The sequence below is a fragment of the Pelagerythrobacter marensis genome (assembly GCF_001028625.1).
Taxonomy (GTDB): Bacteria; Pseudomonadota; Alphaproteobacteria; order Sphingomonadales; family Sphingomonadaceae; genus Pelagerythrobacter; species Pelagerythrobacter marensis.
Map to the genome: position 1 here is coordinate 1,465,332 of NZ_CP011805.1, position 225,461 is coordinate 1,690,792.

Sequence of the window (225,461 nt, forward strand, 5' to 3'; positions counted from 1 at the left end):
GCGTTCTCTATGTCGGCGTAACGTCCGACCTTCCTGTCAGAATAATGCAACATCGCGACGGGACGGGATCGAAGTTCTGCCGTCGCTACGGGTTAAAGCAACTCGTCTATGTCGAAGATCACGCCGAGATCGAAAGCGCTATCGCGCGGGAGAAAGCGATCAAGGCGTGGAAACGCGCATGGAAAATCGAGCTGATCGAACGTACCAATCCGTCGTGGAGCGACCTGTTCGACGTCATCATCTGATTGCGAGCGATCCCAGCTTTCGCTGGGATGACGCAGGGGGCTGTCGTGGGTCCGGGAGGGGCTAACGGGGCAACTCGCCCCTACCCCGCCTCCGCGACGATCTGCGCCCACTGGGCCTCGTCGATCACCTCGATCCCCAGTTCCGCCGCCTTCTTCAGCTTGCTGCCCGCGCCCGGTCCGGCGACCAGCAGATCGGTCTTCGCGCTGACCGAGCCGGCGGCCTTGGCCCCCAGCCGTTCGGCCTGGGCCTTGGCCTCGTCGCGGCTCATGGTCTCCAGCTTGCCGGTGAAGACCACCGTCTTGCCCGAGACGGAGCTTTCCTTCGTTTCCACCTCGTAACGCGGCGGATCGAGTTCGCGCAGCAGATCGTCGAACACCGCGCGATTGTGCTTCTCGTGGAAGAAATCCGCCAGCGCAAAGCCGACCGCGGTGCCAATCCCGTCGGCGCGAACTTCGAGGATGTCCTTGATCGCATCGACCATGCGGGCGTTGAACTTGCCGTCGGATTCGCCCTCCCCGCGCGGGTTCTGTTCGCGGTAGGCCTGGATGTCCGCGGCCTTGCCGGGCAGGCGGGCGATCTCGCCCAGCCCCTTCATCAGGTCGCGCGCGGTGACCACGCCGACATGCCGGATGCCGAGGCCGAACAGCAGCCGCGCCGCGTCGGGCCTACGCTTGGCCTCGATGCTGGCCAGCAGGTTCTCGACCGACTTGTCCTTCCACCCATCCAGCGCCAGGATCGCATCGCGCCGGTCCTTCAGGCGGAAGATGTCGGCCGGGCTTTCGAGCCAGCCGAGCGCGAAGAACTGATCGATCGTCTTTTCGCCCAGCCCCTCGATATCGAGCGCGCCGCGGCTGACGAAGTGCTTGAGCCGCTCGGTCCGCTGCGCCGGGCAGACGAGGCCGCCGGTGCAGCGGACATCGACTTCCCCCTCTTCCGCCACGGCCTCGCTGCCGCATTCGGGGCACTGATCGGGGAAGCGATAGGGTTCGCGCTCTTCATCGCAGGTCAGGTTTTCGACCACTTGCGGAATCACGTCGCCGGCACGCTGGACCTTGACCCGGTCGCCGGGCCGCACGCCGAGGCGGGCGATTTCGTCGCGGTTGTGCAGCGTGACATTGGTCACCGTCACGCCGCCGACCAGGACGGGGGCGAGCCGGCCCACCGGCGTCAGCTTGCCGGTGCGGCCGACCTGGATGTCGATCGCTTCCAGCGTCGTTTCGGCCTGTTCGGCGGGGAACTTGTGCGCCATCGCCCAGCGCGGCGCCTTGGCGACGAAGCCGAGCCGTTCCTGCCAGTCGAGCCGGTCGACCTTGTAGACCACGCCATCGATTTCGTAGCCGAGCGCACCGCGCCTTTCGCCGATCGCGCGGTAATGGGACAGCATCGCCTCCAGCGTCTCGCACCGGACGAGGTCGGGGCTGATCGGCAGGCCCCATTCGCCGATCCGCTGCATCACGGCGAACTGCGTATCGCCCGGCACCGCGCTGGCCGCGCCCCAGCCGTGGGCCCAGAACCGCAGCGGGCGGCTGGCGGTGACGCTGGCGTCCTTCTGCCGCAGCGACCCGGCCGCGGCATTGCGCGGATTGGCGAACTGGCGCACTTTGGCCGGATCGAAAGCCTCGCCCTTTGCCTCGGCCGCGCTGCGCGCTTCCTCCATCAGGCGGGCGTTGAGCGCCACGAAGGCCTCGCGCTCCATGTAGACCTCGCCGCGCACCTCGAACACCTCGGGCACGTCGCCGGTCAACTCGGCCGGGATGTCGGGAATATGCGCGACATTGGCGGTCACGTCCTCGCCCACCTGCCCGTCGCCGCGCGTCGCCGCGCGCACGAGAACGCCGTTCTCGTAACGCAGCGAGCACGATAGCCCGTCGATCTTGTCCTCGGCAGTGAAGGCGACCGGCGCGCTTTCCTCCAGTGCCAGGAAACGCCGCACGCGGGCGACGAAATCGGCCACTTCCTCGTCGGCGAAGGCATTGTCGAGGCTCATCATGCGAACCTCGTGCGTGACCTTGGACAGAGGCGAAGCCGCAACCGCGTGGCCGACCGCGCGCGAGGGCGAATCGGGGCGGACGAGATGGGGAAACTGCGCCTCCAGCTCCGCATTGCGGCGCACGAGCGCGTCGTATTCCTGATCGGTGATCTCGGGCGCGTCCTCGGCATGGTAGAGCCGGTCGTGCCGCGCGATCTGCTTCGCCAGCCGCATCAGCTCGTTCGCGGCTTCGGCTTCGGAGGGGACGTCAACGGTCATCGCTTCAAAAATCTACGCGCAAGGGGGGAGGCTGCTTGTCGAAAGCTTCAGCCGCGAAGGCGCCACCACGTTCGACCCAGTGAAGAAAAAGGTGGGCAGACCACCGGTTCGGATTGGGGGCGGTGCGTCCATGATGGTGGTGCACCCCCTTGTAAAGCACGGCATCGCCCGGAGACATGTCGATTGCGACCGGATCTTCACCTTCCGCGAACGAGGAGTCGGCCCGAGCATACGGTTCGCTGATCGGCTTGCGTGAAATCTCGAGCGGCCAAAGTTTGTCATTGGCATAGCCGAGTGTGAGCGACAGGCTGTGCTCGCAGGCCGGGCGATCCCCGTGCACGAGGCAGACATCACCGGAACCGTAAAGCCGGAAATAGCAATATGTCGGCAGCAACGGAACGCCCACTTCGCCTTGAATCGCAGCAGTAAGGCCCCAGTGGAACGTCGCGAAGAGCGGATAGTGATGGCCGTAAATTTCAACCGCCGGTCGCACCAGCAATGGCCCATCCTGGCGAAGGCGCGCGAGATCAACATTCTGCCGGCCAAAGTCCGTCTTCATGCGCGCCAACAGGCCGTTCGCCACTTCGCGCGAGATTATGCTCTCTATCAACCGGTAGCCGTCGCGATGATAATCTCCGAAGCGCGTCTCAGTCACAGTGTCTCTCCTGCCGGGTTCCATCCCCGCAGAACCTTCAGCATCGCCGGCTCGTTGGCGCGATAGGCGTCGGCGCCCGGCGTCAGGATATCGAAATGGCTGGCCTGCGGATTTGCGCGGATTTCCAGCCGCGTGCCGCCAGCGCGGATAGCCTCCTGCGCTGCGGTGGGCGCGGCGGGCAGCACGGCCTGGACGAACAGCAGTTCCTCCAGCGCGAGCGGCGCGGCGCCAAGCGCGCCATAGCGATCCGGCTGCGCCGCCGGGTCCCCGCCCATGAACGGATCGACCGCGGAAAATTCGCACAGGGCATCGAAAGCCGCACGCTCCGCCCCGACGTCTGCCGGGCCGTCGAGCACGATCGCTGCGCGCACCGCCAGCGGGTCGCGCGGGCCCAGCGGGCCGCGATCGTCCTGCCGTTGCGCCAGCCACTGCGCCGGCAGGGCGCCCGCCGAATGGCCGACCAGCGTGATGCGCGCGGGATCGACCGGGTAATCGGCGACCACGCGGTTCAACAGCTCGCCCGCCGCCGCCCAGTCCGCGAACGAACCGGGCCAGCCGCCGCCATCGCCCACTTCGCGGTAATCGACGTTGATTGTGGCGATGCCGAGGTTCTGCCACCGGGTCGCCAGCGGGGCCATGTAGGCCTGATTGGCGATCCCCGCCTTCCAGCAGCCGCCGTGGAAAATCACCGCCAGCGGAAACGGTCCGTCCCCTTCCGGCAGACGCAATTCGGCAAAGCCGCGCGGGTGATCGGCATAGCGCAGCACGGCGTCGGGCCGCGACGGCGCGAGATGCGCGTCGGTGCCGAACCGGTCGCCGCTCGCCACGGGAACGGACGCGTCGGGCGCGCCCTCGGGAACCGGTTGACACCCTGCCGCCATCAGCAATGCCCCTCCGAGAACCGCATACCTCACACCCCCTCCAGCAGGCGGTCGGCCTGCGCGCGGGCTTCGGGCGTGACTTCGGCGCCGGACAGCATCCGGGCGATTTCTTCCTGCCGCTCGCCTTCGTCAAGCAGGCGGACGGAGGTTTTCGTGACCGTGCCCTCGCTCGACTTGGCAATCAGGTAGTGCGTGCGCCCGCGCGCGGCGACTTGCGGGCTATGGGTCACCGCCAGCAATTGCCCGTCGCCCGCCAACCGGGCCAGCCGTTCGCCGATCGCGCTGGCAACCGCGCCGCCGACGCCGCGGTCGATCTCGTCGAAAATCACCGTCGCCGCCCCGCCCTGTTCGGCCAGTGCGACCTTGAGCGCGAGGATGAAGCGCGACAGTTCGCCCCCGCTGGCGATCTTGGCCAGGGGCGCGAAATCGGCGCCGGGATTGGTCGCGATCAGAAATTCGACGCTGTCGCTGCCATGCGGGCCCCAGCGGTCTTCGGCCAGAGGCTCGACCGCAGTGCGGAACCGCGCGGCATCCAGCTTCAGCGGGGCGAGTTCGCCTGCCACCGCCGCATCCAGCCCGGCCGCGGCCTCCACCCGCCTATCGTGCAGCGCCTCTGCCCGTTCGCGGTAATTCCGGCCGGCTTCCTTCGCCGCATCTTCCAGCGCGTCCAGCTCCGCCTCGCCGCCTTCAATCTTGTCCAGCGCGGCGCGAAATTCGCGCATCTTCCCGGGCAGTTCATCCACTTCGCAGCGGTGCTTGCGGGCCAGGGCGCGCAAGTCGAACAGGCGGGTTTCGGCAGCTTCCAGCGCTGCCGGATCGTGGACCAGCGCCTCGGCCGCTTCCTCCAGCTTCGCTTCGGCCTCCCCCGCTTCGATCACCGCCCGGTCGAGCGCAGCGAGCGCTTCGGCCAGCAACGAATGTTCGGGCGCAATGCGGTCGAGCCGGCGCGCCGCCACCCGCAGCGATGCCAGCGGGGAATCGGACCCGTCCCACAAATGGCGCAGTTCCTCCAGATCGCCCGACAGGCGTTCGCCCTTCTGCATCGCCGCGCGCGCTTCGGCGAGGCGCGCCTCTTCCCCCGCCTGGGGTTCCAGAGCGGTCAGTTCGGCGAGATGGGCCAACAGCAGATCCTGATCGGCCTTCGCCTGTGCGATAGCCGCCCGCGCAGCATCCAGCCGTTCTTCGGCGGCGCGCAAGGTTTCCCATGCGGCGGCGATTCCGGCGGTATCGGCCCCGGCATAGCGATCGAGCAAGGCGCGGTGCCCTCGCGGATTGACCAGTCCCCTGTCATCGTGCTGCCCGTGCAGTTCGACCAGCGCGGGCGCGAGAGCGCGCAGCAGTGCCACGCTGGCAGGCTGATCGTTGACGAAAGCCTTGCTGCCCCCGTCCGCCCGCACCTGGCGGCGGATCATCAGCGGTTCGCCCGGTTCGATCGTAATGTCCGCATCGTCCAGCGTTTCCACGACAGGCGCGGGAAGCTGCGCGAATTCGAAACTAGCGGTAACACTCGCCCGATCCGCCCCGGCCCGCACCAGCATCGTTTCCGCGCGGTTTCCCAGCACGAGGCCGAGCGCATCGAGCAGGATCGATTTGCCCGCCCCCGTCTCGCCCGTCAGCACGCCAAGGCCGCGCCCGAAATCGAGATCGAGCGCCTCGATCAGCACGACATTGCGGATGGACAGGCGGGTCAGCATATCTGACCCGATTCCCTAGCCGGATTGGTGTTGCACGTCACCAACCGCGGCAAGGCTTGCAAACAGAATTGAAAATCAGCTCGCGGTAACGCCGCTGGCGTGGTCCTGCACCAGCTCGTAAGCCTTCTCGTACCACTCGTTGCCCGGATAGTTGGCCCCCAGGACGGCGGTGTATTTCACCGCTTCTTGAGGAACGCCGAGGGCCAGACTGGTTTCGGTGAGGCGATAGAGCGCCTCGGGCGTGTGGCTGGTGGTCTGGAAATTTTCCACCACGTTCTGGAACCGGATCTGCGCCGCCAGCCATTTGCCGCTGCGTTCGTAGAAACGGCCGATCTCCATTTCCTTGCCCGCAAGGTGATCGTTGACGAGGTCGAGCTTCAGCCGCGCGTCGGACGCATATTCGGTCTGCGGGAAACGACGGATGATTTCGTTCAGCGCGGTGCGCGCCTGATCGGTGATCGCCTGGTCGCGGTGAACGTCGCTGATCTGCTCGTAATAACTGAGCGCGATCAGATAGTAGGCGTAAGGCGCATCCTTGTTGCCCGGATGGATCGAGAGGAAGCGCTGCGCGCTCTGGATCGCCTTGTTGTAATCGCGCGCGACGTAATAGCTGAAGCTGCTCATCAGCTGTGCCCGGCGGGCCCAGGGTGAATAAGGGTGCTGACGCTCAACCTCGTCAAACAGCGCGGCCGCAAACTTCGCATTGCCGGAATCGAGCCGACGCTTCGCTTCGGAATAGAGCGTTTCGACGTCGCGTGCGACATAGGCCGTGTCTTCGGGCCCGCCGGAGCGCCCCGCACAACCGGTGGTGAACAGGGCGGCCGCAGATGCGGTAACGGCCAGAGCGAGCTTGAGCGGCGAACGCGAGCGATTGATCATGGACCGGGCCTATAACCCCGCCCTCGCTGAACGCCAAGTGAAGTTGGCGCAACCGAAAGCGGGTGCGATCGGGCCGTGTCCGATCAGGAAGGGGTCATCCCCTCCGGTGCGTCCCACAGCAGGTGCCGGTTTTCCAGCATGACGAGATTGTTCGACCGAATGACCTCGCCCTTGGTCTTGTAACCCAGAAGCTGTTCTTCCGGCGTATCGGGATTGAAGGTCATCACGCGAATTTCTTCCGACGTGAAATCGCTCAGCCCCCGTGCGCGCTCCACCCCTTCGCTGTCGTAAAGGTGCAGAACATCGCCGCGCGTGAAATCGCCGTCCATCGCCAGGATATCCTCGCGCCGGATCGAACGCTTTTCGTCGACCAGCGCATCGGCCAGCTCTTTCGAGATTTCGATGCTGCCTGCCATCTGGAGGCGATTGGCAATCCAGCTGTCCTTGCCCGACAAAGGCTTGGGATGCGGCAGGCATTTCGTGCAGCGCCGTTCCCCGCTGAGGACGGCCGATAGCGGACGCTCGTGCTCGCCATTGGCGATATAGGTCGTGCACCCTGCTTCCTGCGCCATGTTGGCGGCTTTCAGCTTGGTGGTCATGCCGCCGGTGCCCAGCGTGCTCTTGCCGGTGGTGGCTTCCATATATTCGCCGACGTCGCCGACCTCTTCCACCAGCTTGGCAGCCGGATCGTCGGGATTCCGGTCGTACAGCCCCTCGACGCAAGTCAGGATGACAAATTCCTTCGCCCCCACCATCTGCGCCACTTTCGCGGCCAGGCGATCGTTGTCGCCGACACGGATTTCCTCCGTCGTGATCGAATCGTTTTCGTTCACGATCGGCACGACGCCCGCTTCCAGCAGGCGGTGGACCGTGTTGCGGGTGTTGAGGAACCGGCGATGATGTTCGAAATCGCCCAGCGTCAGCAGGACCTGCGCAATCTCGAAACCGTATTCGTGCCCCACTTGCTTGTAGGCATTAAGCAGCAGCGGCATGCCGCAGGCGGCAGCGGCCTGCTTGTCGCTCACCCCGGCGGTTTCGGGCGTTTCCCCGACTGTCCGCAAGCCCAATGCCACTGCGCCGGACGAGCACAGGATCACGTTGCACCCCTCGCTCCGCAATTGCGCCACGTCTTCGAGCAGGCGCTGTATGAAGCTGAAGCGGGGGGTGAGCAGGTCGGGGTTCGCGAGGAGCGCGGAACCAATCTTGACGACGATGCTTCGATTCTCAGCCACAAAAAAATCCATTTCTTGCAATTTTCCCGACGCTATCTAGGTAGGAATTGTGCAACGCACAACCGTGGACACGCCAGAAAATTTATACTTTCATAAACTTTCGTCACACTGATGAAAAGTTCAAGTATAAATTGATTTAGAATTGTTGAATATACTTTGCTTAAGAGGGCCAAAGCTTGAAGACCAAAAACATCCTCATGATCGGCTGCGGAAAAATGGGCGGCGCCTTGCTGGAACACTGGATGTCGGGCGGCGATAACTTTACTATTGTTGATCCGGCACTTGGTCAGGTCCCCGCCCCCGCCCAACTGGTGGCTGACGCGGGCGAGCTGGGCGAGAACAGCTACGATGTGATCGTGGTCGCCATCAAGCCGCAGATGATCGCCGACATCATGCCGGCCCATGCCGATCGCCTGGCGCCGGGCGGCTACGTGCTTTCGATCGCCGCCGGCTGTTCGGCAGAACGCATTTCGAACGCCATGAACGGTGCCCCGGTCATACGGGTCATGCCGAACCTGCCCGCCGCGGTCGGCCAGGGGGTCAGCGGCATCTGTCCCGCCCCGGGGGTTGGCGACGATCAGCGCGCCCATGCCGAGGCAATGATGGCCCGCACCGGCACCGCGATAACGGTCGACAGCGAGGACAAGCTCGATCGCGTAACCGCGGTTGCAGGGTCGGGGCCGGGATATGTGTTCGAGATCGCACGCGCCTATGTTGCCGCGGCGCAGGATCTCGGCTTCTCGCAGGAAGAAGCGCGCGCAATGGTGCTCGGCACGATGGCCGGAACGGTCGCGATGGCGGAAGCCGACGAGGATGGCGATCTGGAAACCTTGCGCAATTCGGTGACCAGCAAGGGCGGAACCACCGCCGCCGGGCTCAATGCGCTCAACGGCGACGAGACTTTGACGCGCCTGATGCGATCCACGCTGCAGGCGGCTTACGACCGGGCGGTAGAGCTGCGCTGACACTGCGCCGTTCCCGCCGTTAACACGAACGTGTATGAGGACATTATGAACGATCAGGCTTTGGACCCGCAAATTCACATTCACGAACTGGGCAGCCGCGCGCGCGAAGCGGCCCGGGGGCTGATATCGGCCAGCACGGAGGCGAAGAACACCGCCCTGCGCGAAGCGGCCAAGGCCTTGCGCGCAGGTTCCGCCGCGCTGATCGCGGCAAACCAGGAAGACGTCGCCAGCGTCGAAGGCAAGAAGCCCGACAGCTTCGTCGATCGTCTGCGCCTGACCGAAGACCGGATCGAGGGGATGGCGACCGCGCTTGAGGAAATCGCCGAGCTTCCCGATCCCGTCGGTCGCCAGCTCGCACAGTTCGACCGGCCCAACGGGCTGAAGATCGAACGGGTCGCCGTGCCCATCGGCGTGATCGGCATGATCTACGAATCGCGCCCAAATGTCGGCGCAGACGCCAGCGCGCTGTGCCTCAAATCCGGCAATGCGATCATTCTGCGCGGCGGATCGGAAAGCCGCAATTCCACCCGCGAAATCGTGGCTGCGATGCGCGCCGGTCTGAAGGCGGCGGGCCTGCCCGAAGATGCGGTGCAGACGGTCCAGACCACTGACCGCGAGGCCGTTGCCGCTCTGCTGAAAGCGGACCAGTTCGTCGATCTCGTGATCCCGCGCGGCGGCCGCGGTTTGGTCGAACTGGTGCGCGATCAGGCCAGTGTGCCCACGCTGCTGCATCTGGACGGCAACTGCCACAGTTATGTGCACGAGGCGGCCGAAGTGGACGAAGCGGTCCAGATCATTCGCAATGCGAAGCTGCGCCGCACCGGCATCTGCGGCGCGACCGAAAGCATCGTGATCGACCGCAAAATCGCCGATCAGGTGGTGCCGAAACTGGCCGATGCGATGGCAGCGGACTGCGAATTGCGCGGGGACGAGGCGGCAGTCGCTCTCGACAACCGGATCAAGCCCGCGACCGAGGAAGACTGGGATACCGAATATCTCGACCCCATCGCCAGCGTGAAGATCGTCGACGGGCTCGACGAAGGGATCGCCTGGGTCGATCGGCATTCCAGCCATCATACCGATGCCATCCTGACCGAGGATGCGGAGGCCGCGCGCCGGTTCATGACCGCGATCGACAGCGCGGTCGTGATGCACAACGCCTCCACCCAGTTTTCAGACGGGGGCGAATTCGGCATGGGCGCGGAAATCGGGATTGCGACCGGCAAGATGCACGCGCGTGGCCCTGTCGGGCTGGAGCAGCTCACCAGCTTCAAGTATCTCGTTCACGGCGACGGTCAGACGCGTCCCTGACCGGGGCATAGCCCACCCGCCACGCCGCGGGCCGTACGATTGCCTTGGACGGGCAATCGCGGTAATGGGCAGCTTCCTGCCCCGGCATCGGCGAAGCGCATGGCGCTTCGTTCGCCGGGGCACCGTTATTTTGTGCGCTAGGAATTCCCCATGCCCCGTCGCCGCCAGATCTACGAAGGCAAGGCCAAGATCCTTTACGAAGGGCCCGAACCGGGCACGCTGATCCAGTATTTCAAGGATGATGCGACTGCCTTCAACGCCCAGAAGAAGGGCACGATCAACGGCAAGGGCGTGATCAACAATCGCATCAGCGAATATGTTTTCCTGCGCCTCGGCCATATCGGCATCCCGACCCACTTCATCCGGCGTCTCAACATGCGCGAACAGCTCGTTCGCCAGGCAGAGATCGTTCCGATCGAAGTGGTCGTGCGCAACGTCGCCGCCGGCAGCATCTCGAAGCGTCTCGGCATCGAGGAAGGCGAACCGCTACCGCACACGCTGATCGAATATTACTACAAGGACGATGGCCTCGGCGACCCGCTGATCGCGGAAGAGCACATCGCCTGCTTCAACTGGGCATCGAACGAGGAAATGCAGGATATTGCCAGCATGGCGATCCGCATCAACGATTTCCTCTGCGGCATGTTCGCGGCGATCAACATTCGCCTGGTCGACTTCAAGCTCGAATTCGGGCGCATCTGGGATGGCGACTACAGCCGCCTGATCCTCGCCGACGAAATCAGCCCCGACGGCTGCCGCCTGTGGGACATGACCACGGGCGAGAAGCTGGACAAGGACCGTTTCCGGCGGGACCTGGGCGGCGAGGAAGACGCCTATCAGGAAGTCGCCCGCCGTCTCGGCCTGTTGCAGAACGAGGATAACGGCCCGGGCGAGGTCTTCGACCTGAATGCCCACCGCGGCAAGCTGCGCAGCCCGATCAAGCCGAAGAAGTAACCGGTCCTCAGATCACGTAGCTGAGCGCCATTCCGCTGGCTGCGATTTCGTGCGCGCAATCGGGTATGTGATCCCCATCGACCTGCACCGGCGCGACGCAGCGATCGAACGCGACCCGCCGCACGGAACGGATTTCCGCCAGTCCCAGACGATCAAGCGGCAACCGCATGATCGCCGCGCCGGTCAGCGCGGCCGCGCCGATCCGGGTGGAGCGGCGCAGCGTGATCAATTCGACGGAATCGGCCGCCAGTCCGGCCCGTGGGCTGAGGCGGAATGGCCCGGCATAGAACGCCCCGTGCGATGCAATCGCAGCTTCTGCCTCGCATTCGAACGGCGTGCCGTCGGACAGTTCCCCGCTGATGGCGATCGTTTCGCGCGGCCAGCGGGCGAGTTGGCGCATCACCGATACGACATAGGCATATCGGCCTATTCGTCGCTTGAGATCGCCGGATACCTGCGCGACCGCATGACTGTCCGGCCCGATGCTGAGGCAGGCGACCACCGGCGTCGCGCCCAGCCGGTAAAGCGGTGCACGCACCCAAGTCTCCCGTCCGCCAGCCCACGCGGCCAGCACCTGATCCACGAAGCGCACGGGCGATCTGGCATAGCCCAGTTCCCGCGCGACAAGATTGATCGTGCCGGCCGGCGCAATGCACAGCGGCACGCGCGCCGCATCGTCGCCCAGTGCCTCCACCGTGTCGCGCACGGTCCCGTCTCCGCCCAGAACGCAGACGAGATCGGCGGCACCCGACAGGCGCGCACCGTCGCGAGCGCTGGGCAGCACAGCCACCTCCACGCCCTGCGCGCGGAACGCGGCGATCAACATGTCGAGCCGGCTCTGGCGAAAGCTGCCGGCGACCGGATTATAGACGAGATCCACTTTCATTCGCCGGGCCCCTAACACCGGCAGATTGCGAATTGTTCAAGAAATCGGAGACTTGCGATGGTTGGCCCGCGCCCGCGCATGCACGACTTGCCCCCGCCGCCGCTACGCGCCATAGGCTGCGCGCGAGTCCCGATCTCGCAGCGAAAGGCGCCCCGCCCATGAAAGTCCGCATCCATGTCAGCCTCAAGCCGGGCGTGCTCGATCCCCAGGGCCGCGCGGTCCATCATGCTCTGGAAGGGCTGGGCTTTTCCGGTGTGGACGACGTGCGCGTCGGCCGCCTGATCGAACTGGACGTCGCCGACGACACCAGCCAGGAGCAACTGGAAGAAATGTGCCGCAAACTGCTGGCCAATACGGTGATCGAGAACTTCCGTATCGAAACGATGGAGCCCGCGTGATGGCGTTCCGCGGCGCGGTCATCACTTTCCCCGGATCGAACTGCGACCGGGATATGGCTGTCGCGTTGGAAAAAGTGTCGGGCACGCCCGCACTGCGCGTCTGGCACGGCGATACCGACTTGCCCGATCGGGTCGATTTCGTCGCGGTACCGGGCGGCTTTTCCTACGGCGATTACCTGCGGTGCGGCGCCATCGCCAGCCGCAGCCCGGTGATGCGCGCGGTGGTTGCGGCGGCGGAGCGCGGCGTGCCGGTGCTGGGCGTTTGCAACGGCTTTCAGGTCCTGACCGAAACCGGCCTGCTGCCCGGCGCGCTAATGCGCAACGCGCAGCTCAACTTCATTTGCCGCACCGTCCCGCTGCGGGTGGAGAACAACCGGTCGCTGTTCACTGCTGGCTACGACGAAGGTCAGGAGATCGCGCTGCCGGTGGCCCATCACGACGGCAACTATTTCGCGGACGAGGACACGCTCGACCGGCTGGAAGGCGAAGGCCTTGTGGCGTTCCGCTATCTCGATACCTGCAACGGTTCGCGGCGTGACATTGCGGGCATCATCAACGAAGCCGGAAACGTCCTTGGCCTGATGCCCCACCCCGAACGGGCGATCGAGGCCGACCACGGCGGCAGCGATGGGCGCGCGCTGTTCGAAAGTGCGGTGAAGGGTCTGGTTGCCGCCTGAAATCAGGCGATCAGCGTTTCCCGATTTCGAAAGAGGGCCTGAATTTCGTCTGCCGGCATCGGCCGGCCGAAATGGAACCCCTGGATCTTGTCGCACCCCAGACCGCGCACCAGTTCAACCTGTTCGGGTGTTTCGACACCCTCGGCCGTCGTGGCCATCTCCAGGCTCCGGGCCATCGCGACAACCGCACGCATGATCGCCAGACTTTCCTGCCCCCCCTGCGACGCGCCCTGAACGAAAGTGCGATCCACCTTGATGGTGGAGAACTGGAGCTTGCGCAGATAGCCGAGCGACGAATAGCCGGTCCCGAAATCGTCAAGCGCGACCGTGCATCCCAACGCCATGACCTGCTCCAGCGAATTTCGGGCGACGTCGGGATCGCGCAGAAAAATGCTCTCCGTCACTTCGATTTCCAGCCGGCGGGCATCCAGCCCGCTCGATGACAGCGCGTGAACGACCGACGCGGGAAAGTCGCGTTCCAGCAACTGTTCGGGCGACACATTGACCGCTACGCGCACGTGGCGGGGCCAGTTCACCGCCTCGCGACATGCCTGTTCCAGCACCCAGGCGCCGATCGGCACGATCAGGCGGGTATCTTCGGCCAGGGGAATGAACTTGCCCGGGCTGATAAAACCGTGATCGCGACTGTTCCACCGCATCAAGGCTTCGAAGCTGACGATCGTTTCGTCCCCGGCGTCGACGACCGGCTGGAAATTGAGCGACAACTCGCCGTCCTCCAGCGCACGCCGCAAGGCCATTTCCAGCTTGCGCCGTTCCTCCGCCGTCGCGTGGAGGCGCGGTTCGTAGCCATAGTGGCCACTGCCTCCCTCTTCCTTCGCGCGATAGAGCGCAAGATCGGCATTGCGCATCAGATCTTCCACCGTGGTTCCATCGCGGGGGCCGAAAGCAGATCCCACGCTCGCACCGATATACAGCGTGTGTCGGTCGATCTCGTAAGGCTGGGAAAGCCGTTCGATCACCTGGCGTGCGATACCTTCGACCCGCTCCGCATCCGCCGCATCGCGCACGACAATGGCGAATTCATCGCCCCCAAGCCTGCCGCAAAGCGCGTTCTCGTCCATCAGTTCCTTGAGCCGGCGCGAAACCTGCGCCAGCAACCGGTCGCCGACGAGATGGCCGAGGGAATCGTTCACCCCCTTGAACCGGTCCAGATCGATCATCAGAAACGCGCAGCGCGTGCGCCATTGCCGCGCATGTTGCAGCGCATCGCCCAGCGCCTCGGTCAACATCAGGCGATTGGGCAGGCCCGTCAGCGTGTCGTAGCGCGCGAGATAGGCGATCTTTTCCGACGATTCCCGCTGTTCGGTGACATCCGAGCCGACCCCGCGAAATCCTGCGAAGACGCCGTCGACGACCAGCGGCGTGCCCGACAGTTCCCACCAGCGAACCTGCCTGCCGATCGAAACCTTGACCATCAGGTTGGAGAAGCTCTCGCGCCGTTTCATTACCTCGGCCAGCTTGTGCAGGCTGGGCGGAAACGTTCCACCCTCCCAGGCATCGCCGGCCATCAGTTGCAGGAAGGATTGCCCCTCAAGCTCTTCAGGCCGTTTGCCGAGCGCGAACGAGAAGCGCGCCGAAGCGCCCCGGACACGGCGCGACGCGTCGACCTGCCACAACCAGTCTGCCTCGTTTTCCTCGAACTCTCGCAGGAGGAGGGAGACGACTTCGCTCTTTTCCTCGCTGTCAGCTTCGGCGATCCGCGCAACGAGATAGATGCGCGCGATCTGAATCGTACCGACACCCGCCAGCGCCAGGAAGAAGGCCACCAGGCCCATGAGTTGATATGCGCCTTCGATCGCCAGCACCGTCAACATGCCGGCGCCCGCGATGGCCCCGAAAACGACCGTACTGAACGGCGACCCCGAAACGACCAGCGCGGACCCGGCGATCAGGGTGCCGATCGCCACGATCATCACGAACCTGTCGTCCGGCGCGAGATAGGTGGTGAAAAGAATGATCGCGGCAGACCAGACCACCCCCAGCATTCCCGCCCGCAAAGCATGCCGGTGCAACTCGTTCGAGCGGATCTTGCGATTGTCCGCATCGCGCAGGCCTGCATCGTGGACGATGGCATAGGCGAGCACGATGCCGAGCAGGGCCAACCAGCCGGCCAGCAGCATCAGGGGAACCTGCCCCAGGCATGTCCAGGTGACCATGGCGGCGGCAAACGCGTGGCCGAGCAACCGTGTCTTCCACGCGTTGGCCACGCGCACCAGTTGCATGCCCCGCAAGCGATTCCAGTCCGCGCTCGTCCCGCCCCGCAACCCCAGGACGGACGCCACCGACAGCTTGAAGGGGTCGACCCGATCTTCCCGGTTTACATCAGTCACACCCGCGGGATAGCGGCCAATGGTTAGGACCGGGTAAAAGGGTTAGGATGGGGTAAAACCGGGCTGCCTGGTAAAATCGAAGTTGGTTTGGACACCGAGCGCGCCGGAACCCCGTATCTTGCGGTAATTAGGTTTTGACACCGATCGCTCAGTAACACGGATTTTATGGAAATAAGGTTCTGACACTCACATGCGTCATTCGAGCGATCGGGCTCCGAAAGAGGGCTTATCTGTGCCGAAGCCATCTCTTTCTACGACCGCCCGCAGCTTTCTGACCTCGTCGATGGTTCGCTTGCCCAATAGATGCAGCAGGTCGCTGTCGGATAGAGTTCTGTCGTTTCTCGACGCCTCAGTCAGAGCATAGCGGATAACGCGGAGATGGAAACTGTCTAGACTTTCGGCACGGTCGGTCAGCAATGAGCGAAATTGTCCTCCCAGATCGATGCGCCAAGCATGGGCAATCGCTGGCGAACGGCGAAAGATTTCGGTCGGGAGCGCTCGAACCGGGGGCTGCTCGAGAAGGATCTGATCGATTGTTGTGGACACCAGCTTCTTAAGCTCCTTTTCCGTCAGGCTCTCCATCCTCCTTCGCCTCTCCACCGCACTGAGGTCGACGTGAATGCCCGTCCAATCTCGTGTCTCGGCGGGAAAGAAGAAGCTACTCTTCTTGAGCTGGAGATACGATCGCAGCACTGCATAGGTGAACGTCACCCGCGATGGCGGCGCATCTCTTGTCGTATGCATCGTTACCCAGCCGTAATGACCCGCGGTATTTACTGCCTTGGCCAACCACGGCCACAACCGGATCAAATCGGCGCTATCCCGCCGGAATTCTCGGGCCAGCCGAACGTTATCGATGTCGTCATGGCCTGGACTCCTGCGGTAGCCGGTTTCCAGCACCATGGTCCGAAGCGATGGATCGAACGCGGGACGAGCTTTTCCCTGCCAATCCAAGAGGTCATAACCCACGGAGGCGAGATGAAGAAACCTTTCGAGGGAAGGTTCACCCATCTCTGGCAGCAGTGGCGATCCCTGGACTTGGGGTTCCGAAACGAGTTCGTATCGCTGCACGCCGGACGAAGTGGTCACCGAGGAAGCCCGGAGCGGAATACGATGTTCGACGCAGACCAGGCTCGTGGGCAGCTGGTGTCGTCGTTGCCAGTATCGCATACCGGCATTCGCCTCGTTCGCGAGATCGCAAGCTGGGCAAAAGCGGAGAAATTCGGGACGTGGCACATGGGACAGGCGACCAAGAACCTTGTTGTGCACTTTAAGATCGGAGAGCATCGCACGCAGCACCTCGTCCCTTTGCCTCTGCTCAAGCAGTGCCACGAAGAAGGGATATAGGGTGTGTTCGCGGATCAACTGCGCTGGATCGGAGGCGCCAATCGCCTTGGCCAGGCTCGCGACCCCTATGGGAAGATCGTAGGCGAAGCGGACCTTCCGCCGCCCGAAAAGCGCTTCGTTCGTCGAATAGCTGTCCATTCGGGAGAGGGACGAGAAGCGCGCGACAGCCGAAAGCAGGAGCTCGTCCGCAAAGATGGGTGGAAAAAAAGGTGACGCGGCGTGTGCGCGATGGCTCGTTTCGCTCATCGCGCAGCCGGTAGCGGCCCGAAGTTCACCATCGATCGACGTTCGAACATTGCAGACTTGCGGGCGATTCCGCCCCTCCGGCGGAATGCTCGTGAAGGAGCCGAGGCAACGGCGCCGAGAAATGTCGGCTTTTGTGCTTCACGTAACCGGTCGGCAATCATGGGCTTCCGCACCGTCATTTTGCTGGATTGCTGCGACGTTTTCGGGATCCGCCTCGCTTTCGGCGTCCTGATCTAGGTCGGCGAGGTCCTTTTCCATCGCTGCTATCGCATGGCCGTTCGCGACCTGTGCATATTCGAGCATCGAACGGGTCCCCATGACCGACCATTCCGAATTGAGGCCCTGCTTCTCGATCTCGTGGAGCAGCAGACGTTCGTCATCGTTGACGGTCTTCTCGTCCGGCATCGAGCCTATCAGGTAACCATGGACCGTCACCTTCCGGTTGAGTTCGGTCCGGCAGTAGGTCTCGATCTTGGCCATGTAGCCCTTCAACTGGACGAGATGCTCGTGCTTGAGAGGGAGGCTGGTCGACTTGAGTTCCACCACGATGATGCGGTGTGGCTGCCCGGTATCGCTCATCAAAAAGACGAGGTCCGGTCGCTTGGGGTCATCCAGCGCCGCCTGCGTGTCGACACCGAGATGCTCGGCGAGCATTGTCGACACGTTCGTCAAGCGCTCGTCGCTGGTCAGGTAGCGATTGAATTCCGGCCTGATCAGCCACGGCTCTTCCTTCAGGAGCTGGTGCAGTTCCTTCTCTATGCCCTTCTTCTTCCAGAACTCATGCTCGCCCTTCCGAACCAGGGCGAGCAGCGCGTTAATGGCGTCCCGGCGGCCGCGGTAGATCTTGAGCGCGTCGCTCTTCTCGATGTCCGCCAATTCGATGAGGTTGAGCGCGACCTGCCGGATCGTCTCCACGTTGGTCTCGAGATGGCTGAGACGGATCAGAACCTCGCCGGTGTTCATGGTCTGGACGATGAGCGGCGCGAGCTCCTCGAACTCGCGCGAGTCGGCCCCGTGCTCGATGGCGAGCCGACGCAGCAACCGACGCGCTGACGCCTTTGCAGGTCCTTCCAGCGTGCTGGTCATCTGCATGGCGAAGCGGGCTTTGGGCGCCTTGGTGATCTCGTCGTCGACCACCTCCTCCTTCCACTTCGCATGGGCGGCCAGGGCGCGTCGCATCCGCTCCTCGACGAACTCAAGGAGTGCGGCGACGATCTCGTTGTCCTCGCGCAGCTGGCTGCGATTGGTGTTGATAAGGTCGATGCCATGCCGGTCGAGTTCGTCGGCCTGCACGATGCATTCCATGTAGCTCTGGCTGTGGAAGTTGTGCATGCCCGTGGGCAGCCCGAAGAGCGAGGGACCGGCCGCGAGCCGCTTGTTGCAGTAGATCCGCGCGCCGCGCTGGCTGGTGGGGAGGTTCTGTCTGCGGAAGCCCACCATGTAGCGGACGGGCATGGTGGCCAGCTCGCCGATCTGGACCTCGTCGTCCGCCAAGTCGTCTTCCGACGCGCCGTGCGGGTAGACGAAGACGTAGTCGGGATCGGGTTGTTCTATCAGCGTATCGTTGATGTGGATCGCCATCTCGTCGGCGCGGATGCCGAAGAACGCACTCCGTATCTGCTTGGCGATGGTTTCAAAGGCGTAGCGCACGGCATCGGACTTCAGGCCGTATAGCGTGACGGTGGTTCCCTTCTGTTCGATGGGCCGCCCTTCGATGTATTCGGCCGGGATACGGACCTCGCCGATGTCCTCGGCTTCGCGGATCACCGCATCGTCGAGCGTGAAGACGGTCGCGAAGTCCTGCCCCTCCCTCTTGGTCTCGATAACCACCTTCGTCGCCGCGCCGAAGCCCGCGAGTTTTCCGAGCCCCTTTCGTCCCATGACATGTCGCTTGCCGCTCTCCGAGGTGAGCACGGTCTCTTCGCCGTCCGCGTCTTCCCGGCGCTTGCGGTTGACGGGCAGGAACCGCTCCTCGATCTGTTCGGGCGACATACCGTGCCCGTCGTCACTGATCGTGATCTTCAGGTCTTCGGGCAACGGCGTGAGCAGGACGGTGAACGGGTCACGATCCCCTGCCTCGACCTGCGCCTTGGCAGTCTCCCGCGCCTTCCCTCTCGCTTCCTCGATAGCGTCGAAGGGTATTGAGATGTCTACGCGGGTCGCCTCCGCATCGTGGGCGTTGGCAACGAACTCCACAAGGCACTTGCCGATCGTGGCATACATGTTGATGCCGAGAGCCTCGAGCATGCCCCCTTGTATCTTGAGCGGGAATTCGGCGGGTCGGTCCTGTTGGCGAATCGTATTTGGGCTGTTCATCCTTCGGTTATGCCCGTTTCGGCAGGACTTGCCATCTCATCGATCCGTCAGTTTTCAACGCTCCTAAACTGCTGGAAGTCGGGCGCGCTCGGATCTTCCTTCGATGGCGTTCGAGGAATAGGTAAGCTCGATGTCCCTGGATCGCTGGAGATCAGGGGGCAGCAGTTCGTCCTTGGTCGTTCGAAGGTCGTCGAGCCTCGATTTCAACCTTTCGATACGCTTGGTGAGCTGTTCCATTTTCCACTCCCCGTGATGCCTTCATGATCAATATGGTCGATGGCTTTCAATTCTACCAGTCGTCTGGAGCCACGCTCGCCCTGCGATGGCGAAGGGATCACGCCAACCCGTCCCTTCAGGGCCCCCATCTAGATAACCGCGCGACTTGCTAAGCCCACGTGCCGTATCCTCAACACGATCGTGAGCTCGCCAAAGCCCGATAGATGGTTCGCTCTTACTCGGAAATGGCCCCCTGTCGGGACAAGTTGCCCTGCTCATGCTGCCGATCGGAATTGCTCCGTCAAGAGCCGGCGAATGCTGCTCGCTACCGCCCTCGCCAACGGAACAGGAACCCCGTTCCCGATCTGGCGTGCCACGGGGTAGTTGCGTCCGACGAATTGCCAGTCGTCGGGCACCCCCTGCAGACGAGCGCCCTCCCTGAGAGAGATCACCCGGTTCGCCGTGGGGTGGATGTAGCGCCCCTTTGACGGGTTCTGGAAAGCACATCGCAAGGTGTTGGCGGGCCTCTCAGGGTCGATACGGCCCCAGACATCCGTGGCCTGGCAACCCACCTGCTTCCAGGATGGCGGGCACAGCTCGGGCGCGGCTCGCATCAGGTCGCGCTTGTCTCCGCCGGCAGGAATTAGTCTCATCCGACCTTCTGCCAGAGACGTCGGCGTCGGCCATCGGTGCAATGAATCATCCGGTTCCACCGGGCGCGCCAGAACGGTTCGCGCCGGAACGGCAGGGCCTGTCGGTGTCGGAACTACCGGCACGCCCACGCGACTTGCGATGGTGAACGAGCGCCGTCTGTATTGCGGCGTGCCATAGTCCGACGCGTCGAGCTCCCATGGGGTTACCTCGTAGTCCAGCGCGACGAGATCATCCCGGATCTTGGACCAGGCATGGGATCGCACGAATGGGGGGACGTTCTCGATGACCACGACGTCGGGCGGATTGGTCGCAGCCAGCCGGACGACTTCGAAGGCCAGCGCGTTACGCTCGTCGAGAGGGTCGCGCCGACCGAGCGTGGAGAAGCCCTGGCAGGGCGGACCCGCGATGAGCACTTCGCAATCAGGCAGTCGCTCGAGATCCGCGACCGAGCCGCAGCGACCCACAGGCGCGATGTTCCGGCCATAGCTGGCGATGGCGTCATTGGACAGGTCGACGGCCAGCACCGGACTGAAGCCCTGTTGCACGAAACCGCCGCTGAAAAGGCCCGCACCCGAGAAGAGATCTACAAATCGCATATTGCATATGCGTTATGCGTTATGCGATTAAGCGAATCAAGATGAAAGAGGTCGGAACCGATGAATTCCTCGCGCTCCTGCGGACGCGACTGAACGATCGCGCCCTGCCTCCGCAGGAGGTGATCGCATCGGCGATCGATACCGATCAGCCGTTCATTTCGCGGGCGAAGAGTGGTTCGTTGAAGCGGGTCACCGCGAGGGTGCGACGACTGGATGCCTATTTGTCCCGCCACGCTTCCAGATCCGCGAACCTTGCGGTAACGGACGACACCGTCTCCGGCTCGGTTAAGGACCGATCGGGGACGCGTCGACGCACGAAACGCGAGCGCGATGAGCGTGAGGTGAAGCTAGCTCGAAAGAGTTGCGAGGCGTATCTTTTGGAAGGTTACAACCCGCGGGTGCTCATCGATCAGATCGACCTTCTCCGGCAAGCCCAGTCGAGATCGCTCTGAAGCGGGGTTCTAGCGCGCTCGCAGCGAATTCTCATCGTCGTTCACGAGCAACAGCGCGTCGTTGGCATTGCGTGACACGTCTAACGGACGGGTCAAAGCAGAAAGGAAACGCTCTTCCTGGTCCATGAGCGCGGGAGCGCAGAGCTTCCTGGTGACCGCGAGGCGGTCGGGCACGATGAGGCGTTGCCCCTCGATCCGATAGGAACCGGTGTAGTCGTTGCAGGACGCCCGCCCCGATATCCGACCTTCAGCGGAGAATGTCATCGTCACGCGGCTGCCGTCGATGATTCCTCGATTGTCGATGTCCTCGACCACCCACTGGTGTCCCGGACGCAATATCGCGGTTGATGAGGTGACGCGCGTGCATTTGGGATAATCGCGAGCGCCTGCTTGCAGCTGCGCGCTGCCTCCTTTTTCCCAGAACAGGACATAGTCCGATTGCCGTGATCTTCCGTTTTCATATTTCCCGCCCGACCCGCTCGGCACCCGACGAAGGTTCTCCTCCCGGTCATCGAAACGGACGATGGCGTCGTTGTCAGAATAGAGGACCTCGATAGTCGTATCGCCGCATCTGTATGCGACTTCGTTCCGCTCGCCGCTACTGCCGCCGCCCCGCACCTGAACCAGCATCACATTGCCGAAGTCCTGGTCTCCCGCAGATGGATGGAGCAGCCGAGCAGTGTCGGTCGTCCACGCGAGGTTTCCGTCGGGTCCGTGGATCGTCGCGCGCAGCGAATAGCGACCGCGAGCCGACAAGTCTTCAGTATCGACCCCGAGCGTGAAGGGGATGGGAACCTGTCGTCCGTCCAGCTGGATCGTCCGGCTCGCGATGGTGTGCGATGGCGCGTCCGCCCGGGAGACATCCTCTAGGCTGATCCTCGCCGTGCTACCGGGGCGCAGGGCGATACGCTCGCGATAGACGAGATTACCGGTAAGCACGGTCTCGCCTGCCTCGACCGAACCTTCGGATTGATCTTCGACATAGGTCGTGCAGGCCGCAAGTCCGGCGTAGGCGAGCGCCGAAGAAAGGAGAAGAGTGGCGGTTTTCACGATTTCGTTCCTGGATGTCTATACTTTCGATAGGCCAACGACATGCCGCAGCCGCCGTTCCACCAGCTAAACGATGCCGAACTCCTCAAGCGGAAAATCAATTCTGATGATCGTGCGCGGTGGCCAGCTGACACCTCCGTAGACCGTTTTCTAGGACGACTACTTTGGCGAATGCTCCATTGGAACTGGGAACCACACTTGTGCGATTGGTATCCATGGATAGCACTTGCGAAGATGATCGTATCTGGTCGAAAGATCATGTCTGGCTGGGCTCGACTGTCGTCCCACGCAGGATAGTATCTTCCTGATGATATCGTTCACTGATGGCTCCTGGCGCGCGATGATGCAGTCGGATCTTCCGATCGTCGCCGACATGGCCTCTTCGTCCCACCCGGATTACCCCGAGGATGCCGCAGTGTTCGCCGAGAGGCTCGAGCTCTTCCCGCAAGGTTGCGCGATCCTTGAGTGCAATGGCGAGGTGGCGGGCTATCACATTGCGCACCCCGGTCGGTTCGGCGAGCCCGTTCCCCTCGATCATTTTCTGGGATCGATACCCGACGACGCCGACGTTCTCTACCTCCATGAAATCGCCCTCTTGCCTGCCGCCAGAGGGAGCGGCGCAGCTAGCGCAGCGGTGACGAACCTCAAGAAGCTCGCCCAACGCTACGACTACGACAGGCTTGCCCTTGTTTCGGTCAATCAGACTTCGGGGTTCTGGCGGGGGCAAGGCTTCGAACCCGAAACCGGCGAGACGATCAACCGGCAACTCGCCGGCTACGGCGGCGAAAGCTCCTACATGGTCTGCGATCTGGGAAAATCTCTACCTTGATGGCACACAGTCGGACTGGTTGCCGCGGATACATCACTCAACAGCGGCGGTCGTTGGTGTCTAGAACCAGAACCGCACACCGATCACGTAGTTCGTGACGTTGGGATCCTCGCCCTCAGCACGGGCATAATCTGCACTCTGGCCGATTCGCCATTCCTGATCGATTCCGATGTAGGGAGCGAACTCGCGGGCGAAGTGATATCGCAGACGCACCCCAGCTTCGATGCTGTCTAACCCCGCACCGATGCCGAGCTCGGGCACGTCCTGTGCCGAGAACGACGCTTCCACTCGCGGCTGGACGACCAGCCGCTGCGTAATGCGCTGGTCGAGTTCGGCCTCCACGCGTGCGGTAAGGTCGCCCTGGTCGGACAGGAATGCGGCGGCGTCGATCTCAAAGAGGTAGGGCGCCAAACCCTGAATACCCACGACAGCATAGGTGCGGTCCATCGGGGCGAAGTCCTGTCGGATACCCGCCTGGAAATCGAAGAAGGGAGCGATGGCACGGCTGTATAGCGCCTGCACTTCGGCGCCTTCTATCTCTTCGCCGAAGCTGCCCTCGCCTTCCGACTTGAACCAGAACTTGTCGAGATCGCCGCCGTAGTATACCTGCAGGTCGAACAGGTAGCCATCGGCGTCTTCGTGGGCACGATACTCGAGACGGTCGCCTTGGAACCAGAAATACTGCTGGCCGCCTTGCTCATGGCGCAGGCGTTCGCGGGCTTCGTCCATCGCCTCGGCGCCCCAATAAGCGTCCGCGGCCTTCGCCGGACCCGAACCCGCCGAGGCAGGGGGTGGTCCTGAGGGAATTTCCATCGCCATGTCGTCATGCGCCATGGTCGAATGGTCCACCTGTTCGCCGGTTGCCTGCCCGTTCGGACCCGGTTCCTGGCCCATGCTCGAATGGTCCATCGACGAATGTTCCATAGTCGAGTGGTCCATAGTCGAGTGGTCCATCTGGGAATGGTCCGTGCCGCTATGATCATCGGATTGCTGCTCGCTCGGCGCGCAGGAACCTTCGGGAACTGCGTGGCCCATCGCACGGTGCCGTTCGGCTTCCGCTTCGCACGCGTTCTGTTCCTGTGTCGAGGGGGACTCGGTCTCCCGGCCGGAAGTGGAGTGGCCTTGATGCTGCGCGAAAGCCGGCGACGCCGCCCCGACGAGCAGGATTGCGATCAGATACTTCATCCGCTTTCTCCCACGCGCTTCGCATCCGGCTGGTTGTCTTGCTGGGCCACTGTCACGACCTGGAACATGCCAGCGTGCATGTGGTAGAGAAGGTGGCAGTGAAACGCCCAGTCGCCGGGCTCATCGGCCGTCAGGTCGAACTGGGCGAAGCCCCCCGGCTGCACGATGACGGTGTGCTTCTGCGGCTGCCGGTCGGCGGGTGCGCCGTTGACCAGTTCGAAGAAGTGCCCGTGCAGGTGGATCGGGTGCGCCATCATTGTGTTGTTCACCAGCTTGACGCGCACCCGCTCGTTGTATGCAAAGCGGATCGGCTCGTCGCTGACGGCCGAGAACTTCTGCCCGTCGAACGACCACATGTATCGTTCCATGTTCCCGGTCAGGTGAATCTCCATCTGCCTGGACGGCGTCCGAAGATCGTCATTTGGCTCGAGCGCCACGAGATCGCGATAGTTCAGCACCTTGTGCGGCACATCGGCGAGACCGATACCGGGATCGCCCATCCGGTCCTGCGGGTTCATTGCCACCATGTCGATACCGGGACCGACTTTGACGTCGGCCGGCAAGCGGGAAGTGTCCCGCATATTCATTCCGTCCATCGACATCCCTGCCATAGCCCCGTCGCTTGCTTCTCCACCCATGTCCGTTCCACCGGCGGAGCGCTCGCCATAACCCATGGCGCTGTGGTCCATGCCGTCCATGCTCCCGCCGGAGTCGCCACCATGCGAGCTGTGATCCATTCCGCCCATACCCATGTCGGCCATGGTCAACAGCGGTGGATCCCGCAGTGCCGGGACCGGCGCGCGTGCACCGGTTCGGCTGGCGAGCGTCGCCACAGCCATGCCCGATCGGTCCATGCTCTCGGCGACGATAGTGTGCGCCTCGCCGGTCGGTTCGACGACGATGTCGTAGGTCTCGGCCGTGCCGATCTGAAACTCCTCGACCTCGACCGGCCGGACGTTGAGGCCATCGGCGGCCACTACCCAGAACTTCATGCCCGGAATGCGCACGTTGAAGAAGCTCATCGCGCTGCCGTTGATGACCCGGATGCGCACGCGTTGACCGCGAGAGAACAGATATTCGAGATCTTCCTCGGGGCCATGTCCATTGGCGAGGTAGGTGTAGGTCGACCCCGTCACGTCGAGGATGTCGGTCGGCATCATCCGCATTTCCGCCCACATGCGCCGTTCCTCGCCGGACAGCGGATAGTCGTCGGTGAGCGTGCGCTGCTGGTAGTTGAAGTAGCCTTCGCCCTTTTTCAGCTTGGACATGATCGTGTGCGGATGCGTCGGCGTGAACTCACTGAGCAGCATCACGTAGTCGGCATCCGCCTGCACCGGATCGGGTCCGGCAGGATCGATGATGATCGGACCGTAATGGCCGACCTGCTCTTGCAGCCCCGAATGGCTGTGCCACCAATAGGTGCCTGCCTGGCGCATGGCGGGCATCTCGTATGTGAAGGTCTGGCCCGGCTTGATACCGGGAAAACTCACGCCCGGCACACCATCGAACTGAAACGGCACGAGGAGACCGTGCCAGTGGATCGAGCTGTCCTCGTTGAGCGAGTTGGTGACGTTGAGGTTCACCGGCTCGCCTTCCTTCAGCCGCACGAGCGGGCCGGGCACGCTTCCGTTCACCGCGACACCCATGCCATGGCGGCCTTGCACGGAGGAATGACCACGCGCGATGGTGAGGTCGATGCTGCGGCCCGACACCTCGTCGAAACCCTGACGGATAGCGGGACCGCTCATGTTGGCCCCGCGGGCCCAGGCCGGCATCGCCAGCGCACCGGCTCCGAGCACACCAGCGCTCAGCAGCCCCCGGCGTGAAACATTCAGTTCGGACATAGGTCTTGCAACTCCTTCTTCGTCGGACATATATACCCCCACAAGGTATTGCAAGATACCCCGACAGGGTATGGACCCGAAAGGATGGCATGTGACCAAGCCCGACACTTCCCGCATCGTGAACCGCCTGCGCCGGATCGAAGGGCAGGTGCGCGGCGTCGCGCAGATGGTCGAGGATGATCGGTATTGCATCGATATCCTGACGCAGATCCAAGCGGTGAAAGCCGCGCTAGGGCGTGCAGAGAGCGAAATCCTGAAACGACATGCAGGCTGCTGTGTGGCAGAGGCCATCGCGAGCGGCGACGCCGAGGAGCAGAAGCAGAAGTTCGGTGAGCTGATCGACCTGTTCGAGAAGGCCAAACGGTGATTCCAGGGCTGCGCCTCCTTGTCTCGCTTATCCTGCTGACGATCGCCCAGCCCGTTCTCGCTCATGGCCCGGAGCAACACGAGAAGGACCAGGCTACGCCCGCCGCCGCGACAGCGAACGCGAATGTTTCTCACGAGGTCTCGCCAGCCGTTGGCGCGAAAAAGGAGCAAGGGCATGCAACACGATCCGCAGAACATCACGAGGCTCAATCGGCATCGATCTGGACGAGGCTGCACCCGGCCACGGTGCATTTCCCGATCGCCTTGCTTCTGATGGCCGCACTGACCGAACTTCTTTCCGTCTTCAACCCGGCGCCAGGCTTACGAAGCGCGGTGCGGGTGATGGCCGTGGGCGGTGCCGTCGGTGCCGTAGTCGCCGCGCTCTTCGGATGGATCCACACCGGACTCTGGCTTGGGGGCGATGCGACGATGCAGTGGCATCGCTGGACCGGCACGGGATTGGCGATAGCGGCCCCGCTCCCGGCGCTGTTGTCGCATCGTGCGGACCGCCTTCCCTTCAGGGGGCTGCTGTTCCTGATCGCGATCGTCTTGCTCGCTCAAGGGTATTGGGGCGGCGAACTCGCTCATGGATCCAACCATCTGGGATTATGAAAATGCCTGTTCGTTTTTACGCTCTTATCTCCATCGGAACCCTCGCCCTCGCAGCCTGCGGAACCGACGCTGTTTCCGAGACGGACCAGACTGACCGCGCCGGAGCTACATCATCTACGAAGGATGCGGCAACGCGACCGTTGGATGTCGTGGACACTGCGGCTGATGGCGCCTCGCCTCCGGCTGCGTCGCAGACGGCCGCTGCGTCGACGCCGGATCCCGCACCCCGGACATCCGCCCGGAATTCGGAAGATCGTTCATCCACGGCACCGGAACCCGCGCCGAGACCGGCACCGCCAAGTCCCACTCCCACGACCCCGACACCCGATCCTCACGCCGGGCACGATATGTCCGACATGTCAGGACATGATATGGAAGGAATGCATCAATGAACCCTCGTTCGACCAGGACCGTCCGCCGCTCGCTCGCCTCCTTCGCGACCATCCTCGTCGCTGCGTGTGCCGGTGTCGCCCAGGCGGCGACCTTCACCATGTATCGAGATCCAAATTGCGGCTGCTGCCTCGAATGGGCCGATCATATAGAACAGGGCGAGAAGCACGAGGTGAACTCGGTCGACCATCTCGACATGGGCGCGGTCAAGACGCAGCATGGCGTTCCCGACGACCTGCGCTCCTGCCATACCATGATCGCCGATGGCTACGTGATCGAAGGCCATGTGCCCGCTGCCGACGTCGAGCGGTTGCTCGCGGAGCGCCCGGACGGTGTCACCGGCCTCGCCGTTGCGGGTATGCCGATGGGTTCTCCCGGAATGGAGCATGGCGATCATCGCCAGCCCTATCAGGTCATCGCCTTCGGGTCTGAAGGACGCAGTGTCTGGGCGAACTATCCGGGGAATATGTGATGAGTGATCGGAAACCCGTCAGCACGTCCGTCAAGACCGCCACCGTATACCGGATGGTGATGCCGGACCATGTGTGCCCCTACGGCATTAAGACGATTGATCTATTGAAGCGTGAAGGCTTCGAAATCGACGACCATCACCTTGAGACGCGCGAAGAAACCGACGCATTCAAGGCGAAGCACGGCGTGAAGACCACGCCACAGACCTTCATCGGTGGCGAAAGGATCGGCGGCTACGACGACCTGCGCGAGCATTTTGGTAAATCCGTCCAAAAGGAAGGCGAGACCGGCTACCAGCCGGTCATCGCGATATTCGGCGTGGCCTTCCTCCTCGGCCTCGCGATCAGCTGGTATGTGTTCGATACTATCTTCACGGTTCAGGCGATCGAGTGGTTCGTCAGCCTGTCGATGGCCCTGCTTGCGATCCAGAAGCTCCAGGACGTGCGCAGCTTCTCGACCATGTTCCTGAACTACGACCTGCTGGCGCGACGCTGGGTGCCCTACGGCTTCGTCTATCCGTTTGGCGAGGCGCTTGCTGGCATTTTGATGGTCGCGCATACGCTCCCCATCGTCTCGGTTCCGGTGTCGCTGTTCATTGGCACGGTCGGCGCGGTCAGCGTCTTCAAGGCGGTCTATATCGACAAGCGTGAATTGAAGTGCGCCTGCGTCGGCGGAAACAGCAACGTGCCCTTGGGCTTCGTCTCGCTGACCGAAAACCTGTTCATGATCGGCATGGGCCTGTGGATGGGGGCGAAGGCTCTCAACTGGATCGCGATCTAACTCTAGGGATAGCACGATGAAACATGCGCAAGATGAAAAGCAGCACGGTGGAGGCAGCAGTTACTGGCGTTTCATGGCGATGGTCTCGACCTCGACCGTCATCATGTTTTTCCTGATGTATGCCAACACCTACGATGCCGATCACATCTTCTGGAGCGAAACGCGCTTCTGGATGATGTTCGTGATGGGAGCGATGATGATGGTCGTCATGCTGCTCTTCATGTGGGGCATGTATAAGGACCGGACGAAGAACTTCATCATCCTGGGCGTCGCGGCGATCGTCTTCGCACTCGCTCTCTGGCTTGTGCGCAGTCAGACCACCGTGGACGACGAGGAATACATGGCGGCGATGATTCCGCATCACTCGATCGCGATCATGACCAGCGAGCGCGCCAGCATCAAGGATCCGCGAGTGCGCAAGCTCGCCCATGACATCATTCTCGCGCAGCGCCGCGAGATCGCGCAGATGAAGTATCTGATCACCGATATCGAGGAGAACGGCGTGCGGACCGAGGAGCGTCTGCCGGAAGGGATTGAATTGCCGGATTCTTCTACGGCGCAATCAACCCCCGCATCCGTCGGAACGCCTGACGAGGGAGTAGCGCAATGAAGGCGAACCTTTTCCTCATCGCCGGACTGACCGCGACTCTGGCCGCATGCAACCAGAACACAGCGATCGGCAACGACCGCGAAGCGCAGCTCGATCCTCCTGCCGAGGCATCTCCGATCGAACCCGCATCCAGTGCGTTGGATGGCGTTGCAACCGCCTTGGTCAAGCCCGAGACGATGACCAACGCCGACATCGCCGCCATAGGCGGCGCGCGGGGGCGCTGCGTGTTTCGCTTGACCGAGGTGGGCTTCCCCGCCTTCGTATACGAGCAGGACGGCACTGGCTTCATCAAGCTCAACGGGAAGCTGATCCCGGTCGAACCAGTTGGTCCAGACCGCTACACCAGCGGTGAACTGCTCGTGGTCTCGCGAATACTCGACGACGAAGGGAATGCGGGATTGCGAGCGCAGCAGCTGATCGTGGTTCCGCCCGGAGCGAAGGACGAGCTCGGCTTCACCGGTTACGTCGACTGCGACCGCTGATGCTCTGAATCGAACTTCGATCAAGGGCGCGCCGTATGGGAGCAAAACTCGACAGACCGGAGGCATGGCTTGCGATCCACGGCTTCCTTGTCGCCTTCGTCTGGGAGATGTTCCAGATGCCTTTTTTCGTATCGGCAGGATTGTCGGTCTGGCAGGTCACCATGCGCTGCGGTCTCGCTAGTTTCGGCGACGCCGGGATCATGGTGATCGCCTATCTCGGCACTTCTTGGATAAAGAAGGACATGACTTGGCTGCAACGTCCCGAACGATTGTCGCTCATTGCCTATCTCGCGATAGGGCTGGCTATCACTGTAGTCGTGGAGTTCGTGGCCGTCCGTGTGCCTTGGGGGTGGAGGTATTCCGATCTCATGCCCGAAATCTTTGGCATCGGCTTAATACCCTTGCTGATGTGGGTCGTGGTCCCCCTCACCTCACTTGCTCTGACGGCACGAAGCGCTTGCGCAGACCGAAATGGATAGGCAGCTGCGTTGCATCGGTAAGAGTCAGTCGAATGTTTTTGCACGCAAGTCGCTATCATCGCGATCGTCGATGTGACAGGCTTTCGACGATCCGGCAGTCCTTGATCCGATCCGCCTCACAGGACCGCAGTAGATCCTGAAGTTCCTCGTGCAAGGATGTAAGATCGGCGATCTTCAGCTCGACCTCTTGCATTTGTTGCCTGACAAGTTGATCTACGTCTTCGCACGGATTGTCCTCATGGTCCGAAAGCGCAAGCAACTGGCGGACCTGCGCCATGCTGAACCCCAGACCTCTGGCCCTGCGCACGAAAATCAGTGTCGACAGATGGCTATCGGAATAGTCGCGATAGTTGCTGTCGGTTCGGTCGGCGACGGGGAGGATGCCCTCGCGCTCGTAATAGCGGATCGTCTCCGCCTTTGTGCCGGTGGCTTTTGCAAGTTCTCCGATACGCATCGCTTGACCTTGTAGTTGCTACAAGGTGCATATGTTCTTGCGACTCGAACGTTGCAAGGAGAGTGGCATGGCGAAGTCCTGCTGCCAGACACCGGAGCCTGACTCTGCCGCGCACAACGATCCGCGCTGGCGCCGCGTCCTGTGGATCGCACTCATCGCTAATGCAGCCATGTTCGTGGTGGAGATAGTAGCCGGTGTCGCTGCTGATTCCCGTTCGCTCCAAGCCGATGCGCTCGACTTCTTCGGGGATGCCGCGAACTACGCGATCAGTCTTGGCGTCGCAGGTCTGGCACTCTCATGGCGCGCCAAGGCCGCTCTTGTGAAGGCCGCGACCATGCTCGCTTTCGGCGTGTGGGTAATTGGCTACGCGATCTACGGCCTCGTCGCTGGTTCGGACCCGGAGCCCCAGACAATGGGAGTGGTCGGCACGTTGGCTCTGGCGACTAACGTGATCGTCGCCCTCATGCTCTTCCGGTTCCGAGAAGGCGACGCGAACATGCGATCGGTATGGATCTGCTCTCGCAACGACGCGATCGGAAACGTTGCGGTTCTTGGCGCCGCCCTCGGCGTGTTTGGAACGGGCGACGCGTGGCCCGACCTGCTCGTCGCCTCGATCATGGCCGGACTAGCCCTGTGGGGCAGTGCGGAGGTGTTCGGCCAGGCACGCCAGGAGCTGTCCCATGGATAGCAATACCATTCCCAGCAGGGATGCATTTCTCGCAGAAGAATACCGACGCGCAGCCGAGGCTTCGGACAAGCAGAATTTCGAGGAAGCCTGGCACCATCTCGAACGGGCCCACGTAGTTGCTCAGGACCGCTTGGGACCGCACTGCGTCTCGCATTGGCGTATGCTGGAGCTTGCGTGGAGAACGCGTGATTGGCGCGAACTTCTAGGTCAGATATTCCGACTTTCCCTTGCCCCCATAGGCAACATCACCGGGAGACTTCCAATAGGAAACAGTGGTCGTTCGAATGTAAGCGCATTCGCTCGGATGGAAATAGAACCGGAGATCAGTCGGGTGCTTGGTCAATCGCCAGCTCAAGATGTTCGTGGCTTGAAGTAGATCGATGATTTTGTTATGAAATCACATTCCGTCTGGCGAGATAGTTCTTTCGCAGCCAAGCCGCCAATGCTACCGGACACGCCATGACCCGGCTCTTCGCCCGCTCCCTCTTGCTTCAGCTGATCACGCTATGCACTGCATTCGGTGTCCTGTGGGCTCCGGTGGCGGAAGCGGCCGAATGCGCGGGAGAGCCCTCGGTAGCATCCCAACTCGAGCAGCACGACGAGCCCGGCGATGATGACCGTGGCCCGGAGAAGCACGGCGCATGTGCGCATGGCCATTGCCATCATGCTTCGCAGGCCGTCGGACGGTCGTCTGACGCCGTCACCTTGGGCTCGGTGATGAGCGGCCTACGCGCTGGCGACCAGCCCTCGTTCGCGTCCAATCTGACCGAACTGGCAACGCCCCCTCCTCGCGGCTGACGTTCGCCGCGCGTCGGACCTGTTTTCCGACGCTAACTGAACGTCACCAAAGGATACCCATCAATGTTCGCCATATCGTGGCGAGCAGCCCCCGTCTGGGGGCTGATACTCGCCCTGTCCACGGGACCTGCCAGCGCGCAGGACCCGCGTGTCGTCACGCTCGACGACGCCCTCGAACTCAGCGGGGTCGCCGCTGAGGCCGATACCGCCACCACCAACCCTCGCCTCGTGGGTCCCCGCGCGGAATCCGAGGCGGCAGCGGCGCTTGTCGATCAGGCTCGCCTCCGGCCTAATCCCGAAGTGTCCTTCGAGGTCGAGAACCTCGCTGGCAGCGGGGCTTTTTCCGGCCTTCAGGCGACCGAGTATACACTCTCTGTAGGACAGCGTCTCGAACTAGGCGGCAAACGCTCCGCCCGTGTCAGTGCGGCTGAAGCCCAGGCGGGAATCGCATCCCTCAGGGCCGATCTGACCACGGTCGAACTCGGCCAACTGGTGCGCGAGCGATACCTCACGGCTGTTGCCGCAGCTGCCAGGGTCGAACTTGCGCAGGATGTGGTCGCGCGCAATGAAGAACTGGCGCGTATAGCTGGCGTCCTTGTGGAAGTCGGCCGCGAGCCGCCTCTGCGCGCGCTGAGAGCGGATGCAGCCCTCGCCGAAGCGCGCGCACATCTGGTCGAGGCCGAGGCGGAGAGCCTGTCAGCTCGAACTGCGCTCGCCGCTCTATGGGCGGGCGGTGAAGCGCCCTTCGTTCCAGCTGAATTTCCGAATGTTCTCCCGCCCGCCTCACTTATGGCCGATGCGACGGAAAGTCTGACCTACAGGGTCGCGCGTGCCGAAAGCACGGCTGCTGCGGCGGAAATTGAGCGGCAGCGAACTCTGCGTATTCCGGATCCGACAGTCTCCGCGGGCGTGCGGCGCTTCGGAGAAAGCGGCGATAACGCCTTCCTCGTCGGTGTTTCGATCCCGCTTCCCTTTCGGGATCGCAACCAGGGCAACGTTGCGGCTGCCGAGGCTCGGTTGCGGGCAGCGAACGCTCGCGAAGCCGTAGCCCTCGCGGACTACGAGCAGGCGGTCGCCAGCGCCCGCGCAAGGTATCTTGGTGCCGAAGCGCGCGTCGAGACCCTGTCGCGGACATCGCTCCCGCAGGCGGAGGAGGCGCTACGCCTCGTGAGCATCGGATATCGCAACGGACGTTTCCCCCTGATCGAAGTTCTCGCTGCCGCCGAGGCGCGCCACACGATCCGCGAGGCGCTCATCGCCGCCCGCGAACAGAGGGGCCTGGCCGCAGCCGAACTGATCGGGCTGGCCGCACAATGAAAGATACATCCATGATACGCAGAAATCTGGCGATCCTCGTCGGTATCGTAATCGCGATCGGCGCGCTGACGCTGATCTTCTGGCCGACCGCCAAAGACGACGACCATACGGAGGAGGAAGCGGAGGCGGAGACACCCGAGGGGGTGGTCACACTGAGCGAGGAGCAGATCAGCGAGGCCGCGATACAGCTGACCGCCGTGCGGTCTGGCGCCGCTGTCGAGCTCGTCTTCCCGGCGACCGTCGCTGCAAGCCCCACCGCTTCCGCGCGGATCGACGCCCGTGCTTCTGGCGTCGTTCGCTCGGTGGGCAAGACGCTCGGCGACTATGTGTCGCGCGGGGAAACCGTCGCCCGCATCGAAAGCGCGGACGCTGCGGCTCTCGCCTCGCAGCTCAGTGCCGCGCGTGCGCGGGTGGGCGAGCTGTCGGCCGCCTACGAACGCGAACGGCGGTTGTTCGACGCAAACGTCACCGCCCGCCAGGACCTGGAAGCCGCGCAGGCCAATCTCAGCGTAGCGCGTTCGGAACTGCAACGGGCGCAGGCGGCAGTAGCAGCAGCCGGTGTCAGCGGTGATGGGCGATCGCTGGCAGTCACCTCTCCTCTGGCCGGCAGAATCACCGCGGCACCCATTGTGCTCGGAGCCTTCGTGAACGCCGGCGAGGAGCTTTACAGCGTGGTCGATCCGAACGGGCTTCAGATCGAGGTGGCGCTCCCTTCCGCTGAAGCCTCCCGCATCCAGCCTGGTGACGAGGCCGTGCTGGTCGTCGGCGATGGCCGCGAAATTGGCGCCCGGGTGCGTTCGGTCACGCCTTCTCTCGATCCGGAAAGCCGCAGTGCCACTGCGGTCCTGTCGTTGTCGCGCGGTATTCCTGGCCTTCAGCCGGGCGCGTTTCTCCAGGCGCGGATCAGACCTTCGGGTGAGATCGACCGCGACCGCATCGCGGTGCCGGAGGACGCTATCCAGGTGGTGGAGGGGCGCGATGTCGTTTTTGTCCGGACGAAGACCGGGTTCCAGGCCCGCGAGGTCCAAGTCGGAACTCGGTCTGCGGGCATGGTGACAATTCTCTCCGGCCTCCAGGAGGGATGGCGGATCGCTGTCGCCAACGCCTTCCTGCTCAAGGCCGAACTCGGGAAGGAGGGCGCCGAACATGGTCACTGAGACACGGCCCACGCCCGAGGTGGGAAACCACACCGGTTCGGCCAGCCATCGCCACGGTTTGATCAGGGCCATTCTCGACATCGCCGTGCGGTTCCGCTGGGCGGTCATCGTCCTCACCGTCTTCGCCGCGATCTACGGCGCCATGAACCTTTTGCGCCTGCCGATCGATGCGGTGCCGGACATCACCAACACGCAGGTGCAGATCAACACCAGCGCGCCCGCGCTCTCCCCGTCGCAGGTGGAGACTCAGGTGACATTTCCCATCGAGACCGGGCTTGCCGGGATCGAGGGGCTCGAGATGACCCGCTCGATCTCGCGAAACGGCTTCAGCCAGGTCACCGCGATCTTCGAAGAAGGCACCGACATTTACTTCGCACGGCAACAAGTGAACGAACGGCTAGCCCCGATCGGTGCCTCCCTGCCGGAAGGAGCGGAGCCCACGATGGGACCGATCTCGACGGGCCTGGGCGAGGTGCTCATGTATACGATCGAATACGAGTATCCGGGAGGTCGCGATGCGCCCAAGGGTGGTCGAACAGGCTGGCAGTCGGACGGGAGCTTCATCACAGAACGCGGTGATCGCCTCGACACCGAGGTCGCCAAGGCAGCCTATCTTCGCACGGTGCAGGACTGGGTCGTTGCTCCGCTTATGCGCTCCATCGACGGGGTAGCGGGCGTGGACTCGATCGGCGGCTATGAGAAGCAGTTTCTCGTCCAGCCCGATCCTGCTCGTCTCACCGGCTACGGTCTGTCGTTCGACTCCCTGATCAAGGCCTTGGAAGCGGCGAATCTCGCCGAAGGCGCCAACTTTGTCGATCGTGCCGGAGAGGCTCTGCTCGTCCGCGTCGATGCGCGGCTTGGGGGCACACAGGACATCGAACAGGCGGTGGTCGCGACCCGCGAGGGCGTTCCGATCCGGATCGGGGATGTCGCTTCGGTGCGAATCGGGGGTGACCTCAGAACCGGTGCTGCCTCGCTTAATGGCGAGGAGGCCGTCGTCGGCACGGTCCTCATGCGCAGCGGCGAGAACAGCCGCACCGTGGCTGCCGCCTCGGCTGAGCGACTGGACGAAGTCCGCGCTTCGCTCCCTTCCGGAGTGGTCGCCGAGATCGTCTACAATCGGTCGTCGCTCGTCGATGCGACCATCGCCACGGTCGAGAAGAACCTCGTAGAGGGCGCGCTTCTGGTGATCGCAGTCCTGTTCCTGATGCTCGGCAATATCCGGGCAGCGATCATCGCCGCATTGGTCATTCCGATATCCATGCTGATGGCGGCCGTGGGAATGAACAGGCTTGGTGTTTCGGGCAATTTGATGAGCCTGGGGGCACTGGATTTCGGCCTCATCGTCGATGGCGCAGTCATCATCGTCGAGAACAGCGTCGCGCGGCTCGCCGCCAGGCAGCACCGCGAAGGCAGATTGCTCAGCCTCGGCGAACGGCTGACGGAGACACGGCTGGCTGCGCAGGAGATGATCAAGCCGACCGTCTACGGTCAGGCGATCATCCTGCTAGTCTATGCGCCGCTGCTCACCTTCACGGGTGTCGAGGGCAAGACGTTCTCGCCCATGGCCATCACGGTCATGCTGGCACTCGCCTCCGCCTTCGTGCTGTCCCTGACCTTCGTTCCAGCGATGATCGCGGTGCTCCTCAATCGCAAGCTGACCGAGAAGGAGGTGAAGCCCGTTCGGATGGCGAAGGAACGCTATGGCCCGGCATTGCGTCGCGCCATCGCTCGTCCCTGGCCGGTGATCGGAGCGGGCGCCGGGCTATTCGCCGTAGCGGCCTTCGTGTTCACCTTCCTCGGCAGCGAGTTCACACCACAGCTGGATGAACGCGACATCGCGGTTCAGTCGCTGCGGATACCGTCGACCTCGCTCGAACGATCACTCGCCATGCAGAGACAGGTAGAGGACAGGCTCGAGACCTTCCCGCAAGTCGAGTTGGTTTTCTCGCGCACCGGCACGGCCGAGGTCGCGAGCGATCCGATGCCACCGAACGCGTCCGACGCCTACGTGATCCTGAAACCGCGCGAAGAGTGGCCCGATCCCGACCTGTCGAAGGACGAACTCGTCGCACAGATGGAGGAGTCGCTCAGCGGTCTGGTGGGCAACCTCTACGAGTTCAGCCAACCCATCGAACTGCGCTTCAACGAGCTGATCGCGGGTGTTCGCGGCGACGTGGCGGTCAAGCTCTACGGAGACGACCTTACCGCGCTGACCCGTTCAGCCGGAGAAGTGGCCGAGGTGCTGCGCGGCGTCGAGGGTGCTGCCGACGTCAAGGTCCAGCAGGTCACTGGCTTTCCGACGCTCGACATCGCCTTCGATCGCCCGACGATCGCCCGCTACGGTCTGACCGTGGAGGAGGTCGCCCAATCCGTGGCCATCGCGCTGGGTGGTCGCCCGGCGGGACTGGTATTCGAGGGGGACCGCCGTTTCGATGTCGTCGTGCGGCTCGAGGATGCGACCCGGGACGATTTCGATCAGCTCGGCGCTCTGCCCATAGTCCTCGAGAGCGGGGTCACGGTCCCGCTTCGCACGCTGGCGGATTTCCAGGTGGTAGATGGTCTCGCCGAGGTTCGCCGGGAGCAGGGTCGCCGACTGGTGATCGTGTCGGCGAACGTGCGCGAACGCGACCTCGGATCATTCGTCGAGGAGGCCCGGGCAGGCGTCTCCGAAAGCGTCGAACTGCCGGCCGCATCCTTCATCGAATGGGGCGGGCAATACCAGAACCTCCAGGCTGCGCAGGCGAGGCTCGCCCTCGTCGTTCCGGTCTGCTTCGCGCTGGTATTGCTGCTCCTGTTCATGGCGCTCGGCGGGTGGGTTCCGGCTCTCGCGGTCTTCAGCGCGATCCCGATGGCACTGGCAGGCGGGGTCTTCGCGCTTGCCTTACGGGGAATGCCGTTCTCGGTGTCCGCCGCAGTGGGCTTCATCGCCCTATCGGGCGTCGCGGTATTGAACGGGCTCGTGATGATGACCGCGATACGCCAGCGGCTCGACGAGGGACTGCCTCTCGATGAGGCGATCTGCGATGGTGCACTGGCGAGGTTGCGACCGGTGTTGATGACGGCGCTGGTCGCCTCGCTCGGCTTCGTGCCGATGGCCCTGGCGACCGGAACTGGCGCGGAGGTCCAGCGTCCGCTGGCCACTGTCGTGATCGGTGGATTGATCACCGCGACTGCGCTCACGCTCTTCGTCCTGCCAGCGATCGCGCGGCTCGTGCTCAATCGATCGGACGATGAGCGTAGCTGGCGCGAGAAGTGGTGGGATCGCCTGCGTCTAAACGTGACCAGCGACGAGCAGCGCGAGCTGATGGACATCGCATGACCAATTTAGAAAGGAGAATACCATGCTGGCAATTAAGGAAGAGAAAGGTCTGCTCTGGATACGCGCCTCGGGGAAATTGGAGGACGAGGACTACAACCGCTTCGTCCCTCAATTCGAGGAAATCGCCGAACGGGAGCCCGGCACCGTGGCGATGGTGATCGAACTCGCGCCGGATTTCTCCGGATGGGATCTCGGTGGCTTTTGGCGCGACCTCAAGTTCGACGTCCGGCACAAGGACAGCTTCGGTCGCATTGCCATCGTCGGCGATAACCAATGGGAAGAATGGGGCACCGAGGTTTTCGATCCGCTCTTCCGTGCTGAAATGGAATTTTTCCACCCTACCGAACGCCAAGCTGCCGAAGTCTGGGCGCGATCCGATGAGAGCATGTCATGAGCGGCAACCACGATATCGATATCGGCTCGGTTGAGAAACGCCGAACACTTTGGATCGTCCTCTGGCTGAATGTCGCCATCGCGATAGGTTTTTTCGTCGTGGGCTACTTCGCGGATTCGAACGCGTTGCTGGCCAACGGTCTCGACAATTCTTCCGATGCGATCGTCTATGCCCTGAGCCTTCTCGCGTTGACCCGTTCGCGTGTCTGGCAGCGGGGCGCCGCACGCTTCTCCGGCATCATGCTCCTGATCTTCGCCGCGGGGGTCATCGCCGATGCGGTCCGCCGTTACCTGGAAGGCTCGGAGCCAGGTGGATTTATGATGCTCGCGATGGCGGCGGTCGCAGCCGTGGTGAATCTGATCTGCCTGCGGATGCTCCAGCGGACAGAGGACAAGGACGTCAGCATGCGCGCAGCGACGACCTTCAGCTTCAACGATTTCATTGCCAATGGCGGGATCATCATCGCGGGCATCGTCGTGATGCTCACCGGCGCTAATTGGCCCGACCTGGTGGTAGGCGTCGCTGTGGCATGCATTGCCCTTTATGGCGGCATCCAGATCCTACGCGATGCTCACATGGACATCCATGACGAGGAAGGGACCCAGCACGAGAGAGGCTATCAGTTTAGGCGATGAGCGACGATCACGATCATGGCGGCGGACACGTTGGTCACGGGCATGCCGACCATAGCCACGGCGAGGAGAACCTGAGCGATCGCCAACTAATTTTCGCTGTGGCGATCAACGTGCTCCTGACGGTGGCGCAGATTGTCGGCGGTATCGTTTCGGGTTCGCTCGCCCTTATCGCCGACGCGCTGCACAATTTCAGCGATGCGGCGTCGCTGGGTCTCGCCTGGTTCGCTCGCCGTATTGGACGGCGTCCTGCCGACAAACTGATGACCTTCGGCTACGCACAGGGAGAGGTCGTCGCTGCCCTCATCAACCTGACGACGCTGCTTATCATCGGGTTCTATCTACTCGTTGAGGCGATCAACCGCTTCGCCGATCCGCAACCCATCGAAGGATGGACGGTGATCGCCGTAGCGGGCGTGGCATTGGTGATCGATCTGGTGACCGCTTTCATCACCCACCGCGGCGCCAAGGACAGCATCAACATGAAGGCGGCGTTCCTGCACAATGTGTCCGATGCCATGGCCTCTGTCGGTGTGATCGTCGCAGGGGTCCTGATCCTGCTATACGATCTCTACGTGGCCGATCTGGTCATCACCGTCATCATCGCCGCCTATGTGATCTGGCAGGGGCTTTCGTTAATGCCGCGCACGGTTCGCCTGCTTATGGGTGCCGTGCCAGATGACGTCGAGCTGCAAGAAATCATGGACGAACTCGAGGCGATCGATGGGGTCGAGAGCATCCACCATCTGCATGTCTGGAACCTGGGAGAGCACCGCCGCGCCCTCGAAGTGCATATCATGCCGTCCCATTCGTCTCTCGAACGTTTCGAAGACCTGAAGAGAACGGTGCGGCTGCGCGTCTCCTCCCGGTTCGGTATCGAACACACGACGCTGGAAGCTTGTCTCGCGACGGACTGCGATGAGGGACTGATAGCCCAAGCCGGGCATTCCGGACGCGTATCCGAGGATTGAACTCGCACGTGAAAAGCACGGGCGGCCGGAACCTATCTGTTCGATGCGGTATTACTTGGCGGCTTCGGAGAGAAAGGTCGCTAGCCTCTGCACGGCTCCTCGCTCTGCCCTGTAGGTGACTGAGCGCCCTTCTTTCGTCGAAGAGACGAGCCCCGCGTTCCGCAACACCGACAGGTGCACAGAGGTGTTGTTGGGCATCGTGTCGGTCTGCTCGGCAACCTCGCTGGACGTGATGCCGTTCGCCGCTCGCGCTATGGCCAGGAATATCTCCAGCCGGGTCGGTTGAGCCAAGGCACTGAGCTTCGTCACGGCATCCATCTTTTCCATTCTCCTGCAGATAGCGCCAGCCGTCCCTACCGACAAGTTAATTCAATACTTCATTACCTATTGAAGTATTTTGTGTTCATGCTATGTCCCGTGTCACGAGGCGCTGGTAGGTCCGGCGCGGAACGTGAGGAGCGGTGCCATGGAAGATGCCGCGGAATTTGAGTTCGAACCCCTTCTGTCGGGAGCGCCCGCCGACTGGGCGCTCGACCCCCTCGATGACAGAAGCGGTGGCATGCTGGCGATAAGACGGGTCTCGCTCGTTCGCGTCGCTTGCGTGGCAGCCGAGACGGGAGCTCGGATGCAGCGCGATGGCCTTGCGGGTGATCCGATGGACTGGATGGTCGAACGATCGCCCTTGTTCGGCGGGCTCGCGCCGATCGAGGCGTGCCTCGAGCGCGGCGCCTTTCTGAAAGCCGTCACCCTGCACGGTCTCGGTCTCGAAGCTGACGCGGCTGAGATGATTTATGGTCGCTTCGGCTTCCTCGACGCTCGAGATGACGTGGAGAGCGACAATGACTGATACCGGTCGTTCCAATGTTCGCGAACTGCGCCGCATCGAACTTTCCGTCGGTGAAACCGGCCTCGGCGATCCCGACGGCCCGCTTCGCGTCGCTCTGGTGGTGGATGTCGAGACGACGGGCCTGTCACCGCAGGAAGACAAGATCATCGAACTGGCGATGCGGCGGTTCACGTATGATCCCGAAGGACATATCGTCGAGATCGGTAAATCCTGGTGCTGGCGCGAGGATCCGGGTGTCGCCCTCCCCGAAGACATCGTGCGCATCACCGGCATCACCGATCAGGATCTCATCGGCCGTCGCATCGATGAACGCGTGGCCACGGACATACTCTCGTCAGCCGACGTGGTCATCGCCCATAACGCCGCGTTCGACCGCCCCATGGTGGAGAACCGGCTTTCCGCCCTGCCGGCGAAGCAATGGGCCTGTTCATGCGTCGAGATCGACTGGGCGGGCGCCGGCTTTGAGGGTCGCTCGCTTGGCTGGCTCTGTGCCCAGGCCGGTTGGTTCTACGATGCACACCGCGCGCAGGGCGATGTCGATGCGGTGATCCAGCTGCTGCGTCACGAGGGCACCGACGGGCGATCGTTGCTCTACGAGCTCGATGACGCTTCGTCATGCGACAGCTTCCTCATCGAAGCGGTTGGCTCGCCCTTCTCGACCAAGGATGTGCTGCGGATGCGCGGCTATCGCTGGAACCCGACGAGGCAGGTTTGGTGGCGTGAGGTCATGGACGATCGGCTCGTCGCCGAGCAGGCATGGCTGGCCAGCGAGGTCTACGCGAGCGGAAAGGGAGCCCGGGCCCTCGGACCGCGTCTCACCCGTCGCGATGCCTACAGCCGCTTCCGCCTGGATGATGGCGTCTGACCCATGCGCTCAAGAGCCAGCACAGGAGAAACGAAAATGGCAAAGAAGCCGATCCGACGAAAGGCAGCGGACAAGCAGGTCGCAAATGCGGCGCTGCCGGACGGCCTCGTGAACGTTGCACCGGTGCCCTACCCGGTGGCCGATACCAGCATCACCGCGCTACAGGTGTATCACAATCCCGATCGCAAGCCATCTGGTGATGGACCCTGGAACAACGAGGCCGATAAGGTCTCCTGGATCGACGAGACGACCGGTCTCGGCTGCATCATGCTCCGTCAGAGGAACGGGACGATCTCGGGCTTCGTGGGGGTTGGCCCCGAGCATCCGCTCTTCGGCTTCGAGGCGGACGCGGTGCCGGTCGGCATTTCCAACACGGTCCACGGCGGCGTGACCTACAGCAAGGCATGCGAGGTCAACCGGTTCGAACGGCAAGCCCACGGCAGGCCGCGTCAGGAGCGCTACACGGTATGCCACACGAGTTGGGTCAGGACGGTTCAGGACTATCGCACGGTGCAGACCACGGAGGACCAGTTCCACGAAGATCTGTGGTGGCTGGGCTTCGACACCGACCATGCGGGCGACCTCGTTCCGGGCGGTCGATATGGCGAAGGTCGCAAGGGTGACGTCTATCGCGATCAATCCTTCGTATACGCGAACTGCATCGAATTGGCGCGAAAGCTGAAATCGCTGGTCGCCGACCATCAGGCAGAGGTCGCGACCGACAGTCCGGATGGGGAAGCGGCCGCCGGTAAGCCGCTCGGCCTTCCGCCCCCCACCGGGCACGGAGGCGAATGATGGTAGGTTCGTTTCACCCTTTCGGAGCCGACAAGGTGCGTTACGGCGACGATCGGCATCCCGATCTTCCGTGGGGATACTGGTTCGTTTCGACGTCGGACATTCCCGGACAACCGCCGCTGGTGGACGAGAAGGGCTGTGAATGGGAATCGGTCCGTGAAGCCTTCTGGGTCGATCGCCTCGGCCTGCCCTCGATCCATTCGGGTTGGATGAACGGTATCATGGAGTTCATGGCGAGCTATCTCGCGATCCTCGATGGCCGGTTCGTGGCGCCGGAGGAGAGATACAGGGACATTTTCCTCGGTGATGGTCACCTCGATCAGTTCTTCAGAGCCTACCTGCTCGCTGCTGGACTGGTGAACGACACGGACGGACGGCCGACGCCTGAGGGGCGCGCCGTGTTGCTGATGCTCATTGCCACGCGGACGCGCGAGGATGCCGAGGAAAAGGTCGGTCTCGACTGGATCGTGGCGAACCGCACAGTCGCGGATCAAGCCGCCCGCCGGGAAGCTGCGGAGCAGGTGGAGCGGCGCGAGTGCGTCGCTGAACGCATGGCGCATCGCTTTGCGACCGACACGATCGGCGGGGATCCGGCCGTGAAACTGATTGGATTGCGGATCACCCGCGAGATCCCGGTGCGCAGCACCCTATGGACGATGACCTGGCCCGATGGTGATCGATTTGCGCGGGACCGGTTCTATCTCTGGCTTCTGGAGCGCATTGATCGCTGGGATTCCTGGAGCGAACTGGTGACGCGTGATGGTGCACGCGCGTTGACCGAGCATTTCATGAAACTCGGGTTCTGCGATCGCTTCGCCGTTGGCAAGCAGGCCTGATCGGTCCGTGCCATCATGAAGCAGTTCGAATGCCTTTCTGACCCGGTCGACGCGACCTTCGATGGTTGTTCACCGATGAACACGGCTGGCGAGATCGTGGTCAATGGCAGAAGAATAGCGATCGATGGAGGGGCGCTTGACGCTGAAACAGTCGCCATGCTGGTCGGACACAGGTCTGACAGCGTGGTGATATCTCTTCGTTTCGGTCTCGCGAGGCATTTCGATCCTGTCGATCCGATCAATTTCGAACGCAAGACACCGATGGTCTTCCGCACTTTTCCCGATGGAGCCCTCTTCTCATTACTGGTGTCGAACACGCGATGGGACTGGGGTTCCCCCACCATCAGTGTCGAAGAGGTTCGCGCTATCGCTGGACTCGATCGACAGAGCGTTCTCGTCTTGGGCGATCTTGAGCAGCGCCTAGCTGATGATGCGATGATTGATCTGGCGGCGCTTGCTGCCCCGATGCTGAATGTCCGCCCAGGAATCTCGCAAGGCCGGCAGCACGGTGGAGGCGAAGCCGGACCATTGCACTTATTGGAAAGCGACCGGACGGCAGCGGCGCGGATTGGCACGCCGGCCAACGCTCGGGAAAGTCGGGTGAACTGATGCCAGCCGTGCGCGCCCTAGCATCCTGTGTCGATCGGCACGGTGGATTGGCCCTTCAGGCGTTCCGAGTTGAACCGATCGATGGCGTCGTTCAAGACCAGCCGCGCTTCCTCGAGGGTCACCAGCGCGTGGACCGCTGGATCGAAGCGGTCCTTGGCAGCGCTGCGGCTGTGACTCTTGCGCGAGAGCAGTCGGAGGTCAGTGAGCTTCGTTCCGACAATGCGCCTAATCGGTCCTCCGAAATGGAGGCGCGTGCCCCATCGCACCTTCGCGGTGAGACCGCGTTGTCCGATCTTTTCGACGAGTGCCCGCCAGCCTTCGCCATTGGTGGCGGAGAAGAGGAGCCTGGGCTTAATTGCCGTTCCACCGGACTGGCTGCTTCGCCTTCCGGCATCGTCCAGGGCTGCCACGACGAGAGCCGGATCGGGGGCGCGTTCGGATATGCACGCTCCGGCGATGGATGCGCTGAAGAGGTCGAGTGCGAGGGTTATGGTGGCGCGTCGCGGCGCCTTACGATGGTCGAGGAACAGGTCGATCGCGGAATGGTCAATGACCAGCACCTCGCCATAAGTGGTGGCGGTGTCTGCGGTTTCCTGCGCGTGGCGCCCGGTATTGAGGCTGATCGTTCCCTTCTCTACGCTTGCGAACCCGCCGCGGCTGTCGACATGATCCCTGATGGTGCTCGATGCGGGCATGGCAGGTCCAGCGTCTGGCCATCGGGAAACGACTTCGCCGGAAATCCCGACCGTGCCACGCACGCCATCTGCCACTGCCTCTTCGATCAGGCTGTGCAGGGTCCGTTCGGTTTCGGGATCGAGCCGCGGCTGACCAAGATAGGTCGAGCGCGCGTAGGGGACGAGCGCCCAGATGTCGGGGCCTGCGGGACCTTCCCACTTGGGAAGCAGCTTGTAGAGCGAACTCAGGGACATGCCTGCTTTGTCGGCCGCGATTTGCGCGCGATCCATGTTCTCCGGCCCTTCCCGGTATTCGAGCAGAGCCTCGTGCCGTCGCAGAGCGCGTTGGCGCCGTCCGGCAGGAAGCTTCAGCCAACGGGGATCTCTTGCGATGTCATCCATGTTGGTCATTCCGCCGCAGCTTATCATGCGATCGCGAATGTCACGCAAGACCGGATGGCTTACTGTCACCGACCTCCGTCTCGCAATTATAGATCCAAGTCCCGGCATACCGATTTTCCTTGTAAACACTATCCATCCCGTGCATCCGACCGTTGTAAGAACCATCCATTCGGGAGAGTTTTCGTGCGATTCGCAGTGGGATATCGAGAGGTTGGGAACCGGCTGCCGCCTGCCGCTGTTTGCATCGCTCGGTGTCTTCCGATCGGTCGCGCGCACGCTCACGGCATGCATCCCCCGTATGCGTTCGAGCGCACAGGCGTCAGATCGAAGTCACCAGCCGACACTGGGTGGGCGCGCCATAGCGGTCGAGCGGCAACGCGGCTGAGCGCTGCGGAGATGCAGCGTGCGTAATCCGAAACGCAGTCCCTATGCCTTCTTCGAGGATCGTCGCCTGCGATGGATCAAGGAAGGTCGCGGGCAGGGATCGGGCGCGGAATACCGACCCTGGCTCGAGGTCAGGAACGTCAAGTCATCCGGCCGCAAGAGTCGTATGCGCGGCATACTGCACGATCGGGTTATGCACCTTATGTCAGACCTGGAGCGCAACGCCGTTCTCTATTTCGAGCGCCAGCCGCAGGTCACTGACATTCGTGAACAGTTCCCGCTGGATCGGGACATCACTCGCAGGATCGCGCACGCGATGGGCGTCTCACATCCTAGGGATCCGTGGACGGGCGAGGATATCGTCATGACCTCTGATGTCGTGGTCGATTTCCGTATCGCGAGCGGCAAGACGATCTCCCGGGTCTTCTCCGTCAAACAGTCCGAAGACCTCCTCAAGCACCGCACGGTCGTGAAGCAGGAGATTGAGCGGAGATACTGGACCCGGTTCGGCCACACATGGAAGCCGCTACTGGACTGCACCTTGCGGCGGACGCAGTATTTCAATGCGCTGATGTGGGCGCGGGAATGGTTCTACCTGCCCATCGACTCCGGCGCGCCTCTGGCCGTTTGGACGCGGCGCTGTGAGCTTGTCGAGGCAGCGCTCGTTTCCGGCGAGCATGCGACATTGCGCGGCCTCGTCGCTTGTCTCGAGCAAGAGGGCGGTTTCGGATCGGGCGACGTTCTCTCGACGCTCCGCCACCTCATCGCCCGGCAGCGGATCGCCTACGATTTCAATCTCGGCGAACCATCTCTCGACATGGTGTCGAGCGCGTTCTCAGCGTGTGCTCTCAATGTGGGACTGGCGGCATGATGTTGCGACCCGAAGACATGTTCGGTCCGGCTGTTGATCCTTATGATCCGCTCATTAACGGCTCTGGGATGGACCGAGAGATCGTCGTGTGGGTGGACGAGGATCGCGATGTCGTGGCCCTCATGTCTGCCCGGAACGTTGGGTGGCCTCGGCTCGAACGGCTGAGCGCGGTCGTCGCGCGGATCGAGCGCGACGGAATGATCCTTGAGCCCGCTGAGCGGCTTTCTCCATCCTGGCTGACCCGCAAGGTCGGCGATGAGGAACGCAAGAAGCGCGATGCGAGAATGGAAGTCATTCGACCGCTGATCGACGCCAGCCCAGCGATCTTCGATCCACTGGAGAGGGGCAGGTTGATCGCGGGGGCGATGCGGCGGACCGGTCGGGCACGGAACAGCATCAAGAAATGGCTTCTGCGCTATTATGCCAATGGTCGGTGCGCCAACGCACTACTCGATCGCTATGAAGGATGCGGTCATCGGCGCCCCGGAACCACGGGAGAGGATTGGAGAAAGCTGGGTCGACCCTCGCAAGGGTTGGAAGGATTCCCCGAGAACGTCACACCGGCACTGGCGAGAGAGTTCGCGGCGGCGACTGATCGCGAAGTGAAGTTTGTCGGCGAGGCTTTCAGGATTTCGGGCGCATACGACCGCTGGAAGAACGAGTCCTGTCACGTGCAGGTCGAGGTCGATGGCGTCCGGACGACCCGCCTCCATGAAAGATACGACACGAAAGCCCCCGCCACCTACGCCCAGTTCCTCTACTGGTATCGGAACGATGGCAGGCACGAGAAGACCAGTCGCAAGGTGCTCGGAACGCCGATCTACGAGAAGGACAATCGCGCCATTCGCAGCACGTCCACCAACGAGACGTGGGGTCCGGGAGCGCGGTTCCAGATCGACGCGACGGTTGTGAACTTCGGCGTGACTTCGAGAACCAACAAGAATGTCCTGCTGGGACGTCCTTATCTTTATTTCGTGCGGGACGTCTGGTCGCGCATGATCGTCGGCTACTATCTGGGATTGCAGGCGCCATCGCAGATCACTGCCGCTCTGGCACTTCTGAATGCCTTCACGCCGAAGGACGCGGTGCTGAAGGCGTTCGGCTTCGATCCCGAAGTGGACCGCTGGCCGTCGGAGCATGTCTGTGCTTCCCTGTTGCATGATGGCGGAGAGCTCACGGGGCACTGGGGAGATTGGCTGGTAGGCAGGTTGGCGATCACGTTCGAGCAGACCAGCGGCGAGCGTGGTGACCTCAAGGGTGCGGTCGAGTCACTCTTTCAGTGGGCGGATGTCGAGTGGTCGCGCACCACGAAAGGTCGGATCTCTCCCCCACGATACAGGTCGAAGGCCAAGCGCAACGCGGACCTCGCAGCGGTGGCGGCCGGGCAGCTTGATTCGATATGGGAGTTCGAGCGCAAGGTCATCCAGTTCATTCTGGACTTCAACAATGATCATGTTCTGACGGGATATGATGCTGACCCCGACATGCTGGCGGCTGGCGTCGCACGGGTTCCCGCTGATATGTTCGAATGGGGCATAGCAAATCGCGGGGCTCCGAAGAGATGGGATCCGGAACAGGTGCAGTTCCATATGATGCCCCGCGAACGGGCTCGGGTATATCCCGATGGCATCCATTTCGAGGGAAGGGTATTCACCACGCGGGAACTCGAGCCGTTGCAGGCCGAAGCCAACCGTTCGGGAAGAACGCTGCCAGTTGAGATCTCCTATGATCTGAGCGGACAGCGTGTCCTCTGGCACACCGATGTTCCATCGGGATTCATCACCTGCGAACTGGCGGACCGCGACCGAGCATTCCGTGGGCTTCGTTTCGAGGACGGTAAAGCGCTCGAGGAAGCACGAAGACAAGCGGAACATGTCCGGCGCGTCGAGGAAGATCGTAAACGGGCCCATAAGGCACACGAGTCGAGGCGCGAACGTGAAGCGCGCTCTTCAGTGCCGGCGACCGATACTCGGACGGTCGCCCAGATAAGGGCCGACAATGCCGCAGCCAGACGCTCTGAGCGACAGGCTGAGCGCGAAACCGCATTCTGCGATCATGCGTCCAGAGCGCGCGATGCTCGATCCGAGGGGGCGACCATCCACCAACTCTCCGTTTCTCCTCGACCGAGCTATTCGGTCCCAGACCTAGATGAGATCGACGATGCCTGACGATGATCCTGACTTGCTGACCCTGCCGGAATATGCGGAGAATGCCTTCATCAACCGGCTTCCACCGATACGCAGTCTCGCGGAGATCCAGCGCAGCTTCGATTGCCCGCCGATCCATACCGAGCTGGACAGGCGCCGGGGTTCCGAAGCGAGGATGCACGCCTGTCTCAGATTGCTGCATTATTCGCAGCCGACCGTCCAGTCGCGGGACGTGGGCTTGAAGATCGACATGATCATGCGTCAGGGATACGTGGGGCGCAATCCGGGCAGTTCGGATTGGTTGCGGTTCGCCCATGCCTGTGCGGTGGAAGAAGAACGCGAAGCGAAGAAGCATAAGGAAAAGGTCGGTCGACGCGAACCATCGAGCGATGGCGTGCTGGAGCAGTTGTCGCCCACTAGGGACACCTCCATGTCGTTCATGATGGTCGGACCGCCGGGAACCGGGAAGACGCATTCTTGCACAACGAGCCTGTCCTATTATCCGCAGGTCATCTTTCATACCGAACCGGTCCAGGTCGCGCAGATTACCTGGCTCCGTATCGAGTGCCCCCCGGACGGTTCGTTGGTTTCACTCTGCCGGTTCTTCTTCGCGGCGGTCGACAAGGCTCTTCGGCACGCCGGCTTCGAATCCGATCTTCACAAACGTTATCGGACCAAGCCCCTTGCGGTTCTCCTCACCGGAATGGCCCGCGTCGCCAACCTCCATGCGATCGGACTTCTGGTCATTGACGAGGTTCAACATGTTGGCGTGAACCGCAAGGACGGCAATGCCCTGCTCAACTTCCTCGTTACGCTGCGCAACTCGATCGGGATTTCGATGCTCATGATCGGGACGATGACGGCGCTTCCGATAGTCCAGCGCACTTTCCGCGATGCGCGTCGCGGGGACGGTTTCGGTTCGGTCGTATTCGAACGCATGCCGGGTGCTGACTCAAGTCCGCCTCCGGGATCTGCTATTGCGGTCGCGGACGATGAGCATGGTGCGCCTGCTCCGATCTATGGTCCTGCGTTCGAAGGCTTCGTGAAGCGCATGTGGCGATGGCAGTATACGAACACCCACACCGAACTCTCGGTCGGGGTTCTTAACGCTCTCTACAGCGAGACGCAGGGCGTCACTGATCTCGTCGTAAAGCTCTTCATCCTCTGTCAGATGCGCTTGATGATGATCACATCGGCCCGGCCGGACACCCAGGAGATTATCACGGCTAAACTCATACATGAGGTCGCCGCGAGCAGCTTCAACACCGTCAAGCCGTTCATCGACGCGCTTCGCAACAACGATTCCAAGGCGTTGGCGAAGTTCGAGGACCTGATGGGCTCGGGCGACTGGTTCATGAAGCAGGTCCAAGGACTGGGTTTTGCCGAGCAGGAGCCTCTTCACGACGTGGATCACGGTGCCATGCATCTTCCGCCTATGGTAACTAAGGATGGCATCGATGTGACGGTAGTGGATCAGCTCCTCGAAGGGTTGGGCATCGCCGTGAAGGAGCGCGAGATGATCGTGGCGCGGCATCGCCGGTTGATCGAGAATGGGGATCTGGCGGGCCTGGTATCAGCCGTGCAGAAGGACCGGTCGGCCTTGTCGGCGACAGATCGGTTGCGCAAAGGCAAGCTGAAGGAGAAACCGCCCTCTGATAAGGACGATCTCAGGGCGCGACTCAAGGACGTCGAAGAAGCCTCCGCAATAGCCGGTGCGATTAGCGCGGTGTCCTTGGAGGAATCATTGGAATGAGGGGGCTTGCCTTCTTCCCACCCTTATTGCCGGGAGAACTTCTCTACAGCGCCCTTGCCCGTCACGGCGTCCTCAACGGTCTGACGAGTCCGAAGGGACTGATGAAGGAGTTGTATGGCCGGGCGAACATGATTGCGACCAGCGATCTGCCGAACAATCTGTCGACCTTGTTGGGAAGGCTGCCGGCCCTGCAAAACGCAGCGCGCGATCTGATGGAAGTTCACACGCTCTACGGTTACTACACCGCGTTCCAACCGCTGGAACCGCGGAAGATGGCTCTCGAGGCAATGCTTCGGGGCGAAGGAAGTGTTCACTTCCTGCTCGGGGCCTCGGTGTTCCGCACCGGCCGTCCGGTCTGTCTGCAGTTCTGTCCGGATTGCGCCATTCAACAGGAACACGATCACGGGTTTCGCTATTGGCGCGTCAACCATCAGCTGCCAGGAGTGCTCGTGTGCGACCGTCATGATCGTCGGCTTCGGCGCAGCGCGGTCAAGCTGCAGGCTAGGAACCGGCATGCCTACATTGCCGCGTCTCGGCACGTCTGCCCGGACGATAGCGAACCGGTGACGGAGAGATTGCGAGGACGCAGCAGGGCACTCGCGACCGAACTCGCTCGCAAATGTGCTGATCTGACTGCGCGGGAGCGGCCAGCATCCAGCTTCCACGAACTGCGGGATGGATACCGCGAGCGTCTTCGTGACCTTGGCCTGGTTCGGGGACGCCATAAGGTCCGCCAGAGAGAATTGCATTTGCTTTTCGTGGACCATTTCGCTGAACTCTTGGATCGCATGCCTGGCACGAGACCTGTCGCGCGGTGCGAGACATGGCTGAACTCGATCGTGCGATCTGCTGGCGGAGCGCATTCTCCCCTTCATCACATCTTGTTGGAGGCCTTTCTCGACGCAATGGAAGAGCTGCCGGACAAGCGTAGGGCCGCACGGATTGACGCCATTCGGTCGCATGCGGACGAAGCATCAGAACCGGAGACCAGCGGCAGCGATATGGATTGGCATGCCATTGATCGGGAGTATTCGATCGCGCTGCGCAAGCGCGCCTATCGCATGGAACGACTCTCGCCTCCGGTCCGGGTGACCGCCGCGTCGTTGGAGAAGCAACTAAACGGGAGAGACTGGCTGGCGAAGCGGATTGAGAAGCTGCCGATATCCGCGCTTGCCATGAGCGAGATCGTGGAAAGCGTGGACGAGTTTCGTGCACGCCGGATGAGATGGCATATTCGGAACTGTCTCGACCGCGCGGAAGACGATCCTTGGATCGTGATGAGAGGCGCTGGCCTTCCCCCTCGATACATCACGCGCGTCAGGAAAGAGTTCGTTGTCCAAGCTCGACCGCGTCCGCGACTAGCCCGGGCGATCTGACACTCCACCGCCGAACTTACTCGACCTTTTCTGTGTGAAGGCAGCTTACCTTGGCTCTTCACGATGGCAGCTTAGAATTTTTCCTGAGTGTCAGAACCTTATTCGATGGCGGCGCTGAAGCGTGTCACGACCGAATTACATATGTCAGAACCAAATTAGATGTGTCAGGACCGATTTAGATATAACTACTGCCGCCAGCAGCCCCGATGCGGCTATTCCACCGTGACCGATTTGGCCAGATTGCGCGGCTGATCGACATCGGTCCCCTTCACGCAGGCGGTGTGATAGGCCAGCAGCTGAACGGGCACGGCATAGACGAGCGGCGCGATCAGGGGATGCACCTTGGGCATTTCGATCGTGGCGAGGCAGCCCTCCCCGGCTTCCTCCAGCCCCGCCGCGTCGGAAATCAGGACGATCTGGCCGCCGCGCGCGCGAACTTCCTGCATGTTCGAAACGGTCTTCTCGAACAGTGGGCCGGACGGCGCGAGCACGATCACCGGGACCGCTTCGTCGATCAGCGCGATCGGGCCATGCTTCATTTCGCCCGAGGCGTAGCCTTCGGCATGGATGTAGCTGATTTCCTTCAGCTTCAGCGCGCCTTCCAGCGCAAGCGGATAGTCCGGCCCCCGGCCGAGATAGAGAACGTCGCGAGCAGGTGCGATGAGATGGGCCATTGCGGCAATGTCGTCGTCATGATCGAGCGCGGCGTTGAGCGCTGCCGGTGCTTCGAGCAGATGGCGCACCACGTCCTGCTCTTCCTCGCGGCTCATCCGTCCCTTCTTCACCGCAAGATGCGCGGCCAGGGCAGCCAGAACGGCCAGCTGACAGGTGAACGCCTTGGTGCTCGCCACCCCGATCTCCGGCCCGGCATGGGTCGGCAGAAGCAGGTCGGCCTCGCGCGCCATCGAACTGGTCGGCACATTCACGACGACACCGATCGTCTGCCCCGCCGCCTTGCAATGGCGCAGCGCCGCCAGCGTGTCGGCCGTTTCCCCGCTCTGCGAGATAAACAGGGCCAGCCCGCCTTCTTCCAGCACCGGTTCACGGTAACGGAATTCGCTGGCGACATCGATATCGACCGGCACCCGCGCAAACGTTTCGAACCAGTATTTTGCGACCATCGCCGCATAGAACGACGTGCCGCAGGCGACGATGGTGATCCGTTTCACCGCCGACAGGTCGAAATCCATCTGCGGCAGGGCGACCGAATTGTTCGCCTGGTGAACATAGCTGCGAAGGGTCTGCGCGACGACGGTCGGCTGCTCGAAGATCTCCTTCTGCATGAAGTGGCGATAGTTGCCCTTTTCCGCCGCTGCCGCCGTGGCCCCGGAATTGGTCACCTCGCGCTCGACCGGATTGTTCTGCGCATCGTAAACCTGCGCGCCTTCACGCCGGATGACCGCCCAGTCCCCTTCTTCGAGATAGGCGATCTTCTGGGTCAGCGGGGCCAGCGCCAGCGCGTCGGAGCCCAGGTATGTCTCACCGTCGCCGTATCCCACGACCAGGGGTGAGCCGAGACGAGCGCCGATCAGCAGATCGGGATGATCGCGAAAGGCAATGGCAAGCGCGAAGGCGCCGCGAAGTTTCGGCAGGACGGTCCTGACCGCCTCTTCGGGGGAGGCCCCGCCTTCGATCTCTTCCGAAACGAGATGCGCGACGACTTCGCTGTCGGTTTCGCTTTCCAGCGTGCGCCCGCGGGCGACGAGTTCTTCGCGCAGGGACCGGAAATTCTCGATTATGCCGTTGTGGACCAGCGCCACCTGGCCGGTCGCGTGCGGGTGGGCGTTGTTCGCCGTGGGTGCGCCATGCGTGGCCCAGCGCGTGTGAGCGATGCCCATCGTCCCGGATGCAGGATTTTCGGCCAGTTCGGCAACGAGATTGGCGAGCTTTCCTTCCGCCCGGCGACGGACGAGCGCGCCGTCGCGCACGGTGCACACCCCGGCACTGTCATAGCCGCGATATTCCATCCGCTTCAGGCCGTCGACCAGCCGGTCCGCAACTTCTTCGTTCCCGGCGATGCCGATAATTCCACACATGAACTGGTTACCTCGGTCGTTAACATCAGGGCCGGACACCCATTTCGATCGGGAGCCTGCTCGCGGGAAAATCCGCCCGCGTCAATCGGCGTCGAAGTGCTAATTGCACCAGGCCCGCGAAATCGATCGCCGTTCGGGCGCAGCGACAGGCCGGACGGTGCCTCCCGGGACCGGCCTATGGTTTACCCGACGTTAAAATTTGCTGTCTAGTCAGCCGCCTTCTGCATTTGTTTCGCAAGGGGGCGACAATCGCAACAATGGCAGCAGATGGTCCTGCCCCCGCCGTTCAGCGGCTGGCAAATGGTGCGCAATGGCCGGCCCTTGCGGCGGCCGCTGCGCTGATGCTTGCAGCCCCCGCGTTCGCCTTTGCCGGCTGGTTCTTTCTGGCCGACGCTCCCGTAATCCTGTTCTATGCGGTTCCCGTGGTCGCGGTCGAGCTTGCGGTCATCATCCTGGCAATCGTCACCGGATTCGATCTGCGCGCATCGTTTGCCGCTCTCGCGCCTACAACGCGGCTCGGCGCAGGCCTGTGGATCATCGCCGCGGCCACCGCCAGCCTGATTATCGCAGCCGATCCGGCTGCGGCCTATCCATTGCTGTTTTCGACCATCGTCCATGCAGTGTTCGGACTGGCTCTCTGCTCGCTAATGACAGCGACCGGGGGCGCATACCGGCGCACGGTCATGTGTGCGGCCGGCGCGGGCGTCTTGCTGTACGCCGCGGTTTTCACCACCATCGTTCTGGTCGAGCTGAGAAACCCCGCATTCAACTGGATCGGGGTCGGGATCGGCATTACCAACATCCGCCAGCTCGGCTTCTTCGGGCTTGCGCTCTCGTGCATCTCGCTCGGGCTGTCGCAGGGTCTGGATGGCAAGCTTCGGGCGATCGCAGGGATCGGCGCGGCCGCGGGCTTCTGGCTGACCATTCTCAGCGGTAGCAGGGTGGCATTCGCGGCGGCTATCCTCGTCGCTATCGCCCTCTGCACACTGGTGGACAGGCAATACCGCTTGCGGTTCGCCGGTCTGGCGCTGGCCGCGCTCGCGGTGGCCATGCCGGCATCGTACCTGCTGGTCCCGCACGAGGCATGGGGCCTGGACCGGATCCTGAGCCGCGGCCTCATTGGGGATGATATCAATCAATATTCATCGGGCCGGCTGGCGATCTGGCGCGACACCCTGGCGGCGATCGGCGAGCGGCCGCTGTTCGGCCATGGTGAAGGCCAGTTCCGGTCGCAGGTGGCAGCAGCCGGCGGCGGCCTCAATCATCCACACAATGCCGTTCTTCAGTTCCTCTATCAGTGGGGCATCGTCGGCACCGCTGGACTGGCCCTGATGCTGTCGGCAAGCGCAATGCAGCTCAGACGACTGGCCCGGCATGCCGAGGGCACCGATCTCGCCGCGTTCGGCACGCTGGCCGGCCTGGTGGCGATCGCGATGCTCGAAGGGGCGCTGTATCACACATATCCCGTCATGATCGCGGTTCTCTGCCTCGCCGTGCTGAATGCAGGGGCTCCGCGCAGCGAGACGCGCGCCGGCGAAACCGGAGCCGGTCCGCCGCAATTGCCGACGGTCTTAGTAAAATAATTAACTTTCCGATTTATTCACCACGTTGGCAGGACCCGCCGTCGCCACACGCCGGGGGGCTTGCCCGAAAAAGACAGAATCAAGGGGTCATGGAATGAGCGCATTCGGCAGGAAGAACGGACCCGGCGGCATGTCCCCCGGCGGCCGCCCGTCGTTCGGCGTTGCCCGTCCTATGAAAGGCGGCGAGGCCGCGCGATCCGCGCCTGACGACAGCCAGTTCCCGCCCCTTCCCGGTGACGATGCCCCCATTCCAGGCGAACCCGCGGCCCCGAACAAGGCCGACGCGATGACCCGCCTTGCGGATCGCGCCAACGCGATCCACGAACAGGCGGAAGTCGGCGGGTTCGAAGCAAGCGTCCACAAGATAAAGGAACAGGTTCTGCCGCGGCTGCTGGAGCGGGTCGATCCCGAGGCCGCCGCGACCCTGACCAAAGACGAACTGAGCGAGGAATTCCGCCCGATCATCATGGAGGTGCTGGCCGAGCTGAAGGTCACCCTCAACCGCCGCGAACAGTTCGCGCTGGAAAAGGTGCTGATCGACGAACTTCTCGGCTTCGGCCCGCTGGAAGAGCTGCTGAACGACCCTGACGTTTCCGATATCATGGTGAACGGGCCCGATCAGACCTATATCGAAAAGAAGGGCAAGCTGATCGTCGCACCGATCAAGTTCCGCGACGAACAGCATCTGTTCCAGATCGCGCAACGGATCGTGAACCAGGTCGGCCGCCGGGTCGACCAGACGACCCCGCTGGCCGACGCGCGCCTGAAAGACGGTTCGCGCGTCAACGTGATCGTCCCGCCGCTCAGCCTGCGCGGCACGGCGATTTCGATCCGTAAGTTCTCCGAAAAGCCGATCACCCTCGACATGCTCAAGGATTTCGGTTCGATGAGCGAGAAGATGGCCACCGCGCTCAAGATCGCAGGGGCCTGCCGGATGAACGTCGTCATTTCGGGCGGCACAGGTTCGGGCAAGACAACCATGCTCAACGCCCTGTCGAAAATGATCGACCCGGGCGAACGTGTGCTGACGATCGAGGACGCGGCCGAACTGCGCCTGCAGCAACCGCACTGGCTGCCGCTGGAAACCCGCCCGCCGAACCTGGAGGGGCAAGGCGCCATCACCATTGGCGATCTGGTCAAGAACGCACTGCGTATGCGCCCGGACCGGATCATCCTGGGCGAAATTCGCGGCTCCGAATGTTTCGACCTGCTCGCTGCGATGAACACGGGCCACGACGGTTCGATGTGTACGCTGCACGCCAACAGCCCGCGCGAATGCCTCGGCCGTATGGAAAACATGATCCTGATGGGCGACATCAAGATCCCGAAAGAAGCCATCAGCCGCCAGATCGCGGAAAGCGTGGACCTGATCGTTCAGGTGAAGCGCCTTCGCGACGGTTCGCGCCGCACGACCAACATCACCGAAGTCATCGGGATGGAAGGCGACGTGATCGTCACGCAGGAACTGTTCAAGTTCGAGTATCTGGACGAAACCGAGGAAGGGAAGATCCTCGGCGAATTCCGCAGTTCGGGCCTGCGCCCCTATACGCTAGAAAAAGCGCGGCAGTTCGGCTTCGATCAGGCCTATCTCGAAGCCTGTCTTTGAGGGCTATTGGCCGCCGTCAGGCATAGAGTGCCTGCCGCCTAGAAATCGTTGCCCGGCAGTGAAGGCAGCGCGGCCCCGTGCGTCAGCGGCAGCGCGATGCTGCAGTGGGCGCATTCCGCGGTCGTCCGGCCGATGAACCAATGGCGGTGTCCGCAGCAGGAACACGCGTTCTCCCCGCTGATCTGATAAAGCGGGATAGCCAGTGGCTGAGAATCAAACTGCGAAGCTCTATGCTGAAGCATTATCTCGCCTTTCCTTCTTCCAAGATTGCGGACGGAATGTGCCGCGCCTTGTGTGTTCCCCGATCCCGCCCTTCCGAAAGCCGTCCGGCTCCGGAACGGCGGGATCGAAACATCCGCAACGATCCGATCAGGTGTCGTCGGAGCGCGAAGTCCAGCGCTCCAGCAATCTGTGGGCCGTCTCACGCCCGCCCCAGCCGAATGCGATCGCACATGCCACCGCTGCCGAACCCAGGATGAGACCGAACGCGAGGTTCACGATCTCGTTCGCCAGGCCCATGAACCGCAGGCCCATGGCCGTGGCGAGCGCAATGACCGCGTAGTGCACGATCGCAGGCGCCAGGCCGTCGCTCCCCGAACGGCTCACGACCCCCCGCAGGAAGCGGGCGAGCAGCACGCCGGCGACGATAATGACCGTGCCGAAGAGAACGTGACCGCCGAGCGCGAGCAACTGTTCCAGCATCCGTTCGAGCGACGGGATCTGAAGGATGTCGACCGCCGCAATGGCCGTGGCGAGGAAGGTGGCGATATAGGCAATCGTCCCGCCGACTTTCGAGGCCACGACGCCGCGCGGCAGAAGACCCGACGATTCCATCGTCCCGTCCAGCCCCATCGCATCGAGCAGGCGGCTGACCCAGGCACCGACATGGCGGGCGATCAGATAACCGATGACGAAAACCAGGGCCGCGGCGGCCAGTTTCGGGAAGAAGAGCGCGACATTCTCCAGGATCGCAGTCAGCGGTTTGGACAGCGAATTGAGATTCAGCGTTTCGAGCGCTGCCGTCACCACGGGGATGACGATCAGAACGTACACCGCCACGCCTGCACCCTTGACTATGCTCGCGCCGCCAAAGCCGGCCTGTTCAGGCTGGATGCGCTTAAGAAGGCCGTCGAGGTTCACCAGGCTGAGGGCGGTTTCGACCGCCTTCTTCGCCACCGATGCAAGCAGAAGACCGAAGAGCAGGATCAGCCCCGCCCCCAGAAGGTTGGGAATGAAGGCAAATGCGTTCGATGTGAGCTGATTGATCGGTTCCGCAACCTGATCGAGACCGAGTGGCCTGAGAGCCGCGACAAGGCCGACCAGCCACACCAGCCAGTACACCAGAGAACCCGTCTGCTGGCCGAGGTTTTCGCCGGCATTGCCCCCGTCACGGTTGAAGAACGGGATACGGTCGACTGCTTTCGTCACACCCCACTGGGCGATCTTGGCAAGGAAATGCGTGGCAATCAGGATCAGCAGCGACGCGCCGATCTTCATCCCCCATCCCTGGATATACCCCCAATCGATCCTGTCGCCCCATTCGTGCAGCACGGTCATCTCCTTCTCTTCACGAGCATGAGACGACACCTGGCCGTTCGAATCCGACATACGCTGGACGCGTGTAAATGCCGGACCCGAAGAAGAACCATATCGCCGCCAGACATCTCGCGGTTAATAATAGTATGGGTAAAGCATATACACAAAAAGTAAGATTATAATGTAAAGCATTGTAAAATGCTTTACATTAGGAGATTTTAGCCGTCTGCGAAAGTGTGTCTAAATATAGAATCATAATGGGATAAGTAATTTTGCCAGCCACTGAGTCCACGCTGAATCTATAATGGCCACAAAACGACAACTCTATCATTTACGCGCAGTTGATTTATTTTCCCCCTGACATATCCACGTTTTCTTTAATCCAACCTTTTTCTGCAGCCAGATTTTGTGGATTCTATGATAATCGAGTATTATCTGGCGCCCTTCGCATCGAACACTGATGCAAATTTCGTTTTCAAGAAAGCTCGACGGCGCAATATCGACGACCCGTTTTACGGCCTCATCGAATGTGAGACCCGTCATCGCCGGAAGAAACGTCGCGCTCGATGCGGCCCAGTTGCCAATGGCAGACGGGGCATCGTCGGGAATGTGCATGAGCCTGGGGTCACTCATGACAGCATCCACTTCCGGCGAAAGGCGCATGGATCGAAGGGTCAGACTCATCTGACACCCTGACGCCCGGCCGCGTTGCAACGTTTTCTGGCTGAATAGTCCACAAGGCCTCCTCCACTCCTGCCGAAGCACGAGGTGGTGGCACCTAAAACCGACGCACCGGAAAGAAGCCCCGCAGGAAATCCAACTCGACTGCGCCGTACGTGTACGACATCCCGGAAGATGTAGCTCCAAACGCGCGGCGTGGCCTGTAAATCATTGTAACATTTAGCGATCCTCGTGTTACATTTGTTGTAAACTCCTATAGGTATCTTCCAGTTTAGAGAAATTCGCCGGCGTCCTGGAGCTTGAGGGCCGGCAGGTGAGGTGACCATGCACATAGCTGTTGTAGACGACGACGAAGATCTCGCCACTTTCGTGCGCGATTCGATGCGCGATCTTGGCCATGCCTGCGAGGTTTACCCCAATGGACAGAAGTTCACCTCTGCCCTGCGCCGGGAAACGTTCGATGTCATCCTGCTGGACTGGCATTTGCCGGACATTCTGGGATTCGACCTGCTGGAACAGCTTCGCGCCGGGAACAACGCCTCGGCCGGCATCATCATGCTGACCAATCGTTCGGACAAGGACGCGATCGCAAAGGCTCTGCGGGCGGGCGCTGACGACTATATCGTCAAACCCGAAACCGCGCCCGTGATCGCGGCCCGCGTCGAGGCGGTGAACCGTCGATCGCAGCAACAGCAACAAAAACAGCAACCTTCGCGCCGCCAGGTGTTCGACCGATACGAATTCGACCGGCTTACCCAGTCGATCTGGATGGACAACGAATGCGTGAAAGTAAGCGGCAAGGAGTTTGCCCTGGCGCTCATGCTGTTCGAAAACATCAATCGCCCGCTGTCGCGCGGCTATATGCTCGAAACGATCTGGCAGGCGAATCCCGACCTTCCGACGAGAACCCTGGATGTGCATATTTCCCGGATACGCATAAAGCTCAAGCTGCAGCCTGAGAACGGGCTGCGGATTGCCGCAATATCCGGATTCGGCTATCGCCTGGAACGTTTCATGCGAGGAGAAGAAGGCTGAGCCTACTCTATCTTGCAGCCGCAGCAGCCGCGCAGCCAGCGGCTGACGCCCCTGTGCGGTACGAGGTAAAGCAGGGCGATACGCTTTCCGAAGTGGCGGAGCGCTACATCCTGCCCAGGTATGACTGGCGGGATTTGCAGAAGCTCTGGCGCGTTCCCGACACACGGCGCCTGACCGTCAATCGCCGGCATTCGATCCCCCGCCACTGGTTGCGCTGGGTCCCTGAAGAGGCCCGGGTTGCAAGCGTGCGCGGGACCGTGAACCTGGCAATCGGCGGCCGAAATCTCGCCCCCAGGGTCGGGATGCGGCTGCGCGAAGGCACCAGCATCTCTACCGGCGCGAACAGTTTTCTGACCCTCGCATTGTCGGACGGGTCGCGCGTCGCCCTGCCGTCTCAGAGCAGCGCGCGGCTGATCCGGTTGCGCAAGTACCTGATCGACAGCGCAATCGACTATCAGTTCAAGCTCGACAAGGGGCGGATAGACGCAAAAGTCCGGCCACTTTCCGGCGGCGGCAGCAATATCAATGTCGAAACACCCGTGTCGCTTACTGCCGTTCGGGGAACCGAATTCACCGTATCCTACGACATGGATACGCAGACGGCGGGTACGGCGGTGTTCGAAGGTACCGTGGCGGTTTCGCAGCCCGGCGACCGGTCGGAACAACTGGTGCCCCAGCGATTCGGCGTCATCGCCGACACCGGCGACAGCCGCGAACGGGTCGAGTTGCTCCCTGCCCCCAGCCTGGAAAATCCCGATCGCCTGCAGGCAAGCGAAGTCGTGTCATTCGACGTAACCCCTGTTGCCGGCGCCACTGGCTACTACGCTCTTCTCGCAACCGACGCAGGGTTCGTCGACAGATTTGCCGAGCTTGAATCGGCCACGCCGCATTTCGAATTCACCCAGGTGCCCGACGGCACCCAGTTCATACGCGTCCTCGCGATTGGCGAAGGCGGGCTCCACGGTATGCGGCAAACCTATTCTTTCAGGCGGAGCCTGGAAACGATCGACGCCAACGTGGAACGGTCGGACGATGGTTACGTGTTCAGGTGGCTGGAAACGGACGACAGAACGCGGCGCTACCGCCTGCAGCTCCATAGCGACACCGTCGACGGGCTCCCGGTGATCGACGAAGCCGGCCTGACCGATACCGAAATATCAGTGAAAGAGCTTCGGGCAGGAGTGTATTTCTGGCGCGTCGGAGTGTATCGGACCGATTCCGGGGATACCTTCGTAAACTGGACGGATTTTGAAAAACTCACGATCACGCGGTCCGACGGTAGATGATAGTTGCGCGTAAGGTTTCTGCTTGAGTGGTCCGTAGTTCTTGCGATCACCCTCGCAATCGCGGCAATGCTCGGCACGGGCCGCACGACGGCGCGCGCCGACAATATCCTCTATGACTTTCTTGTCGGCCTGTCGGCTCCGCCGGTATCCGATCGCATTCTACTGGTCGCGATAGACGATACGAGCATGACGGCGATCGGCCGATGGCCGTGGTCGCGCGATGTTCATGCCCGGCTTCTGGACCAGCTGGCGCGCGCACGGCCCGCTGCGGTCGCCTACGACGTGCTGTTTACCGAACCGGCAGCGCCCGAAGAAGATCGCCGCTTCGCCGAATCGATGATGCGTCTCGGCAACGTGTCGCTTCCCGTTCTTTTCGAAGCGCCGGGAACGGATGGGCGAGCGGTCGATGCCGTGCCGCCCATACCCGCGCTGGCCGAAGCGGCGCAGAATCTGGGGCAAGTCGCCCTGATCCCGGACGAGGAAGGGGTGGCCAGATCGGTGCCGCTCACCTTCACGGCATCGGGCCGCGAGTGGATCCATCTGATGGAACACACCTATCGCGCCGCGCAGGGCCATCCCTCGTCGGTGTTCCAGCGCCTGGCCCGCAGCGACGAAACGCTCGCGACCATCCCGTTCCAGCGCGGCAGCGGCAATTTCCGCACAGTTCCCTTTGCCCATGTCCTCGCAGGCGAAGTGCCGGCCGAGTTTATCGAGGATCGGATCGTGCTGGTCGGCGCCACCGCCGCCGGACTGGGCGATCGCTTCAGGGTGCCCAACAATACCGGCACGCTCACCAGCGGTGTCGAATTGCAGGCCAACCTGCTCAACAGTCTGCTGGCCAATCGGATGATAGAAGTGCCGGGCAACAGGGTCAGGGTGATGGCCGCGATCCTTCCGGCCTTCTTCCTGCTGGTTTCGTTCTGGTGGCTCCGCCCTTCCGGTGCGTTCTCCGCCTGGATTGCAATGCTGTTTCTGTCGCTGGCCGTTCCTTCGGGCCTGCTGCTTACCGCCGATCTGTGGGTCCCCCCAACCCCGGCCATGGCGGGCGTGCTGGTGGCATATCCTTTGTGGAGCTGGCGACGGCTGCAGACGGTGGATCGGGCGATCGGGAAAGAACTGGACGGCCTGTCCAGGGAAGAAGCGCCAATCAAATCGAATATCGCCGACGATGCCTATCTCGATCCCATCGGCGGGCAAACCGCGCGGCTGCAGGTGGCGATTTCGGAAATGCGGGACTTGCGCCGCCTCGTCTCCGACACGATCGACAGTGTGGTCGACCCCATTCTGGTTACCGACAGCGGAGGGCAGACGGTGCTGGCCAACCGGGCGGCGCAATCGCTTCTCGCCACGGCAGGCGAAGACGATCCGGTGCGTGCCTGGCTGGGCGAACTGAAGCAGAATGCAGACCCGGCCGACGACGAATTCGTGGAACTGCGCCTCGAAAACGGAAAGACCTTCACGAAGCGGCATTTCCCCCTGCGCAACCACTCGGGCGAGCAGCGCGGATGGATTCTCCAGCTTGCCGACATCAGCGAAATCCGCCGCGCCCAGCGCGAGCGGGACGAGATGCTCGAATTCCTGAGCCACGATATGCGGTCACCGCAAAGCTCGATCATCATGCTTCTGGAAAAGCACCAGGCCGCTATCGAGGACAAGGGGCTGGTCGAACGAATCCAGTCGCTGGCGCGCAAGACGCTGCGCCTGTCCGACGATTTCGTACAGATGGCGCGCTTTTCAGCGGTTTCCTTCGACCCGGAAGAGGCCGACGTGTGCGACCTGCTGACGGAAGCGGCGGACGAGCTATGGCCTTTCGCGTCGAGCCGGAACGTCAAGATCAGGATCGACAGTACGGAACATTCACTGTTTATCGAGGCGGAGCGTGAAAGCCTGTCGCGCGCATTCGTCAACCTGCTCCACAACGCAATCAAGTTCAGTCCCGAGAACGGCGTGGTCCAGTGCTCGGTCCGGCGCGAAGGCGAGACGATCGAATGCGTGATCGAGGATGACGGCCCGGGCATGCCGGCCGAAAGGCGAGAAGCCCCGTTCGAACGCTTCGGCAAGAATTTCAGCAGGGGCGGAGGCCTGTCGGCAGGTCTGGGCCTGGCTTACGTGGCGGCGGCTATCGAACACCACAAGGGCACGATATCGTACGAGGTCAAACAACCGCACGGCACCCGCGTCAGGATGGCCTTTCCGGCGATTGATTGACCTTCAGTCGCTTGCAGCAAGCGCAGTCTGGGCGAGCTGGTCGAGAACCACCTCGTGATCGGCCTCGCAGCGTATCATTGTCGCTCCGCTGCGCGAACTCACTTCGCCCGAAGACATGCTTACGAAGGCGACGTTCAGAACGAAGGCCCGCTCTCGGCAAAGCCGGGGCATCTTGCCGGCCGATGGGGATAGTATCTTCGGCTCCCCCCCTTCCCCGGTAGCCGCGATCTTCAGCTCCTTCGGCCTGACCGAGAAGCCCACTTCGACGAGCAGGTCGGCGTTCTCGGCCTCCGTGAAGCCGATGCTCGACAGAACCTGGCGTACAGCTTGCGAAGCCATGCTGTCGTCGCTCATTCGGAAGGTTCGTTCGCTCCCCTGCGACACCTGGGGTGGCGCTTCGCCAAATCGTTTTGCGGGGGTGGCGCACCCGGCGACTAGCATCATGAGGACCAGAGCGGCGCTGCGTCGCAAGTAATCAACCTCCGATTGCCCCTTCGAAAACCGCCGAAGGAATGTGCGCGGAGTACGCGGTGAAATTCCGCGCGTCTAGTATCGGATGAAAGCACCTGCCGCGGCGACGGCTGCGGATGGCCTCTTTTTGCCCCGCCCGCTCGCACGCGATGCGCACCGCGCGGCATGGCGGGCAGCGGTGAAAGTCGGCCGATTTTTCCCGGACAATTGCCGCTCTTCATGGAAGCGGCGGCCTGTTCAATCGTCCCCAGCCTCCCGGTTTATTCCCGGGTTAGTTGGTGCGATTGATGGTATATCCTGCGAGTTTCCATTGGCCGTCGGTATCGAGGTGGAAGGAGACGACTTCTTCCATTGTGATGCCGCTTTGTCCTGCTGTTGCGAAGCGGATGGACATGTATCGGCCTGGGGGCAGCGGTCCGTTGTCGCTGGGGCTGATGACGACGCGCATGATGGCGCGCCATTCGCGGTTGCTGACGGCGCCGAGCACGGCGCGTTGCTGTGCGGTGTTGCCGACGAAGCGGTCACGCGCGATGCTGGCCTGCATGATGGGCGAGGATTTGTCCCAGATGTCGCCCATTTCGTAGCGGTCCACCGCTGCCACGATGTGGAGCGCGGCGTTGAGGAACTCGCTCGGCCCGAGTTGCACGGGCACCGCGGCGGGCGGCGAACCGCCCGCCTGGGCCGCAGGTCCGTTGCGACCCTGCGCGGCAAGACCGGACGATGCAGCCATGCAGCACGCGGCCACGAATGTCAGGGCGATGCGCCCCGGCAGATGCGACCGCGATACTATCATCGACGGGTAACCGGCGCCGGCCGCTCGACAGCCGTGGTATAGAGTTCGATCAGGACCTGGCGATTGCGCAGTTCGCGTTTCTGCGAACCGGTCGGCACTTCCAGATCGCGCGAGGCGCGGGCATAGACGGGGACCTCGCCGACCATGCTGCGCAGGGCATTGGCCGATGCCGCCGCACGGCGGGCAGCCAGCGCATCGTTGTATTCGGTGTCGCCCATGGTGTCGGTGAACCCGGTCACGATAACCTCCCGGTAGTCGCCGCCGCGGACCTCTTCGGCCACCTGGCGGAGCGTGGCGTGACCCTGATCGTCGATCGCCGCGCTGTCAAATGCGAAGTTGAAGCGATAGGTCTTGGCCGGCTTGGCCGGGGTTGCCGGCCCTGCGACGGTGACGACTTCGGGCGCCAGAAGGCGATCGAGCAGCGATGCGCATTCCGGCTCGCGGAAGTAGGTGTTCTCCACCCGTGCCTTCTTGTCGAACCTGATCTGGTACTGGCACGAGACATATTCGTCGCCGTTGCCGGTGTAGAAGTTGAGGATGTAATTCCACTTCCGGACGAAGAACACCCCTTCGTGGAAGTGCGGCACGTCGAGCAGGGTGTAGATCTGGTTCTTGGTCATGCCCGGGGTGACCATCGCGACATTGCGCGGCGGTACGAAGGCCCCGTCCTTGCGCGTGGCCTTGCGCGGTTCGGGAAACTCCACCGAAGTGTCGTGCCCGGGGCGGTAGGTGGGCGTGCCCTGGCCTGGCTCTGCGGCTGCGGCAGAGCCGGCACAGGCCATGGCAAGGGCGGCGGCAGCGATCACGGGGTTGCGAATGTTCACCTGACGATCTCCAAAATTTGTTAGGTCGAAGGGGGATGCGGCGATCCAGCGTGTCAGAACTGGATCCCTGCACCGATCGCCGCACCGGCCTGGTTGCGAGTGTTGTAGGTACCGGTGGCGCGGACCACGAACCGGCCGTTGTCCGAAGCCTTCGAGAACCCGATCGCGATGGCCTGTTCACCCTGCCAATGCGAAATCCCGAAGCCCATGATCCCCATGCCCGGCTCGAAAGCCTGCGGGACCATGCCCATCGCCATGGCCGAAGCCGTGCCGCCGTTCGCATCGTTGCGATAATCGGACAGGTCGAACCGCAAATCCGCGATCATGGCATCGGTATAGTAGTTCGCCTGGTTGAGCGTATCGGCCAGGCCGGCATTGAGCTGGCCCAGGTTCACCGCATCGGTGGGGGCGACCCCGGCTGCAAGGTTGGTGATCCGGGTCCCGCCCATGTCGATGCCATTGCCATCGATGGTCGGGCCGTTCTCGATCGCAATGCTCTCAAGCCCGGTCAGGTTGGGGTTCAGTGCGACCTGAACCTCGGTCCCGTTCTGGTGGATCATCATGTTGTTGCCGGCCGTGAAGCTGGCGGTGGAACCCGGTGCGACATTGGCCACACTCGAACCCGTCGCCACGCCCGACCCGGTCGCGCCGGTGGTGACGTTCCACCCGGCAGCAGCCGTGTCGCCGACCGCCTGGATCGCCGCTTCGACGTTGTTGTAGACGTTGCCGCCCACCGCAATCTGGGTGTTGATGGTGTTCGTCGTCGGGTCGTAGCTCGATCCCGGGCTGAGCGAGGAAGCAATGCTGTCGCCCAGGGCAACGATCTGGCTGCCGTTCACCGCATCGGTGCTGGTCGACGAAAGCTCGCCCGCCGTCACCCCGGTGATCTTGCCGGTCCCGTCGGCATTGACGGTCACGTTGCCGAACTGCGGGCTCTCCGCCATCTCGATGTTCACCGAACCCGTCGCCGGATCGGTAACCGTGCGAATGTTCGCACCCGAATACCCCCCAGACGTCGTACCCTCACCCTGAATGGTCAAAACCTGACCAGACGAACGGCTCACCGTACCACCAGCATTGCCAGCGAAACCAATGTTCACGCTGTTGACCGCAGTGGTGATCGAGTTGTCGACATACGACTTGTTGACGATGTGATCGCCCTCGGTGATCGGGCCGTCGTAGTAGGCACCGCCTTCGTTCACGACGAAGTTGTCGCCCAGCTGCGTGTCGCCCGTCACCGTCAGGTTGGTGGTCGACACGCTGTCGCCGTTGATGATCGTGTCGCCAACGGTGATGCTGTTGTCGATCACCAGATCGGACGCCAGATCGAAGGTAACGTCGTTGCTGTCGGTCGCCTTCGCCACCTCGATGTTGCCATCGCTGTTGTTGAGGTCGACATCCGCACCGGTCGCGCTTGCCACCGAAACATTGGTCGCGTTCGCACCCTGTGCGCTGACGTTCCAGCCTGCGCTCGCTGTCTGGTTGACGATGGCAAGCTGCTCTTCGGTCGCCGCACGGCCCACCGTTCCGAAGCTCGGATCGGTCAGTGTCGTGTTACTCAGGCCGGTGATGTCGTTCGACACACCGCTCAGAACCACACCGCCGCTGGTCACACCATTAGCCGCAACCGCCGTCGTCGTGACACCGTCGGTCACTGTGACGCCGGTGGTATCGACCACCGTATCACCCACCGTCAGGCTGCCCGCCGGGGTCAGGTCGACATCCGGGTTCAGCGCGATTTCGACTTCGCCGTTGTCGTCGGCGCCCGTCTGGGCAACCGTGATGTTGCTGTCACCGGTGAACGTCACCGTTCCGTTCGGACCGATGTTGGCGCCGTTGGTGCCATCGGTCACGTTCCAGCCGGCGTTGGCCACGCTGTCCAGCTGCGTCAGTGCATCCTGCACATTGGTGTAGGTGTTCGTGCCGACCGTCAGCGAAGCCGTCACCGTGTTGGTCGTCGGATCATAGACCGATCCACCGCCCAGCGAGGTCGCCGTGCTGTCGCCCAGCGCCGTCAGCTGATCGACGTTCACCGCATCGGTGCCGGCGACGCCCGGAGCGACGTTGGAGATCACGAGGTTGCCCGCGTTGATCCCCGTCGTGGCGATCACCACCGGTCCGGCGGTCAGGCTGTTCACGGTGATATCGTCGGCCAGGTCGAAGGTGACATCGTTGCTGCCGGCGGTCTTGGTCACCTCGATATTGCCGTCGGCATTGTTGAGATCGACATCTTCACCGGTCGCGCTTGCCACCGAGACGTTGGTCGCGTTCGCACCCTGTGCACTGACGTTCCAGCCGGCGCTCGCTGTCTGGTTGACGAGATCAAGCTGCTCTTCGGTCGCCGCACGGCCCACGGTCGCAAAGCTCGGATCGGTCAGCGTCGTGTTGCTCAGGCCCGTGATGTCGTTCGTCACACCGCTCAGGGCAACCGTCCCGCTGGTCAGACCATCAGTGTTCACGACAGTGTTGCCCACCGTCAGACTGCCCGCTGGCGTCAGATCGACATCGGGGTTCAGGGCGATCTCGACTTCGCCGTTATCGTCGGCACCCGTCTGGGCGACCGAGATATTCGCATCGCCGGTGAACGTTACCGTCCCATTCGGGCCGATGTTCGCGCCCGTCGTGCCATCGGTCACGTTCCAGCCGGCATTGGCCAGCGATTCGACCTGCTGCAACTGCGCCACGTTGACCGCGTCGGTCAGTTCGGTGCCTGCCGCAACGCTCGTGATCTGGCGGGTTTCGGTGTCGCGGTTGCCGACACTCACCGCTCCTAACGTGCTGCGCCAGATCGCCGAAGTGTCGGTCGAGGCCAGGCCCGTCAGCGGGTCATACCCCGCAACGCCCGCAGCAGTACCAGCAACCGAACCACTGCCAAGCGCCACGCCGTCTTCGACGATGGAGCCGGAACCAAACCCGATAGCTACCGCGCGGTCTGCATTTGCACCGGAGCTGTCGCCGATGGAAATCGTGGAGTTCGCCGTCACATTGTTGCCGGCCAGTGTGCCCAACGACACGTTGTTGTCACCTGTAACGTTGCGGCCAGCCAGCTGGCCCATGGCGGTATTGCCATCGCCCGTGACAGTACGGCCTGCTCCAACTCCGAACGCCGCATTCGCATCGCCAATGGTTTCGAACCCGGAGGCATAACCGACCGCCGTATTGTTACTGCCCTCGCTTTCACGGAACGCGAACGAACCCATAGCGACGTTCTGAATGCCGACCAGATTGGAGGCCGACTGGCGCCCGATCAGGACATTGTCCTGCCCCTGGGCGCTGAGGCCCGCGGAGCTGCCGACCACGACACTATAGGGTGCGTTGGCGTTCTGCGCAGCGCTCGCGCCGATGGCGACGATATTGCGGCTCGCAGGGTCCATACCGTTCCCGGCACCGTCGCCGACCGCGACGACTGCAATGCCTGGCGCAGATGCACCCTGTCCAACTGCAACACTAGTATTTCCGGCGGCGGATGCACCGTTACCAACCGCCGTGGCACCGCTCCCCGTCGCCGAGGCGTTGACGCCGGCCGCCAGGGCCCTGTTCCCCGTCGCGCCGTCGTTGTTGTAGTTGCCATCAGCCGGCACACCGTTGACGCTGTAGAAGTGCGTCGTCGCCTCGGCCTGCGCCGCCTGCAACTGCGCCACGTTGACTGCGTCGGTCAGTTCAGTGCCTGCTGCGACGTCGGTGATCTGGCGGGTGATGCCATTCGCCGCATCGCCCACGCTCACCGCGCCCGACGTGCTCTGCCAGGTCGGCGTCGTGTCGGTCGAGGCAAGGCCCGTTACCGGGTCATAGCCTGCAACACCGGCAGCGGTATCCGCGACGGAGTTGCTGCCCAGCGCCACGCCGTCTTCGACCGTCACGCTGCTGCTCGTGCCCAGCGCGGTGGCGCCGCTGACATCGGCCAGGGCATTTTCGCCAAGCGCCGCGCCTGCATTGATCGCCGGATCGACCACGCCGCCGTTGTAGGTGGCAACCGCGCCATCACCGAAGGCCGCGCCGCCATTGCCGGCCCGCGCCGAGGCGCCCATCGCCACCGAACCGGTCGCGATGGCGTCATGACCGATCGCAATGCTGCGTTCGCCGCTCGCTGCGGCATCGGTGCCAATAGCGATCGCGTCGTTCTTAGATGCCAAAGAGTTGGCACCGATCGATATCGTCTGATCCGCAGTTACATTGACGCCGGCGTTTAGCCCGCTGGCGATATTGCCCGAACCAACCGTCCCCATGCCGGCCTGGTAGCCGCTGAAGACGTTGTTGTTACCATTTGAACTCTGCCCAGCGGACCAGCCCAGTGCTACATTATTGGCGCCTTGCGCAAATAGCATTGCCTGATAGCCAATCGCTACAGAACGGGTAAGAAGTGGCGAATTGGACGCTGCAAGACGTCCAATGCCGACGTTGTAGTCGCCAGTCGTGGACCAGCCCGCTCCATGCGCACCATAAAAGTTGTCACGGCCGTTTGAAGCGCGCCCTGCTGAATATCCAACCAGAGTGTTGGAAATACCAGTACTACCGTTCCCCGCAGCCACACCAACAACCGTGGAGAGTGTGCCGTTTGCTTGGGCCTGATTGCCAATTGCAATAGCATAGCTGGCGGTTGCTCTGCCTCCGGCAACTGCTGCAGCACCTGTGCCCTGTGCAACGGAACTAGAACCAAGCGCTGTTGCGCCAGTACCGTTGGCAACGGCACCAACGCCGGCTGCTACAGCATTCGCTCCGGTCGCACCGTCATTATTGTAGTTGCCGCCTTGGAGGCCATTGTCGTCGACGCTGTAGTAATGCGTCGTTGCAGCGGCTTGTGCGGCCTGAAGCTGGTCGATGTTGACCGCATCGGTACCGGCAACGCCGGGCGCGACGTTGGAGATCACCATGCCGCCGGCATTGATCCCCCCGGTGGTCACACTGGGACCGCCGGCAATGGTCAGGCCATTGGGATTGATCGTAGTGTTGCCCGCAACCAGGCTGTTCACGGTGATATCGTCAGCCAGGTCGAACGTGACATCGTTGCTGCCGGCGGTCTTGGTCACCTCGATATTGCCATCGGCATTGTTGAGGTCGACATCCTCGCCGGTCGCGCTTGCCACCGAGACGTTGGTCGCATTCGCACCCTGTGCGCTGACGTTCCAGCCGGCGCTCGCCGTCTGGTTGACCAGCGCAAGCTGCTCTTCGGTCGCCGCGCGGCCTACCGTGCCGAACGTCGGATCGGTCAGCGTCGTGTTGCTCAGACCCGTGATGTCGTTCGACACCCCGCTCAGAACCACACCGCCGCTGGTCACACCATTAGCCGCAACCGCCGTCGTCGTGACGCCGTCAGTCACTGTAAGACCAGTCGTATCGACGAAAGTATCGCCAATCGTCAGGCTACCCGCCGGGGTCAGGTCGACATCCGGGTTCAGCGCGATTTCGACTTCGCCGTTATCGTCGGCACCCGTCTGGGCGACCGAGATATTCGCATCACCGGTGAACGTTACCGTCCCGTTCGGGCCGATGTTCGCACCCGTCGTGCCATCGGTCACATTCCAGCCGGCGTTGGCGACCGTGCTGACCGCTTCAATCGCCTGATTGGTCGCGAAAAGCTGCGAACCGTTGATCGCATCAGTAGATGTCGCGCTGACGCGACCTGCCGCGACGTTGGTAACGGTACGCTCGGCACCCACGCTGCCGACACTGACCGTGCTGGCAGGCGTGATGCCGGCGTAATTGTATGTCGTACCATCGATGACACCCGACGGCGTGGCCACGGCGACATCCGTCACCGATCCACTGCCCAGTGCAACATCCCCCACATTCGCCGCTGCCGAAGCGCTGCTGCCGATCGCGACCGCGTTATCTGCGCCAGCTGCCGCGAAAGAGCCTATCGCCACGGCATTTACATTGTAGCTATTACTATAGGCACCGAGCGCAACCGATTCACTCGCAAGCGGGCCTGCAAAAGCCCCAACGCCAGCCGCAAGACTGTTCGCAGCAACCGCATTGGTGTTGTCCCCCAACGCAGTGCTTGATCTGCCTGCTGCCGCACTTGCCTGACCAACAGCCACGGCAGAGATTCCGGTCGCCTGCGCTCCGCCACCCACAGCGGTGGAATTGTCACCAGAGGCCGAAGCTTCGACCCCTGCGGCAAGGGCGTCCACGCCCGTCGCGCCATCGTTGTTGTAGTTGGCTCGAATCACACCGCCGTCGTTGACGCTGTAGTAGTGCGTCGTCGCAGCGGCCTGCGCGGCCTTCAGCTGCGCCACGTTGACCGCGTCACTGTCTTGCGTACCTGCCGCAACGTTGGTGATTTGGCGCGTATTGCCCGCACTGCCAACGCTCACCGCGCCAAGCGTAGTGCTGTCCGTCGCCGCAATCGCTGCCGCTTGTGCTGCATCGGCACCGGTCGGAACATAGCCGATCTCACCTGCAGCCGTGCTAGCTACAGATTGGTCACCCAAAGCAACAGAGGAAGCAACGGTGTTGGCGATAGCACCGTCCCCCAAGGCCGTTGAACCAAAGCTTGCCCGGGCGCCGGCACCTAAAGCCACAGAGCCTGTGGCTTCGGCACCAATGCCGATCGCGATGGCACCTACACCTGTTGCTTTTGTACTGCTGCCCAGAGCGATGGCATCGTTGGCGCTGGCCAGCGCATCTGTACCGATAGCCACTGTATTGTCAGCACTGATGTTTTGCCCCGCGCCCGCACCCATCGCGATATTGGCCGTACCGGTAACCGTTTGGCCTGCCCCAAAGCCGATTGCGGCATTTTGATCCCCGGTCACATTGGCACCCGCATGCGCGCCGATCGCCGTATTATCGTCACCTTCGGTTCGCTGGCCCGTACCTACACTCAAGTCCGTACCAGCCCCACCCACTAGCATAGGCAACATTGTGGCTGGCCCTGCACCCAATGCAATGTTTCGCGCACCCGTGACATTGTTACCCGCCTGTGTACCAGACGCGATATTGTCGTCCCCGACAACAAACAGGCCAGCTTCCGATCCGCTGGCAGAATTTCGGTTGCCCGTCGCCAAGAAGCCAGCACGATAACCTGTGGCAATATTCAAATCGCCCGTGACACCATAGCCCGCTGATGCGCCAAGAGCCATGTTTTCCGTTCCAAGCACGGTGTTCCCGGCATTATCACCCAAAGCAATATTGTGCCGACCCGTGCTGTTTCGACCTGAAGCATTACCGATGGCAATGCCATACACACTATTGGAACCAATCCCTGCACTAGTACCAAGAGAGAGATGGCCTTCAGCCAAGGACTCAGAGTCCCTGCCGATGGCAATGCTATTGTTGGAAATCGCCTCACTGCCGCTACCTATCGCCACGGTATATTGACCATTGGCAACAGCATCCACCCCGGCTGCCAACGCATTTAATCCGGTCGCACCGTCGTTGTTGTAGTTGCCGCCAATCACACCGCCATCGTTGACGCTGTAGTAATGCGTCATTGCGGCGGCCTGTGCGGCCTGCAACTGATTGACATTGACCGCGTCAGTACCCGCAACGCCCGGTGCAACATTCGTTATGGCCAAGTTGCCAGCGTTGATTCCCGTTGTTCCGATTACAACAGGGCCGGCGGTCAGGCTGTTCACGTTGATATTGCTGGCTAGGTTGAAGGTGACATCGTTGCTCGCCGCCGTTTTCGAAACCACGATGTTATTGTCGGTGTTATTCAGATTGACGTTGTTACCGGTCGCACTGGCCACCGAGACATTGGTCGCGTTCGCCCCCTGTGCGCTGACGTTCCAGCCAGCACGAGCCACCGAACCAACCGATGCAACAGCCTGGTTGGTCGCGAAAAGCTGCGAACCGTTGATCGCGTCGGTCGATGTCGCGCTGACACGGCCTGCCGCGACATTGGTAACGGTACGCTCGGCACCCACGCTGCCGACACTGACCGTGCTGGCAGGCGTGGTGCCGGCGTAATTGTATGTCGTACCATCGATGACACCCGACGGCGTGGCCACGGCAGCGGCCGTCGTCGAACCGTTGCCAAGGGCCACGGCCCCGGCGTGCGCGGCATTTGCTCCATTGCCCAGCGCGGTCGCATTGGTCGCCGAAGCCTGGCTGGTCGCACCTACCGCGGTGCTGCTGATTCCGGTTGCATTGGTATCACGGCCTAGGGCGAGCGCGCTTTCCTGCGCAGCGTTGCTCCTGAACCCGAAAGCCGACGAGAAATTGCTCTGCGCCTGCGATTCCGAACCCACGGCAGTCGCGCCAGTACCCGATGCCTGGGTGGTCGTGCCCATGGCGATTGCGTCGGCACCCGATGCCGTCGCTGCATCGCCTTGCGCCGTACTGCGCACACCCGTCGCCGCAGCCGCACGACCGATCGCGATGCCGGAGGTTGCGGTCGGACCCGTCGTCGCCTCGCCGCCGAGCGCGATCGAATTGGCCCCGCGAGCCTGTGCGCCGCGAACCCCGTTGCTGCCGATCGCAACCGCCCCGGCACCTGAGGCAGTGGTCGAATTCGCCACGGTCAGCGGCGTCGTGCCATTGCCGCCCGCGCTGCCGATCGCAACCGCGTTGGCGCCGCTCGACACCGCGCTGAAGCCAAGCGCGACTGCACCGGTCGCTGAGGCATTAGCATCAAGGCCGAAAGCCGAACCCCACTTCACCGCATTGGCGTTATAGCCAACCGCAACCGCACCTGCCCCAAAACCGTCGGCATGCGCCCCTAGAACCGTGACGCCAAGCTGGCCATTACCACTCGCCCCACAGCCGCCAACGGTCGACAGCTGACCGCTGCCATCGACCGTGTTGAACGTGTTACCCTGTGGCGCTTCGTTGCCCACGACCGTAGCCCCGCCGGCCCCGCAATTCGCAGTTTGTTCGCGCTCAAGCGTATCCGCTGCAGCAGGTGCCGCGAAACCAAGCGCCAGCACCGAACCCAGCGCCGCAGGCACGACAAAGGCCACGCGTGAAGACGAATGGCCCAGCGCGCCCAGGCCGCGTTGGCGGCCGAACGCCACGCACGAGGACGAAAGACGCAGGATCGCCATGATCCGCCGGCGAACGCCCTTGCCGAGCCCCTGAGAGTTCATCAGCATCTGGCTGGCATCGTGGCCATACTGGCAATCGGAACGGGTGTTACGGGTGTTGCTCATGATTCGTCCTCTTCAGTCGACGTCAGGCACGGCCCCGGCCACGGGCCGGGACAGAAAGGGAAAGGAAAGGAAAGGCGCCCAACGGGTCAGCCCTGCGGCTGCTCGGGAAACAGCGAGGTGACGCCGGACAGTCGCCACTGGTTGTCTTCGTCGAGGCGGAAGCTGACCTGCTCCAGATGCGCAGTGCCGCTGGCAGTGCGCGCGAGCAGGTAAACGGTGATGTAGTTGCCGCCGGGCACGGCCGGGGCGTTCGCGCCTTCGGCTGGCGCAGCGACCCGAACACGTTCGACCCGCGACCATTCGCGCGCGACCACACCGCCCGTACGGGCATTGGTCGAAGCCACAGCCTGCGTGAACTGCTGCCTGGTGGTGGACGCCTTCAGCGCAGCTGAACCGGTATCGTAGACCTGGCCGGCACCACCGGCGTCCAGCGCCTGGGCCGTGGCAATCGCGTTGCGGATGAACACGTCACCCGACAGCTGCTGCGGCTGCGCCGAAGCCGGCGCGGACTGGGCCAGAACCCCTGCCCCAGGCGCAGGCACTGCCACGGCCCCCAACAAAAGGGGAAATGCAACAAGTGCAGATTTCAGATCTCTAATATTCATTCGCCTGCCCAACTACAAAAATTCGTCTATCAATCTGAGATGTCTTCTATCGAACAGTTCTCTGACGAACCGTGATCGAAACCCCAATCTCATCATAAATGTCGACGATGCGTTCTCCGCATCATTCGATTAGCGAACCCTATGTAAACTGTTGGATCACACACTTCAAAGAACAAGCGTGTGTGTTTACAACATTTTACTTATGTATCGGACTGTAAAGCCGTAAGGCAGGCGATCCCGGAATGGCATTTGAGCCCCGTTTCTCGGAGGCGGGCCGGGCAAATTCGCCCCTTCTCGCAAGGTCGCGCGCCCCTCTTGCCAGCAGAGGCTCCGCTGCGGCGATGTTACAATTCATGAAACATTTCGGATCGGGACCAGGCGCGATCGAGCGTGTTCACACGCGAATCGGTAGGGCCTGAAGCGGGAAGGCCGCGCCTGATTCTCGGCGGGCGGCGCTAGTTATCCGAAGCCGCAGAGCGGTGGCTTGGCCGCCTTCAATGGTTCGGCACTACCGACCATGAGAGACAGCACCATCGCCGGCCTTGGCCGACGGCACGCGTCGGATGGCGATCAGCCCTGGGCTTTTGCAGCCACCCGGCGAAGCGCGTTGACGTATGTTTCGGCAGGCTGCGCGCCGGGAATCAGGAACTTGCCTGCAACCACCATTGCCGGCACCCCGGTGATATTGAGATCGAACGCCTGGCGCTGCTCCGCCCGCACGCGGGAAGACAGTGCCTCTTCATCCAGCGCAACGCGCGCGGCGACGCGGTCGAGCCCGGCCTCTTCCACAATATCGAGCAGGACCGATTCTTCGCCGACCCTCCGGCGATGGTTGAAATGGGCGCGGAACAGGGCGAGCTTGAGCGCCGTCTGCCGTTCCGGCCCCGCACTCTCCAGCGCCCAGGCGAGCAGGCGGTGTGCGGCAAAGGTGTTCCACATCATGGCTGGCGGCGGTTCCCCCTCCCCCTGCCACTCCAGCGAAACGTCAGCCTCCGCCGCCATCGTGCGCATCCGTTCGCGCACGGCCTGCCCATCGGCGGCGCTGCGCCCGTATTTGCGGCGCAAGTGGGCTTCCTGCTCTTCCCCCTCCGCCGGCATGTCGGGATTGAGTTCGAACGGGCGCCAGCGGATTTCCGCCGCGATCTCGCCATCGAGCGTGTCCAGCGCCTGCCGCAGATTGCCCCAGCCAACCAGGCACCACGGGCACATGACATCGGACCAGATATCGATCGTCAACGTCGTCATCGGGCAATCCACCAGTCGAGAAGGTGATGCGCGATCGCATGGGGCGGCGGGGCGGTGAACGGCGCATCGGGCGCATCGCCCAGCGCGGCCGCGACGTCATCCCGCGTGAACCAGCGCACTTCCGCCAGCTCGGTCTCGTCGATGGTCAACGCGTCGCTGTCGGCATAGGCATGGCAACCGATCATCAGCTGGCTGGGAAAGGGCCAGGGCTGGCTGGCGATATAGGTCACGTCGCGCACGCGCACGCCCGATTCCTCCAGCACTTCGCGCGCGACCCCTTCCTCGATACTTTCGCCCGGTTCGACGAACCCGGCAAGCGCGGAAAAACGCCCTTCCGGCCAGCCGAGCCCGCGGCCCAGCATCAGCCGCCCGTCATATTCGACCAGCATGATCGTGACCGGATCGGTGCGCGGAAACTGCGGCGCGCCGCAACCGCCGCTGTCCGCCAGGCAGTCGCGCTGCCAGCCCCCCTTGGCAATCCGCGTCGGCCCGCCGCAGGCCGGGCAGAACCGGTGCCGCGCGTGCCAGTCGACCAGGCTGCGCGCCCCGCCGTATAGCGCGAGATCCTCCGGCGAGAGCGCCGCCATAAGGTTCCACAGCTGCGGGTTCGCCATGCGCGGGCGCGGATCGCCCTGCGCCGGAACGGCGGCGAAACAGGCGCGGCCCGTGCCCCCGTCCTCCCCCCGGTCGAAGCCGAGGAAGACCAGTTCGGCGTCTTCGGGCGCGTCGGCCAGCGTGCCCCATGCGAGCCGCCCGGCATCGTCGAGCGCGGGCATCATTCCATCGAGGGTGAGGAGCCGCGCGCGCCAGTTCATGTGCCCGCCCAGCGCTTCCCTGTCGGCGCGGACGTTATCCGCGCGGTCGAGAAGGCAACCGGTGAACGCCAGCGTCTTTTTCGCCGCTTGCACTGTCACGCCTGCGCCTTGGCCATTGCCGCCAGATCCTTGACCACCGCCGCGGGAAATGCGCCGTGGATCGGATAGGCTTCTGACGGCATGTACTGCGTGAACAGCGCGGCGCGCAGGCCCCGGCGCAAATCGGCAAAGCCCACGGTGCCTGCCGCCCCGCCCCAGCCGAACGTACCGGCCTGTTCGCCCAGGCCGACACGCCCCCCGGCGCCGAAGCCGGAGCCTTCGGCAAAGGTTCCCTTCGTGCTCACCCCTTCGGGCAGGAGGTTCGAGGTGCCGAGGCGCACCGCTGCCTCACTCATCACGCGCTTGCCGCCGATCTGGCCGTATCCGACCAGCATTTGCAGGAAGCGGTCGTAATCGCGCGGGCTCGATACCAGCCCGGCACCGCCGAAGGGGAACGCCGGCGCATCGAGAAAGACCGAAGCCCGCGCCGGATCGAGCGGCAGGGGCCGTCCATTCATCACGCCGTAATTGGTCGTCAGCCGCCCAACCTCGCCCTGCGGCACGCGGAACCAGGTGCTCGTCATCCCCAGCGGATCGAACAGCCGTTCTTTGAGGAATACGTCGAAGGGCTTGCCCGAAGCGACCTCGATCACCCGGCCCAGGAGATCGAGCGAAACCGAATAACTCCACCGCGTGCCCGGCTGCGCAACCAGCGGCAGACGCGCAAGATTGTCGGCAAAGGCGGTGAGGCTGGGCGCAGGATCGCCGCGCCCGAACACCGCGCCCAGCGGCAGGCGGGTCACTTGCCCCGGCACCGCGCCCGCGCGTTCGTAAGCGGCCTTGATCGGGCCCTTCTGAATGATCGAGTACCCCAGCCCCGCAGTATGGGTGAGCAGGTGGCGGATGGTGATCGGCTGTTCCGCCGGTTCGAGATCGGTGATCGATCCGTCGTAGGTCTTCTGAACCTGCATGTCGGCGAAGGCGGGGAGGATTTCGGCCAGTGGCTGGTCGAGGCTCAGCCGGTCATCCTCTATCAACATCATCGTCGCCATGCCGGTGATCGGCTTGGTCATCGAATAGATGCGATAGAGGCTGTCGATGCCCGCCGGCGCAGTCTGGCCGATCGCCAGCGTACCGCGCGCGATCACGTCGGGCGCGCGCTGCCGCCAGCCGAGGACGGCGACCATATTGGCCACCTTGCGCGCCGCGACGTACTCGTCCGCCAGCGCGATAACCGAAGGCCAGTGCCCGGCATGGGCGAGTGCGGCCCGCCCGAACGGAAGCGTGCCCAGCGCAGCCCCTGCGCCCAGCAGCGCCCCACCGCGAAGCATGGCCCGACGCGACAGCGCCGCAGTCTCGAACGTCCCCGATCCCATCGACTGATCCTCTTTACATCTTTGACGGCGGTTTGCGGCATCACGCCTTAACGGTCAATTGCCCCTTGCGGACGACGGCTGTGTTACTAATATAGAACACATGCTGAACCTCCTTTCCATCCTGTTCGGGATCGTCGCCCTCGTGATCGTTATCCCATCGACGATTCCCCTGCTCGGCTGGGGCAACTGGTTCGCCCTGCCCATCGTGGTGATCGGTGTGGGCCTGGGCGCATTGTCCTCGTCCAACGGCGGGCGCAATTTTTGCCTGATCGTGTTCGCGATCGCGGTGGTCCGCCTGATGCTGGGCGGCGGGATCATCTGACAGCGCGCGAAGCGGTGGGAACGGCGGACGCGCACCTCCAAATCGAAACTTCAAGTTAACTTAAGAAAAAGACCCTTGAGCGTTCTCGACCGCGCTTGAATGTCCTTCGGCCTGCGGGCTGCGGCTCGCCAGCCCTACCCCGCCAGCGCACAGCGCGCGGCCTTGGCGAACAGCGTCGGCAGGCCCGCTGTTTCGAGGGTATCGAGCGGCCACCATTCCCCCTCGCCCGGCGGGGGTTGCGACGCTTGGTCCGCCAACTTCATGACGTGTAGTTCCAGGGCGAAATGGGTGAACCCATGCCGGACAACGCCTGCCATCTGCCATTGCCCTGCGACCGGGGGCACGCCGTTGCCGTTCGCGCGGGCAGACCACCCATCGTCCGGCAGCGCGCGCATTCCGCCCAGCATCCCGGTGCCGGGCCGGCGAACCAGCCAGACTTCTCCCCCGCGGGCGATCCACCACGCGGTGCCGGTGCGCAGCGGCTTCGCCTTCTTCGGGGCCTTGATCGGGAAACGCGCCGGATCGCCAGTGCGCTGCCCCGCGCAGTCCGGTGAAAGCGGGCAGAGCAGGCATTTCGGCTGGCGTGCGGTGCAGATGGTTGAGCCGAGGTCCATCATCGCCTGCGCGAAGTCCCCGGCACGGGCCTGCGGTGTGATCGCATCGGTCGCCGCGCGGATGGCCTTGCGCGCGGCGGGCAGGCCTTCCTCGACCGCGAAGAGGCGGGCGACGACCCGCTCCACATTCGCATCGACCACCACCGCCCGCTGGCCGAAAGCGATCGCGGCAATCGCCGCCGCGGTATATTCACCCACGCCGGGCAGCGCCCGCAAGCCGGCTTCGGTATCGGGAAAGCCGCCCCGCCCGGCGACGGCGCGCGCGCACTTCACCACATTGCGCGCTCGCGAGTAATATCCCAGCCCGGCCCAGGCGGCCAGAATCTCCTCTTCCGGCGCGGCGGCGAGCGCTTCGACCGTTGGCCAGCGGCGGATGAAGTTCGCGAAATAGGGTTTCACCGCGGCGACCGTGGTTTGCTGCAGCATCACTTCGGACAGCCACACGCGATAGGGCCAGGCGCGATCGGGGTCAGGCGGCGAATGGCCCGGCGGCGTGCGCCAGGGCAAGTCGCGGGCATGGCGGTCGTACCAGGCGAGCAAAACGCTCGCCACATCCGTTCCGGTTCTCTCGCCGCTGGCAGTCACGCGCCGCCTATGGCATGGGCATCGGCGCAATGGAACGGGACGACAAACCAAAGACCAGCCGCGCGAAAGGGCGCGCATACGAACGGCCGCGGGGCGGGCCCGCGCGTCAGATCGCGGACCTTATGCCGCAGATCGGTCGCACGGCCTTCCGCCGGTTCGGCTTCGTCCAGTCGAGCGTCGTCACGCGCTGGCCCGAAATTGTGGGTCAACAGCACGCCCGCGTCTGTATGCCGGAGGCGATCCGCTTTCCCCCGGGGGAGAAGGCGGAAGGGATATTGCAACTGGTCGTCCTGCCCGCCCATGCCCCGCTGATCCAGCACGTGATCCCCGAGATCATGGATCGGGTGAACCGGTTTTTCGGATACAAGGCGGTCTCGCGGGTGAAGTTGCGGCAAGGCGAGGTTAAGGTGCCGCGTGGTCAGGAACCGGCCAAGGCACCGCCCTCGCTCAAACCGATACCGATGGAACTGGGCGACAGCCTGCGCGACATCGGCGATCCCGAGCTGCGCACGGTGCTGGAATCGCTCGCCCGCAGCATGGGCAACAAGGAGGAAGAGGGACAATGAAGGTTTCGCGTCTCGCCCGCGCCGCTGTGTTGGCCGGGGCGGCGTTCCTGGCTCTGGGAAATGCCGGAAACTGGAACACGCAGGTGGTGGAAGAAAACGGCGCGCACCGGATCGGAAAACCCGATGCCAAAGTCCATCTGACCGCCTTCGTCAGCTATACCTGCCCTGCCTGCGCACGCTTCGCGACAGAAGGCGATCCGGCGCTTCAGCTTGCCTATATCGCGCCGGGCCGGCTTGAACTGACGGTGCAGCCGCTGATCCGCAATTCGGCCGACCTGGTGGCAACGATGCTGACCGCCTGCGGCGCACCGGGCAAGTTTGCGCGCAATCACAAGCTGTTCATGCACAAGCAGGGCGAATGGCTCGATCGCTATTACGGCGCGACATCGGCGCAGCGTGCGCGCTGGGAAGCCGGCAGCCAGCCTTCGCGCCGCCGCGCGATCGCATCGGACCTCGGGTTCTACAAACTGATGGAAAGCCGCGGCTACTCTCGCGTTGAAACCGACCGGTGCCTGGCCGATGACAGTGCCGCGCGCGCCCTGATCGCCAGCAGCGCCGCCGCCGCCGAAAAGCACGATATTCATGGCACCCCCAGTTTCGTGGTCGATGGCGTGACCCTGGCCGGTACCCACGACTGGTCGATGCTTTCGCCCCAGCTTTCCGCGCGCTTTTAGGGCATTCTCCCGGCCACAAGCTGTGGAAAGTGTCGCCGCGCGCTTCAACCCCGCCTTCGCTTCGTATAGCCTCGTTCAATTCCGCAAAGGACCAGGATTATCATGACCACGTTCCGCCAGATCGCCCTCGCCTCGCTTGCCGCGCCGCTCGCTTTCGGCCTCGCCGCTTGCGGATCGGAACCAACCGACGGCGAAGCGCCTGAAGGTGAACCGGTGGAAAATGTCGCGGCGCCCGAAGGCACGCAATGGGTCGACACGGTGACCGTGACGGAAGCCGACGGCTACCGCCTCGGCAACCCCGACGCGCCGATCAAGCTGATCGAATATGGCTCGCTGACCTGTGGCGCCTGCGCCAACTTCGCGACGACGGGAATGGAACCGCTGAAGGAAAAATACGTCGCCAGCGGCCGCGTCAGCTACGAATTGCGCAACCAGATCCACAACGCCTTCGACCTGACCCTGGCCCGCCTGGTCCGCTGCGGCGCGCCGGAAAGCTTTCACCCGCTGTCGGAACAGGTCTGGCTCAATCTCGGCGCCGTGCTGGAAGGGGCGCAGGCCAACCAGCAGGCGCTGGAATCGGCGATGCAGCAGGCGGAAGACCAGCGCTTCGTCGCCGTCGCCGAAGCGGCCGGTTTCCTCGATTTCTTCGCCGCGCGCGGGGTCAGCCGCGATCAGGCCCGCCAGTGCCTGTCGGATGCGGATTCGATCGAAGCGATCGCCAACAATTCGGACAAACAGTCGCAGGAACTGAATGTGACCGGCACGCCGTCCTTCATCATCAACGGGCGCAACGTCGGGACGCAAAGCTGGGCGACGCTGGAGCCGATGCTGCAAAACGCCGGCGCGAGGTAAGCCACCGCGCGGGAGGGGGACCAGGGAACGGCGATGCAGATCAGGCGGCTCAGGCTCAGCGGTTTCAAGAGCTTCGTCGAGCCTGCGACCCTGACCATCGAGCCTGGCCTGACCGGCGTCGTCGGCCCCAACGGCTGCGGCAAGTCCAACCTGCTTGAGGCGATCCGCTGGGTCATGGGCGAAAATTCGCCCCGATCCATGCGCTCGGGCGGGATGGAAGATGTGATCTTCGCCGGCACCGCCAGCCGCCCGCCCCGCGATTTCGCCGAAGTCTCCCTCCAGGCAGAAGCCGACGACGGCAGCGATTTCGAGGTCATGCGCCGGATCGAACGCGGCGCGGGCAGCGCCTATCGCGTCAATGGCAAGGATGTCCGGGCCAAGGATGTCGCGCTGACCTTTGCCGACGCGGCGACGGGGGCGCACAGCCCGGCACTGGTCAGCCAGGGCAAGATCGCGCAGGTGATCGCGGCCAAGCCGGCCGAACGGCGCATGATGCTGGAAGAAGCGGCAGGCATCGCCGGGCTCCACGTCCGCCGCCGCGACGCCGAAAGCAAGCTGCGCCAGACAGAAGCGAACCTGGCCCGGCTGGAAGACCTGATGGCCGGGCTCGATTCGCAGATCGCCTCGCTCCGCCGACAGGCGAAGCAGGCGGAACGCTACACCAAGCTGTCCGACGAGATCCGCGTGGCCGAGGCGCGCCTGCTGTTCGCGCGCTGGCGCGATGCTGCCACTGCGGCGGAGGCGGCGCGGAGCGAAGCCCAGGCCGCCGAAGCGCGCGTCGGTGCGGCCAAGGACGCGAGCGATGCCGCGCAGAAGGCGCAGCATACCGCCGCCCGCACGCTGGCCGAAGCGCGCGACGAACTGGCCGACCGGCGCGACGACGCCTCCGCCCACGGCCACCGCATGGCCGCGCTCACCAGCCAGCTGGAGGCCGCGGAACAGCGGCTGGCCGACCTCGACCGGCAGAAGGCGCGGCTGGAGGAAGACCGGGAGGACGCCGACCGCCTGACCCGCGACGCAGCCGAAGCGCTTGCCCGGCTGGAAAAGGAACTGGCCGCCAACGAGAAGGCGCTGGCCGAGGCGGAGGAAGCCCGCCCCGCCCTCGCCCGCCGGCTGGAAGACAGCGAAAGCGCGGGGCGCGCCGCCGAACTCGCGCTGGCTCGGGCGACCGCGGATCACGCCGGGGTGGAAGCCGAATGGCGCGTGGCGGAGGCCGCGATCGAACAGGCCCGCGCAAGGCTGGAACGGCTGGATGGGGAGGCCCGGCGGCAGGAGTCGGCACGCGAAGCGCTCTCCGCATCGGGCGATCCGGACGAGGCCGTCGCCCGCGCGCGCGACGAGGCAGACAGCGCCGCCAGCGATCTGGCCCGGCTGCGCGAAACGCTGGACGGCGAACGCGCGCGCAAGGATACGCTGCAGGCGGCCCGCGACGAGGCGGCCAGCGCGCTTGCCTCCGCCCGCGCCGAACTGGCCGGGGTCGAACGCGAATGGACGGCGCTGAAACGCGACCGTGAGGCTCGCGAACGGCAGGCTGCGGGGCGCAAGGGACGGCCCGCTGCGCTCGACAAGGTGCGCGCCGCCAAGGGGTACGAGCGGGCGCTGGCCGCGGTTCTCGGGCGCGATGCCAGGGCACCGCTGGGCCATGCGGAGGGCGATGGGCGGTTCTGGACCGGCGGCTCTGCCCCGGCAGAGGTCGCCGACAGTCTGGCCCGGCACGTGCCCGATTGCCCGCCCGAACTCGCCGCACGGCTGGCGCTGGTCCATGTCACCGATGAAGACGATGGCCGCACGCTCGGCCCGGGGGAATGGCTGGTGACGACGGCAGGGCATCTGCGGCGCTGGGACGGGTTCGTCGCGCGCGGCGAAGGGGCTGCCGAAGCCGCCCGGCTGGAGGCGGAAAACCGCTTCACCGAACTGGAAGGCCAGCTCCCGGCCTTGCGCGAGGCGGTCGATACCGCCGAAACCGCGCAGGCGGCTGCGCAGGAGGAGCTGTCCGCTCTCCAGCGCGCATTGGTCGCCGCCGAACGCGAGATCGCGCAGGCGAATGACCGCGAGCGGCAGGCGCTCCGCGCGCTCGACCAGGCGGAGGACGCGCGGGAACGGCTCGCATCGCGCCGCGCCGAGCTGGAGGAGGCGAAGCGCGAACTGGCGGACCAGCGCGCCCAGGCCGCGGCAGAGCTTGCCACCGCGCAGGAACGCAAGGATGCCCTGCCCGATCCGGCAACCGGCCGCGCCGCGCTGGAAGCGGCGCAGACGAAGAACGAGGCAGCCCGCTCCGCCCAGCAGGCCGCCGCCGCCGAACTCGCCGCGCACGATCAGGGCCTGGCCGTCTCACGCGAACGCACCGCCGCCCAGCAGGGCGACATGGCCAGTTGGCAGGCGCGCGCAGGCGAAGCAGCGCAGCGGCTTTCCGGCATGGAGCAGCGGTTCGAGGAAATTGCGGAAGAACGCGCGATCACCGCCGCGAAGCCCGAAGGGCTGATGCGCGAGATCGAGCAAGGCGATGCCGTGCGCGCGCGGCTGGCAGCGGCCCTGGCGCAGGCCGAAACGGCAGTGGCGGAGGCGCAGGACGCCGCCGACGCAGCCGACCGCGCCTTTGCAGAGGCGACCGAGGCGCTGGCCAGTGCACGCGAAAGCCGCGCCGGCCTGGCCGCACGGGCCGAAAACGAGGAAGCGCGCCGCAGCGAAATGACCCGCGTTTCGGGCGAGCGATTCCAGTGTCCCCCGCCCCTTCTGGCCGGTCGGTTCGAATTCGACGAAAGCGAAATCGGCGATTCGGCAGCAGAAGCGGATGCGATGGAGCGCCTTAGCGCCAGTCGCGAGCGGATCGGCCCGGTCAATCTCGTCGCGGCGGAAGAACTGGCCAAGATCGAGGATGAACACGGCAACAGCGCGGCCGAGCAGGCCGAACTGGCCGAAGCCGTCGCCCGCCTGCGTGGTTCGATCGGCAATCTCAACCGCGAAGGGCGCGAGCGGCTGCGCGCCGCCTTCGAACAGGTCGATACCCATTTCCGCCGCCTGTTCACCCGGCTGTTCGAAGGCGGGCAAGCGCATCTGGCGCTGATCGACAGCGACGATCCGCTGGAGGCGGGGCTGGAGATCTACGCCCAGCCGCCGGGCAAGCGTCTGCAATCGCTCACCCTGCTGTCAGGCGGGGAACAGGCGCTGACCGCCATTGCGCTGATCTTCGCCCTGTTCCTGACCAATCCTGCGCCGATCTGCGTGCTCGACGAAGTCGATGCCCCGCTGGACGATGCCAATATCGATCGCTTCTGCGACCTGCTCGACGCGATGGCGAAAGAAACGGCCACCCGTTACCTGATCGTGACCCACAACGCCGTGACGATGAGCCGGATGCACCGCCTGTTCGGCGTGACCATGATCGAAAAAGGCATCAGCCGTCTCGTCAGCGTCGACCTTGGCGGCGCGGAAGAACTGCTGGCAGCGGAATGATCCGCCCCCTTGCGCTGCGCTAGGCGAATTCGCCGGCGATTGCGGGGGCCAGCGATGCCAGCAGCAGTATGGCCATTGTCCGGTTGAATATCCGCAGCCGTGCGGCATTCGACAGCCAGCGCCCTGCCTGCTGCCCGGCGACCGCCCAGGCCGCGACGCAGGGGACGTTGATCGCGCCGAACACCAGCGCCACCAGCGCCAGCGCCGCCGTCGAACCATCCGCGCCGTAGAGCGTCGTCGCGGTCAGCGCCATCATCCAGGCTTTCGGATTGACCCACTGGAACAGCGCGGCCTGGATGAACGTGAACGGCTGGCCCACCCCGTCCCCTTCTTCCGCCGGTGCGGCCGTGGCGATCTTCCAGGCCAGCCAGCCCAGATAGGCGCTGCTGACCACCACCAGAGCCAGCCGGACGGCAGGGAACGCTTCGAAAATTCGCGCCAGGCCGATGCCGACCAACAGGAGCATGACCACAAATCCGATCAGGATCCCGGCCAAGTGAGGGATCGTCCGGCGGAATCCGAAATTCGCGCCCGATGCCATGACCATCAGGTTGTTCGGGCCGGGCGTGATCGACGCCACGAAAGCGAAGCCGGCAAGGGCGAGGAGAAGTTCGCTGGACATGGTCCAATAATATTCGACTCTCAGCCGAATGAGATTGCGAACATCTGCGCAATTTACGATAGATCACAACTTATGACGAAACTTGATCGGATTAACGAGCGAATATTGCATGAGCTGTCGCACGATGGCCGGGTGAGCAATCTGGAGCTTGCGGCGCGAGTCGGCCTCTCCCCTTCCGCTTGTTTGCGCCGGGTGCAGGATCTGGAGCAGTCGGGCGTAATCCAGGGCTATCGCGCGGTGCTGGATCGGCGGAAGCTGGGGATCGGCTTCACCGCCATCGTAGCGGTCGGGCTGAACCGCCATACCAAGGCCGCGCAGGAAGACTTCGAGCGCAAGATGGCCGAGGCGCCCGAGGTGAAGGAATGCCATAACGTCGCCGGGGCGGTGGAATATTTCCTGAGAGTCGAGGTCACGGACCTGACGGCTTACAAGCGTTTCCACACCGAAACGCTGGGCACGGTCGAACAGGTGCAGTCGATCACCTCGTATGTCGTGATGGGTTCGCCCAAGGACATGCGCGCCTGAGGCCGCGACATCGCCCCTGCGGCGGGATCGTCAGCGCGAGAGCGCGGCGCTGAGATCGGCGCGGATCGATTTCAGCCGGGCGACGACTTCGGCATTTCCGCGTGCGGTGCCGGCATCGCCTGTGGCGGCCGGCTCTGCCGCCGGTGCCGGCGACGGTTGCGCAGCGTCATCACCGCCGGCCTTCAGCGCCGCCAGCGCGCCTTTCAGCGTATAGCCTTCCCCGTTGACCAGGCGGTCGATCCGTTCGACCAGGGCGACATCGTCGGCACGGTAATAGCGGCGCCCCCCGCTGCGCTTGAGCGGGCGGAGCATGGGAAACTGCTGTTCCCAGTAACGCAGCACGTGCGGCTTTATGCCGAGAGCCTGGCCAACCTCGCCGATGGTCCTGAGCGCGCCCGCATCTTTGCCATCGTCGAATTCTGCCGCCATCGTTTCAGCCTTTCGCGATACGATCCTTGAGGAGCTGGCTTGCGCGGAAGGTGATCACGCGGCGCGGCGTGATCGGAACTTCCACCCCCGTTTTGGGGTTGCGCCCGATCCGTTCTTTCTTGTCGCGTAGCACGAAGCTGCCGAAGCCCGAAATCTTGACGTTTTCGCCATCGGACATCGACCCGCACATATGAGCGAGGATCGCTTCGACGAGGTCGAGCGATTCGGCGCGCGACAACCCCATCTTGCGATTGATCGTTTCCGCCAGATCTGCGCGTGTCAGCGTACCCACCGAACGCATCATGCGGCATTCTCCTCCATCGCGACCCGACTTCGGACTCTGCGCGCCCTAACGAGGATATCGCACCTTCGCAACGTGTTGCAGGCCAAATGGTAAAAAACGCCGACCGGCGTCAACCATTACAGCCTAACGAGGCTTGCCCCCCAGGTGAATCCGCCGCCCATCGCTTCGAACATCACCAAATCGCCGGGCTTGATTCGCCCGTCGCGAACGCCCGTGTCGAAAGCGAGCGGAACGGAAGCGGCGGAGGTGTTCGCGTGCCGGTCAACCGTCACGATCACCTTTTCCGCCGGCAGGCCCAGCTTGCGTGCGGTGGCGTCGAGAATGCGGGCGTTCGCCTGGTGCGGCACGACCCAGTCGATATCGGCCGGGGCAAAGCCCGCAGCGGCCAGCGTTTCCTCCAGCACGGCAGCGAGGTTGACGACCGCGTGGCGAAACACCTCGCGCCCGCGCATCCGCAAATGCCCCACGGTCTGCGTGGTCGAAGGGCCGCCGTCGACGTAGAGCAGCTGGTTGTGCTGGCCATCGGCGTGCAGCTTGCACGCCAGAACGCCCGGCCCATCTTCGGGCACGTCCTGCGCTTCCAGCACCATCGCCCCGGCACCATCGCCGAACAGGACGCACGTTGCGCGATCTTCCCAATCGAGAATGCGGCTGAAGGTTTCCGAACCGATCACCAGCGCGCGCTTCGCCATGCCGGTGCGCAGCATCGAATCGGCGGTTGCGAGGGCGTAGAGGAAGCCGGAACATACCGCCCCGACATCGAATGCGATCCCGCCGTTGCAGCCCAGTGCGTGCTGAACGATCGTGGCGGTGGCGGGGAACGTCTGGTCGGGCGTGGCGGTGGCCAGCACGATCAGGTCGATATCCTTCGCGTCCACCCCGGCAGCTTCGAGCGCCTTGCGCGAAGCCTCGATCGCCAGCGAGGAAGTCGTTTCGTCGTCTTCCGCGATATAGCGCTGGCGGATACCGGTCCGCTCCACGATCCATTCGTCGCTGGTATCGACGCGCCTGGCCAGTTCGGCATTGGTGACCACGTTGCGGGGCAAGGCGGACCCGCTGCCTTTCACCTGCGAACGAATCACTTCGCGTCCCCGGTCGCCTGGCCTGTGCGCAGGCGCGCTTCGCCCAGTGCGGCAAGATCGGCGCTGATGCGGTGGGTCAGATCGTCCTCCAGCAGGCGTGCGGCAACCGCCACGGCATTGGCCACGCCGGCAGCATTGGCGCTGCCGTGGCTTTTCACCACCACACCGTTGAGGCCGAGGAAAACGGCCCCGTTGTGATTGTTGGGATCGAGATGATGCTTGAGCAATTCGGTTGCCGGCCGCGAGACGAGGAAACCGATCTTGGACCGCAGCGAGCTGGTGAAGGCGCTGCGCAGCAGATCGGTGACGAAACGCGCCGCCCCCTCGATCGCCTTGAGCGCGATATTGCCGGAAAAGCCGTCAGTGACGACGACGTCGACTTCGCCGCGGTTGATCTTGTCGCTTTCGACGAACCCGTCGAAGGACAGCGCCAGGCCGGTCGCCGCCTGAAGCTGCGCCGCGGCATCGCGCAGCGCATCGGTGCCCTTGGTTTCCTCGGTCCCGATGTTCAGCAGGCGCACGCGCGGTTCGGCAAGCCCGGTGACGATGCGCGAATAGGCCGCGCCCATGATCGCGAACTGGACCAGGTTGCGCGCGTCAGCCTCGGTATTGGCACCAAGGTCGAGCATGATAACGTCGTTGTCGCCCAGCGTCGGCATCAGCGCGGCGAGCGCGGGGCGGTCGATGCCCGGCAGAGTGCGCAGCGCGAGCTTGCTCATGGCCATCAGTGCGCCGGTGTTGCCCGCGCTGACCGCAGCGCCGGCATCGCCCGCCTTCACCGCGTTGACCGCGAGGCCCATCGACGTGGTGCGGGCGCGGCGAAGCGCCTGGGTCGGCTTCTCGTCACCGCCCACGACATCGTCGCAATGCAGGATTTCGGATGCGTCGCGCATCCCCGGATGGGTATCGAGCGCGGCCTTGATCCGCGTCTCGTCGCCCACCAGCAGGAACTTGAACTGATCATGGCGGCGGCGGGCCAGCGCCGCACCTTCCACCATGACGCGCACACCCTCGTCCCCGCCCATCGCGTCGACGGCGATACGCGGAAGACTCATGACGTTCCCCAGCCGGCCGTCAGAGGCCGACGGCGATGACTTCGCGGCCGTTGTAGTGCCCGCAGTGCGGGCAGAGGTTGTGCGGGCGCTTCAGCTCGCCGCAGTTCGAGCATTCATGGAATGCCTCGACCTTCAGCGAATCGTGCGCGCGACGGTTGCCACGGCGATGGGGCGATACTTTTCTCTTCGGGACAGCCATTGCGGCACCTGTTCCAATAAATTCTGTGTGTTGCGGGCCGCTCTAGGCCAAGGTCCGGCAACGCACAAGACGCGCCTGAGGATGGACCCGTCCGTTGCGGGAAGGCGCGCCCTATAGCGCATATTTCCCCCGTTGCAAGCGGTGCGACCGACCCGGCCCGCCGGATTGGCGTTGCCCGTGCCGCCCGCGGACCCTAACAGGCGGGCACCGCGACACGAGACGCGACAAGGGGCAAAGCGATGATACTTCCGGTAACTCTGACTGCGGTGGCGGCTGCCGCGATCCTCAATATCTGGCTGACCTTGCGGATCGGCGCCGTGCGCCGCGCCTACAAGATCAGCGTCGGCGACGGCGGCAACGAGGCGCTGCAACGCCGGATGCGCGCCCAGCTCAATTTTGCGGAAAACGTGCCGATCACGCTGCTGCTGATCGCGGCGCTGGAGCTTGCAGGGATCGGCGGCGACTGGCTGGCCTATGTCGCCGGCCTGTTCATTCTCAGCCGCGTCGCCCACGGGTTCGGGATGGACGGCGGCAAGGCGCAGATGGGGCGGATGATCGGGACGCTGGTGACGCTGGCGACCCAGCTGTTCCTGGCCGGGGTTGCCGTGGGTGCGGTTCTGCGGCTGTTCTGAGCCGCAGCCGCTGAACCTCAGGCCAGCGCGGCGTCGCCAACGAAGGCGTTGGTGCGCCGTTCGTGGCCGAACGTGCTGGTCGGGCCGTGGCCGGGGATGAAGGTCACCTCGTCGCCCAGGGGCCAGAGCTTGCCGGTGATCGCGTCGAGCAGGTCCTGATGGTTGCCGCGCGGAAAATCGGTCCGCCCGATCGATCCCTTGAACAGGACATCGCCGACGATCGCGAAGCGGCTCGGCGCGTGGTGGAAGACGACGTGGCCCGGCGTGTGGCCGGGGCAATGGATCACGTCGAGCGTCAGGTCGCCCACCGTCACCGTATCGCCATCGTCCAGCCACCGGTCAGGCTCGAAGCTCTTTGCATCCATGCCCCATTGCCGCCCGTCGTCGTCGAGCCGGGCGATCCAGAACCGGTCTTCCTCGTGCGGGCCCTCGATCGGAAGGCCCAGTTCCTGGGCCAGCACACCGGCCTGCCCGCAATGGTCGAGATGGCCGTGGGTGATCAGCAGCTTTTCCAGCGTCACCCCCGCCCTCGCCACGCCGGCTTTCAGCTTGTCGAGATCGCCGCCTGGATCGACCAGCGCCCCGCGCATCGTCTTCGTGCACCAGATCAGCGAACAGTTCTGCTGCAGGGGCGTGACGGGCATGATCGCGGCGCGCATCGGCGGCTGGGTGTCGGTATCGGTCATGGCGGAGAGATGGCGGGGAACAGGGCCGGTTGCAAGCTGCGCGTCGGCCCGATTTCATCCTGCCCGGCGCTCGGCGGCTGGCCCCTCCGTCAGCCGCTGGCGCGGCTGCCACCTCCCCAACGCAAGTCGTTGGGGAGGATCAACCGAAACCGCTACCGATCCTCCCCATCGTCTCGCGATGGGGAGGGGGACCACTCGCGCAGCGAGGGGTGGAGGGCCTGGCTCAGACCCGCCCGCCTTTCCACACGACGCGGCCGATTACTTCCACTTCCTCGCGCGCCAGTTCGATCGGGGGATAGGCGCTGTTTTCGCTGACCAGCGTGATCCGGCCCTGCGCCGCGGCCTGGAGCCGCTTGACGTGCAGGGCATCGCCGATGCGCACGACATGGATCCCCTCCCCCCCCCGCTTGTGCCGGTCGACGAAGATTTCGTCGCCCGAGCGGAGCAGCGGCTCCATCGAATCGCCTTCGACCCGGATCGCGGTCAGGTCCGCCCCCTCCAGCCCCATTTCGCGCAGCCAGCGGCGCGAGAAGCGGAACACGTCGAAGGGAATTTCGCGCGCGCCGAGCGCGCCGGCCCCGGCAGAGGCATCGAGCGACAGGCGCGGCACCTCGATCCAGTCGCCGCGAACCGGCGCAGGAGCCGGGGGATAGGATTTACCCTCCGGCGCGCCCAATTCTGATTCGGCCACACCGAAAAATTCCGCCAGCGTCCGGCGATCCTGCTCCTCCAGCTTGCGCGGGCTGCCCTTGCGCACGAATTGCTGCAGGTACGTGGGGTTGCGCCCGATCAGGTGAGACAGCCCGGCCAGGCTCGCCCCGCGATCGCGGGCGAGTTCGAGCAGGCGCTGGCGCGCGTCGTTCATCCCGGAAAAGCCTCTGGCATCATTTTTCCTTCCTAGACGATGTATTTTTCCTAGACAAGTAGGATTTCAGCTGGAACCAAGGACGGAACGAATCGAGAACATTCGATTCGAGTCGCCCATTGCCTGCCGGGGAGAGCCATGCTGATCCGATCCGTCGAAAAATTCCTTCGTGCCCACGAAATTTCGCCGACCAAGTTCGGTCGGCTTGCCGCGCGAGATCCGCGTTTCGTTCTCGATCTCAGGAACGGCCGTGAGCCGCGCGGCGCCATGGAGGCGCGCATTCAGGGCTTCATGGCCGGGTACGAAGCCGCGCGGGAGACTGGCCATGCTGCATGAAGCCGATCCCCCACGCCCCCCACGCCCTTCGCGTGCCTCGCGCGCCCTGCGCCGCACCGCCGCCGATCGCCTGCGTGCCGCATTGCGCGCGCTGGCAGGGGAGCGCGGCCAGGTCCGCCGCCACACCGAAAAGGCTTGGGCCAGCATCACCTTCGAAGGTGCGCGCCATACGCTGGAGATCGACTTCGACGGCGCGCAGGCGGTTGCCGCGGCCGAACACTTCATCGCCGATCTGCCCGAACACGAATTCGCGATTCCCGGCCAGATCGTCGCGGAGGCGACCGTTACCCGGGTCGATCACACATTGTTGCCGCACCCGCGCCTGACGCTGGAATGCGAGCTTCTGCTGCTGGAGGACGCATGATCATTCTCTACCCCCGCCGCCCTGCCCCACGCGGCTGGATTCCCGCCCACCGGGTCGCCAAGCCGGCGCGATCAGCCCCCGCGCCGGATCACGAGATTGCGGATCTCGCTCATGTCTTCCATTGCGAAGCGGATCCCCTCGCGGCCGAGGCCCGAATCCTTGACCCCGCCGTAGGGCATGTTGTCGACGCGGATGCTGGGCACGTCGTTGACGATCACGCCGCCCACTTCCAGCCGATCCCAGGCGTCGAACATCCGAAACAGGTCGCGGGTGAAGACCCCGGCCTGGAGGCCGAACTCGCTCCGGTTCACCTCGTCCAGCGCGGCGTCGAAGTCGGAAAACGGCTGCAGGATCGCGAGCGGGCCGAAGGCTTCCTCGTTCAGCGCGCGGGCGTCACGGTCGACCCCTTCGAGCAGGGTCGCCTCCAGCATGTTGCCTTCGCACCCGCCGCCGCACAGCAGGCGCGCGCCGCCTTCGACCGCCTCGTCGATCCAGCCCTTCAGCCGGCGCGCCTCGCCTTCGGAGATCATCGGGCCGATGAAGGTTTCCCGATCCTTCGGATCGCCGGCCTTGAGCGTGCGGGTCTTCGCCACCAGCATGTCGCGGAAGCGGTCGTAGATGTCCTCGTGGATCAGGATGCGCTGCACCCCGATGCAGCTCTGCCCCGACTGGTAGAAAGCACCGAAGACGATCCGTTCCAGCGCATCGTCGAGGTCGGCGTCGCGGTCGACGATCACCGCGGCATTGCCGCCGAGTTCGAGCACGACCTTCTTCTTCCCCGCGCGCGCCTTCAGCGCCCAGCCGACCGCGGGCGAACCGGTGAAGCTGAGCAGTTTCAGCCGCTCGTCCTCGGTGAACAGGTCGGCCCCGTCGCGGCTGGCAGGGAGGATCGAAAACGCGCCTTCGGGCAGCACGTCGCATTCGGCCAGGACTTCGCCGACGATCAGCGCGCCGAGCGGGGTCTTGCTCGCCGGCTTCATCACGAAGGGGCAGCCGATGGCGATGGCCGGGGCGATCTTGTGCGCGGCCAGGTTCAGCGGGAAGTTGAACGGCGAAATGAAGCTGCACGGCCCGATCGGATAGCGTTTCCACATCGACTGGTAACCGCGGGCCCGCTCCGAAATGTCGAGCGGCATGACCTCGCCATAATTGCGGACCGATTCTTCCGCCGCGATGCGGAAAGTGTCGATCAGGCGCGTGACCTCGCCCTCGCTGTCGCGGATCGGCTTGCCGGCCTCGACGCACAGGGCATAGGCGAGTTCGTCGAAACGTTCGCGGAAACGGTCGACGCAATGCTGCAGCACGCCCTGGCGCTCGAACCCGGCGAGGCGCGCCATCGGCCCCGCCGCGCGCACGGCCCCGGCAATTGCCGCATCGATGATCTCCGGCGTGGCGAGCGCGGTGCGAAAGGCAACCTCGCCCGTGTACTTGTCGGTCACGGCAAGGTCGGTGTTCGGCTGCTGCGGCCGATTGTTCAGGTAGAGCGGATAAGTCTTGTCGAGCCTGGGCATACGGTCCTCCTCCCCCAACAATCCCGCTGGCGGGCGAAAGGTCCGCCCCGCCGCCCGGTCAATATCCGCGCGCGGGGTCGAAAATCGGCTCCAGCGGTTCCCCGGCGACGAACCGGCGGCAATTGGCCAGGAACCGTTCGGCCGAACGGACGAACATCTTCGACTGCGCCCGGCCCGACAGGTGCATCGTCACATGGGCATTTTCGAGTTGCCACAGTGGGTGATCGGCCGGCAGCGGCTCGGGCGTCGTCACATCCAGGAACGCCCCGCCGATGCGCCGTTCCTCCAGCGCGGCGACCAGCGCGTCCTGGTCCACCACCGCGCCGCGCGCGATGTTCACCAGCACGGCATCGTCCTTCATCGCGGCAAGTTCCTCGCTGCCGATCATCGCATCGGTTTCCGGTGTCGCGGGAACGGCCAGGATCACCCAGTCGAATTCGCCCAGCCGCGCGCGCCATTCGTCGGGGGCCAGCACCCCGTCCCCGCCCGACCGGCGCACGACGGTCACTTCCACCCCGAAAGCTTCCAGCCGCGGCCTGATCAGCTTGCCGATCGCGCCATAGCCCAGCAGCAGCGCCCGGCTGCCCGCCAGTTCGCGCTTGCCCGGCGAATCGGCCAGCCATTCGCGCCGGTCCTGCGCGCGCACGACTTCGCGGTAGCCCTTGGCCATCGTCAGCATCCCCATCACGACATATTCGGCAATCGTGATCGCGTTGATGCCCGCGCCATTGGTGATCGTGACCCCGCGCCGCTGCAACAGGTCGAGCGGCAGGAAATCGAGCCCGGCGTAGATCGAGCTGAGCCAGCGCAGCTTTTCCGCCCGCCGGACCGCCTCGGCCATCGGTTCCGTGGCATCGAGATCGAACCACCCGATCTCCGCCTCGGGCGCAAGCGCATGAAGTTCCTCGACCGAAGTGTACCAGCGCGGCTCGATCCCCGCCGGCAGGTGCTCTTCCACCAGCGGCCGGACAAGCCCGGACAGGACGGCAACGGTCATTGGTTTCTCTCCTCCGATTGCACTGCGGCCCTAGCCAAGCTTCCAGTCCCAGCCGAGCGGATCGCCGTCCATCACCTCGACCCCTTTGCCCGACAGTTCGTCGCGGATCGCGTCGGAGCGGGCGAAGTCGCGGGCGGCGCGGGCTTCGCGGCGGCGTTCGAGCGCATCTTCGACGTCGTCCTCGTCCAGTTCGGCCGTATCGGGGCGCAGGCGCAAGTCGGCGCGGGTCAGGTCGAGCAGGCCGAGGCCGAGCACCGCGTCCATCCGGGCGATCGCGGCGCGGCGTGCCGCCGGGTCGATCTTCTTCGCCGATAGCGCTTCCTCGAACGCGGTCAGCGCCAGCGGGGTGTTGAGATCGTCCGCCATCGCGGCGTCGAACCGTTCGAGGAACGGCACGAGGCGCGGATGGTTCGGGTCGCCTTCCTCGTCCGCGTCCGAAAAACGCTCCGCCGCGATCGCCATCCGTTTCAGCCGGGTCAGCGCCGCGCCCAGTCCGTCCCACGAAAATTCCAGTTCGCTGCGGTAATGCGCCTGAAGGCACATGAGACGATAGGCGAGCGGGTGATAGCCTTTCGACACCAGCAGGGGCAGGCGCAGGAATTCGCCCGCCGACTTGCTCATCTTGCCGCTGCGTTCGACCAGGAAGTTGTTGTGCATCCAGATCTTCGCGCCCGAATGCGTCGCCACGTCCAGCCCGCCGCACCCGCAGAAGGCCTGGTTCTGTGCGATTTCGTTCGGGTGGTGGATCTCGCGGTGATCGATCCCGCCGGTGTGGATGTCGAACGGGAAGCCGAGCAGATTCTCGCCCATGACCGAGCATTCCAGATGCCAGCCGGGGGCGCCCTTGCCCCACGGGGAATCCCATTCCATCTGCCGCGTTTCGCCCGGCGGGGTCTTGCGCCAGATGGCGAAATCGGCGGCGTTCCGCTTGCCCGCGACTGCCTCGATCCGGCCTTCACCCTCTTCGGTCACGGCGCGCGCGAGGCGGCCGTAGTCCTCGACCGTCGAAACGTCGAAATAGAGCCCGCTGTCGAGTTCGTAGCAGTGCTTGTCTGCAATGCTTTTCGCGAACTCCAGCATCTCGTCGATATAGTCGGTCGCCACCGACCACCTGGCCGGCTCGCGAATGTTGAGCGCCTTCACGTCGGCCCGGAAGGCTTCGGTATAGTGCTTCGCGATGTCCCAGATCGACTGCGCTTTCTGCGCGGCCATCTTCTCCATCTTGTCCTCGCCCGCATCGCCATCGTCGGTCAGGTGGCCGACATCGGTGATGTTGATGACATGGGTGAGCTTGTAGCCGCGCGACGAGAGCGTGCGGCCGAGCACGTCGGCGAAGACATAGGCGCGCATATTGCCGATATGCGGGTAGTTGTAGACCGTCGGCCCGCAGGAATAGACGCGCGCCTCGCCGGCGTGGACCGGTTCGAACGGTTCGAGCTGGCGGGTGAGCGAGTTGAAGAGCTTGAGCGGGGTCGCGGTCATGGCTGCCAGCCTTGGCGCGGGCGCGGCCTCGCGGTCAAGCGTCGAAACCGTCCCAGCGGATCGCCTCGTCGATCGGCGCGCGGGCGACGGGGAACGCGTTCACCGGTGCATCCGGGTCGCGATAGCCGATGGCGAGGCCGCAGAAGAACGTGTGATCTTCGGGAATGTCGACCACTTCGCGGATCTGCGGGGAATAGACGGCCCAGGCTTCCTGCGCGCAGGAATCGAGCCCTTCCTCGCGCAGGAGCAGCATGATCGTCTGCAGCCACATGCCGATGTCCGACCACTGCGGCGGGCCCATATATTTCGGCGTGTGGACCAGCATCAGCACGGGTGCGCCGAAAGCGCGGAAATTGTTGGCGAACCAGGCAAGGCGCTGCGCCTTGTCCTCGCGCGCGATTTCGAGCGCGCCATACATGTCTTCCCCCACGCCGCGCCGGCGCTGTTCGTAGGGGCCGTCGAGTTCGGGCGGATAGATGTGATACTCGGGCGCATGGGCGGCGCGCCCCTTGGGAAATTCCTGCGCGATCCGGTCAAACAGGCGCTGCATCGGCGCGCCGGTCAGCACGATGCCGTGCCAGGGCTGCGTATTTCCGCCCGAAGGCGCGCGCTGCGCCTTCTCCAGCACGCGGACGAGTGTCGCCCGATCGACAGGCTTGTCGAGAAAGGCGCGGACGAAGCGGCGAGTGGCGATGGCTTCAGAGGGGGTCATTCAATTTCTTCGAGTAAAGCATTGAGATCACGCGATGAATGAGCAACTCGTAAGATCACAACCGAAACATCGTCTGCACGATAGACAATCTGGTACCGGCCATGATGTGCGATCCGCAGATCGTACTTCCAGCGCAAACGCACGCGATACAGCAGAGGATTGTCGCCGACCCATGCAATTCGTTTGAGAAGCTCGGCGATATAGCTTTCCGCCTGCGATGGATCGTCACGAGCGATGTAATCCGAAATCTCGCGCAGATCGTCCATCGCGCGCTGCTTGATCTCGACGGTTTTCACCGATCTTCGGCGCGATACTTGGCTGCTTGTTCGGCGACATACTGGCGGATTTCAGCAAATGCCTGTTCGGCAGGATAAGACGGCCCCGCTTCAGCTTCGGCAACCATCTCCTTGAGGCGCTCGATCGCGGCTTCCCTGCGATCCTGCTCATCGCTCCAATCGCGGAGCGCTTCCCGCACCACTTCACTCGTGGTGGCATAGCTGCCGGAATCGACCGCTGCGCGCAGCTTCGCGGCCATTTCTTCCGGCATCGTCACGGTAATGCGTTCGAGCTTGCCCATGCCGCATACTTTATCACACGGAGTATGACCGGCCAAGTCACTCCACCTCGAACAAGTCCGCCAGTTGCTCGATAATGGTGCCACCCAGTTGTTCGACATCCATGATCGTGACCGAGCGCTTGTAGTACCGGGTCACGTCGTGGCCGATGCCGATGGCGGCGAGTTGCACGGGAGACTGTTTCTCGATCCAGTCGATCACCCGGCGCAAGTGGCTTTCCAGATAGCCGGCGCTGTTCACGCTCAGCGTCGAATCGTCGACCGGCGCGCCGTCGGAAATGACCATCAGGATCCGGCGATCTTCCGGCCGGCCGAGCAGGCGCTGGTGCGCCCACATCAGCGCCTCGCCGTCGATGTTTTCCTTCAGCAGCCCTTCGCGCATCATCAGGCCGAGGTTGCGGCGCGCGCGGCGCCAGGGCTCGTCCGCCTTCTTGTAAACGATGTGGCGCAAGTCGTTGAGGCGGCCCGGCTGCGGCGGCTTGCCGTCGGCCAGCCATGCCTCGCGGCTCTGCCCGCCCTTCCAGGCGCGGGTGGTGAAGCCGAGAATCTCGGTCTTGACCCCGCACCGTTCCAGCGTCCGCGCGAGGATGTCGGCGCTGATCGCGGCAATACTGATCGGCCGCCCGCGCATGGAGCCCGAATTGTCGATCAGCAGGGTGACCACCGTGTCCTTGAATTCGGTATCGCGTTCGACCTTGTAGGACAGCGCATGGCCGGGACTGACGACGACGCGAGTGAGCCGCGCGGCATCGAGCAGCCCCTCTTCCTGGTCGAAGTCCCAGCTGCGGTTCTGCTGCGCCATCAGCCGCCGCTGCAGCCGATTGGCAAGCTTGGTGACGACCGACTGCAACCCGGCGAGCTGGCTGTCGAGATAGCTGCGCAGCCGGTCCAGCTCCTCCGCATCGCACAGCTCGGGCGCCTCGATCACTTCATCGAACCGGTCGGTGAAGTGCGAGTATTCGAAATCGCCGGGGATGTCGGTCCAGGGCCGGTTGGGGCGGACCGGCAACATGCCCTCCTCCCCCTCGTCCGCGGCCTCACCGTCGGACATTTCGTCGCTCGATTCGGCTTCGCCCTCGCTCTCGCCATCGGCGTCGCCTTCGCTCGGCTCGCCGGCGATCTGGGTCGACTGCGGGTCCGAATCGCCGCTGTCTTCGCCTTCGCTCTCGTCCTCGTCCTGCTCGCCGCCGTCCTCGTCGTCACCTTCCTCATCCTCGCCGCCGTCGTTCTCTTCCGGGCGGACAAGTTCGAGGTGGCGCAACATGTCGAGCGCAAGCGACTGAAACGCCTTCTGATCGTCCAGCGACAGCGCCAGCGCTTCGAAATCGGGTTCGGCGCGCGCTTCGATGAATTCGCGGACCATCTCCACCCCGGCGCGCGCGCGTTCGGGCACCGGGGCGCCGGTCAGTCGCTCGCGCAGGATCAGGCCCAGCGCGGTTTGCAGCGGCACGTCGCCCTCGTTCTGTGCCCGCGCGATCGGATCGGCGGCAGTGCGCAATTCCACCGCGGCATCCAGATTGTCGCGAATCCCGCCGAAGCGATTGGCCCCCAGCGCCTCGTACCGGACCTGCTCGGCCATGTCGTAACAGGCACGCGCCACCGGCTCCGGCGGAGCGTTGCGAGCGTGGAGGCCGCTATCGTGATGGCGCAGGCGGAGCGCAAAGCTGTCGGCAAATCCGCGCGCCTCGCGCGCCTGTTCGGGCGGCAGGGTCCGTCCCGGCAGCGGAACGCGAAAGTTCTTCCCGCTGGCCGTGGGGGCATCCGCGCTCCAGGCGACCTCGACCTCCGGCTCGCGCGCCAGGGCGCGCGCCGTTCCGGTCAGCGCCTGCTTGAAGCGGTCGAGGGGCGTCTGGTCGGCCAATGCTATCCCTTTGGTGCCCCCGCGAAGGCGCGGGCCTCAGGCCACATGCGGAGCGCCAGTGGCGCGAGGTCCCCGCCTGCGCGGGGACTCGGGCAAAAGATCGTCATACGATCTTTTGTCCGGTCTTCGCCCAGTCGGCCAGGAAGCCTTCGATGCCCTTGTCGGTCAGGACATGCTTGACCAGCCCCTTGATCACCGCCGGCGGCATTGTCGCCACGTCGGCCCCGATCCGGGCGCTTTCCAGCACGTGGGTGGCATGGCGGACGGAAGCGACGAGGATTTCGGTGTCGAACGGGTAATTGTCGTAAATCAGGCGGATATCGCGGATAAGCTCCATCCCGTCGAACCCGTTGTCGTCGTGCCTGCCGACGAAGGGGGACACGAACGTCGCCCCCGCCTTGGCGGCCAGCAATGCCTGGTTGGCGGAAAAGCACAGCGTGACGTTGACCATCGTGCCCTCGCCCGTCAGCGCCTTGCAGGTCTTCAGCCCGTCGATCGTCAGCGGCACCTTGATACAGACGTTGTCCGCGATCTTGCGCAGGACTTCCGCCTCTTTCATCATCGTCTCGTGATCGAGCGCGACGACCTCGGCGCTGACCGGCCCGTCGACCAGGCCGCAGATTTCTTTCGTCACTTCCATGAAATCGCGCCCGGACTTGGCGATCAGCGAAGGATTGGTGGTCACACCGTCGAGCAGACCGGTCGCGGCCAGTTCCTCTATCTCGGCGGTGTCGGCAGTGTCGGCGAAGAATTTCATGGGTCGGCTCCGATTGGCGATTCCCCTCCCGCTCTAACGAAGGCAGGCCTGCGGAGCTAGGCCGTCGGACGCGAGCGGAGGCACAATTCGCAGGATTTCTTCGCCCGCGCCTTGCCGCCCGCATGGCCGCGCTCTCATATGAGGGTGCCGATGAACCGTGTCCGCCTCCTCGTCTTCAACGCCGCGCTCGGCGCGCTGGACTATCGCGTGCCCGAAGGCATGGCGGTGGGGCCGGGATCGGTCGTCGTCGCCCCGCTCGGCCCGCGCCAGATCGTCGGCATCGTGTGGGAAGAAGACCGGCTTCCCGCCGAATCGGTGGCCGACGCGCGCCTGCGGCCGCTGGCCGAAGCGCTGCCGGTGCCCCCGCTGCGCGCCGAGCTGCGCCGCCTGATCGAATGGACCGCCGACTATTACTGCGCCCCGCTTTCGGCAGTGGCGCGAATGGTCATCTCCAGCGGCGGCGCGCTGCGCGGCCCGGCGACGATGACCGAATACCGGCTGAGCGGCGGAATGCCCGAACGCATGACGCCCCAGCGCGAACGGGCGATGGAACGGCTGGAAGGCGAACAGGCGACGATCCGCGAACTGGCCGACATGGCCGGCGTGTCCGAAGGGGTCCTGCGCGGGCTGGTCAATCAGGGCGCGATGGAGCCTGTCACGGTCGATTGCGACCGCCCCTACCCCCGCGCCCGGGCGGGCCACGCGGCGGTGGAGCTCAACCCCGAACAGGCCGGGGTTGCGGCCCGGCTGGTGGACGCGGTGAACGAAGCGGCCTTCGCACCTTTCCTGCTCGACGGCGTGACCGGATCGGGCAAGACCGAAACCTATTTCGAAGCGGTCGCCGCCGCGCTCGATGCGGACCAGCAAGTCCTCGTCCTCCTGCCCGAAATCGCCCTGACCCAGGCGTTCCTGCGCCGGTTCGAGGATCGCTTCGGCGCGCCGCCGGTCGTCTGGCATTCCTCGCTCAAATCGACCGAGCGCCGCCGCGCCTGGCGCGCAATCGCCAGTGGGGAGGCGCAAGTCGTGGTCGGCGCGCGCTCCGCCCTGTTCCTGCCCTATGGCCGGCTGGGCCTGATCGTGGTCGACGAAGCGCACGAGGTCAGCTTCAAGCAGGACGACGGCGTGCGCTACAACGCGCGCGACGTGGCGGTGATGCGCGCGCATTTCGAAGGGCTGCCCGTCGTCCTCGCCAGCGCGACCCCCGCGCTCGAAAGCCTGCAGATGGCCGAAAGCGGGATCTACGAACGGCTCGAACTGCCCAGCCGCTTCGGCGCGGCGGAACTGCCGGCGATCGACACCGTGGATCTGACCGAGGACCCGCCCGAACGCGGCCGCTGGCTGGCCCCGCGGCTGGCGCGGGAACTGGCCGAGCGGCTGGACAAGGGGGAACAGTCGCTGCTGTTCCTCAACCGGCGCGGCTATGCCCCGCTGACGCTGTGCCGCAATTGCGGTTTTCGCTTCGAATGTCCCAATTGCACCGCCTGGCTGGTCGAGCACCGCTTCTCCCGCCGGCTCGCCTGCCACCACTGCGGGCACGAGACCACACCGCCCGCGACATGCCCCGAATGCGGGGAGCCCGATTGTCTGGTCGCCTGCGGGCCGGGGGTGGAGCGGATCGCCGACGAAGTGGCCGAAATCCTGCCCGGCGCGCGCGTGGCGGTCGCGACCAGCGACACGCTCAATTCGCCCGAACGCGCGGCAGAGTTCGTCGCGCAGGTCGAGGAAGGGGCGATCGACGTGATCGTCGGCACCCAGCTGGTGACCAAGGGCTTCCATTTCCCCGAGCTGACGCTGGTCGGCGTGGTCGATGCCGATCTGGGGCTCGAGGGCGGCGATCTGCGCGCGGCGGAGCGGACCTACCAGCAGGTCGCACAGGTCGCCGGGCGCGCGGGGCGCGGGGAGAAGCCGGGCCAGGTCCTGATCCAGACCCGCCATCCCGATGCACCCGTGATCGCCGCGCTGGCCGCCGGCGACCGCGATGCCTTCTACGCCGCGGAGACGGAGGCACGGCGCCACGCCGGCGCCCCGCCCTTCGGCCGCTGGGCCGCGATCATCGTGTCGAGCGAGGACGAGGCGGAAGCGAAAGAGGCCGCCCGCGCGATCGGCGGCACGCGACCCGACCTGGGCGACATAGCGATCTACGGCCCAGCGCCCGCCCCGCTGTCGCTGCTGCGCGGCCGCTACCGCTATCGCCTGCTGATCAACGCCCGCCGCAGCGCCCGCCTGCAGGACACCCTCCGCACCTGGCTCAACGCCCTCGACTTCCCCCGCGGCGTACGCGTATCGATCGACATCGATCCCTACAGTTTCGTTTAGGAGCCAACCCATGCTGATCGTTCATCATCTTCGTATCTCGCAGTCGGAACGGGTCGTGTGGCTGTGCGAGGAGTTGGGGCTGGATTATACGCTGCGCCTCTATTCGCGGCGGGAAGACAACAATCTCGCGCCAGAAGAGTACAAGGCGCTGCACCCGATGGGGATCGCCCCGGTGATTACCGATGGCGATCTGGCGCTGGGAGAAAGCGGGGCGATCTGCGAATATCTCGATCGCAAGTACGGCGGGGCCAGGCTGTCGCCGGGCCCGGATCATCCCGATTTTGCGGACCACCTGTTCTGGTTCCACTTCGCCAATGCCACGTTCATGACCAACGGCATGATGGCGCTCGTCACCGGGCGCATGGGCGAAGTGCCCGAGTTCGTGACCGGCCGGACGGCGAAGGCCTGGGCCATGGCGGAGGCGCGGCTGGGAGAGGCGGAGTTCTTCGGCGGGTCGCAGCTGACCACGGCCGACATCATGATGGGTTTCAGCCTTACCACTGCCCGCATGTTCGGCGGGACGAGCCTGGACGCCTTCCCCAATATCGCCGCCTATCTCCAGCGCATCGGCCGGCGCGATGCCTATCGCCGCGCGATGGAGAAATGCGAGCCGGGGATGGCGCCCAAGCTGGACTAGGGCCGCTTCGGCAAAACCGGCTCTAGGCCGCGTAGCCCGGCGTTCCGCCGGCGAGGACGGTCTGTGCCTCGCGCTCCAGCAGGGTCATCGCGGCTTCCCAGGGCTGGTGCCCATGGCTGATCCGCGCGACGCCGAGTGTGGCCAGCGCGGCCCGGTCGCCGCAGGCCGGCGACCACAGGATATTAACCGGGAGCGGCGATGCCTCGCAGATTGCGGCAATGCAGCCGGCATCGGCGAGGAAGGGCACGAACAGGCCGCCCGCGCCGGCATCGGCGTAAGCGCGCGCACGGTCGAGCGTCGCGGCGACCAGCGCCTTGCCTTCGCTGGCCACGTCCCGGCCCCGGAACACGTCGCAGCGGGCATTGACGAAGATGCCGCTGGATGCGGCGGCGGCCACGCGCTCGGCCTGCTCCGCCATGGGAACGAGCGCATCCTGCCCCGGCCCGCGATCTTCCATGTTGATCCCGGCGGCACCGGCATCGCGCGCGCGGGCGACAGAAGAGGCCACCTGTTCCGGCGTGTCGCCATAACCGGCTTCCATGTCGACCGACACGGGCAAATCGGTGACCGACACGATCCGCGCGAGATTGGCGAGGACAAGGTCGAGCGGGACGGTCTGTCCGTCGCGATAGCCGAGCGATTCGGCCACGCCGTAACTGCCCGTCGCGATCGCCGCCGCTCCGGCCTTCGCCACCACGCGGGCGGAACCGGCATCCCAGATGTTGAACAGCACCAGCGGATCGCCGGGAACATGCAGGCCGCGCAATTCGTCAATCTTGCTCATGTCTTCGCTCCTTCGCGTTTGAGCAGTTCCCGCTTGATATCCTGCCCATAGGCATAACCGCCCAGATCGCCGTCGGACCGGATCACGCGGTGGCAGGGAATCAGGATGGCGACATTGTTGCGCGCATTGGCGCTGCCTGCGGCCCGCACCGCCTTGGGATTGCCGGCCGCGGCGGCGATGTCGGAATATGTGCGGGTTTCGCCGGGCGGTATTTCGCGCAGCGCCTTCCAGCACGCTTCCTGAAACGCCGTGCCTTTCACATCCAGCGGGATGTGAGCGAAATCGCCGGGCGATTCGACCGTGGCCACCACGTCGGCGAGCAATCCGGCAAAGGCGGCGTCGCCTGCGATCAGATCGGCCTGGGGAAAGCGCCGGCGCAGATCGTCCTCACCTTCGCCGAACGACAGACGGCACACGCCCTTGTCGGTCGCGGCGACAAGCATCGGCCCCATCGTGGTTTCGACCACGGCCCAGCGTATCGCCACACCTGCCCCGCCGTTCGCCCATGCACTCGGTGCCATGCCCAATTTCCCCTTTGTGGAATCGTAGAAGCGCGACGGCGCGGAAAAGCCCGCATCGTAAATCGCGCCGGTCACGCTTGCCCCATCGCTCAGGGCATCGCGGGCACGCTCTTCCCGCAGAGCGCGGGCATAGGCAGCCGGCGACAGGCCGATCGCGCGCTTGAACACGCGCTGGAAATGACTGGGCGAATAGCCGGTGAGCTGCGCCAGGGTATCCAGCGATGGCGTGCCTTCGGCATCGCCGGCGGCCTGTCGGATTTCGTCGATCGCGGCGACCACGGCAGCTTCATCACGCGCAACATCGTCGGGCAGGCAACGCTTGCAGGCGCGCAGCCCGGCCCGCCGCGCATCGGCTCCGCTCGCGAAGAAGCGGACGTTTTCCCGCCGCGGATGACGGGCGGCGCAGGACGGGCGGCAATAGATTCCGGTCGACAACACGCCGGTCACGAAGCGCCCGTCGAAGCTCTTGTCGCGCCGTTTGACTGCGGCCCAGGCATGATCGTCGTTCAGCATGTCACACCCCTTCATAGCGCTCGACGCGCGCCGCAAAACAGCCATAGGCGGCGTTGTGGGCGTCGATATACGCGATTTGCGGGTCGTCGAGCAAAGCGCGTATCGCAGGATCGACATCGTCCGCCAGCGCGAGTGCGGCCCGGTGCAGGCACCCGTCCGCGCTATAGCCGCGCAGCGCGATCGGGCGGCCGCGCAGGACCGGGGGTAGGCTGTCTACGAACTCGGCCGGTTCATCCGCATTCTTGCGCACGTAAATGGCAAAGGCATTGCGATAGGGGGTGGCCGGATCGTGATTGGTGAAATTGGTTAGCAACACGTCCTCCCCCGGTGCCGCGTCCTTCAGGCTCACCCGGCAGGGGTAGTAGCCTTCGTCCGGCGCCGTCAGCCGCTGCGAAAGCGTTGCGGCCAGCGCGTCCCCGTCCATTGCGAAACGATCCGCGAATTGTGCGGGGTCGAGCCCGCGAATGCGATAAGTCATTGAACCGCTCCTGTTCGATTGCCCGCTCGCTATGCATCGCGTCGCGGACAGTCGCATCCCGCCGCTTGCGGTCAAAAGGCGCCCTCGCCTACATACCCCGCCGATGACGCGCCTGTTCACCCTTGCCGCCGCGCTGCTGGCGCTGATCCTTCCCGCGGCGGCGCAGGCCGATCCCGCCGATATCGACGCCGCCGCGCGCGGCGTGGTTCGCGTGGTGATCATGGGGACCGACGGGGACGAAGTCTTCCCCGTCAGCCACGGCACCGGGTTTGCGGTGGGGCCGCGCAGAATCGTCACCAATGCCCACGTCGTGCGCGAAGCCTTGCAGGACGATACCCTGCGGATCGGCATCGTGCCCAGCGAAGGGGGCGAGGCCGCCGATTATGCCCGCCCGGTCGCGGTCAGCCCGGGCAATGACCTTGCGCTGGTCGAAATCACCGGCGAGCTGCGCCTGCCCCCGCTGACGATTGCCGCCGGCGCCGTGCGCGATGGAGAGGTTTCGGCAGTCGGTTACCCGATGAACGTCGACCGGGCGCAGGGCCTGGACATGGGCGATATCTTCCGCTCGCAGCCGCCGGTCAAAAGCCGCGGCTTCCTGTCCGGCCAGCGCCCCAGCCGGCTGTTCGACACGATCCTGCACACCGCCCCGATCGCGCGCGGCAACTCAGGCGGGCCGCTGCTGGACGGGTGCGGCCGGGTGATCGGGGTGAACAGCTTCGGCACCGATTCGGGCGGATCGGACGGTGAATTCTACTTCGCGGTTTCGACCCGCGAACTCCTTCCATTCCTGCGCGCGAACGATGTCGAGGCGCGGATCGCCGATCTGCCCTGCCGCAGCCTGGAAGATCTGAACGAAGCCGAACGTGCGCGGATCGAACGCCAGCAGGACGAAGCGCGCCAGCAACTCGCCGCCCGCGCGCAGGAAACCCGCGAGCGTCGCGCCCGCGCAGAGGATAGCGCACGCGAATCGGTCCAGACCGACCGCGAAAATGCGATGGCGCTCGCGTTCGTCCTGGCGCTGGCCGCATTCGGGGCCGCCGCGGTGGCCTGGCAGGCCCGACAGGCCGGCGAAGGGGGCGAACGCCGGATGATGATCGCGGGCACGATCGCGGCCGTCGCCGCAATCGTCGCGCTCGCGCTATGGTTTACCCGGCCCGGCCTCGACGAAGTGGAGCGGCGGGTCGCGGCGGCGATGGGCGAAGTGGACGAATCGCCCGATGCCCCCGGTGCCGAGGCGACTGGCGACGGAATGCTGACCTGCACGCTCGACCTGACGCGCAGCCGTGTGGTCGGCGCGCCCGACCGCGAACTGGAATTTTCGTGGCGCGAGGACGGCTGCGTCAACGGGCGCACGCAATATGGCTTTTCGGGCGGCAGCTGGTCGCGGGTGTTCGTCCCGAACCAGGAACAGGCGGTGTCGGTGAACCTGTTCGATCCGGCGACGGGCACGTTCCGCACCGACCGCTATCTGCTCGGTCGCACCGACATGGCTGCGGCGCGGCAGGCACGCGGCAAGTACTCGCCGCCGAAATGCAACGCGGAAGGGGCCGCGTCCACGCTGGGCGATCTGCAATCGGGGGTCACCGCCCTGCTCCCCTCCGCACCCAACGAACGGCTGGTCTACTCGTGCGAAGCGAAGCAATAACGGGGGGCGGCCAATGCCCCGCCGCGCGCGATCTTCGCACCTGCCAATGCCGTGCGAATACACCGTTCCGCCGCGCAGGCGGGTTGCATAGTCAGAAACCCGGTGCTAGTCGCGCGCCAGCCTTGCCGGGGTGGATTGATCCGCCCACATCGGCATGGGCGATGCACCGCTATTTTCCGGACCTTTAAAGGACGAGAGACGCGTGGAGATTTCCGCCGGTATTCAGGCTAGCCTGTCAGGGCGCTATGCCTCGGCCCTGTTCGATCTGGCCGCCGAGAAGGGCACGGTCACTGCTGTCGAATCGGACCTTGAGAATCTGTCCGCCGCTCTCGCCGAATCGGCAGAGATGCGCGCCGCGACGACCAACCCCGAACTGAGCCGGAAGGCGCAGGGCGCGGCGATGGCAGGCGTGGCGAAGCTGCTCAGTCTGTCCGACCTGACCGGCAATTTCCTGGGCGTTCTTGCCGCCAATCGCCGGCTGGGCGAACTGCCCGCGATCGTTCGCGCCTTTCGCGCAATCGCCGCCGCCCAGCGCGGTGAAGTTACGGCCGAGGTCGCAACCGCTCACGCGCTCACCGACGCGCAGCTGGGCACGCTCAGGGACAAGCTGACCGCGCGCGAAGGGCGCACGGTCAAGCTCGACGCGAAGGTCGATCCCGACCTTCTGGGCGGGCTCGTCGTCACTATTGGTTCGAAGCGCATCGACGGTTCGATCCGCACCCGCCTCAATTCTCTCGCCCACGCCATGAAGGGCTGACGCCACAAGGCTCGAAGGAAGACACGCACATGGAAATCCGCGCCGCAGAAATCTCCAAGGTCATCAAGGACCAGATCGCCAACTTCGGCACAGAGGCCGAAGTCAGCGAAGTCGGCTCCGTCCTTTCGGTCGGTGACGGCATCGCCCGCATCCACGGCCTCGACAAGGTTCAGGCCGGCGAGATGGTCGAATTCGCCAATGGCGTGCAGGGCATGGCGCTCAACCTCGAAGCCGACAACGTCGGTGTCGTGATCTTCGGCTCCGATGCCGAGATCAAGGAAGGCGACAGCGTCAAGCGGACCGAAACAATCGTGGACGTTCCCGTCGGCCGCGGCCTGCTGGGCCGCGTGGTCGACGCGCTGGGCAACCCGATCGACGGCAAGGGCCCGATCGAAACGACCGAGCGTCGCCGGGTCGAGGTGAAGGCGCCGGGCATCATCCCGCGTGAATCGGTTTCCGAACCGGTGCAGACCGGCCTCAAGGCGATCGACGCCCTCGTGCCCGTCGGCCGCGGCCAGCGCGAGCTGATCATCGGCGACCGCCAGACCGGCAAGTCCGCCGTCGCGATCGACACCTTCATCAACCAGAAGGAAGCCAACGCGGGCGACGATGAGAGCAAGAAGCTCTACTGCATCTATGTCGCCGTGGGGCAGAAGCGTTCGACCGTGGCGCAGATCGTCCGCCAGCTCGAAGAAAACGGCGCGATGGAATATTCGATCGTCGTCGCCGCGACCGCTTCGGAACCGGCGCCGCTGCAGTACCTCGCGCCCTACACCGGCTGCGCGATGGGTGAATTCTTCCGCGACAACGGCATGCACGCCGTGATCGTTTACGACGATCTTTCCAAGCAGGCGGTCGCCTATCGCCAGATGTCGCTCCTGCTGCGCCGCCCGCCGGGCCGCGAAGCCTATCCGGGTGACGTGTTTTACCTCCACAGCCGCCTGCTCGAGCGTGCGGCCAAGATGAGCAAGGCGAACGGCGGCGGATCGCTGACGGCCCTCCCGATCATCGAAACCCAGGCGGGTGACGTCTCGGCCTATATCCCGACCAACGTGATTTCGATCACCGACGGGCAGATCTTCCTCGAAACCGGCCTGTTCTACCAGGGCGTTCGCCCGGCCATCAACGTGGGCCTGTCGGTCAGCCGCGTTGGCGGTGCCGCGCAGACCAAGGCGATGAAGAAAGTGTCCGGCTCGATCAAGCTGGAGCTGGCGCAGTACCGCGAAATGGCGGCCTTCGCGCAGTTCGGTTCGGATCTCGACGCCGCGACGCAGAAGCTGCTCAATCGCGGTGCTCGGCTGACGGAACTGCTCAAGCAGGCGCAGTTTTCGCCCATGCCGTTCGAAGAACAGACCGTGTCGATCTTTGCCGGCACCAACGGCTATCTCGACGCGATCCCGACCGACCGGGTGACTGAATACGAAGCGGCAATGCTCAGCTTCATGCGCAGCGAACACGCCGACGTGCTCAAGGACATTCGCGAAAGCGGCAAGTTCGAAGGCGACGTGAAGGACCGCACGGTCGCCGCGCTCGACACGTTCGCCAAGCAGTTCGCCTGAGCCCCGCGAGATACTAGCTAGGGAGCCGAAATGGCCTCGCTGAAAGAACTCAAGGGCCGGATCAACTCGGTCAAGTCGACCCAGAAGATCACCAAGGCCAAGCAGATGGTCGCGGCGGCGAAGCTGCGCAAGGCGCAGGCCGCGGCCGAAGCCGCGCGCCCGTACGCCGAACGCCTGTCTGCCGTCATGGCCTCGCTCGCGGGCAAGGTCAGCGGCGATAGCGCCCCGAAACTGCTTGCCGGCACCGGTTCCAGCCAGCGCCATCTGCTGGTCGTGGTCAACACCGACAAGGGCCTGTGCGGCGGCCTCAACGCCAATATCGTCAAGGCCGCCAAGGCAAAGGCGCGCGCGCTGATAGCCGAAGGCAAGGATGTCGAATTCTACCTGGTCGGCAAGAAAGGCCGCGCGCCGATCAAGCGCGATTTTGCCGAACAGATCGGCCCGCAGTTCGATACCAGCACCGTGCGCACCCCCGGTTTCGAAGAAGCCGAAGCCATCGCGGACGAGCTGATCGCGCTGTTCGAAAGCGGCAAGTTCGATATCGCGCATCTCATCTACCCGACGTTCCAGTCGGCGCTGGTGCAGAACCCCACGATCCAGCAGCTGATCCCCGTCCCTGCCCCCGAAGGCAAAGTGGAAGGCAGCACCGGCGGCGATGCGGTGGTCGAATACGAGCCCGACGAAGAAGCGATCTTGGAAGAGCTTCTGCCGCGTTACGTCAAAACGCAGGTGTTCGGCGCGCTGCTGGAAATCGCCGCTTCCGAACAGGGTGCGTCGATGACCGCGATGGACAACGCCACCCGCAACGCGGGCGACCTGATCAACAAGCTGACCATCCAGTACAACCGTAGCCGTCAGGCCGCGATCACCACCGAACTCATCGAAATCATCGCCGGCGCAGAAGCGCTCTGAGCCCCAGCTAGCGGAATATCATCGTGAACAAGATCGCCCTTTTCGTTCCCGTCCTCGCCCTGTCCCTCGCCGCCTGCGGCGAAGAACCCGCGCCCGAGCCGGCACCGGTGCAGACCCCGGAACCCGCGCCCGAACCGTCGCTTCCGGCCCCGAACCAGGAACTGTTTTCCGGCCTGCTGGCGGAAGCATGTCCCGAACTCAAGCCGGTCAACACCGCAGTGTGCAAGCGCGCCGGCTTCGGCTCCAGCGACGTGATCTGCGAGTACGGCCTCGGCGAAGATTCGTACCTCCGCAACAAGGCGACCCTCACCCCCGGCGAAGGGGAATGGACGCTCGCCGACCCCGCTTCGATCTGCGCCCCCGGCGCCGCATAACTGCAAGGCAGGACATAGCATCATGGCCACCGCACCCGTACTCAACCAGATCACCAACGGCACGATCAGCCAGGTCATCGGCGCCGTCGTCGACGTGCAGTTCCCCGGTGAACTGCCGGCGATCCTGACCGCGCTCGAAACGAAGAACGGCGACAACACGCTGGTTCTCGAAGTCGCCCAGCACCTCGGCGAAAACACCGTGCGCACCATCGCGATGGATGCGACCGAAGGTCTCGTCCGCGGGCAGGAAGTCGTCAGCACCGGCGCGCAGATTTCGGTCCCCGTCGGCCCGAAGACGCTGGGCCGCATCATGAACGTCGTCGGCGAGCCGATCGACGAACGCGGCCCGGTCGGCGCGGAACAGACCGCCCCGATTCACGCGGAAGCCCCGCTGTTCGTCGACCAGTCGACCGAAGCGGCGATCCTCGTCACCGGCATCAAGGTCATCGATCTGCTCGCGCCTTATGCGAAGGGCGGCAAGATCGGCCTGTTCGGCGGCGCCGGCGTGGGCAAGACCGTGCTGATCCAAGAACTGATCAACAACATCGCGAAAGGTCACGGCGGCGTGTCCGTGTTCGCCGGCGTGGGCGAACGTACCCGCGAAGGTAACGACCTTTACCACGAATTCCTCGACGCCGGCGTCATCGCCAAGAACGATGCGGGCGAGGCGATCTCCGAAGGTTCCAAGGTGGCGCTGGTGTTCGGCCAGATGAACGAACCGCCGGGCGCGCGTGCCCGCGTCGCCCTGTCGGGCCTGACGATGGCGGAATATTTCCGCGACCAGGAAGGGCAGGACGTTCTGTTCTTCGTCGACAACATCTTCCGCTTCACCCAGGCGGGTTCGGAAGTGTCGGCGCTGCTCGGCCGTATTCCTTCGGCCGTGGGTTATCAGCCGACCCTGTCGACCGACATGGGTAACCTGCAGGAACGCATCACCTCGACCACCAAGGGTTCGATCACCTCGGTCCAGGCGATTTACGTCCCCGCGGACGACCTTACCGACCCTGCCCCCGCCACCTCGTTCGCGCACCTTGACGCGACGACCACGCTGAACCGCGCGATTTCGGAGCTGGGCATCTACCCGGCGGTCGACCCGCTCGATTCCACCAGCCGCGTGCTCGAACCGCGCGTCGTGGGGCAGGAGCACTACGAAACCGCTCGTAAGGTTCAGGAAACGCTGCAGAAGTACAAGAGCCTGCAGGACATCATCGCCATTCTCGGCATGGATGAACTGTCGGAAGAAGATAAGCTGACCGTCGCCCGCGCGCGCAAGATCCAGCGCTTCCTGTCGCAGCCGTTCCACGTGGCCGAGGTGTTCACCAACATCCCGGGCGAGTTCGTGCAGCTGGAAGACACGATCAAGTCGTTCAAGGCCGTCGTCGAAGGTGAATACGATCACCTGCCCGAAGCTGCCTTCTACATGGTCGGCGGCATCGACCAAGCGGTCGCCAAGGCGAAGAAGCTGGCCGACGAGGCGTAATGGACTCCCCTCCCGCAAACGGGAGGGGATTGAGGATTAGACAATGGCACTGCATTTCGAACTCGTGACCCCGGCCAAGCTCGTCCGTAGCGAGGATGTCCACATGGTGGTCGTCCCCGGTGCGGAGGGTGAATTCGGGGTGCTGGAAGGCCACGCGCCTTTCATGTCCACGATCCGCGACGGCGCGGTCCAGGTCTACCGGACCGAAGGCGCCGCGCCGGAGGAGATTGAGGTGCGTGGCGGTTTCGCCGAAGTCAGCGAGGCCGGGCTGACCGTCCTCGCCGAGCATGTCGAAGGCTGATCGCACCCTATCGCCGGATGAGCTGGCGGACGGGCAAAGCTAGCGGACAGGCAAACCTAGCGGACAGACGGGGCGGCCAGCAACGGCCGCCCTTTTCGTATCTGCCCGCCCGCCCGACGCACCCCTATTCATACTAACGTCACGCAAGGCGTCTCACGCTGGTTCGCATGATTGCCGCCTTTGCCCCCTTCCGCATGACGCTGGCCCTCGCGGCATGTCTTGCCGCGCTCGCTTCGTGCGGTCCGCGCGTCGATATCCATTACGTACCGACGCCCGAGCCGGTGGTCGAAGCCATGCTGGACATGGCCGAGATCGAGGACGGCGACGTGCTCTACGATCTTGGTTCCGGCGACGGGCGCATACCGATCGCAGCCGCCCGCCAGTTCGGCGTGCGCGCGGTGGGGATCGAGATAGACCCGCGCCTGATCCGCGAAGCCCGCGCCAATGCCGAAGCTGCCGGCGTCGCGCACCTGGTCGAATTTCGCGAGGCCGACCTGTTCGCCACCGACTTTTCCGATGCCGACGTGGTCACGCTCTACCTCGGCGACACGCTGAACCTGCGCCTGCGCCCGCAATTGCTTGAACAGCTCGACCCCGGCGACCGGGTGGTCAGCCACGATTTCGGCATGGGCGACTGGCCGCCCGACGAAAAGCGCATCGTCTCCAACCGCCCGGTTTACAAATGGACCGTGCCGAAGACCTTCATCCCCGGCTTCGGCGGGGTCGATTGAGGGTTTTCAGGCAAGATTGAAGCGGCCGGTGCCGTCTCAACGAAAAACCACTCTAGCGCGCCCGCCCGCCACGGGCGGGGCCGCCGCGTGTCGGGGCGTGGAAATCGGGCGGCTTGTCCGCAATCCATTCGAGGAACCGGGCCACGGCCGGCTCCTGCGCCAGGTGGTCGCGGTCGTCGCCGATGCGGGCGAGTTGGGAATTGGTGAAATGGGCGTGGATCGTGCGGTGGCAGATCGGGTGGATGGGCACGGTTGCGCGCCCCTTCTTCGCCCGGGGCACGGGATGGTGCCACTCGATACTATCGCCGATCGGGCGGCGGCAAAGCCAGCAGGTCGCGCTCTCGTCATCCCCCGGCATCGGCGCGCGCAGTCTCTTCCGTGAACAGTTCGTCTTCGCGGGTCATCGCCCGTCCTGCCGCATCGTACTGGATCGGCAGATCGGTGGCGCCCCCTTCGCACATATGCATCTGCGCAAACCGCCCGCCGCGCAGCACGACGAGGCCATCGCGGATCGCGGGATAATTGGGCTCCCCCGGCGCGAAATTGGTGCGGACCATGCGGCTGAAGACGACATGGCGCCAGTCGCCGTCGTCGAACGCGATCTGCGCTTCCCCGCCGCCGGAATAGAGCACCGTGGCAAAGCGCGGCGGCGGGCCGGAGGGGGTGGGAAGGACCAGCTTCGCCGTGCCCCGGCCGAAGGAATAGCGGGCCTCCAGCACGCCGCCCCTGCCCGCGACTGCGCAGACCGACAGCTCGCGCCCATCGGCCACGGTGCAGTGGAAGATCGGTTCAGCCCCCGCACCGCAACCCGCCACCGGTGCAGCCGAGATGTGGGCCGGAGCCTGCTGCTCCACCCGCTCCCCCTGCCCCGCGCCGCCACAGGCTGCGAGGGCCGGGACGGCAAGCAGGGCGAGCGGGCGGATCACTTGTCCTCGCCCGCCTTTTTCTTCTTCATCGTGTCGTGGAAACGGTCAGCCCAGCCGGGTTTCACCAGTTGTTCGGCCCGGACCATGCGCAGCTCGCCGTCGTCGACGTCGCGGCTGACCGCGCTGCCCGCGGCGACGATGGCATCCGCGCCGATCCGCACCGGAGCGATCAGCGCGCTGTTGCTGCCGATGAAGGCGCGCGGGCCGATCACGGTCTTGTGCTTGAAATAACCGTCGTAATTGCAGGTGATCGTGCCCGCGCCGATATTGGCCCCGGCCCCCACTTCGGCATCGCCGAGATAAGTCAGGTGGTTGGCCTTGGCCCCTTCGCCCAGAACGGCTTTCTTCATCTCGACGAAGTTGCCGACCTTGCTGCCCTTTTCCATCACCGCGCCGGGGCGCAGGCGGGCATAGGGGCCGACTTCGCATCCCGGCCCGATGCTGGCCCCTTCGATATGGCTGAAGGCGCGTATGGTCGCCCCGTCCGCCACGCTGACGCCGGGGCCGAAGACGACATTGGGTTCGATCGTGACATCGCGGCCGATCTGCGTGTCGTAGCTGAAGAACACCGTTTCCGGCGCGCGCAGCGATGCGCCGGCGGCCATCGCCTCCTCCCGCTTCACCCCTTGCCACTGCGCTTCCGCCCGGGCCAGTTCGGCGCGGCTGTTGATCCCGGTCACTTCGTCCGGCTGGTCGGTCACCACGACCGCGCTGTGGCGCCCGTCCTCCCGCGCGACGTTGACCACGTCGACCAGATAGTATTCGCCCTGGCTGTTGTCGTTCCCGACCCGCGCAAGCAGATCGAACATGTCGGCGGCGCGCGCGGCCATCAGGCCCGAATTGCACAGGCGGCAGGCACGCTCCGCCTCGGTCGCGTCCTTGTGTTCGACCATCTTTTCGATCCGGCCATCGGCATCGGCGATCACGCGGCCATATTGCAGCGTATCCGCCGGCTCGAAGCCCAAAACGACGACGGCGGGCGCGTCGTCGGCGTGGAGCCTGTCGAGCATCGCGCGCATCGTTTCGGCGCGTACGAAGGGCACATCGCCATAGAGGATCAGGACATCGCCATCGAACCCGTTCAGGCCGTCCTGCGCCTGCTGTACCGCATGGCCGGTGCCCAGCTGCGGTTCCTGCAGGCAGGTTTCCGCCCGATCCGCCAGCGCGCTTTCCAGTTGATCGCGCCCGCTGCCGACGACCACGACCGTTCGCGCCGGGCCAAGCTGCGCGGCGGAGGCCATCAGATGATCGATCATCGGCCGCCCGGCGATGGGGTGGAGGACCTTGTGCAGGCCCGATTTCATGCGCGTGCCCTTGCCCGCGGCAAGGATGACCGTTGCAAATTCTCTCATGCCCTGCCCCTTGCCAGCAAACGCTTGCGGTTTGAAGAACCTTGCGCCACCCCGCCCCGCATGGCGGATTTCCCTTTCGACATTGTCGGCTTCGATCTCGACGGCACATTGCTGGAAACGCACCGCGATCTGGGCGCGGCGGTCAACCATGCGCTGGAACTGGGCGGGTTCGAAGTCGTCCCGGCGGACAGCGCGAAGGACCTGATCGGCGGCGGGGCCAAGATCATGCTGCGCCGCGCGGTGGACGATCAGGGCGGGATGCCCGACGACGATTTCCATGATCTCTACAAGAAGATGCTGGCCTTCTACGGTGCCAACAGCGCGGTCCATACGCGCCCCTATCCCGGCGCGATCGCGGTGCTGGACGATCTCGCCGCGCGCGGGGTGCGGCTGGGCGTGGTGACCAACAAGTTCGAAGGGTTTGCGCGCGATATCCTGGGCGCGCTGGGGCTGGTCGACCGGTTCGACTGCGTGATCGGCGGAGACAGCCTGGGCCGCGACGCGCAGGGCAGGCATCGCGCCAAGCCCGCACCCGACCCGATTCACGAGGCACGCAAATGCTGCGGCGGCGGGAGCATGGTCTATATCGGCGACAGTTCCTACGACATCCGCGCCGCCCGTGCGGCGGGGGTGCCGGTGGTCGCGGCCTGTTACGGCTATTGCGATCTGCCGCGCGGGGACATGGGCGCCGATGCGGCGATCGATTCGTTTGCGGAATTGATCCCGGCGCTGCAAAAACTCTGATCCTGACCGACGAATCGCTGCAGTGCGGGGTAGCGGCGGCGCAGCCACCGCGACGGGTAATGCCCTTACGGAATCGCGCCCTGCCGTGCATACGGTTGCAACGCCGCGCGGAACCTGCCACCTCGCTCGCAGATTGACGCGAACGTAAGGCCCCCGCGCGGGCTTCGGATCAGGAGAGAGAGATCATGAGCATCGATTTCAAGGACAAGGTTGCCATCGTCACCGGTGCCGGCGGCGGGCTGGGCCGCGAATATGCGCTGGAGCTGGCGCGGCGCGGGGCGAAAGTCGTGGTCAACGACCTGGGCGGTTCGCGCGATGGCACCGGATCTTCCGACGCAGCGGCGCAAGTGGTCGAGGAAATCGAAAAGGCCGGCGGCACTGCGATGGCCAACGGCGGATCGGTCACCGAATACGACCAGATGGAAAAGATGGTCGCCGATGCGAAGCAGAAGTGGGGCGGCGTCCACGTCCTGATCAACAACGCGGGCGTTCTGCGCGACAAGACGTTCGCCAAGATGGAGCCGGCGGATTTCGAGTTCGTGGTGAAAGTTCATCTGACCGGCTCGGCCAATGCGACCAAGGCCTGCTGGGAAACTTTCCGCGACCAGGCTTATGGCCGCGTGCTGATGACCGCATCGTCCACCGGGCTGTTCGGCAACTTCGGCCAGGCCAACTACGGCGCGGCCAAGCTCGGCCTCGCCGGGCTGACCAAGACGCTCCAGCTCGAAGGCGCGAAGTACAATATCAAGGTCAATACGCTCAGCCCGGTGGCGGGCACGCGCATGACCGAAGATCTCTTCCCCGAAGAAGCGTTCAAGCTGTTCGATCCGGTCAATGTGGTCCCGGCCGCGCTGTTCCTGGTCAGCGAAGATGCGCCGACCAATGCCATCGTCGGCGCGGGCGCCGGCGGGTTCCATTCCGCCTGGGTGGTGATGAACGACGCGGTCTGGCTGAAGGACGAAGATCGCACGGTCGAAGGCTTCGCCGCCAACTGGGACAAGATTTCGGGCATGAACAACCTACAGGCCCCGCAGTCCGGCGCCGAACAGTCGGGCGCGATCCTAAAGGCCATGCAGGGCGTGCTGGGCGCCGACGCCGGCCCCTCTTCCGCTCGCGGTTAAGTGTTGCGGGCGGTGGGCGCGCCAAGGCCGCTCGCCGCCCCGCCATCTGCTGTCTCACCGTCTGGTGATCCGGTTCAATCCGAAACGGATTTCAGCAGCTTGCGCTCCATCGGCGCGAGGACGCCGGGAAGTTCGTGCCCGCGTTTGAGAACCTGGCCGTGTTCGCCGAACAGGGTCCACATGCCCTGCCGGTTGCGCAGCGCGGGGCGTTTCTCGATCCGGGCCTGCGGGCGTTCTGCCGCGCGGCGGAATGCGGCGAACGTGGCGGCATCGCGCGCGAAATCCATCGCATAGTCGCGCCATTCGCCCGCCGCGACCATGCGGCCATAGAGATCGAGGATACGTTGCAGTTCATCGCGCGCGAAGGCGACCTGGCCCGGCTGCCTGCCGGGAAAGGCGACGATATTGGCAGCGGGCCCATGCCCCGCCCCGGGCGCCGCCATCAGCTATCGGTTCCGCTGCGCTTCACCGGTGCGGCACCGGCGGCGCGCATTTCGTCCAGCTCGGCACGCAGCGCGGCCATCTGATTTTCGAGCTCCGCGATCCGGCGGCTGGCGTTCGCGCCGTTGCCGTTGCCGCCAATTTCTTCGCACGGTTCATCGCACGGGGTGCCGTAGGGGATGAATTCACGCAGCCATTCTTCCGCGGGGACGAGAGTGGATCGAGCCTTGAGCCCGATCATCGTCGCGCCATCGGGCACGTCATCGGTAACGACCGCATTGGCGCCGATGCGCGCGCGTTCGCCCAGGGTGATCGGCCCGATGATCTGCGCGCCCGACCCGATGATGACCCCGTCGCTCACGGTCGGGTGGCGCTTGCCCCCCTTGCCGTTGGTGGGATTGGTGCCGCCCAGCGTCACGCACTGGTAAATCGTCACGTCGTTGCCGATTTCCGCGGTTTCCCCGATCACGGTGAAGCCATGATCGATGAACAGGTTGCGTCCGATCCGCGCGCCAGGGTGGATATCGATTGCGGTCAGCCAGCGGGAGAAATGGTTGACGAACCGGGCGAGGAAATAGAGCCGCGCCTGGAACAGCCAGTGCGCCAGGCGATGCAGCCCAACCGCCAGAACGCCGGGATAGAGCAGCACTTCCCAGCGCGAACGCGGCGCCGGATCGCGTGCCTGGATCGATTCGAGATAGGCGGCGAGACGGTCGAACATCGGCCTGATAGTCCCATTTCAGGCCCGGCGAGGCAAGCCGGACCTAGTTCTCGGGGTCAAAGTCGAGCTTTCGCTGCTCGGGCCCCGCTATCGCCTCCAACGCGGCGCGCCAGATCGACATCGTCGCCGGCGCCTTGCGCTCCAGGCTCAGCCGGTCGATTTCCGCAACCAGCCGCTCGATCCCCGCGAAGCCGCGTTCGGCACGGGGTACGAGGTAGGTAAGCGCACCTTCGCCCAGTGCAAGGCCGCGCTGCGCCGCATGGGCTTCGATCAGGTCCGCCACCATTGCATCGTCGGGCACCCCGATTTCGAGGTGGAGCGCGGCGCCGATCCGGCTGCGCAGGTCGGGCAAGGCGATGTCCCACGTCGGCGCGGCGGCCGTCAGCAACAGCGGCAGGGCGCGTTCCTGCGCCCGGTTCCAGCGGTGGAACAGTTCGGTTTCATCCAGCGTGTCGGCATCGTCGATCGCCTCGCCCTGGCGGCTCGCGGCGAACCACCGCGCGAACAGCGACCGGCCCGAGCGAGGCCCGCCGAGCAATACCGCCGTGCGATAGGGCCAGCGCCCCGGGCTTTGCAGCGCGTCGGCTACATGGCTGTTGGCATTGCCGAGCACGATCCGCGCGGGCTCGCCGCGCCTGCGCACCACCAGCGGCAGGGCGATCTGCGACATTCCCGGGCCTAGCGGCTGATGGCCAGCGAGTTGCCCGACTGGCGCACGGTGAACCCGCGCGCGCGCAAGGCGGCGGCGAGCTGTTCCTGCGAGCCGGCGAATGTCACCGACATGACCGAACTGCCCCCGATCGCAGTGCTCGTCACGGCGGCACCGCGCACGCCGGGCGCGGCACGCACGGCGGACAGCGAGGCATCGAACGCACCCGCGTCAGGCGTCGCGAACTGGACCGCATAGCTCGCAGCCTGGGCCGTTTCTGCCGGTTGCGGAGCGGGTGCAGGCGTGCTGCTGTCTTCCGCCGCCTCCGCCGCAGCGTCCCGCGCCGCAGCAGCAGCCCGATCGCGCGCGAGCGCGGCGCGGCCCATTTCGATCAGCCGCTGCAGTGCAGGCTCCGCCTCCACAGTGCCGAGGTCGAGCGTGGGATCGGGTTTCAGCTTCCCGTCGGCCAGCGCCCGTTCGAAGATCGTGTTGAACCGCTGGACCGCCTGGGCAAGCATCGGCTGCAACTGCTCCGGGTTTTCGGCGCGTAGGGTGAATTGGTCGAGATAAGTATTGTCCGGCCCGTATCGTGCGGTGAAGGTCCCCTCAATCGGTCCGCCTGGCCACTGGTGTTCGAGATGGGCGACGGGCACCAGAACGTCCGCCGCGCTGAATTGGTCGAGAATATTGCGCCACCACAACCGGCTGCGGCGGCCCGTCTGGCCAAATGACAGCAACAGCGAATCGCCGCCCGCGCCCGATGGGCGGACATAGTTGATCCGGCTCGCCCCCGCCTGATATTCGGCCCAGGCGCGCTGCCAGGGGTTGCGCGTTTCGTAAACCGTATAGACCCCGGCCGAACGGGTCACCGGGACCAGCAGCATCGGCGCCGAGCCCGGCCCCCGCCCGCTGGCGCCCAGCAGCGCCCCGGCCCGCGCGCGATCGAACGTGATGCCGAGCCGCGCGATATAGCGCCGCGGCCCGATGTTTTCCTGTTCGATTACCACCGCGACGACGAGGCCTTGCAACTGACCGTCGGAAATACTGGGTCCGCCCAGCTTTTCCCACGCCTTGCGCTGCGCCTCGCGCCAGCCCTTCTCGCGCGCATCTTCGGCATTGTCGCCGCGCACGTCGACTTCGATTCCGGTAATGTCGATATCGCCGCTGCTGGCGATCGGGGCGATTCCCCGGTCCCCTTCCACCTGCGCCCACAGCACCGCCCCGCCGGCGAACAGCGCGAGAATCGCCGCAGCAACGAACGTCGGGCGCGAAAGGCGGAAGGGCGAGAGCGAATGGGACATAGGGGAAAACTCGCGGCCTTTTGCCCAAACGGGCATGGAAATCCAAGCGCGAAAGTCTAAAGCGCTTATCCGATGTCTGACCAAGAAAATACGACCGGCGGCTATACCTATGCCCAGGCCGGTGTCTCGATTGCCGCCGGCAACGCTCTCGTCAAGGCGATCGGGCCGCTGGTGAAGGCCACCGCGCGCCCGGGGGCCGATGGCGAAATCGGCGGCTTCGGCGGCTTTTTCGATCCGAAGGCCGCCGGCTATTCCGATCCGCTGCTGGTCGCCGCGAACGACGGTGTGGGGACCAAGCTGAAGCTGGCGATCGATCACGACCTGCACGATACCGTGGGCATCGATCTGGTCGCCATGTGCGTCAACGATCTGATCGTTCAGGGTGCGGAACCGCTGTTCTTCCTCGACTATTTTGCCACCGGCAAGCTGGAAACCGGCGTTGCGGAGCGCGTGATCGCCGGGATCGCCGGCGGCTGCCGCGAAGCGGGCTGCGCGCTGATCGGCGGGGAAACGGCCGAAATGCCGGGCATGTATGCCGCGGGCGATTACGATCTCGCCGGCTTCTGCGTCGGCGCGGTGGAGCGCGGCGAGCAATTGACGGGTGACGCGGTGAGGCCCGGCCAGGTCCTGCTCGGCCTCGCCAGTTCGGGGGTCCATTCCAATGGCTATTCGCTCGTCCGGCGGCTGGCGGCGGACAAGCGCTGGGCGCTGGGCGACGCTGCACCGTTCGACGACACACGGACCCTGATCGAGGCGCTGATTGCGCCCACCCGCATCTATGTGAAGGCACTGCTGCCCGCGATCCGCGCGGGGCAGATTGCCGCGCTCGCCCACATTACCGGCGGCGGGCTGCTGGAAAATATCCCGCGCGTTCTGCCCGAAGGCGCGCACGCGCTCGTCGATGCGGACGGCTGGCCGCAGCCGGCATTGATGGCGTTCCTTCAGGATCAGGGCGAAATTGCGCCTGCCGAAATGGCCCGCACGTTCAACTGCGGCACGGGCATGGTTCTGGCGGTGGAAGAAGCCGCCGCGAACGATCTGGCGCGCGATCTCGAAACGGCGGGGGAGCGGGTGTTCCGCATCGGCAGGATCGAAGCGGGCGAACGCGGCTGCACCGTGCGCGGCAGTGCCGGGACCTGGCTCGCCGCCAATGGGTGGGAGGCACAGCACCTTGCCTGACGGCGCGCCGCGCGCCCCGGCGAAGGTCGCCGTGCTGGTATCGGGCAAGGGCACCAATATGGCCGCGTTGCTCTATGCCTCGCGCCTGCCGGGCGCAGCCTATGACATCGTGCTGGTGGCCAGCAACGATCCCGCGGCAGAGGCACTGACGCTGGCCGAGGCGGAGGGCGTGCCCAGTTTCGCCCTTCCCCATCGCGGCATGAAGCGCGCCGATCACGATGCGGCGATGGACGCGGCGATCCGCGATGCCGGCGCCGAATATGTCGTCCTCGCCGGCTATATGCGTATCCTCGGGCCCGATATCGTCGCCGCATGGGAAGGAAGGATGCTCAACATCCACCCTTCGCTGCTGCCGCGCTATCCGGGGCTCGACACCCATGCCCGCGCGATTGCGGCGGGTGACAGCCATGCGGGTGCATCGGTCCATCTGGTCACCGACGATCTCGACATGGGCGAAGTGCTGGGCCAGGCCAAAGTCGCCATCGCGCCCGGCGATACGCCCGATGTACTGGCGGAGCGGGTCAAACTCGCCGAACACCAGCTTTACCCCCGCGTGCTGGCGCAATACGTTTCGCGCCCGTTCGAACCGGAATGGCTGGTGGCGCGGGTCCGCGAACGGGCGATGGCGCTTCCCCAGGCGGAAGAAACGCTTAGCCACGGAATGCCCTGCTTCGGGATCGAGAAAGGCAAGAAATTCGCCTGGGTCAGCGTCGACCATCACGGCGACGGCAGAACCGCCCTGCTCGCCAAGATCAGCGGCGTGGACGAACAGGCGCAGCTGATCGAAAACGATCCGGCACACTATTACCGCCCACCCTATTTCGGCGACGGATGGATCGGTATTCGCCTGGATCTGGGCGATACCGACTGGGAAGCGGTCGACCAGTGGCTGGCCCGCAGCTGGCGCGCGGTCGCCCCGAAAAAACTCACCACCTTGATGGACGCCGCCGACGCGTTCTGACCACATTACGCCCCCCGCGCAGGCGGCGGCCTCGGGGGCTAGTGACCATTTAGAGAATGCATCCTGTGCCAGGGTGCGTGAGTTGGGTCCTTACCGCCCCCCATGAGTTCCTGCGAAAGCAGGAACCCAGAAACAGCCCCAGCGCCCGCCGTCCTGGGCCCCTGCTTTCGCAGGGGATCACGTCGCGAGGACCGATCCTCCCCCCCCCTCCGATCCCCCGCGCAGGCGGGGGTCTCGGGCTATCCGGCAAAGCGCCTGCGGCCTGAGGCCCCCGCCTGCGCGGGGGACCGGGTATGGGCAGCATGATACTCCCTCCCCGTCATGCTGAACTTGTTTCAGCATCCATCGTGCCGCCCCGCACCTACAGCGCAGGAGGAGGAATGGGCCCTGAAACAAGTTCAGGGTGACGGTGGCTCGACGTTGCGAGCTTCCCCAAGCCATCCTGACGTTCCGCCTGCGCGGCGGAACGTGGAGCCAATCGCGCTTGGATCAGGCGGCGTCGGCGTGGCGGTCGGTGGTTTCCAGGCGGATCATATCCGCCAGCAGGAAGGCCAGTTCCAGCGACTGCGCGGCGTTGAGGCGCGGGTCGCAATGGGTGTGATAGCGATCGCCCAGCGCCTCGTCGGTGATGGCGATGGCGCCGCCGGTGCATTCGGTCACGTCCTGCCCGGTCATTTCGATATGAATGCCGCCCGCGTGGGTCCCTTCGGCCCGGTGGACCGCGAAGAAGCCCTTCACCTCGCTCAGGATCCGGTCGAACGGGCGGGTCTTGAACCCGCTTTCGGACTTGATCACGTTGCCGTGCATCGGGTCGCAGCTCCACACCACCGGGTGCCCTTCGCGCGCGACGGCGCGGACCAGGCGCGGCAGGCCGGCTTCGACCTTTTCGTGCCCGAAGCGGCTGATCAGCGTGATCCGCCCCGGCTCGCGCCCGGGGTTGAGCGTGTCGAGCAGGCTCAGCAGCACGTCCGGTTCCAGGCTTGGCCCGCATTTCAGGCCCAGCGGATTGCCGATCCCGCGAACAAATTCGATGTGCGAGCTGCCTTCGAACCGGGTCCGGTCGCCGATCCAGACCATGTGCGCGCTGGTGTCGTACCAGTCGCCGGTCAGCGAATCCTGCCGCGTCATCGCCTGTTCGTAAGGCAGCAGCAGCGCCTCGTGACTGGTGTAGAAGCTGGTGCCCTGCAACTGCGGCACGGTGGCCGGGTCGACCCCGCAGGCTTCCATGAAATCGAGCGCCTCGCCGATCCGGTCGGCGGTTTCGCCGAACTTTTCGGCCCACGGGCTGCGGCCCATGAAATCGAGCGTCCACTGGTGGACCTGTCGCAGATTGGCGTAACCGCCGCCGGCGAAGGCGCGCAGCAGGTTGAGCGTCGCCGCCGCCTGCGAATAGGCGCGGACCATGCGCTGCGGATCGTTATGCCGCGATTCGGGCGTGAATTCGATCCCGTTGACGTTGTCGCCGAAGTAGCTGGGCAGCGTGACGCCGTCCTTGGTTTCGGTCGGCGCGCTGCGCGGCTTGGCGAACTGGCCCGCCATGCGGCCCACCTTCACCACCGGCAGCTTGCCCGCGAACGTCAGCACGACCGCCATCTGCAACAGCACACGGAAGGTGTCGCGAATGTTGTTCGGGTGGAATTCGGCGAAACTTTCGGCGCAGTCGCCGCCCTGGATCAGGAAACCCTGCCCCTGCGACACTTCGGCCAGTTCCGCCTTCAGCGCGCGCGCTTCCCCGGCGAAGACCAGCGGCGGATAGGCGCCAAGCGTCGCCTCGACCGCTTCCAGCGCCTGCGGATCGTCATAGGTCGGCAGATGCCGTGCCTCGTGCGATTTCCAGCTATCGGGTGTCCAGTTGCGCGCCACTTGATCGTACTCTTTCGTGTTCGAAGGAAGATGCCATTGAACGCGACAGCGGGCCGCGCGGCAAGGGCAAATAACTTTCGGGCGGTGATGGTTAGGCTACGCGGAGCGCACCCTTACCGCCCCGCCGGGGCCTGCACCGGCGCGGCGGCCGGGCCGCGCACCAGTTCCTGCCCTTCGGGAATCACCGCCAGCCGGAAACCGGCGCGCGCCGCGAGATATTTGCGCGCCAGGGCCTGCATCGCCTGCGGCGTGGTGACCGTGTAGTCGTTCAACAGCGAACGCACGTGCTGGACCCGGCGCGGATCGCGGGTCGAACCTTCGAGCTGGTACATCCAGAACGTGTTGCCGGTAGATGCCCGGTTGATCAGCTGGCGCAGCGGCTCGGTCACTCGGGCCAGTTCGTCCTCCGTCGGCGGATTGGCCACCAGATCGGTCGCAATCTCGTCCGCCGCAGCGAAGAAGGCCGGCACGTCTTCGGGCCGCAGCTGTGCGATCGCGGCGATCCGCCCGCCGTCGGCAAGGTCGATCGGCCAGCTGTTGGAAACCTGCGGGGCGTAGCTGGCCCCCGCGCGTTCGCGCATCGCATCGATCAGGCGGTTGCTGAACAGGTTGGCGAGAATTTCGAGCTGGCGCGATTCGGGCAGCCGGTCCACCCCGCCGCCGGTCGGCCAGGCGACAACCGCCGCCGCCTGGTTGGCATCGCCGCGATGGTGCAGCACGACGGTATCGGCCGAAGGCGCGGGGAAGTCAGGCGTGCGCGCAGCCACATCCGCCGGGATCGGCGTGCGCGGCGGCAGGGCGCCGAAGGTGCGGCGCAGCGTTTCCAGCGTCGCCTCCCGGTCGAACTCGCCGAAAATCGCGACTTCGATCGGCCCCTGCTTCAGCAGCGGTTCCCACACTTCGCGGAAACCCGCCGGCGTCGCTTTTTCCAGCATCGCAAGGTCGGGCGTGGCGTAGAGCGGATCGCGATCGCGCAGATAGTATTCGAGATCGCGGCTGAGCACCGCGCCCGGACTGGTGGCGAGGCTTTCGTAAGCCAGCCGCGCTGCCGCCTTGGCCCGCAGCACGGGATTTTCATCCCACCGCGGCATCGCCAGCTTGGCCGCGAAGAGATAGAGCTGATCGTCCAGATCCGCCTTGCGCGTCTGGGCGGAGAAGGTGAACACCGATTCCTCGATCTCGAAATCGAGCGCCATCTTGCGCCCGGTGGAGATGCGATCGAGTTCTTCCTGCCCCAGTTCGCCCAGGCCCGACTGGACCAGCGCCCGTTCGCCCAGCTCGCGATAGACCGCGTCCCCCTGGTCGAACGCGCGCATTCCCGCGCCGAAGCGCACGCGCACGGCGATCCGGCCCGGTTCGGCATCGTTGGCCCACAGGATCGCGGTGACCCCATTGCCCAGTTCGACCCGTTCGATCCCCAGCAGACCCAGCGGCTCCGCGTTCACCACGTCTCCCGGCTCGCCAATCGCTGGCAGGTCGGCGAACGAGATTGGCGTCGCGTCCAGCCGCGCGCTGGCATCGGGGGCGACATCTTCGCGCAGCGCGGCCTTGAGTGCTTGCGCATCCGCTTCGCCGGTTGCCGGCGTGACATAGACGGCGCGCACCACGTCGCCGGCAAACAGCGACCGCGTGTGTTCCAGCACCGCGTCCGGCGTCAGCTTGTCGCGCATCCCGCGAAAGACGTTGAGCACCGTTTCCGGCGCGGCGACGGTTTCGCGAATGTCGACCGCGCTGACGATATCGTCGGCCAGCTTGGAGCCCGCCATGACAGAGCGCTGTTCCACCGTACTGGCGAACACCACGTCGAATTCAGCCACTTCGCGGGCAATCTCCTCCTCCGAAGGCGGGGTGGAGAGAGCATCGGCGATGACCGCGCGAACATCTTTCAACGCCGCCTGCCAGTCGCCCGAAAGCGGCGCGACGGTAACGAATGTGGCATCGGTGGACCGGCTGACGTCGTCCTGCTGGACCTGGGCATAGAGATAGGACCCGCCGGCCCGCGCCCGTGCCTCCAGCCGGCGATTGATCAGTGCCTGCGCCAGCGCATCGGTCAACAGCCCTTCGTTATAGACGATCGTGTCGTTCACCTGCCGCCAGGGGCGCATGAACGCGTATGTCAGCGAACGCGGCATGTCGGGTTCCACCTGCACCGCGGTTTCGCCAACGGGGTTGTCCCCCTGCGCGCCGGGCGGCGGAACCGGATCGCCGAAGCTCGGCGCCTCGACATGCGGGCCCTTGCCCTGCCAGTCGCCGAACCACTTTTCGACCAGTTGCGCCAGCCGGATCGGATCGACATCGCCGGCGGCGACGATCACCGTGTTTTCCGGGCGATACCACCGGTCGTGAAATCCCTGGACGGCTTCCGCCGTGGCCCCGGTCAGCGTCGCTTCGGTCCCGATCGGCATCCGTTCGGCCAGCGGCTGGCCGGCGAACAGCGTCTTGCGGGTCACTTCGACCACCCGCTCCGCCGCGCCGCCACGCTCGCGCTTTTCCGCCAGCACGATCGGCACTTCGGCGGCCAGGTTGGCTTCGTTCAACACCGGTTCGCGCATCATGCCGGAAAGGAGCTTGAAGCTTTCTTCCAGCGCCTGCGGCGTCGCATTGGGCAGGTCGAGCTTGTAAACCGTATGCGTAGGCGAAGTTTCGGCATTGGTGTCGCTGCCGAACGTCGCGCCCAGCCGCTGCCAGGTTGGGATTGCCATCGCCGGGCCGAGGTACTTGCTTTCGCGGAAGCTCAGATGCTCCATCAGGTGGGCGAAGCCGCGTTCGTCGTCCCGCTCGTGCAGCGATCCGGCATCGATGCGGATGCGGATCGAAACCTGCCGCGGGGGCACGCCGTTTTCGCGCACCGCATAGCGCAGGCCATTGTCCATCTCACCGAACAGCCATTCCTCGTCGCGCGGAACATCGCTGCCGCGATAGATCCACGGCACTTCGTCCCCGGTCTGCAGCGATTCGGGCGCGGCCACGGGCGCAGGCACCTGCGCCGTAGCGGAGGGCGCGACCAGAGCCAGGGGAAGGAGAAGCGCGAACGGCCGGACGGCACGCGGAAGATAAATCATGCCCGGCATATAGGGGCCCGGGGCCTGAAGGGATAGTGAATGCGCACTGTCCCCGATCGCGGCCTTGTTCATGCCCCATCTCCACCCTACATCGCCCCCATGTTCATAGAGACAGAAACCACGCCCAATCCCGCCAGCCTGAAGTTCATGCCGGGCCGTCAGGTCATGCCTTCGGGCACGCGCGAATTCCCCAACCCCGAAGCGGCAGAGGCGAGCCCGCTGGCGCAGGCGATCTTCGACACCGGCGAAGTAACCAATGTGTTCTTCGGCAGCGATTTCATCGCCGTGACCGCCGCACCGGGCGTCGAATGGAGCGCGCTCAAGCCGCAGGTGGTTTCTATCCTTCTCGACCATTTCGTGTCCGAAGCCCCGCTGTTCGCCGGCGGTGACGCCGCCGGTATCGCAGTGCCCGGCGAAGACGCGATGCTGGTGGAGGAAGATCCGGCCAACGCCGATGTCGTCGCACAGATCAACGAGCTGCTCGAAACCCGCGTCCGCCCGGCAGTGGCCGGCGACGGGGGCGACATCCAGTATCGCGGGTTCCGCGACGGGATCGTCTATCTGCAGCTCCAGGGCGCCTGTTCGGGCTGCCCCAGCTCGACCGCGACGCTCAAGCACGGCATCGAAGGCCTGCTGAAGCATTACGTGCCCGAAGTGACCGAGGTTCGCGCGGCCTGACCGCAACCACGGGGGAATGACGATGACTAAACAGTACCACGGCCACGCGCTGTCGACAGACGCGCTGGACCAGCTTTTCCGCGAAGCGCGCAGCTATAACGGCTGGCTCGACAAGCCGGTGTCCGACGAACAGATCGAAGCGATCCACGCGCTGATGAAGATGGGGCCGACTTCGGCCAACATGCAGCCCGCGCGGATCGTTTGGGCCAAATCGACCGAAGCGAAGGCGAAGCTTTCCGCCCTCGCGATGGAAGGGAACCGCAAGAAGATCGAGACCGCGCCGGTCGTCGCGATCGTCGGTTACGACATCGATTTCCACGAGAACCTGCCTTGGCTGTTCCCGCATACCGATGCGAAAAGCTGGTTTGCAGACGACGAGGACGGCCGGCGCAGCCACGCCTTCCGCAATTCCTCGCTCCAGGGCGCCTATCTGATGCTTGCCGCCCGGTCGCTGGGTCTCGACTGCGGGCCGATGTCGGGGTTCGACAACGATGCGGTGGACGAGGCGTTCTTCGCCGGCGACCCCAAGTTCGGCCCCCGCGTGCGCAGCAATTTCATCTGCGGAATCGGATATGGCGATGCGTCGACGATCTTCGACCGCAGCCCGCGCCCCGATTTCGAAACGTTCTGCACCATCGCCTGACGGCCGGCCATGCGAACCCTGGCGATCGAATGCGCGACCGAAGCTTGTTCGGTCGCGCTTTTCGCAGGCGACGATCTGCTTGCGCACGATCATCGCGTGCTGGGGCGCGGCCATGCCGAACGGCTGGTGCCGATGATCGCCGACCTGCCCGATCGCGGCAAGGCGGCGCGAATCCTCGTCTCGCTCGGCCCCGGCAGCTTCACCGGCGTGCGCATCGGCATCGCGACCGCGCGGGCGTTGGGCTACGCCTGGGGCGCAGATGTCGCCGGATACCCGACGCTGGCCCTGATCGCCGCGGTCATGCGCGCCGACCGGCCAGGCCAGCCTCTCGCCGTCTGCACCACCGGCGGGCACGGCGAATGGTTCGTGCAGCAATTCGCCGCTGACGGCACCGGTCTGGGCGACGCACGTTCCCTGCCCCCGCAACAGGCGGCAGAGGCGATCGACGCACCGCTGGTTGGCGGCACGCAGGCGCAAGCGCTGGTCGCGCTGCGCGGCACAGGCGACGCGATCCCCCTCCACCCCGATGCCCGCTATGTGCGCGACATCCCCGCCGCCGCGCTGCTCGCCGACGTGCGACCGGTGTATGGCCGCGCGCCCGACGCGCGGCCCGCCGCGGCAGGAGGGGCAAAGTGAACGATGATCTCGATCGCATCATGGCGGTCATGGACGCCGCGTTCGATCCGGCCTGGGGCGAAGCCTGGACCCGGCGTCAGGTGGGCGATTCGCTGGTCCTGCCCACCACCCACTACGCCTTCGCCGACGCTGCCGGAGCAATCCCGGCCGAGGGCGAGGACGCGGCAGGTTTCACCCTAACCCGCCACGCACCGGGGGAAGAAGAACTGCTGCTGATCGCGGTGCGCCCCGAAAGTCGTGGCTGCGGCATCGGCGCCGCGCTGCTTGCCCGTGCGCTGGAGGCTGCACGCGCACGCGGCGCGGAGCGAATGTTTCTCGAAATGCGCGACAATAACCCGGCTCTGGCGCTCTATTCGCGCATGGGATTTGAACCGATCGGCCGGCGCAAGGCTTACTACCGTATGCCGGACGGGCATTTCCGTGACGCGATTACATTTGGCCGTGAACTATAATGCATGACTTGATGCATTTTTGATCGAAGGTAACATTTTACAGAACAAGTATTGAGTTTTGGACTTTAACGGTCCATGCGGCGCGCCGTGGTGTAAGCCACGGGGGGCGAATAAGTACAATTTGGGCCAATTGGTCTGTGTGAGGAAGAAATGGACAATATCGAAAACGACATGGCGGAGACGCTGATTACGCTGACATCCGACATTGTCGCAGCGCATGTAAGCAACAACAGCGTGTCGGTCGACGACGTACCGTCGCTGATTTCCAACGTATACGGTGCCCTCGCCAGCCTTGGCGAAGCCGAAGTTCAGGAAGAAGCTCCGCCGGAACCGGCGGTTTCGATCCGCGCCTCGGTCAAGCCGGATTACATCGTCTGCCTGGAAGACGGCAAGAAGCTGAAAATGCTCAAGCGCTACCTGCGGACCAACTTCGATATGTCGCCGGAAGAATATCGCGCGCGCTGGAACCTGCCCGCCGATTATCCGATGGTGGCCCCCAACTACGCGGAAAAGCGCCGCGAGCTGGCCAAGAAGATCGGCCTCGGCCGCAAACCCGGCCAGAAGCGGGGTCGCCGGAAAAAGGTCGCCGAATAAAGCGGCATAGCCCACGCTTGAGAAGAATGCCCGGTGCCGTTAAGGCAACCGGGCATTTTCTTTTTTAAGGGTATACCGTGTCCCAGCGGATCGATCTTGAACAACTGTGCGCCGACCGCGGACTGCGCATCACCGAACAGCGGCGCGTCATCGCCCGGGTCCTGTCCGAAAGCGAAGACCATCCCGATGTCGAACAGCTGCATCAGCGCGCTTCGGCAATCGATCCGAAGATTTCGATCGCCACGGTTTACCGCACCGTGCGCCTGTTCGAAGAAGCGGGCATCCTCGACCGGCACGATTTCGGCGACGGTCGCGCCCGGTACGAGGCCGCGCCCGAGGCGCATCACGATCACCTGATCGACGTGGAAAGCGGCAAAGTCGTCGAATTCGTCGATCCCGAGCTGGAGGCGCTGCAGAAAGTCATCGCCGAACGGCTTGGCTATCGCCTCGTCGATCACCGGATGGAACTCTACGGCGTGAAGCTGGACCGCGGCGACAAGGCGGACTGATATGGACCCGGCGCTGCGCGAGGCCGCGGCGCGCGGAGAAAGCACCCCGATTTCGATTGCCGGATGGCTGCGCCTGACAGCGCGGGTGGCGGCGTTGTTGCTGGCGCTGCTGATCTGCGTTCCGCTGCACTATCTCTATCGCCTGTTCGTGTACGGATCGCCCTTCCCCCGCCTGTTTCTGGGCCTGGCGGCACGGATCGCGGGGGCGCGGGTGCAGAAGATCGGCGTGCCGCTGCGCCGCGACGTGTTCTTTATCGCCAACCACGTTTCGTGGATCGACATCCTTTCCCTTGCAGGCGCCAGCGGAACGGCTTTCGTGGCCAAGCACGAGCTCAGCCGGGCGCCCGTGATCGGCTGGCTCAGCAAGCTGAACCGCACTGTGTTCGTTCAGCGCGAAAACCGTCTGGGCGTGGCCGAACAGATCAACGCCCTGCGTGAGGCGCTGCAGGATAACTGGTCGGTCACCGTCTTCCCCGAAGGGACGACCACCGATGGGCGATCGCTGCTGCCGTTCAAGACGTCGATGCTCAGCGTGCTCGAACCGCCGCCGCCCGGCGTGCTCGTGCAGCCGGTGCTGATCGACTATGGCGAGATTGCGGAGGAAATCGGCTGGATCGGCGATGAAGGCGGACTCAACAACGCACGCCGCATCCTCGCGCGCAAGGGCACTTTCCCGGTCCGGCTGCATTATCTGGAACCTTTCAGTCCCGAGGAATTCCGCGGGCGCAAGGCGATCGGTGCCCGCGCCCGCGCCGCGATCGAGGCCGCCCTGCTGACCGAGCTGGGGGAACCGCTGCGCGAGTTCCGCCACGATGTCGTTCCGGTGCGCTACAATGCCCCGCGCGACTGACCGCGGCGAACAGTTCCAAAGCGCCCCTGCCTAAGCTATAGGCGCGCGCCATGCGACCGAGTGCCCCTCCCCGGACCTACAGGGTCAAGAGCTTCGGCTGCCAGATGAACGTCTATGACGGCGACCGCATGGCCGAACTGCTGGCCGAGAAAGGGATCACCCCCGCGCCCGAGGGTGAGGAGGCCGATCTGGTCGTCCTCAACACCTGCCATATCCGCGAGAAAGCGGCAGAGAAGGTCTATTCCGACATCGGCCGGCTGGCCAAGGCGGGCGAGGCGCGCGGGCGCAAGCCGCTGATCGCCGTCGCCGGCTGCGTCGCCCAGGCGGAAGGCGAGGAAATCATGGCGCGCGCCCCGGCGGTGAGCATGGTGGTCGGGCCCCAGGCCTATCACCGCCTGCCCGCGATGATCGATCGCGCGGTCGCCGGCGAGCGCGCGACCGACACCGACATGCCGCCGATCGCCAAGTTCGATGCCCTCCCCGCGCGCCGCACCAGCCCGCCTGCCGCCTTCCTGACGGTGCAGGAAGGATGCGACAAGTTCTGCACTTATTGCGTCGTGCCCTATACGCGTGGCGCGGAAATCTCCCGCCCCTACCGCGATTTGGTGGCCGAAGCGCACAAGCTGGTCGAAGCCGGCGCGCGCGAGATCACCCTGCTGGGCCAGAACGTTTCGGCCTGGAGTGGGGAGGATGCGCGCGGCCACACGGTCGGGCTGGCCGGGCTGATCCGCGACCTGGCCGAAATCGACGGTCTTGCCCGCATTCGCTACACCACCAGCCACCCGGCCGACATGGACGACGCGCTGATCGCCGCGCATGGGGAAATCGACAAGCTGATGCCGTTCCTCCACCTGCCGGTCCAGGCGGGCAGCGACCGGGTGCTCAAGGCGATGAACCGCAGCCACACGGCGGAAAGTTATCTGAAGCTGCTCGACCGCTTCCGCGCCGCGCGGCCCGATCTGGCGCTGTCGGGCGATTTCATCGTCGGCTTCCCGGGCGAAACCGACGCCGAGTTCGAAGAGACGCTGCAACTGGTCGGTGCCGTCGGCTATGCTCAGGCGTTCAGCTTCAAGTATTCGCCCCGCCCCGGCACGCCCGCCGCGACGATGGACGGGCAAGTGCCGCGCGAAGTGATGGACGAACGGCTGCAACGGCTCCAGGCCGCGCTCAACCGCGACCAGCTCGCCTTCAATCACGCCTCCGTCGGTCGCACGTGCGAGGTTCTTGTCGAACGCAAGGGCAAGCACCCCGGCCAGTGGCTGGGCAAGTCGCCCTGGCTGCAATCGGTCTGGTTCGAAGGCGAAGCGGCAATCGGCGATCTGGTCCAGGCCGAACTCGTCGAAGCCGGCCCCAACTCGCTGGCGGGCAGGTTGCGCACGCCTGCGACGACCGCCACGTGAGTCCCCCTTTCACTACAGTTCGATAACAATCCACTGTCGCGTATAGGCACCAAGCTTGCCTCCCGCGCGTTGCGATCTAGATTCGGGGTAGCGACGAAAGGATTGCATGGGACGAAGACCGCATAGCGCCGACCGGCCGATCTCGCCGCCGCCCAGCCCGCAGCGGGAGACGCGGCGGGCCCGAACCGAGTTGAGTTTCGAGGATCAGTCGCTCCTCGTGCCCCTGTTCGGCCAGTTCGATGCGAATCTGGTGCAGGTGGAAAACCGGCTGGGCGTCCTCATTTCCGCGCGCGGCGATCAGGTCCTGATCGAAGGGCCCGAAGATTCGGTCGCCCGCGCGCGCGATGTTCTGCAGGCGATGTACAGCCGGCTCGCGCGTGGGGAGGAACTGGACACCGGGGCCATCGAATCGCTGGTCGCGATGTCGAACGAACCGACGCTGGAAGGGATCATCTCGGGCGACAGCGACGGTCCGCCGATCATGATCCGCACCCGGCGCAAGACGATCGTGCCCCGTTCTGCCGGGCAGATTCCCTATATGCGCCAGCTCGCGCGGGACGAGATCATCTTTGCCCTCGGCCCGGCCGGCACGGGCAAGACCTATCTCGCGGTCGCACAGGCGGTCAGCCAGCTGATCACCGGCAATGTCCAGCGCCTGATCCTCAGCCGCCCGGCGGTCGAGGCAGGCGAACGGATCGGCTTCCTTCCCGGCGACATGAAGGAAAAAGTCGATCCTTACCTGCGCCCGCTCTACGATGCGCTGTACGACTGCATGCCGCCCGAACAGGTCGAGCGGCACCTGATGTCGGGCGTGATCGAAGTCGCCCCGATCGCCTTCATGCGCGGGCGCACCCTGGCCGATGCTTTCGTGATCCTGGACGAGGCGCAGAACACCACGCGCGAACAGATGAAGATGTTCCTCACCCGCTTCGGGCAGAACAGCCGCATGGTCGTGTGCGGCGATCCCAAGCAGGTCGACATTCCCGGCGGCGACGCGACCAGCGGCCTGCCCGATGCGGTTGCGCGGCTGGAAGGGGTGGAAGGCGTCGCGGTCAGCCGCTTCACCTCCGCCGACGTCGTGCGCCACCCGATCGTGGGCCGGATCGTCGAGGCGTACGAAGGGCCGGACGCATGAGCGCGGAACGACGGCGCGCGATGGCCGGCCGGTGCACACGAAAGGCGGCGCGCTGATGGACCTCGATATCGAGATCGACGGGTGGCCGGCCACCTGCGACTGGGCCGATCTGTCGTATCGCGCTGCCGAAGCGGCGGAAAAGGTCGCGCCCGAACTTGCCAATCCGCGGCTGACCGCAAGCGTGCTGTTCACCGTGGACGACGACGTGCAGCGGCTGAACCGTGAATGGCGCACGAAGGACAAGCCCACCAATGTCCTGTCCTTCCCCATGCTCCTGCGCGACGAGCTGACCGGCCTGGCGCCCGAAGGCGGGCCGGAAATGCTGGGCGATCTTGCCCTGGCCTGGGAAACCTGCCGGCGCGAGGCGGCGGAAAAGGGGATCGCGACCGAGAACCACACCGCCCATCTGCTGGTGCACGGAATGCTGCATCTGGCAGGCTACGACCACGAGATTTCCGACCGCGACGCCGACGCAATGGAGGCGCTGGAAATAAAGGCGCTTGCGATTCTGGGTCTGCCGGACCCATATGGCGACCGGGACAACCAGGAGCACGCTTAAGGGCCATGCCCGATTCCGAAAATTCAGCCGGAGATGTGGACAGTAGAAGCGGGCTTTGGCACGCGATCCGCAGATTCTTCGATGGCGAGAGCGACCGATCGCTGCGCGAGCAGCTGGAGGAAGCAATCGACGAGCACGAGGACGAGGAAACCGCCAACGGGGGGGAAGATACCCGCACCGATGGCGACCTGTCCTCGGTCGAGCGGCAGATGCTGCGCAACATCCTGCATTTCAGCGAACACGATGCCGACGACATGGCCGTGCCGCGGGGCGAGATCGTCGCGGTGGAGGCGACGATCGAATGGGACGCGCTGGTCGCGACCTTTTCCGAAAACGGCCATTCGCGGATGCCAGTCTATCGCGACACGCTCGACGATGTGATCGGGATGATCCACATCAAGGACGTGTTCCCCTATCTGGCGCAGGGCAAGCCTCCGCCCGACGACTGGACCGTGCTGATGCGTCAGCCGCTCTACGTGCCGCAGGCGCGCGGGGCGCTGGACGTGCTGGCCGACATGCGCGCCCAGCGCACCCATCTGGCGGTGGTGGTGGACGAATTTTCAGGCACCGACGGGATCATCACGATTGAGGATCTGGTGGAGGAAATCGTCGGCGAGATCGAGGACGAGCACGACGAGACGCCCGAGCAGTGGATCGTCCCCATTGGTGAGGGGATGTGGGACTGCGACGCGCGGGCGGAGCTGGAGGATGTGGCCAAGCAGGTCGACGCGCGCCTCGCCGAAGTCGAGGAATCGGTCGATACCCTGGGCGGCCTGACCTTCATCCTGGCCGAACAGGTGCCGCCGGTGGGAACGGTCGTGCGCCATCCCAGCGGCTGGCGGATCGAGGTGACCGCCGGCGATGCCACCCATGTCACCCGCCTGCGCCTGCACCCGCCCGAAGACATGTCGGCCGAAGACTGATGCCCAAGCCGACCCGCCGCCTGCCGCCGCTGCGCGCGCTCGAAGCCTTCATGCGCACGGTGCGGCTGGGATCGGCCCGCGCCGCGGCGGAGGAAATCGGCCTCAGCCCTTCCGCCCTGTCGCGCAGGATCGGCAATCTGGAAGAATTCGTCGGCAAGAAGCTGTTCACCCGCGCCCGCCAGTCCATGCAACTGACCGACGAGGGGCATCAGTTCTACGACGCAGTGAGCCCGCATTTCGAGGCACTGGCGCGCGCGGTGGAAGGGCAGTCGGAAAACCTTTCGCTGCTGCGCCTGCATCTGGGCGTCCTGCCCCTGTTCGGGACCCAACGGCTGTTTCCGCGGCTGACGGAGCTGCGCAAGCTCCATCCCCGGCTGCACATCGATATCGACACCGGGCCGCATCTCGAAACGCGGGTCGGCGATACGCTGGACGCAGCGATTATCCTGTCGCGCGGCCCCGACCGGTCGCTGCACGCCGTGCGGCTGGATTACAACAAGGTCCACGCGATCTGCCGGCAGGAACTGGCCGACGAGCTGGGCGAGACGGTCGACATTGACCGACTGGCGAAGCAGACCTTCCTCGTTCACACCGAACTGCCCGCCAGTTTCGAAGCGTGGAAGCGCGCTCTCGACCTCGACGATCTGGAACCGGCGGCGATCGACCATTACGATTCCGGCCAGCTCATCCTGGAAGCTGCCGCCCAGGGGCTGGGCATCGCGATCATGCATGACGACCACTTCCGCCGCGCGACCGACCGGCGGCTCACCAACCTCTACGATGTCGAAGTGGAAAGCCCTTACAGCTACTGGTTCGTGTGCAAGCCCGCCGCGCTGGAGGAACGACCCGTGCGCCTGTTCCACGACTGGCTGGTGAAGGCCGAGCTTTAGGTTCGCTTCGGGCCTGCGGGTAATTTCGCGTACGCGCCACTCGGATCGCGCCTGTGGCCGGAGACCCCGGCCTTCGCTGGGGATCGGCGGTGCAAATATGCGGTGTCCCAGCAAATGCTGGGACCTCAGGCTGTCAGGCACAATCGTCATTCACACAAAGACGCTGAGCGACTCTTCCGTCCACCGCGAGCCGGGAAGCCGCTCAATCCTCACCGATCCGCCGTTTGTGCCGGCATGCGCCCTGCTGCTGGCCGTCTGTGCCGGGGTGCGCCTTGTCCGCCGGGCCGCATTCGATCGGCGGCTTCGCAATGGCGTTGGCGCCCAGAGACGACAGTGCTTCGCCATCGTCATAGGCCGCGATCCAGGTCAGACATTCGGCCAGCTTGCGAACCGAATGGTCTTTCCACGGCGCGCCGCGCGGGCGGCAGTTCACGACCAGCATGTCCTGCAGGAACATCGCGCTGCCCGTGGGCAATCCGCGAAGCGCCTCCCCCCGCTCGGAAACGGCCAGGCGCCGGTTGCTGGCTGGTTCTTCCGGCGCGGAAAACCGGGGTGACGGGTTGAAGGAATACGACCGCGCGCGCGGTTCGCGCAGGGCGACATAAGTGGCGATCGCACCGCCCAGCGAATGGCCGGTCAGCGTGATCGGCACAGCGTCCAGACCCTGCGCGTCGAGCGTCTTGCGCTGTTCGGCATACGTGTCCCAGCCGCGATCGTTGTGGCGCGCCCTGATATTGCCGAACACCCAATCGTCGAAACTGTCCATTTCGGTGCCGCGATAGGCGATCACGCGCTCGGCCAGCTTGCGCGCCCCGCCGCCGTCACTGTCGCCAGGCGCGAACCGGTCGTAAATGACGTAGGCGTATCCAGCATCCCCCTCGTGCGCGGGGCCCACCTGTTCGAAACCGGCGGGCGGATGCGGGAATTCCTCGTCATCCTTGTAACTGTTGTTGGCCAGTTGGGCATAAGGCCAGCTTTCGCCGGCCAGCGTGCGGGTGAAGCCGCACCAGCCGCCCGGCTCGTAAATGCACGGGGCCCGGGCCTGGGTCAGGTCGGTGGCGCAGGCGGGTAGCATGGCTGCCGCGCCTGCGACGACCAGAGCCCGCAGGTGACGGGCCATCGCCTGTCAGCCCACGGTTGCCTTGACGATCTTGCCCGGTTCGCGCGGGGGCTCGCCCTTGGGCAGCGCGTCGATCAGTTCCATCCCGCTTTCGACCTGGCCCCAGACGGTATATTGCCCGTCGAGGAAATGGGCATCGTCGAAGCAGATGAAGAATTGGCTGTTGGCGCTGTCGGGCACCTGGGTGCGCGCCATCGAGCAGGTGCCGCGCACGTGCGGTTCGCTGTTGAACTCCGCCTTCAGGTCGGGCCGGTCGCTGCCGCCCATGCCGGTGCCGGTCGGATCGCCGCCCTGCGCCATGAAGCCGGGGATGACGCGGTGGAACACGACCCCGTCGTAAAACCCTTCCTTCGCCAGTTCGGTAATCCGTTCGACATGTCCGGGTGCGAGATCGGGCCGAAGCTTGATCACGACATCGCCGCCCTCCCCGTCGCCGGTGTCGAGCGTGAAGGTAAGGGTCTTGTCGGTCATGGTGAAACTGTCTCCTGTTCGATTTCCGCGCCGGTATAGGCCGCTCGCGCACAATGTCACCCCGCGGCGCGCTTGCTTTTGCCTGTCCGGACCGTAGAGCGATAGCATGGCGGAGGACACGCGCGAGGACGAGACCATTCTGGCCGATCCGCTGCCGGCGGAGGATGGCGCGCACCCCGATGACCGGGTGGACGACGAGCGCCACGACGAAGAAAACCGGCTGAAACCCGATTTCGTGCGCGCGGTGCGGGCCGCGCTGGAAGATGGCGACGACACTGCGGTCTACGACCTGGTCGAACCGCTGCACCCGGCCGACATCGCCGACCTGCTCGAACTGCTCGAACGCGACGACCGGCGCGAACTGGCCGCGGCAATCACCGACCTGATGAGTTCGGAAGTGATTGCCGAACTGAACGATTATGTCCGCGAGGACATGATGGAGGCGCTGCCGCCGGGCGCAGTGGCGGCCATCGCCGAACAGCTCGAAACCGACGATGCCGTCCAGCTGATCGAAGACCTCGGCCCCGCGGAACAGCGCGCCGTTCTCGATGCCCTGGATGCGGAAGATCGCGCGGCGATCGAAAGCGCGCTCGCCTACCCGGAAGAAACCGCCGGGCGCCTGATGAGCCGCGATTTCGTGGCAGTGCCCGAACATATGACCGTGGGCGACCTGATCGACTTCCTGCGCGACGAAGGCAATCTGGCGAACGATTTCTGGGAAGTCTTCGTGGTCGATCACGCGCACCATCCGGTCGGGTCCTGCGCGCTGAGCTGGATATTGCGCACGCCCCGTTCGGTCGCGCTGACCGACGTGATGAAGCGCGACCAGACGCTGATCCCGGTGACGATGGATCAGGAAGAAGTCGCGCTGATGTTCCAGAAATACGCGCTGATCTCGGCCGCGGTGGTCGATGCCAGCGGGCGGCTGGTCGGCCAGATGACGGTGGACGACGTGGTCCACATCATCTCGGAAGAAGCGGGCGAGGACGTCCTGCTGCTTTCGGGCGCGGGCGACGGCGACATCAACGAACCGATCCGCGATGCCTATACCGCGCGCGTCCGGTGGCTGATCGCCAATCTGGGCACCGCGCTGGTCGCCAGCTTCATCATCGCCATGTTCGGCGCGGCGATAGAAGAGATGGTCGCGCTGGCCGTGCTGATGCCGATCGTTGCCAGTATCGGCGGCAATGCGGGCACCCAGACAATGGCCGTCACCGTGCGCGCGATCGCGATCAACCAGCTGACCGAAGCGAACACCGGGCGGATATTGTGGCGCGAAATGCGCGTGGCGCTGCTCAACGGTGCGACCGTTGCTGTCGTGCTGGGCGCGGCAACGGCAGCGATCTTCTCGCCTGCGCTGGGCGCGGTGATCGCGGTGGCGATGGTGATCAACGTCGCCGTCGCCGGGCTGGCCGGCGTTCTGGTGCCGGTGATTTTCGAACGGCTGAAACAGGACCCGGCGGTCGCCAGTTCGGTTTTCGTCACCATGATCACCGATTCGATGGGCTTTTTCGCCTTCCTCGGTCTCGCGGTCGCCAGCGGGATCGCCGGTTGACCGCTTGAGGCCGCGCGCAGGAAGGCCCATATCGCGGGCGCCATGCCGCTGCACATGACCAAGATCGCCTATCGCTCCAAGAACCTCGACACCCTGCGTGGCTGGGTCGAACAGGGGCCGGAAGCGCATATGACCACTCGCTATCTGCCCAAACGGCACGAGGAGATGGTGGGCGGATCGCTCTACTGGATCATGGACCACGCGATCGTGGCGCGTAGCGAGATCATCGGTTTCGAGAAGCGGGAGGACGATGGGCGCTGGACGATCCGCCTCGCCCCCCGGCTGATCCGGGTCGAACCGCGGCCGAAACGTGCACACCAGGGCTGGCGCTATCTTGCGGACGAGGATGCCCCGCGCGACTTGCCCGAAGGGGAAGACCACGGCGACGTGCTGCCGGGCAAGATGATGAACAAACTGATCCGTCTGGGGCTGGTCTGACGCGCCGCGCGGCACGGCAGGCGTGACCGAATAGTTAACGCCAGCGTCACACTGCGGCAAAGTTGGGCAGTCATGGGGCCGCAAGCCGGTCGCTAGAGCCGGTCTGTAAATCAGGATCGCCCGCCTTGCTCAAAACCCCAGGCCTCTGGGCCTCCGACACCACCGATTCCGCCCGTCTGCAGCGCGCCGGCTCAGTGCGCGCGCTATGGGCCCGCGCGACCGGGACCATCGCCGGTCGCATTCGCCTGTTCGCGCTGTTCTTCGTCGCGCTGCTGGTTGCACTCGGCGTTTTGCTGGGCGCGGCGTTCTACCAGCTTACCCTGAGCAATGACGACGCAGCGGTTTCGGCCAGAGGATCGCTCGCCGCAGCGGAGCTGACCGCAGCGATCGCGGAAAGCCGCTACCACTCCGCCCGCTATGCGGTTACCGGCGATCCCGAAGAAATCGCCCGCGCGCGCCAGACGCTCGCCGCCGCGCGCCAGCGGCTGATCGAAACGCGCGACGGGGCCGGCGATGTCGGTGCGGAGAATGTGGAGGCGATGTCCTGGCTCGATGTGCAGGTGGACGGGTTCGAGGCGGAACTGGACGCGCTGGAAAGCTCGATCACCGCTTATGGCCCATCGGACAGCGCAGTCGGGCTGGCCGCCGCGATCGATGTCAGCGGAACCTTGCTGGCCGATCAGGCGCGCGATGTGGAATCGACCCTGGCCGGCCGCACGCGACAGGCGCACACCCGGCTCGCCGGGCTGAACCGCACGCTCACCGCGCTGGTGATCGCGCTGATTGCCCTGTGCGTGGTCCTGGCGCTGGTCGGTGCGCGCTTTCTGGTACGGCAGGTGGCCGGAGCGATCCGGGAAATTACCGGTTCGATGAGCCGCCTCGCCGCCGGCGATCAGGCGGTCGCGATCCCCGGCGCGACGCGTGGCGACGAAATCGGCGAAATGGCCCGCGCCCTCGCCGTTTTCCGCGAAAGTTCGCGCGAACTTTCGGTCTTGCAGGAAGAGGCCGCCCGCCGCTCCGAAGAGAAGCTGGCCGCACGCGACCGCCAGGCAGAGGTCTTGCGCGATCTCGCCACGCGCTTCGAGCGCACGGTGGGCGAAGTGGTCAGCGGGATCGCCGCTGCGTCCAAACAGCTCGAAGGGGCCGCAGGCGACATGGCCCGATCCGCCGAACAGGCGGCTAGCCATGTGGACGGGGTGGCAGGTTCGATGGAGGAAGCCAGCCGCGGCGTCGCGATGGCTGCGGCGACCGGTGACCAGTTCGCATCCTCCATCCGCGAGATCGGCGAACAGGCCGCCGGTTCTGCCGAACGTGCGCGCCATTCGCGCGGATCGGTCGATGCCGTCGATGCGACGACGGGTGAGTTGTCGCAGGCGGCGACGCAGATCGGCGAGATCGTGAGCCTGATCGATTCCATCGCGGAACAGACCAACATCCTCGCGCTCAACGCCACGATCGAGGCCAGCCGGGCCGGTCAGGTCGGGGCAGGCTTCGCGGTGGTGGCGAACGAGATCAAGGATCTGGCAAAGCGGACCCGTGAATCGACCGGGGAGATCGCGGGACAGGTCACCGCGGTGCAGCAGGCTAGCACCGCCAACATCGGCGCCTTGCGCGAAATCGGCGAACACGTTCGCAACGTGGAAACCAACGCCACCGCCATTGCCCAGGCGGTGGAGGAACAGGGGAATGCCAGTCGCGATCTGGCGCACAACCTCGATCTGGCGGCGCGCGGCACCGACCGGATTCGCGTCAGCCTGGACCGGGTGCGCGGCATGGTGCGCACCACCGACCGCTCGGCCGAACAGATGCTTTCTTCCGCAGGCGAGCTGCATCGCCAGGCGGAAACGCTGCGCGGGCAGGTCGACGATTTCCTCGCCTATGTCCGCCGCGCCTGATCGCGCCGGAGCCGGCTCTGGAACAGGCGGGGTCCCCACACCGTTGGTGGTGTGAAAGGAGACCAGCCATGACAGAGCGCCAGTCGCGCCATCCCGATAATGACCTGATCGACGAACTGACCGAGGGTGAAACGCCGTCGCAGCAAAGTTCCGCCGGGGGTGAAGTCAATCGCCGGGTCGGCAAACGAGGCGAGGAAGCCCGCGCAACCGATCCCGAAAACCGCGAACCGGTGGTCGGGTCCGACAATCCGGCCGAAGATGCCAAGAAGGGCCCGAAAACACGCGCGGCAATCCAGCAGGATCGCCAGAGCTGAGATTTCGAAGCCGGAGCCGGTGACCCTGGCGCGATCTTCAGAAATTCGGCCCGCAGCGCCGGATACCGCTTGCCATAACCGCGCGGCGTGACGATCTCTCGCCGGGATCGAAAAGCGCGGAGGTTGGGCGGCAATGGGCAGCAAAAGTATCGAGCGTGTGGCTGAGGCTGCATCGAACGCGGCTCTCGATATCGAAATTCTCACGATGCCAGACAGTACGCGCACTGCAGACGAGGCAGCGGCGGCCTGCGGTTGCAGCCCGGCGCAGATCGTGAAGTCGCTTGTCTTCCGCAAATCGGGAAGCGAGGATCTGGCCCTGCTTCTGGTGGCAGGCGACCGCCGGGTTGCGCCGGAGGCCGCGAAAAGCGTCGTCGGGGCCGAACTCGAACGCGCCGATCCGAAGCTGGTGCGGGAGGTAACGGGATTTGCCATCGGCGGGGTATCGCCGCTGGGGCATCTCACTCCGATCCCGGTGTTCATGGATCCAAGCCTGCTCGATCATCCGGTCGTATGGGCGGCGGCAGGCGCACCCAATGCAGTCTTCGGCGTCGACCCGGCCCGGCTTCAGGCCGCCGTGGCGGCGCAGCCGCTGCCGCGCGATGCCTGCCCCGGATAACCTGCCCCGAACCAAGCCCCTCTATCCCGGGCAGAAATCTTCCCCTCTGGACTCTGCGACATCGACATTACATACCGTACGTTATGGAAAAGCTTGCTGTCAGAGGTCGCCCGCGCGAATTCGATACGGACGTTGCCCTGGCCAGTGCGCTGCGCGTCTTCTGGACAAAGGGTTACGACGGCGCTTCGCTGACCGATCTGACAGACGCGATGGGTATTACCCGGCCGAGCCTTTATGCCGCCTTCGGCAACAAGGAAGCGTTGTTCAAAAGCGCGCTCGATCTCTACCAGGCAGAAAAGCTCGCCTATGTGCGCAGTGCCGTGGAAGCGCCGACCGCGCGCGGCGTGGCTGAGCGCATGTTCGCTGGCACGATCGACAACATTACCAGCGAATGCCCGGGCTGCCTGGGCGTGATCGCGACGGTTAGTTGCGGCAATCAGGATTCCCCCATCCGCGACGACGTGCACGAACGTGTGCGATCGTTTCGCTGTGCGATCGTCGACCGGATGCAGCGCGCAATCGACGAAGGCGACTTCACCATCCCGGTCGAGGCCGAAGCGATGACCCGTTATCTGCTCGCGCTGCTGCAGGGAATTTCCGTCCAGGCGGGTTCGGGCGCGAGTCGGGACGAACTGAAACGGGTGGCAGAGGCAGCTCTGGCGATTTGGCCCGGGCGCTAAATTCCTGAAAATGCTGCACTGCAAGAAAATATATCGAGCGGTATAAAACTAACGCTTGACCTGAACCCACGATTACATACTTATCGGTACAGAACACAGCGGGCCTGCTGCCCGGGGGCTGACGGGCCTCCGCGCGGTTGTTCCGCAATTCATTTCTGACATGCACGCCCGCATGCCGGGCCTCTGACCGATCACCCCCCTTACGCCTCCGGGACCCGCTTCCCGGAACGAACATGCGCGCCCTGTCGCAACCCGCAGGCGTGCAGAATCCGAGGACCGCCCGATGAACGAATTCACCCCCATCGAACTGACGCAACTCGACCCGTCCGAACAGGATGACGCTTCCAAAAGATCGCGCTGGCGCCGGCGGCTCACCTGGTTCGGCCCGATCCTGATCGCAGGAGTGCTCGCGTGGTTCCTGCTGCGCGGCGACAGCGCCCCCGCCGCCGTCGCGCCCCCGCCCGTCGTCACCGTCGCTGCCCCGTTGCAGCAGGAAGTGACCGAATGGGACGAATACATCGGGCGCTTCGAGGCAAGCCGCAGCGTCGAACTGCGCCCGCGGGTGTCGGGGGAGATCGTCGCGGTGCATTTCCGCGATGGCGAGATCGTGCGCAAGGGGCAGCCGCTGTTCACGATCGACCCGCGCCCCTATCGCGCCGCTCTGGCCGAAGCGCAGGCCGGGGTCGCCACGGCGCAAAGCGATCTGACGCTGGCGCGGACCGAGCTTGAACGCGCGCGTCAGCTGATCGCAGACGACGCGGTCGCGCAAAGCGAAATCGACACGCTGGAAGCACGGGTGAAAGCTGCACGGGCTGCGCTGGCGGCTGCTCAGGCACGGGTGCGTTCCCGCAGCCTGGATGTCGAGTTCACCACGGTCCGGGCGCCCCTCACCGGTCGCGTTTCCGATCGCCGGGTCGATCCGGGCAACCTCGTCGCCGCGGGTGACGGCCCCTCGGCAACGCTGCTGACCACGATCAACGCCACCGACCCGCTGTATTTCGCGTTCAACGGTTCGGAAGGGCTGTTTCTGGAAGCCCGCCGCGAAGGGCGCGAGCGGGGCACCCAGGTGGATATCAAGCTTCAGGACGAAGCCGACTTCGCCTGGCACGGCACGCTCGATTTCACCGACAACGGGCTCGACCCCGATTCCGGCACGATCCGTGCGCGGGCCCTGGTGCGCAATCCCGATAACTTTCTGGCCCCCGGCATGTTCGGCAACATGCGCATGGCCGGCGGCGGAACCGAGATGGCGCTTCTGGTGCCGGATACTGCCATCCAAAGCGACCAGACGCGCAAGCTGGTTCTGGTGGTCGGAAAGGACGACACGGTCGTGGCCAAGGCAGTCGAGCTTGGCCCGGTGATCGGCGGCCTGCGGGTCATCCGCAGCGGCCTGACGGCAAATGACCGGATCGTCATCAAGGGCACGCAGATGGCCGTTCCCGGCGGCAAGGTGACCGCAAAGAACGGGCGGATCGCTCCCCCCGCCCGGGACAAGACGGACACGGATGTCGCCGGCACCCCGCCGGGCGAAGGGACATTCGCCGGCTAACGGCCTCCCGCCCTCTCTGCCCCCAGATCGCTTTTCCCAGGAGGCCGCAATGCGCCTGTCCCGCTTCTTCATCGACCGCCCGATCTTTGCCGGCGTGATCGCCGTCATCATCACCCTGATCGGCGCGATCTCGTACTTCTTTCTGCCGGTTTCCCAGTACCCGGAGGTCGTGCCCCCCACCGTAACGGTGACCGCGACCTATCCCGGCGCTTCGGCCGAAACGGTGGCGGAAACCGTCGCCAACCCGATCGAGCAGGAGATCAACGGGGTCGACGGCATGCTCTACCTGTCGAGCCAGTCGACCGGCGATGGGCGGATGACCATCACCGTCACTTTCGAACAGGGGACCGATCTGGACGAAGCGCAGGTGCTGGTACAGAACCGCGTCGCGATTGCGGAACCGCGCCTGCCCGAACAGGTCCAGCGCCTCGGCATCGTCACTCGCAAGACGACCCCGGACTTCCTGCTGATCGTCAACCTGATCTCGCCCGACGGGTCGCTCAGCCGCGAATACATGTCGAACTACGCCCAGACCCGGATCAAGGACCGCCTTGCCCGGATCGAGGGGGTCGGCGACGTGCAGTTGTTCGGCAGCCGCGAACTGGCCATGCGGATCTGGATCGACCCGGGCCGTGCCGCGGCCCTGAACCTGACCGCAGGCGACATCGTTTCGGCCCTGCGCGCCCAGAATGTGCAAGTGGCCGCCGGCGTTCTCGGCCAACAGCCGAGCCCCGACGCCGCATTCCAGCTCAACGTGGAAACACAGGGCCGCTTCACCGATCCGGAGCAGTTCGGCAACGTGGTTATCCGTACCGATGCCGAAGGGCGGCAGGTGCGCGTGCGCGACATTGCCCGTGTGGAAATCGGCGCGCAGGATTACGCCACGTCCGCCTATCTGAACGACAACGAATCCGTCATCGTTCCGGTGTTGCAGGAACCCGGTTCGAATGCCCTCGCCTCGGCTGAAATCGTCAAGGAGACGATGGACGAACTTGCCGCCGACTTCCCCGAGGGGCTGGAATACCGGATCGTCTACAATCCGACCGAGTTCATCCAGCAATCGGTCGATGCAGTGGTCCATACCCTGATCGAAGCGGTCGTGCTGGTCGTTCTGGTCATCGTCGTCTTCCTGCAGAAGTGGCGCGCATCGTTGATCCCGGTGCTGGCGATCCCGATTTCGCTGATCGGCACTTTCGCAGTGCTGGCCGCGCTCGGATACTCGCTCAACAACCTTTCGCTGTTCGGCCTGGTTCTGGCGATCGGCATCGTGGTCGACGACGCGATCGTGGTGGTCGAGAATGTGGAGCGCAATCTGGAAGCGGGCATGTCCCCACTGCAGGCGGCGCGCACATCGATGGATGAAGTGGGCGCCGCGCTGGTCGCCATCGTGCTGGTGCTCTGCGCCGTGTTCGTCCCGACGCTGTTCATCGGCGGGCTGTCAGGCGCATTCTACCAGCAGTTCGCAATCACGATCTCAGCCGCGACGATAATCTCGCTGATCGTTTCGCTGACGCTTTCGCCCGCCATCTCCGCTCTCCTGCTGCGTCCGCACGAACGCGCGCCCGATGGCGCCCGATGGCGGCGCCTGCTGGAGCGTGCGGGGGACGCATTCAATCGCGCCTTCGACCGTTTCAGCGAGATCTATGGCCGGTGGACGGCAACGATGGTTGCCATGCCCCGCCGGATGATGGCCGCCTATGCCGGCCTGATCGCGCTGACGGGGGCTGCCCTGTGGATGACGCCGACCGGCTTCGTTCCCCAGCAGGATCAGGCCTATTTCCTGACCGTCGTGCAATTGCCGGCAGGCTCCGCCACTTCGCGCACCGATGCGGTGATGAAGCAGGTGGCCGATCGCGTTCTGCCGATCGACGGGATCGACAGCGTGGTCATGCTGTCGGGATTCGACGGCACATCCGAAACCCAGTCCGCCAGTTCTGCCGCTGCCTACTGGGTGCTCGACGACTTCGACGAGCGCGCGGACAAGGGGCAGACGGTGGACTCACTGATTGCCGCAGCACAGGAAGCGACCGCCGACATCGACGAAGCCCGCCTGATGATCGTCAAACCGCCCGTGATCCGCGGGATCGGTTCGGCCGGCGGCTTCCGCATGATGGTGCAGGACAAGAACGGTCAGGGGTACCGCGAGCTTGGAAAAGTCGCCGAGGCGGTAATCGCCAAGGCGAACGAGCAGGAGGGACTGGCCGGTGTCTACACCTTCTTCGAAACCGGGACCCCCCGCGTCCATGCCGATATCGACCGTGACAAGGCACAGATCCTGGGCGTTTCCCCGTCGGAGATCTTCAACACCCTGCAAGTCTATCTCGGTTCGGCGTTCATAAACGATTTCAACCTTCTGGGCCGGACATATCGCGTGACCGCGCAAGCCGATGCGCCGTTCCGCGACAATCCGGCGGATATCGCCAACCTCCACATGCGTTCCGCCAATGGGGCAATGGTGCCGGTCGGATCGGTCGCGACGTTGAGCGATACCACCGGCCCATACCGGGTGACGCGATACAATCTCGCGCCTGCTGTGGCGGTCGATGGCGACACCGCACCGGGCTTCTCGACCGGACAATCGCTGAACACGATGGAGGCGGCCGCCGCCGAAGTGCTGCCGCGCGGTTACGACGTCGAATGGACCGGGATCGCCTATCAACAGAAGTTCGCCAGCAACACGGCGGCGTTGGTGTTCGCACTTGCCGTGCTGCTCGTCTTCCTCGTGCTCGCCGCCCAGTATGAAAGCCTGGTCATGCCACTGGCGATCATCCTGATCGTGCCGATGTGTCTGCTGGCAGCGATGGTGGGCGTCAATCTGCGGGGGATGGACAACAACGTCCTGACCCAGATCGGGCTGGTCGTTCTGATCGCGCTGGCAGCGAAGAACGCGATCCTGATCGTGGAATTCGCCCGCCAGGGGGAAGAACTGCACGGCCTGTCGCCGACACAGGCCGCGGTCGAAGCGGCCAAGACACGCCTGCGCCCGATCCTGATGACCAGCTTCGCATTCATCCTCGGCTCGGTGCCGCTGGTGATTGCGACCGGCGCGGGTGCCGAACTGCGGCAGGCGCTGGGAACGGCGGTGTGCTTCGGCATGCTGGGCGTTACCGGCTTCGGCCTGATCTTCACCCCAACGTTCTACGTCGTCTGCCGCGCCCTGGGCGATCGCATTGCCGCAATGCGCGCCAACACCGGCCGCGGCAACGACGACCACCTGCCACAGCCTGCCGAATAGGTGCCAAGATGACGTTTCGCTCCCTCGCTCTCACGACCCTATCCGCGCTCGCCCTTTCGGGGTGCGCGGCGGGGCCGGACTACGCACGCAATCCCCCTATTCCTGCGTCTTCCGGCCCCTTCCTTTCCGCCGACGATCCGGCGTTCACCCCTGCCCCCCTGCCCGCCGACTGGTGGCGGCTCTACGACGACCCCGTGCTCGACACGCTCGTTCAGGATGCCTTGCGCGCCAACACCGAAATCCGCCAGGCACTCGCCCGTATCGAACGGGCCCGGGCGGGCGTTCGCGGTGCGCGCGGCGACCGCTTCCCGCAGGCCTCGCTTGGTGCCGGCGCGAACTATGGCCGCGTGCCCGAAAGCCAGGCACCAGCCGGAGCCCAGCGCGAGAGCTGGACTTATGACGCCGGCATAGACGTGGCTTACGAAGTCGATCTGTTCGGCCGCGTCGGCCGCGGGGTCGAGGCTGCGCGGGCGGATCTTGCCGCCAGCGAAGCGGATGCCGATGCCGTTCGGGTCATAGTCGTCGCCGAAACCACTCGCGCCTATGCCGATGCGGCAGCGGGCGCGGCACTGCTCCGCGTTGCGCGCGAGATCACCGCGCTGCTCGAACAGTCGCTTGCGTTGACCCGCAAACGTCACGCGGCCGGGCTGGAAAGCGGGCTTGCCGTCGCGCGCATCGCAACGCTGCGCGATCAGCGCGCGGCGGACATTCCGACACTGGAAGCCGCGCGGACCGCTGCCCTGTTTCGTCTGGCCACGCTGACCGGTCGTGCGCCGGCCGATCTGCCGCCAATCGCCGGCGAACGGAATATCGTGCTGGAGATCGCGGAGCCCGTCCCGGTGGGCGACGGTGCCGCCCTCCTCGCCCGGCGGCCCGACATTCGCGCCGCGGAACGCCGGCTCGCAGCCGACACCGCACGGATCGGTGTGGCCACGGCCGACCTCTATCCCCGCATCACCCTGGGCGGATCGATCGGTTCGACCGGGCCGGACATTGGCGACATCCTGACTGGCGGCCCGCTGCGCTGGCTGGCCGGTTCGCTGCTCAACTGGTCTTTCGGCAATCAGGAAGCGATCCGGGCCCGCGTGGATATGGCGGAAGCCGATACGCAAGGATCGCTCGCCGCGTTCGATCAGACGGTCCTGACCGCACTGGAAGAAACCGAAACCGCGCTGTCCAATTACGCCCACGCGCTGGAACGCCGCACGACGTTGCAGGCGGCGGGGGAGCAGGCCGAACGCGCGGCCCGCATCGTCCGCGCGCAGCAGCGAGCGGGCGCGGTCAACTCGCTCGACCGGCTCGACGCCGAGCGCACGCTGGCGGACGTCAAGGCGCAGCTCGCAGCGCAGGACGCGGCAGTCTCGCGCGCGCAGATCGACGTCTTCCGCGCGCTGGGCGGAGGGTGGTCGGTGCAGTGAACGGTGTGGTTGGGAAGCAATCTGGCTGGAATACGCTTTGTATGGTGGCGCCCTCAGATGCAGAGTCATCCGCACTGCAGGGCCCGCACGCACCCGACCGCAAACCCTCAGCTTGGCCGCGCCCGCCAGATCAGCACTGCCACCACACCCCAGCTTGCGATGGAGAGATGGCCAAGCCATGCGATCGCGCCGTAGGCGGGACCGAGCGATGCCATCGCCAGCAACAGACCGGCCACGATCGCCAGCCATCCGCCGGTTCGCATCAATCGTCGTTCCCGGTTGGAGAGCTGCCGCCCGGCTATGGCCCGCTGGTGCCGCTGCATCGCCACGGCAAGCATCGCGAAGCCGAGAAATGCGAGGAAGAGAATCAGCACGTGGATCATGCCTTCGCGCCTTCATAAATTCGCGGTGCACCCGGCGACCTTCCGCGGCTTTCAAGCAGCCCGGCCTTTCGCGCAGCACAGCCGTAGCCGGCGGCGATCAGAAGCATGGTAACGTCAAAGCCGACGAACACCCAATCCCCGTTTCCGAGGCTGGCGAACAGTCCGCGCGAAGTCGTGAAGGCATTGATCGGCGGTATAGCCAGGAACAGAACGGCGGCCACCGCCAGGGTTTCGGCCCAGGCACGACGAATGGGTCGGATCAAGGCCCACAATGCGATGCCCGCCCAGGCGAGGAACAGGCTATGGATTTCCCATTCGGCGCGCTGGGTCATGCCCAGCGGCAGCAGGCGATTGGAATGGAAATAGACCGCGATTCCCGCCCCCAACCCCGCGATCGCCGCGATATTGAGGCGTTCGACTAGTTTGAACCCGAAGTGCGGGTTCTCGGGATCGGGGAGGCGCGCCCTGCGCTTCGCATTCCACAGCACCAGCCCGGTACCGACCATGATCGTTCCGCCCAGCCCCGACAGGAAATAGAGCCAGCGCAAACCCCATTCGGCGAAACGACCGGCGTGGAGCCCGATCATAACGCTTTCCGTCTGGCGGGCGGCACCCTTCGCCTGCCCTTCCCCGATCGGTCGGCCGGTGGTGCCATCGAAAGTAAGGGTTTCCCCTCTTGAACCGATTGCTTCTGCAGGTGCGCGCGTGAGCGTCACGGTCGCGGTCGCATCGCCCGGGTTGCTGACACTCAGGAAACCCGCTTCGGCGCCGTTCCACTTGGCGGAGGCAGCGCGCATCATCGCCCCTGCCGGTGCCAGCGGAGCTGCTGCCCCGCTGCGCTCAACTTGTGGCGCCCGGCCGGAAACACTGTCGAAAAATGTCTGCGGAGAAGCATAGTTGGCATCGATGCCCCACGGCATGTAGAGCGTCGCCAGTGTCACCAGCCCTGTAAAGGTGATCATGAGGTGGAATGGCAGGGCCAGCACCGCAGTCACCGCATGGGCATCGAGCCAGCTTCTCTGCCCCTTGCCCAGCCGCAGCGTGAAGAAGTCGGTGAATATCTTCTTATGGGTGATCACACCCGACAGGATCGCCACCAGCATGAACATGGCCGCGATGCCGACAAGATAGCGCGCCCAGATCACCGGCATATAGTGGAGGTCGAAATGGAACCGGTAGAGGAATGCGCCGCCGCGCGTTTCCCGCGCCGAGACTTCCTGCCCCGATGGGTCGAGAACTGCGCTCGTTTCCCCTCGACGCCCCCTTCCCTCTGCCGGCTGCCAGAACACCTGAGTGGTGATGCTGCGGCGGTCGGGCATGGTGACAAACCAGGTTTTCGCATCCGGTGCGGCTTTTTCCAGAAAACGCAACGCGCCTTCCACCGATGTTACCGGGTCCGCATCACCGGTAACTTCCGGCTGCATCCAGCGCGTGATCTCATCCTGGAAATAAGCCGCAGTGCCGGTCGCGAACATCGCGAACAGCAACCAGCCGAACAGCAGCCCTGTCCAGGTGTGGAGCAAGGCCATCGATTGGCGCAAGCTGTCTCTCACAGTCGCCCCCCTACCATGAGCGAGAGCCACAGGGCGCCCCCGGCGACCGCGCCCGACGCGAGCATCCACAGCCAGAGCCGACTGACGGATCGGACAGCGAACGCGGCCAGTGCGATGCCCGCGAAGAGCGCGAAGGAAACCAGCGTTGCGGCAACGCTTGCCTCCGCAGGCGGCATGGGCAGAAGCCTGGCAATGCAGGCGGTAAGGACGGACGTCAGACCATAGTTCGCAGGAACGGCCGCCGCGACGCGGGCAACCAGGTTACCGGCGGTGATCCTTGCACCCTGCGGAGCGATCCCGTTTGCCATGGGCGACACCAGCCGGACCGATCAGAACTGATAACGCAGCGTCAGTGTCACGTTGCGGGGTTCGCCATAGGCAAGCTGGTTGTAGAACCCGATCTGCGAGTAGTAAGTCTTGTCGAACAGGTTTTCGGCATTGAGCTGCGCCGACAGCCCGTTCCCGAGTTCATAGCGCGCCATCAGATTGACGAGAGCGTAGCTTTCGACTTCGAGCCGCTCATCCTCGCCCGTTATCGGGTTGATCGTATCGGAATAGCTCGTGTCCTCCCAATTGACACCGCCACCGATCGTCAAACCGTCCATCGCCCCGCGGAACCGGTAGGTGGTGAACACCCGCAGCAGCTTTTGCGGGTAGAGGGTGTTGATGCGGTTATCGTCGGCGTCTTCTGCTTCGAACTGCGTGTAGTTGGCAGCCACCGACCAGCCCGGAAGAATCTCGCCGTTCGCCTCTATTTCGAAACCCGTGCTGGTTGCGCCCCTCGCGGCATAATAGGCCTGGGCAGGCGGTGTGGTGCCAGGCACGGTGTGGCCTACGTCAGGCTGGGCCAGATTGTCCTGTTCGATACGGAAGACCGACAGCGCCGTGTTGAGCGCACCGCGGAAGAAGCTACTTTTCAGACCGATCTCGTAATTCTCGCCAGCGACTGGCGCGAGATAATCACCGTTGCGGTCGCGGCTGTTCTGTGGCTCGAATATTCGGGTGTAGCTGGCGTATACGGTATGGTTCGGCGCGAGATCGTACAGGACGCCGACATAAGGCAGGAAGCGGTTCTTGTCCCCGAAATCGAGCATCGAGCCATAGTTCAGCCCTTCACGGGTCCAGCTGGACAGACGGCCGCCGGCGATCAGCTTCAGCGGATCGCTGAGCGAGAATCGCGTGGCCGCGTAGTAACCCCATTGCTTCGTCCGCAGATCGACCGCCTGCGACCGGGCACCCCAGACAGGTGCCGGATATGTGCCATCCCAGGCGTTGAAGTCTCCGACCGGGGGAAGCGGATCGCGCGCGTAGGTTAGCGATTCATAGTCCTGCCTAGCGTAACTCGCACCGACCACGAGATCGTGCGAGCGGTCAAACAGATTGTAGGTCCCGTTGGCACGGAAGCCGACATCGATCTGCGAACGTTCGGTATCGGCACCATAAGCCGACGAACTCATGCCAAGACCGGTGACCGCGTCGGGCTGACCGCTCAGGTAAAGCAGGCGCAGGTTGCCCTTGTTGACCGAATTCGTGCCGTAGATTTCGACCGACCAGGTCTCGCCGATGTTCTGCGTCAGGTTTGCGAAGTAGGTTTCGTTGGTGGAGGCCCAGCTCGCCCATTCCGCGCCGTTGGTCTTCGAGCGGGCCCAGTCGGTGCGCGATCCGTCGGCATGCCAGACGGGAAGGCCGCCCCAGGTGGTGCCGCTGGGATCGTTGTCCTGATAGCTTGCACCGATGCTGAGCCGCGTGTCAGGCGTAATATCGGCATCGATCACACCGTAGAGCACCAGCGTCTGATCGTGGAGCCGTTCGACATGGCTGTCATTCTCGGCATAGCGCACCACGCCGCGGGCGCGGATCGTGCCATCTGCCGTAACCGGCGCACTCAGATCGCCGGATACCGAATAGGCATCCCAGCGGCCAATGCTGGCGGAGACGGAGCCTGTCAGTTCGCGGCTGTCCGCATGCTTGCGCACAAGATTGATCGAGGCTGATGGCTCGCCTGCGCCTGTCAGCAGACCGGTCGCGCCGCGCACGATTTCGACGCGTTCGTAAATCGCCATGTCGAGCAGGGACTCGCCGGCCTCGTCGCCCCCGCCCCACTGCAGCGGAACGCCATCGATCTGATAGTTGCGGATGCCGAAGCCGCGCGCGGAAAAGCCGTTACGCGAGCTGTCGCGCGCCTTTGCCGAGACGCCAGCCGCATTGTTGACCACATCCGACAGGGTGCGAATGGCCTGGTCTTCCATGCGCTGCGCAGTCATCACGGTTACGGACTGCGGCGTTTCCTGAATCGACAGGCCGAGGCCGGTGGCCGAATCCAGTTCCTCCCCGGTGGTATAAGATCCGACGACGACGATCTCGTCCCCCTCGGCATCAAACTCGCCCCCGCCCGCCTGAGTCGCGCGACCGTTCTCCCCTCGCCCTTCCGCCTGCGCCCAAGCCGGAACCGCAAACACGACAGCAGCGGCCGCAGCCAGACCATACAAACTCGAGCCAAGATTAACCTTCGAACGGATACGCAAACTTCACCTCCCGATTGGCAATATTGCTAATGCAAATGATTCGCAGAACGAGCGCGATAGGTGTGAAGATTGTGGATGTCAACGAACGTGGACGGAGCGGCAGGGAAGGTCCCACATGCTCTCGCTGCACAGGGTCAGGAACCTGGCAGGCCTATTGAGAATCGGGAACTTGTCGGAAAAGGTCCGGTGGCGGAGAGGGAGGGATTCGAACCCTCGGTACCCGTAAGGGCACAACGGTTTTCGAGACCGCCCCGTTCGACCACTCCGGCACCTCTCCGCACGAGATAGCGCTTGGGGACATTGCCCCGGTCGCTTCGGGAGCGGGCCGGTTAGCGGAGCGGTCGGGGCTTGCCAAGCCCCTTGTTCTCGCTCCGCCGGGGATGACGATGTCCGCACGCTTGTTTCGCAGCCGTGAAATCCTATATTCGCCGCTGCAATGGAACGTTCGCAGTTCTTTTCGGCCCAGGCCGGCCGGTTCATCGAAATGCCACGCCACGCCCGGGCCCGTTTCGGCATCGGCGACGTGGTACGCCATCGCATGTTCGATTTCCGCGGCGTCGTGTTCGACGTCGATCCGGTCTTCTCCAACAGCGAAGAATGGTACGAAGCGATCCCCGAGGATATTCGTCCGCGGCGCGACCAGCCGTTCTATCACCTTCTGGCCGAGAACGAGGATTCGTCCTACGTCGCCTATGTCAGCCAGCAGAACCTGCTGCCCGATGCGGACGGCGGACCGGTGGATCATCCCAACGTGGCCGAACTGTTCGATGATTTTCGCAACGGGCGCTACAAGATGCGCCGCTCGCTAACGCACTGATCCCGCCGCCCGGCCTACACGGCCGACGGTCAGTCTTTCAGGTTCCAGCCCGATCTGAGCACCCGATAGCAGAAGTACGCCAGCACGAGGTTGAGCAGGCCGAGGCCGAGCGCGCTCTGCACCAGGGCCGCATCGGTGTTGCCGATGTCGCTTTCACCCAGAAAGCCGTATCGGAAGCCGGAAATCACGTAGAAGAAGGGATTGGCGCGGCTGATCGCCTGAAAAGCCGGTGCGAGGTTGTCGATCACGTAGAACGTGCCCGAAAGCAGGGCCAGAGGGGCCACCACGAAGTTGGTGATCGCGGCATTGTGATCGAACTTTTCCGCCCAGATGGATGTCAGCAGACCCATCAGCGAAAGCATGATCGCCCCCATCAGGCCGAACCAGACAACCGCCCAGATATGTTCGACCGTCAGGCTGACGCCGGGGTAGAACGCCATGGCCAGCGCCACGGCGCCGCCAACCATGATCGCGCGCGTCACTGCCGCGCCGACGATCCCGGCCATCAGCTCGCCTTCCGACAATGGAGGCATCAACAGATCGATGATCGTTCCCTGGATCTTGCCGCCCAGCAATGTGAAGCTGGCATTGGCAAAGGCGTTCTGCATCATGCCCATCACGATAAGCCCGGGGGCGACGAACGTGGCGAAGGGCACGCCCAGGACTTCCCGCCCGGCACGCCCCAGCGCAACGCTGAAAATGACCAGAAACAGCAGGGTGGTTACCGCCGGGGCCCAAACGGTTTGCGTCTGGACCTTGAGAAATCGGCGAACCTCCTTCATATAGAGGCTCCACAGTCCGATGCGGTTGATCCCGTCGAACACGGGCACCCCGCGGGGCGGAAACCGGCGCAGGCCGCCGGGATTTTCCTCCACGATGGAAGTGCCCCTGTCGTCGGGCGAACTTGCGGGGTTGCGGGCTTGATCGGCCATTATGGCGCGACTAGTGCTCGTTGCTTCCGCTGGCAAGCCGTGCCCCATGGAATTTGTTGCGAATGGAAATCGAATGAGCTGGACCGACGAACGGATCGCCACGCTGAAGAAGATGTGGGAAGGCGGCGCCACCGCCAGCCAGATCGCCGACGAGCTGGGCGGCGTCAGCCGCAATGCCGTGATCGGCAAGGCCCACCGCCTGGGGCTGAAATCGCGCCCCTCCCCGGTCAAGGCGAACGAGCCGAAGAAAGCGGACAAGGCCCCTGCGCCCAAGCCCGCTGCGAAGAAGCCTGTCCCGCCCCGCCCCGCGCCCAAGGCCGCTGACAGCGCGCCTGCCGCTGCCCCCCCGCGTCCTGCCAGCCCGGCAGCAGGCGGTCAGTCGCAGCCATTGCCCAATCCCGGCCCCGGCTTGCCCAAGATCGTTTCCGTCGGCCCCGGCGGCTTCCTGCGTCAGGGCCCGGGCGACCAGCAGGCGCCGATCCCGCCTGCCCCGCCGCGCCGCCTGGTTCCGGCCAAGCCCAGCCCCGAAATCGCCGACAAGACCAGTCTGCTCGACCTGAGCGACAAAGTCTGTCGCTGGCCGATGGGCCATCCGGGGGAGCCGGACTTCCACTTCTGCGGCGAAGCGGTGAATCCGGGATTTCCCTATTGCGTCGAACATTGCGGCCGGGCCTATCAGGCGCAGCTTCCGCGCGGCGCGCGCCGCCCCCCTCCGCCGTTGCCCTTCGGCGGGCCGCGGGTCCGCTAGACCAGCGGCTGGCCGGCTGCGATCACGGCCTGGCTCTCGACCGGCGCAAACCTGCACCGGCCAGCGCCAGCGCCGCGCACGGCACCCAGATCCAGACGAATTCGGACCGCAGGGTTTCCAACCCTCGTGCGCTGAAAAAGTCCGCCCCGATCGGCGACACGCGGATCGGCGTGGCACCAAAGAAATGCCGCCCCGTCTCGAACGGCCAGAACAGCGCGGCGCCCAGCCCGCCGTCGGTCGCCATGTCGAACAGGCCGTGCGAGGCCGTGGCCGCGAACAGGAACAGGATAGCCGCCATGCTGCGCGCTCGCGGCCATAGTGCGGCCAGCACGAGCGCGGTGATCGCCGCGAATGCCAGCGAGTGTGTCGCGCCGCGATGCCCCCAGTCGTCGGCATAGGCGATACCGAACGCGAACCCCACGACATCCGCATCGGGCATTGCCGCCAGCACGCCGCCTGCAAGTGCAATCGGCACCGCGATTCGCTGGCGCCCCGCCGCTGCAGCGAATGCCAGCGGAACGATGGCATGGGAGATGATCGTGGGCATCGCGTATCTTCCGCCTGAGTGCGAAGCTGTCCCGGTCCGATATCCGGTACCGGCGATGCTGACGGCAGTGGACCGCATTCCAGCACGCCGATATGCAACGCGGGTGTTCGCGCGCCTCCTAGCTTCTGCCGCCGTTTTCGCAATGACTGCCTGCGCGCAGCCGAGCGAGCGGGCGCCGGTCGTCCTTGCCGCAGCCAGTATGCAGGGCGCGCTCGACGAAATATCTGGCGATTGGGAGAAGCAGGGACACGCCCGGCCGGTCATATCCTATGCCGGTTCGCAGGCAATCGCGCGCCAGATCGCGAGCGGTGCGCCGGCAGACCTGATCCTGCTGGCGGACAGGGACTGGATGGATCACCTCGAAAAAGGCGGGCATCTGACCTCTGGCAGCAGACGCGAGCTTGTTTCGAACACGCTTGTCGTCGTCCATCCCGCCGCAGCCGTCCGAGGCACAGGCTCCGTGAGCGACAACATGTCGATCCGCCAGGCCCTGTCGGGCGGGACCGTCGCGATGGGAGAGCCCGATACAGTGCCGGCCGGCCGCTATGCCAGGGCGGCGCTGGAGACCCTGGGCCTTTGGCACTCGACCAGACGCCGGATCATCCCGACCGAAAGCGTGCGCGCGGCCCTCACCCTGGCCGAGCGTGGCGAGGTCGACGCAGCGATCGTCTATCGCAGTGACGCCGCAGCATCCGGCAAGGTGCGTGTAGTCGCGCGAATGCCGGTAACCGCCCATCCGCCGATCCGCTATCAAGCGGCCATCGTCAGAGGTTCAACCGCTGACGAGAGGGCGGATTTTCTCGCCTACCTCTCCTCAGCCGATGCGATGCCAGTGTTCTCCCGCCGCGGGTTTACGCTTTTGCCGGGGGACGACTGACCGTGCTGTCTCCCGCCGAATGGCAGGTGATCGGGCTTTCGCTCAAGGTCAGCCTGGTCGCTATGGCAGCGACCCTGCCCGTCGCCTATGCGCTGGCATGGCTGCTCGCGCGGCGGCAATTTCCGGGCAAGCTGCTGGTGGATGCGCTGGTCCACCTTCCTCTGGTAATTCCGCCAGTGGTCACCGGCTGGCTGCTGCTGCTTGCATTCGGCCGCAACGGACCGGTCGGCACCTTTCTGGAGGATGTCCTGGGGATCACGCTGGTCTTCCGCTGGACCGGGGCCGCGCTCGCTGCCGGCGTCATGGCGCTGCCGCTGATGGTGCGCGCCATCCGCCTCTCGATCGAGGCGGTCGACCGGCGTCTGGTCGATGCCGCGCGCACCCTGGGTGCGAGCAAATGGCGCGCGTTTCGCACGGTCACATTGCCGCTCAGCCTGCCGGGAATTCTGGCCGGGCTCGTGCTCGGTTTCGCGCGCTCGGTGGGGGAGTTTGGCGCGACGATCACTTTCGCCGCCAATATTCCCGGCGAAACACGCACACTGCCACTGGCGATCTATACCCTGCTGCAGACGCCGGGGGGCGAAATGGCCGTTGCGCGGCTTGCAGCCATCGCTGTGCTGTTGTCGCTCGGTGCATTGATGGCCAGCGAATGGCTGGTCCGCCGCGCAGCGGGAAGCGACGCGCATGTCGTTTGATCTTGCCCTGACCTACCGCGCCGGAGCGCGCGAGCAGCAGGTGGCGATTGCCACACCGGCGCGCATTCTCGCCGTCACGGGCCCCTCCGGCGCGGGGAAAAGCTCGCTGCTCGATTGCATTGCCGGCTTGCGCCGCCCTGTCGCCGGGACAATCGCAATCGGCGGACGCGTGCTTTTCGATCGGGATGCGGACATCGACGTGCCGCCCGATGCACGCGGTGCGGGATATGTGTTTCAGGACATGCGGCTGTTCCCGCATCTGACCGTGCGCCGCAATCTCCTGTTCGGGGAGCAGCGCGGGCGCACCACCCGCTCGCCCGGCGACTGGCCCGATTTCGACGAGATTGCCGACCTGCTGGACCTGGCCCCGCTGATGGCGCGCCGCCCCGCGACTCTTTCGGGGGGCGAGGCACGCCGGGTGGCGATAGGCCGCGCGGTGCTGTCGCACCCGGCCTTCCTCCTGCTCGACGAACCACTTGCCTCGCTCGATCCCGCGCGGGCCGAAAGGATCACGATCATGATTGAGCGGATCGTAAGCAGGATCACCGTTCCGGCGGTTCTCGTAAGCCACGATCAGCGCGAAGTGGACCGGCTGGCCGGCGCGGTGCTTGCGCTGCCCTGATTCCCACTAGTCAGCAGGCTGTAACGCAGTTAGAACACAGTTTCGTTTCAAAACTTATTTTACGGGAGAATCGCCAATGCCGCTTTCACTTCACGCCGCCTTCGTCCCCAGCGCTCTGCAAATGCTTGGATCGACCAGAGGCCTCGTCGACAAGGCGGAGGCCTGGTGCGGCGAGAAGGGATGCAGCCCCGGAGAGTTGATCGGCGGGCGGCTGATCGATGACATGCTGGCTTTCGACTATCAGGTCAAAAGCGTCGCCGCACATACCCACGGCGCGATCGAAGGGGTGCGAGCTGGCACATTCAGCCCGGACATGACCACCCCGCCCGACAGCTTCGACGCACTGCGCGACAGCCTCGATCAGGCCACCGCCGCGCTGAATGCGCTGGAGGAATCGGAAATGGAGGACTGGATCGGTCGCCCAATGCGGTTTCAGGTTCCCAGCTTCACGCTGGATTTCACGGCGGACGATTTCCTGCTCAGCTTCAGCCAGCCGAATTTCTATTTCCACGCCGCGACCGCGTACGACATCCTGCGGATGAAGGGGCTGGAACTGAGCAAGCGGGACTTCCTCGGCCGAATGCGCATGGCGCCGAACTGACCGCTCAACGCGGTCGACGTGCGAACCAGATCGTGTGCCGCGGCCCCTTGTTGTTGGGCCGCGCGCGCACGGTGCGCTCCTCCACCGCGAAGCCGGCATCCTTCAGCCGGCGCGCGAACTTGTGATCGGGCGCAGCGGACCAGACCGCCAGCAGGCCATCGGGCGCCAGTGCGTCGCGCAGGCGCGCGATGCCGGTGCGGGTATAGAGGCGTTCGTTCCCCTCGCGCACGATCCCGTCCGGCCCGTTATCGACGTCGAGCAGAATTGCATCGTAGCGTTCGGTCGTGCCGTCCACCGCATCGTCCACCAGCGCCGCGACATCGGCGATGACGATTTCTCCACGCGGATCGTCCAGGCAATCGCCGGTCAGGGTGGCGAGCGGCCCCTTCGCCCATTCGAGGATTTCGGGGACAACCTCGGCCACGACCGCCCGGCCGCCTTCAGGCAACTGCGCCAGCGCCGCGCGGAAGGTGAAGCCCATGCCGTAACCACCGATCAACAGGCGCGGGCGCGGCGTGTCCAGCCGTTCCAGGGTCAGCTGCGCAAGCTGTTCTTCCGAAAAGCGCATGCGCGTACCCATCAATTCGTCGCGGCCGAGCATGATGACGAAATCGCGCCCGTGACTGATCAGGGTCAGCATGTCGCCGCCAGGAATCCGGGCGGTGGCGAGGGTTTCGCGGGGCAGCATCGGTAAGTCTCCGTAAAATGAAAAGGGCCGCGAAACAATCGCGGCCCTTCAATCGGGAAGCTGATCCCCGGCTCTCGCCGGGGCTTCGCCCTCCTAGTCTTTCAGGAAGTCGGGGACGTGGCTTTCGCCGCCGCCCTCGCCGCCGCCGTCACGATCACGGCGCGGGCCGCGATCACCGCCGCCGCCGCCGCCGCGACCGCCACGTCCACCGCGGCGATCACCGCCACGGCCGCCACGGTCGCCGCGATCACCACGCGGTTCGCGCGGAGGACGGGTATCCTCCAGCTCCTCGCCGGTTTCCTGATCGACGACGCGCATCGACAGACGGACTTTGCCGCGATTGTCGATCTCGAGAACCTTGACCTTCACTTCCTGCCCTTCGGACACGACGTCGGTCGGCTTCTCCACGCGCTCGTTCTTCATTTCGGAAACGTGGACGAGACCGTCCTTGCCGCCCATGAAGTTCACGAAAGCGCCGAAATCGACGATGTTGACGACTTTGCCTTCGTAGACCTTGCCCACTTCCGGTTCTTCGACAATGCCGAGGATCCAGTTCTTGGCAGCTTCGATCTCGTCGGCGTTGGAGGAGCTGATCTTGATCACGCCCTCGTCGTCGATGTCGACCTTGGCACCCGTTTCGGCGACGATCTCGCGGATCACCTTGCCGCCCGTGCCGATGACGTCGCGGATCTTCGACTTGTCGATCTGCATCGTTTCGATACGCGGAGCGTGCTTGGAAACTTCACCGCGAGCGCCCGAAAGCGCCTTGGTCATTTCGCCCAGGATGTGCGCGCGGCCGGCCTTCGCCTGCTCAAGCGCCTTGGTCATGATTTCCTGCGTGATGCCGGCAACCTTGATGTCCATCTGGAGCGAGGTGATGCCCGCTTCGGAGCCTGCCACCTTGAAATCCATGTCGCCCAGGTGATCTTCGTCACCCAGGATGTCCGACAGGACGGCGAAGTCGTCGCCTTCGAGGATCAGGCCCATCGCGATGCCCGACACCGGACGTTCGATCGGAACGCCGGCGTCCATCATCGACAGACAGCCACCGCAGACGGTCGCCATCGAGGACGAGCCGTTGGACTCGGTGATGTCCGACAGGATGCGGATGGTGTAGGGGAAATCTTCATGCGCGGGCAGCACCGGGTGCAGCGCGCGCCATGCGAGCTTGCCGTGACCGGTTTCGCGGCGGCTGGTGAAGCCGAAGCGACCCACTTCACCGACCGAATAGGGCGGGAAGTTATAGTGCAGCATGAAGTGATTGTACGACAGGCCTTCGAGCCCGTCGATCATCTGCTCGGCATCCTTGGTGCCCAGCGTGGTGGTGCAGATCGCCTGCGTTTCACCGCGCGTGAACAGCGCCGAACCATGCGTGCGGGGCAGCAGGCCGACCATCGCCTCGATCGGGCGGACCTGGTCCAGCTTGCGGCCGTCGATCCGCTGGCCGTCCTTGAGGATGGCGCCGCGAACGATTTCCGCTTCCAGCTTCTTGACCGCCTTGTTGGCGACCATCTGCGTCTGCGCTTCTTCTTCGGCGAAGGCTTCCTTGGCCTTGGCCCGCGCATCGTTGAGCGCATCCGAACGCGCCGACTTGTCGGTCAGCTTGTAAGCGGCGGCGATGTCGTCGCCGACGATGCCGCGCAGCTTTTCCTTGATCGCCGAGGTGTCGTCCGAAGTGTCGATTTCCCACGGATCCTTGGCGGCCTGCTCGGCCAGGTCGACGATCGCGCCGATGACCTTGCGGCTTTCCTCATGCGCGAACATGACGGCGCCGAGCATTTCCTCTTCGGTCAGTTCCTTGGCTTCGGATTCGACCATCATCACCGCGTCCTGCGTTGCGGCAACGACGAGGTCGAGGCGACCTTCTTCGTCGAGCGCGCTGTCGAGGCTCGGGTTGAGTTCGTATTCGCCATTGCGGAAACCGACGCGTGCGGCGCCGATCGGGCCCATGAAGGGCACGCCCGAGATGGTCAGCGCAGCCGAAGCGGCGATCATCGCGACGATATCGGGCTCGGTCTCGCCGTCATACGAGAGGACCTGCGCGATGACGTTGATTTCGTTGTAGAAGCCCTCGGGGAAGAGCGGCCGCACCGGGCGGTCGATGAGGCGCGAGGTGAGCGTTTCCTTCTCCGTCGCGCGGCCTTCGCGCTTGAAGAAGCCGCCGGGGATGCGGCCCGCGGCGGAGAATTTTTCCTGGTAGTGCACGGTCAGCGGGAAGAAGTCCTGCCCTTCGCGGACGCTCTTGGCAGCGGTAACTGCGCACAGCACCACGGTTTCGCCATAAGTGGCGAGGACCGCGCCGTCAGCCTGACGGGCAATGCGGCCGGTTTCCAGAGTGAGGGTCTTTCCGCCCCACTCCAGCGATACGGTTTTCGTGTCGAACATGTATTTTCCTTTTGACCCGCGAGCCACATTGCATCGCGGGGCCTACTGATACCGGGGATACCGTCCCGGTCCGGTCCGAGGCTTTTCGCCTCCAGTTCCCGGCCCTGTGCCGAATTGCATGGTGGCCGGATAAACAAAGGGGCGGCCTGAGCCACCCCTTCGAGAAACTCTTACTTGCGAAGACCCAGCTTCTGGATCAACGCATTGTACCGCTCGACATCTTTCTTCTTGAGATAGGCGAGCAGGCTGCGGCGCTTGTTGACCATCGTCAGAAGGCCGCGGCGCGAATGGTTGTCCTTGTGGTGATCCTTGAAGTGTTCGGTCAGGTTGCGAATACGCTCTGTAAGGATCGCGACCTGCACTTCGGGACTGCCCGTGTCGTTGTTGTCGCGGGCATTGTCCTTGATGATTTCCGTCTTCTTTTCGGCAGTAACCGACATTCTTTCACTCCGCGGTATCGGGGATATTGAAACCCCGGACGACTTTCGCCGTCCCCGCCGTCACTTCCATCAGCGCGACCGGCACATCGCCGGATTTCGCGAGAAGAAGCCCGTCGGGATGGGGCAATCCGGAAAGGACCCGGCCCTGGCGGACCGCCTGCTTGCTTTCCGGGTCGAGATCGTGGGCCGGGATACCGTCCAGCCCCGTCTCCAACGGCAGGAGAAGGTCTTCAAGCCGCGCGCCCTTACCGATTTCGTTCAGCTTGTCCAGCGAAATCGCCTGTTCCTGCGCGAACGGACCGGCCTTCACCCGCCTCAGGTACGTCACGTGGCCGACCGTGCCAAGCGCGCGTGCGATATCCCGTGCAAGGCTGCGGATATAGGTGCCCTTCGATACGTGAGCGACCAGCGTGATACTGTCGGCCAGTTCCAGCGGAGCGCGCGGGTCGAAGGGGTCGGGGCGCCCGGCCTGCGCGGCGAAGGCGGAACGCGGCGCGGCGTCCTCGCGCTCGCTCGCCAGCGACAGCGCGTGGATCGTGACGGCGCGCGTCTTCATTTCCACCGCCTCGCCCGACCGTGCCCGGTCATAAGCGCGCCGACCGTCAATCTTCACCGCCGAATAGGCAGGCGGAACCTGTTCGATCTCGCCGGTGAAATGTTCGAGGATCGCCGCCACCGCGGCGATCGGCGGGCGACGGTCCGAACGTTCGATCACCTCGCCTTCGACGTCGAGCGTATCGGTCTCTTCCCCGAAAGCGATCGTGAATTCATAGATCTTGCTGGCATCGAGCAATCGCCCGGCCAGCTTGGTCGCCTCCCCCAGCGCGATCGGCAGCACGCCTTCGGCCAGCGGATCGAGCGTGCCGCCGTGCCCGACCTTGGTTTTGGGATAGCCGCCCTCGCGCAAGTTGCGCTTGACCGCGCCGACCGCCTGCGTCGAGCCGAGACCGCGCGGCTTGTCGAGGATGAGCCAGCCCGAGGCGGGGTGCCTGTTCACCGGATCAGCCACCGGCGATCCATAGGGCAAGCGTCAGGTATTTCTCGCGCAGCCATTCGACCGGCGGCAGAACGACGTTTTCGATCACCCCGCTATCGGGGAAGGCCCAGGTGATCGCGATCAGGGCAATCAGCAGAAACATGCCGATCTGCTGCAGCCGCGCATATTGCGCGGCCATCGAACGGGGCAGCAGCCCTTCCACGATATGCGATCCGTCGAACGGCGGGATTGGCAGGAGGTTGAACAGCGCCAGGAAGATGTTGATGACGATGAAATAGTTGATGCCGGTCAGCAGCCATTCCATCGCCCCTGCCGGCGGTGCAACCAGCGAAGCGGCCACCAGCCCCAGCACGACCGCACCCACGGCGGCCAGAACGAGGTTCGTCGCCGGTCCGGCGGCGGCGACCGCCATCATCCCGTTGCGCGGATTGTCGAGCCGGTTCTTGCGCACCGGCACCGGCTTGGCCCAGCCGAACACCGGCCCGCCCAGCAGGGCCAGCGCACCAGGCACCAGCAGCGTGCCGACCGGGTCGACATGGCGGATCGGGTTGAGCGACAGGCGCCGCTGCTCCTTCGCCGTCGGATCGCCCAAGGCCAGCGCGGTCCAGCCGTGGGCAACTTCGTGGAAAACGATCGCGACGATCAGGCAGGGGATCAGGATCGCGGCAAGGATCAGGGTTTCTGTCATGGCGCGCTAGATAGGGTGTCGGTGACCTGCGGCCAAGCGCGTGTGCGCCCGAGCGAGCCGCTTTCAGCCCCTCAACCTGCCAGCGCCTGCGAGAAATGCCGGCGGCACAGCGCGACGTAGCGGTCGTTGCCCCCGATTTCCGTCTGCGCGCCCTGCTTCACCGCGCCGCCGCCGGCATCGACACGAAGGTTCATTGTCGCCTTGCGCCCGCAATGGCACACGGCCTTCAGTTCGATCAGGGCGTCGGCGATCCCGAGCAGGACGGCCGAGCCCGGAAACAGCTCGCCCTGAAAATCGGTGCGCAGGCCATAACAGAGCACGGGAATGCCCGCCTCGTCCGCCAGGCGCGCGCATTGCCAGACCTGTTCGCGGGTGAGGAACTGCGCCTCGTCCACCAGCACGCAGTTCAGCGGCTCCGCCTTGTGCGCGGCGGTAATCCGCTGCCACAGATCGGTCTGCTGATCGTACCGATGGCCATCGGCCCCCAGGCCAATCCTGCTTTCGATCGCCTGTTGTTCGCCCCGATTATCGAGCGCGGCGGTCCACAGCATCGTGTGCATCCCGCGCTCGCGATAATTGAAGTCCGCCTGCAGCAGCGTGGTCGACTTCCCGGCATTCATGCTGGCGTAGTAGAAATAGAGCTTGGCCATGCCGGATTGCTAGGCCCGGGGTCTCCGCCTGCCAATCGGCTCTGTGCGATTGCTCACAGTTCCAGCAGCCAGCTTTCGCTCGATTCCGGCTTGCCGAAATCGTCGTGCGTGTGCCGATCGACGATACGGTAGCCTTCGGCAGCGTAGATCCGCCGCGCGCTTTCCAGCACCGTATGGGTCCAAAGCACGATCCGGCGGTACCCCGCCTCGCGCGCGAAATCGCTGCACTGACGCACCAGGGCGCGCCCGATGCCGGTGCCGCGCGCTTCCTCCTCGACATAGAGCAGCCGCAGCCGGGCCGTGTCGGCATCCTCCTCGACCAGGAAAACCGATCCCAGCATCCGCTCGTCGCGTTCGGCGATCCAGCACTGTTCACGCCCCGGCTGGTGATCGCGCAGGAATGCGGCGGTGATCTCGCCGATCAGAGCCTCCATCCCGCGATCCCAGCCGTAGGTCTGGTGATAGAGTTGCGCCTGCCGCGCGGTGATCAATCCCATGTCCCCCACCCGGAAGGGCCGGAGCTGCCATTCACCACCGCCTTCCCCGAACAGGAGCGCCCCCACCTCGGCCAGCAGCACGTCGAGCCGCCGCGCGCCGTCAACGCCCAGCGGGCGTACGAGACGCTCCGTCTGGGCCGCCGTCTCGCTGTCGAGCGCCGCGAACGCCGCCTTCCCCGCTTCGGTGAGGACCAGAGGCCGCTCGCGCGCATCCTCGCCCCGCCCGCGTTCGACATGCCTGCGATCGATCAGGCGGCGGATCAATCGGCTGAGATAGCCGGGATCGAGCCGGAGAAAGGTGGCGATATCGCGAGCGAGCACCGGCTGTCGGTTCGCGATTTCATAGAGGACGCGCGCCTCCACCGGGGACCACTCGCTGCCCATGTAGCGCGGTTCGAGCAGCCCCATGAATTGCGAGAAGCCGCGATTGAACGCTCTCAACCGCGCCACGGCCTGCGGGATTTCGGAAGTTTCCATCGACGACATGCGCGCAGACTTCAGAATATAGTTGCCTATGTCAACTATATTCGTGCTGTGTGTAGACCGGTTAATCGGGGCGACAGCGCCATGCGGCAATGCTAGCTTCACAACGATAGACATTGCAGAGGATGACAGGGTGGTAGAAGACGCAGTGGGTGCACCGGCGCCGAAGGGGATCTTGGGTTGGGTCGAACGCACGGGCAACAAGCTGCCCGACCCGGTGTTCATCTTCCTCTACCTGATCATCGCGCTGGTGGTAGTTTCCATCGTGGCGGCACTAAGCGGCGTATCCGCGCTCCATCCAACCGCGATCGACGAAGAGACCGGCAGCAATGCAGTCATTTCCGCCGTAAGCCTGCTCTCGCCGGACAATATCCAGCGATTGTGGGTCGAGATGCCGGCCACATTCACCCACTTCCACCCATTGGGATACGTCCTTGTCGTGATGCTGGGCGCAGGCGTGGCCGAACGCTCCGGCTTTTTTGCCGCCGGCATGGCCAAAGCGGTCAAGAGCGCACCCAAATCGCTGCTGACGCCGGTGGTGGCGCTGGTCGCGATGATCGGCAACCACGCGGCGGATGCCGGCTATGTGGTCCTGATCCCGCTGGCCGGCGTGCTGTTTGCAGCCGCCGGACGCCACCCGCTGGCGGGAATTGCGGCGGCATTCGCGGGCGTATCGGGCGGCTTTTCGGCCAATGTCTCGCCCGGCCAGCTCGACGCGCTGCTGTTCGGCATTACCGAGGAAGCGGTCGGCGCCAGCGCGCTCGATCCTGCATGGACCGCGAATATCGCAGGCAACTGGTACTTCATCATGGCGATGACCGCCGTCTTCCTGCCGATCATATGGTACGTCACCGACAAGGTGATCGAACCGCGTCTCGGCCCGTGGAAGGGCGGAGCCCAGGCCGGGGTCGGCGACGATACCAGCCCCGATCCGACCGAACATGACGGCGCGCGGGCCGCCAAGGGACTGCGGCATGCAAGCCTGGCCGCGCTGGCTGTCGTCGGGCTCTGGGCCCTGATGGTGTTCGCGCCTGGCACACCGCTGATCAACGAGGCCGCCTGCGAAGGCATCCCGGCTGCCGATTGCTCGATCCACACCGAGCTCGACCCCTTCTACAAGTCGCTGGTCGCGGCCTTCTTCGTGCTCTTCCTCGCGACCGGCTGGGCCTATGGCCGTGCTGCCGGGACGATCGAGAATCACCGCGACCTTGTGTCGATGATGGCCGAAGCGATGAAGGACATGGGCTATTACCTCGTCCTGGCGTTCGCCGCGGCCCATTTCGTCGCGATGTTCGCATGGTCGAACCTTGGCCTGATCACTGCAGTGCATGGTGCGGCGGCAATCGAGAGCACGGGGCTGCCGCTGCCGCTGGTGATCGGCCTGATGGTTATCTTTGCAGCTCTGCTGAACCTGTTTGTCGGTTCGGCCAGCGCCAAATGGGCGCTGCTCGCGCCGATCCTGGTGCCGATGTTGATGCTGCTCGGCATCAGCCCGGAAGGTGCCACTGCGGCCTATCGCGTGGGCGATTCGGCCACCAACATCATCACGCCGCTGATGGTCTATTTCCCGCTGATCCTAGTCTTCGCCCAGCGCTGGCAGAAAAGCTTCGGCCTCGGCAGCCTGACCGCGATGATGCTGCCCTACTCCGTATGGCTGCTGATTTCCGGCACTGTGCTGATCGTGGCCTGGTTCTACCTCGGCATACCGCTGGGGCCCGATGCGCCGGTTGGCTACACTCTGCCGGACGTGGTTGTTCCTGCAGAAGCGAGTCTGGCGGAGTAGGTAGAGCCCCCGCAAATGCGGGGGGCCTCAGCCGGATGCTTCCGAACTGGCGGCCCGAGATCCCCGCCTTCGCGGGGACTCAGTCTTCGTCGTCGTCGAGGTCGCGGGCGACCTTCGGGTCGCTCAGCAGCCGCTCGATCCGCTCAGCCTCGTCGAAGCTTTCGTCGGGCTGGAACTGCAGCCGGGGCGCGAACTTGAGGCCGAGGCGCTTGGCCACTTCGCGCTGGAAGAAGGCAGTGTTGGTCCGCAGGGCCTTGAGCACGGCAGCCTCGTCCTCACCCAGCAGCGGCTTTACGTAAGCCTTCGCGTTGCGCAGATCGGGCGTCATCCGCACTTCGGTGACGCTGACCGTGGTGGCGGACAGCGTGTCGTCGTGCGCTTCCCCGCGCGCCAGCAGCTCCGACAGGATATGCCGCACCCGCTCGCCCACCTTGAGCACGCGAACCGACTGCTGTTCGGGAGTGGATTGTTTTGCGGCCATGTCAGTCGTCCCTCATGCTCTCGTCCCAGCCATCGATCCAGTGGTCGAGCACCTGTTCTGCGCGAACGGCCAGGGTCGGCCCAAAGCGGGCCGCATCGGCCCTGATGGCGCGAGGATCGCGGCCGCTCGCCAGAAGTTCGGCGCAGTGTCCCACCAGCCAGGCCTCGATCTCCGCGGCGTCGGCCTCAAGATGACACTGCAGCCCCAGTATCCGGGAGCCAATGGCAAAAGCCTGATGCGGGCACTGTTCGGTCGCACCGAGCAGCGTCGCGCCTTCAGGAACCGCGAACTGGTCGCCATGCCAGTGAAGCACCGGCCACCCTTCCAGGTGTTGCAGGGGCGAGGCCGCACCGGCATCGGTCAGCGTGAGCGGGCCGAAGCCGATCTCCTTTTCCGCCATTGGCACTACGCCTGCCCCCAGCGCACGGGCCATGAGCTGCGCGCCAAGGCAAATGCCCAGCAGCGGCCGACCCGACGCGAGCCGCCGTTCGATCAGCGCCACTTCGCCGGTCAGAAACGGATAGTGCTCATCATCGAAAGCCCCGATGGGCGCGCCGAGCACGACCAGAAGATCGGGCTCGGCCGCATCGATCGATCCGAGATCGGCCCGGGCCGGATCGCAATAGGCGATTTCGAACCCGCGCCGTTCTAGCGCGCCGTGCCACACGCCGAGATGTTCAAAGCCCAGGTGGCGTATGGCAAGGACAGACGGCATAGGGCCCCTCAGGACGATCGACCGGTAGCGCGGGCAGCCATCGCCGGTGCCCGCGCCCCGAAGTTACAACGTCCGTTCGCGTTCCTCGACCTCGAAGACTTCGAGCTGGTCGCCCGGCTTGATGTCGTTCGTGTCAGCCAGGACCACGCCGCATTCCAGGCCGGCGCGGACTTCGTCCACGTCGTCCTTGAAGCGCCGCAGCGAGGCGATGGTGGTGGCGCTGACGATGACATCCTCGCGCGTGAGGCGCGCGTGGAGCCCCTTGCGGATGACGCCTTCCTCGACCAGCAGACCGGCAGCCTTGTCGCGCTTGCCCGAACGGAACACTTCCTTGACCGCCGCACGGCCGACCACGGTTTCGATCCGCTCCGGACCCAGCTCGCCCGCCATCTCCTTCGCGATTTCCTCGGTCAGGTGATAGATGACATCGTAGTACATCATGCGCACGTTATCGCGCTTCACCAGCTCGCGCGCCTTGGGATTGGGGCGCACGTTGAAGCCCAAGATCGGCGCGTTGGAGGCGGCGGCAAGCTGCACGTCGCTTTCCGTAATCGCACCCACACCGGCATGAAGGACGCGGACCTTGATCTCGTCGTTCGACAGGTTGTGCAGCGCCGTGTTGATCGCTTCCACACTGCCCTGCACGTCCGCCTTCACCAGCACCGGATATTCGATGACATTCGACTGGAGGTTGTTGAACATCGTGTCGAAGCTGGTCGGTGCCAGCGCGGTGCGTTTTTCGGTCGCCTTTTCCTGACGGTACTGGCTGACTTCGCGCGCGCGCTGTTCGTTTTCGACCACGGTAAGCTGATCGCCTGCCATCGGCACACCGCCGAGGCCGAGGACCTCGACCGGCATCGAAGGACCGGCTTCCTTGATCTGCTTGCCCTGATCGTCGACGATCGCGCGAACCTTCCCGCTTTCGGTGCCGACGACGAAAGTGTCGCCGCGCTTCAGCGTACCGCGAGTGACCAGAACGCTGGCGACCGGGCCGCGGCCCTTGTCCAGCTGCGCCTCGATCACGGTCGCGTCGGCCGCGCGATCGGGATTGGCCTTCAGTTCGAGCAGTTCGGCCTGAAGCGCGATCTTCTCCAGAAGATCGTCCAGCCCGGTACCCTTGAGCGCCGAGATCTCGACATCCTGTACGTCGCCCGACATGGCTTCCACGATCACTTCGTGTTCCAGCAGACGTTCGCGCACCCGCTGCGGGTTGGCGTCTTCCTTGTCCATCTTGTTGATCGCGACGATCATGGGCACGCCGGCGGCCTTGGTGTGATTGATGGCCTCAACCGTCTGCGGCATGATGCCATCGTCGGCAGCGACGACCAGCACGACAATATCGGTCACGTTCGCGCCGCGCGCGCGCATTTCGGTAAACGCGGCGTGGCCCGGCGTGTCGAGGAAGGTGATCGCATCACCGCCCTTGGTCTTGATCTGATAGCTGCCGATATGCTGCGTGATGCCGCCGGCTTCGCCGCGCACCACGTTGGTGCCGCGCAGCGCATCGAGCAGGCTGGTCTTGCCGTGATCGACGTGGCCCATGATCGTGACCACGGGCGGACGCGGCTTCAGCGATTCATCCGGATCTTTCTCCGAACTCGTGTCGATATCGACATCGCTTTCGGAAACGCGTTTGATGTTGTGGCCGAATTCCTCGACCAGCAGCTCCGCCGTATCCTGGTCGATCGTCTGATTGACGGTGACCATCATGCCCATGTTGAACAGCGCCTTCACCAGATCGGCGCCCTTTTCGGCCATCCGGTTGGCGAGTTCCTGCACGGTGATCGCTTCGGGCACCACGACATCGCGTGACTGCTTTTCGCGCGGCTTCGACGGCCCGCCCTGGAGGCGGCGTTCCTTCTCGCGCGCACGCTTGAGCGCGGCGAGCGAGCGAGCGCGACGGCCTTCGTCCTCGTTCAGGGCCTTCGTCACCGTCAGGCGGCCCGCACGGCGCTTGTCCGGGCGTTCGGCGGAGGTCCGCTTGTCGTCCTTCTTCTTCTTTTCCGGCTTCTTCGGCTCGGGCCGGGCCACCGGGGTGAAGCGGCGCGGAGCAGGCGCAGCGGCACCCTTGGCCGCAGGACTGTCGTCCTTGGCCGCAGCCGCATCTTCGCCCTGCGCAGCGTCGGCAGCCTTTTCAGGCGCAGCGGCTTCGGCAGGAGCGGGCTCAGCCGGCTCTTCGGCCGCAGCCTTCGCTGCCTCTTCGGCCGCCTTGCGCTTTTCTTCGGCGCGCTGCTTCTCTTCCTCGGCCGCCTTGCGGGCCGCTTCCTCGTCGCGGCGACGGCCCTCTTCCGCCAGGCGCAGCCGCTCTTCCTCGGCCTCGCGCTGGAGGCGAGCGACGCGTTCCTGCGGCGTTTCGCCCGCAGGTGCCTTCTTGGGCGCAGCCTTCTTGGCAGCGGGTGCGGCCGCCGGCGGCGGCGGCGGAGGGGGTGGCGGCGGCGGAGGGGGCGGCGGCGCAGCCTCGCCTGGCTTGACGAGCTTGCGGCGGCGCTTGACCTCGACCGCGACCTTGTTGGTCCGCCCGTGGCTGAAGGTCTGCTTGACCTCGCCCGCGTCCACCGACCGTTTCAGGCCAAGCGGTTTGCGGGGGCGTTCGTTGTCACTGTCGCTCATAAAACTCGTCTATCCTTCAATCTCGATATGCTCGTCCCCGGCCGCGACCGGGGAACCCGGCGCGCCGGGCTGACCCGGTGCACCGTCATGTTCGTCGGGTGCTAGCCCCCTGAAATGCAGCAGGCGCGCGAGGATCGAACCGACCCGCTCGGCCGCGGCAGCGTCGGCCAGCGCCAGGTGGACAACATTGTCGCGGCCCAATGCCACAGACAGCGCCGCCCGGTCCAGTGGCAAGCGAATGCCCCTTTCGCCGGTCCCTTCGGCATCACGCCCCACGCGCCAGGCCTGATCGAGCTTTTTCGACCCGTCTTCGCTCGCATCGGCGGCGTGAAGCAGCAATGCGATGCGCCCGGCCCGGGCATGTTCGGCGATCCGGTCAGACCCCAAGATAAGGCGTCCGCCCCGCATTTCGAGTCCCAGCCGGTCCAGCAGAACGCGGGACAGCGCGTCATCCACCTTCTGGGCCAGGTCTTCCGGCACTGTCAGCGGCGCACCCTTGAAAGCGCGCGCCAGTGCGCCGCGCAGGCGCCCCCTGGCAATCGCTTCCTCCAGCACGGCGCGCGAAACGCCGATCCACGCGCCCCGCCCCGGCGCCCTGGCCAGCGGATCGGGCAGCACCACGCCATCGGGCGAGATTGCCAGCCGCACCAGCGCATGACGCGCGCCATGCTCCCCCGAAAGGATGCAGCGCCGTTCCGGCGCGGACTTGTCCGCACCGCCAGCTTCAGCGATGTCGGGCGTCAGGCGCTCATTGTTCGGAGTCCGCATCGGCGGCCTCCTCGGTGGCGGTATCCCCGGCAGGTGCGGTCGCGGGTTCGCTTTCGGAAGCCGGCGCCGGCGCAGGCGCGGCCTCTTCGTCTTCGAACCAGTGCGCACGCGCAGCCATGATGATCTCGTTGCCCTGCTCTTCGCTCAGGCCATATTCGCCCAGCACGCCGCCCTTGTCCTGCTCACGCGCGGAGGGGCGCCGCATCGGCGGGCCATCGGCGTTCTGGCGGCGACGCGGGGCTTCGCGCTTCTTGGCGATCAGTTCGTCGGTGGCGAGATCGGCCAGATCGTCGAGCGTCTTGATCCCGGCCTTGCCCAGCGTGACCAGCATGGCCTCGGTCAGATGGGGGATGTCGGCCAGGGCATCTTCGACGCCCAGTTCGCGGCGTTCGGTCCGCGCGGTTTCCTCGTGCCGCTCGATCGCTTCGAGCGCACGGCTCTGAAGTTCCTCGGCCAGTTCGTCGTCGAAACCTTCGATCGAAGCGAGTTCGGCCAGTTCGACATAGGCGACTTCGTCCAGCTCGGCGAAACCTTCGGCGACCAGCAGTTGCGAAAGCGTTTCGTCGACGTCGAGTTCTTCCTCGAACATCTTGGAGCGTTCGGCGAATTCCTTCTGCCGCTTCTCGCTCGCCTCTTCCTCGGTCATGATGTCGATCTGGTGGCCGGTCAGCTGGCTCGCCAGGCGCACGTTCTGGCCGCGGCGGCCGATCGCGAGGCTGAGCTGATCGTCGGGAACGACGACTTCGATCCGGCCTTCGTCCTCGTCGAGAACGACGCGGCTGACGGTCGCGGGCTGGAGGCCGTTGACCACGAAAGTCGCGGTATCTTCCGACCAGGGGATGATGTCGATCTTCTCGCCCTGCAGTTCCTGCACGACGGCCTGAACGCGGCTGCCCTTCATGCCGACGCAGGCGCCGACCGGGTCGATGCTGCTGTCGTGGCTGATCACGCCGATCTTGGCGCGGCTGCCCGGATCGCGGGCGGCGGCCTTGATCTCGATGATGCCATCGTAGATTTCGGGCACTTCCTGCGCGAACAGCTTCTTCATGAATTCGGGATGCGCGCGGCTGAGGAAGATCTGCGGGCCGCGGTTGTTGCGTTCCACCTTGGTGATCAGTGCGCGGACGCGTTCGCCGACACGCGCGGCCTCGCGCGGGATCTGCTGGTCGCGGCGGACAACGCCTTCGGCCCGGCCGAGGTTGACGATCACGTGGCCGAATTCGACCGACTTGATGACACCGGTGATGACTTCGCCCGCGCGGTCCTTGAACTCTTCGTACTGGCGTTCGCGCTCGGCATCGCGAACCTTCTGGAAGATCACCTGCTTGGCGCTCTGCGCGTCGATCCGGCCCAGATCGACCGGAGGCAGCGGATCGACGATGAAGTCGCCCAGCTTGGCTTCGCCATCGAGCTTCTTCGCGGCCTCGAGATCGACCTGCTTGAAGTAGTCTTCGACTTCCTCAACCACTTCGACCACGCGCCACAGGCGCAGGTCGCCGGTCTGCGGGTCCAGCTTGGCGCGAATATCGTTCTCCGCGCCATAGCGGTTGCGCGCGCTCTTCTGGATCGCCTCTTCCATCGCCTCGATCACGATCGACTTGTCGATCATCTTTTCCGAAGCGACCGAGTTCGCAATCGCGAGCAGCTCGGCCTTGTTGGCGGAAATTGCACTGGCCATCAGTCGTCAGCCTTCTCTTCTGTGACTTCGTCGATTTCCTCGGCACCTGTCGTGTCGAGCGGTCGGGTGGCGGCGATCAGTTCGTCGGTAAGGACGAGCTTCGCCGAATGAATTGCTTCCAGCGGCACCGCGATGCGGCCTGCCTTGCGGTCGTCGATCAGGGCCTTGCCGCCCTCGAACCCCGCGATCGGGCCGCGCAGATTGCGATGCCCGTCGATCTTCTCGATCAGCGCGATCTTGCCTTCGTGCCCCGCCCAGTCCGCAAAATCGCTGGGCCGCACCAGCGGGCGGTCGATACCGGGGGAACTGACTTCGAGGTGATAGGCGCCTTCGACCAGCACCTCGCCCCGTTCCTCCAGCTCGTCGAGCTTTTCCGAAACGCGGCGCGACAGTGCGGCGCACTGATCGAGCACGAGCTGCCCGGTCGCCGGGTCTTCCGCCATGACCTGCAATGCCTGCCCGCCGTCGCCGGCTTCCGAGGCGATCATTTTCACGCGCACGAGTTCGAAACCGAGCGCACGCGCTTCGGGTTCGACGATCTCTGCAATGCGCGCCAGGTCGGCCATTCGCTCTCCGTTTGCACGACGTTTGCGACACAGGGGTTCGGTGCCGGCCCCTTGCGGCGCCAGCCCCTCCAGTGTCGCGACAATGTCGGGATGAGTGGCCAGATAGACTTGGCGTCCGGGATTTGCAACCGCATTCGACACTGTCGGGGGGCGGGAAGCCGGGGATTGTTTGACACCGCTTCGCCAAGGTGACAGCATCCGCCCATGATGATCGCGCATTTTCGACATCTCAGGGGACAACTTCTCGCGGGCACCTAGCCCCGGGTCCGGCGCACCTATGCCCCGAGCCCGGGGCGCAGAATCCGTTCTATCCGCACATTTCCTCCACATCTGGCGTGCCCTCCGCATCTGACGTGATTGCACGCCTTTCGAAAGATTCGATCATGACTCGCACGCAGGCCGCGGCGCGGCCTCCCATCACGCTGGCCGAAAACGAAGCCGACATCCTTGCCGATCTCGCATTCGGCATCCGCGAACGGCAGCCAGAAGTAAGCCGCCTGTTGCTGGAAGAAATCGACCGCGCGCACATCTGCCCCGCAGCGGACGTGCCGGCGGACGTGGTGGCGATGGGCTCCACCGTCGAATTCATCGTTCGCGGTACAGGGGAACGCCGCACGATAAGGCTGGTCTATCCCGGCGACGCGGACATTGCCGAAGGGCGCCTGTCGATCCTCACGCCGGTCGGCGCCGGATTGATCGGCCTGCGCGTGGGGCAGACCATCGGCTGGCCCGACCGAAGCGGCGAGGAACGGTTGCTGGCGATCGAAAGCGTCAGCCGCTCTCGTTCCGCTCAGCCAGCCCGTGCTTCTTGATGCAATGGCGCAGCTGATCGTAACTGAGGCCGAGCGCCTTGGCCGTCTGGCGCTGGTTCCAGCGGTTTCTGCCCAGCGCATGTTCGACGATGCGCCGCTCGTGCGCGTCGACCTCGGCCCGCAAGTCGTCGACTGAATCGAGGTCGGGACCCGGCGTCGTCGCGGCCGGCTGCGGCGGCGCCCCCTGCCCTTCGCGCCCGGTCCGGCGGGTCGCGGGCTCGAACGGTTTCCACGGGCTGTCGAACGGGTCGAACTGGACGTGCCCGATCGGATCGTTCCAGCTATCCCAGCGATAGACCGCGCGTTCGACGACATTGCGCAGCTCGCGCACATTGCCGGGCCAGGGGTGGTCTTCCAGCTGGCGCGCGACGTGATCGGCGAAGCCCGGCCAGCCTTCCCAGTGCAGTTCGGCCGCCATGCGACGCCCGAAATATTCGGCCAGCACTTCCACATCGCCTTCGCGCACGCGCAGGGGCGGCAGGGTGATAACCTCGAAGCTGAGCCGGTCGAGCAGGTCGGCGCGAAATTCGCCGCGTTCGGCCAGCGCGGGCAGATCTTCGTTGGTGGCGGCGACGATCCGCACATCGACCCGGACCGGGCGGCTCGAACCGATCCGCGTGACTTCGCCATATTCGACCGCGCGCAGCAGCCTTTCCTGCGCCGCCATCGACAGCGTGCCCAGTTCGTCGAGAAAAAGCGTGCCTTTGTCGGCTTCCTCGAACCTGCCCGCGCGCACTTTGGTAGCGCCGGTGAAGGCTCCGGCCTCGTGACCGAACAGCTCCGCCTCTATCAGGGTTTCGGGCAGCGCGGCGCAGTTCATGGTGACGAGCGGCTCGTCCCACCGGGTGGAAAGGCGATGGAGGCGTTCGGCGATGAGTTCCTTGCCCGTTCCGCGCTCGCCGATCACCAGCACCGGGCGCCGCATCGGCGCGGCACGGCTGGCGCGCTCGACCGCATCGAGAAAGGCCCCGGACTGGCCGATGAACTGGTTATCCCGCTCCACGCCCCAATCTATAGTGATATTCGCCGATAGTTGGCAACAGAAACCAACACCAATATCTGGCAAGTTGCATAACCCGCTAGATTTTCGGCATATTTCTGAACTGGCACGCCCCTTGCTAATTGGTGAACAACACCAATCCAGGGAGGACCCACACAATGTACGACCGCCGCTTCTTCCAGAGCAAGCTTGGACAGGCTTCTATCGCCAGCATCGCCGCGATGGCCCTGTTCGTGGCGCTCAGCGGCCAGATGCAGGCGAGCCCGGCAATGGCCGCGACGATCGGCTGCGAACAGGTTGAGCTGGCGTGAGCAAGCCGACCGATCTCGATACAGGCAAGTTCGACCCGCTTGGGCCGGAGCGCGACACCCCCCAGTCCCCGCGCGCTTCGGCCCATAACCGCCCCTCGCGCCTGGACGAGGAAGTCGAACGCCTGCGGACCAGCCCCACCCCGACGCAGGGCCGCGCCACCGGGCAGCGGCCGACCCAGGGGCGCTCGCACGCCCGGGCCGGCAGCGGCTGGTCGAGCGAATTCAATTTCAACGGAGCACCTTTGATGGGCATTTTCAGCCGTACCCGCGATATCATCGCCGCCAACTTCAACGACATGCTCGACAAGGCCGACGATCCGGCCAAGATGATCCGCATGATCATCCTCGAGATGGAGGAGACGCTGGTCGAAGTCCGCGCCAGTGCCGCGCGCACGATCGCCGACCAGAAGGAGATGCATCGCCACACGGTCAAGCTGGAACGGCTCCAGGCCGACTGGGGCGAGAAGGCCCAGCTCGCGCTCAGCAAGGATCGCGAGGATCTGGCCCGCGCCGCCCTGGTCGAAAGGAAGAAGGCGGCCGACATGGCCGAACAGCTCAAGCAGGAAATCGCCGTGCTCGACGATGCGCTGCGCGCTTACGAGCAAGATATCGCCAAGCTGCAGCATCGCCTGCGCGAAGCCCGCAGCCGCCAGACCGCGATCGCCGCGCGCCTCGAAAGCGCGGAAAACCGCGTCAAGCTGCGCACGCTGATGAGCACCGAACGCACCGACGAGGCATTGAGCCGCTTCGACCAGCTCGAACGGCGGGTCGACTATGCCGAAGGCCGCGCCGATGCCCTCTCGCTGTCCGACGGCAGCGGTCAGCTCTCGCTGTCCGACGAAATCGCCGCGCTCGAAGGGTCGGACAAAGTCGACGAGGAACTGGAAGCCATGAAGCGCGCGCTGGGCAAGAGCGCCGACAGCAAGGAGGATTGATCGATGGAAGAAGTGCTTGCAATCGTTGCGATCTTCATCGCGCTGCCGTGGATCATCCTCCACTACATCACCAAGTGGAAGACTTCGGCCACGATCACCACCGACGACGAGGCCCTGCTGGAAGAACTCTACAGCCTGGCCAAGCGGCTGGACGAGCGGATGGACACGGTCGAACGCCTGGTCGCCGCCGACAACCCCGATTTCAAGTCGCCGCGCCTGATCCACGACCGCGAAATCGACAACGAGAAACTGCGCGAGCTGGACCGCCTGCTCGCCGAGAAGAAGGGAGCCCACCAGTGAACAGCCCGCGCACCACACTCTATCGCGACAAGCAGAATGCCAAATTGATGGGGGTCTGCTCGGGCATTGCGGACTACACCGGGGTCAATGCCCTGTGGGTCCGGCTCGGTTTCCTCGGCCTGACATTCTTCGCCGGCGGCATGACCATCCCGTTCTATTTCCTCGCCGGTATTCTGCTGAACAAGAAGCCGCCGCACCTCTACGTCGACCGGGAGGAACAGCAGTACTGGCAGCGCGTGCGGCAGAGCCCGAAGCGCACGGCCCGCGAAATCCGCGCCCGGATGCGCGACATCGATCGCCGCCTGGCCGACGTCGAGACGTACTACGTCTCGTCCAATCCGCGCCTGACCGCCGAGATCGAGCGGCTGCGCTGAACCGCAACAGGAAAGGGGGAACAGGACAATGGATGTAGCAGTACTGGGAGTGATGATCCCGATCATCGCGCTGATGATCCCGATCGTCGCCATCTGGGCCAAGCACCAGCAGAAGATGGCGGAAATGAACGCGAAATCGACCGCCGAGATGACGGCTGAAAAGGCCGCGCAATACACCGGCCATATCAAGGACCTGGAGGAACGGGTCCGCGTGCTCGAACGGATCGTGACCGACCGCGGTTATGACGTGTCGACCCAGATCGAGGCGCTGCGCGACCAGCATCGGGTGGAAGAACGCGGCACCGGCGTTCCGCTCGACATCGCTCACAAGGAAAACGTGTGATGGACTGGGGCGGCCCGACTTTCGTCATCGCGATCATCGCCGTCAGCACCGCAGGCTGGCTGATCAACAACTGGATCCGGGCGAAGCACGGTTATTCGCTGGAAAACGAATGGGGCGGGATGACCGAGCCATCCGAAAGCGGCGAAACCCGGCGCCTGCGTGAAGAAAACAGCGCGTTGCATGACAAGCTGGACGCCATGCAGGACCGGATGATCGTGCTGGAACGGATCGTCACCGATCGCGGATATTCGTTGAGCGAAGAGATCGAGGCGCTGCGCGACAGACCCGTGCCTGCCAGTAACCCCGCCGACAGCGGGACGCCCCTCAACATCGAACGCCAGGAGCGTGCGTAATGGAACTCGACGTCTTTCTGCCATATCTGGGATGGATCATCCTGGCGGTCTTTCTCCTCGGCGCAGGCGGCATCTTCGCCTCGCTCCATACGACGCGGATGAAGATCAAGAACGGCTATCCGCTGGAAGGGATGTGGGGCCAGTCGCTCAAGCCTTCGAACGAGAAAGCCGTGGCCGAACGGGTCAGCCTGCTGACGCAGGAAAACGCGCAGCTTCGCGCAGAACTCGGTTCGATGAAGGATCGGCTGGGCAATGTCGAACGCATCGTCACCGACAGCGGATATCATCTGACGCAGGAAATCGACCGCCTCCAGAACGAGCCGGAGACACACTGATGGACCGCGCCGTTGGGAAGAGGCTGCCATGAATCTCTGGACCGCTATCGTCGTGATCGTCGCCATCTGGGGCATCGTGCAGATCTTCAGAACGCGGCGCGAGGATCGCCGCGAACGGCGGCGCGGCGGGCATGATCACGCCACTGGCACGCCCCCTGGCGATGCCGAGGCGCGCCGCGAAATCGAGGATCTGCGCGAGCGGATCAAGGTCCTGGAAAAAATCACCGTCGATGGCCGCGAAGCGAAGGCGATCGCCGACGAAATCGAACGATTGAGAGACTAGGAGCGGCGGCGCCATGGCGGTCGCACGCTGAGGGAAAGGAGCAATGCCCATGAGCGAACAGGTTATCATCGCCGCTGCAACGCTCGTCGCGATCGGCATAGTGGCTTTCGCCGCCCTGCACGGCTGGCAGGGGTGGCTGGCGCTCAAGCGGCGCGAGCTGGACCGCACCGGTCACCGCCCGACGCGCGAGATCGAAGGCGGCGCGCAAATGGGCGCGGCGCGGATCGAGATCGCCGACCTGAAGGAACGCATTCGCAAGCTGGAAGCCATCGCCAGCGGCGTGGACCTCTGACACAGGGGCTACATTCCCTCGCAATGCTCGGGGCTGTGCGACAAGGCTCTTTCGTTTTTGCGCCCTCCCCCCTACCTGCGCCCTCATGCGAACCCTCGACGACATCCGTGAAGAATATGAATTTCTCGAAGGCGACGAGCGCTATCGCCTGCTGATCGAGCTGGGGCGCGAGCTGGAGCCGATGCCCGACGCGCTGAAAACCGATGCCACGCTGGTGCGCGGCTGTTCTGCCGCCGTCTGGGTCTATCCCACCGCCGAAGGCGACGCGCTGCATTTCCTGGCCGACAGCAATGCCGCGATCACCAAGGGGATCGTCGCCCTGGTCATCGCCGCCGTGCAGGACCGATCGGCGCGCGAAGTGGCGGACATGGATATCGCCGCCGCGCTGGCCCCGTTCGATCTGAAGAACCAGCTCAGTTCCAACCGCACGCAAGGGGTGCCCAACATGATCGCCCTGGTGCGCGATCACGCCGCGCGTATCGCGGCCGGCTGAAACCGGCGGAACCGCACGCGCTCCAAAGCGCTGTAAAGTAAACGACCCGCGCCGCCTGCCTACTCCGCCACCGCGGGGTGGCGGTGCAGCGGTCCGATACAGTCAGGAGCGCCTTTTATGCCGATTATCATTCTGATCGCGACGATCCTTCTCCCCCCTCTCGGGGTTGCCCTGAAGCATGGGCTGAACCGCGATTTCCTGATAAACCTGATCCTTACGATCATCCTGTTCGTGCCCGGATTGATCCACGCGGTATACGTCAACTACTTGCGCTAGGCCGGCATAAGCAGCCCATTGGGGCAGACCGGCGGCGCCGAACGATTAAGAGGGGGGCCACGGTGCGCCGGATCTATCTCGCCGGGGGGATCGTCGCTGTCGCGCTGGGCGCGCTGGGCGCTTTCCTGCCGCTGATGCCGACCGTCCCGTTCCTGCTGCTCGCGGTCTATTGCTTCGCGCGCAGCAACCCGGAATGGGAACGCCGGATCCTCGATCATCCGCATTGGGGGCCGCAGATCCGCGACTGGCGCGAACGCCGCGCGATCAGCCGCCGCGCGAAGACGATGGCGATCGGGGCGATGACCGTGGGCGCGGTCTTCACCTGGTACACGCTGGGCCACCCGTGGTACTGGATTTCCATTGCCATCCTCCTCGTCTGCGGCAGCTGGATCGCCACCCGGAACGAGTGATCGTGCCGGGGGGGGCCGCGCAACCGCCTGCGCCGCCGCGCCGCGTTTTCCTACACCGGGAAAATCTGCCAGACCGGCTGGCATGACCGCCCGCCGCGCCCTGTTGGATTCGCCGCACCGGCGCCTGCCCCGCTGCGCCCCAGCCGCAATGCAGGCGCCGAAGGTCACACGCGGGGGTGCTGCGAAAGGTCACGGCCGGGGTCGCGGGGCGCAAGGCAAGCTACTGGTTTGCCGGGCGATTTCACAAAAGGTCACGCTTTCGACGCGCGCGCCATGCGTAACACGCCCATGCGACCTTCGGCGCGGGCAATCAGGTGCCGGCGCTGTCGCGCACCACGGCGATCCCCGCCTCGCGCTGGGCCTTCAGCTCCGCCTTCAGGCGGGCCGGGTCGCGCGCGAAAACGAAGCCGAAGCTGACCCCGCCTTCCCTGCCCACGGTCGCATGGTGCAGCTTGTGCGCCTGGACCAGCCGCCGGGCATAGCCGCTGCGCGGAACCCAGCGGAAATAGCGCTGATGGACCAGCCCGTCGTGCACCAGCGTGTAGATCACGCCGTATCCCATGATGCCCAGCCCGATCCACATTGCGGGCGGCCAGGCCCCCTCGCCCATGATCCACGGGCTGCCGAGCGCGAACATCGCAATGCTCATCGCCGCGCCGACGAGGGCGAACAGGTCGTTCCTCTCCAGCACGTTGTCATGCGGTTCGTGATGGTCGCGGTGCCAGGCCCAGCCGAAGCCGTGCATCACGTACTTGTGGCTCGCCCAGGCGACGCCTTCCATCGCGATGATGGTGGCGATTACGATCAGGATGGCTGCGATCACGCTCATGGCGCGATCCCTTATACGCTATTGCTCGCGCGGGAAGAAGAACCGCGCCACCTCTTCGCCGATCCGCGCGGGGCGCAGGGTTTCGGCGTCGATGCAGCACCAGCTCGATTTCACTTCGGCCAGCACTTCTTCCCCCCGGTGGATGACGGTGGAATAGAACGCGCGCGCGCCCTTGATGCTTTCCAGCACGGTGCGCGCGATCACGTCGTCTTCCAGGAAGGCGGGCCGGCGATAAGTGATCTCGTGCTTGAGCGCAACCCACGCCTTGCTCGCCACCTCGTCCGCCGGGGCGATCTTGCGCCAGTGCGCGAGCACGGCATCCTGCACCCAGTTCAGATAGCGGGCGTTGTTGACGTGGCCCATGAAGTCGATGTCTTCGGGGACAACCTTGATCGGAAAGGCAAAGGGTTTTGCTGACATGTGTGTAAGCTATCAGAAAAGCGTTGCGATTGCATTGCAAATCTCATCGCAAAGTGCACCCTCTCGGTTCGACCGCCGGCGAGCCTTGAGCGCGCCCAAGTTTTCCCATCTTGCCGCCTGCGAAGCGGGGGCATAGCCCGGATCGTATGGCAAGCCGCCCCCGCACATTGTACGAGAAGATCTGGGATGCCCACGTCGTCGAAACGCGCGACGATGGCACTGGCCTGATCTTCATAGACCGGCATCTGGTCCACGAAGTCACCAGCCCGCAGGCGTTCGAATCGCTGCGCGCAAGCGGGCGGGCGGTGCGCCGGCCGGATCTGACCCTGGCCGTCCCCGATCACAACGTGCCGACCACGGCGCGGGTCGATGCAGCGGGCAAGCGATTGCCGATCGCCGATCCGCAAAGCGCGGCGCAGCTTGCCGCGCTGGAACGCAATGCGCCCGGTTTCGGCATTCGCCACATCGCCGCGACCGCGCCCGAACAGGGCATCGTCCATGTGGTCGGCCCCGAACAGGCGTTCTCGCTGCCCGGCGCCACGATCGTCTGCGGCGACAGCCATACCGCCGCGCACGGCGGGATCGGCGCGCTCGCCTTCGGGATCGGCACCAGCGAGGTGGAACACGTGCTCGCCACGCAGACCCTGCTGCTGCGCAAGTCGAAGACGATGGAAGTCCGGGTCGAGGGCGCGCTTGGCCCCGGCGTCACGCCCAAGGACCTGATCCTGCACGTGATCGGCGTGATCGGCACCGCGGGCGGGACCGGCCACGTGATCGAATACCGCGGCCGCGTGTTCGAGGAAATGAGCGTCGAAGGCCGCCTGACGGTCTGCAACATGAGCATCGAGGGCGGTGCCCGCGCCGGTCTGATCGCGCCGGACGATGTCACGTTCGACTATCTCGAAGGCCGGCCTTACACGCCGCGCGGCGAGGATTGGGATCGCGCGGTCGCCTGGTGGCGCACGCTGCGGACGGATGAAGGCGCGACGTTCGACAAGTCCGTCGTGATCGATGCCGCCGACGTCGAACCCACGGTGACCTGGGGCACCAGCCCCGAAGATGTGATTGCCATCGGCGGGCGCGTGCCCGCCCCCGACAGCTTCGCCGACCCGTCGAAGCAGGAGGCAGCACGCAAATCGCTCGCCTACATGGGGCTGGAACCTGGCCAGCGAATGGCCGATGTGGCGATCGAGAACGTCTTCATCGGCAGTTGCACCAACAGCCGGATAGAGGATCTGCGCGCCGCCGCCGCGGTCCTGCGCGGCCGGCGCAAGGCACCGGGCGTGAAGTGGGCCATCGTCGTGCCCGGATCGGGCCTGGTCAAGCGCCAGGCCGAAGCCGAGGGGCTGGACAGGGTCTTCACCGATGCGGGCCTCGAATGGCGCGAGCCGGGCTGTTCCGCCTGCCTCGCGATGAACCCCGACAAGGTGCCGGCGGGCGAGCGCTGCGCCAGCACTAGCAACCGCAATTTCGTCGGCCGCCAGGGGCCCGGCGCGCGCACTCATCTGATGAGCCCGGCAATGGCCGCAGCCGCCGCCGTGACCGGGCATCTGACGGACGTGCGCGAACTGGATCGATGAGCGCGCGCAAGGCTGCCTTCGCACCAGTGGCCGCGCCCGATGCGCGGGTGCTGATCCTGGGCAGCCTTCCGGGCGAGGCCTCGCTCGCAGCCCGGCGATACTACGCGCATCCGCAGAACCGGTTCTGGCATCTGGTGGGCAAGGCGATCGGGATCGACCTGCCCGCGCTCGATTACGAGGCCCGGCTCGCCAGGCTCAAGGCGCGGGGCATTGCGCTGTGGGACACGGTCGCCTCCGCCCGGCGGATCGGCAGCGGGGATGCGGCGATCCGGGCGGCGGAACATGCGCCGCTTGCGCAGCTCGTCGCCACCCTTCCCGCCTTGCGCGCGGTGGCCTTCAACGGGCGCAAGTCCGCTGCCATCGGGCGGCCGCAGCTTGCCGGCCATCCAGCGGTGACTTTGCTCGACCTGCCCTCGTCCTCCCCCGCCTACGCCGCCATGCCGCTGGCCGAGAAAGAGCGCCTTTGGGCACGCCTAGCGGATTTCCTCGGGTGACCCCTTGCCAAGATTCCGGCAGCCGCGCATGGAATGGGGCATGACCAAGAAGCTCCCCTCATCGCTGGGCGGAAAGGCCGCCCTTGCCGGTGCCATCGGTTCCGCCGCCATCGCCGCCGCCCTGCTTTACGCATCGAAGCGCAAGGCGAAGAACACGCCGACCCAGCCGGGCCCCATCCCCTCCGGCGAAAAGCCCGAGACGGATTGATGGAGCCAGTTTCGACCATCGAGGGTCGCGCGATCCCGCTCGGCGCCAAGAATGTCGATACGGACGTTATCATTCCCGCTCACTGGCTGAAGACCATTACGCGCGAAGGGCTGGGCCAGGGCGCGTTCGAAACGCTGCGCGCGCAGCCGGGCAACCCGTTCGACGATCCGGATTTCGCCGGCGCCCCGATCCTGATTGCGGGGGACAACTTCGGCTGCGGATCGAGCCGCGAACACGCCGCCTGGGCATTGCTCGACCTCGGCATTCGCGCGGTGATCGCGCCCAGCTTCTCCGACATCTTCGCCGGCAATGCCTTCAAGAACGGCATTCTTGCGGTCGAACTGCCGCAGGATCAGGTCGATCGCCTGCTGGAAGTCGCGCGTACCGATCCGGTGACGCTCGACCTCGAAAACCAGACGGTGACCACGCCGTTCCAGGACCGTTTCGCCTTCGAAATCGACGCCTTTCGCAAGCATTGCCTGCTGGAGGGGCTCGACGAAGTGGGCCTGACGCTGGAACGCGGCGATGCGATCGCCACTTACGAAAAACGCCAGGCACACGAAATGCCCTGGCTCGCAGAACCCAGGGAGAATGCCGCATGAAAGCTCTTCGTACCCACGCCGTCGGAGGACCCGATACGCTGACGCTGGACGAGGTAGAGGTTCCCTCCCCCGGCCCGGGCGAAGTGCTGGTCGACGTCAAGGCCTGCGCGATCAACTTCCCCGACACGCTGATGATCCGCGACCTCTACCAGTTCAAGCCGGAACGGCCCTATGCCCCCGGCGGCGAGATTGCCGGGACCGTCGCCGCGCTGGGCGAAGGCGTGGAAGGCTGGCAGGTCGGCGACCGGGTGCTGGCCGGGATCGGCAATGGCGGCCTGGCGGAACAGGTCTGCGTACAGGCCGGGCGCATGTTCAAGGTGCCCGAAGGCGTGCCGTTCGAAAAGGCCGCCTCGCTGATGATGACTTACGGCACGACCATTCACGGCCTGAAGGATCGCGGCCATATCAAGGAAGGCGACGTTCTCCTGATCCTCGGCGCGGCGGGCGGTGTCGGCCTGTCTGCGATCGAGCTGGGCAAGGCGTTCGGCGCGCGCGTGATCGCTGCCGTGTCGAGCGAGGAGAAGGGCGAAGTCGCACGCAAGGCCGGGGCCGACGACGTGGTGATCTATCCCCGTGGGGAGATGGACAAGGCGGCCAGCAAGGAACTGGCCGGCAAGTTCAAGGCCGCCTGCGGCCCCGAAGGCGCGAACATCGTCTATGACATCGTCGGCGGGCAATATTCGGAACCGGCGCTGCGCGCGATCGCGTGGGAAGGGCGCTTCCTCGTGGTCGGCTTCCCGGCGGGAATCGCGAAGATGCCGCTCAACCTGACCCTGCTGAAATCGTGCGACATCTGCGGCGTGTTCTGGGGCGCCTTCACCGCGCGCGAGCCGGAGCGGTTCCGCGCCCAGGCGAACGAGCTGTTCGATCTTCTGAAGACAGGCAAGATCGACCCGCTGATCTCCGAAACCTTCCCGCTGGAACGCGGCGGGGAAGCGATCGCCAGGCTGGAAAGCCGGCAGGCGGTGGGCAAGCTCGTCGTCACGATGGACTGACGATACGATTGCGCGCTTGCCCCGCGGCGGGCGTGCCTCTATCCCGGCGCCAGGATTCACCCCCTCTCGAGAGGACTGCATGACCGACTTCAAGGATCGCGAGCGCGCGGAAGAAGCCAAGTTCGCGATGGACGGAGAAACCGCCTTCCGGGTGGCCGCACGTCGCAATCGCCTGCTGGGCGAATGGGCTGCCGAACTGATGGGACTGACCGCGGAAGAGGCGGACGCCTACAAGAAAGCGGTCGTCCAGGCCGATTTCGAGGAAGCCGGCGATGAAGACGTGATCCGCAAACTGCTGGGCGATCTGACCGCAGCGGATTGCGATGTCAGCGAAGCCGACATCCGGGCCAAGCTGGATGAAAAGGCGGTCGAAGCCCGTCGCCAGCTGATGAGCGAGAGCTGATTTCACAATGCCGATGTCAGGACCCGAAATCGAAGGAATGATCCGGGCCGCGCTGCCCGGCGCCGAAGTGGTCATGACCGACCTCGCCGGTGATGGAGACCATTGGGCCGCGCGGGTCGTGGCGCCGCAATTCGCGGGCAAGAGCCGGGTTCAGCAGCACAAGATGGTTTACGATGCCCTCGACGGGAAGATGGGCGGCGTGCTCCACGCCTTGCAACTGACAACCGAAGTGCCCACCTGACGTTCACGAAACGATACCCGAACGGAAAGTTTTCATGGCCGATATCAACGAACGCATCACCGACATCGTCGGAAAGCAGGACGTGGTGCTCTTCATGAAGGGCACGCCGTTGTTCCCCCAATGCGGGTTCTCCAGTCGCGCAGTGGCGATCCTCGATCACTGCGGCGTCGCCTTCGAGGGGGTCGACGTCCTTCAGGATATGGAGGTCCGACAGGGCATCAAAGCATTTTCCGACTGGCCCACGATCCCGCAGCTTTATGTGAAGGGCGAGTTCGTCGGCGGCAGCGACATCATGATGGAAATGTTCGAAGCCGGCGAGCTGCAACAGCTCCTGGACGAGAAAGAGGTCGCCAAGGCCTGACACGGCTCGCCCCGTGACTGAGCGAAAATGGCCCGCGCCGGTTTTCCGGTGCGGGCCATTTCGTTTGGGGATCGGGGAGGCGGCGCCGGGAGACTGGGGGTGACGCCGCCTCTAGTCGAAGACCACTTTGGGTTCCCTGAGCACTGCATCTTCCGTGCCAGATCCGAACAGTGACGCAGAACCTGGCGATACGATGGTGAACGCGCCTTAACCCTGCGCTGCAATGTAAGAAATTCCGACAGAAATTGGCGCTTGGCACAGGCCCCTGCGCACTGCACACTGTCGGGGATGAACGATACGCCCAACGGCCCCAACGGCCCCAGCGGCATTGCCGCCGCCACCGTGGTAGTTTTCCGCAAGGGTGCCGAAGGTTCGCCGCCCGAATTGCTGATGGTCACCCGATCCCGGTCGATGAGCTTCGCCGGGGGTGCCGCCGTCTTTCCCGGGGGCCGCGTCGATCAGGCCGACCGTGATCTGGCGAGCGATCTGCCCGACGTCGAAGATGTCGACGAGGCGGCCCATCGCATCGCCGCCATTCGCGAAACCCTGGAAGAAACCGGCCTGGCCATCGGACTGCACGGCCAGATCGACGCCGCCCGGGCACGCGCAGCGCGGGCACTGCTGCTCGAAAGCGGTACTCTCGATCGGGTTCTGAAGGCGACGGGCTGGACGCTCGACCTGTCCGCCGTCGTTCCGTTCGCCCGATGGTATCCGAAGAACGAGCGGCTCCCCCGGGTCTTCGACACGCGGTTCTATCTCGCGGATCTGGGGACGGGCGCCGTGGATGTTGCCGTGGACGAAACCGAAAACACTCGCCTGTTCTGGACCACGGCCCGCGATGCGCTGGCGGCGGCAGACAGAGGCGATCTGACGGTAATCTTCCCCACCCGGCGCAATCTGGAACGATTGGCAAAGTTCGCGGATTTCGACGCTGCCTTGCAGGACTGCGCGGCATTTCCGCAGCAGACGATCACACCGTTTATCGAGCAGCGCGACGGCGCGCGGTGGATCTGTATCCCCGAAAACCTCGGCTATCCGGTCACGGCCGAACTGCTCGAGGGTGTGCAGCGAAGCTAGCTCGGTTCCGTCGCAGACATCTCGGTATTGCTGGGCCAGTGCGGGTTTTCGCTGAGCCCGGCCCCGCGCAGAAAGAAATCGGTTCGCGCAGCAATACGTTCCGCGCCGGGCCGCGCCATCACACCATGGCTGATCGCGTCGGTTTGCATATCGCTGACAATCAGACCCAGGAATATTTCTGCAAGCACATCCGGCCGCCCTTCGAAACGCACCCCGGCTGCGGCCCAGCGTTCGAATACCTCCTCCAGCGCCTTGCGGGTATGCATCGCTGTGGTCTCGAAGAAACGGCGTGCGAAATCGGTATCGTCGATGCTGCGCGCGATGACCATGCGCACCAGCGACAGATCGTCGGGATCGAGGAAACGCTGATATAACAGCGTGGCGAGTTCGCGCAGCGTATCGGCCGGGCATTCGTGACGCGCGGCGACTTCGCGGATCAGGCTTTCGCCGGACACGGCCTTTTCGAACACGACCGCATCGAGCAGCCCCTCCTTGTTCCCGAAGAGCTTGTAGATCGTCGCCAGCGATCCGCCCGCGCTATCGACAATGTGCCCCAGCGTAGTGCGTTCGTATCCCTGTTCGATAAACAGGGCCCGCGCCGCGTCCACAATGGCGCGGCGACGGCGATCGAGGCGGTCGCATTCGAATTCGTAATTCATGCGTCAAGGCTCCACGAATACGGCTTGCATGACAATGGTGTAATGCCTATTACACCTTCGCACCTGCACAAAAGCTGACTGAAAGCCCTCCCCATGAAGCGCATCCTTGCCGGCACGCTTGCCTGCGCCCTCCTCTCCGCGTGTTCCGGTATGGAGGAACCGCCTGCGCCTCAACCGATTCCGGTCAAGACCTTCGTGGTCGCGAATCAGGCGATTCCCAATGTCGTGGAACTGCCCGGCCGGGTCGAACCCGTGCGCGTGGCCGAAGTGCGCGCGCGCGTGACCGGGATCGTCGAGAAGCGGCTGTACGAGGAAGGAACGGACGTTTCGGCCGGTCAGCCACTGTTCCGAATCGATCCGCGCGAACTGCGGGCCGCCCATGCCCAGACGCAGGCCAGCCTGGCCCGCGCGCGGGCAACCGCCGCCAATGCGCGGGCTGTCGTCGACCGTTATCGCCCGCTCGTGGCCGAAAACGCGATCAGCAAGCAGGAATACGACGCCGCACTGGCCGCATCCCGCGAAGCCGATGCAAACGTCGCCCAGATCCGCGCCCAGGTGGAAGCTTCGTCGCTTCAGCTCGGCTATACCACCGTCCGCGCGCCGATCGCCGGGCGTGCTGGCCGCGCGCAGATCACCGAAGGCGCCCTGGTGAACCAGGGCGAAGGCACGCTGCTGACGCGGATCGAGCAGATTTCGCCCGTCTATGTCAGCTTCGCCCAGTCGGCGAGCCAGGTCCTCGCATTGCGGCGCGCCGTGGCCGCGGGCGAAATTGCGCTCGACGAAAACGATCGTATCGAAGTGCGCCTGACCTTCAGCGACGGCACCGAGTATCCGATACCCGGGCACATCGATTTTCTTGCATTCTCGGTCGACGAGCAGACCGGCACGGTCGAACTTCGTGCAGAATTTCCCAATCCATCGGGCCTGCTTCTGCCGGGTGAGTTCGTTCGTGCGAAGATCTTTGCCGGACAGATCAACGAAGGGATCGCGGTCCCGCAGCGGGCAGTGACCCTGGGCGAAAGCGGCGGCACGGTTTTCGTCGTCGACGGCGAAGGCAATGCCGCGCTGCGCCCGGTCAAGCTCGGCTCTATGGTCGATGGTCTCTGGATCATCGAGAGCGGCCTGAAGCCCGGCGACGTCGTGATCGTCAGCAACTTGCAGAAAATTCAGCCGGGCGCTCCGGTGAAGAACACCAGCGCCCCGGTCAAGGACAAGCCTGCGGCTTCGGCCGCCCCGCCGGCCGCCGGCCAGAATCCCGACGCCAAGGCGCGCTGAACCATGGCCCAGTTCTTCATCAATCGCCCGATTTTCGCTTGGGTGGTCGCGCTCGGCATCCTGCTTGCCGGTCTGATCGCACTGCGCGCGCTGCCGATCGAACAGTATCCCGAGGTGGCCCCGCCCTCCCTCGCGATCAATGTGATCTATCCCGGCGCGGATGCCGAAACGCTGGAAGAAAACGTCACCCAGGTGATCGAACAGCAGCTCAACGGTGTGGAGGGTTTCCTCTACATGTCATCGTCGAGCCAGTCGAACGGCACGGCGACGATCACGATCACGTTCGAAGCCGGGACCGATATCGACATCGCCCAGACCGAAGTGCAGAACCGCCTTTCGACGGTAGAGGCGCGCCTGCCCGAGGAAGTGCGCCGACAGGGCATCACCGTCCGCCAGGCGGATGACACCTTCCTGATGATCGTTGCGCTGACTTCGGAAAGCGGCACGCTCGACAGCACCGATCTGGGCAATATCGCCACCAATCAGGTGATCGACGAGCTGCGGCGGGTCCCCGGCGTTGGCGATGTCATGCTGTTCGGTTCCGGCTATGCCATGCGCATCTGGCTCGATCCCGATGCGCTGGCGTCGTACAATCTCTCGCCCAGCGCCGTTCTTGCCGCGATCCGCGAACAGAACAGCCAGACGGCCGGCGGCGCCATCGGCGCTCAGCCGATCATGGACGGGCAGCAGATCAACGCCACGATCTCCACCGAAGGGCGCTTCACCACGCCGGAAGAGTTCGAGAACATCATCCTGCGCGCCAATACCGGCGCAGCGGTCGTCCGTCTGGGCGAGGTCGCGCGGGTAGAACTGGGCGCGCAGACTTACGCCAGCTCGACCGAACTCAATGGCAAACCGATGGCCGGCATGGCCGTGCAGCTCGGCACCGGCGCCAACGCGCTCGAGGCGGCTCGCGGCGTGAAGGAACGCCTGGCCGAACTGGACCCGACGCTTCCCGGCGACGCCACCTGGTCGATCCCCTACGATACGACGCCGTTCGTCGAGGCCTCGATCGAAGAAGTCGCCAAGACCCTTGTCGAGGCGATGATCCTGGTCTTCCTGGTCATGTTCCTGTTCCTGCAGAACTGGCGCGCGACCCTGATTCCGACGCTGGTCGTGCCGATCGCGCTCGCCGGGGCGTGCCTCGGCCTGTGGCTGCTGGGTTTTTCGATCAACGTGCTGTCGCTGTTCGGCATGGTGCTGGCGATCGGCATTCTGGTCGACGACGCGATCGTGGTGATCGAAAACGTCGAACGGATTATGCGCGAGGAAGGCCTCCCCCCGCTGGAGGCGACGCGCAAGGCCATGGGGCAGATCACCGGCGCGATCATCGGCATCACGCTGGTGCTGATTGCCGTGTTCGTCCCGATGGCGTTCTTCCCCGGATCGACGGGCGGAATCTATCGTCAGTTCTCGGTCACGCTGGCGATCGCGATCTTCTTTTCCGCATTGCTCGCTCTTTCGCTTACGCCTGCGCTGTGCGCGACATTCCTGAAGCCGATGTCGCACGACGACGATGCCCAATCGGCGGAGGATGACGATCGGGAACTGCCGCCCGGCTGGCGCGGCCACCTCGAACGGGCGCGCCGCGCGCTCGCGAAGTTCTTCGGCCGTTTCAACCGTTGGTTCGCCCGGATGACGGAGAAGTACGGTCGGGCCAATGACAGGATTCTGTCGAAGCCGATGCGCGCTTTCGCGATATTCCTTGCCCTGGCAGCGGTTACCGTCCTGCTGTTCATGCGCCTCCCCAGCGCCTTCCTGCCGACGGAGGATCAGGGCTATCTGATCACCGCGGTTCAGGCGCCCCCGGGCGCGACGCAGGAACGCACCGACGAAGCGCTGAAACCCGTCACCGATTTCTGGCTCGGTCGGGAAGAAGTGCAGAACCACGTGGTCGTGCGCGGCTTCAGCTTCTTCGGCCAGGGTCAGAACAACGCGATAATGTTCTCCAGCTTCAAGCCGTGGGACGAGCGTACCGCGCCCGGAAGCAGCGCCGAAGCAATGCTGGGCCAAGCGATGGGTACGTTCATGCAGAACGACGGCGCGATGGCCTTCGTCATCCAGCCGCCATCCATCCAATCGCTGGGTACCGCCAGCGGCTTCACCCTGAAACTGCAGGATCGCGGCGGATTGGGACGCGAAGCGCTGACGGCGGCGCGCGATCAGCTGCTCGGCATGGCATCGCAGAGCTCGATGATCGCCAACCTGCGACCTGAAGACCAGGGCCCGAGCCCAGAGCTGGAAGTGAACATCGACCGGGTGCAGGCACGCGCACTGGGGCTGTCGCTGGACGATGTAAACGCGGCACTCTCGATCACGTTCGGCTCGGCATATGCCAACGACTTCAACCGCGACGGGCGCGTGCTGCAGGTTCTGGTCCAGGCCGATGCTCGCTATCGCATGCAGCCGGACGACGTGCTGTCGCTGCGCATCCCGAACCAGCAGGGCGAACTCGTGCCGTTCAGCGCCTTTGCCGAAGTGGAATGGTCTGCCGGGCCGGCCAGCCTGTCGCGCTACAACGGCTATCCCGCGATGACGCTTTCCGGGATGGCGGCGCCCGGCGAATCCTCCGGCGCCGCGCTGGAGGAAATGGAACGGCTCGCCAGCCAGTTGCCTCAGGGAATTGGCTACGAGTGGACCGGCATTTCGTTCGAGGAAAAGCAGGCCGGCGGCCAGATTGGCCTGTTGCTCGGCCTTTCCGTTGTGATCGTGTTCCTGGTCCTGGCCGCATTGTACGAAAGTTGGGCGGTACCGCTGGCGATCCTGCTGATCGTTCCCATGGGCGTGCTCGGCGCGGTGCTGTTTTCCATGGCGCGGGGCCTGTCGGCCGACATCTACTTCAACGTCGGCCTGATCACGATCATCGGTCTCGCGGCCAAGAACGCAATTCTCATCGCCGAATTCGCAATTGAAGAGGAAGCACGCGGCAAGCGCCGGATCGATGCGGTAAAGGCGGCAGCGCGACTGCGTCTGCGCCCGATCATCATGACCTCGCTCGCCTTCACAATGGGCATGGTTCCCCTGGCGCTCGCGAGCGGAGCCGGCGCGGCCAGCCGGATCGCGGTGGGCACCGGGGTTATGGGCGGAATGATTGCGGCGACGGTGCTGGGCATATTCCTGATCCCGATGCTCTATCTGCTCATCCGGCGGAATATCAGCCGCAAGCAACCGGTCGCCGCCGGACAGGTCGACGATGTGCCTGCCGCCGCGACCGGGGAGGAGCCTGCCCGATGAAACGCCTGATCGCTTTGACAGTGCTGCCCGCGGCGCTTGCGGGCTGCACCAGCCTCGCCCCTGAACATTCGCGCCCGGAACTGCCGGTCGCGCCGGAGTACGACACCGCACTGCGCCCGGATGGCACCGTGGTCGCCTCGCAGCTTTCCTATCGCGAATGGTTTGCCGATCCCCGGCTTCGGACACTGGTCGCGACCGCGCTGGAGAACAACCGCGACCTTGTGGCCGCAACCGCCAGGATAGAGCAGGCACGTGCGCGCTATCGTATCGAAGACAGCCGCCGGTTGCCTACTGCCGTAGCCGACGCCAGCGGCACGCGTGCACGCCAGAGCGTCACGACCGGCGCGGGGGGCCCTGCCGTTCCCGTCACCGGCAATCGGTTCCAGATCGGCGTCGGCGTCAGCGCGTTCGAACTCGATTTCTGGGGCCGCGTCGCCAATCTCAGCGACGCCGCGCGGGCGGAATACCTTGCGACGATCGCCGCACAGCGCGCGTTCTATCTTTCGCTGATTGCCGACACCGCCAACACCTATTTCGAGATCGTCGAAACCGAAGAACAGATTGCCCTGGCCGAAGCGACCACAGAGAGCCGGCGCGAAGGCTTGCGTATCGCGAAGCTCCGGCTCGATTCCGGCGTGACGTCGGCGCTTCCCTATCGTCAGGCCGAAACGCTTCTGACGCAGGCGGAACAGCAACTGGCGGCCGAGCGCCTGGCGCTGGCGCAATTGCGCAATCAATTGCTCGTTCTGGTTGGCGGAAGGGAGCCCGCCGCGCTCCCGCAAGGCATACCCCTTGCGGCTCAGACGAACGGGCACCAGTTGGCCGCCGGCATGCCATCCGATCTGCTGCTGGTACGCCCGGACATAGTCGCCGCGGAAGAACGCCTGCGCGCAGCGCGCGCCAACATCGGCGCCGCCCGGGCCGCCTTCTTCCCGACCATCTCGCTGACCGGGAGCACGGGCTTCGCTTCAGGCAGCCTCGATAATCTGTTCGATTCCGATGGTTTCGGGTGGAGCTTTGGCCCGTCGATCAGCCTTCCGATCTTCGACTGGGGGGCACGCGAGGCGAACCTCGATCTGGCGCGCGCACTGGAGGTAGAGGAAGTCGCCAATTACGACCGCACCGTGCAAACGGCCTTCCGCGAAGTGTCCGACGCGCTCGCCGGGCGCCGTTATCTGGCGGAACAGGTCGAAACGCTCGAACGCGCCGTGGTGGCGCAGGAACGCATCGCACGGATAGCGCGCCTGCGGTATCGCGAAGGGGTCGCGGACTATCTCGAAGTCCTCGATGCCGAACGCAACCTGTTCACTGCCCAGCAGCAGCTCCTGGCCACCCGGCGCGGCGCCCTGCAAAACCAGGCCACGTTGTTTGTCGCACTTGGTGGTGGGTTCGAGCGCAGCGAAGATCCGTCTTAAGCCGCTTCTTCATCCAGCCTCTGCCTGACGGCGGCGAGATCCCGCTCGAACAGCCGCGTCTGCTCCGCCGCCGCATCGCCTTCCAGCCTCAGCAGGTAGGATGGGTGCGCGGTGATCCACAGCTCGGTGCCATCTTCCAGGATCATCGGCTCGCCCCGCACCTTGGAGATGCTGACCGATCTGCCGAGAATCGCCCGGGCGGCGCTGGCGCCCAGGGCCAGAATGACCCGCGGCTTTACAATCGCGCGTTCGGTCTCCAGCCACCAGCGGCAGGTATCGATCTCTTTCGCGCCCGGCGTCTGGTGAATGCGCCGCTTGCCGCGGGCCCTATGCTTGAAGTGCTTCACAGCATTGGTGAGATAGGCCTTGTCTCGCGGAATGGCCGCCTTTTCGAGATGCCTGTCCAGCAACTGACCGGCAGGCCCCACAAAGGGCCGTCGTTCACGCTCTTCCCGATCGCCGGGCTGTTCGCCGACGATCATCAACGCAGGCTCGATCGGCCCCTCGCCCATCACCGACCGACTTTCGCTGCAACCGATTGCGCATTTTCGACACGCTTCGATTGCGGCGCCGATGCCTTCGAGAGTTTGCGGCCGTTCCTCGAAAATCGGTGCCCCTGCTGCAATCATCTGCGCTTCGCGCTTCTGCGCGCCAGCCACGAGAGCGGGAATGATGGTCGCTTCGGGCAGGTTCTTCCAGTACTTGCGCGGCATTTCGCTGGTCATGGCCTTGATCTTGAGCCGCGCCGGATTGAAGATCGAGGCATAGTAGGCACGCCACAGATCCTCGACCGAATCCCCTTGCGGTGCGTCTTCTCTTCGCGCGGGCGGCCCAAACGTCAAAGCATCGCCGTCCCAATGCAGACATCCGCGGGGCGTCAGGATCGACCACGCCATGCTCGCGAAACGTCGTTGAAAGAACCCGGCATTGGCGCGCACTATGTGATGTTCCGGCTCGAACCATGCGACATAGCGTCCCGCGTCTGTATCACGATCCGCGGGGACACGCCGAAACCGGACGAACGCATGCATCTTGTGGCTGTCCCGCCGGACCGCCTTATCCAGTTCTTCCAGCAGGCGGACATCCCTGTCGGTGCGGTCTTCCATCAGCCGGCCATTCGCCTGCAGACGCCAGAGCAACCGATAGAGAAGGGAAAACCGCCGAGGGTCGGAGTGAAGCGCAGCGTTCTTCGCCAGTTGGAGAAAGCGCCTGTTGGCCCGAATTTCAGGGCCCGGCGATGATGGCGCGGGCAGCGCGCTGCCACCCGCGAACAAGTCGGCGGTCGCGCCCGCTTCGGTCCAGACGACTGCCTCAGGCGCTATCGCCTGTTGCATCAGCGCTCGCGCTCTATCCCGCCAGAATGCGAAATCGTCCGGTTGGGGCAGCACGACCGTATAGCTGGGGCCGGATGATGCATTGGCGGCCGTCATGCCGGAAACAGCTCCATCTGCTCGTGCCGGGGGGCCACCAGGGATCGCAAGTCGCCGCGATCGATCAATCGCGTGGGGCGCCAGTCGGCGGCGCAGATGAAAGGGCGCACTTTCGCTATCGACACGGTGAGACGCGCGACATCTTCCAGCCGCAGCGACTTGTGTCGCCGCGCCGCGACAATCCGGTTGACTGCGGTCACTCCGAGGCCCGGAACGCGATACAGCATTTCGCGAGGCGCACGGTTCACATCGAGCGGAAACGTCTCACGGAATTTGAGGGCCCATGCCAGCTTGGGATCCATATCCAGCGGCAGATTGCCATGGCTATCGGTCGCTGCGACCACCTCGCTCGCCCGGTAGCCATAGAACCGGATCAGCCAGTCCGACTGGTATAGCCGATGTTCGCGAACGAGCGGCGGCCGCTTGAGCGGCAGCACGGCGCTGGAATCGGGAATCGGGCTGAACGCGGAATAATACACCCGCCGCAGGCCGAACTTGCCATAGAGCCGGTTCGCCCGGTTCACGATATCCGCATCGCTCGCCTGGTCAGCACCCACGATCATCTGCGTCGATTGACCGGCCGGTGCGAAACGGGGGGCGTACTTGAAACGGGTGCGGGCATCCCTGGCATCCAGAATGTCAGCCCTGGTCCTGCCCATCGCGCCCTCGATCTGGCGCGCATTCTTGTCCGGCGCCAGGCGGGTCAATCCGCGGTCGGTGGGCAGTTCGACGTTGATCGAAACCCGGTCGGCATAGAAGCCTGCCCGATGGACCAGCTCCGCATCGGCCTCGGGTATTGTCTTGAGGTGGATATAACCCCTGAAATCATGATCTTCGCGCAAGATTCGGGCGGATTCGATCAATTGTTCCATTGTTCGGTCGGCGCTTTTCACGATGCCCGAAGACAGGAACAGACCCTCGATATAGTTCCTCCGGTAGAAGCTGATCGTCAGATCGGCCACTTCCTGCGGTGTGAACCGCGCCCGCCGCACGTTGCTGCTCTTCCGGTTGATGCAGTAATGGCAATCGAAGATGCAGTGGTTGGTCAGAAGGATCTTGAGCAACGAAATGCATCGGCCATCGGGGGCATAAGCGTGGCAGATCCCCATACCCTCGGTCGACCCGATGCCCTTGCCGCCCAGAGAATTGCGTTTAGCGGTGCCCGAAGAAGCGCAGGACGCGTCGTATTTCGCCGCATCCGCTAGAATCGCAAGCCTTTCCAGGATCGAGTTTTTCGACATATGTTCGCCATATGTTCCAATAAAAACCCTGTCGAGGTTTATCCGGCAAGTTGACAAAGATCAGTTGTCCCCGCCCCGGATCGATACTCGATACAATCGGGAAAATGGCGCGCCCGGCAGGACTCGAACCTGCTGCCTCAAGATTAGAAGTCTCGCGCTCTATCCAGATGAGCTACGGGCGCGCGCGGGGCGAGCCATAGCGTGCTTTTCCGGCCGCGCAAATCGGGTTAGGCAGCCTTATGGCCGACACTCCGCAGCGCATCGACACCGGCGGCGAGACCCCGCCCGCGTTCCGCTATTACGATCTGATCATGGCGGCGTTCGTCGCCATCCTGCTGCTTTCCAACATCATCGGTGCATCCAAACCATCGTACATCACACTGCCCGGCGGCACCGAATGGTCGTTCGGCGCCGGCGTGCTGTTCTTCCCGATCAGCTACATCATCGGTGACGTTCTGACGGAAGTTTACGGCTACGCCCGCGCCCGCCGGGTGATCTGGACCGGCTTTGCGGCACTGGCGTTTATGGCGCTGATGGCCTGGGTCGTGGTCGCCCTGCCGCCCGCAGCCGGATGGCCGGGGCAAGAGGCTTACGAATTCGTGTTCGGCAATTCGTGGCGCATCGTCCTCGCGTCAATGGTGGCATTCTGGGCGGGGGAATTCGCCAACAGTTTCGTGCTCGCGAAGATGAAAGTCTGGACCGGTGGCAAGGCGCTGTGGACGCGGACGATCGGATCGACAGTGGTGGGACAGGGGCTGGACAGTCTGATCTTCTACCCGCTCGCCTTCTGGGGCCTGGCCGGTTGGCCGGTCGAACTGTTGTGGCAGGTCGTGCTGTCGCAATGGCTGATCAAGACGGCGTGGGAAGCGTTGCTGACCCCGGTGACTTATCTCGCGGTCGGCGCGCTCAAGCGGCGCGAAGGCATTGACATCTACGATACCGGAACGGACTTCTCGCCCTTCGCTTCCGCCCAGCGGCCCCGATAGAGCGGGTGAAAGAAAGAAGGGCCGGACGCATGGCCCGGCCCTTCTCCTCCTCCTCCCGAGCGGATGGTGATCAGAACCGCGCGCCGACGGCGATGCCGTAACGCCGCGGGTCCAGGGTGAAGATATTGGTGAAATTCCCCGACGAAGCATCCGTCACATAAAGGCCGGTTGTGGAATCGCTGTCGAAGATGTTCTGAACGAAACCGCGCACGAACCAGCCCTGATCGGCACCGTTCAACTGGATCTGCGCATTGGCCTGAACGAACGGTTCGATCCGGTTGACGCTGCCGTTGAAGACATTGCCATACTGGGTGCCCGTCATCGCCACATCGAAACGCGGCACCAGCGACATGCCGTTGGCGAACTCCGCCGCGTATTGAACGCCGATGGAGGCCTTGAATTCAGGCGCTTGCGGAAGCCTGTTACCACGCAGGTTCACTTCAACGCCGGGGCTGAGCACTCCTACGGGCCCAAAGCTATCCAGCAGCGGCTGAAGCGGAGCAAGTGCAGGGTTGAACTCGCTGATATCCCCCGCCGCACCCGCAGCCAAGGCGGAGCATATTCCGAACGCGCCATTGGAGGCAATTTGACCGTCGGCCGGAAACGGCGCTGGCCCCTGCAGACCAAGCGGGCTGTTAACCGCAGCAACGAAAGCGTTGGCCCCCGCCCCGGTCACCGCACACAGCGATCCGTTGGAAATGTCCTTGATAATCACCGCATCCGGATCTCCCCCGCCCGGATCGCGCGGGTTGGAGAAGAACTGATCCCCGGCCACCTTCGTATTGAGGTAGCTGAGGTTCATGTTGATCGTCCACTGCGGCGATGGGCGGAGAATCGATTCGAACTCAAGGCCCCAGATATCGGCGTCGATCGTATCGTTCACCGATGTCCGCGCAACGATCCGGCTGAGCTGCAGGTCCTTGTACTTGTAATAAAATGCAGTGAGATTGGCCTGCAACGTACCATTGAGGAACGTGTTTTTCGAACCGATCTCGAACGCGTCGATCTGTTCGGAGCCAAAGCTCTCGCTGACGTCGAAGACGGGCGACAGCGGCGGATTGATCCCCCCTGATTTGTACCCGCGCGAGTATGACGCGTAGATCTTGTTGTCCCGCGAGATTTCGAAATCGAGCACCGCACGGCCGGTGATCTCGTCGAACGAAACCTCGCGGTGTTGCACCAGCTGATTTCCGTCCAGGCCAGGATCGGCATCGAAACCCGCCGCATAAGGTGAATCGAACGGATCGCCATCATTGGAAAAGGGGTTGAGGAAGTTTGCAAACGTTGTGCGCGCGGTCACCGTCTTGCTGTCGTCGTTGTAACGCAAACCCGCAGTGAAGCTGAGGCGATCGGTGATATCGTAATAGAGTTCGCCGAAAATGCCGAAGCTCTTCAGTTTGAAATGCTGCGTGTTGTTCCGGTACATCGACGTGGCGAGATACGAAGGATCGATACCGCCGCCCATCGCGGAAAACGTCCCCAGTATCGCGGCCGCATAATCGAGACCGAACGCATTTACGTAGTAGCTGTTTTCGGACACTTCGGATTCGGCGTAGATGCCGCCGACCAGGAAGTTGAGCGGCCCGTCGAAATCGCTGCTCAGGATCAGTTCGCCCGACCATGCTTTCTGATCCTGGTTCGACCGGTCGTATGACAGCGGAACCTCGCCGCAGATCGCATTCCCTTCGAACGCGCCCTGGTTGCCCATGTCGTTATCCGACGTGCACAGCGGCCCGTTGGGGCCGCCCGGGATAAGGGCATCGGCAATCGGCGCGAAATAGGCCGACGACCCCGGGAAGATCACGTCGTTGGCGGCGAAAAATGCCAACTGGTTGAGCGCTGCGGCATATCCAGTGCGATCGAGCACGCCGAGGTTGTAGTCCTGCCGCGAGTCGACCGACGTTTCCTGATAGAGCCCGGTCAGCGAGACAGTCATGGCCCCGAGACGCTGTTCCAGATGTGCCTGGAACTGCATTTCGTCGGCAAAGTATTCGGGCGTCACCGGCGTGTTGACGACCCGCACGTCGTCCGGTTCGTCGAAATTGGCGAAACCATCCGGCGCGTAGAGGCTGCCGAGGCCGAAGCCCGCGGGAAGCCCCTGAATCGCAAACAGTTCATCCGAACTCAGCACCGATGCCAAGGTAGAATTGGCGTTGGTGCTGTCGAAATCGCGCCGGGCATTCAGGCATCCGAGCACCCCGGTTGGATCGCGTTGGCAGGTCTGTTTCTGAATCCGCAGGCGATTGTCGTTTTCGCGGAAGTAATACCCCATCAGGTCAATCGTCGTATCGGGGCCCGGTTCGAAGCGGACCGAACCGCGCACCGCATACATGTCGCGATCGTCAATCCGCGAACCGTCATAGAGATTGCGGGTATATCCGTCGCGATTGAGGTAGAAACCCGCCACGCGCAGGCCCAGCACTTCGCCAATGGGCAGGTTGATCATGCCCTTGGCCTTGATGCTTTCGTAATTGCCGTATTCCAGTTCCGCCGCCGCGCCGAAGCCGGACAGGTCCGGCTTGGCAGTTACGACGTTGACCACGCCCGAAGTGGCGTTGCGGCCAAACAGCGTCCCCTGCGGGCCGCGCAGTACCTCCACCCGTTCGAGGTCGAAGTATTCGGTTTCGAACAGCCGCGTGCCGAAAAGCGGTGAACCGTTGGTGTGGATCGCGGTGGCGCTGTCGCACGTCACCCCGACGCACAGATCGCCGATCCCGCGAATGGTGAAACTCGACGAAGTGAAGTTGCTCTTGGTGAACGAGACGTTCGGCAGGGTTAACTGCAGGTCGCTCGCGTTTTCGATCTGCTGCGCTTCCAGCGCTTCGGCAGTGAACGCGCTGACGGCGATCGGGACTTCCTGCAGGCTTTGATCCTGCCTTTGTGCGGTCACCACGATCACCGGGCCACCGGTCGCGACCGGGCTCACGCCTGTATCGGTTTCCTGCGCGGTAACGGGAAATGCGAGCCCGCCGGCACAAATGCCGGCAAGCAGGGTTGCCTTCACCCTCATTCGTCCTCTCCTCGTGTCCAGTCGTCTGTTGCGACTTAAACTGTGAGGAAAGTATTTCATAACCTGCATGTTTGGCAATAGGGTTACCTATCTGGTCACCTTTGCATTGCAGAAATTTCCGCATACGATTGCGTTGCAGCGTTTCGAAAACTGTGCATTCCCCTACGTCAATTGGATGCAGGCGGCACTTCCCGATGCGGCGGATTTATTTGGGGGGTGCTCTCTTCAATTGGCCTGCCGAGGCCAAAAAGCAGCGAAATCGCCGTCAGACGAGCGAAGATGTATTGGCGATCTGCGCAATGCCGCGCTTCCCGTCGCTGCCCCGGCCAAGCTGAACAATGACGTCGATAACCGAAGCGGCATAGGCAATCGTATCGCTACGCGTCAGGCCAATGCCCGTTTGCATGACCATCAGCGCCAGCTGTTCCAGCGCGCCGCGCAGGCTATTGGCGTGGATGGTCGAAAAGCTACCGGGGTGCCCGGTGTTGATGGCGCGCAGGAAACTGACGCTTTCGGCGCCGCGCAATTCACCCAGCACGACCCGATCGGGGCGAAGGCGCAACGCGGCCTGCAACAGCTCGTTGGCGGTAACCTTGGCCTCGCCCAGTTCGCCCTTCACCGCGACCAGGCCGACACCGTTTTCACCGGGCAGCTTCAATTCCGGCGTATCCTCGACCAGAACCACCCGCTGGTCGCGCGGAATTTCGCCCAACATGGCGTTGAGGAATGTCGTCTTGCCGGTGCTGGTGCCGCCGGAAATCAGGATAGTGCGCCGCTGGCGGATCGCCTCGCGCAAATAGACGATCGGTTCCGCCTGAGGATCGGGCATCGGGGGCGAGGCGGCCTCGGCAAGCGGGCCGGTGTCATAGGCATCGAGCGGCAGGTCGAGCCGGCGATGGCGACGGATCGCCATCGCCCAGTGCCGCCGCGCCGCCGGAGGGCCGCAGAATTGCACGCGCGCGCCGTCGGGCAGCGTCGCGCCGAGCAGCGGGTGTTCGCGGTTGATGCCCTGATGGCTGACCCGGGCCACCTGCTCCGCAAGGCGCTGGACCAGCCTGTCGTCGATATGCGGCGTTTCCACGCGCTGCATTCCGGGCGAGGCGGCATCTTCGATCCACACTTCGCCCGGCCGGTTGACGAGGATTTCCGTCACCGTATCGCGGTCCAGCCACTCGCGGAACGGGGCGAGATAGGCGTCGAGATAGACGCTGCGTTCTCCGCCGCCATCCGTCCTGAGCGAGTGGATATCTGCCGCCATCGCGCCTGCCCTTACCTGACCGCCGCGACCTGGCTGAAATCGAGATCGCGCGCGGTGAAGACGCGGATCGGTTCGCCCTGACGCACCCGAATGGTCGGGCCGATCTGGCTATCCTGCTGCGCCGCCACGCTGGCGGCGGACTGGCCCGCTCCGCCCAGTACGACCGATGCGCCGCCCGATCCGATTGCCGACAGCCCGCCGACGACCGAAAGCAGCAGGGCCGAACCGAAACGCTGGAAGAAGCGGCTGTCGACTTCGCCCTGAAGCCCGGTCGTACCGTCGAACCCGATCGCGGGGGATGCGAGGTTGACCGAGGCGCCATCGGGCCGGATCAGGCGGGTCCAGATGACATAGGCCCGCTTCTGGCCGCCCTGCACGCCGGATTGATACTGTCCGATCAGCCTGCTGCTGCGCGGCACCAGCACTCGCGTCCCGTCAAAACTGCGGACATCCTGGCTGACCACGGCGCGCACGAAACCGGGGACATTGGTGTCGATCGCGGTTTCGAGCACGGCCGGTATCAGCGTGCCCTGGGTCACGGTCGTCCGCGGATTCACCATTGCCTTCGCCTGCGCGGGCGCACCGCCCACGCCGCCGATGCGACTGGCGAAATCGGAAGCGGAATTGCTCGTCGCACCCGATGCCCCTTCGCCCGCGACGGGAGCCGCAGGGCCGGCGGCGGCGGATGGAAGAGCGCTGGAATCGAACACCACCGTCGGGCTGGCATAAGGGTTGCCCATCGGCGCGGCCGATGCGCCGGGATTGGCGGCGAGAACCGGCGCCGGGGCCGGGTCGGGCTGCGGAGCAGGTGCAGTGGGTGCCGGTGCAGCGGCGTCTTCTGCAGGCTGCGGACTGGTCGGCTGCACCGGAGCGGGGGCAGGTTGCTGCCCGCCGACACCTTCCGGTTCGGCCATGCGCGTCGAATCCATTCCGATGAAGGTTGCCGCCCCCAGCAAGGCGACGATGGCGACGCCCGCCACGAGCCCGAGCGAATCCGATTTGCCCTTGCGCTGCGTGACGGCAGGAAAGGCATTGCGGCTGGCAAGGTCTATGACTTCGGCCGATTCCTGCTCGCGCGGATCGACGTCGTTCGCGGCACCGCCCTGCTTGCGGGCGGGCAGTCGCATGGCGAGGCGCATCACCTGTTCTCCCTTGCCTGAGCCAGCGCGGCCTGGCCGCGCGACGTTTCGGGCCGTACCGGCCCGGTGTTGGTCAAAATTGCACTGTCATTGCCCGAGCGCAGCACGATTTCGCGCGGAACCCCGTCGACGACGATCGTATCGCCGCGCACGGTGAAGTTGACCGGCCCCTCCGTCCCCTCGTGGTCCTTGACCAGAATGGCCGGGACCGAGCGACCGGCAGGCCATGTCAGGAAAGTCGCATTGCCATCGTCATACGTCCGTTCGGGCAAGAGGCCCCGATCGCCCTGCCCGTCCCACGCGAAGTTGAGTTCCGCCGGGTCGACGACGGCATAAGGATCGCTCGCCGCCGCCATCTCGACCGCGTTCGGACCCTGGGCCAACATCGGTTCTTCGTCCTCCGGCTCTTCGGGATAGGTGAAGCGCAGGACGTAAAGCGGATTGGCCCGTGGGCTGGCCACCAGATCGAACAGATATGTATGCTTGTTCGTTACCACCGTCATATTGGTCTTGGCGGTCGGCGAAAGCGGCTTGATAAACAACAGGTTCGCACGCTTGTTGGGCGTGACCTGCCAGGCTTCGGAATCGCCGATGGCGACATTTTCGATCAATTCGTCTTCGCCGAACTGGATCGTGGCCTGGACTTTGGTCCGGCCTTCGATCGTCACCACTCGCGCGGGATCGTATAGCTGTTCGACCAGACGGGAATCCTGCGCCAGCACGGGCGAGGAAGCCAGTACTGCGAGAGCGAGCGCGGATAGGGCCACGCGGTTCATTTCGACTTCTCCGAAGTTCTTTTCTGCGGTGCGCGGAAACGACTGCCGATTCCGCTCGTGCGCGACTGCGACGGGCTGAGCGGCTGCACCTGCGCATTGCCCGACGATGTGACGACCCGCGTTTCGCGCGTCGCGATGGAGGACGGCCCGGTATCGTTGGCGGCGACGGTCGCGGGCACTGCGGCGACTGCCACGCGCCGTGCGGACGAGTGCGAGACTGCCGCCGGAGCCACCTGCCGTGCAGCCGGTGCCGACGACTGCGCCGGCGCGGCTGTGGCCGCGCGTTCGCCCCGTTCTGGTGCGTCCTGCTGTGCCAGGCCAAATACCTTCCAGCCGGCCACCATGGTGCCTGCGACCTTGATCACCATGATCATCAGCGCAACATGCACCGCACCGATCAGGAAGAAGGCCATCGCGGCCTGCGGCTCGACCTGGCCCGGGCTGGCCGAGAGCGTGGCGAGGATAGGCACGGCCAGTTCCAGCATCACACCGCCGCCGAGCACTGCGAACAATGGGGTCAGCGCCAGCATGACGACACCCTTCAACCAGCCGGTGAACAGGCCGCGAGTGCCGTTGAACAGCGCCATGACGACGAAGATCGGGCCCAGCGCGACCAGCACCGCCAGCCCGATCCGCGCCGTCACCAGTACACCGACAGTGCCCAGAAGGAACAGCATCGCCCCCATCCACAGAATACCCGCGGGCGAAAAGGCGCCAATGTCCTCCTGCCCCTCGGTCGCCTGCTGCACGGCGATGAACACGACGTCGATCTTCTGCGCGAACACCTCGGTCGCCGAACCGTCGGAGCCCGCCAGAACGGTGGCGAGCCAGTCCGGCGCGCCGATCGCCAGGTTCCACACCACGCTTTGATAAGCGACCCAGCTGGTGGCGAACGTCACCACCAGACCCAAAGTGATCATCCGCGGCGTAAGCGACCTTACGCCCAGGTTCGTGCGCCCCATCAGCAGCGCGATGGCGAACAGCGCCACGAACAGCGTCAGGGCGATCGTCAGGACGGAAGTCAGCGCTCCGCCCGGCGCGAACAGCCGGCCGAATGCCTGCGCCGTGAACTCGCCGGCAGTACAGTCCACCGCGCGCAACGCAGCGGCGACCCCATTGCCGGCTTCCGCGGCGGCGCTCTGGCAGGCAGCGCTCATTCGGCAGCGAGGCGGAAGGGTATGTCCCCTTGCGCCATCTCGTCGTCTGTCGCCTCATTGCCGCCGGGCCAGCCGTGCCCGGTAAGGGCCGGATACCACTCCGCCGGATCGTCCCCGACCGCGGCCCGCAACAGGTCGAGCCGCCGGACCGAGCTTTCGCGTCCCGAAAGGATCGTCAGCACTTCCGGCGCGCCCGAAAGATCGAGCCGTACGACCACACTCGCGTCAGGCTGGCGCACCAGGAAGCACCGGCTGTGGGCAGGCAAGCTGCGGATCAGGGCGAGTTCGTGACTGGTCAGGCCAAACCCGTCGCAATAATCCTCCGCCCGTGCGCGCGAATTGGGCATGAACACCATTGTCGCGGTCTGCTCCACCAATGCGGTGGAAATGCGGCTCTCCAGCGCGTCGCGCGCGCTCTGGGTCGCGAACCCGACCAGTGCGTTGCGTTTGCGGAGCGTCTTGAGCCAGTCGCGAATACGCGCGGCAAAGACCGGATCGTCGAGCGCCTTCCAGCCCTCGTCGATCAGGATCATGGTCGGCTTGCCGTCCAGCCGCTCCTCGATCCGGTGGAAGAGGTACATCATCACGGGCGTGCGCAGCTTGGGATTTTCAAGCAGCGCGGTCATGTCGAAGCCGAGCACTCGGTTGGTCAGATCCAGCCGGTCATCGGCATTGTCGAACAGCCAGCCGTGCTCCCCTTCCCCGATCCAGGCCGAAAGCCGGTCGGCGAGATCGCCCGCCTCGGGGCGCCGCGCGCCCGAGAGCAATTCCCTGAAATGGCGCAACCGGCGCAGCGATGGATCGTTGCCGTATGCCGCATCGACCGCCTGGCTGATCGTTGCCAGTTCTTCCGGCCCTTCGCCTTTCAGCAGAACGCCCAGCCAGTCGCGCAGAAAGGCCCGATTTACGGGCGTATCGGGCAATGCAAGGGGGTTGAACCCGGTCGGTTCGCCGGCGTTGATCCGGTCGTAACGACCACCGATCCCGCGAATGAAAAGCTCGCCCCCGCGATCCTTGTCGAACAGGATCGTGCGCGGTTTGAATTTCTGCGCCTGGGCAGCGAGGAAGTTCATCACCACCGTCTTGCCCGAGCCCGAGGGTCCGATGACCGAAAAATTGCCCAGGTCGCCGCTGTGAAAGTTGAAGAAGAACGGCGTAGAGCTGGTGGTCTGGAGCAGCGTCACCGCTTCGCCCCAGTGGTTGCCCTGCGCCTGGCCCAGCGCCATCCCGTGGAGCGACCCGAAGCCGGCCATATTGGCCGAAGAGATCATCGCCCGGCGCACGATATACTGTTCGTTCCCGGGGAACTGGGCCCAGAACGCCGGTTCGAGGTTGGTATCCTCGCGCACGGCGATCGCTCCGGTATCGGCCAGGGCCGCCGCGCATGACGCGGTCGCCTCGTCCAGTCGGGCAAGATCGCGTTCGCGCACCAGCACCGTGAGATGATGGTCACCGAACCCGACCGCTCCGTTGCCGAGGGCGTCGCGTGCGGCCAGCATGTCGGCGCGTTCCGCCGCAGCCTCTTCGTCCGCCGAACGCAGGCGGCGCAGGGCAAGATCCATTCGCTCACGCGCGGTTTGCCGTTCGGTCGGCGCATAGCTTTCCGACACGACCATTTCGCACGGCAGCCGCAGCAGGGAATCCAGCAGGCCGGGAGAAGTGGCGTCGGGATATTCCTTGAGGCTCAGCATTGCGGCGAAGTCCGGCGCGCCCGATCCGCGCAGTTCCATCGCATCGAGGCCAAAACTGGCGCGGCGATAAGGAAGCATCTGGCCGATATCGGTGTCTTCGCCAGGTCGGCGCACCGGCCGCATCTCGCCGTTATAGAGCGCGCTCAACAGTTCGAGCAGTTCGTTATTGGCCTTGCCCTCGGACCCTTCATAATCGCCGAGCACAGCCGCACCGTAAGCCTGCAGCGCCGCGACAAGCCCGGTTACTGCGGCCTTGAGTGCCCGGACATCCTTGGGATCGGCCTCGATCTCCTTGCGTCCCTTGCGGTTCCACATCTTGGCCGCACGTTCGGCAAGGCCAGCCTTGCCGCGCGCCGGCCGCCGGATGAGCGTGACGAACTGGTCGTTGACGAACAGCGCCCCCGATCCCAGCCGTTCCTTCCACCGCGCGTCGATGTGCTGGCTGAGGGGATCGTCGAATTCGGCATCCAGCTCGACCTCGACCCGCCGCCGGACCACATGATGATACATGACGAACCGCGCATCGAGCGTGGACCGCAGAACAACCTCGCGCGTGGCGGCGTGGGCATTCAGCGCATCGCTGTCCTCGGTTTCGAACAGAAGGCCCGGGACCTGGAGCGCCGTCATGACCGATCCGTCGCGCAGCAGGGCCGTGCTCTCGTCGATCAGGCGGGCATAGGGCAGGCGGTCGCCGGCGCGGGCTTCCTTCGCGCTCCAGGCGGCAGCTCCGATCCAATTGCTCATAATCGTATCGACCCCTTTCAGGTCATCACGCCGCGTAGCTGTTGCAGCCCCAGCGTTTGAAATTCTTCACGCGCGGGCACTTGCTGACCTTCGTGATCCAAAGATCGAACACGCGCGGTTCACGCAGGCAGGCGAAATAGCCAACCCCGTGGATCACCAGTGCGGCGGGCAAGGCGAGGAAGCTGCCCGTGATCAGGAACAGCTCCGTCGTCACCGCCGCGTTGATGATGAAATAATTGTACGTCACCCCCGCGAACATCTGCGGCCGGGTGAGCGCGCGATGGACGGGATGGCGGACGAGATGTTCCACATCAGCCCCCGGCGGCCTGCTGGATGCCGGCAACGATCGAAGCTGCGCCAAACAGAATGAAGCACCCGATGATGACCGTGGCCCCGAAACGCCAGTTCATCCGCCCCGTGAGCATCAGAAACCCGACCGCGGCGACCGCCATCACGGCGACGGCGGTGGCGACATTGCCCAGCAGCGTCCCCTGAAGCCAGCCGAGCGCGGCAACGATCGGGCCGGACCCTTGCGGATCGGCCACCTGCTGCGCCAGCGCAGCGGTAGGGCTCAGAAACAGGGGCAGAGCAGCAAGACGGGTAAACGATCGCATTGAGTATCAATCCTCGCGGGAATGGTTGGAAAGGCGGCCCATGATCGCCGCCACGTAGTTTTTCGTTTCGCGGATATTGGGGATACCGCGGGCCCGCTCGACCCGGCCCGGCCCGGCGTTATACGCCGCCAGCGCCTTTTCCAGGTCGCCATCGAAACGATCGATCTGCGCACGCAGATACCGCGCGCCGCCTTCGAGGTTGGCGAAAGGATCGCCGGGGTCGACCCCCAGCTCGCGCGCGGTCCCCGGCATGAGCTGGGCAAGGCCCCGCGCACCTACCGGTGACACCGCGTCGGGCCGCCAGCGGCTTTCCTGCCACACCAGGGCTTCTATCAATGCGGGGCTGAGATCGAACCGGCGAGCCAGCTCGTGAACCTTGGCGGCATAAGTGCTGGGGATCGCCGCGGAATGCCGCGCCGGATCGGCCACTGCACGGGTAGGCAAGGGGTAATCAGCCGCAAGCTCGACCAGCTCGGCCCCATCATTGGCGACAATCTGCGTTGGATCGACGGAATCGGCAGCGCTCGGCGCGCCGGCAATCCAGCGCGCACCCTTGCCTGCATCGATTTCCATGACGTCGGCCCGAACCGGGCTCGCCGTCCACGCTAGACATGCCGCAATGGCGAGCAGTGGCGACCGCTTGAGAATCATCGAACCCTCCGTCCATCTGCATTGCGCACCGTACATGACAGGTTGGTGACAGCAAGTTGGATAGAATCAGGCATCTACGTCATGCTTGCCTGCGAATGGCGGCAATGCGTGCAGCTTACCTGAAAAGAGGCGGACGAGCCACTGAGGCGTTTTTCACGTATCCTTCGGCGCGGAAGCGGGACCTTCCGCGCCGTTGAAGTATCAGCGCATGGTAACCCGGCTCGCGTTCGAAGGAGCGAACTCGCCGCGCTCAAGCATCCGCAATGCCCGGCGGGCAAGATCGCGGGAATCGATCCAGTCCCCACCGGCAACTTCGAGGCGCAGAGCCGTTTCGCTGCGGGCAGCCGAACGGAACAGATCGCGCGCTTCCTGCTCGCGCCCTGCCCGCGCATAGGCAATACCAAGGTTGATCAACCGCGCAGGATCGTCTGCCTCCGTGTCGCTCGCCTCTTCCAGCACCGCGATCGCCGCCTGATTACGATTTGCGACAAGCTCATCGTAAGCCACGTCGGTCGAGGCTCCGGCCTGCGTCGTCAGGACCAGACCTACGATCATAGAACCAATAGCCATTATCTCTCTCCACTTTCGACTAACAGGAGGGAGAATGCGCGTGGCCCGTGCGCACTGCAACTAAAATGTCATACTGTCATTATTCTGTAACTGTTGGCGCGATGCCCGATGATTTTGCCATACTTGACATATTGTAGTCGTATGGTTGTCGTTTAATATAAACACCCTCCTTGCAAAGAAAGTGTCACGCCACGGTCCTACTCGGCAGATCGCGATCTCGAATTCGCGACCAATCGATTCTCGGTTTTTTGAGGGGACCGCTCGCTGTGAAAACCATTCAACGTTCTATCGTTCTCGGCTGCGGCCTGGCCATCCTGGCCGGCTGCGGTGCCGACGAGATTTCTTCGCCGGGCACTGGCGGCAATGTGATCATCAATCCGCCCGCAACGCCCCCGCCGCCTCCGCCGCCCCCCCCGCCGCCGCCCGCGACCGTTTCGCCGGCCGCAGGCTGCCCGACGATCGCCGACCCGCAGGGTCTGCTCGACGGCGGCACGATCAGCGGCCCGACCGGCGAATACCGCATCTGCGAACTGCCCGAGCGCTTCAACGCGTCCTCGACCCTGCCCTATGTCGAAGGGCTCCTGTACTTCATGGACGGCCGCGTGGACGTCGGCACCGATGGCGGCCCGACCGCTTCCAACGCTGATACGGACGTGACCCTGACGATCGAACCGGGCGCCATGTTCTACGCCACGGGTTCCTCGTTCCTGATGGTCAACCGCGGCAACCAGATCAATGCGGTCGGCACCGAGGACATGCCGATCATCTTTACCAGCCGCGACAACGTGCTGGGGATCAACGGTGAGAACTCGTCCGGCCAGTGGGGCGGCGTTGTTCTTGCTGGACGCGCTCCGATTACCGATTGTTCAGGCCCCAACACCACGCCGGGCACCGTGAACTGCGAGCGCCAGGTCGAAGGTGCCACAGACACTGCGCTGTACGGCGGTGCTACCGACAATGACAGCTCGGGCACTATGAGCTACGTGCAGATCCGCTATTCGGGCTTCGTCCTTTCGGGTAACAACGAACTGCAATCGCTGACCACCGGCGGCACGGGCACCGGCACCGAGCTGAGCCACATCATGAGCTACAACAGCTCCGACGACGGTGTGGAATTCTTCGGCGGCCACGTGAACCTGAAGAACCTGATCGTGGTCGGGGCGGAAGACGACGCGCTCGACACCGACACCGGCGTAAAGGCGAACATGCAGTACGTGATCGCGATCAGCCGCGCCAACGCCGGCGACACAATCATCGAAGCGGATTCGACCAACACCAATATCGAGAACACGCCGCGTCAGAACACGCAGATCTCGAACGCGACGTTCATCTATAACGGCGCCGTTCGCGACCAGGCGATCCGCATTCGCGGTGGTGCTGACTATGCGATCGTAAACTCGGTGCTGGTCGACGCGACCGGTTCCACCCCGTGCATCCGCATCGACGACACCGAAACCACCCGTGCGGCCAATGGCGGTCTCGACGATGTCGGCCCGCCGGTGTTCAATTCGTTCGTAATGGATTGCGCCACCGGGTTCCGCAACGGCAGCAACGGCGTTTCGGCGGCTGACGCCCAGGCGATCTACGATGCCGGCACGAACAACAACGCCGGTTTCACCAGCACCCTGGCGATGACTTTCGTCAACGGAGCCAACGAAAGCGGCGTGACGGCGTTCGACCCGACCGCGCTGTCGAGCTTCTTCGACAACGCCAACTACATCGGCGCGGTGCGCGACGATGCCGACACCTGGTACGCGGGCTGGACCTGCAACTCGGCGACGGCGAACTTCGGGACCAACACCGGAGATTGCACCTCGCTGCCGATCTACTGATCGGGCGATGAAGGGGGGAGGTGCCTCGCTTTTCGGCGGGCCGCCTCCCCACCCATTTTCGGGCCCTGTGCCCGCCGCACGTTTTTCGGACTTCTAGACGAAGGGGGCTTCCCATCATGTCCACCGGCAAGCAGTTGGCGGGGCTGCTTTTGCTCACCACCGCTCTCACTTTCCCTGGTGCCGCTCTGGCGCAAGGCACCGTTGGCTCTCCCGATACGGGCGCCGACGCAGCTTCTGCATCAGAGAACGAGGCGGAGCCGGCCGACCAGGCCGGCGACGTCGAAAGGCCCGCGGACGAAGCGGAGATATCCATTCCCGGCGGTGGCGGCGAGATCATCGTCACGGGCCGCCGCACGCGCGACGTAACGCGCAGCTCGACCCAAGTCGTTTCGGTGCTCACCAGCGAACAGATCGCGCGCACCGGCGAAGGCGACATTGCGGGCGCCCTGGGCCGCGTGACCGGCCTTTCGGTACAGGGACAGGGCTTCGTGTATGTTCGCGGCCTGGGCGATCGCTATTCGCTCGCGCTGCTGAACGGGATGCCGCTCCCCAGCCCGCAGCCCCTGAGCCGCGTGGTACCGCTGGACCTCTTCCCGACCGACGTGGTCGCGTCCAGCTTCGTTCAGAAGACGTATTCCGCCAATTTCCCCGGCGAGTTCGGCGGCGGTGTCATCAACCTGACGACGCGCGCCATTCCCGATGAGAGCTTCATCAAGATCAGCGCCGGCATAAGCGGCGACGAGCAAACCACCTTTTCGACCGGAAACGACTACTACGGTTCCGATTTCGACTGGTTCGGGTTCGATGACGGCACCCGCGATACCCCGCCCGCCCTGCGCGATTTCTTCGCCAGCGGTCTGCGGATGAGCGATCTGGAGGTCGATCAGCAAGCGATCGCGAAACAGCTCGGCAATCCGAACCTGGTGGTGACGCAGAAGGTCGAAGAACTTCCGGTGAACTGGTCGGCAGGCCTCACCGCCGGCACGTCCTTCCCGATCTTCGGCGATGGGCAGTTCGGCGTCGTCGCCACCGCCGGCATCAGCAACAAGTGGCGCAACCGCTCGATCATCTCGCAGACCGCGATCAACACAGACCTCGACCTCAGCACCGATTTCCGCGATTTCGTGACCGACAACCGGATGCTGGTGAACGGACTGCTCGGCTTCGGGCTCGAAGTGGACGACCATCGCATCCGCTGGACCAACCTCTATATTCGCGACTCGTTGAAGCAGACGCGGCATTCGCTCGGCGACGATCTTCTCGATGGCGATACCCAGTTCATCCAGGATACCGCCTGGTACGAACGGCAGCTGCTCGACAGCCAGCTGGTCGCCGAATTGAAGTTCGGCGATCTCGATGTCGACTTGCGCGGCGGATACGCGGAGACGCGCCGTGAAGCGCCCTATGAATACAGCTTCACGTATGTCCGCACGAACAACGAGAACGACCCGCTGGGCGATCTGTTCATCAACTCGCTCGACCGGCAGCGGGGCAGCGCTTCGGTCGCGTTCTCCCAACTCAAGGAAGAACTGTGGTACGGCGGGATCGACGTCGGGTACGCCCTGACCGACTGGCTGCGCCTTACCGCGGGCTACGCCTATACCGATACCGATCGCTACTCCGAGCGCAGGGAATTCCTGTTCGATGCGGATTCCGGGTTCGAAGACGCCGTCGGCGCACTCCGCCCCGATCTTCTCCTCGGCGATGCGATCATCGATTACTACGACATCGGTCTGATCGAGAGCACGCAATCCGATCCAGCATTTGCGGCCGGGCTCGAAATTCATGCCGGATATGTGCAGACGCGCTTCAATCCGATCCAGGGTCTGACGCTCGATCTGGGCGTCAGGTACGAAGAGGCGACACAGCAGGTCAATCCGGTAGAAGTCTTTGCCGCGCCGACGAACTCGGGCAGTTCGACGCTGCTCGAAAACGATTACTATCTGCCGGCCGGCACGCTGACGTGGGAACTGACCGATTCGCTTCAGGCGCGGGTCAGCGCCTCGAAGACCATCGCCCGCCCGCAGTTTCGTGAGTTGATCTTCCAGACATATTACGACCCGGAAACCGGACGCCAGTTCAACGGCAATCCGTTCCTGATCGACAGCGAGCTGACGAACTACGAAGGGCGGCTCGAATACTACTTCGGCCAGGGCAACCGCGTTTCGATCGCCGGGTTCTACAAGGAAATCGAGAACCCAATCGAAATCTACTCATCGTTCTCCGACAACGTTCAGGTGGCCAGCTTCGCCAATGCGCCAAGCGCCACCCTGGCCGGGGCGGAGCTGGAGTTTCAGTACAACTACGACCTGCTCGATTGGGGTGGCTGGTTCGAAACCAAGCGGATCGTGACGGTGGCGAACTACACCTATACCGACTCCCAGATCGACGTTGCGCCAGACGACGTGACGCTGATCTTCCCGGGCGGCGAACGACCGGCGACAGACTATTTCCGCGACGGCGTGCCGCTGACGGGCCAGTCGGATCACCTGCTCAACCTCCAGTTCGGACTGGAAGATCTGGACCGACTGCAGCAGTTCACCATGCTGTTTTCCTACGCCAGCGAGCGGGTCACTGCCCGCGGCACCAGCTCGCTTCCCGATATCGTGGAAGATCCGGGGCTGCGGGTGGATTTCGTCTATCGGCAGGAACTGGACCTGTTCCGCGTTCCCGTCGAACTCAAGCTGGAAGCGCGCAATATCTTCGGGCGCGACCACTACGAATTCCAGTCCAACGGGACCAACCGCATCGAAATCAATACATACGAAGTCGGCCAGAGTTTCGCGCTGTCGCTATCGACCGAATTCTGACCCCGAGCCACTGGCCATCAAACGGAAAGGCCGCCCTCGTCGGGGCGGCCTTTTCATTTGCAGCGGTGCAGTAGATTCAGACGACGTCGTAAACGTAGCCCAGCGATCGAACGGTGCGCAGCGGACTGTCCGCGCCCGCCGTGCGGAGCGCGCGGCGCAAGCGGCCGACCCACACGTCGACAGTCCGCTCGTCGATCGGCGGTTCCAGTTTGCCCAGCCCCGCAATCAGTTCGGCCCGTGACAGAACCTGGTTGGGGTTTTCGGCGAAGAAGCGCAGCAGGCGAAATTCGTTGGGCCGCAACTGGATCGGGCGCCCGGCCCAGCGAGCTTGCAGCGCAGCCATGTCGATCGCCAGTTCCCCGACTTCCAGCCGCTGCGCCGAATGGCGTCGCTGCTGATGCGATTGCAGGGCCAGCACACGATCCAGCACGGTACGGCGATCCAGCGGACCAATCATGTAATCGTCCGCCCCCGCCCGCAACGCGCGTCGCCGATCGTCGATATCGTCGTTTTCGAGCACCATCGTGACATGCGCATCGGCCGTGCGAGCATCGGCGCGAAGGCGACGACACATCTCCAGCCCGGCAAGATCGTCCATCACCCAGTCGATGAAGGCCCACATCGGACCTTCCAGAAGCTGGCGCGGCCCGTCGGGATACAGCCGCGCGAACACGAAGCGTGTCCCGTCGTGCTCCAGTTCCTCGATCGTGTCGGCAATGTCAGCCGTTAGAAATATGTTGATGACGCCCACGCCCGGCTGTCCCCTTTGTTCGGGGATGAAGTGCCGCGCTCTTATGACGGGTTGGTGACATAACCTTGTCGTTTCACGCCGCCACGGCCGAATTGTCGCGATCTGCGGTCGCAAGCGATCCACAACCCGAAAACCACCCCGAAATCGCCACGCCCTCACATTGTGATGTGTCGATACACTTGCAGAATCACATCGTGATGTGTATCTCACCCGGCATGTCGGACCTAAGCGCAAAAACGATCAAGCAGAAGATCCAGGATCTGGTGTCTTCAGGGAACATGTCTCGCGCAGGTATCGCGCGTGCGGCTGGGCTGCACGCCAATACCCTGCGCGATTGCGGGGAGGAAGGCTGGAATCCGACTTCCGAAACGCTCGACAAGCTGGCCACCTTTCTCCGCGAAAACGATGACCGGCCGGTTCTGGCAACGATCGAGGAGATTATCGACGAAGCGCGCAATGGGCGCATGTTCGTGCTGGTCGACGATGAGGATCGCGAGAACGAAGGCGATCTGGTCATCCCCGCGCAGATGACCACCCCGGCGGCGATCAACTTCATGGCCAGCCACGGCAAGGGCCTGATCTGCCTTTCGCTCGATCGCAAGCGGGTCGAGCGGCTCGGGCTGGAACCGATGAGCCGGAACAATCGCGAATCGATGCAGACCGCCTTCACCGTGTCGATCGAGGCGCGCGAAGGCGTGACGACCGGCATTTCCGCCGCTGACCGGGCGCGCACGATCGCCGTGGCTATCGACGCCGGCAAGGGGCCGGAAGACATTGTCAGCCCCGGCCACGTGTTCCCGCTGGTCGCGCGCGATGGCGGGGTTCTGGTCCGGGCCGGCCATACCGAAGCCGCAGTGGATATTTCGCGCCTCGCCGGGCTCAATCCGTCGGGCGTGATCTGCGAGATCATGAACGAAGACGGCACTATGGCGCGAATGGACGACCTGATCGCCTTCGCCCGCCGCCACGACCTGAAGATCGGGACCATCCGCGATCTCATCGCCTATCGCCTGCGAAACGATCATCTGGTGGAACAGGTCAGCGAAAGCACGCTGCAATCCGATTATGGCGGCGAATGGCGCGCGATGACCTATCGCAGCAAGGTTTCCGGCGCGACCCACGTCGTGCTGCAGAAGGGGCATGTCGATCCCGAGCAGCCGACGCTGGTGCGGATGCACGCGATTTCGATCTTCGACGACGTTTTGGGCCAGTCGGGCGTGCGCAAGCGCCAGCTGCAACGCTCCATGGCGGCAATCGGGGAGCGCGGTTCGGGCCTGATCGTGGTCATCATGCCCGACCGGCCGGAAATGCTGCAGGCCGAAATCGGCCGCCACCCCCACCCTGACGGCGAACTGCGCGATTACGGCATCGGCGCACAGATCCTGGTCGATCGCGGGGTGAGCGAGATGGTCCTGATGTCCGATAGCGAGCGGACGGTCGTGGGCCTCGAAGGATATGGCCTGAAGGTCGTCGGGCGCGAACCGATCCCCGATTGAACCGTCACGGGTGCCCCGGGCCGTCGACAGGCCCGGGGCGCCCGCGCGATCACATCGAACGCGCGATCAGCATTTTCATGATCTCGTTCGACCCGCCGAATATCCGCGTAACCCGGCTGTCGCGGAACATCTTCGCGATCGGATATTCGTTGATATAGCCCCAGCCGCCGTGGAGCTGGAGGCACTTGTCCACCACTTCGCCCTGCAGCTCGGTCAGCCAGTACTTGGCGATGGAGGCGGTCGTCACGTCCAGTTCGCCGCGCAGCAGCTTGGCGATGCAATCGTTCAGGAAGACCTTGGCCGCCGTGCCGCGCGCCTTGAGATCGGCGAGAACGAACTGCGTGTTCTGGAAGTCCCAGATCGTCTGGCCGAAGGCCTTGCGCTGTTTGACGTATTCGACTGTGGTATCGAGCGCCTTTTCGATCGTGCTCATCGCGCCGACCGCGATCACCAGCCGTTCCTGTGGCAGTTCGCCCATCAGCTGGTAGAACCCGCGCCCTTCCTGGCCGCCCAGCACGTTGTCGGCCGGCACGTGGACATCGTCGAAGAACAGCTCGCTGGTGTCGGCGGCGTCCATGCCTACCTTGTCCAGCTTCTTGCCCCGACGGAACCCCTCCGCCCCTTCGGTTTCGAGGCACATGAGGCTGATGCCCTTGGCCCGCTCGTTCGGATCGGTCTTGGCGACGACGACGATGAAGTTCGCCAGTTGCCCGCTGGAAATGAACGTCTTGGCCCCGTTGATCCGGTATCCGTTGCCATCCTTGACCGCGGTGGTGGCCACGTTCTGCAGATCGGAGCCGACGCCCGGCTCCGTCATCGCGATCGCGCTGATCAATTCGCCCGAAACGAGCCGCGGCAGCCAGCGCTTCTTCTGCTCCTCCGTCCCGTGGCGGACGATATAGGGCAGGATGATGACATTGTGCAGCGAGCTGGCGAAGCCATCGACTTCCTTTGCCGCCTGCTGGTCGAGGACGACCAGATCGTGGCGAAAATCGCCGCCGTGGCCGCCGTATTCTTCCGGCACGGTCATGCCCAGCAGACCGGCCGCGCCGGCTTCCTGCCAGAACTCGCGGTCAACCTGGCCATTCTCGCGCCAGCTTTCGACCCGCTTGGCCGGGGCGTGCTGTTCGAAGAATTTGCCGACCGCATCGCGGAACACGGCGATCTCCTCGTCCTGCATGAATTCCGGATCGGGAACGTCGATAACGGGCATTGGGGATTCTCCTCTCGAAACAGTCAGGCGACGGTGCCGCTGTCGCGCAGGCCAGCGATCTCCCCGGCATCGAGGCCGAGCGATTGCAGGATCGCGTCGCTGTCGTCGCCCGGCAGGGGCGCGGGCGGCGGGGTGGCAGGGGCTGTTTGCGAATAGCGCGGCGCGGGCGCGGGCTGGATATCGCCGCCAACCTCAACGAACGCTTGGCGCGCAAGGTTATGCGGGTGGCGTGCCGCCTCGCTCATGCTCAGGACGGGGGCGTAGCACACGTCGGTATGTTCCATCAGCGCGTCCCACTCGTCGCGCGTCTTGGTCTTGAACAGCGCGGCCAGCTTGTCCTTCAGCGCGCCCCAGCGCGCGCGGTCGTGCTGGGCATCGAATTCGGCATCGTTCTCCAGTCCGGCGATCCGGCGCAGTTCGGCGTAGAACTGCGGCTCGATACTGCCGATCGAAACGAACTTCCCGTCGCGCGTTTCGTACGTGTCGTAGAAGTGCGCCCCGGTATCGAGCATGTTGGCACCCAGGTCTTCCGACCAGACGCCCATGTTCTTCATCCCGTGGATCATCGCCATCAGCACTGCGGTGCCATCGGTCATCGCCGCATCGATAACCTGCCCTTCCCCGCCGCGCGCGACATTGAGCAGGGCGGCCACCATGCCGAAAGCCAGCATCATCCCGCCGCCGCCGAAATCGCCGACCATGTTGATCGGCGGGGTCGGCTTTTCCCCTGCCCGGCCGAAATGGGCCAGCGCACCGGCCAGCGCGATGTAATTGATGTCGTGCCCGGCATAGGGGGCGTAGGGGCCCGTCTGGCCCCAGCCGGTCATCCGGCCATAGACGAGCTTCGGATTGTCGCCCAGCAGCTCGTCCGGCCCCAGCCCCAGCCGCTCCATCACGCCGGGGCGGAACCCTTCGATCAACCCGTCCACACTGGCGCAGAGGCGCCGCGCAAGGGCGACGCCCTCCGCGCTTTTCAGGTCGATCGCGATCGACCTGCGCCCGCGCGCCAGCACGTCCTTGCTCGTCACCGGTTGCGAACCGCCGCGCGATCCGCTCGCGCGGTCGATCCGGATCACTTCGGCGCCGTGGTCGGCCAGCATCATGCCGCAGAACGGCCCGGGGCCGATGCCTGCGAATTCCACGATGCGCAGCCCGTTCAGCGGGCCGGCCATCCTACTTGCCCTTCCAGTTCGGCTTGCGCTTCTCGGCAAAGGCGGCGGCGCCTTCGCGTGCATCCTCGCTGACGAAGACCGGGCCGATCAGCGCGCCCTGCCGATCATAGCGTTCGTCCATCGGCCAGGCCCGCGATTCGCGCACGATCTGCTTCGAAACGCGCACCGCGAGCGGGCCGTTGGCCGCGATCCGGGCCGCGAGATCGAGCGCGGCGTCGAGCGCGCTGCCATCGGCCACGCGGTTGATCAGCCCCAGTTCGTAAGCCCGTGCGGCGTCGATGAAATCGCCGGTCAGGGCCAGTTCCATCGCGATCCGTTCGGGAATCTGGTCGGGCAGCATCATGACCCCGCCGGCGGCCGCGACCAGCCCGCGCTTCACCTCGGGAATGCCAAACTGCGCCCCGGCGCTGGCGACCACCAGGTCGCAGGCGATCATCAGTTCCAGCCCGCCGGCCAGCGCATAACCTTCGACCGCGGCGATCAGCGGCTTCTTGGGCGGAGCCTGGACGACGCCGCCGAAGCCGCGCCCTTCGATCATCGGCGATTCCCCGCGCAGGAAACCCTTCAGATCCATGCCGGAACAGAACGTGCCGCCCGCCCCCGTCAGCACGCCGACCCGCAAGTCGTCCTCCGCATCCAGCCGGTCCATCGCCGCGGCGATCCCTTCGGCCGCGGCCTTGTTCATCGCGTTCTTCGCATCGGGCCGGTTGATGGTGACGATCAGCACACCGTCGCGCACCTCCGTCAGGATCTCATCGCTCATCCTCTCACTCCATTTCTTATCGAAACTGTTCTTGCGCCCTTGCTGACCAAGCCTTACGCATACGTCAACCCGATTCCGAAAAGAGATGGAGAGATCGCGACCATGCCAGAGGCCTATATCATCGATGCGGTGCGCACGCCGCGGGGCGTCGGCAAGGTGGGCAAGGGCGCGCTGGCGCACATGCATCCTCAGCATCTGGCCGCCACTGTGCTGAGCGCGATCGCCCAGCGCAATGCGCTCGACACGAAAGACGTCGACGACGTGATCTGGTCCACCAGCACGCAGAAGGGCAAGCAGGGCGGCGATCTGGGCCGCATGGCCGCGCTCGACGCGGGGTATGACGTCACCAGTTCGGGCATGACGCTCGACCGGTTCTGCGGGGGCGGGATCACCAGCGTTAACCTCGCTGCGGCACAAGTGATGAGCGGCATGGCCGATCTGGTCGTTGCCGGCGGGACCGAGATGATGAGCTATACCGCATCCTCCATGCAGGAAGAGATGCAGGCGGGCCTGATGCCGCTGGGCATGGGTTCGGGCAACGAACGCCTGCAGCAGGTCCATCCGCAGAGCCACCAGGGGGTGTGCGGCGATGCCATCGCGACGATCGAAGGCTTCACCCGCGAGGAGCTGGACGTCCTCGCCCTGCGCAGCCAGCGCAATGCGGCGCGCGCGATCGAAGAGGGGCGGTTCGACAAGTCGCTGGTTGCAGTGACCGATGCCGACGGTAACGTCGTGCTGGAGCGGGAGGAATTTCCCCGCCCGCAGACCACGGCCGAAGGGCTGGCAGAGCTTCAGCCGAGTTTCGAGAAGATCGCGCGCACGCCGCTGGATGCGAACGGCACGACTTTCGCCGGGCTGATCAACCAGAAGTATCCCGACCTCGAAATCCGTCATTTCCACCACGCGGGCAACAGCTCCGGCGTGGTCGATGGCGCCGCCGCCGTTCTGCTGGCGGGCAAGGACTATGCCCAGGCCCACGGGCTGAAACCGCGCGCGCGGATCGTCGCGACCGCGAACCAGGGCGACGATCCGACCCTGATGCTCAACGCGCCGGTTCCCGCGGCGAAGAAAGTCCTGGCCAAGGCTGGCCTCACCAGGGACGACATCGACCTGTGGGAAATCAACGAGGCGTTTGCCGTCGTGGCGGCCAAGTTCATCCGCGATCTCGACCTGCCGGAAGACAAGGTGAATGTGAACGGCGGCGCGATTGCGTTGGGCCACCCGATCGGGGCGACGGGTTCGATCCTGATCGGCACCGCCCTGGATGAACTGGAGCGGATTGGCGGCCGCTATGCGCTGGTGACGATGTGCGCCGCCGGCGGCATGGCCCCGGCAGTCGTGATCGAACGGGTCGACGATTTCGTCGATTGAGGATAGCGCACGGCCCATGGACCTGATCGGACCCGTATCGCGCAGCTACATCTCGCAGCGCACCAAGCTTCACTACGCCGACTGGGGCAACCCGGAGGCACCGCCACTGATCCTGCTTCACGGCGGGCGCGATCATTGCCGCAGCTGGGACTGGACGGCCAAGGCGCTGCGCGAAGACTGGCACGTCATCTGCCCCGACCTGCGCGGCCATGGCGACAGCGGGTGGAGCCGGACCGGCTATTACCCGGTCATGGGCTATGTCTTCGATCTGGCGCAGCTGGTCCTGCTCAACGATCTCGCGCCGGTCACCATCGTCGCCCATTCGCTGGGCGGTAATGTCGCGCTGCGCTTTACCGGCCTCTACCCGGACAAGGTCCGCAAGATCGTTGCCATCGAAGGGCTTGGCCCCTCACCCGAACGGCAGGCCGAACGCGACGCACTGGGGCCGGAAGCGATCTGGGGCGAGTATTTCGACAAGAAGCGCGACGCCGCCGCGCGCCAGCTGCGACGCTATGCCACGTTCGACGATGCGCTGAGCCGGATGCACGAGGCGAACAGCTATCTGTCGAAGGAACAGGCCGTTCACCTCACGCAGCATGCGGTGATGCGCAACGAGGACGGGACATTCAGCTGGAAGTTCGATCCGCACCTCCACGCCTGGCCGCCCGAAGACATGCCCTACCCGCAGATCGAGGCGCTGTGGCAGCGTATCGAGTGCCCGACGCGCCTGATCTACGGCAACGACAGCTGGGCTTCGAACCCGGAGAAGGACGGTCGCATCCGCCACTTCCGCAATGCCACGGTCAGCGCCTACGACAACGCCGGGCACTGGGTTCATCACGACCGCTTCCCCGATTTTCTGAAGGAACTGCGCGCGTTCCTGTGATCGCGCGCAAATAGCCCATGGACCTGAGCCCTTACGACAGCGAGGATTTCCCCGAGATCCGCGAAGGGGTGCGCCGCCTGTGCGCGCAGTTTCCCGGCGAATACTGGCGGCGGCTGGATGCCGCGCGCGAATACCCGAGCGATTTCGTCGCCGCGCTGACCGAAGCGGGCTGGCTATCCGTCCTGATCCCGGAAGAATACGGCGGTTCGGGCCTGGGCCTTTCCGCCGCAGCCGCGATCCTGGAAACGATCCAGGCCGAAGGGTGCAACGGCGGCGCATGCCACGCGCAGATGTACATCATGGGCACGATCCTGCGGCATGGATCGGAAGAACAGAAACGCCAATACCTGCCCCGGATCGCCAGCGGCGAGCTGCGCCTGCAGGCCTTCGGCGTTACCGAGCCGACCAGCGGGACCGACACGACCGCGCTGCGCACCACCGCGGTGCGCGAGGGGGACGAATATGTCGTCAACGGGCAGAAGATCTGGACCAGCCGGGCCGAACATTCGGATCTGATGCTGCTGCTGGCGCGCACGACCCCGCGCGAGGACGCGGCGAAGAAGACCGATGGTCTTTCGACATTCATCGTCGACATGCGCGAAGTGGCGGGCAAGTCGCTGACCATCCGCCCCATCCGCACGATGATGAACCACGCCACGACCGAAGTGTTCTTCGACAACATGCGTATCCCCGCCAGCGCGCTGGTGGGCGAGGAAGGCAGGGGCTTCCGCTACATCCTGTCGGGCATGAACGCCGAACGCACGCTGATCGCCGCCGAATGCGTCGGCGATGCCAAATGGTTCATCCGCAAGGCCGCCGCCTATGCCGGGGAACGCCAGGTGTTCGGCCGCGCGATCGGCGCGAACCAGGGCGTCGCCTTCCCCATCGCTCGGGCCTATGCCAACATGCGCGCGGCGGAACTGATGGTGCGCGAGGCCGCCCGTCTTTACGAAGCAGGCAAGCCGATGGGAGCGGAAGCCAACATGGCCAAGATGCTCGCCGCCGATGCATCGATGGAAGCGGGCAACGCCTGCATCCAGACGCACGGCGGGTTCGGCTTCGCCGAGGAATACGACATAGAGCGCAAGT

At 64.5% G+C, this 225,461-nt stretch carries 219 protein-coding genes and 2 tRNA genes (2 of these 221 cut by a window edge); 120 read left to right on the forward strand and 101 right to left on the reverse strand.

From position 1 onward, the window contains the following. Window positions 1–245, forward strand: the 3' portion of a protein-coding gene (locus tag AM2010_RS07090; RefSeq protein ID WP_047806479.1) for a GIY-YIG nuclease family protein. It extends 40 nt beyond the left edge of the window; 245 of the gene's 285 nt are visible here — the last part of the coding sequence; the start codon falls outside the window, past its left edge; it ends in the stop codon at window positions 243–245. An 80-nt stretch (window positions 246–325) separates the two neighbouring features. Here the strand turns inward: AM2010_RS07090 and ligA are convergent, their stop codons facing one another. The 6 genes from ligA to proB form a co-directional block, all read right to left on the reverse strand. Further along, a complete protein-coding gene (gene ligA / locus AM2010_RS07095) occupies window positions 326–2,494 on the reverse strand; it encodes an NAD-dependent DNA ligase LigA (protein WP_047806480.1) in 2,169 nt (722 codons plus the stop codon). A 4-nt stretch (window positions 2,495–2,498) separates the two neighbouring features. Next, window positions 2,499–3,149, reverse strand: coding sequence for a hypothetical protein (locus AM2010_RS07100; protein ID WP_236699433.1), 651 nt, complete (start codon window positions 3,147–3,149; stop codon window positions 2,499–2,501). Beyond that, window positions 3,146–4,030, reverse strand: coding sequence for an alpha/beta hydrolase (locus tag AM2010_RS07105; protein ID WP_053043989.1), 885 nt, complete (start codon window positions 4,028–4,030; stop codon window positions 3,146–3,148). Before AM2010_RS07105 ends, AM2010_RS07100 begins: the two co-directional genes overlap by 4 nt. Window positions 4,031–4,059: 29 nt before the next feature. Then, window positions 4,060–5,724 carry a DNA repair protein RecN gene (gene recN, locus AM2010_RS07110; RefSeq protein WP_047806482.1) on the reverse strand — a complete coding sequence of 555 codons (1,665 nt, stop codon included), beginning with the start codon at window positions 5,722–5,724 and terminating at the stop codon, window positions 4,060–4,062. Between the two features lie 75 nt (window positions 5,725–5,799). After that, window positions 5,800–6,603 (reverse strand): outer membrane protein assembly factor BamD, encoded by an 804-nt coding sequence (locus AM2010_RS07115; RefSeq protein WP_047806483.1) that lies wholly within the window; start codon window positions 6,601–6,603, stop codon window positions 5,800–5,802. A gap of 83 nt (window positions 6,604–6,686) precedes the next feature. Beyond that, window positions 6,687–7,835, reverse strand: a complete 1,149-nt coding sequence (gene proB, locus AM2010_RS07120) for a glutamate 5-kinase (RefSeq protein ID WP_201784036.1) — start codon at window positions 7,833–7,835, stop codon at window positions 6,687–6,689. Between the two features lie 176 nt (window positions 7,836–8,011). Here proB and AM2010_RS07125 point away from each other — a divergent pair, with 176 nt between their 5' ends. The 3 genes from AM2010_RS07125 to purC all read left to right on the forward strand — a co-directional run bounded on the left by AM2010_RS07125 (window position 8,012) and on the right by purC (window position 11,065). Further along, window positions 8,012–8,800 carry a pyrroline-5-carboxylate reductase family protein gene (locus tag AM2010_RS07125; RefSeq protein ID WP_236699434.1) on the forward strand — a complete coding sequence of 263 codons (789 nt, stop codon included), beginning with the start codon at window positions 8,012–8,014 and terminating at the stop codon, window positions 8,798–8,800. A gap of 45 nt (window positions 8,801–8,845) precedes the next feature. Next, window positions 8,846–10,111 carry a glutamate-5-semialdehyde dehydrogenase gene (locus AM2010_RS07130; RefSeq protein ID WP_047806485.1) on the forward strand — a complete coding sequence of 422 codons (1,266 nt, stop codon included), beginning with the start codon at window positions 8,846–8,848 and terminating at the stop codon, window positions 10,109–10,111. Between the two features lie 150 nt (window positions 10,112–10,261). Continuing rightward, window positions 10,262–11,065: a phosphoribosylaminoimidazolesuccinocarboxamide synthase gene (purC, locus tag AM2010_RS07135; RefSeq protein WP_047806486.1), complete on the forward strand. Its 804-nt coding sequence runs from the start codon at window positions 10,262–10,264 to the stop codon at window positions 11,063–11,065. Between the two features lie 7 nt (window positions 11,066–11,072). On the opposite strand, the gene AM2010_RS07140 is transcribed toward purC, so the two are convergent. After that, the gene (locus AM2010_RS07140; protein ID WP_047806487.1) at window positions 11,073–11,951 is read right to left on the reverse strand and encodes a diacylglycerol/lipid kinase family protein; all 879 of its coding nucleotides are present in this window, start codon (window positions 11,949–11,951) and stop codon (window positions 11,073–11,075) included. Between the two features lie 158 nt (window positions 11,952–12,109). On the opposite strand from AM2010_RS07140, the gene purS reads away from it, so the two are divergent. After that, the gene (gene purS, locus AM2010_RS07145) at window positions 12,110–12,349 is read left to right on the forward strand and encodes a phosphoribosylformylglycinamidine synthase subunit PurS (protein WP_047806488.1); all 240 of its coding nucleotides are present in this window, start codon (window positions 12,110–12,112) and stop codon (window positions 12,347–12,349) included. Continuing rightward, window positions 12,349–13,026, forward strand: coding sequence for a phosphoribosylformylglycinamidine synthase subunit PurQ (purQ, locus tag AM2010_RS07150; RefSeq protein ID WP_047806489.1), 678 nt, complete (start codon window positions 12,349–12,351; stop codon window positions 13,024–13,026). Before purS ends, purQ begins: the two co-directional genes overlap by 1 nt. 2 nt (window positions 13,027–13,028) lie before the next feature. On the opposite strand, the gene AM2010_RS07155 is transcribed toward purQ, so the two are convergent. From AM2010_RS07155 to AM2010_RS07170, 5 genes are all read right to left on the reverse strand, one after another. Then, entirely contained in the window at window positions 13,029–15,377 is a 2,349-nt protein-coding gene (locus AM2010_RS07155) for a putative bifunctional diguanylate cyclase/phosphodiesterase (protein ID WP_053043991.1), read from the reverse strand. A gap of 195 nt (window positions 15,378–15,572) precedes the next feature. Next, window positions 15,573–16,970: a TniQ family protein gene (locus AM2010_RS07160; RefSeq protein ID WP_082132824.1), complete on the reverse strand. Its 1,398-nt coding sequence runs from the start codon at window positions 16,968–16,970 to the stop codon at window positions 15,573–15,575. A gap of 138 nt (window positions 16,971–17,108) precedes the next feature. Next, window positions 17,109–19,286 carry an ATP-binding protein gene (locus tag AM2010_RS07165; protein WP_082132825.1) on the reverse strand — a complete coding sequence of 726 codons (2,178 nt, stop codon included), beginning with the start codon at window positions 19,284–19,286 and terminating at the stop codon, window positions 17,109–17,111. A 63-nt stretch (window positions 19,287–19,349) separates the two neighbouring features. Beyond that, window positions 19,350–19,523: a hypothetical protein gene (locus AM2010_RS14185; RefSeq protein ID WP_156178715.1), complete on the reverse strand. Its 174-nt coding sequence runs from the start codon at window positions 19,521–19,523 to the stop codon at window positions 19,350–19,352. A 254-nt stretch (window positions 19,524–19,777) separates the two neighbouring features. Then, on the reverse strand, window positions 19,778–20,752 hold the full coding sequence (locus AM2010_RS07170) for a DNA cytosine methyltransferase (protein WP_047806493.1): 975 nt from the start codon (window positions 20,750–20,752) through the stop codon (window positions 19,778–19,780). 14 nt (window positions 20,753–20,766) lie between these two features. Between AM2010_RS07170 and AM2010_RS07175 the strand changes: the two genes are divergently transcribed. Further along, window positions 20,767–21,204 (forward strand): hypothetical protein, encoded by a 438-nt coding sequence (locus tag AM2010_RS07175; protein WP_047806494.1) that lies wholly within the window; start codon window positions 20,767–20,769, stop codon window positions 21,202–21,204. 9 nt (window positions 21,205–21,213) lie between these two features. On the opposite strand, the gene AM2010_RS13740 is transcribed toward AM2010_RS07175, so the two are convergent. Continuing rightward, window positions 21,214–22,254 (reverse strand): META domain-containing protein, encoded by a 1,041-nt coding sequence (locus tag AM2010_RS13740; RefSeq protein WP_053043992.1) that lies wholly within the window; start codon window positions 22,252–22,254, stop codon window positions 21,214–21,216. Window positions 22,255–22,561: 307 nt separating this feature from the next. On the opposite strand from AM2010_RS13740, the gene AM2010_RS07185 reads away from it, so the two are divergent. Further along, on the forward strand, window positions 22,562–23,083 hold the full coding sequence (locus tag AM2010_RS07185) for a GNAT family N-acetyltransferase (protein ID WP_047806495.1): 522 nt from the start codon (window positions 22,562–22,564) through the stop codon (window positions 23,081–23,083). Between the two features lie 60 nt (window positions 23,084–23,143). On the opposite strand, the gene AM2010_RS07190 is transcribed toward AM2010_RS07185, so the two are convergent. Both AM2010_RS07190 and AM2010_RS07195 read right to left on the reverse strand, forming a co-directional pair. Further along, on the reverse strand, window positions 23,144–24,268 hold the full coding sequence (locus AM2010_RS07190; RefSeq protein WP_047806496.1) for a copper resistance protein B: 1,125 nt from the start codon (window positions 24,266–24,268) through the stop codon (window positions 23,144–23,146). After that, complete coding sequence (locus AM2010_RS07195) at window positions 24,265–26,112, reverse strand: copper resistance system multicopper oxidase (RefSeq protein ID WP_082132826.1); 1,848 nt, start codon at window positions 26,110–26,112, stop codon at window positions 24,265–24,267. The genes AM2010_RS07190 and AM2010_RS07195 overlap by 4 nt, the downstream gene beginning before the upstream one ends. 91 nt (window positions 26,113–26,203) lie before the next feature. Between AM2010_RS07195 and AM2010_RS07200 the strand changes: the two genes are divergently transcribed. The 7 genes from AM2010_RS07200 (at window position 26,204) to AM2010_RS07230 (ending at window position 30,302) form a co-directional block, all read left to right on the forward strand. Continuing rightward, window positions 26,204–26,479 carry a metal-sensitive transcriptional regulator gene (locus AM2010_RS07200; RefSeq protein WP_236699435.1) on the forward strand — a complete coding sequence of 92 codons (276 nt, stop codon included), beginning with the start codon at window positions 26,204–26,206 and terminating at the stop codon, window positions 26,477–26,479. After that, window positions 26,476–27,090, forward strand: coding sequence for a DUF2231 domain-containing protein (locus tag AM2010_RS14005; protein ID WP_058350902.1), 615 nt, complete (start codon window positions 26,476–26,478; stop codon window positions 27,088–27,090). Before AM2010_RS07200 ends, AM2010_RS14005 begins: the two co-directional genes overlap by 4 nt. 388 nt (window positions 27,091–27,478) lie before the next feature. Then, the gene (locus AM2010_RS07210; protein WP_047806498.1) at window positions 27,479–27,952 is read left to right on the forward strand and encodes a DUF411 domain-containing protein; all 474 of its coding nucleotides are present in this window, start codon (window positions 27,479–27,481) and stop codon (window positions 27,950–27,952) included. Continuing rightward, window positions 27,952–28,731, forward strand: a complete 780-nt coding sequence (locus tag AM2010_RS07215) for a glutaredoxin family protein (RefSeq protein WP_047806499.1) — start codon at window positions 27,952–27,954, stop codon at window positions 28,729–28,731. Before AM2010_RS07210 ends, AM2010_RS07215 begins: the two co-directional genes overlap by 1 nt. Window positions 28,732–28,810: 79 nt before the next feature. Continuing rightward, entirely contained in the window at window positions 28,811–29,341 is a 531-nt protein-coding gene (locus tag AM2010_RS07220; protein WP_047807784.1) for a DUF305 domain-containing protein, read from the forward strand. Next, window positions 29,338–29,823 (forward strand): DUF6692 family protein, encoded by a 486-nt coding sequence (locus AM2010_RS07225; protein WP_047806500.1) that lies wholly within the window; start codon window positions 29,338–29,340, stop codon window positions 29,821–29,823. The genes AM2010_RS07220 and AM2010_RS07225 overlap by 4 nt, the downstream gene beginning before the upstream one ends. Before the next feature lie 35 nt (window positions 29,824–29,858). Continuing rightward, complete coding sequence (locus tag AM2010_RS07230; protein ID WP_047806501.1) at window positions 29,859–30,302, forward strand: hypothetical protein; 444 nt, start codon at window positions 29,859–29,861, stop codon at window positions 30,300–30,302. Between the two features lie 55 nt (window positions 30,303–30,357). Here AM2010_RS07230 and AM2010_RS07235 read toward each other — a convergent pair whose 3' ends face one another. Then, entirely contained in the window at window positions 30,358–30,756 is a 399-nt protein-coding gene (locus tag AM2010_RS07235) for a MerR family transcriptional regulator (RefSeq protein ID WP_047806502.1), read from the reverse strand. Between the two features lie 67 nt (window positions 30,757–30,823). Between AM2010_RS07235 and AM2010_RS07240 the strand changes: the two genes are divergently transcribed. From AM2010_RS07240 to AM2010_RS07275, 8 genes are all read left to right on the forward strand, one after another. Then, entirely contained in the window at window positions 30,824–31,444 is a 621-nt protein-coding gene (locus AM2010_RS07240) for a cation efflux transmembrane domain-containing protein (RefSeq protein ID WP_047807785.1), read from the forward strand. Then, window positions 31,437–31,820 carry a DUF3703 domain-containing protein gene (locus AM2010_RS14010; RefSeq protein ID WP_082132827.1) on the forward strand — a complete coding sequence of 128 codons (384 nt, stop codon included), beginning with the start codon at window positions 31,437–31,439 and terminating at the stop codon, window positions 31,818–31,820. The genes AM2010_RS07240 and AM2010_RS14010 overlap by 8 nt, the downstream gene beginning before the upstream one ends. Window positions 31,821–32,305: 485 nt before the next feature. Next, entirely contained in the window at window positions 32,306–33,559 is a 1,254-nt protein-coding gene (locus AM2010_RS07250; protein ID WP_047806503.1) for a TolC family protein, read from the forward strand. An 11-nt stretch (window positions 33,560–33,570) separates the two neighbouring features. Continuing rightward, window positions 33,571–34,716: an efflux RND transporter periplasmic adaptor subunit gene (locus AM2010_RS07255; protein WP_047806504.1), complete on the forward strand. Its 1,146-nt coding sequence runs from the start codon at window positions 33,571–33,573 to the stop codon at window positions 34,714–34,716. A 58-nt stretch (window positions 34,717–34,774) separates the two neighbouring features. Then, complete coding sequence (locus tag AM2010_RS07260; protein WP_150115273.1) at window positions 34,775–38,038, forward strand: efflux RND transporter permease subunit; 3,264 nt, start codon at window positions 34,775–34,777, stop codon at window positions 38,036–38,038. 22 nt (window positions 38,039–38,060) lie between these two features. Continuing rightward, a complete protein-coding gene (locus AM2010_RS07265; RefSeq protein WP_047806506.1) occupies window positions 38,061–38,432 on the forward strand; it encodes a SpoIIAA family protein in 372 nt (123 codons plus the stop codon). Next, window positions 38,429–39,067: a cation diffusion facilitator family transporter gene (locus tag AM2010_RS07270; protein WP_047806507.1), complete on the forward strand. Its 639-nt coding sequence runs from the start codon at window positions 38,429–38,431 to the stop codon at window positions 39,065–39,067. The genes AM2010_RS07265 and AM2010_RS07270 overlap by 4 nt, the downstream gene beginning before the upstream one ends. Next, window positions 39,064–40,035: a cation diffusion facilitator family transporter gene (locus AM2010_RS07275; RefSeq protein ID WP_047806508.1), complete on the forward strand. Its 972-nt coding sequence runs from the start codon at window positions 39,064–39,066 to the stop codon at window positions 40,033–40,035. The genes AM2010_RS07270 and AM2010_RS07275 overlap by 4 nt, the downstream gene beginning before the upstream one ends. 51 nt (window positions 40,036–40,086) lie before the next feature. On the opposite strand, the gene AM2010_RS07280 is transcribed toward AM2010_RS07275, so the two are convergent. Continuing rightward, complete coding sequence (locus AM2010_RS07280) at window positions 40,087–40,362, reverse strand: ArsR/SmtB family transcription factor (protein ID WP_047806509.1); 276 nt, start codon at window positions 40,360–40,362, stop codon at window positions 40,087–40,089. Between the two features lie 139 nt (window positions 40,363–40,501). On the opposite strand from AM2010_RS07280, the gene AM2010_RS07285 reads away from it, so the two are divergent. From AM2010_RS07285 to AM2010_RS07305, 5 genes are read left to right on the forward strand one after another with little or no spacing between them, the layout of a single operon-like run. Continuing rightward, window positions 40,502–40,882: a hypothetical protein gene (locus AM2010_RS07285; protein WP_047806510.1), complete on the forward strand. Its 381-nt coding sequence runs from the start codon at window positions 40,502–40,504 to the stop codon at window positions 40,880–40,882. Further along, window positions 40,875–41,747, forward strand: a complete 873-nt coding sequence (locus AM2010_RS07290; RefSeq protein ID WP_236699436.1) for a 3'-5' exonuclease — start codon at window positions 40,875–40,877, stop codon at window positions 41,745–41,747. The genes AM2010_RS07285 and AM2010_RS07290 overlap by 8 nt, the downstream gene beginning before the upstream one ends. 36 nt (window positions 41,748–41,783) lie before the next feature. Beyond that, a complete protein-coding gene (locus tag AM2010_RS07295; RefSeq protein WP_053043997.1) occupies window positions 41,784–42,542 on the forward strand; it encodes a hypothetical protein in 759 nt (252 codons plus the stop codon). After that, complete coding sequence (locus AM2010_RS07300) at window positions 42,542–43,378, forward strand: hypothetical protein (RefSeq protein WP_058350903.1); 837 nt, start codon at window positions 42,542–42,544, stop codon at window positions 43,376–43,378. The genes AM2010_RS07295 and AM2010_RS07300 overlap by 1 nt, the downstream gene beginning before the upstream one ends. A 15-nt stretch (window positions 43,379–43,393) precedes the next feature. After that, window positions 43,394–43,987: a hypothetical protein gene (locus AM2010_RS07305; protein WP_047806513.1), complete on the forward strand. Its 594-nt coding sequence runs from the start codon at window positions 43,394–43,396 to the stop codon at window positions 43,985–43,987. Window positions 43,988–44,004: 17 nt separating this feature from the next. Here AM2010_RS07305 and AM2010_RS07310 read toward each other — a convergent pair whose 3' ends face one another. Continuing rightward, entirely contained in the window at window positions 44,005–45,063 is a 1,059-nt protein-coding gene (locus AM2010_RS07310) for a homoserine kinase (RefSeq protein WP_156178717.1), read from the reverse strand. Window positions 45,064–45,466: 403 nt separating this feature from the next. Here AM2010_RS07310 and AM2010_RS13755 point away from each other — a divergent pair, with 403 nt between their 5' ends. The 4 genes from AM2010_RS13755 to AM2010_RS14015 are packed head-to-tail and all read left to right on the forward strand — an operon-like array spanning window position 45,467 to window position 51,594. Beyond that, window positions 45,467–46,318, forward strand: a complete 852-nt coding sequence (locus tag AM2010_RS13755; protein ID WP_150115249.1) for a TnsA endonuclease N-terminal domain-containing protein — start codon at window positions 45,467–45,469, stop codon at window positions 46,316–46,318. Beyond that, the gene (locus AM2010_RS07320) at window positions 46,315–48,486 is read left to right on the forward strand and encodes a Mu transposase C-terminal domain-containing protein (RefSeq protein WP_047806515.1); all 2,172 of its coding nucleotides are present in this window, start codon (window positions 46,315–46,317) and stop codon (window positions 48,484–48,486) included. Before AM2010_RS13755 ends, AM2010_RS07320 begins: the two co-directional genes overlap by 4 nt. Continuing rightward, on the forward strand, window positions 48,479–50,218 hold the full coding sequence (locus AM2010_RS07325) for an ATP-binding protein (protein ID WP_047806516.1): 1,740 nt from the start codon (window positions 48,479–48,481) through the stop codon (window positions 50,216–50,218). Before AM2010_RS07320 ends, AM2010_RS07325 begins: the two co-directional genes overlap by 8 nt. Next, window positions 50,215–51,594, forward strand: a complete 1,380-nt coding sequence (locus AM2010_RS14015) for a TnsD family Tn7-like transposition protein (protein ID WP_082132829.1) — start codon at window positions 50,215–50,217, stop codon at window positions 51,592–51,594. The genes AM2010_RS07325 and AM2010_RS14015 overlap by 4 nt, the downstream gene beginning before the upstream one ends. Window positions 51,595–51,806: 212 nt before the next feature. Here the strand turns inward: AM2010_RS14015 and glmS are convergent, their stop codons facing one another. Further along, complete coding sequence (glmS, locus tag AM2010_RS07340) at window positions 51,807–53,630, reverse strand: glutamine--fructose-6-phosphate transaminase (isomerizing) (protein ID WP_047806519.1); 1,824 nt, start codon at window positions 53,628–53,630, stop codon at window positions 51,807–51,809. 257 nt (window positions 53,631–53,887) lie between these two features. On the opposite strand from glmS, the gene AM2010_RS07345 reads away from it, so the two are divergent. Further along, window positions 53,888–55,213 (forward strand): O-antigen ligase family protein, encoded by a 1,326-nt coding sequence (locus AM2010_RS07345; RefSeq protein ID WP_047806520.1) that lies wholly within the window; start codon window positions 53,888–53,890, stop codon window positions 55,211–55,213. Window positions 55,214–55,307: 94 nt separating this feature from the next. Next, entirely contained in the window at window positions 55,308–56,819 is a 1,512-nt protein-coding gene (locus AM2010_RS07350) for a TadA family conjugal transfer-associated ATPase (RefSeq protein ID WP_201784037.1), read from the forward strand. Between the two features lie 369 nt (window positions 56,820–57,188). On the opposite strand, the gene AM2010_RS07360 is transcribed toward AM2010_RS07350, so the two are convergent. After that, on the reverse strand, window positions 57,189–58,376 hold the full coding sequence (locus AM2010_RS07360; RefSeq protein WP_160325572.1) for a mechanosensitive ion channel: 1,188 nt from the start codon (window positions 58,374–58,376) through the stop codon (window positions 57,189–57,191). Between the two features lie 306 nt (window positions 58,377–58,682). Further along, window positions 58,683–59,039, reverse strand: a complete 357-nt coding sequence (locus tag AM2010_RS14190) for a hypothetical protein (protein WP_150115250.1) — start codon at window positions 59,037–59,039, stop codon at window positions 58,683–58,685. Between the two features lie 321 nt (window positions 59,040–59,360). Between AM2010_RS14190 and AM2010_RS07365 the strand changes: the two genes are divergently transcribed. The 3 genes from AM2010_RS07365 to AM2010_RS07375 are packed head-to-tail and all read left to right on the forward strand — an operon-like array spanning window position 59,361 to window position 63,565. After that, window positions 59,361–60,071 (forward strand): response regulator transcription factor, encoded by a 711-nt coding sequence (locus AM2010_RS07365; protein ID WP_047807791.1) that lies wholly within the window; start codon window positions 59,361–59,363, stop codon window positions 60,069–60,071. 53 nt (window positions 60,072–60,124) lie between these two features. Continuing rightward, window positions 60,125–61,357 (forward strand): FecR domain-containing protein, encoded by a 1,233-nt coding sequence (locus tag AM2010_RS07370; protein WP_058350907.1) that lies wholly within the window; start codon window positions 60,125–60,127, stop codon window positions 61,355–61,357. A gap of 3 nt (window positions 61,358–61,360) precedes the next feature. Further along, on the forward strand, window positions 61,361–63,565 hold the full coding sequence (locus tag AM2010_RS07375; RefSeq protein WP_150115251.1) for a CHASE2 domain-containing protein: 2,205 nt from the start codon (window positions 61,361–61,363) through the stop codon (window positions 63,563–63,565). Window positions 63,566–63,568: 3 nt separating this feature from the next. On the opposite strand, the gene AM2010_RS07380 is transcribed toward AM2010_RS07375, so the two are convergent. The 8 genes from AM2010_RS07380 to AM2010_RS07415 all read right to left on the reverse strand — a co-directional run bounded on the left by AM2010_RS07380 (window position 63,569) and on the right by AM2010_RS07415 (window position 78,825). Beyond that, window positions 63,569–63,919: a DUF4136 domain-containing protein gene (locus tag AM2010_RS07380; protein WP_150115252.1), complete on the reverse strand. Its 351-nt coding sequence runs from the start codon at window positions 63,917–63,919 to the stop codon at window positions 63,569–63,571. A 388-nt stretch (window positions 63,920–64,307) separates the two neighbouring features. Next, a complete protein-coding gene (locus AM2010_RS07385) occupies window positions 64,308–64,829 on the reverse strand; it encodes a DUF4019 domain-containing protein (RefSeq protein WP_082132830.1) in 522 nt (173 codons plus the stop codon). Next, complete coding sequence (bamE, locus tag AM2010_RS07390; RefSeq protein WP_053044002.1) at window positions 64,826–65,653, reverse strand: outer membrane protein assembly factor BamE domain-containing protein; 828 nt, start codon at window positions 65,651–65,653, stop codon at window positions 64,826–64,828. The genes AM2010_RS07385 and bamE overlap by 4 nt, the downstream gene beginning before the upstream one ends. 53 nt (window positions 65,654–65,706) lie before the next feature. Continuing rightward, on the reverse strand, window positions 65,707–74,745 hold the full coding sequence (locus tag AM2010_RS07395) for a hypothetical protein (RefSeq protein WP_156178719.1): 9,039 nt from the start codon (window positions 74,743–74,745) through the stop codon (window positions 65,707–65,709). A gap of 86 nt (window positions 74,746–74,831) precedes the next feature. After that, window positions 74,832–75,293 carry a DUF4019 domain-containing protein gene (locus AM2010_RS13760; protein ID WP_053044003.1) on the reverse strand — a complete coding sequence of 154 codons (462 nt, stop codon included), beginning with the start codon at window positions 75,291–75,293 and terminating at the stop codon, window positions 74,832–74,834. 627 nt (window positions 75,294–75,920) lie between these two features. Then, entirely contained in the window at window positions 75,921–76,595 is a 675-nt protein-coding gene (locus tag AM2010_RS07405; RefSeq protein ID WP_047806526.1) for a DsbA family oxidoreductase, read from the reverse strand. After that, a complete protein-coding gene (gene nudC, locus AM2010_RS07410; RefSeq protein WP_082132981.1) occupies window positions 76,592–77,410 on the reverse strand; it encodes an NAD(+) diphosphatase in 819 nt (272 codons plus the stop codon). The genes AM2010_RS07405 and nudC overlap by 4 nt, the downstream gene beginning before the upstream one ends. A gap of 95 nt (window positions 77,411–77,505) precedes the next feature. Beyond that, window positions 77,506–78,825 (reverse strand): serine hydrolase domain-containing protein, encoded by a 1,320-nt coding sequence (locus tag AM2010_RS07415; protein ID WP_047806528.1) that lies wholly within the window; start codon window positions 78,823–78,825, stop codon window positions 77,506–77,508. 100 nt (window positions 78,826–78,925) lie between these two features. Between AM2010_RS07415 and AM2010_RS07420 the strand changes: the two genes are divergently transcribed. Then, window positions 78,926–79,147, forward strand: a complete 222-nt coding sequence (locus AM2010_RS07420) for a hypothetical protein (protein ID WP_047806529.1) — start codon at window positions 78,926–78,928, stop codon at window positions 79,145–79,147. Between the two features lie 134 nt (window positions 79,148–79,281). Here AM2010_RS07420 and AM2010_RS07425 read toward each other — a convergent pair whose 3' ends face one another. Beyond that, window positions 79,282–80,313, reverse strand: coding sequence for an A/G-specific adenine glycosylase (locus tag AM2010_RS07425; RefSeq protein WP_244881986.1), 1,032 nt, complete (start codon window positions 80,311–80,313; stop codon window positions 79,282–79,284). Between the two features lie 47 nt (window positions 80,314–80,360). On the opposite strand from AM2010_RS07425, the gene AM2010_RS07430 reads away from it, so the two are divergent. The 4 genes from AM2010_RS07430 to AM2010_RS07445 all read left to right on the forward strand — a co-directional run bounded on the left by AM2010_RS07430 (window position 80,361) and on the right by AM2010_RS07445 (window position 85,891). Continuing rightward, window positions 80,361–80,912 carry a DUF721 domain-containing protein gene (locus AM2010_RS07430; protein ID WP_236699520.1) on the forward strand — a complete coding sequence of 184 codons (552 nt, stop codon included), beginning with the start codon at window positions 80,361–80,363 and terminating at the stop codon, window positions 80,910–80,912. Further along, on the forward strand, window positions 80,909–81,586 hold the full coding sequence (locus AM2010_RS07435; RefSeq protein WP_047806531.1) for a thioredoxin domain-containing protein: 678 nt from the start codon (window positions 80,909–80,911) through the stop codon (window positions 81,584–81,586). The genes AM2010_RS07430 and AM2010_RS07435 overlap by 4 nt, the downstream gene beginning before the upstream one ends. 102 nt (window positions 81,587–81,688) lie before the next feature. Next, entirely contained in the window at window positions 81,689–82,438 is a 750-nt protein-coding gene (locus tag AM2010_RS07440) for a thioredoxin domain-containing protein (RefSeq protein WP_047806532.1), read from the forward strand. A 33-nt stretch (window positions 82,439–82,471) separates the two neighbouring features. Continuing rightward, the gene (locus AM2010_RS07445; protein ID WP_047806533.1) at window positions 82,472–85,891 is read left to right on the forward strand and encodes a chromosome segregation SMC family protein; all 3,420 of its coding nucleotides are present in this window, start codon (window positions 82,472–82,474) and stop codon (window positions 85,889–85,891) included. Window positions 85,892–85,910: 19 nt separating this feature from the next. On the opposite strand, the gene AM2010_RS07450 is transcribed toward AM2010_RS07445, so the two are convergent. Then, the gene (locus AM2010_RS07450) at window positions 85,911–86,513 is read right to left on the reverse strand and encodes a LysE family translocator (RefSeq protein WP_047806534.1); all 603 of its coding nucleotides are present in this window, start codon (window positions 86,511–86,513) and stop codon (window positions 85,911–85,913) included. A gap of 72 nt (window positions 86,514–86,585) precedes the next feature. Here AM2010_RS07450 and AM2010_RS07455 point away from each other — a divergent pair, with 72 nt between their 5' ends. Then, on the forward strand, window positions 86,586–87,038 hold the full coding sequence (locus tag AM2010_RS07455; RefSeq protein WP_047806535.1) for an Lrp/AsnC family transcriptional regulator: 453 nt from the start codon (window positions 86,586–86,588) through the stop codon (window positions 87,036–87,038). A 30-nt stretch (window positions 87,039–87,068) separates the two neighbouring features. Here the strand turns inward: AM2010_RS07455 and AM2010_RS07460 are convergent, their stop codons facing one another. From AM2010_RS07460 to rpmF, 5 genes are all read right to left on the reverse strand, one after another. Next, the gene (locus tag AM2010_RS07460) at window positions 87,069–87,467 is read right to left on the reverse strand and encodes a MerR family transcriptional regulator (RefSeq protein ID WP_047806536.1); all 399 of its coding nucleotides are present in this window, start codon (window positions 87,465–87,467) and stop codon (window positions 87,069–87,071) included. Window positions 87,468–87,471: 4 nt separating this feature from the next. Next, on the reverse strand, window positions 87,472–87,771 hold the full coding sequence (locus AM2010_RS07465; RefSeq protein ID WP_201784077.1) for an integration host factor subunit alpha: 300 nt from the start codon (window positions 87,769–87,771) through the stop codon (window positions 87,472–87,474). A gap of 116 nt (window positions 87,772–87,887) precedes the next feature. After that, complete coding sequence (locus AM2010_RS07470) at window positions 87,888–88,853, reverse strand: beta-ketoacyl-ACP synthase III (RefSeq protein WP_047806537.1); 966 nt, start codon at window positions 88,851–88,853, stop codon at window positions 87,888–87,890. Further along, window positions 88,850–89,908 carry a phosphate acyltransferase PlsX gene (gene plsX, locus AM2010_RS07475; protein WP_047806538.1) on the reverse strand — a complete coding sequence of 353 codons (1,059 nt, stop codon included), beginning with the start codon at window positions 89,906–89,908 and terminating at the stop codon, window positions 88,850–88,852. Before plsX ends, AM2010_RS07470 begins: the two co-directional genes overlap by 4 nt. Window positions 89,909–89,927: 19 nt before the next feature. Next, window positions 89,928–90,107, reverse strand: coding sequence for a 50S ribosomal protein L32 (rpmF, locus tag AM2010_RS07480; RefSeq protein ID WP_047806539.1), 180 nt, complete (start codon window positions 90,105–90,107; stop codon window positions 89,928–89,930). 239 nt (window positions 90,108–90,346) lie between these two features. On the opposite strand from rpmF, the gene AM2010_RS07485 reads away from it, so the two are divergent. Further along, window positions 90,347–90,739, forward strand: coding sequence for an MAPEG family protein (locus AM2010_RS07485; protein WP_047806540.1), 393 nt, complete (start codon window positions 90,347–90,349; stop codon window positions 90,737–90,739). A 17-nt stretch (window positions 90,740–90,756) separates the two neighbouring features. Here AM2010_RS07485 and AM2010_RS07490 read toward each other — a convergent pair whose 3' ends face one another. Together AM2010_RS07490 and AM2010_RS07495 are read right to left on the reverse strand one after the other, a co-directional pair. Continuing rightward, complete coding sequence (locus tag AM2010_RS07490; RefSeq protein WP_420834956.1) at window positions 90,757–91,425, reverse strand: MBL fold metallo-hydrolase; 669 nt, start codon at window positions 91,423–91,425, stop codon at window positions 90,757–90,759. 223 nt (window positions 91,426–91,648) lie between these two features. Further along, window positions 91,649–92,290 (reverse strand): S24 family peptidase, encoded by a 642-nt coding sequence (locus AM2010_RS07495; RefSeq protein ID WP_047806541.1) that lies wholly within the window; start codon window positions 92,288–92,290, stop codon window positions 91,649–91,651. A 138-nt stretch (window positions 92,291–92,428) separates the two neighbouring features. Here AM2010_RS07495 and AM2010_RS07500 point away from each other — a divergent pair, with 138 nt between their 5' ends. After that, window positions 92,429–92,626, forward strand: a complete 198-nt coding sequence (locus AM2010_RS07500; RefSeq protein WP_047806542.1) for a hypothetical protein — start codon at window positions 92,429–92,431, stop codon at window positions 92,624–92,626. Then, window positions 92,616–92,990, forward strand: coding sequence for a hypothetical protein (locus tag AM2010_RS07505; RefSeq protein ID WP_047806543.1), 375 nt, complete (start codon window positions 92,616–92,618; stop codon window positions 92,988–92,990). Before AM2010_RS07500 ends, AM2010_RS07505 begins: the two co-directional genes overlap by 11 nt. Window positions 92,991–93,061: 71 nt before the next feature. Here the strand turns inward: AM2010_RS07505 and AM2010_RS07510 are convergent, their stop codons facing one another. The 8 genes from AM2010_RS07510 to fsa form a co-directional block, all read right to left on the reverse strand. Continuing rightward, window positions 93,062–94,501: an aldehyde dehydrogenase family protein gene (locus AM2010_RS07510; RefSeq protein ID WP_047806544.1), complete on the reverse strand. Its 1,440-nt coding sequence runs from the start codon at window positions 94,499–94,501 to the stop codon at window positions 93,062–93,064. Between the two features lie 58 nt (window positions 94,502–94,559). After that, window positions 94,560–95,498, reverse strand: coding sequence for a D-2-hydroxyacid dehydrogenase (locus AM2010_RS07515; protein WP_047806545.1), 939 nt, complete (start codon window positions 95,496–95,498; stop codon window positions 94,560–94,562). A 30-nt stretch (window positions 95,499–95,528) separates the two neighbouring features. Continuing rightward, window positions 95,529–96,980 carry a cysteine--tRNA ligase gene (gene cysS / locus AM2010_RS07520; protein WP_047806546.1) on the reverse strand — a complete coding sequence of 484 codons (1,452 nt, stop codon included), beginning with the start codon at window positions 96,978–96,980 and terminating at the stop codon, window positions 95,529–95,531. Between the two features lie 34 nt (window positions 96,981–97,014). Then, complete coding sequence (locus tag AM2010_RS07525) at window positions 97,015–97,692, reverse strand: nitroreductase (RefSeq protein WP_047806547.1); 678 nt, start codon at window positions 97,690–97,692, stop codon at window positions 97,015–97,017. Continuing rightward, window positions 97,689–97,988: a type II toxin-antitoxin system RelE/ParE family toxin gene (locus tag AM2010_RS07530; protein WP_082132833.1), complete on the reverse strand. Its 300-nt coding sequence runs from the start codon at window positions 97,986–97,988 to the stop codon at window positions 97,689–97,691. The genes AM2010_RS07525 and AM2010_RS07530 overlap by 4 nt, the downstream gene beginning before the upstream one ends. After that, a complete protein-coding gene (locus AM2010_RS07535) occupies window positions 97,985–98,269 on the reverse strand; it encodes a ribbon-helix-helix domain-containing protein (protein ID WP_047806548.1) in 285 nt (94 codons plus the stop codon). Before AM2010_RS07535 ends, AM2010_RS07530 begins: the two co-directional genes overlap by 4 nt. Before the next feature lie 37 nt (window positions 98,270–98,306). Continuing rightward, the gene (gene cobT, locus AM2010_RS07540; protein ID WP_047806549.1) at window positions 98,307–100,127 is read right to left on the reverse strand and encodes a cobaltochelatase subunit CobT; all 1,821 of its coding nucleotides are present in this window, start codon (window positions 100,125–100,127) and stop codon (window positions 98,307–98,309) included. A gap of 103 nt (window positions 100,128–100,230) precedes the next feature. Next, window positions 100,231–100,884: a fructose-6-phosphate aldolase gene (gene fsa, locus AM2010_RS07545; RefSeq protein ID WP_047806550.1), complete on the reverse strand. Its 654-nt coding sequence runs from the start codon at window positions 100,882–100,884 to the stop codon at window positions 100,231–100,233. Window positions 100,885–101,034: 150 nt separating this feature from the next. Between fsa and AM2010_RS07550 the strand changes: the two genes are divergently transcribed. Next, window positions 101,035–103,200 carry a primosomal protein N' gene (locus AM2010_RS07550; RefSeq protein ID WP_047806551.1) on the forward strand — a complete coding sequence of 722 codons (2,166 nt, stop codon included), beginning with the start codon at window positions 101,035–101,037 and terminating at the stop codon, window positions 103,198–103,200. Window positions 103,201–103,210: 10 nt separating this feature from the next. Next, entirely contained in the window at window positions 103,211–103,837 is a 627-nt protein-coding gene (locus AM2010_RS07555) for a glutathione S-transferase family protein (protein WP_047806552.1), read from the forward strand. Between the two features lie 22 nt (window positions 103,838–103,859). On the opposite strand, the gene AM2010_RS07560 is transcribed toward AM2010_RS07555, so the two are convergent. The 3 genes from AM2010_RS07560 to AM2010_RS07570 are packed head-to-tail and all read right to left on the reverse strand — an operon-like array spanning window position 103,860 to window position 106,133. Beyond that, window positions 103,860–104,621, reverse strand: coding sequence for an isocitrate lyase/PEP mutase family protein (locus tag AM2010_RS07560; RefSeq protein WP_047806553.1), 762 nt, complete (start codon window positions 104,619–104,621; stop codon window positions 103,860–103,862). Next, window positions 104,618–105,655 carry a bifunctional transcriptional activator/DNA repair enzyme AdaA gene (locus tag AM2010_RS07565; protein ID WP_150115351.1) on the reverse strand — a complete coding sequence of 346 codons (1,038 nt, stop codon included), beginning with the start codon at window positions 105,653–105,655 and terminating at the stop codon, window positions 104,618–104,620. The genes AM2010_RS07560 and AM2010_RS07565 overlap by 4 nt, the downstream gene beginning before the upstream one ends. A 1-nt stretch (window position 105,656) precedes the next feature. Beyond that, complete coding sequence (locus tag AM2010_RS07570) at window positions 105,657–106,133, reverse strand: DUF1203 domain-containing protein (RefSeq protein ID WP_047806555.1); 477 nt, start codon at window positions 106,131–106,133, stop codon at window positions 105,657–105,659. A 103-nt stretch (window positions 106,134–106,236) separates the two neighbouring features. Between AM2010_RS07570 and AM2010_RS07575 the strand changes: the two genes are divergently transcribed. The 8 genes from AM2010_RS07575 to AM2010_RS07610 all read left to right on the forward strand — a co-directional run bounded on the left by AM2010_RS07575 (window position 106,237) and on the right by AM2010_RS07610 (window position 113,892). After that, on the forward strand, window positions 106,237–107,778 hold the full coding sequence (locus tag AM2010_RS07575; RefSeq protein WP_047806556.1) for a S1 family peptidase: 1,542 nt from the start codon (window positions 106,237–106,239) through the stop codon (window positions 107,776–107,778). Window positions 107,779–107,980: 202 nt separating this feature from the next. After that, entirely contained in the window at window positions 107,981–108,535 is a 555-nt protein-coding gene (locus tag AM2010_RS07580) for a F0F1 ATP synthase subunit delta (protein WP_047806557.1), read from the forward strand. Window positions 108,536–108,564: 29 nt separating this feature from the next. Next, window positions 108,565–110,094 carry a F0F1 ATP synthase subunit alpha gene (gene atpA, locus AM2010_RS07585; RefSeq protein WP_047806558.1) on the forward strand — a complete coding sequence of 510 codons (1,530 nt, stop codon included), beginning with the start codon at window positions 108,565–108,567 and terminating at the stop codon, window positions 110,092–110,094. 30 nt (window positions 110,095–110,124) lie between these two features. Then, entirely contained in the window at window positions 110,125–111,006 is an 882-nt protein-coding gene (locus tag AM2010_RS07590; protein WP_047806559.1) for a F0F1 ATP synthase subunit gamma, read from the forward strand. A 23-nt stretch (window positions 111,007–111,029) separates the two neighbouring features. Further along, window positions 111,030–111,380, forward strand: coding sequence for a hypothetical protein (locus AM2010_RS07595; protein ID WP_047806560.1), 351 nt, complete (start codon window positions 111,030–111,032; stop codon window positions 111,378–111,380). Window positions 111,381–111,402: 22 nt separating this feature from the next. Continuing rightward, window positions 111,403–112,860, forward strand: coding sequence for a F0F1 ATP synthase subunit beta (gene atpD / locus AM2010_RS07600; RefSeq protein WP_047806561.1), 1,458 nt, complete (start codon window positions 111,403–111,405; stop codon window positions 112,858–112,860). A gap of 43 nt (window positions 112,861–112,903) precedes the next feature. Beyond that, on the forward strand, window positions 112,904–113,161 hold the full coding sequence (locus AM2010_RS07605) for an ATP synthase F1 subunit epsilon (protein ID WP_047806562.1): 258 nt from the start codon (window positions 112,904–112,906) through the stop codon (window positions 113,159–113,161). Between the two features lie 167 nt (window positions 113,162–113,328). Further along, window positions 113,329–113,892 carry an SAM-dependent methyltransferase gene (locus AM2010_RS07610; protein WP_082132834.1) on the forward strand — a complete coding sequence of 188 codons (564 nt, stop codon included), beginning with the start codon at window positions 113,329–113,331 and terminating at the stop codon, window positions 113,890–113,892. A 52-nt stretch (window positions 113,893–113,944) separates the two neighbouring features. On the opposite strand, the gene AM2010_RS07615 is transcribed toward AM2010_RS07610, so the two are convergent. The 3 genes from AM2010_RS07615 to glmU are packed head-to-tail and all read right to left on the reverse strand — an operon-like array spanning window position 113,945 to window position 116,170. Then, window positions 113,945–114,250, reverse strand: a complete 306-nt coding sequence (locus AM2010_RS07615; RefSeq protein WP_047806563.1) for an HNH endonuclease — start codon at window positions 114,248–114,250, stop codon at window positions 113,945–113,947. Further along, complete coding sequence (locus AM2010_RS13765; protein ID WP_053044004.1) at window positions 114,237–114,818, reverse strand: hypothetical protein; 582 nt, start codon at window positions 114,816–114,818, stop codon at window positions 114,237–114,239. The genes AM2010_RS07615 and AM2010_RS13765 overlap by 14 nt, the downstream gene beginning before the upstream one ends. Next, on the reverse strand, window positions 114,815–116,170 hold the full coding sequence (gene glmU, locus AM2010_RS07625) for a bifunctional UDP-N-acetylglucosamine diphosphorylase/glucosamine-1-phosphate N-acetyltransferase GlmU (protein ID WP_047806564.1): 1,356 nt from the start codon (window positions 116,168–116,170) through the stop codon (window positions 114,815–114,817). The genes AM2010_RS13765 and glmU overlap by 4 nt, the downstream gene beginning before the upstream one ends. A 60-nt stretch (window positions 116,171–116,230) precedes the next feature. Between glmU and AM2010_RS07630 the strand changes: the two genes are divergently transcribed. Beyond that, on the forward strand, window positions 116,231–116,914 hold the full coding sequence (locus AM2010_RS07630) for an HAD-IA family hydrolase (RefSeq protein ID WP_047806565.1): 684 nt from the start codon (window positions 116,231–116,233) through the stop codon (window positions 116,912–116,914). A gap of 185 nt (window positions 116,915–117,099) precedes the next feature. Next, window positions 117,100–118,035 (forward strand): SDR family NAD(P)-dependent oxidoreductase, encoded by a 936-nt coding sequence (locus AM2010_RS07635; protein WP_047806566.1) that lies wholly within the window; start codon window positions 117,100–117,102, stop codon window positions 118,033–118,035. Window positions 118,036–118,109: 74 nt separating this feature from the next. Here AM2010_RS07635 and AM2010_RS07640 read toward each other — a convergent pair whose 3' ends face one another. From AM2010_RS07640 to AM2010_RS07655, 4 genes are read right to left on the reverse strand one after another with little or no spacing between them, the layout of a single operon-like run. Next, window positions 118,110–118,478, reverse strand: coding sequence for a DUF2794 domain-containing protein (locus AM2010_RS07640; RefSeq protein ID WP_047806567.1), 369 nt, complete (start codon window positions 118,476–118,478; stop codon window positions 118,110–118,112). Beyond that, window positions 118,478–119,197, reverse strand: a complete 720-nt coding sequence (gene epsC / locus AM2010_RS07645; protein ID WP_047806568.1) for a serine O-acetyltransferase EpsC — start codon at window positions 119,195–119,197, stop codon at window positions 118,478–118,480. Before epsC ends, AM2010_RS07640 begins: the two co-directional genes overlap by 1 nt. A gap of 43 nt (window positions 119,198–119,240) precedes the next feature. Beyond that, a complete protein-coding gene (locus AM2010_RS07650; protein ID WP_047806569.1) occupies window positions 119,241–119,867 on the reverse strand; it encodes a P-loop NTPase family protein in 627 nt (208 codons plus the stop codon). Window positions 119,868–119,875: 8 nt separating this feature from the next. Continuing rightward, complete coding sequence (locus AM2010_RS07655) at window positions 119,876–121,147, reverse strand: hypothetical protein (RefSeq protein WP_047806570.1); 1,272 nt, start codon at window positions 121,145–121,147, stop codon at window positions 119,876–119,878. Window positions 121,148–121,219: 72 nt separating this feature from the next. On the opposite strand from AM2010_RS07655, the gene purM reads away from it, so the two are divergent. Both purM and purN read left to right on the forward strand, forming a co-directional pair. Continuing rightward, entirely contained in the window at window positions 121,220–122,326 is a 1,107-nt protein-coding gene (gene purM / locus AM2010_RS07660; protein WP_047806571.1) for a phosphoribosylformylglycinamidine cyclo-ligase, read from the forward strand. Next, window positions 122,319–123,287, forward strand: a complete 969-nt coding sequence (purN, locus tag AM2010_RS07665; protein ID WP_269084062.1) for a phosphoribosylglycinamide formyltransferase — start codon at window positions 122,319–122,321, stop codon at window positions 123,285–123,287. The genes purM and purN overlap by 8 nt, the downstream gene beginning before the upstream one ends. A gap of 489 nt (window positions 123,288–123,776) precedes the next feature. Here purN and AM2010_RS07670 read toward each other — a convergent pair whose 3' ends face one another. Both AM2010_RS07670 and AM2010_RS07675 read right to left on the reverse strand, forming a co-directional pair. Continuing rightward, window positions 123,777–125,150: a class II 3-deoxy-7-phosphoheptulonate synthase gene (locus AM2010_RS07670; RefSeq protein WP_047806573.1), complete on the reverse strand. Its 1,374-nt coding sequence runs from the start codon at window positions 125,148–125,150 to the stop codon at window positions 123,777–123,779. Between the two features lie 113 nt (window positions 125,151–125,263). Continuing rightward, complete coding sequence (locus tag AM2010_RS07675) at window positions 125,264–128,212, reverse strand: M16 family metallopeptidase (RefSeq protein WP_047807801.1); 2,949 nt, start codon at window positions 128,210–128,212, stop codon at window positions 125,264–125,266. Between the two features lie 99 nt (window positions 128,213–128,311). Between AM2010_RS07675 and AM2010_RS07680 the strand changes: the two genes are divergently transcribed. From AM2010_RS07680 to AM2010_RS07735, 12 genes are all read left to right on the forward strand, one after another. Next, window positions 128,312–128,890: a NifU family protein gene (locus tag AM2010_RS07680; RefSeq protein WP_047806574.1), complete on the forward strand. Its 579-nt coding sequence runs from the start codon at window positions 128,312–128,314 to the stop codon at window positions 128,888–128,890. 22 nt (window positions 128,891–128,912) lie between these two features. After that, window positions 128,913–129,533: a malonic semialdehyde reductase gene (locus AM2010_RS07685; protein WP_047806575.1), complete on the forward strand. Its 621-nt coding sequence runs from the start codon at window positions 128,913–128,915 to the stop codon at window positions 129,531–129,533. A 9-nt stretch (window positions 129,534–129,542) separates the two neighbouring features. Continuing rightward, a complete protein-coding gene (gene tsaB, locus AM2010_RS07690) occupies window positions 129,543–130,169 on the forward strand; it encodes a tRNA (adenosine(37)-N6)-threonylcarbamoyltransferase complex dimerization subunit type 1 TsaB (RefSeq protein WP_047806576.1) in 627 nt (208 codons plus the stop codon). Further along, entirely contained in the window at window positions 130,166–130,621 is a 456-nt protein-coding gene (locus tag AM2010_RS07695; RefSeq protein WP_047806577.1) for a GNAT family N-acetyltransferase, read from the forward strand. The genes tsaB and AM2010_RS07695 overlap by 4 nt, the downstream gene beginning before the upstream one ends. A gap of 150 nt (window positions 130,622–130,771) precedes the next feature. Next, complete coding sequence (locus AM2010_RS07700) at window positions 130,772–131,215, forward strand: Ros/MucR family transcriptional regulator (protein WP_047806578.1); 444 nt, start codon at window positions 130,772–130,774, stop codon at window positions 131,213–131,215. 77 nt (window positions 131,216–131,292) lie between these two features. Next, window positions 131,293–131,724 carry a Fur family transcriptional regulator gene (locus AM2010_RS07705; RefSeq protein WP_047806579.1) on the forward strand — a complete coding sequence of 144 codons (432 nt, stop codon included), beginning with the start codon at window positions 131,293–131,295 and terminating at the stop codon, window positions 131,722–131,724. 1 nt (window position 131,725) lies between these two features. Continuing rightward, the gene (locus AM2010_RS07710; RefSeq protein WP_047806580.1) at window positions 131,726–132,574 is read left to right on the forward strand and encodes a lysophospholipid acyltransferase family protein; all 849 of its coding nucleotides are present in this window, start codon (window positions 131,726–131,728) and stop codon (window positions 132,572–132,574) included. Between the two features lie 50 nt (window positions 132,575–132,624). Next, window positions 132,625–133,974, forward strand: a complete 1,350-nt coding sequence (gene miaB, locus AM2010_RS07715) for a tRNA (N6-isopentenyl adenosine(37)-C2)-methylthiotransferase MiaB (protein WP_047806581.1) — start codon at window positions 132,625–132,627, stop codon at window positions 133,972–133,974. 106 nt (window positions 133,975–134,080) lie between these two features. After that, window positions 134,081–135,109 carry a PhoH family protein gene (locus AM2010_RS07720; protein ID WP_082132836.1) on the forward strand — a complete coding sequence of 343 codons (1,029 nt, stop codon included), beginning with the start codon at window positions 134,081–134,083 and terminating at the stop codon, window positions 135,107–135,109. 55 nt (window positions 135,110–135,164) lie between these two features. Beyond that, entirely contained in the window at window positions 135,165–135,668 is a 504-nt protein-coding gene (gene ybeY, locus AM2010_RS07725; protein WP_047807803.1) for an rRNA maturation RNase YbeY, read from the forward strand. Window positions 135,669–135,673: 5 nt separating this feature from the next. Next, on the forward strand, window positions 135,674–136,591 hold the full coding sequence (locus AM2010_RS07730) for a hemolysin family protein (protein WP_047806582.1): 918 nt from the start codon (window positions 135,674–135,676) through the stop codon (window positions 136,589–136,591). Then, on the forward strand, window positions 136,591–137,481 hold the full coding sequence (locus AM2010_RS07735) for a LysR substrate-binding domain-containing protein (RefSeq protein WP_082132837.1): 891 nt from the start codon (window positions 136,591–136,593) through the stop codon (window positions 137,479–137,481). Before AM2010_RS07730 ends, AM2010_RS07735 begins: the two co-directional genes overlap by 1 nt. A 202-nt stretch (window positions 137,482–137,683) precedes the next feature. On the opposite strand, the gene AM2010_RS07740 is transcribed toward AM2010_RS07735, so the two are convergent. Beyond that, window positions 137,684–138,601: an alpha/beta hydrolase family protein gene (locus AM2010_RS07740; protein ID WP_047806583.1), complete on the reverse strand. Its 918-nt coding sequence runs from the start codon at window positions 138,599–138,601 to the stop codon at window positions 137,684–137,686. A 6-nt stretch (window positions 138,602–138,607) separates the two neighbouring features. Further along, entirely contained in the window at window positions 138,608–139,072 is a 465-nt protein-coding gene (locus AM2010_RS07745; protein ID WP_047806584.1) for a peptidylprolyl isomerase, read from the reverse strand. A 106-nt stretch (window positions 139,073–139,178) separates the two neighbouring features. Between AM2010_RS07745 and mgtE the strand changes: the two genes are divergently transcribed. The 9 genes from mgtE (at window position 139,179) to AM2010_RS07790 (ending at window position 150,772) form a co-directional block, all read left to right on the forward strand. Further along, window positions 139,179–140,627 carry a magnesium transporter gene (mgtE, locus tag AM2010_RS07750; protein ID WP_047806585.1) on the forward strand — a complete coding sequence of 483 codons (1,449 nt, stop codon included), beginning with the start codon at window positions 139,179–139,181 and terminating at the stop codon, window positions 140,625–140,627. Between the two features lie 42 nt (window positions 140,628–140,669). Beyond that, complete coding sequence (locus AM2010_RS07755) at window positions 140,670–141,065, forward strand: DUF1489 family protein (protein ID WP_047806586.1); 396 nt, start codon at window positions 140,670–140,672, stop codon at window positions 141,063–141,065. A 125-nt stretch (window positions 141,066–141,190) separates the two neighbouring features. Further along, window positions 141,191–142,960: a methyl-accepting chemotaxis protein gene (locus AM2010_RS13770; protein WP_053044005.1), complete on the forward strand. Its 1,770-nt coding sequence runs from the start codon at window positions 141,191–141,193 to the stop codon at window positions 142,958–142,960. Window positions 142,961–143,028: 68 nt separating this feature from the next. After that, the gene (locus tag AM2010_RS07765) at window positions 143,029–143,274 is read left to right on the forward strand and encodes a hypothetical protein (protein WP_047806587.1); all 246 of its coding nucleotides are present in this window, start codon (window positions 143,029–143,031) and stop codon (window positions 143,272–143,274) included. 133 nt (window positions 143,275–143,407) lie between these two features. Beyond that, window positions 143,408–143,890, forward strand: coding sequence for a YbaK/EbsC family protein (locus AM2010_RS07770; protein ID WP_047806588.1), 483 nt, complete (start codon window positions 143,408–143,410; stop codon window positions 143,888–143,890). An 83-nt stretch (window positions 143,891–143,973) separates the two neighbouring features. Further along, window positions 143,974–144,570: a TetR/AcrR family transcriptional regulator gene (locus tag AM2010_RS07775; protein WP_047806589.1), complete on the forward strand. Its 597-nt coding sequence runs from the start codon at window positions 143,974–143,976 to the stop codon at window positions 144,568–144,570. 283 nt (window positions 144,571–144,853) lie between these two features. Continuing rightward, window positions 144,854–146,119 (forward strand): efflux RND transporter periplasmic adaptor subunit, encoded by a 1,266-nt coding sequence (locus AM2010_RS07780; RefSeq protein WP_047806590.1) that lies wholly within the window; start codon window positions 144,854–144,856, stop codon window positions 146,117–146,119. 49 nt (window positions 146,120–146,168) lie between these two features. Beyond that, window positions 146,169–149,354: an efflux RND transporter permease subunit gene (locus AM2010_RS07785; RefSeq protein WP_047806591.1), complete on the forward strand. Its 3,186-nt coding sequence runs from the start codon at window positions 146,169–146,171 to the stop codon at window positions 149,352–149,354. A gap of 8 nt (window positions 149,355–149,362) precedes the next feature. After that, a complete protein-coding gene (locus tag AM2010_RS07790; RefSeq protein WP_047806592.1) occupies window positions 149,363–150,772 on the forward strand; it encodes an efflux transporter outer membrane subunit in 1,410 nt (469 codons plus the stop codon). Window positions 150,773–150,879: 107 nt separating this feature from the next. Here the strand turns inward: AM2010_RS07790 and AM2010_RS07795 are convergent, their stop codons facing one another. The 5 genes from AM2010_RS07795 to AM2010_RS07815 form a co-directional block, all read right to left on the reverse strand. Further along, a complete protein-coding gene (locus tag AM2010_RS07795) occupies window positions 150,880–151,155 on the reverse strand; it encodes a DUF3325 domain-containing protein (RefSeq protein ID WP_047806593.1) in 276 nt (91 codons plus the stop codon). Further along, window positions 151,152–152,684: a PepSY-associated TM helix domain-containing protein gene (locus AM2010_RS07800; RefSeq protein WP_236699522.1), complete on the reverse strand. Its 1,533-nt coding sequence runs from the start codon at window positions 152,682–152,684 to the stop codon at window positions 151,152–151,154. Before AM2010_RS07800 ends, AM2010_RS07795 begins: the two co-directional genes overlap by 4 nt. Window positions 152,685–152,704: 20 nt before the next feature. Next, window positions 152,705–153,016 carry a hypothetical protein gene (locus AM2010_RS07805; protein WP_047806595.1) on the reverse strand — a complete coding sequence of 104 codons (312 nt, stop codon included), beginning with the start codon at window positions 153,014–153,016 and terminating at the stop codon, window positions 152,705–152,707. A 21-nt stretch (window positions 153,017–153,037) separates the two neighbouring features. Beyond that, on the reverse strand, window positions 153,038–155,167 hold the full coding sequence (locus AM2010_RS07810) for a TonB-dependent siderophore receptor (RefSeq protein WP_047807806.1): 2,130 nt from the start codon (window positions 155,165–155,167) through the stop codon (window positions 153,038–153,040). A gap of 253 nt (window positions 155,168–155,420) precedes the next feature. Further along, window positions 155,421–155,510: transfer RNA gene (locus AM2010_RS07815), tRNA-Ser, on the reverse strand. 159 nt (window positions 155,511–155,669) lie between these two features. Between AM2010_RS07815 and hspQ the strand changes: the two genes are divergently transcribed. Beyond that, window positions 155,670–156,050, forward strand: a complete 381-nt coding sequence (gene hspQ / locus AM2010_RS07820; protein WP_047806596.1) for a heat shock protein HspQ — start codon at window positions 155,670–155,672, stop codon at window positions 156,048–156,050. Window positions 156,051–156,079: 29 nt separating this feature from the next. Here the strand turns inward: hspQ and AM2010_RS07825 are convergent, their stop codons facing one another. Next, complete coding sequence (locus tag AM2010_RS07825; protein ID WP_047806597.1) at window positions 156,080–156,982, reverse strand: ABC transporter permease; 903 nt, start codon at window positions 156,980–156,982, stop codon at window positions 156,080–156,082. 73 nt (window positions 156,983–157,055) lie between these two features. Here AM2010_RS07825 and AM2010_RS07830 point away from each other — a divergent pair, with 73 nt between their 5' ends. Continuing rightward, window positions 157,056–157,730: a GcrA family cell cycle regulator gene (locus AM2010_RS07830; RefSeq protein WP_047806598.1), complete on the forward strand. Its 675-nt coding sequence runs from the start codon at window positions 157,056–157,058 to the stop codon at window positions 157,728–157,730. 22 nt (window positions 157,731–157,752) lie between these two features. Here AM2010_RS07830 and AM2010_RS07835 read toward each other — a convergent pair whose 3' ends face one another. After that, window positions 157,753–158,277, reverse strand: coding sequence for a metal-dependent hydrolase (locus AM2010_RS07835; protein WP_047807807.1), 525 nt, complete (start codon window positions 158,275–158,277; stop codon window positions 157,753–157,755). Between the two features lie 55 nt (window positions 158,278–158,332). Between AM2010_RS07835 and modA the strand changes: the two genes are divergently transcribed. The 4 genes from modA to AM2010_RS07855 all read left to right on the forward strand — a co-directional run bounded on the left by modA (window position 158,333) and on the right by AM2010_RS07855 (window position 161,072). After that, window positions 158,333–159,154 carry a molybdate ABC transporter substrate-binding protein gene (gene modA / locus AM2010_RS07840; protein WP_047806599.1) on the forward strand — a complete coding sequence of 274 codons (822 nt, stop codon included), beginning with the start codon at window positions 158,333–158,335 and terminating at the stop codon, window positions 159,152–159,154. Further along, window positions 159,151–159,849: a molybdate ABC transporter permease subunit gene (modB, locus tag AM2010_RS07845; protein WP_047806600.1), complete on the forward strand. Its 699-nt coding sequence runs from the start codon at window positions 159,151–159,153 to the stop codon at window positions 159,847–159,849. Before modA ends, modB begins: the two co-directional genes overlap by 4 nt. Next, window positions 159,839–160,471: an ATP-binding cassette domain-containing protein gene (locus AM2010_RS07850; protein WP_047806601.1), complete on the forward strand. Its 633-nt coding sequence runs from the start codon at window positions 159,839–159,841 to the stop codon at window positions 160,469–160,471. The genes modB and AM2010_RS07850 overlap by 11 nt, the downstream gene beginning before the upstream one ends. A gap of 76 nt (window positions 160,472–160,547) precedes the next feature. Continuing rightward, window positions 160,548–161,072, forward strand: a complete 525-nt coding sequence (locus tag AM2010_RS07855) for a DUF1993 domain-containing protein (RefSeq protein WP_047806602.1) — start codon at window positions 160,548–160,550, stop codon at window positions 161,070–161,072. 4 nt (window positions 161,073–161,076) lie between these two features. On the opposite strand, the gene AM2010_RS07860 is transcribed toward AM2010_RS07855, so the two are convergent. From AM2010_RS07860 to AM2010_RS07890, 7 genes are all read right to left on the reverse strand, one after another. Further along, on the reverse strand, window positions 161,077–161,760 hold the full coding sequence (locus AM2010_RS07860) for a spermidine synthase (protein ID WP_047806603.1): 684 nt from the start codon (window positions 161,758–161,760) through the stop codon (window positions 161,077–161,079). Between the two features lie 93 nt (window positions 161,761–161,853). After that, window positions 161,854–164,145: a polyribonucleotide nucleotidyltransferase gene (pnp, locus tag AM2010_RS07865; protein ID WP_047806604.1), complete on the reverse strand. Its 2,292-nt coding sequence runs from the start codon at window positions 164,143–164,145 to the stop codon at window positions 161,854–161,856. Between the two features lie 170 nt (window positions 164,146–164,315). Further along, on the reverse strand, window positions 164,316–164,585 hold the full coding sequence (rpsO, locus tag AM2010_RS07870; protein WP_047806605.1) for a 30S ribosomal protein S15: 270 nt from the start codon (window positions 164,583–164,585) through the stop codon (window positions 164,316–164,318). A 4-nt stretch (window positions 164,586–164,589) separates the two neighbouring features. Then, window positions 164,590–165,594, reverse strand: coding sequence for a tRNA pseudouridine(55) synthase TruB (gene truB, locus AM2010_RS07875; RefSeq protein WP_236699523.1), 1,005 nt, complete (start codon window positions 165,592–165,594; stop codon window positions 164,590–164,592). After that, on the reverse strand, window positions 165,587–166,270 hold the full coding sequence (locus tag AM2010_RS07880; protein WP_047806606.1) for a site-2 protease family protein: 684 nt from the start codon (window positions 166,268–166,270) through the stop codon (window positions 165,587–165,589). The genes truB and AM2010_RS07880 overlap by 8 nt, the downstream gene beginning before the upstream one ends. A 71-nt stretch (window positions 166,271–166,341) precedes the next feature. Further along, window positions 166,342–166,920: a thymidine kinase gene (locus AM2010_RS07885; RefSeq protein WP_047806607.1), complete on the reverse strand. Its 579-nt coding sequence runs from the start codon at window positions 166,918–166,920 to the stop codon at window positions 166,342–166,344. A 53-nt stretch (window positions 166,921–166,973) separates the two neighbouring features. Beyond that, the gene (locus AM2010_RS07890; RefSeq protein ID WP_047807809.1) at window positions 166,974–167,894 is read right to left on the reverse strand and encodes a bifunctional helix-turn-helix transcriptional regulator/GNAT family N-acetyltransferase; all 921 of its coding nucleotides are present in this window, start codon (window positions 167,892–167,894) and stop codon (window positions 166,974–166,976) included. A 139-nt stretch (window positions 167,895–168,033) separates the two neighbouring features. On the opposite strand from AM2010_RS07890, the gene AM2010_RS07895 reads away from it, so the two are divergent. After that, window positions 168,034–169,683, forward strand: coding sequence for an AbgT family transporter (locus AM2010_RS07895; RefSeq protein WP_236699524.1), 1,650 nt, complete (start codon window positions 168,034–168,036; stop codon window positions 169,681–169,683). A 79-nt stretch (window positions 169,684–169,762) separates the two neighbouring features. Here AM2010_RS07895 and rbfA read toward each other — a convergent pair whose 3' ends face one another. The 6 genes from rbfA to rimP form a co-directional block, all read right to left on the reverse strand. Next, window positions 169,763–170,164, reverse strand: a complete 402-nt coding sequence (rbfA, locus tag AM2010_RS07900; protein ID WP_047806609.1) for a 30S ribosome-binding factor RbfA — start codon at window positions 170,162–170,164, stop codon at window positions 169,763–169,765. A 1-nt stretch (window position 170,165) separates the two neighbouring features. After that, window positions 170,166–170,879 (reverse strand): glutamine amidotransferase, encoded by a 714-nt coding sequence (locus tag AM2010_RS07905; RefSeq protein WP_047806610.1) that lies wholly within the window; start codon window positions 170,877–170,879, stop codon window positions 170,166–170,168. A 63-nt stretch (window positions 170,880–170,942) separates the two neighbouring features. Beyond that, window positions 170,943–173,489 carry a translation initiation factor IF-2 gene (gene infB, locus AM2010_RS07910; protein ID WP_047806611.1) on the reverse strand — a complete coding sequence of 849 codons (2,547 nt, stop codon included), beginning with the start codon at window positions 173,487–173,489 and terminating at the stop codon, window positions 170,943–170,945. Window positions 173,490–173,498: 9 nt separating this feature from the next. Beyond that, window positions 173,499–174,257: a DUF448 domain-containing protein gene (locus AM2010_RS07915; RefSeq protein ID WP_047806612.1), complete on the reverse strand. Its 759-nt coding sequence runs from the start codon at window positions 174,255–174,257 to the stop codon at window positions 173,499–173,501. Next, a complete protein-coding gene (nusA, locus tag AM2010_RS07920) occupies window positions 174,238–175,935 on the reverse strand; it encodes a transcription termination factor NusA (protein WP_047806613.1) in 1,698 nt (565 codons plus the stop codon). Before nusA ends, AM2010_RS07915 begins: the two co-directional genes overlap by 20 nt. Next, window positions 175,935–176,501 (reverse strand): ribosome maturation protein RimP, encoded by a 567-nt coding sequence (rimP, locus tag AM2010_RS07925; protein WP_047807810.1) that lies wholly within the window; start codon window positions 176,499–176,501, stop codon window positions 175,935–175,937. The genes nusA and rimP overlap by 1 nt, the downstream gene beginning before the upstream one ends. 383 nt (window positions 176,502–176,884) lie before the next feature. Here rimP and rnk point away from each other — a divergent pair, with 383 nt between their 5' ends. Beyond that, the gene (gene rnk / locus AM2010_RS07930; RefSeq protein WP_047807811.1) at window positions 176,885–177,313 is read left to right on the forward strand and encodes a nucleoside diphosphate kinase regulator; all 429 of its coding nucleotides are present in this window, start codon (window positions 176,885–176,887) and stop codon (window positions 177,311–177,313) included. Here rnk and pspF read toward each other — a convergent pair. Further along, window positions 177,273–178,316 carry a phage shock protein operon transcriptional activator gene (gene pspF, locus AM2010_RS07935; protein WP_047806614.1) on the reverse strand — a complete coding sequence of 348 codons (1,044 nt, stop codon included), beginning with the start codon at window positions 178,314–178,316 and terminating at the stop codon, window positions 177,273–177,275. The genes rnk and pspF overlap by 41 nt on opposite strands. Window positions 178,317–178,471: 155 nt before the next feature. Between pspF and AM2010_RS14280 the strand changes: the two genes are divergently transcribed. The 12 genes from AM2010_RS14280 (at window position 178,472) to AM2010_RS07990 (ending at window position 183,018) form a co-directional block, all read left to right on the forward strand. Then, window positions 178,472–178,624, forward strand: a complete 153-nt coding sequence (locus tag AM2010_RS14280) for a hypothetical protein (protein ID WP_169747783.1) — start codon at window positions 178,472–178,474, stop codon at window positions 178,622–178,624. Further along, window positions 178,621–179,559: a phage shock protein PspA gene (gene pspA, locus AM2010_RS07940; protein ID WP_420834957.1), complete on the forward strand. Its 939-nt coding sequence runs from the start codon at window positions 178,621–178,623 to the stop codon at window positions 179,557–179,559. Before AM2010_RS14280 ends, pspA begins: the two co-directional genes overlap by 4 nt. 3 nt (window positions 179,560–179,562) lie before the next feature. After that, window positions 179,563–179,859, forward strand: coding sequence for an envelope stress response membrane protein PspB (gene pspB, locus AM2010_RS07945; protein WP_047806615.1), 297 nt, complete (start codon window positions 179,563–179,565; stop codon window positions 179,857–179,859). Beyond that, the gene (gene pspC / locus AM2010_RS07950) at window positions 179,856–180,233 is read left to right on the forward strand and encodes an envelope stress response membrane protein PspC (RefSeq protein ID WP_047806616.1); all 378 of its coding nucleotides are present in this window, start codon (window positions 179,856–179,858) and stop codon (window positions 180,231–180,233) included. Before pspB ends, pspC begins: the two co-directional genes overlap by 4 nt. 28 nt (window positions 180,234–180,261) lie before the next feature. Then, window positions 180,262–180,576 (forward strand): hypothetical protein, encoded by a 315-nt coding sequence (locus AM2010_RS07955; RefSeq protein WP_047806617.1) that lies wholly within the window; start codon window positions 180,262–180,264, stop codon window positions 180,574–180,576. Then, a complete protein-coding gene (locus tag AM2010_RS07960) occupies window positions 180,576–180,929 on the forward strand; it encodes a hypothetical protein (RefSeq protein ID WP_047806618.1) in 354 nt (117 codons plus the stop codon). The genes AM2010_RS07955 and AM2010_RS07960 overlap by 1 nt, the downstream gene beginning before the upstream one ends. Further along, a complete protein-coding gene (locus AM2010_RS07965; protein WP_047806619.1) occupies window positions 180,929–181,264 on the forward strand; it encodes a hypothetical protein in 336 nt (111 codons plus the stop codon). Before AM2010_RS07960 ends, AM2010_RS07965 begins: the two co-directional genes overlap by 1 nt. 28 nt (window positions 181,265–181,292) lie before the next feature. After that, entirely contained in the window at window positions 181,293–181,547 is a 255-nt protein-coding gene (locus AM2010_RS07970; protein ID WP_047806620.1) for a hypothetical protein, read from the forward strand. A 49-nt stretch (window positions 181,548–181,596) separates the two neighbouring features. Further along, the gene (locus AM2010_RS07975) at window positions 181,597–181,839 is read left to right on the forward strand and encodes a hypothetical protein (protein ID WP_047806621.1); all 243 of its coding nucleotides are present in this window, start codon (window positions 181,597–181,599) and stop codon (window positions 181,837–181,839) included. Window positions 181,840–181,924: 85 nt separating this feature from the next. Beyond that, on the forward strand, window positions 181,925–182,332 hold the full coding sequence (locus AM2010_RS07980) for a SufE family protein (RefSeq protein ID WP_047806622.1): 408 nt from the start codon (window positions 181,925–181,927) through the stop codon (window positions 182,330–182,332). A 117-nt stretch (window positions 182,333–182,449) separates the two neighbouring features. Beyond that, entirely contained in the window at window positions 182,450–182,608 is a 159-nt protein-coding gene (locus tag AM2010_RS14020) for a YqaE/Pmp3 family membrane protein (protein WP_047806623.1), read from the forward strand. A gap of 62 nt (window positions 182,609–182,670) precedes the next feature. Next, on the forward strand, window positions 182,671–183,018 hold the full coding sequence (locus AM2010_RS07990; RefSeq protein WP_047806624.1) for a YbaN family protein: 348 nt from the start codon (window positions 182,671–182,673) through the stop codon (window positions 183,016–183,018). A gap of 310 nt (window positions 183,019–183,328) precedes the next feature. On the opposite strand, the gene AM2010_RS07995 is transcribed toward AM2010_RS07990, so the two are convergent. Continuing rightward, window positions 183,329–183,847 carry a sterol desaturase family protein gene (locus AM2010_RS07995; RefSeq protein WP_047806625.1) on the reverse strand — a complete coding sequence of 173 codons (519 nt, stop codon included), beginning with the start codon at window positions 183,845–183,847 and terminating at the stop codon, window positions 183,329–183,331. Window positions 183,848–183,865: 18 nt separating this feature from the next. Continuing rightward, window positions 183,866–184,267, reverse strand: coding sequence for an acyl-CoA thioesterase (locus AM2010_RS08000; protein WP_047806626.1), 402 nt, complete (start codon window positions 184,265–184,267; stop codon window positions 183,866–183,868). Window positions 184,268–184,413: 146 nt separating this feature from the next. On the opposite strand from AM2010_RS08000, the gene leuC reads away from it, so the two are divergent. The 9 genes from leuC (at window position 184,414) to AM2010_RS08045 (ending at window position 190,228) form a co-directional block, all read left to right on the forward strand. Next, window positions 184,414–185,847, forward strand: coding sequence for a 3-isopropylmalate dehydratase large subunit (gene leuC, locus AM2010_RS08005; protein WP_047806627.1), 1,434 nt, complete (start codon window positions 184,414–184,416; stop codon window positions 185,845–185,847). Next, entirely contained in the window at window positions 185,844–186,341 is a 498-nt protein-coding gene (locus AM2010_RS08010; RefSeq protein WP_047806628.1) for a DNA-deoxyinosine glycosylase, read from the forward strand. Before leuC ends, AM2010_RS08010 begins: the two co-directional genes overlap by 4 nt. A 40-nt stretch (window positions 186,342–186,381) precedes the next feature. Next, window positions 186,382–186,549, forward strand: coding sequence for a hypothetical protein (locus tag AM2010_RS08015; protein ID WP_047807813.1), 168 nt, complete (start codon window positions 186,382–186,384; stop codon window positions 186,547–186,549). Beyond that, window positions 186,549–187,151: a 3-isopropylmalate dehydratase small subunit gene (gene leuD / locus AM2010_RS08020; protein WP_047806629.1), complete on the forward strand. Its 603-nt coding sequence runs from the start codon at window positions 186,549–186,551 to the stop codon at window positions 187,149–187,151. Before AM2010_RS08015 ends, leuD begins: the two co-directional genes overlap by 1 nt. Next, window positions 187,148–188,146, forward strand: coding sequence for an NADPH:quinone oxidoreductase family protein (locus AM2010_RS08025; RefSeq protein WP_047806630.1), 999 nt, complete (start codon window positions 187,148–187,150; stop codon window positions 188,144–188,146). Before leuD ends, AM2010_RS08025 begins: the two co-directional genes overlap by 4 nt. 79 nt (window positions 188,147–188,225) lie before the next feature. Further along, on the forward strand, window positions 188,226–188,549 hold the full coding sequence (locus AM2010_RS08030; protein ID WP_047806631.1) for a DUF1476 domain-containing protein: 324 nt from the start codon (window positions 188,226–188,228) through the stop codon (window positions 188,547–188,549). Window positions 188,550–188,556: 7 nt separating this feature from the next. Further along, complete coding sequence (locus AM2010_RS08035) at window positions 188,557–188,790, forward strand: BolA/IbaG family iron-sulfur metabolism protein (protein WP_047806632.1); 234 nt, start codon at window positions 188,557–188,559, stop codon at window positions 188,788–188,790. A 34-nt stretch (window positions 188,791–188,824) separates the two neighbouring features. Continuing rightward, window positions 188,825–189,151, forward strand: coding sequence for a Grx4 family monothiol glutaredoxin (grxD, locus tag AM2010_RS08040; RefSeq protein WP_047806633.1), 327 nt, complete (start codon window positions 188,825–188,827; stop codon window positions 189,149–189,151). A gap of 288 nt (window positions 189,152–189,439) precedes the next feature. Then, on the forward strand, window positions 189,440–190,228 hold the full coding sequence (locus AM2010_RS08045) for an NUDIX hydrolase (RefSeq protein WP_047806634.1): 789 nt from the start codon (window positions 189,440–189,442) through the stop codon (window positions 190,226–190,228). Here the strand turns inward: AM2010_RS08045 and AM2010_RS08050 are convergent. Then, entirely contained in the window at window positions 190,225–190,887 is a 663-nt protein-coding gene (locus AM2010_RS08050) for a TetR/AcrR family transcriptional regulator (protein ID WP_047806635.1), read from the reverse strand. The genes AM2010_RS08045 and AM2010_RS08050 overlap by 4 nt on opposite strands. 93 nt (window positions 190,888–190,980) lie before the next feature. Here AM2010_RS08050 and AM2010_RS08055 point away from each other — a divergent pair, with 93 nt between their 5' ends. Genes AM2010_RS08055 through AM2010_RS08065 form a run of 3 tightly spaced genes read left to right on the forward strand, consistent with a single transcriptional unit; the run spans window position 190,981 to window position 196,811 of the window. After that, the gene (locus AM2010_RS08055) at window positions 190,981–192,162 is read left to right on the forward strand and encodes an efflux RND transporter periplasmic adaptor subunit (RefSeq protein ID WP_047806636.1); all 1,182 of its coding nucleotides are present in this window, start codon (window positions 190,981–190,983) and stop codon (window positions 192,160–192,162) included. Between the two features lie 3 nt (window positions 192,163–192,165). Next, the gene (locus AM2010_RS08060; protein WP_047806637.1) at window positions 192,166–195,396 is read left to right on the forward strand and encodes an efflux RND transporter permease subunit; all 3,231 of its coding nucleotides are present in this window, start codon (window positions 192,166–192,168) and stop codon (window positions 195,394–195,396) included. Beyond that, on the forward strand, window positions 195,393–196,811 hold the full coding sequence (locus tag AM2010_RS08065; protein ID WP_082132839.1) for an efflux transporter outer membrane subunit: 1,419 nt from the start codon (window positions 195,393–195,395) through the stop codon (window positions 196,809–196,811). Before AM2010_RS08060 ends, AM2010_RS08065 begins: the two co-directional genes overlap by 4 nt. Here AM2010_RS08065 and AM2010_RS08070 read toward each other — a convergent pair. From AM2010_RS08070 to AM2010_RS08080, 3 genes are all read right to left on the reverse strand, one after another. Further along, window positions 196,808–198,241, reverse strand: coding sequence for a UdgX family uracil-DNA binding protein (locus AM2010_RS08070; protein WP_047806638.1), 1,434 nt, complete (start codon window positions 198,239–198,241; stop codon window positions 196,808–196,810). The two genes, AM2010_RS08065 and AM2010_RS08070, sit on opposite strands and share 4 nt — an antisense overlap. Further along, window positions 198,238–199,482: a putative DNA modification/repair radical SAM protein gene (locus tag AM2010_RS08075; RefSeq protein ID WP_047806639.1), complete on the reverse strand. Its 1,245-nt coding sequence runs from the start codon at window positions 199,480–199,482 to the stop codon at window positions 198,238–198,240. Before AM2010_RS08075 ends, AM2010_RS08070 begins: the two co-directional genes overlap by 4 nt. Before the next feature lie 105 nt (window positions 199,483–199,587). Further along, window positions 199,588–199,664: transfer RNA gene (locus AM2010_RS08080), tRNA-Arg, on the reverse strand. A gap of 57 nt (window positions 199,665–199,721) precedes the next feature. On the opposite strand from AM2010_RS08080, the gene AM2010_RS08085 reads away from it, so the two are divergent. Beyond that, window positions 199,722–200,468 (forward strand): queuosine precursor transporter, encoded by a 747-nt coding sequence (locus AM2010_RS08085; RefSeq protein WP_047806640.1) that lies wholly within the window; start codon window positions 199,722–199,724, stop codon window positions 200,466–200,468. A gap of 70 nt (window positions 200,469–200,538) precedes the next feature. Here AM2010_RS08085 and AM2010_RS08090 read toward each other — a convergent pair whose 3' ends face one another. The 10 genes from AM2010_RS08090 to AM2010_RS08135 form a co-directional block, all read right to left on the reverse strand. Beyond that, window positions 200,539–203,478, reverse strand: a complete 2,940-nt coding sequence (locus AM2010_RS08090; protein ID WP_047806641.1) for a TonB-dependent receptor — start codon at window positions 203,476–203,478, stop codon at window positions 200,539–200,541. Window positions 203,479–203,743: 265 nt separating this feature from the next. Next, window positions 203,744–204,736 carry a P-type DNA transfer ATPase VirB11 gene (gene virB11 / locus AM2010_RS08095; RefSeq protein WP_047806642.1) on the reverse strand — a complete coding sequence of 331 codons (993 nt, stop codon included), beginning with the start codon at window positions 204,734–204,736 and terminating at the stop codon, window positions 203,744–203,746. An 11-nt stretch (window positions 204,737–204,747) separates the two neighbouring features. Further along, complete coding sequence (locus AM2010_RS08100) at window positions 204,748–205,875, reverse strand: TrbI/VirB10 family protein (protein WP_236699535.1); 1,128 nt, start codon at window positions 205,873–205,875, stop codon at window positions 204,748–204,750. Beyond that, window positions 205,875–206,651, reverse strand: a complete 777-nt coding sequence (locus tag AM2010_RS08105) for a TrbG/VirB9 family P-type conjugative transfer protein (RefSeq protein ID WP_047806643.1) — start codon at window positions 206,649–206,651, stop codon at window positions 205,875–205,877. Before AM2010_RS08105 ends, AM2010_RS08100 begins: the two co-directional genes overlap by 1 nt. After that, window positions 206,648–207,808, reverse strand: a complete 1,161-nt coding sequence (locus AM2010_RS08110) for a TrbL/VirB6 family protein (protein WP_047806644.1) — start codon at window positions 207,806–207,808, stop codon at window positions 206,648–206,650. The genes AM2010_RS08105 and AM2010_RS08110 overlap by 4 nt, the downstream gene beginning before the upstream one ends. Continuing rightward, window positions 207,805–210,243 carry a VirB4 family type IV secretion/conjugal transfer ATPase gene (locus AM2010_RS08115; protein WP_047806645.1) on the reverse strand — a complete coding sequence of 813 codons (2,439 nt, stop codon included), beginning with the start codon at window positions 210,241–210,243 and terminating at the stop codon, window positions 207,805–207,807. The genes AM2010_RS08110 and AM2010_RS08115 overlap by 4 nt, the downstream gene beginning before the upstream one ends. 25 nt (window positions 210,244–210,268) lie before the next feature. Continuing rightward, window positions 210,269–210,553: a VirB3 family type IV secretion system protein gene (locus AM2010_RS08120; RefSeq protein WP_047806646.1), complete on the reverse strand. Its 285-nt coding sequence runs from the start codon at window positions 210,551–210,553 to the stop codon at window positions 210,269–210,271. A gap of 1 nt (window position 210,554) precedes the next feature. Next, a complete protein-coding gene (locus tag AM2010_RS08125) occupies window positions 210,555–210,857 on the reverse strand; it encodes a TrbC/VirB2 family protein (RefSeq protein ID WP_047806647.1) in 303 nt (100 codons plus the stop codon). A gap of 6 nt (window positions 210,858–210,863) precedes the next feature. After that, window positions 210,864–211,508, reverse strand: coding sequence for a lytic transglycosylase domain-containing protein (locus AM2010_RS08130; protein WP_236699525.1), 645 nt, complete (start codon window positions 211,506–211,508; stop codon window positions 210,864–210,866). Between the two features lie 201 nt (window positions 211,509–211,709). Then, on the reverse strand, window positions 211,710–212,078 hold the full coding sequence (locus tag AM2010_RS08135) for a tetratricopeptide repeat protein (RefSeq protein WP_047806649.1): 369 nt from the start codon (window positions 212,076–212,078) through the stop codon (window positions 211,710–211,712). 266 nt (window positions 212,079–212,344) lie between these two features. Here AM2010_RS08135 and AM2010_RS08140 point away from each other — a divergent pair, with 266 nt between their 5' ends. Next, on the forward strand, window positions 212,345–213,910 hold the full coding sequence (locus tag AM2010_RS08140) for a hypothetical protein (protein ID WP_047806650.1): 1,566 nt from the start codon (window positions 212,345–212,347) through the stop codon (window positions 213,908–213,910). Window positions 213,911–214,026: 116 nt separating this feature from the next. Further along, the gene (locus AM2010_RS08145) at window positions 214,027–216,720 is read left to right on the forward strand and encodes a TonB-dependent receptor domain-containing protein (protein ID WP_047806651.1); all 2,694 of its coding nucleotides are present in this window, start codon (window positions 214,027–214,029) and stop codon (window positions 216,718–216,720) included. Window positions 216,721–216,796: 76 nt separating this feature from the next. On the opposite strand, the gene AM2010_RS08150 is transcribed toward AM2010_RS08145, so the two are convergent. Further along, window positions 216,797–217,471, reverse strand: a complete 675-nt coding sequence (locus AM2010_RS08150) for a response regulator transcription factor (RefSeq protein WP_053044008.1) — start codon at window positions 217,469–217,471, stop codon at window positions 216,797–216,799. A 215-nt stretch (window positions 217,472–217,686) separates the two neighbouring features. Between AM2010_RS08150 and ribB the strand changes: the two genes are divergently transcribed. Continuing rightward, window positions 217,687–218,967 carry a 3,4-dihydroxy-2-butanone-4-phosphate synthase gene (ribB, locus tag AM2010_RS08155; RefSeq protein ID WP_047806652.1) on the forward strand — a complete coding sequence of 427 codons (1,281 nt, stop codon included), beginning with the start codon at window positions 217,687–217,689 and terminating at the stop codon, window positions 218,965–218,967. Between the two features lie 49 nt (window positions 218,968–219,016). On the opposite strand, the gene AM2010_RS08160 is transcribed toward ribB, so the two are convergent. Genes AM2010_RS08160 through AM2010_RS08170 form a run of 3 tightly spaced genes read right to left on the reverse strand, consistent with a single transcriptional unit; the run spans window position 219,017 to window position 222,115 of the window. Further along, entirely contained in the window at window positions 219,017–220,180 is a 1,164-nt protein-coding gene (locus AM2010_RS08160) for an acyl-CoA dehydrogenase family protein (protein ID WP_047806653.1), read from the reverse strand. A gap of 23 nt (window positions 220,181–220,203) precedes the next feature. Next, the gene (locus tag AM2010_RS08165) at window positions 220,204–221,352 is read right to left on the reverse strand and encodes a CaiB/BaiF CoA transferase family protein (RefSeq protein WP_047806654.1); all 1,149 of its coding nucleotides are present in this window, start codon (window positions 221,350–221,352) and stop codon (window positions 220,204–220,206) included. Between the two features lies 1 nt (window position 221,353). Continuing rightward, on the reverse strand, window positions 221,354–222,115 hold the full coding sequence (locus tag AM2010_RS08170; RefSeq protein ID WP_047806655.1) for a crotonase/enoyl-CoA hydratase family protein: 762 nt from the start codon (window positions 222,113–222,115) through the stop codon (window positions 221,354–221,356). A gap of 102 nt (window positions 222,116–222,217) precedes the next feature. Between AM2010_RS08170 and AM2010_RS08175 the strand changes: the two genes are divergently transcribed. The 3 genes in view from AM2010_RS08175 to AM2010_RS08185 are tightly spaced (at most 17 nt apart) and all read left to right on the forward strand, a layout consistent with a single transcriptional unit that may run on beyond the window. Beyond that, complete coding sequence (locus AM2010_RS08175; RefSeq protein WP_047807817.1) at window positions 222,218–223,486, forward strand: acetyl-CoA C-acetyltransferase; 1,269 nt, start codon at window positions 222,218–222,220, stop codon at window positions 223,484–223,486. Between the two features lie 16 nt (window positions 223,487–223,502). Then, window positions 223,503–224,372, forward strand: a complete 870-nt coding sequence (locus AM2010_RS08180) for an alpha/beta fold hydrolase (RefSeq protein ID WP_047806656.1) — start codon at window positions 223,503–223,505, stop codon at window positions 224,370–224,372. Window positions 224,373–224,389: 17 nt separating this feature from the next. Beyond that, window positions 224,390–225,461: the 5' portion of an acyl-CoA dehydrogenase family protein gene (locus AM2010_RS08185; protein ID WP_047806657.1), read on the forward strand. Its footprint extends 98 nt past the window's final position; the window shows 1,072 of its 1,170 coding nt (coding positions 1–1,072); its start codon is at window positions 224,390–224,392; its stop codon lies beyond the right edge, outside the window.

What these genes read in the sequence shown, in the direction of transcription:
- AM2010_RS07995 (WP_047806625.1), bottom strand. Translation starts at nt 183,847, where the DNA reads ATGAGCGTGATCGCAGCCATCCTGATCGTAATCGCCACCATCATCGCG.
- AM2010_RS07290 (WP_236699436.1), top strand. Translation starts at nt 40,875, where the DNA reads ATGACTGATACCGGTCGTTCCAATGTTCGCGAACTGCGCCGCATCGAA.
- AM2010_RS07240 (WP_047807785.1), top strand. Translation starts at nt 30,824, where the DNA reads ATGGCGAAGTCCTGCTGCCAGACACCGGAGCCTGACTCTGCCGCGCAC.
- AM2010_RS07565 (WP_150115351.1), bottom strand. Translation starts at nt 105,655, where the DNA reads ATGCTGAACGACGATCATGCCTGGGCCGCAGTCAAACGGCGCGACAAG.
- AM2010_RS07570 (WP_047806555.1), bottom strand. Translation starts at nt 106,133, where the DNA reads ATGACTTATCGCATTCGCGGGCTCGACCCCGCACAATTCGCGGATCGT.
- AM2010_RS07275 (WP_047806508.1), top strand. Translation starts at nt 39,064, where the DNA reads ATGAGCGACGATCACGATCATGGCGGCGGACACGTTGGTCACGGGCAT.
- AM2010_RS07795 (WP_047806593.1), bottom strand. Translation starts at nt 151,155, where the DNA reads ATGATCCACGTGCTGATTCTCTTCCTCGCATTTCTCGGCTTCGCGATG.
- AM2010_RS07430 (WP_236699520.1), top strand. Translation starts at nt 80,361, where the DNA reads ATGGGCATCGGCGCAATGGAACGGGACGACAAACCAAAGACCAGCCGC.
- AM2010_RS08110 (WP_047806644.1), bottom strand. Translation starts at nt 207,808, where the DNA reads ATGAGCGCTGCCTGCCAGAGCGCCGCCGCGGAAGCCGGCAATGGGGTC.
- AM2010_RS07735 (WP_082132837.1), top strand. Translation starts at nt 136,591, where the DNA reads ATGCCCAAGCCGACCCGCCGCCTGCCGCCGCTGCGCGCGCTCGAAGCC.
- AM2010_RS07850 (WP_047806601.1), top strand. Translation starts at nt 159,839, where the DNA reads ATGTCGTTTGATCTTGCCCTGACCTACCGCGCCGGAGCGCGCGAGCAG.
- AM2010_RS07230 (WP_047806501.1), top strand. Translation starts at nt 29,859, where the DNA reads ATGGGAGCAAAACTCGACAGACCGGAGGCATGGCTTGCGATCCACGGC.
- AM2010_RS07605 (WP_047806562.1), top strand. Translation starts at nt 112,904, where the DNA reads ATGGCACTGCATTTCGAACTCGTGACCCCGGCCAAGCTCGTCCGTAGC.
- AM2010_RS07365 (WP_047807791.1), top strand. Translation starts at nt 59,361, where the DNA reads ATGCACATAGCTGTTGTAGACGACGACGAAGATCTCGCCACTTTCGTG.
- AM2010_RS07380 (WP_150115252.1), bottom strand. Translation starts at nt 63,919, where the DNA reads ATGAGCGACGACAGCATGGCTTCGCAAGCTGTACGCCAGGTTCTGTCG.
- AM2010_RS07835 (WP_047807807.1), bottom strand. Translation starts at nt 158,277, where the DNA reads ATGCCCACGATCATCTCCCATGCCATCGTTCCGCTGGCATTCGCTGCA.
- AM2010_RS07970 (WP_047806620.1), top strand. Translation starts at nt 181,293, where the DNA reads ATGAATCTCTGGACCGCTATCGTCGTGATCGTCGCCATCTGGGGCATC.
- AM2010_RS07825 (WP_047806597.1), bottom strand. Translation starts at nt 156,982, where the DNA reads ATGGCCGATCAAGCCCGCAACCCCGCAAGTTCGCCCGACGACAGGGGC.
- AM2010_RS07685 (WP_047806575.1), top strand. Translation starts at nt 128,913, where the DNA reads ATGACTAAACAGTACCACGGCCACGCGCTGTCGACAGACGCGCTGGAC.
- tsaB (WP_047806576.1), top strand. Translation starts at nt 129,543, where the DNA reads ATGCGAACCCTGGCGATCGAATGCGCGACCGAAGCTTGTTCGGTCGCG.
- AM2010_RS07780 (WP_047806590.1), top strand. Translation starts at nt 144,854, where the DNA reads ATGAACGAATTCACCCCCATCGAACTGACGCAACTCGACCCGTCCGAA.
- AM2010_RS07505 (WP_047806543.1), top strand. Translation starts at nt 92,616, where the DNA reads ATGCTGCATGAAGCCGATCCCCCACGCCCCCCACGCCCTTCGCGTGCC.
- AM2010_RS07650 (WP_047806569.1), bottom strand. Translation starts at nt 119,867, where the DNA reads ATGTCGCAGATCGCCCTGCCGCTGGTGGTGCGCAGGCGCGGCGAGCCC.
- AM2010_RS07250 (WP_047806503.1), top strand. Translation starts at nt 32,306, where the DNA reads ATGTTCGCCATATCGTGGCGAGCAGCCCCCGTCTGGGGGCTGATACTC.
- AM2010_RS07555 (WP_047806552.1), top strand. Translation starts at nt 103,211, where the DNA reads ATGCTGATCGTTCATCATCTTCGTATCTCGCAGTCGGAACGGGTCGTG.
- AM2010_RS07905 (WP_047806610.1), bottom strand. Translation starts at nt 170,879, where the DNA reads ATGCCGTCTGTCCTTGCCATACGCCACCTGGGCTTTGAACATCTCGGC.
- AM2010_RS07770 (WP_047806588.1), top strand. Translation starts at nt 143,408, where the DNA reads ATGGGCAGCAAAAGTATCGAGCGTGTGGCTGAGGCTGCATCGAACGCG.
- AM2010_RS07980 (WP_047806622.1), top strand. Translation starts at nt 181,925, where the DNA reads ATGCGAACCCTCGACGACATCCGTGAAGAATATGAATTTCTCGAAGGC.
- AM2010_RS07280 (WP_047806509.1), bottom strand. Translation starts at nt 40,362, where the DNA reads ATGGAAAAGATGGATGCCGTGACGAAGCTCAGTGCCTTGGCTCAACCG.
- atpA (WP_047806558.1), top strand. Translation starts at nt 108,565, where the DNA reads ATGGAAATCCGCGCCGCAGAAATCTCCAAGGTCATCAAGGACCAGATC.
- AM2010_RS08135 (WP_047806649.1), bottom strand. Translation starts at nt 212,078, where the DNA reads ATGGCTATTGGTTCTATGATCGTAGGTCTGGTCCTGACGACGCAGGCC.
- AM2010_RS07630 (WP_047806565.1), top strand. Translation starts at nt 116,231, where the DNA reads ATGGCGGATTTCCCTTTCGACATTGTCGGCTTCGATCTCGACGGCACA.
- AM2010_RS08085 (WP_047806640.1), top strand. Translation starts at nt 199,722, where the DNA reads ATGGCCGACACTCCGCAGCGCATCGACACCGGCGGCGAGACCCCGCCC.
- AM2010_RS08175 (WP_047807817.1), top strand. Translation starts at nt 222,218, where the DNA reads ATGCCAGAGGCCTATATCATCGATGCGGTGCGCACGCCGCGGGGCGTC.
- AM2010_RS07955 (WP_047806617.1), top strand. Translation starts at nt 180,262, where the DNA reads ATGGATGTAGCAGTACTGGGAGTGATGATCCCGATCATCGCGCTGATG.
- AM2010_RS07965 (WP_047806619.1), top strand. Translation starts at nt 180,929, where the DNA reads ATGGAACTCGACGTCTTTCTGCCATATCTGGGATGGATCATCCTGGCG.
- AM2010_RS08070 (WP_047806638.1), bottom strand. Translation starts at nt 198,241, where the DNA reads ATGACGGCCGCCAATGCATCATCCGGCCCCAGCTATACGGTCGTGCTG.
- purM (WP_047806571.1), top strand. Translation starts at nt 121,220, where the DNA reads ATGTCTGACCAAGAAAATACGACCGGCGGCTATACCTATGCCCAGGCC.
- fsa (WP_047806550.1), bottom strand. Translation starts at nt 100,884, where the DNA reads ATGAAATTCTTCGCCGACACTGCCGACACCGCCGAGATAGAGGAACTG.
- AM2010_RS07105 (WP_053043989.1), bottom strand. Translation starts at nt 4,030, where the DNA reads ATGGCGGCAGGGTGTCAACCGGTTCCCGAGGGCGCGCCCGACGCGTCC.
- AM2010_RS07325 (WP_047806516.1), top strand. Translation starts at nt 48,479, where the DNA reads ATGCCTGACGATGATCCTGACTTGCTGACCCTGCCGGAATATGCGGAG.
- AM2010_RS07140 (WP_047806487.1), bottom strand. Translation starts at nt 11,951, where the DNA reads ATGAAAGTGGATCTCGTCTATAATCCGGTCGCCGGCAGCTTTCGCCAG.
- AM2010_RS07225 (WP_047806500.1), top strand. Translation starts at nt 29,338, where the DNA reads ATGAAGGCGAACCTTTTCCTCATCGCCGGACTGACCGCGACTCTGGCC.
- AM2010_RS07675 (WP_047807801.1), bottom strand. Translation starts at nt 128,212, where the DNA reads ATGATTTATCTTCCGCGTGCCGTCCGGCCGTTCGCGCTTCTCCTTCCC.
- AM2010_RS14280 (WP_169747783.1), top strand. Translation starts at nt 178,472, where the DNA reads ATGTACGACCGCCGCTTCTTCCAGAGCAAGCTTGGACAGGCTTCTATC.
- AM2010_RS07710 (WP_047806580.1), top strand. Translation starts at nt 131,726, where the DNA reads ATGGACCCGGCGCTGCGCGAGGCCGCGGCGCGCGGAGAAAGCACCCCG.
- ribB (WP_047806652.1), top strand. Translation starts at nt 217,687, where the DNA reads ATGTCGGACCTAAGCGCAAAAACGATCAAGCAGAAGATCCAGGATCTG.
- AM2010_RS07610 (WP_082132834.1), top strand. Translation starts at nt 113,329, where the DNA reads ATGATTGCCGCCTTTGCCCCCTTCCGCATGACGCTGGCCCTCGCGGCA.
- AM2010_RS07785 (WP_047806591.1), top strand. Translation starts at nt 146,169, where the DNA reads ATGCGCCTGTCCCGCTTCTTCATCGACCGCCCGATCTTTGCCGGCGTG.
- virB11 (WP_047806642.1), bottom strand. Translation starts at nt 204,736, where the DNA reads ATGGCGGCAGATATCCACTCGCTCAGGACGGATGGCGGCGGAGAACGC.
- AM2010_RS07830 (WP_047806598.1), top strand. Translation starts at nt 157,056, where the DNA reads ATGAGCTGGACCGACGAACGGATCGCCACGCTGAAGAAGATGTGGGAA.
- hspQ (WP_047806596.1), top strand. Translation starts at nt 155,670, where the DNA reads ATGGAACGTTCGCAGTTCTTTTCGGCCCAGGCCGGCCGGTTCATCGAA.
- AM2010_RS07800 (WP_236699522.1), bottom strand. Translation starts at nt 152,684, where the DNA reads ATGGCCTTGCTCCACACCTGGACAGGGCTGCTGTTCGGCTGGTTGCTG.
- atpD (WP_047806561.1), top strand. Translation starts at nt 111,403, where the DNA reads ATGGCCACCGCACCCGTACTCAACCAGATCACCAACGGCACGATCAGC.
- AM2010_RS07745 (WP_047806584.1), bottom strand. Translation starts at nt 139,072, where the DNA reads ATGACCGACAAGACCCTTACCTTCACGCTCGACACCGGCGACGGGGAG.
- AM2010_RS07295 (WP_053043997.1), top strand. Translation starts at nt 41,784, where the DNA reads ATGGCAAAGAAGCCGATCCGACGAAAGGCAGCGGACAAGCAGGTCGCA.
- AM2010_RS07960 (WP_047806618.1), top strand. Translation starts at nt 180,576, where the DNA reads ATGGACTGGGGCGGCCCGACTTTCGTCATCGCGATCATCGCCGTCAGC.
- AM2010_RS07880 (WP_047806606.1), bottom strand. Translation starts at nt 166,270, where the DNA reads ATGACAGAAACCCTGATCCTTGCCGCGATCCTGATCCCCTGCCTGATC.
- AM2010_RS07515 (WP_047806545.1), bottom strand. Translation starts at nt 95,498, where the DNA reads ATGACCGTTGCCGTCCTGTCCGGGCTTGTCCGGCCGCTGGTGGAAGAG.
- AM2010_RS07560 (WP_047806553.1), bottom strand. Translation starts at nt 104,621, where the DNA reads ATGAGCAAGATTGACGAATTGCGCGGCCTGCATGTTCCCGGCGATCCG.
- plsX (WP_047806538.1), bottom strand. Translation starts at nt 89,908, where the DNA reads ATGAGTCTTCCGCGTATCGCCGTCGACGCGATGGGCGGGGACGAGGGT.
- AM2010_RS07235 (WP_047806502.1), bottom strand. Translation starts at nt 30,756, where the DNA reads ATGCGTATCGGAGAACTTGCAAAAGCCACCGGCACAAAGGCGGAGACG.
- AM2010_RS14010 (WP_082132827.1), top strand. Translation starts at nt 31,437, where the DNA reads ATGGATAGCAATACCATTCCCAGCAGGGATGCATTTCTCGCAGAAGAA.
- AM2010_RS07740 (WP_047806583.1), bottom strand. Translation starts at nt 138,601, where the DNA reads ATGGCCCGTCACCTGCGGGCTCTGGTCGTCGCAGGCGCGGCAGCCATG.
- AM2010_RS07885 (WP_047806607.1), bottom strand. Translation starts at nt 166,920, where the DNA reads ATGGCCAAGCTCTATTTCTACTACGCCAGCATGAATGCCGGGAAGTCG.
- AM2010_RS07130 (WP_047806485.1), top strand. Translation starts at nt 8,846, where the DNA reads ATGAACGATCAGGCTTTGGACCCGCAAATTCACATTCACGAACTGGGC.
- AM2010_RS07790 (WP_047806592.1), top strand. Translation starts at nt 149,363, where the DNA reads ATGACGTTTCGCTCCCTCGCTCTCACGACCCTATCCGCGCTCGCCCTT.
- AM2010_RS07420 (WP_047806529.1), top strand. Translation starts at nt 78,926, where the DNA reads ATGCTGAACCTCCTTTCCATCCTGTTCGGGATCGTCGCCCTCGTGATC.
- AM2010_RS07890 (WP_047807809.1), bottom strand. Translation starts at nt 167,894, where the DNA reads ATGGAAACTTCCGAAATCCCGCAGGCCGTGGCGCGGTTGAGAGCGTTC.
- AM2010_RS08050 (WP_047806635.1), bottom strand. Translation starts at nt 190,887, where the DNA reads ATGAATTACGAATTCGAATGCGACCGCCTCGATCGCCGTCGCCGCGCC.
- purS (WP_047806488.1), top strand. Translation starts at nt 12,110, where the DNA reads ATGAAAGTCCGCATCCATGTCAGCCTCAAGCCGGGCGTGCTCGATCCC.
- purQ (WP_047806489.1), top strand. Translation starts at nt 12,349, where the DNA reads ATGGCGTTCCGCGGCGCGGTCATCACTTTCCCCGGATCGAACTGCGAC.
- AM2010_RS07320 (WP_047806515.1), top strand. Translation starts at nt 46,315, where the DNA reads ATGATGTTGCGACCCGAAGACATGTTCGGTCCGGCTGTTGATCCTTAT.
- rbfA (WP_047806609.1), bottom strand. Translation starts at nt 170,164, where the DNA reads ATGGCCGCAAAACAATCCACTCCCGAACAGCAGTCGGTTCGCGTGCTC.
- AM2010_RS07535 (WP_047806548.1), bottom strand. Translation starts at nt 98,269, where the DNA reads ATGGGCAAGCTCGAACGCATTACCGTGACGATGCCGGAAGAAATGGCC.
- AM2010_RS07270 (WP_047806507.1), top strand. Translation starts at nt 38,429, where the DNA reads ATGAGCGGCAACCACGATATCGATATCGGCTCGGTTGAGAAACGCCGA.
- AM2010_RS08180 (WP_047806656.1), top strand. Translation starts at nt 223,503, where the DNA reads ATGGACCTGATCGGACCCGTATCGCGCAGCTACATCTCGCAGCGCACC.
- AM2010_RS07405 (WP_047806526.1), bottom strand. Translation starts at nt 76,595, where the DNA reads ATGACGACGTTGACGATCGATATCTGGTCCGATGTCATGTGCCCGTGG.
- AM2010_RS07115 (WP_047806483.1), bottom strand. Translation starts at nt 6,603, where the DNA reads ATGATCAATCGCTCGCGTTCGCCGCTCAAGCTCGCTCTGGCCGTTACC.
- glmS (WP_047806519.1), bottom strand. Translation starts at nt 53,630, where the DNA reads ATGTGTGGAATTATCGGCATCGCCGGGAACGAAGAAGTTGCGGACCGG.
- AM2010_RS07285 (WP_047806510.1), top strand. Translation starts at nt 40,502, where the DNA reads ATGGAAGATGCCGCGGAATTTGAGTTCGAACCCCTTCTGTCGGGAGCG.
- AM2010_RS07510 (WP_047806544.1), bottom strand. Translation starts at nt 94,501, where the DNA reads ATGCCCAGGCTCGACAAGACTTATCCGCTCTACCTGAACAATCGGCCG.
- mgtE (WP_047806585.1), top strand. Translation starts at nt 139,179, where the DNA reads ATGGCGGAGGACACGCGCGAGGACGAGACCATTCTGGCCGATCCGCTG.
- AM2010_RS14190 (WP_150115250.1), bottom strand. Translation starts at nt 59,039, where the DNA reads ATGAGTCTGACCCTTCGATCCATGCGCCTTTCGCCGGAAGTGGATGCT.
- AM2010_RS07730 (WP_047806582.1), top strand. Translation starts at nt 135,674, where the DNA reads ATGCCCGATTCCGAAAATTCAGCCGGAGATGTGGACAGTAGAAGCGGG.
- nudC (WP_082132981.1), bottom strand. Translation starts at nt 77,410, where the DNA reads ATGAACTGGCGCGCGCGGCTCCTCACCCTCGATGGAATGATGCCCGCG.
- pspB (WP_047806615.1), top strand. Translation starts at nt 179,563, where the DNA reads ATGGAAGAAGTGCTTGCAATCGTTGCGATCTTCATCGCGCTGCCGTGG.
- epsC (WP_047806568.1), bottom strand. Translation starts at nt 119,197, where the DNA reads ATGTTCGACCGTCTCGCCGCCTATCTCGAATCGATCCAGGCACGCGAT.
- AM2010_RS07680 (WP_047806574.1), top strand. Translation starts at nt 128,312, where the DNA reads ATGTTCATAGAGACAGAAACCACGCCCAATCCCGCCAGCCTGAAGTTC.
- AM2010_RS07525 (WP_047806547.1), bottom strand. Translation starts at nt 97,692, where the DNA reads ATGACCCCCTCTGAAGCCATCGCCACTCGCCGCTTCGTCCGCGCCTTT.
- AM2010_RS07345 (WP_047806520.1), top strand. Translation starts at nt 53,888, where the DNA reads ATGGCAGCAGATGGTCCTGCCCCCGCCGTTCAGCGGCTGGCAAATGGT.
- AM2010_RS07640 (WP_047806567.1), bottom strand. Translation starts at nt 118,478, where the DNA reads ATGGCGGCGCCCGGGGCGGGGCATGGGCCCGCTGCCAATATCGTCGCC.
- modA (WP_047806599.1), top strand. Translation starts at nt 158,333, where the DNA reads ATGCTGACGGCAGTGGACCGCATTCCAGCACGCCGATATGCAACGCGG.
- AM2010_RS07435 (WP_047806531.1), top strand. Translation starts at nt 80,909, where the DNA reads ATGAAGGTTTCGCGTCTCGCCCGCGCCGCTGTGTTGGCCGGGGCGGCG.
- AM2010_RS07385 (WP_082132830.1), bottom strand. Translation starts at nt 64,829, where the DNA reads ATGATAGTATCGCGGTCGCATCTGCCGGGGCGCATCGCCCTGACATTC.
- AM2010_RS08165 (WP_047806654.1), bottom strand. Translation starts at nt 221,352, where the DNA reads ATGGCCGGCCCGCTGAACGGGCTGCGCATCGTGGAATTCGCAGGCATC.
- AM2010_RS07775 (WP_047806589.1), top strand. Translation starts at nt 143,974, where the DNA reads ATGGAAAAGCTTGCTGTCAGAGGTCGCCCGCGCGAATTCGATACGGAC.
- grxD (WP_047806633.1), top strand. Translation starts at nt 188,825, where the DNA reads ATGGCCGATATCAACGAACGCATCACCGACATCGTCGGAAAGCAGGAC.
- AM2010_RS07855 (WP_047806602.1), top strand. Translation starts at nt 160,548, where the DNA reads ATGCCGCTTTCACTTCACGCCGCCTTCGTCCCCAGCGCTCTGCAAATG.
- AM2010_RS07445 (WP_047806533.1), top strand. Translation starts at nt 82,472, where the DNA reads ATGCAGATCAGGCGGCTCAGGCTCAGCGGTTTCAAGAGCTTCGTCGAG.
- AM2010_RS07185 (WP_047806495.1), top strand. Translation starts at nt 22,562, where the DNA reads ATGATATCGTTCACTGATGGCTCCTGGCGCGCGATGATGCAGTCGGAT.
- AM2010_RS08065 (WP_082132839.1), top strand. Translation starts at nt 195,393, where the DNA reads ATGAAACGCCTGATCGCTTTGACAGTGCTGCCCGCGGCGCTTGCGGGC.
- AM2010_RS07485 (WP_047806540.1), top strand. Translation starts at nt 90,347, where the DNA reads ATGATACTTCCGGTAACTCTGACTGCGGTGGCGGCTGCCGCGATCCTC.
- AM2010_RS07265 (WP_047806506.1), top strand. Translation starts at nt 38,061, where the DNA reads ATGCTGGCAATTAAGGAAGAGAAAGGTCTGCTCTGGATACGCGCCTCG.
- AM2010_RS08100 (WP_236699535.1), bottom strand. Translation starts at nt 205,875, where the DNA reads ATGCGCCTCGCCATGCGACTGCCCGCCCGCAAGCAGGGCGGTGCCGCG.
- AM2010_RS07720 (WP_082132836.1), top strand. Translation starts at nt 134,081, where the DNA reads ATGGGACGAAGACCGCATAGCGCCGACCGGCCGATCTCGCCGCCGCCC.
- AM2010_RS07175 (WP_047806494.1), top strand. Translation starts at nt 20,767, where the DNA reads ATGCGTTATGCGATTAAGCGAATCAAGATGAAAGAGGTCGGAACCGAT.
- AM2010_RS08030 (WP_047806631.1), top strand. Translation starts at nt 188,226, where the DNA reads ATGACCGACTTCAAGGATCGCGAGCGCGCGGAAGAAGCCAAGTTCGCG.
- AM2010_RS08115 (WP_047806645.1), bottom strand. Translation starts at nt 210,243, where the DNA reads ATGAGCAATTGGATCGGAGCTGCCGCCTGGAGCGCGAAGGAAGCCCGC.
- AM2010_RS07495 (WP_047806541.1), bottom strand. Translation starts at nt 92,290, where the DNA reads ATGAACGACGCGCGCCAGCGCCTGCTCGAACTCGCCCGCGATCGCGGG.
- miaB (WP_047806581.1), top strand. Translation starts at nt 132,625, where the DNA reads ATGCGACCGAGTGCCCCTCCCCGGACCTACAGGGTCAAGAGCTTCGGC.
- AM2010_RS07305 (WP_047806513.1), top strand. Translation starts at nt 43,394, where the DNA reads ATGAAGCAGTTCGAATGCCTTTCTGACCCGGTCGACGCGACCTTCGAT.
- AM2010_RS08060 (WP_047806637.1), top strand. Translation starts at nt 192,166, where the DNA reads ATGGCCCAGTTCTTCATCAATCGCCCGATTTTCGCTTGGGTGGTCGCG.
- AM2010_RS08125 (WP_047806647.1), bottom strand. Translation starts at nt 210,857, where the DNA reads ATGCGATCGTTTACCCGTCTTGCTGCTCTGCCCCTGTTTCTGAGCCCT.
- AM2010_RS07395 (WP_156178719.1), bottom strand. Translation starts at nt 74,745, where the DNA reads ATGAGCAACACCCGTAACACCCGTTCCGATTGCCAGTATGGCCACGAT.
- AM2010_RS07170 (WP_047806493.1), bottom strand. Translation starts at nt 20,752, where the DNA reads ATGCGATTTGTAGATCTCTTCTCGGGTGCGGGCCTTTTCAGCGGCGGT.
- AM2010_RS07160 (WP_082132824.1), bottom strand. Translation starts at nt 16,970, where the DNA reads ATGAGCGAAACGAGCCATCGCGCACACGCCGCGTCACCTTTTTTTCCA.
- AM2010_RS14015 (WP_082132829.1), top strand. Translation starts at nt 50,215, where the DNA reads ATGAGGGGGCTTGCCTTCTTCCCACCCTTATTGCCGGGAGAACTTCTC.
- leuD (WP_047806629.1), top strand. Translation starts at nt 186,549, where the DNA reads ATGGAGCCAGTTTCGACCATCGAGGGTCGCGCGATCCCGCTCGGCGCC.
- glmU (WP_047806564.1), bottom strand. Translation starts at nt 116,170, where the DNA reads ATGAGAGAATTTGCAACGGTCATCCTTGCCGCGGGCAAGGGCACGCGC.
- pnp (WP_047806604.1), bottom strand. Translation starts at nt 164,145, where the DNA reads ATGTTCGACACGAAAACCGTATCGCTGGAGTGGGGCGGAAAGACCCTC.
- AM2010_RS08145 (WP_047806651.1), top strand. Translation starts at nt 214,027, where the DNA reads ATGTCCACCGGCAAGCAGTTGGCGGGGCTGCTTTTGCTCACCACCGCT.
- AM2010_RS07415 (WP_047806528.1), bottom strand. Translation starts at nt 78,825, where the DNA reads ATGGGATCGGGGACGTTCGAGACTGCGGCGCTGTCGCGTCGGGCCATG.
- AM2010_RS07975 (WP_047806621.1), top strand. Translation starts at nt 181,597, where the DNA reads ATGAGCGAACAGGTTATCATCGCCGCTGCAACGCTCGTCGCGATCGGC.
- AM2010_RS07590 (WP_047806559.1), top strand. Translation starts at nt 110,125, where the DNA reads ATGGCCTCGCTGAAAGAACTCAAGGGCCGGATCAACTCGGTCAAGTCG.
- AM2010_RS07220 (WP_047807784.1), top strand. Translation starts at nt 28,811, where the DNA reads ATGGTCTCGACCTCGACCGTCATCATGTTTTTCCTGATGTATGCCAAC.
- AM2010_RS07805 (WP_047806595.1), bottom strand. Translation starts at nt 153,016, where the DNA reads ATGGCAAACGGGATCGCTCCGCAGGGTGCAAGGATCACCGCCGGTAAC.
- AM2010_RS07255 (WP_047806504.1), top strand. Translation starts at nt 33,571, where the DNA reads ATGATACGCAGAAATCTGGCGATCCTCGTCGGTATCGTAATCGCGATC.
- AM2010_RS08015 (WP_047807813.1), top strand. Translation starts at nt 186,382, where the DNA reads ATGACCAAGAAGCTCCCCTCATCGCTGGGCGGAAAGGCCGCCCTTGCC.
- AM2010_RS08055 (WP_047806636.1), top strand. Translation starts at nt 190,981, where the DNA reads ATGAAGCGCATCCTTGCCGGCACGCTTGCCTGCGCCCTCCTCTCCGCG.
- AM2010_RS14185 (WP_156178715.1), bottom strand. Translation starts at nt 19,523, where the DNA reads ATGGAACAGCTCACCAAGCGTATCGAAAGGTTGAAATCGAGGCTCGAC.
- AM2010_RS07575 (WP_047806556.1), top strand. Translation starts at nt 106,237, where the DNA reads ATGACGCGCCTGTTCACCCTTGCCGCCGCGCTGCTGGCGCTGATCCTT.
- AM2010_RS08130 (WP_236699525.1), bottom strand. Translation starts at nt 211,508, where the DNA reads ATGATTCTCAAGCGGTCGCCACTGCTCGCCATTGCGGCATGTCTAGCG.
- AM2010_RS07765 (WP_047806587.1), top strand. Translation starts at nt 143,029, where the DNA reads ATGACAGAGCGCCAGTCGCGCCATCCCGATAATGACCTGATCGACGAA.
- ligA (WP_047806480.1), bottom strand. Translation starts at nt 2,494, where the DNA reads ATGACCGTTGACGTCCCCTCCGAAGCCGAAGCCGCGAACGAGCTGATG.
- AM2010_RS07215 (WP_047806499.1), top strand. Translation starts at nt 27,952, where the DNA reads ATGAGTGATCGGAAACCCGTCAGCACGTCCGTCAAGACCGCCACCGTA.
- AM2010_RS07210 (WP_047806498.1), top strand. Translation starts at nt 27,479, where the DNA reads ATGAACCCTCGTTCGACCAGGACCGTCCGCCGCTCGCTCGCCTCCTTC.
- leuC (WP_047806627.1), top strand. Translation starts at nt 184,414, where the DNA reads ATGGCAAGCCGCCCCCGCACATTGTACGAGAAGATCTGGGATGCCCAC.
- AM2010_RS07455 (WP_047806535.1), top strand. Translation starts at nt 86,586, where the DNA reads ATGACGAAACTTGATCGGATTAACGAGCGAATATTGCATGAGCTGTCG.
- AM2010_RS07310 (WP_156178717.1), bottom strand. Translation starts at nt 45,063, where the DNA reads ATGGATGACATCGCAAGAGATCCCCGTTGGCTGAAGCTTCCTGCCGGA.
- cysS (WP_047806546.1), bottom strand. Translation starts at nt 96,980, where the DNA reads ATGACCGCGACCCCGCTCAAGCTCTTCAACTCGCTCACCCGCCAGCTC.
- AM2010_RS08075 (WP_047806639.1), bottom strand. Translation starts at nt 199,482, where the DNA reads ATGTCGAAAAACTCGATCCTGGAAAGGCTTGCGATTCTAGCGGATGCG.
- AM2010_RS07190 (WP_047806496.1), bottom strand. Translation starts at nt 24,268, where the DNA reads ATGAAGTATCTGATCGCAATCCTGCTCGTCGGGGCGGCGTCGCCGGCT.
- AM2010_RS07655 (WP_047806570.1), bottom strand. Translation starts at nt 121,147, where the DNA reads ATGTCCCATTCGCTCTCGCCCTTCCGCCTTTCGCGCCCGACGTTCGTT.
- AM2010_RS08035 (WP_047806632.1), top strand. Translation starts at nt 188,557, where the DNA reads ATGCCGATGTCAGGACCCGAAATCGAAGGAATGATCCGGGCCGCGCTG.
- rimP (WP_047807810.1), bottom strand. Translation starts at nt 176,501, where the DNA reads ATGGCCGACCTGGCGCGCATTGCAGAGATCGTCGAACCCGAAGCGCGT.
- AM2010_RS08170 (WP_047806655.1), bottom strand. Translation starts at nt 222,115, where the DNA reads ATGAGCGATGAGATCCTGACGGAGGTGCGCGACGGTGTGCTGATCGTC.
- AM2010_RS07440 (WP_047806532.1), top strand. Translation starts at nt 81,689, where the DNA reads ATGACCACGTTCCGCCAGATCGCCCTCGCCTCGCTTGCCGCGCCGCTC.
- AM2010_RS07500 (WP_047806542.1), top strand. Translation starts at nt 92,429, where the DNA reads ATGCTGATCCGATCCGTCGAAAAATTCCTTCGTGCCCACGAAATTTCG.
- recN (WP_047806482.1), bottom strand. Translation starts at nt 5,724, where the DNA reads ATGCTGACCCGCCTGTCCATCCGCAATGTCGTGCTGATCGAGGCGCTC.
- ybeY (WP_047807803.1), top strand. Translation starts at nt 135,165, where the DNA reads ATGGACCTCGATATCGAGATCGACGGGTGGCCGGCCACCTGCGACTGG.
- AM2010_RS07300 (WP_058350903.1), top strand. Translation starts at nt 42,542, where the DNA reads ATGGTAGGTTCGTTTCACCCTTTCGGAGCCGACAAGGTGCGTTACGGC.
- AM2010_RS08010 (WP_047806628.1), top strand. Translation starts at nt 185,844, where the DNA reads ATGAGCGCGCGCAAGGCTGCCTTCGCACCAGTGGCCGCGCCCGATGCG.
- rpsO (WP_047806605.1), bottom strand. Translation starts at nt 164,585, where the DNA reads ATGTCGGTTACTGCCGAAAAGAAGACGGAAATCATCAAGGACAATGCC.
- purC (WP_047806486.1), top strand. Translation starts at nt 10,262, where the DNA reads ATGCCCCGTCGCCGCCAGATCTACGAAGGCAAGGCCAAGATCCTTTAC.
- AM2010_RS07700 (WP_047806578.1), top strand. Translation starts at nt 130,772, where the DNA reads ATGGACAATATCGAAAACGACATGGCGGAGACGCTGATTACGCTGACA.
- AM2010_RS07460 (WP_047806536.1), bottom strand. Translation starts at nt 87,467, where the DNA reads ATGGCGGCAGAATTCGACGATGGCAAAGATGCGGGCGCGCTCAGGACC.
- AM2010_RS07550 (WP_047806551.1), top strand. Translation starts at nt 101,035, where the DNA reads ATGAACCGTGTCCGCCTCCTCGTCTTCAACGCCGCGCTCGGCGCGCTG.
- AM2010_RS07615 (WP_047806563.1), bottom strand. Translation starts at nt 114,250, where the DNA reads ATGCCGGGGGATGACGAGAGCGCGACCTGCTGGCTTTGCCGCCGCCCG.
- AM2010_RS08105 (WP_047806643.1), bottom strand. Translation starts at nt 206,651, where the DNA reads ATGAACCGCGTGGCCCTATCCGCGCTCGCTCTCGCAGTACTGGCTTCC.
- AM2010_RS07350 (WP_201784037.1), top strand. Translation starts at nt 55,308, where the DNA reads ATGAGCGCATTCGGCAGGAAGAACGGACCCGGCGGCATGTCCCCCGGC.
- AM2010_RS08025 (WP_047806630.1), top strand. Translation starts at nt 187,148, where the DNA reads ATGAAAGCTCTTCGTACCCACGCCGTCGGAGGACCCGATACGCTGACG.
- AM2010_RS07635 (WP_047806566.1), top strand. Translation starts at nt 117,100, where the DNA reads ATGAGCATCGATTTCAAGGACAAGGTTGCCATCGTCACCGGTGCCGGC.
- AM2010_RS07195 (WP_082132826.1), bottom strand. Translation starts at nt 26,112, where the DNA reads ATGTCCGAACTGAATGTTTCACGCCGGGGGCTGCTGAGCGCTGGTGTG.
- infB (WP_047806611.1), bottom strand. Translation starts at nt 173,489, where the DNA reads ATGAGCGACAGTGACAACGAACGCCCCCGCAAACCGCTTGGCCTGAAA.
- AM2010_RS07755 (WP_047806586.1), top strand. Translation starts at nt 140,670, where the DNA reads ATGCCGCTGCACATGACCAAGATCGCCTATCGCTCCAAGAACCTCGAC.
- rpmF (WP_047806539.1), bottom strand. Translation starts at nt 90,107, where the DNA reads ATGGCTGTCCCGAAGAGAAAAGTATCGCCCCATCGCCGTGGCAACCGT.
- AM2010_RS07490 (WP_420834956.1), bottom strand. Translation starts at nt 91,425, where the DNA reads ATGACCGATACCGACACCCAGCCGCCGATGCGCGCCGCGATCATGCCC.
- AM2010_RS08160 (WP_047806653.1), bottom strand. Translation starts at nt 220,180, where the DNA reads ATGCCCGTTATCGACGTTCCCGATCCGGAATTCATGCAGGACGAGGAG.
- AM2010_RS07465 (WP_201784077.1), bottom strand. Translation starts at nt 87,771, where the DNA reads ATGATGCGTTCGGTGGGTACGCTGACACGCGCAGATCTGGCGGAAACG.
- AM2010_RS08090 (WP_047806641.1), bottom strand. Translation starts at nt 203,478, where the DNA reads ATGAGGGTGAAGGCAACCCTGCTTGCCGGCATTTGTGCCGGCGGGCTC.
- AM2010_RS08045 (WP_047806634.1), top strand. Translation starts at nt 189,440, where the DNA reads ATGAACGATACGCCCAACGGCCCCAACGGCCCCAGCGGCATTGCCGCC.
- AM2010_RS07360 (WP_160325572.1), bottom strand. Translation starts at nt 58,376, where the DNA reads ATGACCGTGCTGCACGAATGGGGCGACAGGATCGATTGGGGGTATATC.
- AM2010_RS07915 (WP_047806612.1), bottom strand. Translation starts at nt 174,257, where the DNA reads ATGCGGACTCCGAACAATGAGCGCCTGACGCCCGACATCGCTGAAGCT.
- AM2010_RS07450 (WP_047806534.1), bottom strand. Translation starts at nt 86,513, where the DNA reads ATGTCCAGCGAACTTCTCCTCGCCCTTGCCGGCTTCGCTTTCGTGGCG.
- AM2010_RS14020 (WP_047806623.1), top strand. Translation starts at nt 182,450, where the DNA reads ATGCCGATTATCATTCTGATCGCGACGATCCTTCTCCCCCCTCTCGGG.
- AM2010_RS08000 (WP_047806626.1), bottom strand. Translation starts at nt 184,267, where the DNA reads ATGTCAGCAAAACCCTTTGCCTTTCCGATCAAGGTTGTCCCCGAAGAC.
- rnk (WP_047807811.1), top strand. Translation starts at nt 176,885, where the DNA reads ATGACTCGCACGCAGGCCGCGGCGCGGCCTCCCATCACGCTGGCCGAA.
- AM2010_RS07860 (WP_047806603.1), bottom strand. Translation starts at nt 161,760, where the DNA reads ATGCTGCCCCGCGAAACCCTCGCCACCGCCCGGATTCCTGGCGGCGAC.
- nusA (WP_047806613.1), bottom strand. Translation starts at nt 175,935, where the DNA reads ATGGCCAGTGCAATTTCCGCCAACAAGGCCGAGCTGCTCGCGATTGCG.
- AM2010_RS07165 (WP_082132825.1), bottom strand. Translation starts at nt 19,286, where the DNA reads ATGAACAGCCCAAATACGATTCGCCAACAGGACCGACCCGCCGAATTC.